Source organism: Psychromonas sp. MME1, assembly GCF_041080865.1.
Classification (GTDB): domain Bacteria; phylum Pseudomonadota; class Gammaproteobacteria; order Enterobacterales; family Psychromonadaceae; genus Psychromonas.
The window spans coordinates 346,028-576,713 of the sequence record NZ_CP160906.1; the positions used below are offsets into that span (position 1 = coordinate 346,028).

General features: G+C 39.2%; 223 protein-coding genes, 9 tRNA genes, 1 other RNA gene and 9 pseudogenes (2 of these 242 cut by a window edge). 127 read left to right on the forward strand and 115 right to left on the reverse strand.

Annotation, left to right across the window (positions count from 1 at the left end; genetic code table 11):
• The 3 genes from ilvD to ilvG all read right to left on the reverse strand — a co-directional run.
• On the reverse strand, positions 1-617 hold the start of the coding sequence (gene ilvD / locus AB2N10_RS01620) for a dihydroxy-acid dehydratase (RefSeq protein WP_354624809.1). The gene continues 1,222 nt to the left of window position 1, outside the view; the window shows 617 of its 1,839 coding nt (coding positions 1-617); the start codon lies at positions 615-617; its stop codon lies off the left edge, out of view.
• A gap of 99 nt (positions 618-716) precedes the next feature.
• Entirely contained in the window at positions 717-974 is a 258-nt protein-coding gene (gene ilvM / locus AB2N10_RS01625) for an acetolactate synthase 2 small subunit (RefSeq protein WP_354624810.1), read from the reverse strand.
• Positions 971-2,626 carry an acetolactate synthase 2 catalytic subunit gene (gene ilvG, locus AB2N10_RS01630; protein WP_354624811.1) on the reverse strand — a complete coding sequence of 552 codons (1,656 nt, stop codon included), beginning with the start codon at positions 2,624-2,626 and terminating at the stop codon, positions 971-973. The genes ilvM and ilvG overlap by 4 nt, the downstream gene beginning before the upstream one ends.
• Positions 2,627-2,867: 241 nt before the next feature.
• Between ilvG and AB2N10_RS01635 the strand changes: the two genes are divergently transcribed.
• On the forward strand, positions 2,868-4,382 hold the full coding sequence (locus AB2N10_RS01635) for a YifB family Mg chelatase-like AAA ATPase (protein ID WP_369434213.1): 1,515 nt from the start codon (positions 2,868-2,870) through the stop codon (positions 4,380-4,382).
• A 6-nt stretch (positions 4,383-4,388) separates the two neighbouring features.
• Here AB2N10_RS01635 and AB2N10_RS01640 read toward each other — a convergent pair whose 3' ends face one another.
• From AB2N10_RS01640 to pepA, 5 genes and pseudogenes are all read right to left on the reverse strand, one after another.
• Positions 4,389-5,240: a transporter substrate-binding domain-containing protein gene (locus AB2N10_RS01640; protein WP_354624813.1), complete on the reverse strand. Its 852-nt coding sequence runs from the start codon at positions 5,238-5,240 to the stop codon at positions 4,389-4,391.
• Positions 5,241-5,279: 39 nt separating this feature from the next.
• Positions 5,280-6,158, reverse strand: a complete 879-nt coding sequence (locus AB2N10_RS01645) for a transporter substrate-binding domain-containing protein (protein WP_354624814.1) — start codon at positions 6,156-6,158, stop codon at positions 5,280-5,282.
• Positions 6,159-6,336: 178 nt separating this feature from the next.
• Positions 6,337-9,194 (reverse strand): annotated as a pseudogene (locus tag AB2N10_RS01650) (valine--tRNA ligase).
• Between the two features lie 3 nt (positions 9,195-9,197).
• Positions 9,198-9,680, reverse strand: coding sequence for a DNA polymerase III subunit chi (locus AB2N10_RS01655; protein ID WP_354624816.1), 483 nt, complete (start codon positions 9,678-9,680; stop codon positions 9,198-9,200).
• Positions 9,681-9,694: 14 nt separating this feature from the next.
• Positions 9,695-11,209: a leucyl aminopeptidase gene (gene pepA / locus AB2N10_RS01660; RefSeq protein ID WP_369434214.1), complete on the reverse strand. Its 1,515-nt coding sequence runs from the start codon at positions 11,207-11,209 to the stop codon at positions 9,695-9,697.
• 204 nt (positions 11,210-11,413) lie between these two features.
• On the opposite strand from pepA, the gene lptF reads away from it, so the two are divergent.
• The 5 genes from lptF to AB2N10_RS01685 all read left to right on the forward strand — a co-directional run bounded on the left by lptF (position 11,414) and on the right by AB2N10_RS01685 (position 16,533).
• Complete coding sequence (gene lptF / locus AB2N10_RS01665; RefSeq protein ID WP_354624818.1) at positions 11,414-12,487, forward strand: LPS export ABC transporter permease LptF; 1,074 nt, start codon at positions 11,414-11,416, stop codon at positions 12,485-12,487.
• A gap of 29 nt (positions 12,488-12,516) precedes the next feature.
• On the forward strand, positions 12,517-13,581 hold the full coding sequence (gene lptG / locus AB2N10_RS01670; protein ID WP_354624819.1) for an LPS export ABC transporter permease LptG: 1,065 nt from the start codon (positions 12,517-12,519) through the stop codon (positions 13,579-13,581).
• Between the two features lie 189 nt (positions 13,582-13,770).
• Positions 13,771-14,520 (forward strand): glycosyltransferase family 2 protein, encoded by a 750-nt coding sequence (locus tag AB2N10_RS01675; protein ID WP_369434215.1) that lies wholly within the window; start codon positions 13,771-13,773, stop codon positions 14,518-14,520.
• Positions 14,510-14,788: a lipid-A-disaccharide synthase N-terminal domain-containing protein gene (locus tag AB2N10_RS01680; protein WP_354624821.1), complete on the forward strand. Its 279-nt coding sequence runs from the start codon at positions 14,510-14,512 to the stop codon at positions 14,786-14,788. Before AB2N10_RS01675 ends, AB2N10_RS01680 begins: the two co-directional genes overlap by 11 nt.
• Positions 14,785-16,533 (forward strand): glycosyltransferase family 39 protein, encoded by a 1,749-nt coding sequence (locus AB2N10_RS01685; RefSeq protein WP_354624822.1) that lies wholly within the window; start codon positions 14,785-14,787, stop codon positions 16,531-16,533. Before AB2N10_RS01680 ends, AB2N10_RS01685 begins: the two co-directional genes overlap by 4 nt.
• 65 nt (positions 16,534-16,598) lie before the next feature.
• On the opposite strand, the gene AB2N10_RS01690 is transcribed toward AB2N10_RS01685, so the two are convergent.
• On the reverse strand, positions 16,599-17,153 hold the full coding sequence (locus AB2N10_RS01690; protein WP_369434216.1) for an RDD family protein: 555 nt from the start codon (positions 17,151-17,153) through the stop codon (positions 16,599-16,601).
• Positions 17,154-17,393: 240 nt separating this feature from the next.
• Here AB2N10_RS01690 and AB2N10_RS01695 point away from each other — a divergent pair.
• The 3 genes from AB2N10_RS01695 (at position 17,394) to AB2N10_RS01705 (ending at position 19,300) form a co-directional block, all read left to right on the forward strand.
• Positions 17,394-17,477, forward strand: a tRNA-Leu gene (locus AB2N10_RS01695).
• Positions 17,478-17,589: 112 nt separating this feature from the next.
• A complete protein-coding gene (locus tag AB2N10_RS01700; RefSeq protein ID WP_369434217.1) occupies positions 17,590-18,603 on the forward strand; it encodes a tyrosine-type recombinase/integrase in 1,014 nt (337 codons plus the stop codon).
• Positions 18,596-19,300, forward strand: coding sequence for a hypothetical protein (locus AB2N10_RS01705; RefSeq protein WP_354624826.1), 705 nt, complete (start codon positions 18,596-18,598; stop codon positions 19,298-19,300). Before AB2N10_RS01700 ends, AB2N10_RS01705 begins: the two co-directional genes overlap by 8 nt.
• A gap of 751 nt (positions 19,301-20,051) precedes the next feature.
• On the opposite strand, the gene AB2N10_RS01710 is transcribed toward AB2N10_RS01705, so the two are convergent.
• The 42 genes from AB2N10_RS01710 to AB2N10_RS01915 form a co-directional block, all read right to left on the reverse strand.
• Entirely contained in the window at positions 20,052-20,291 is a 240-nt protein-coding gene (locus AB2N10_RS01710) for a hypothetical protein (RefSeq protein ID WP_354624827.1), read from the reverse strand.
• Positions 20,278-21,282 (reverse strand): hypothetical protein, encoded by a 1,005-nt coding sequence (locus AB2N10_RS01715; RefSeq protein ID WP_369434218.1) that lies wholly within the window; start codon positions 21,280-21,282, stop codon positions 20,278-20,280. The genes AB2N10_RS01710 and AB2N10_RS01715 overlap by 14 nt, the downstream gene beginning before the upstream one ends.
• Before the next feature lie 20 nt (positions 21,283-21,302).
• A complete protein-coding gene (locus tag AB2N10_RS01720; RefSeq protein ID WP_369434219.1) occupies positions 21,303-22,325 on the reverse strand; it encodes a hypothetical protein in 1,023 nt (340 codons plus the stop codon).
• On the reverse strand, positions 22,322-22,684 hold the full coding sequence (locus AB2N10_RS01725; protein ID WP_354624830.1) for a hypothetical protein: 363 nt from the start codon (positions 22,682-22,684) through the stop codon (positions 22,322-22,324). Before AB2N10_RS01725 ends, AB2N10_RS01720 begins: the two co-directional genes overlap by 4 nt.
• Positions 22,681-23,133 (reverse strand): hypothetical protein, encoded by a 453-nt coding sequence (locus tag AB2N10_RS01730; RefSeq protein ID WP_354624831.1) that lies wholly within the window; start codon positions 23,131-23,133, stop codon positions 22,681-22,683. Before AB2N10_RS01730 ends, AB2N10_RS01725 begins: the two co-directional genes overlap by 4 nt.
• Before the next feature lie 2 nt (positions 23,134-23,135).
• Positions 23,136-24,350 (reverse strand): hypothetical protein, encoded by a 1,215-nt coding sequence (locus AB2N10_RS01735; protein ID WP_354624832.1) that lies wholly within the window; start codon positions 24,348-24,350, stop codon positions 23,136-23,138.
• The gene (locus AB2N10_RS01740; RefSeq protein ID WP_354624833.1) at positions 24,347-24,508 is read right to left on the reverse strand and encodes a hypothetical protein; all 162 of its coding nucleotides are present in this window, start codon (positions 24,506-24,508) and stop codon (positions 24,347-24,349) included. The genes AB2N10_RS01735 and AB2N10_RS01740 overlap by 4 nt, the downstream gene beginning before the upstream one ends.
• Positions 24,508-25,761, reverse strand: a complete 1,254-nt coding sequence (locus AB2N10_RS01745; RefSeq protein WP_369434220.1) for a hypothetical protein — start codon at positions 25,759-25,761, stop codon at positions 24,508-24,510. Before AB2N10_RS01745 ends, AB2N10_RS01740 begins: the two co-directional genes overlap by 1 nt.
• Entirely contained in the window at positions 25,682-27,661 is a 1,980-nt protein-coding gene (locus AB2N10_RS01750) for a hypothetical protein (protein WP_369434221.1), read from the reverse strand. The genes AB2N10_RS01745 and AB2N10_RS01750 overlap by 80 nt, the downstream gene beginning before the upstream one ends.
• A complete protein-coding gene (locus AB2N10_RS01755; protein ID WP_354624836.1) occupies positions 27,662-28,045 on the reverse strand; it encodes a hypothetical protein in 384 nt (127 codons plus the stop codon).
• Between the two features lie 92 nt (positions 28,046-28,137).
• Positions 28,138-31,899 carry a tape measure protein gene (locus AB2N10_RS01760; RefSeq protein WP_369434222.1) on the reverse strand — a complete coding sequence of 1,254 codons (3,762 nt, stop codon included), beginning with the start codon at positions 31,897-31,899 and terminating at the stop codon, positions 28,138-28,140.
• 13 nt (positions 31,900-31,912) lie between these two features.
• A complete protein-coding gene (locus AB2N10_RS01765; RefSeq protein WP_354624839.1) occupies positions 31,913-32,674 on the reverse strand; it encodes a hypothetical protein in 762 nt (253 codons plus the stop codon).
• Positions 32,671-33,096: a hypothetical protein gene (locus tag AB2N10_RS01770; protein WP_354624840.1), complete on the reverse strand. Its 426-nt coding sequence runs from the start codon at positions 33,094-33,096 to the stop codon at positions 32,671-32,673. The genes AB2N10_RS01765 and AB2N10_RS01770 overlap by 4 nt, the downstream gene beginning before the upstream one ends.
• Positions 33,096-33,512 (reverse strand): phage protein Gp36 family protein, encoded by a 417-nt coding sequence (locus AB2N10_RS01775; RefSeq protein ID WP_354624841.1) that lies wholly within the window; start codon positions 33,510-33,512, stop codon positions 33,096-33,098. The genes AB2N10_RS01770 and AB2N10_RS01775 overlap by 1 nt, the downstream gene beginning before the upstream one ends.
• Positions 33,512-34,078: an HI1506-related protein gene (locus tag AB2N10_RS01780; RefSeq protein WP_354624842.1), complete on the reverse strand. Its 567-nt coding sequence runs from the start codon at positions 34,076-34,078 to the stop codon at positions 33,512-33,514. The genes AB2N10_RS01775 and AB2N10_RS01780 overlap by 1 nt, the downstream gene beginning before the upstream one ends.
• A 69-nt stretch (positions 34,079-34,147) precedes the next feature.
• Complete coding sequence (locus AB2N10_RS01785) at positions 34,148-35,056, reverse strand: Mu-like prophage major head subunit gpT family protein (protein ID WP_354624843.1); 909 nt, start codon at positions 35,054-35,056, stop codon at positions 34,148-34,150.
• A complete protein-coding gene (locus AB2N10_RS01790) occupies positions 35,056-36,138 on the reverse strand; it encodes a phage protease (protein WP_354624844.1) in 1,083 nt (360 codons plus the stop codon). The genes AB2N10_RS01785 and AB2N10_RS01790 overlap by 1 nt, the downstream gene beginning before the upstream one ends.
• 224 nt (positions 36,139-36,362) lie before the next feature.
• Positions 36,363-36,800 (reverse strand): phage virion morphogenesis protein, encoded by a 438-nt coding sequence (locus tag AB2N10_RS01795; protein WP_354624845.1) that lies wholly within the window; start codon positions 36,798-36,800, stop codon positions 36,363-36,365.
• A complete protein-coding gene (locus AB2N10_RS01800) occupies positions 36,800-37,033 on the reverse strand; it encodes a hypothetical protein (RefSeq protein WP_354624846.1) in 234 nt (77 codons plus the stop codon). The genes AB2N10_RS01795 and AB2N10_RS01800 overlap by 1 nt, the downstream gene beginning before the upstream one ends.
• Positions 37,026-38,432 (reverse strand): phage minor head protein, encoded by a 1,407-nt coding sequence (locus AB2N10_RS01805; RefSeq protein WP_354624847.1) that lies wholly within the window; start codon positions 38,430-38,432, stop codon positions 37,026-37,028. The genes AB2N10_RS01800 and AB2N10_RS01805 overlap by 8 nt, the downstream gene beginning before the upstream one ends.
• A complete protein-coding gene (locus AB2N10_RS01810) occupies positions 38,425-40,017 on the reverse strand; it encodes a DUF935 domain-containing protein (protein ID WP_369434223.1) in 1,593 nt (530 codons plus the stop codon). The genes AB2N10_RS01805 and AB2N10_RS01810 overlap by 8 nt, the downstream gene beginning before the upstream one ends.
• Before the next feature lie 8 nt (positions 40,018-40,025).
• Entirely contained in the window at positions 40,026-41,600 is a 1,575-nt protein-coding gene (locus AB2N10_RS01815; protein ID WP_369434224.1) for a terminase family protein, read from the reverse strand.
• Positions 41,600-42,169, reverse strand: a complete 570-nt coding sequence (locus AB2N10_RS01820; RefSeq protein ID WP_369434225.1) for a DUF3486 family protein — start codon at positions 42,167-42,169, stop codon at positions 41,600-41,602. The genes AB2N10_RS01815 and AB2N10_RS01820 overlap by 1 nt, the downstream gene beginning before the upstream one ends.
• Before the next feature lies 1 nt (position 42,170).
• Complete coding sequence (locus AB2N10_RS01825; protein ID WP_354624852.1) at positions 42,171-42,470, reverse strand: ArsR family transcriptional regulator; 300 nt, start codon at positions 42,468-42,470, stop codon at positions 42,171-42,173.
• On the reverse strand, positions 42,470-42,775 hold the full coding sequence (locus AB2N10_RS01830) for a DUF2730 family protein (protein ID WP_354624853.1): 306 nt from the start codon (positions 42,773-42,775) through the stop codon (positions 42,470-42,472). Before AB2N10_RS01830 ends, AB2N10_RS01825 begins: the two co-directional genes overlap by 1 nt.
• Positions 42,768-42,998 carry a TraR/DksA C4-type zinc finger protein gene (locus AB2N10_RS01835; protein WP_354624854.1) on the reverse strand — a complete coding sequence of 77 codons (231 nt, stop codon included), beginning with the start codon at positions 42,996-42,998 and terminating at the stop codon, positions 42,768-42,770. Before AB2N10_RS01835 ends, AB2N10_RS01830 begins: the two co-directional genes overlap by 8 nt.
• Complete coding sequence (locus AB2N10_RS01840) at positions 42,995-43,603, reverse strand: 3TM-type holin (RefSeq protein ID WP_354624855.1); 609 nt, start codon at positions 43,601-43,603, stop codon at positions 42,995-42,997. The genes AB2N10_RS01835 and AB2N10_RS01840 overlap by 4 nt, the downstream gene beginning before the upstream one ends.
• Positions 43,593-43,958: a D-Ala-D-Ala carboxypeptidase family metallohydrolase gene (locus AB2N10_RS01845; RefSeq protein WP_354624856.1), complete on the reverse strand. Its 366-nt coding sequence runs from the start codon at positions 43,956-43,958 to the stop codon at positions 43,593-43,595. The genes AB2N10_RS01840 and AB2N10_RS01845 overlap by 11 nt, the downstream gene beginning before the upstream one ends.
• A gap of 142 nt (positions 43,959-44,100) precedes the next feature.
• Positions 44,101-44,544, reverse strand: a complete 444-nt coding sequence (locus AB2N10_RS01850; protein ID WP_354624857.1) for a hypothetical protein — start codon at positions 44,542-44,544, stop codon at positions 44,101-44,103.
• Complete coding sequence (locus AB2N10_RS01855) at positions 44,541-45,392, reverse strand: hypothetical protein (RefSeq protein ID WP_354624858.1); 852 nt, start codon at positions 45,390-45,392, stop codon at positions 44,541-44,543. The genes AB2N10_RS01850 and AB2N10_RS01855 overlap by 4 nt, the downstream gene beginning before the upstream one ends.
• 160 nt (positions 45,393-45,552) lie before the next feature.
• Positions 45,553-45,864, reverse strand: coding sequence for a hypothetical protein (locus AB2N10_RS01860; RefSeq protein ID WP_354624859.1), 312 nt, complete (start codon positions 45,862-45,864; stop codon positions 45,553-45,555).
• Positions 45,865-45,945: 81 nt separating this feature from the next.
• Positions 45,946-46,122, reverse strand: a complete 177-nt coding sequence (locus tag AB2N10_RS01865; protein ID WP_354624860.1) for a hypothetical protein — start codon at positions 46,120-46,122, stop codon at positions 45,946-45,948.
• Between the two features lie 102 nt (positions 46,123-46,224).
• Positions 46,225-46,662: a Mor transcription activator family protein gene (locus AB2N10_RS01870; RefSeq protein WP_354624861.1), complete on the reverse strand. Its 438-nt coding sequence runs from the start codon at positions 46,660-46,662 to the stop codon at positions 46,225-46,227.
• Positions 46,655-47,170 carry a hypothetical protein gene (locus AB2N10_RS01875; protein ID WP_354624862.1) on the reverse strand — a complete coding sequence of 172 codons (516 nt, stop codon included), beginning with the start codon at positions 47,168-47,170 and terminating at the stop codon, positions 46,655-46,657. Before AB2N10_RS01875 ends, AB2N10_RS01870 begins: the two co-directional genes overlap by 8 nt.
• Entirely contained in the window at positions 47,170-47,766 is a 597-nt protein-coding gene (locus AB2N10_RS01880; RefSeq protein ID WP_354624863.1) for a regulatory protein GemA, read from the reverse strand. The genes AB2N10_RS01875 and AB2N10_RS01880 overlap by 1 nt, the downstream gene beginning before the upstream one ends.
• Positions 47,767-47,768: 2 nt before the next feature.
• On the reverse strand, positions 47,769-48,083 hold the full coding sequence (locus tag AB2N10_RS01885; RefSeq protein WP_354624865.1) for a hypothetical protein: 315 nt from the start codon (positions 48,081-48,083) through the stop codon (positions 47,769-47,771).
• Positions 48,084-48,090: 7 nt separating this feature from the next.
• Positions 48,091-48,165, reverse strand: an RNA gene (locus AB2N10_RS01890) — hammerhead ribozyme type II.
• Positions 48,166-48,167: 2 nt separating this feature from the next.
• A complete protein-coding gene (locus AB2N10_RS01895; RefSeq protein ID WP_354624866.1) occupies positions 48,168-48,788 on the reverse strand; it encodes a DUF3164 family protein in 621 nt (206 codons plus the stop codon).
• A gap of 27 nt (positions 48,789-48,815) precedes the next feature.
• A complete protein-coding gene (locus AB2N10_RS01900) occupies positions 48,816-49,019 on the reverse strand; it encodes a hypothetical protein (RefSeq protein WP_354624867.1) in 204 nt (67 codons plus the stop codon).
• Entirely contained in the window at positions 49,010-49,363 is a 354-nt protein-coding gene (locus tag AB2N10_RS01905; RefSeq protein ID WP_354624868.1) for a hypothetical protein, read from the reverse strand. Before AB2N10_RS01905 ends, AB2N10_RS01900 begins: the two co-directional genes overlap by 10 nt.
• Positions 49,356-50,321: an AAA family ATPase gene (locus AB2N10_RS01910; protein ID WP_369434226.1), complete on the reverse strand. Its 966-nt coding sequence runs from the start codon at positions 50,319-50,321 to the stop codon at positions 49,356-49,358. Before AB2N10_RS01910 ends, AB2N10_RS01905 begins: the two co-directional genes overlap by 8 nt.
• Positions 50,322-50,391: 70 nt before the next feature.
• Positions 50,392-52,353, reverse strand: a complete 1,962-nt coding sequence (locus AB2N10_RS01915) for a transposase domain-containing protein (RefSeq protein WP_354624870.1) — start codon at positions 52,351-52,353, stop codon at positions 50,392-50,394.
• Between the two features lie 95 nt (positions 52,354-52,448).
• On the opposite strand from AB2N10_RS01915, the gene AB2N10_RS01920 reads away from it, so the two are divergent.
• Positions 52,449-52,895 (forward strand): hypothetical protein, encoded by a 447-nt coding sequence (locus tag AB2N10_RS01920; protein WP_354624871.1) that lies wholly within the window; start codon positions 52,449-52,451, stop codon positions 52,893-52,895.
• An 11-nt stretch (positions 52,896-52,906) separates the two neighbouring features.
• Here AB2N10_RS01920 and AB2N10_RS01925 read toward each other — a convergent pair whose 3' ends face one another.
• Complete coding sequence (locus AB2N10_RS01925; RefSeq protein WP_354624872.1) at positions 52,907-53,164, reverse strand: helix-turn-helix transcriptional regulator; 258 nt, start codon at positions 53,162-53,164, stop codon at positions 52,907-52,909.
• A 195-nt stretch (positions 53,165-53,359) separates the two neighbouring features.
• Between AB2N10_RS01925 and AB2N10_RS01930 the strand changes: the two genes are divergently transcribed.
• Entirely contained in the window at positions 53,360-54,082 is a 723-nt protein-coding gene (locus AB2N10_RS01930) for a S24 family peptidase (protein ID WP_354624873.1), read from the forward strand.
• 613 nt (positions 54,083-54,695) lie between these two features.
• On the opposite strand, the gene AB2N10_RS01935 is transcribed toward AB2N10_RS01930, so the two are convergent.
• From AB2N10_RS01935 to AB2N10_RS01955, 5 genes are all read right to left on the reverse strand, one after another.
• Positions 54,696-55,610: a hypothetical protein gene (locus AB2N10_RS01935; protein ID WP_354624874.1), complete on the reverse strand. Its 915-nt coding sequence runs from the start codon at positions 55,608-55,610 to the stop codon at positions 54,696-54,698.
• A 622-nt stretch (positions 55,611-56,232) separates the two neighbouring features.
• Complete coding sequence (locus AB2N10_RS01940) at positions 56,233-57,045, reverse strand: cell division protein DivIVA (protein ID WP_354624875.1); 813 nt, start codon at positions 57,043-57,045, stop codon at positions 56,233-56,235.
• Positions 57,046-57,119: 74 nt separating this feature from the next.
• Positions 57,120-57,707 (reverse strand): inovirus-type Gp2 protein, encoded by a 588-nt coding sequence (locus tag AB2N10_RS01945; RefSeq protein WP_354624876.1) that lies wholly within the window; start codon positions 57,705-57,707, stop codon positions 57,120-57,122.
• Between the two features lie 187 nt (positions 57,708-57,894).
• Positions 57,895-58,074, reverse strand: a complete 180-nt coding sequence (locus tag AB2N10_RS01950; protein WP_354624877.1) for an AlpA family phage regulatory protein — start codon at positions 58,072-58,074, stop codon at positions 57,895-57,897.
• A 212-nt stretch (positions 58,075-58,286) separates the two neighbouring features.
• Complete coding sequence (locus AB2N10_RS01955) at positions 58,287-58,517, reverse strand: hypothetical protein (protein ID WP_354624878.1); 231 nt, start codon at positions 58,515-58,517, stop codon at positions 58,287-58,289.
• A 750-nt stretch (positions 58,518-59,267) separates the two neighbouring features.
• Here AB2N10_RS01955 and AB2N10_RS01960 point away from each other — a divergent pair.
• The 11 genes from AB2N10_RS01960 to AB2N10_RS02010 all read left to right on the forward strand — a co-directional run bounded on the left by AB2N10_RS01960 (position 59,268) and on the right by AB2N10_RS02010 (position 68,927).
• Positions 59,268-60,263 (forward strand): 3-oxoacyl-[acyl-carrier-protein] synthase III C-terminal domain-containing protein, encoded by a 996-nt coding sequence (locus tag AB2N10_RS01960; protein WP_354624879.1) that lies wholly within the window; start codon positions 59,268-59,270, stop codon positions 60,261-60,263.
• Complete coding sequence (locus AB2N10_RS01965) at positions 60,260-61,093, forward strand: MBL fold metallo-hydrolase (protein ID WP_354624880.1); 834 nt, start codon at positions 60,260-60,262, stop codon at positions 61,091-61,093. Before AB2N10_RS01960 ends, AB2N10_RS01965 begins: the two co-directional genes overlap by 4 nt.
• Positions 61,077-61,727: a hypothetical protein gene (locus AB2N10_RS01970; protein WP_369434227.1), complete on the forward strand. Its 651-nt coding sequence runs from the start codon at positions 61,077-61,079 to the stop codon at positions 61,725-61,727. The genes AB2N10_RS01965 and AB2N10_RS01970 overlap by 17 nt, the downstream gene beginning before the upstream one ends.
• Before the next feature lie 29 nt (positions 61,728-61,756).
• Positions 61,757-62,377 (forward strand): hypothetical protein, encoded by a 621-nt coding sequence (locus tag AB2N10_RS01975; RefSeq protein ID WP_369434228.1) that lies wholly within the window; start codon positions 61,757-61,759, stop codon positions 62,375-62,377.
• A gap of 4 nt (positions 62,378-62,381) precedes the next feature.
• On the forward strand, positions 62,382-63,332 hold the full coding sequence (locus tag AB2N10_RS01980) for an NAD(P)-dependent oxidoreductase (protein WP_354624882.1): 951 nt from the start codon (positions 62,382-62,384) through the stop codon (positions 63,330-63,332).
• Positions 63,325-64,446: a glycosyltransferase gene (locus AB2N10_RS01985; protein WP_369434229.1), complete on the forward strand. Its 1,122-nt coding sequence runs from the start codon at positions 63,325-63,327 to the stop codon at positions 64,444-64,446. Before AB2N10_RS01980 ends, AB2N10_RS01985 begins: the two co-directional genes overlap by 8 nt.
• Before the next feature lie 5 nt (positions 64,447-64,451).
• On the forward strand, positions 64,452-65,033 hold the full coding sequence (locus AB2N10_RS01990; RefSeq protein ID WP_354624884.1) for a hypothetical protein: 582 nt from the start codon (positions 64,452-64,454) through the stop codon (positions 65,031-65,033).
• Positions 65,030-65,482, forward strand: coding sequence for a hypothetical protein (locus AB2N10_RS01995; RefSeq protein ID WP_369434230.1), 453 nt, complete (start codon positions 65,030-65,032; stop codon positions 65,480-65,482). Before AB2N10_RS01990 ends, AB2N10_RS01995 begins: the two co-directional genes overlap by 4 nt.
• A gap of 62 nt (positions 65,483-65,544) precedes the next feature.
• Positions 65,545-66,342, forward strand: a complete 798-nt coding sequence (locus AB2N10_RS02000; RefSeq protein ID WP_369434231.1) for a glycosyltransferase — start codon at positions 65,545-65,547, stop codon at positions 66,340-66,342.
• Between the two features lie 775 nt (positions 66,343-67,117).
• Positions 67,118-67,498 (forward strand): DUF1837 domain-containing protein, encoded by a 381-nt coding sequence (locus tag AB2N10_RS02005; protein ID WP_369434232.1) that lies wholly within the window; start codon positions 67,118-67,120, stop codon positions 67,496-67,498.
• Between the two features lie 517 nt (positions 67,499-68,015).
• A complete protein-coding gene (locus AB2N10_RS02010; protein WP_354624887.1) occupies positions 68,016-68,927 on the forward strand; it encodes a LysR family transcriptional regulator in 912 nt (303 codons plus the stop codon).
• A gap of 93 nt (positions 68,928-69,020) precedes the next feature.
• Here the strand turns inward: AB2N10_RS02010 and focA are convergent, their stop codons facing one another.
• Positions 69,021-70,343 carry a formate transporter FocA gene (focA, locus tag AB2N10_RS02015; RefSeq protein ID WP_354624888.1) on the reverse strand — a complete coding sequence of 441 codons (1,323 nt, stop codon included), beginning with the start codon at positions 70,341-70,343 and terminating at the stop codon, positions 69,021-69,023.
• A 608-nt stretch (positions 70,344-70,951) separates the two neighbouring features.
• Complete coding sequence (locus AB2N10_RS02020; protein ID WP_354624889.1) at positions 70,952-71,383, reverse strand: hypothetical protein; 432 nt, start codon at positions 71,381-71,383, stop codon at positions 70,952-70,954.
• Between the two features lie 450 nt (positions 71,384-71,833).
• On the opposite strand from AB2N10_RS02020, the gene uvrY reads away from it, so the two are divergent.
• The 7 genes from uvrY to AB2N10_RS02055 all read left to right on the forward strand — a co-directional run bounded on the left by uvrY (position 71,834) and on the right by AB2N10_RS02055 (position 77,626).
• Positions 71,834-72,478 (forward strand): UvrY/SirA/GacA family response regulator transcription factor, encoded by a 645-nt coding sequence (uvrY, locus tag AB2N10_RS02025; RefSeq protein WP_369434233.1) that lies wholly within the window; start codon positions 71,834-71,836, stop codon positions 72,476-72,478.
• A 63-nt stretch (positions 72,479-72,541) separates the two neighbouring features.
• Positions 72,542-74,374, forward strand: coding sequence for an excinuclease ABC subunit UvrC (gene uvrC / locus AB2N10_RS02030; RefSeq protein ID WP_354624891.1), 1,833 nt, complete (start codon positions 72,542-72,544; stop codon positions 74,372-74,374).
• A gap of 204 nt (positions 74,375-74,578) precedes the next feature.
• Positions 74,579-75,127: a CDP-diacylglycerol--glycerol-3-phosphate 3-phosphatidyltransferase gene (gene pgsA / locus AB2N10_RS02035; RefSeq protein WP_354624892.1), complete on the forward strand. Its 549-nt coding sequence runs from the start codon at positions 74,579-74,581 to the stop codon at positions 75,125-75,127.
• 176 nt (positions 75,128-75,303) lie between these two features.
• Positions 75,304-75,379: transfer RNA gene (locus tag AB2N10_RS02040), tRNA-Gly, on the forward strand.
• A 7-nt stretch (positions 75,380-75,386) separates the two neighbouring features.
• A tRNA-Cys gene (locus AB2N10_RS02045) sits at positions 75,387-75,460 on the forward strand.
• Between the two features lie 15 nt (positions 75,461-75,475).
• Positions 75,476-75,561, forward strand: a tRNA-Leu gene (locus AB2N10_RS02050).
• A gap of 304 nt (positions 75,562-75,865) precedes the next feature.
• Positions 75,866-77,626, forward strand: a complete 1,761-nt coding sequence (locus AB2N10_RS02055) for an alpha-galactosidase (protein ID WP_354624893.1) — start codon at positions 75,866-75,868, stop codon at positions 77,624-77,626.
• A gap of 49 nt (positions 77,627-77,675) precedes the next feature.
• Here the strand turns inward: AB2N10_RS02055 and arcA are convergent, their stop codons facing one another.
• Positions 77,676-78,392: a two-component system response regulator ArcA gene (arcA, locus tag AB2N10_RS02060; protein WP_354624894.1), complete on the reverse strand. Its 717-nt coding sequence runs from the start codon at positions 78,390-78,392 to the stop codon at positions 77,676-77,678.
• Between the two features lie 705 nt (positions 78,393-79,097).
• Here arcA and thrA point away from each other — a divergent pair.
• From thrA to tesB, 4 genes and pseudogenes are all read left to right on the forward strand, one after another.
• Positions 79,098-81,561 (forward strand): annotated as a pseudogene (gene thrA, locus AB2N10_RS02065) (bifunctional aspartate kinase/homoserine dehydrogenase I).
• A 3-nt stretch (positions 81,562-81,564) separates the two neighbouring features.
• A complete protein-coding gene (gene thrB, locus AB2N10_RS02070) occupies positions 81,565-82,521 on the forward strand; it encodes a homoserine kinase (RefSeq protein WP_369434234.1) in 957 nt (318 codons plus the stop codon).
• A complete protein-coding gene (gene thrC, locus AB2N10_RS02075) occupies positions 82,518-83,795 on the forward strand; it encodes a threonine synthase (protein WP_369434235.1) in 1,278 nt (425 codons plus the stop codon). Before thrB ends, thrC begins: the two co-directional genes overlap by 4 nt.
• Positions 83,796-83,866: 71 nt before the next feature.
• Positions 83,867-84,736 carry an acyl-CoA thioesterase II gene (tesB, locus tag AB2N10_RS02080; protein ID WP_369434236.1) on the forward strand — a complete coding sequence of 290 codons (870 nt, stop codon included), beginning with the start codon at positions 83,867-83,869 and terminating at the stop codon, positions 84,734-84,736.
• A 48-nt stretch (positions 84,737-84,784) separates the two neighbouring features.
• On the opposite strand, the gene grcA is transcribed toward tesB, so the two are convergent.
• The 3 genes from grcA to AB2N10_RS02095 form a co-directional block, all read right to left on the reverse strand.
• The gene (grcA, locus tag AB2N10_RS02085) at positions 84,785-85,165 is read right to left on the reverse strand and encodes an autonomous glycyl radical cofactor GrcA (RefSeq protein WP_354624898.1); all 381 of its coding nucleotides are present in this window, start codon (positions 85,163-85,165) and stop codon (positions 84,785-84,787) included.
• Between the two features lie 721 nt (positions 85,166-85,886).
• Positions 85,887-86,321 carry a uracil-DNA glycosylase gene (locus AB2N10_RS02090; RefSeq protein ID WP_354625303.1) on the reverse strand — a complete coding sequence of 145 codons (435 nt, stop codon included), beginning with the start codon at positions 86,319-86,321 and terminating at the stop codon, positions 85,887-85,889.
• The gene (locus AB2N10_RS02095; protein ID WP_354624899.1) at positions 86,306-86,608 is read right to left on the reverse strand and encodes a hypothetical protein; all 303 of its coding nucleotides are present in this window, start codon (positions 86,606-86,608) and stop codon (positions 86,306-86,308) included. Before AB2N10_RS02095 ends, AB2N10_RS02090 begins: the two co-directional genes overlap by 16 nt.
• A gap of 440 nt (positions 86,609-87,048) precedes the next feature.
• Between AB2N10_RS02095 and AB2N10_RS02100 the strand changes: the two genes are divergently transcribed.
• On the forward strand, positions 87,049-87,636 hold the full coding sequence (locus AB2N10_RS02100; RefSeq protein WP_369434237.1) for a hemerythrin domain-containing protein: 588 nt from the start codon (positions 87,049-87,051) through the stop codon (positions 87,634-87,636).
• A 44-nt stretch (positions 87,637-87,680) separates the two neighbouring features.
• Here AB2N10_RS02100 and ruvX read toward each other — a convergent pair whose 3' ends face one another.
• The 4 genes from ruvX to rsmE form a co-directional block, all read right to left on the reverse strand.
• On the reverse strand, positions 87,681-88,118 hold the full coding sequence (ruvX, locus tag AB2N10_RS02105) for a Holliday junction resolvase RuvX (RefSeq protein ID WP_354624902.1): 438 nt from the start codon (positions 88,116-88,118) through the stop codon (positions 87,681-87,683).
• A 24-nt stretch (positions 88,119-88,142) separates the two neighbouring features.
• Entirely contained in the window at positions 88,143-88,760 is a 618-nt protein-coding gene (locus tag AB2N10_RS02110) for a YqgE/AlgH family protein (RefSeq protein ID WP_369434238.1), read from the reverse strand.
• A gap of 69 nt (positions 88,761-88,829) precedes the next feature.
• Positions 88,830-89,783: a glutathione synthase gene (gshB, locus tag AB2N10_RS02115; protein WP_369434239.1), complete on the reverse strand. Its 954-nt coding sequence runs from the start codon at positions 89,781-89,783 to the stop codon at positions 88,830-88,832.
• Between the two features lie 26 nt (positions 89,784-89,809).
• A complete protein-coding gene (gene rsmE, locus AB2N10_RS02120; RefSeq protein WP_369434240.1) occupies positions 89,810-90,538 on the reverse strand; it encodes a 16S rRNA (uracil(1498)-N(3))-methyltransferase in 729 nt (242 codons plus the stop codon).
• Between the two features lie 263 nt (positions 90,539-90,801).
• Between rsmE and acs the strand changes: the two genes are divergently transcribed.
• Positions 90,802-92,691 (forward strand): acetate--CoA ligase, encoded by a 1,890-nt coding sequence (gene acs, locus AB2N10_RS02125; RefSeq protein WP_369434241.1) that lies wholly within the window; start codon positions 90,802-90,804, stop codon positions 92,689-92,691.
• A 55-nt stretch (positions 92,692-92,746) separates the two neighbouring features.
• Here the strand turns inward: acs and AB2N10_RS02130 are convergent, their stop codons facing one another.
• Both AB2N10_RS02130 and AB2N10_RS02135 read right to left on the reverse strand, forming a co-directional pair.
• A complete protein-coding gene (locus AB2N10_RS02130) occupies positions 92,747-93,367 on the reverse strand; it encodes an outer membrane beta-barrel protein (RefSeq protein ID WP_369434242.1) in 621 nt (206 codons plus the stop codon).
• A 51-nt stretch (positions 93,368-93,418) separates the two neighbouring features.
• Complete coding sequence (locus AB2N10_RS02135; RefSeq protein ID WP_369434243.1) at positions 93,419-93,931, reverse strand: DUF2062 domain-containing protein; 513 nt, start codon at positions 93,929-93,931, stop codon at positions 93,419-93,421.
• Between the two features lie 35 nt (positions 93,932-93,966).
• Between AB2N10_RS02135 and AB2N10_RS02140 the strand changes: the two genes are divergently transcribed.
• The 12 genes from AB2N10_RS02140 to AB2N10_RS02195 all read left to right on the forward strand — a co-directional run bounded on the left by AB2N10_RS02140 (position 93,967) and on the right by AB2N10_RS02195 (position 108,780).
• Positions 93,967-96,336, forward strand: coding sequence for a DNA internalization-related competence protein ComEC/Rec2 (locus tag AB2N10_RS02140; RefSeq protein ID WP_369434244.1), 2,370 nt, complete (start codon positions 93,967-93,969; stop codon positions 96,334-96,336).
• A gap of 216 nt (positions 96,337-96,552) precedes the next feature.
• Positions 96,553-98,304, forward strand: a complete 1,752-nt coding sequence (gene msbA / locus AB2N10_RS02145) for a lipid A ABC transporter ATP-binding protein/permease MsbA (protein WP_369434245.1) — start codon at positions 96,553-96,555, stop codon at positions 98,302-98,304.
• On the forward strand, positions 98,304-99,269 hold the full coding sequence (lpxK, locus tag AB2N10_RS02150; protein ID WP_369434246.1) for a tetraacyldisaccharide 4'-kinase: 966 nt from the start codon (positions 98,304-98,306) through the stop codon (positions 99,267-99,269). The genes msbA and lpxK overlap by 1 nt, the downstream gene beginning before the upstream one ends.
• Complete coding sequence (locus tag AB2N10_RS02155) at positions 99,263-99,445, forward strand: Trm112 family protein (RefSeq protein WP_354624915.1); 183 nt, start codon at positions 99,263-99,265, stop codon at positions 99,443-99,445. The genes lpxK and AB2N10_RS02155 overlap by 7 nt, the downstream gene beginning before the upstream one ends.
• Before the next feature lie 2 nt (positions 99,446-99,447).
• Entirely contained in the window at positions 99,448-100,215 is a 768-nt protein-coding gene (kdsB, locus tag AB2N10_RS02160) for a 3-deoxy-manno-octulosonate cytidylyltransferase (RefSeq protein ID WP_354624916.1), read from the forward strand.
• Positions 100,216-100,223: 8 nt separating this feature from the next.
• Positions 100,224-101,162, forward strand: a complete 939-nt coding sequence (locus AB2N10_RS02165) for a hypothetical protein (RefSeq protein ID WP_354624917.1) — start codon at positions 100,224-100,226, stop codon at positions 101,160-101,162.
• 117 nt (positions 101,163-101,279) lie between these two features.
• Positions 101,280-102,179 (forward strand): DUF350 domain-containing protein, encoded by a 900-nt coding sequence (locus AB2N10_RS02170; protein WP_369434247.1) that lies wholly within the window; start codon positions 101,280-101,282, stop codon positions 102,177-102,179.
• Positions 102,180-102,450: 271 nt separating this feature from the next.
• The gene (locus AB2N10_RS02175; protein WP_354624919.1) at positions 102,451-104,151 is read left to right on the forward strand and encodes a polyamine aminopropyltransferase; all 1,701 of its coding nucleotides are present in this window, start codon (positions 102,451-102,453) and stop codon (positions 104,149-104,151) included.
• 141 nt (positions 104,152-104,292) lie between these two features.
• Positions 104,293-104,760 carry a hypothetical protein gene (locus AB2N10_RS02180; RefSeq protein ID WP_354624920.1) on the forward strand — a complete coding sequence of 156 codons (468 nt, stop codon included), beginning with the start codon at positions 104,293-104,295 and terminating at the stop codon, positions 104,758-104,760.
• Positions 104,761-104,843: 83 nt separating this feature from the next.
• Entirely contained in the window at positions 104,844-106,406 is a 1,563-nt protein-coding gene (locus AB2N10_RS02185) for a SulP family inorganic anion transporter (protein WP_354624921.1), read from the forward strand.
• A gap of 725 nt (positions 106,407-107,131) precedes the next feature.
• Complete coding sequence (gene pfkA / locus AB2N10_RS02190; RefSeq protein ID WP_354624922.1) at positions 107,132-108,094, forward strand: 6-phosphofructokinase; 963 nt, start codon at positions 107,132-107,134, stop codon at positions 108,092-108,094.
• An 86-nt stretch (positions 108,095-108,180) separates the two neighbouring features.
• Complete coding sequence (locus AB2N10_RS02195) at positions 108,181-108,780, forward strand: UPF0149 family protein (RefSeq protein WP_354624923.1); 600 nt, start codon at positions 108,181-108,183, stop codon at positions 108,778-108,780.
• Positions 108,781-108,808: 28 nt separating this feature from the next.
• On the opposite strand, the gene xthA is transcribed toward AB2N10_RS02195, so the two are convergent.
• Both xthA and AB2N10_RS02205 read right to left on the reverse strand, forming a co-directional pair.
• Positions 108,809-109,615 (reverse strand): exodeoxyribonuclease III, encoded by an 807-nt coding sequence (gene xthA / locus AB2N10_RS02200; RefSeq protein WP_354624924.1) that lies wholly within the window; start codon positions 109,613-109,615, stop codon positions 108,809-108,811.
• A gap of 78 nt (positions 109,616-109,693) precedes the next feature.
• A complete protein-coding gene (locus AB2N10_RS02205; protein ID WP_354624925.1) occupies positions 109,694-109,930 on the reverse strand; it encodes a TIGR02647 family protein in 237 nt (78 codons plus the stop codon).
• A 778-nt stretch (positions 109,931-110,708) separates the two neighbouring features.
• Here AB2N10_RS02205 and AB2N10_RS02210 point away from each other — a divergent pair.
• The 6 genes from AB2N10_RS02210 to AB2N10_RS02235 all read left to right on the forward strand — a co-directional run bounded on the left by AB2N10_RS02210 (position 110,709) and on the right by AB2N10_RS02235 (position 113,512).
• Positions 110,709-111,713 carry a hypothetical protein gene (locus AB2N10_RS02210; RefSeq protein WP_354624927.1) on the forward strand — a complete coding sequence of 335 codons (1,005 nt, stop codon included), beginning with the start codon at positions 110,709-110,711 and terminating at the stop codon, positions 111,711-111,713.
• A gap of 114 nt (positions 111,714-111,827) precedes the next feature.
• Complete coding sequence (locus tag AB2N10_RS02215; RefSeq protein ID WP_354624929.1) at positions 111,828-112,373, forward strand: hypothetical protein; 546 nt, start codon at positions 111,828-111,830, stop codon at positions 112,371-112,373.
• A gap of 145 nt (positions 112,374-112,518) precedes the next feature.
• Entirely contained in the window at positions 112,519-112,764 is a 246-nt protein-coding gene (locus tag AB2N10_RS02220) for a hypothetical protein (protein WP_354624930.1), read from the forward strand.
• A 1-nt stretch (position 112,765) separates the two neighbouring features.
• A complete protein-coding gene (locus AB2N10_RS02225; protein WP_354624931.1) occupies positions 112,766-112,942 on the forward strand; it encodes a hypothetical protein in 177 nt (58 codons plus the stop codon).
• Between the two features lie 2 nt (positions 112,943-112,944).
• A complete protein-coding gene (locus AB2N10_RS02230; RefSeq protein WP_354624932.1) occupies positions 112,945-113,268 on the forward strand; it encodes a hypothetical protein in 324 nt (107 codons plus the stop codon).
• The gene (locus AB2N10_RS02235; RefSeq protein ID WP_369434248.1) at positions 113,252-113,512 is read left to right on the forward strand and encodes an HNH endonuclease; all 261 of its coding nucleotides are present in this window, start codon (positions 113,252-113,254) and stop codon (positions 113,510-113,512) included. The genes AB2N10_RS02230 and AB2N10_RS02235 overlap by 17 nt, the downstream gene beginning before the upstream one ends.
• Before the next feature lie 264 nt (positions 113,513-113,776).
• Here the strand turns inward: AB2N10_RS02235 and AB2N10_RS02240 are convergent, their stop codons facing one another.
• Positions 113,777-114,469, reverse strand: coding sequence for a transposase (locus AB2N10_RS02240; protein WP_354624934.1), 693 nt, complete (start codon positions 114,467-114,469; stop codon positions 113,777-113,779).
• A 91-nt stretch (positions 114,470-114,560) separates the two neighbouring features.
• Here AB2N10_RS02240 and AB2N10_RS02245 point away from each other — a divergent pair, with 91 nt between their 5' ends.
• The 4 genes from AB2N10_RS02245 to mutT all read left to right on the forward strand — a co-directional run bounded on the left by AB2N10_RS02245 (position 114,561) and on the right by mutT (position 118,539).
• Positions 114,561-114,722 carry a hypothetical protein gene (locus AB2N10_RS02245; RefSeq protein WP_369434249.1) on the forward strand — a complete coding sequence of 54 codons (162 nt, stop codon included), beginning with the start codon at positions 114,561-114,563 and terminating at the stop codon, positions 114,720-114,722.
• Positions 114,695-115,555 carry a transposase gene (locus tag AB2N10_RS02250; protein ID WP_369434250.1) on the forward strand — a complete coding sequence of 287 codons (861 nt, stop codon included), beginning with the start codon at positions 114,695-114,697 and terminating at the stop codon, positions 115,553-115,555. The genes AB2N10_RS02245 and AB2N10_RS02250 overlap by 28 nt, the downstream gene beginning before the upstream one ends.
• A gap of 782 nt (positions 115,556-116,337) precedes the next feature.
• Positions 116,338-117,654, forward strand: a complete 1,317-nt coding sequence (locus AB2N10_RS02255) for a hypothetical protein (protein ID WP_354624936.1) — start codon at positions 116,338-116,340, stop codon at positions 117,652-117,654.
• Positions 117,655-118,158: 504 nt separating this feature from the next.
• Positions 118,159-118,539, forward strand: a complete 381-nt coding sequence (mutT, locus tag AB2N10_RS02260) for an 8-oxo-dGTP diphosphatase MutT (protein WP_354624937.1) — start codon at positions 118,159-118,161, stop codon at positions 118,537-118,539.
• A 38-nt stretch (positions 118,540-118,577) separates the two neighbouring features.
• Here mutT and AB2N10_RS02265 read toward each other — a convergent pair whose 3' ends face one another.
• Together AB2N10_RS02265 and nadC are read right to left on the reverse strand one after the other, a co-directional pair.
• Positions 118,578-119,411, reverse strand: a complete 834-nt coding sequence (locus AB2N10_RS02265; protein ID WP_354624938.1) for a DNA ligase — start codon at positions 119,409-119,411, stop codon at positions 118,578-118,580.
• Positions 119,412-119,514: 103 nt separating this feature from the next.
• Positions 119,515-120,366: a carboxylating nicotinate-nucleotide diphosphorylase gene (nadC, locus tag AB2N10_RS02270; RefSeq protein ID WP_354624939.1), complete on the reverse strand. Its 852-nt coding sequence runs from the start codon at positions 120,364-120,366 to the stop codon at positions 119,515-119,517.
• A gap of 119 nt (positions 120,367-120,485) precedes the next feature.
• On the opposite strand from nadC, the gene coaE reads away from it, so the two are divergent.
• The 4 genes from coaE (at position 120,486) to AB2N10_RS02290 (ending at position 122,461) form a co-directional block, all read left to right on the forward strand.
• On the forward strand, positions 120,486-121,094 hold the full coding sequence (gene coaE / locus AB2N10_RS02275; protein ID WP_369434251.1) for a dephospho-CoA kinase: 609 nt from the start codon (positions 120,486-120,488) through the stop codon (positions 121,092-121,094).
• 68 nt (positions 121,095-121,162) lie between these two features.
• Positions 121,163-121,894: a cell division protein ZapD gene (zapD, locus tag AB2N10_RS02280; RefSeq protein ID WP_354624940.1), complete on the forward strand. Its 732-nt coding sequence runs from the start codon at positions 121,163-121,165 to the stop codon at positions 121,892-121,894.
• Positions 121,895-121,909: 15 nt separating this feature from the next.
• The gene (gene yacG / locus AB2N10_RS02285) at positions 121,910-122,098 is read left to right on the forward strand and encodes a DNA gyrase inhibitor YacG (RefSeq protein ID WP_354624941.1); all 189 of its coding nucleotides are present in this window, start codon (positions 121,910-121,912) and stop codon (positions 122,096-122,098) included.
• An 18-nt stretch (positions 122,099-122,116) separates the two neighbouring features.
• Positions 122,117-122,461 carry a HopJ type III effector protein gene (locus tag AB2N10_RS02290; protein ID WP_354624942.1) on the forward strand — a complete coding sequence of 115 codons (345 nt, stop codon included), beginning with the start codon at positions 122,117-122,119 and terminating at the stop codon, positions 122,459-122,461.
• A 58-nt stretch (positions 122,462-122,519) separates the two neighbouring features.
• Here the strand turns inward: AB2N10_RS02290 and yciH are convergent.
• A pseudogene (gene yciH, locus AB2N10_RS02295) lies at positions 122,520-122,845 on the reverse strand (stress response translation initiation inhibitor YciH).
• 189 nt (positions 122,846-123,034) lie between these two features.
• On the opposite strand from yciH, the gene AB2N10_RS02300 reads away from it, so the two are divergent.
• The 12 genes and pseudogenes from AB2N10_RS02300 (at position 123,035) to pnp (ending at position 136,588) form a co-directional block, all read left to right on the forward strand.
• Complete coding sequence (locus AB2N10_RS02300) at positions 123,035-123,277, forward strand: ferrous iron transport protein A (RefSeq protein WP_369434643.1); 243 nt, start codon at positions 123,035-123,037, stop codon at positions 123,275-123,277.
• On the forward strand, positions 123,274-125,559 hold the full coding sequence (feoB, locus tag AB2N10_RS02305; RefSeq protein ID WP_354624944.1) for a Fe(2+) transporter permease subunit FeoB: 2,286 nt from the start codon (positions 123,274-123,276) through the stop codon (positions 125,557-125,559). The genes AB2N10_RS02300 and feoB overlap by 4 nt, the downstream gene beginning before the upstream one ends.
• On the forward strand, positions 125,559-125,789 hold the full coding sequence (locus AB2N10_RS02310) for a FeoC-like transcriptional regulator (protein WP_354624945.1): 231 nt from the start codon (positions 125,559-125,561) through the stop codon (positions 125,787-125,789). The genes feoB and AB2N10_RS02310 overlap by 1 nt, the downstream gene beginning before the upstream one ends.
• 112 nt (positions 125,790-125,901) lie before the next feature.
• The gene (locus AB2N10_RS02315; protein ID WP_369434252.1) at positions 125,902-127,020 is read left to right on the forward strand and encodes a bifunctional tRNA (adenosine(37)-C2)-methyltransferase TrmG/ribosomal RNA large subunit methyltransferase RlmN; all 1,119 of its coding nucleotides are present in this window, start codon (positions 125,902-125,904) and stop codon (positions 127,018-127,020) included.
• Positions 127,021-127,152: 132 nt separating this feature from the next.
• On the forward strand, positions 127,153-127,938 hold the full coding sequence (gene pilW / locus AB2N10_RS02320; RefSeq protein WP_354624946.1) for a type IV pilus biogenesis/stability protein PilW: 786 nt from the start codon (positions 127,153-127,155) through the stop codon (positions 127,936-127,938).
• The gene (locus tag AB2N10_RS02325; protein ID WP_354624947.1) at positions 127,931-128,929 is read left to right on the forward strand and encodes a RodZ domain-containing protein; all 999 of its coding nucleotides are present in this window, start codon (positions 127,931-127,933) and stop codon (positions 128,927-128,929) included. Before pilW ends, AB2N10_RS02325 begins: the two co-directional genes overlap by 8 nt.
• Positions 128,930-128,981: 52 nt before the next feature.
• Positions 128,982-130,091, forward strand: a complete 1,110-nt coding sequence (gene ispG, locus AB2N10_RS02330) for a flavodoxin-dependent (E)-4-hydroxy-3-methylbut-2-enyl-diphosphate synthase (protein ID WP_354624948.1) — start codon at positions 128,982-128,984, stop codon at positions 130,089-130,091.
• Positions 130,092-130,520: 429 nt separating this feature from the next.
• The gene (locus AB2N10_RS02335) at positions 130,521-131,738 is read left to right on the forward strand and encodes an ammonium transporter (protein WP_354624949.1); all 1,218 of its coding nucleotides are present in this window, start codon (positions 130,521-130,523) and stop codon (positions 131,736-131,738) included.
• A gap of 98 nt (positions 131,739-131,836) precedes the next feature.
• A complete protein-coding gene (gene upp, locus AB2N10_RS02340; protein ID WP_354624950.1) occupies positions 131,837-132,463 on the forward strand; it encodes a uracil phosphoribosyltransferase in 627 nt (208 codons plus the stop codon).
• A 32-nt stretch (positions 132,464-132,495) separates the two neighbouring features.
• Positions 132,496-133,779 carry a uracil-xanthine permease family protein gene (locus tag AB2N10_RS02345; RefSeq protein ID WP_354624951.1) on the forward strand — a complete coding sequence of 428 codons (1,284 nt, stop codon included), beginning with the start codon at positions 132,496-132,498 and terminating at the stop codon, positions 133,777-133,779.
• Between the two features lie 289 nt (positions 133,780-134,068).
• The gene (gene rpsO, locus AB2N10_RS02350) at positions 134,069-134,338 is read left to right on the forward strand and encodes a 30S ribosomal protein S15 (protein WP_354624952.1); all 270 of its coding nucleotides are present in this window, start codon (positions 134,069-134,071) and stop codon (positions 134,336-134,338) included.
• 146 nt (positions 134,339-134,484) lie between these two features.
• Positions 134,485-136,588: pseudogene (gene pnp / locus AB2N10_RS02355) on the forward strand (polyribonucleotide nucleotidyltransferase).
• A gap of 156 nt (positions 136,589-136,744) precedes the next feature.
• On the opposite strand, the gene AB2N10_RS02360 reads toward pnp, so the two are convergent.
• A complete protein-coding gene (locus tag AB2N10_RS02360) occupies positions 136,745-137,314 on the reverse strand; it encodes an acetate uptake transporter (RefSeq protein ID WP_369434253.1) in 570 nt (189 codons plus the stop codon).
• A 260-nt stretch (positions 137,315-137,574) separates the two neighbouring features.
• Here AB2N10_RS02360 and AB2N10_RS02365 point away from each other — a divergent pair, with 260 nt between their 5' ends.
• The 7 genes from AB2N10_RS02365 to AB2N10_RS02395 all read left to right on the forward strand — a co-directional run bounded on the left by AB2N10_RS02365 (position 137,575) and on the right by AB2N10_RS02395 (position 144,222).
• Positions 137,575-138,348 (forward strand): ABC transporter ATP-binding protein, encoded by a 774-nt coding sequence (locus AB2N10_RS02365; protein WP_354624955.1) that lies wholly within the window; start codon positions 137,575-137,577, stop codon positions 138,346-138,348.
• Positions 138,349-138,395: 47 nt separating this feature from the next.
• Complete coding sequence (locus tag AB2N10_RS02370) at positions 138,396-139,166, forward strand: ABC transporter substrate-binding protein (protein WP_354624956.1); 771 nt, start codon at positions 138,396-138,398, stop codon at positions 139,164-139,166.
• Between the two features lie 74 nt (positions 139,167-139,240).
• Positions 139,241-139,981: an ABC transporter permease subunit gene (locus AB2N10_RS02375; RefSeq protein ID WP_354624957.1), complete on the forward strand. Its 741-nt coding sequence runs from the start codon at positions 139,241-139,243 to the stop codon at positions 139,979-139,981.
• A 5-nt stretch (positions 139,982-139,986) separates the two neighbouring features.
• On the forward strand, positions 139,987-140,661 hold the full coding sequence (locus tag AB2N10_RS02380) for an ABC transporter permease (protein ID WP_354624958.1): 675 nt from the start codon (positions 139,987-139,989) through the stop codon (positions 140,659-140,661).
• A 361-nt stretch (positions 140,662-141,022) separates the two neighbouring features.
• Positions 141,023-142,318, forward strand: coding sequence for a hypothetical protein (locus AB2N10_RS02385; RefSeq protein WP_354624959.1), 1,296 nt, complete (start codon positions 141,023-141,025; stop codon positions 142,316-142,318).
• Positions 142,319-142,885: 567 nt separating this feature from the next.
• The gene (locus tag AB2N10_RS02390) at positions 142,886-144,091 is read left to right on the forward strand and encodes a hypothetical protein (protein WP_369434254.1); all 1,206 of its coding nucleotides are present in this window, start codon (positions 142,886-142,888) and stop codon (positions 144,089-144,091) included.
• Positions 144,058-144,222 carry a hypothetical protein gene (locus tag AB2N10_RS02395; RefSeq protein ID WP_369434255.1) on the forward strand — a complete coding sequence of 55 codons (165 nt, stop codon included), beginning with the start codon at positions 144,058-144,060 and terminating at the stop codon, positions 144,220-144,222. Before AB2N10_RS02390 ends, AB2N10_RS02395 begins: the two co-directional genes overlap by 34 nt.
• Before the next feature lie 130 nt (positions 144,223-144,352).
• Here the strand turns inward: AB2N10_RS02395 and AB2N10_RS02400 are convergent, their stop codons facing one another.
• From AB2N10_RS02400 to AB2N10_RS02420, 5 genes and pseudogenes are all read right to left on the reverse strand, one after another.
• Positions 144,353-145,099 (reverse strand): amino acid ABC transporter ATP-binding protein, encoded by a 747-nt coding sequence (locus AB2N10_RS02400; RefSeq protein ID WP_354624961.1) that lies wholly within the window; start codon positions 145,097-145,099, stop codon positions 144,353-144,355.
• A 12-nt stretch (positions 145,100-145,111) separates the two neighbouring features.
• A pseudogene (locus tag AB2N10_RS02405) lies at positions 145,112-146,190 on the reverse strand (amino acid ABC transporter permease).
• A 30-nt stretch (positions 146,191-146,220) separates the two neighbouring features.
• Positions 146,221-147,384 carry an amino acid ABC transporter permease gene (locus AB2N10_RS02410; RefSeq protein WP_369434256.1) on the reverse strand — a complete coding sequence of 388 codons (1,164 nt, stop codon included), beginning with the start codon at positions 147,382-147,384 and terminating at the stop codon, positions 146,221-146,223.
• A gap of 40 nt (positions 147,385-147,424) precedes the next feature.
• Positions 147,425-148,438: an amino acid ABC transporter substrate-binding protein gene (locus tag AB2N10_RS02415; RefSeq protein WP_369434257.1), complete on the reverse strand. Its 1,014-nt coding sequence runs from the start codon at positions 148,436-148,438 to the stop codon at positions 147,425-147,427.
• A 419-nt stretch (positions 148,439-148,857) separates the two neighbouring features.
• A complete protein-coding gene (locus tag AB2N10_RS02420; protein ID WP_354624965.1) occupies positions 148,858-150,570 on the reverse strand; it encodes a BatD family protein in 1,713 nt (570 codons plus the stop codon).
• A 181-nt stretch (positions 150,571-150,751) separates the two neighbouring features.
• On the opposite strand from AB2N10_RS02420, the gene AB2N10_RS02425 reads away from it, so the two are divergent.
• Positions 150,752-151,219, forward strand: coding sequence for a pentapeptide repeat-containing protein (locus tag AB2N10_RS02425; RefSeq protein WP_369434644.1), 468 nt, complete (start codon positions 150,752-150,754; stop codon positions 151,217-151,219).
• Here AB2N10_RS02425 and AB2N10_RS02430 read toward each other — a convergent pair.
• The 5 genes and pseudogenes from AB2N10_RS02430 to AB2N10_RS02450 form a co-directional block, all read right to left on the reverse strand.
• A pseudogene (locus AB2N10_RS02430) lies at positions 151,194-152,510 on the reverse strand (VWA domain-containing protein); the annotation flags it as partial. The gene AB2N10_RS02425 and the pseudogene AB2N10_RS02430 sit on opposite strands and share 26 nt — an antisense overlap.
• Positions 152,500-153,483, reverse strand: coding sequence for a VWA domain-containing protein (locus tag AB2N10_RS02435; RefSeq protein ID WP_354624966.1), 984 nt, complete (start codon positions 153,481-153,483; stop codon positions 152,500-152,502). The gene AB2N10_RS02435 and the pseudogene AB2N10_RS02430, both read right to left, overlap by 11 nt.
• Entirely contained in the window at positions 153,476-153,973 is a 498-nt protein-coding gene (locus AB2N10_RS02440) for a DUF4381 domain-containing protein (protein WP_354624967.1), read from the reverse strand. Before AB2N10_RS02440 ends, AB2N10_RS02435 begins: the two co-directional genes overlap by 8 nt.
• Positions 153,957-154,901: a DUF58 domain-containing protein gene (locus AB2N10_RS02445; RefSeq protein ID WP_354624968.1), complete on the reverse strand. Its 945-nt coding sequence runs from the start codon at positions 154,899-154,901 to the stop codon at positions 153,957-153,959. Before AB2N10_RS02445 ends, AB2N10_RS02440 begins: the two co-directional genes overlap by 17 nt.
• On the reverse strand, positions 154,901-155,860 hold the full coding sequence (locus AB2N10_RS02450; RefSeq protein ID WP_354624969.1) for a MoxR family ATPase: 960 nt from the start codon (positions 155,858-155,860) through the stop codon (positions 154,901-154,903). The genes AB2N10_RS02445 and AB2N10_RS02450 overlap by 1 nt, the downstream gene beginning before the upstream one ends.
• 212 nt (positions 155,861-156,072) lie before the next feature.
• Here AB2N10_RS02450 and AB2N10_RS02455 point away from each other — a divergent pair, with 212 nt between their 5' ends.
• Positions 156,073-156,213, forward strand: coding sequence for a TIGR02808 family protein (locus tag AB2N10_RS02455; protein ID WP_354624970.1), 141 nt, complete (start codon positions 156,073-156,075; stop codon positions 156,211-156,213).
• Positions 156,214-156,298: 85 nt separating this feature from the next.
• Positions 156,299-156,787, forward strand: a complete 489-nt coding sequence (gene sixA, locus AB2N10_RS02460) for a phosphohistidine phosphatase SixA (protein ID WP_354624971.1) — start codon at positions 156,299-156,301, stop codon at positions 156,785-156,787.
• A 35-nt stretch (positions 156,788-156,822) separates the two neighbouring features.
• Here the strand turns inward: sixA and AB2N10_RS02465 are convergent, their stop codons facing one another.
• Positions 156,823-157,476 carry a universal stress protein gene (locus AB2N10_RS02465; protein WP_354624972.1) on the reverse strand — a complete coding sequence of 218 codons (654 nt, stop codon included), beginning with the start codon at positions 157,474-157,476 and terminating at the stop codon, positions 156,823-156,825.
• Positions 157,477-157,850: 374 nt separating this feature from the next.
• Here AB2N10_RS02465 and AB2N10_RS02470 point away from each other — a divergent pair.
• From AB2N10_RS02470 to AB2N10_RS02480, 3 genes and pseudogenes are all read left to right on the forward strand, one after another.
• A pseudogene (locus AB2N10_RS02470) lies at positions 157,851-158,224 on the forward strand (murein L,D-transpeptidase family protein).
• A gap of 106 nt (positions 158,225-158,330) precedes the next feature.
• Complete coding sequence (locus AB2N10_RS02475) at positions 158,331-158,615, forward strand: hypothetical protein (RefSeq protein ID WP_354624974.1); 285 nt, start codon at positions 158,331-158,333, stop codon at positions 158,613-158,615.
• Between the two features lie 149 nt (positions 158,616-158,764).
• Positions 158,765-159,094: a hypothetical protein gene (locus AB2N10_RS02480; protein ID WP_354624975.1), complete on the forward strand. Its 330-nt coding sequence runs from the start codon at positions 158,765-158,767 to the stop codon at positions 159,092-159,094.
• Between the two features lie 5 nt (positions 159,095-159,099).
• On the opposite strand, the gene AB2N10_RS02485 is transcribed toward AB2N10_RS02480, so the two are convergent.
• Both AB2N10_RS02485 and AB2N10_RS02490 read right to left on the reverse strand, forming a co-directional pair.
• Positions 159,100-159,864 carry an MFS transporter gene (locus tag AB2N10_RS02485; protein WP_369434258.1) on the reverse strand — a complete coding sequence of 255 codons (765 nt, stop codon included), beginning with the start codon at positions 159,862-159,864 and terminating at the stop codon, positions 159,100-159,102.
• The gene (locus tag AB2N10_RS02490) at positions 159,834-160,268 is read right to left on the reverse strand and encodes an MFS transporter (protein WP_369434259.1); all 435 of its coding nucleotides are present in this window, start codon (positions 160,266-160,268) and stop codon (positions 159,834-159,836) included. Before AB2N10_RS02490 ends, AB2N10_RS02485 begins: the two co-directional genes overlap by 31 nt.
• Positions 160,269-160,402: 134 nt before the next feature.
• On the opposite strand from AB2N10_RS02490, the gene AB2N10_RS02495 reads away from it, so the two are divergent.
• A complete protein-coding gene (locus tag AB2N10_RS02495) occupies positions 160,403-160,870 on the forward strand; it encodes a GNAT family N-acetyltransferase (RefSeq protein ID WP_369434260.1) in 468 nt (155 codons plus the stop codon).
• A gap of 291 nt (positions 160,871-161,161) precedes the next feature.
• Here AB2N10_RS02495 and xseA read toward each other — a convergent pair whose 3' ends face one another.
• Positions 161,162-162,496, reverse strand: a complete 1,335-nt coding sequence (gene xseA, locus AB2N10_RS02500) for an exodeoxyribonuclease VII large subunit (protein WP_354624980.1) — start codon at positions 162,494-162,496, stop codon at positions 161,162-161,164.
• A 176-nt stretch (positions 162,497-162,672) separates the two neighbouring features.
• Here xseA and guaB point away from each other — a divergent pair, with 176 nt between their 5' ends.
• From guaB to AB2N10_RS02530, 6 genes are all read left to right on the forward strand, one after another.
• Positions 162,673-164,139, forward strand: coding sequence for an IMP dehydrogenase (gene guaB, locus AB2N10_RS02505; protein ID WP_354624981.1), 1,467 nt, complete (start codon positions 162,673-162,675; stop codon positions 164,137-164,139).
• A gap of 126 nt (positions 164,140-164,265) precedes the next feature.
• A complete protein-coding gene (gene guaA / locus AB2N10_RS02510) occupies positions 164,266-165,846 on the forward strand; it encodes a glutamine-hydrolyzing GMP synthase (RefSeq protein ID WP_354624982.1) in 1,581 nt (526 codons plus the stop codon).
• A 299-nt stretch (positions 165,847-166,145) separates the two neighbouring features.
• Positions 166,146-166,580, forward strand: coding sequence for a GNAT family N-acetyltransferase (locus tag AB2N10_RS02515; protein ID WP_354624983.1), 435 nt, complete (start codon positions 166,146-166,148; stop codon positions 166,578-166,580).
• Between the two features lie 380 nt (positions 166,581-166,960).
• The gene (locus AB2N10_RS02520; protein WP_369434261.1) at positions 166,961-170,005 is read left to right on the forward strand and encodes an FAD-binding and (Fe-S)-binding domain-containing protein; all 3,045 of its coding nucleotides are present in this window, start codon (positions 166,961-166,963) and stop codon (positions 170,003-170,005) included.
• Between the two features lie 17 nt (positions 170,006-170,022).
• On the forward strand, positions 170,023-170,469 hold the full coding sequence (locus AB2N10_RS02525; RefSeq protein WP_354624985.1) for a hotdog fold thioesterase: 447 nt from the start codon (positions 170,023-170,025) through the stop codon (positions 170,467-170,469).
• 47 nt (positions 170,470-170,516) lie between these two features.
• Positions 170,517-171,350 (forward strand): S1-like domain-containing RNA-binding protein, encoded by an 834-nt coding sequence (locus tag AB2N10_RS02530; protein ID WP_354624986.1) that lies wholly within the window; start codon positions 170,517-170,519, stop codon positions 171,348-171,350.
• 54 nt (positions 171,351-171,404) lie between these two features.
• Here AB2N10_RS02530 and AB2N10_RS02535 read toward each other — a convergent pair whose 3' ends face one another.
• Positions 171,405-172,289: a chemotaxis protein gene (locus AB2N10_RS02535; protein WP_369434262.1), complete on the reverse strand. Its 885-nt coding sequence runs from the start codon at positions 172,287-172,289 to the stop codon at positions 171,405-171,407.
• A gap of 235 nt (positions 172,290-172,524) precedes the next feature.
• On the opposite strand from AB2N10_RS02535, the gene AB2N10_RS02540 reads away from it, so the two are divergent.
• The gene (locus tag AB2N10_RS02540; protein ID WP_354624988.1) at positions 172,525-172,821 is read left to right on the forward strand and encodes a DUF1244 domain-containing protein; all 297 of its coding nucleotides are present in this window, start codon (positions 172,525-172,527) and stop codon (positions 172,819-172,821) included.
• A 16-nt stretch (positions 172,822-172,837) separates the two neighbouring features.
• Here AB2N10_RS02540 and AB2N10_RS02545 read toward each other — a convergent pair whose 3' ends face one another.
• The gene (locus AB2N10_RS02545) at positions 172,838-173,626 is read right to left on the reverse strand and encodes a class I SAM-dependent methyltransferase (RefSeq protein ID WP_354624990.1); all 789 of its coding nucleotides are present in this window, start codon (positions 173,624-173,626) and stop codon (positions 172,838-172,840) included.
• Positions 173,627-173,727: 101 nt separating this feature from the next.
• Here AB2N10_RS02545 and AB2N10_RS02550 point away from each other — a divergent pair, with 101 nt between their 5' ends.
• Positions 173,728-174,087 (forward strand): hypothetical protein, encoded by a 360-nt coding sequence (locus tag AB2N10_RS02550; RefSeq protein WP_369434263.1) that lies wholly within the window; start codon positions 173,728-173,730, stop codon positions 174,085-174,087.
• Between the two features lie 427 nt (positions 174,088-174,514).
• Here the strand turns inward: AB2N10_RS02550 and AB2N10_RS02555 are convergent.
• The 15 genes from AB2N10_RS02555 to nadK all read right to left on the reverse strand — a co-directional run bounded on the left by AB2N10_RS02555 (position 174,515) and on the right by nadK (position 186,018).
• Positions 174,515-174,599: transfer RNA gene (locus AB2N10_RS02555), tRNA-Leu, on the reverse strand.
• A gap of 7 nt (positions 174,600-174,606) precedes the next feature.
• Positions 174,607-174,681 (reverse strand) — tRNA-Gln (locus AB2N10_RS02560).
• Between the two features lie 56 nt (positions 174,682-174,737).
• A tRNA-Gln gene (locus AB2N10_RS02565) sits at positions 174,738-174,812 on the reverse strand.
• A 55-nt stretch (positions 174,813-174,867) separates the two neighbouring features.
• Positions 174,868-174,952 (reverse strand) — tRNA-Leu (locus tag AB2N10_RS02570).
• A 13-nt stretch (positions 174,953-174,965) separates the two neighbouring features.
• A tRNA-Met gene (locus AB2N10_RS02575) sits at positions 174,966-175,042 on the reverse strand.
• A 372-nt stretch (positions 175,043-175,414) separates the two neighbouring features.
• Positions 175,415-175,963, reverse strand: a complete 549-nt coding sequence (locus AB2N10_RS02580; protein WP_354624992.1) for a sugar O-acetyltransferase — start codon at positions 175,961-175,963, stop codon at positions 175,415-175,417.
• Positions 175,964-176,038: 75 nt separating this feature from the next.
• Complete coding sequence (gene ychF, locus AB2N10_RS02585) at positions 176,039-177,130, reverse strand: redox-regulated ATPase YchF (protein ID WP_354624993.1); 1,092 nt, start codon at positions 177,128-177,130, stop codon at positions 176,039-176,041.
• A 51-nt stretch (positions 177,131-177,181) separates the two neighbouring features.
• Entirely contained in the window at positions 177,182-177,772 is a 591-nt protein-coding gene (pth, locus tag AB2N10_RS02590) for an aminoacyl-tRNA hydrolase (RefSeq protein WP_354624994.1), read from the reverse strand.
• A 2-nt stretch (positions 177,773-177,774) separates the two neighbouring features.
• Entirely contained in the window at positions 177,775-178,380 is a 606-nt protein-coding gene (locus AB2N10_RS02595) for a 50S ribosomal protein L25/general stress protein Ctc (RefSeq protein ID WP_354624995.1), read from the reverse strand.
• A 243-nt stretch (positions 178,381-178,623) separates the two neighbouring features.
• Positions 178,624-179,571 carry a ribose-phosphate pyrophosphokinase gene (locus AB2N10_RS02600; protein ID WP_354624996.1) on the reverse strand — a complete coding sequence of 316 codons (948 nt, stop codon included), beginning with the start codon at positions 179,569-179,571 and terminating at the stop codon, positions 178,624-178,626.
• A gap of 47 nt (positions 179,572-179,618) precedes the next feature.
• Complete coding sequence (ispE, locus tag AB2N10_RS02605; RefSeq protein WP_369434264.1) at positions 179,619-180,494, reverse strand: 4-(cytidine 5'-diphospho)-2-C-methyl-D-erythritol kinase; 876 nt, start codon at positions 180,492-180,494, stop codon at positions 179,619-179,621.
• Between the two features lie 60 nt (positions 180,495-180,554).
• On the reverse strand, positions 180,555-181,142 hold the full coding sequence (gene lolB, locus AB2N10_RS02610; RefSeq protein WP_354624999.1) for a lipoprotein insertase outer membrane protein LolB: 588 nt from the start codon (positions 181,140-181,142) through the stop codon (positions 180,555-180,557).
• Positions 181,143-181,234: 92 nt separating this feature from the next.
• A complete protein-coding gene (locus AB2N10_RS02615; RefSeq protein WP_354625000.1) occupies positions 181,235-183,094 on the reverse strand; it encodes a TIGR00341 family protein in 1,860 nt (619 codons plus the stop codon).
• Between the two features lie 237 nt (positions 183,095-183,331).
• Positions 183,332-185,005 carry a DNA repair protein RecN gene (gene recN, locus AB2N10_RS02620; RefSeq protein WP_354625001.1) on the reverse strand — a complete coding sequence of 558 codons (1,674 nt, stop codon included), beginning with the start codon at positions 185,003-185,005 and terminating at the stop codon, positions 183,332-183,334.
• Positions 185,006-185,118: 113 nt separating this feature from the next.
• Entirely contained in the window at positions 185,119-186,018 is a 900-nt protein-coding gene (gene nadK / locus AB2N10_RS02625; protein ID WP_354625002.1) for an NAD(+) kinase, read from the reverse strand.
• A 191-nt stretch (positions 186,019-186,209) separates the two neighbouring features.
• Here nadK and grpE point away from each other — a divergent pair, with 191 nt between their 5' ends.
• From grpE to AB2N10_RS02645, 4 genes are all read left to right on the forward strand, one after another.
• Positions 186,210-186,809, forward strand: coding sequence for a nucleotide exchange factor GrpE (gene grpE / locus AB2N10_RS02630; RefSeq protein ID WP_354625003.1), 600 nt, complete (start codon positions 186,210-186,212; stop codon positions 186,807-186,809).
• Between the two features lie 161 nt (positions 186,810-186,970).
• Entirely contained in the window at positions 186,971-188,893 is a 1,923-nt protein-coding gene (gene dnaK / locus AB2N10_RS02635) for a molecular chaperone DnaK (protein ID WP_354625004.1), read from the forward strand.
• A 109-nt stretch (positions 188,894-189,002) separates the two neighbouring features.
• On the forward strand, positions 189,003-190,124 hold the full coding sequence (gene dnaJ / locus AB2N10_RS02640; protein ID WP_369434265.1) for a molecular chaperone DnaJ: 1,122 nt from the start codon (positions 189,003-189,005) through the stop codon (positions 190,122-190,124).
• A gap of 218 nt (positions 190,125-190,342) precedes the next feature.
• The gene (locus AB2N10_RS02645; RefSeq protein WP_354625005.1) at positions 190,343-190,963 is read left to right on the forward strand and encodes an FKBP-type peptidyl-prolyl cis-trans isomerase; all 621 of its coding nucleotides are present in this window, start codon (positions 190,343-190,345) and stop codon (positions 190,961-190,963) included.
• A gap of 63 nt (positions 190,964-191,026) precedes the next feature.
• On the opposite strand, the gene AB2N10_RS02650 is transcribed toward AB2N10_RS02645, so the two are convergent.
• Positions 191,027-191,989 carry a cobalamin biosynthesis protein gene (locus AB2N10_RS02650; protein ID WP_354625006.1) on the reverse strand — a complete coding sequence of 321 codons (963 nt, stop codon included), beginning with the start codon at positions 191,987-191,989 and terminating at the stop codon, positions 191,027-191,029.
• Complete coding sequence (mtnN, locus tag AB2N10_RS02655) at positions 191,990-192,685, reverse strand: 5'-methylthioadenosine/S-adenosylhomocysteine nucleosidase (RefSeq protein WP_369434266.1); 696 nt, start codon at positions 192,683-192,685, stop codon at positions 191,990-191,992.
• A gap of 143 nt (positions 192,686-192,828) precedes the next feature.
• On the opposite strand from mtnN, the gene tyrS reads away from it, so the two are divergent.
• From tyrS to AB2N10_RS02675, 4 genes are all read left to right on the forward strand, one after another.
• Positions 192,829-194,097 carry a tyrosine--tRNA ligase gene (gene tyrS / locus AB2N10_RS02660; RefSeq protein ID WP_354625008.1) on the forward strand — a complete coding sequence of 423 codons (1,269 nt, stop codon included), beginning with the start codon at positions 192,829-192,831 and terminating at the stop codon, positions 194,095-194,097.
• 83 nt (positions 194,098-194,180) lie between these two features.
• A complete protein-coding gene (locus AB2N10_RS02665) occupies positions 194,181-195,086 on the forward strand; it encodes a TIGR01212 family radical SAM protein (protein WP_354625009.1) in 906 nt (301 codons plus the stop codon).
• 404 nt (positions 195,087-195,490) lie between these two features.
• Positions 195,491-198,013 carry a diguanylate cyclase gene (locus tag AB2N10_RS02670; protein ID WP_369434267.1) on the forward strand — a complete coding sequence of 841 codons (2,523 nt, stop codon included), beginning with the start codon at positions 195,491-195,493 and terminating at the stop codon, positions 198,011-198,013.
• 348 nt (positions 198,014-198,361) lie between these two features.
• Positions 198,362-199,669, forward strand: a complete 1,308-nt coding sequence (locus AB2N10_RS02675; RefSeq protein WP_369434268.1) for a diguanylate cyclase — start codon at positions 198,362-198,364, stop codon at positions 199,667-199,669.
• A 76-nt stretch (positions 199,670-199,745) separates the two neighbouring features.
• On the opposite strand, the pseudogene folE2 reads toward AB2N10_RS02675, so the two are convergent.
• Positions 199,746-200,665, reverse strand: a pseudogene (gene folE2, locus AB2N10_RS02680) (GTP cyclohydrolase FolE2).
• A gap of 290 nt (positions 200,666-200,955) precedes the next feature.
• Between folE2 and arcB the strand changes: the two are divergent.
• Entirely contained in the window at positions 200,956-203,208 is a 2,253-nt protein-coding gene (gene arcB, locus AB2N10_RS02685; RefSeq protein WP_369434269.1) for an aerobic respiration two-component sensor histidine kinase ArcB, read from the forward strand.
• A gap of 61 nt (positions 203,209-203,269) precedes the next feature.
• Here arcB and AB2N10_RS02690 read toward each other — a convergent pair whose 3' ends face one another.
• Positions 203,270-203,821, reverse strand: coding sequence for a peptidylprolyl isomerase (locus AB2N10_RS02690; protein ID WP_354625015.1), 552 nt, complete (start codon positions 203,819-203,821; stop codon positions 203,270-203,272).
• Positions 203,822-203,836: 15 nt separating this feature from the next.
• Positions 203,837-204,427 (reverse strand): YajG family lipoprotein, encoded by a 591-nt coding sequence (locus AB2N10_RS02695; protein ID WP_354625016.1) that lies wholly within the window; start codon positions 204,425-204,427, stop codon positions 203,837-203,839.
• An 874-nt stretch (positions 204,428-205,301) separates the two neighbouring features.
• Here AB2N10_RS02695 and uvrB point away from each other — a divergent pair.
• Positions 205,302-207,314 (forward strand): excinuclease ABC subunit UvrB, encoded by a 2,013-nt coding sequence (uvrB, locus tag AB2N10_RS02700; RefSeq protein WP_354625017.1) that lies wholly within the window; start codon positions 205,302-205,304, stop codon positions 207,312-207,314.
• 143 nt (positions 207,315-207,457) lie between these two features.
• On the opposite strand, the gene AB2N10_RS02705 is transcribed toward uvrB, so the two are convergent.
• Positions 207,458-208,039: a nucleoside triphosphate pyrophosphatase gene (locus AB2N10_RS02705; RefSeq protein ID WP_354625018.1), complete on the reverse strand. Its 582-nt coding sequence runs from the start codon at positions 208,037-208,039 to the stop codon at positions 207,458-207,460.
• A gap of 126 nt (positions 208,040-208,165) precedes the next feature.
• On the opposite strand from AB2N10_RS02705, the gene yceD reads away from it, so the two are divergent.
• From yceD to AB2N10_RS02775, 14 genes and pseudogenes are all read left to right on the forward strand, one after another.
• Positions 208,166-208,687: a 23S rRNA accumulation protein YceD gene (gene yceD / locus AB2N10_RS02710; RefSeq protein WP_354625019.1), complete on the forward strand. Its 522-nt coding sequence runs from the start codon at positions 208,166-208,168 to the stop codon at positions 208,685-208,687.
• 18 nt (positions 208,688-208,705) lie between these two features.
• Positions 208,706-208,879, forward strand: coding sequence for a 50S ribosomal protein L32 (rpmF, locus tag AB2N10_RS02715; RefSeq protein WP_354625020.1), 174 nt, complete (start codon positions 208,706-208,708; stop codon positions 208,877-208,879).
• 7 nt (positions 208,880-208,886) lie between these two features.
• The gene (gene plsX, locus AB2N10_RS02720; RefSeq protein ID WP_369434270.1) at positions 208,887-209,927 is read left to right on the forward strand and encodes a phosphate acyltransferase PlsX; all 1,041 of its coding nucleotides are present in this window, start codon (positions 208,887-208,889) and stop codon (positions 209,925-209,927) included.
• On the forward strand, positions 209,920-210,879 hold the full coding sequence (locus tag AB2N10_RS02725; protein ID WP_369434271.1) for a beta-ketoacyl-ACP synthase III: 960 nt from the start codon (positions 209,920-209,922) through the stop codon (positions 210,877-210,879). Before plsX ends, AB2N10_RS02725 begins: the two co-directional genes overlap by 8 nt.
• A gap of 205 nt (positions 210,880-211,084) precedes the next feature.
• A pseudogene (gene fabD, locus AB2N10_RS02730) lies at positions 211,085-212,028 on the forward strand (ACP S-malonyltransferase).
• Entirely contained in the window at positions 212,028-212,762 is a 735-nt protein-coding gene (fabG, locus tag AB2N10_RS02735; protein WP_354625023.1) for a 3-oxoacyl-ACP reductase FabG, read from the forward strand. Before fabD ends, fabG begins: the two are co-directional and overlap by 1 nt.
• Before the next feature lie 163 nt (positions 212,763-212,925).
• Positions 212,926-213,159, forward strand: a complete 234-nt coding sequence (gene acpP, locus AB2N10_RS02740) for an acyl carrier protein (RefSeq protein WP_354625024.1) — start codon at positions 212,926-212,928, stop codon at positions 213,157-213,159.
• A 313-nt stretch (positions 213,160-213,472) separates the two neighbouring features.
• Positions 213,473-214,714, forward strand: a complete 1,242-nt coding sequence (fabF, locus tag AB2N10_RS02745; protein ID WP_354625025.1) for a beta-ketoacyl-ACP synthase II — start codon at positions 213,473-213,475, stop codon at positions 214,712-214,714.
• A gap of 109 nt (positions 214,715-214,823) precedes the next feature.
• A complete protein-coding gene (gene pabC / locus AB2N10_RS02750) occupies positions 214,824-215,660 on the forward strand; it encodes an aminodeoxychorismate lyase (protein WP_354625026.1) in 837 nt (278 codons plus the stop codon).
• Positions 215,650-216,267 carry an endolytic transglycosylase MltG gene (locus AB2N10_RS02755; protein ID WP_369434272.1) on the forward strand — a complete coding sequence of 206 codons (618 nt, stop codon included), beginning with the start codon at positions 215,650-215,652 and terminating at the stop codon, positions 216,265-216,267. The genes pabC and AB2N10_RS02755 overlap by 11 nt, the downstream gene beginning before the upstream one ends.
• Positions 216,251-216,652, forward strand: a complete 402-nt coding sequence (mltG, locus tag AB2N10_RS02760; RefSeq protein ID WP_369434273.1) for an endolytic transglycosylase MltG — start codon at positions 216,251-216,253, stop codon at positions 216,650-216,652. Before AB2N10_RS02755 ends, mltG begins: the two co-directional genes overlap by 17 nt.
• A gap of 4 nt (positions 216,653-216,656) precedes the next feature.
• Positions 216,657-217,322, forward strand: coding sequence for a dTMP kinase (gene tmk, locus AB2N10_RS02765; protein ID WP_354625028.1), 666 nt, complete (start codon positions 216,657-216,659; stop codon positions 217,320-217,322).
• Positions 217,315-218,349 (forward strand): DNA polymerase III subunit delta', encoded by a 1,035-nt coding sequence (gene holB / locus AB2N10_RS02770; RefSeq protein ID WP_354625029.1) that lies wholly within the window; start codon positions 217,315-217,317, stop codon positions 218,347-218,349. The genes tmk and holB overlap by 8 nt, the downstream gene beginning before the upstream one ends.
• On the forward strand, positions 218,339-219,121 hold the full coding sequence (locus tag AB2N10_RS02775) for a YchF/TatD family DNA exonuclease (protein WP_354625030.1): 783 nt from the start codon (positions 218,339-218,341) through the stop codon (positions 219,119-219,121). Before holB ends, AB2N10_RS02775 begins: the two co-directional genes overlap by 11 nt.
• 187 nt (positions 219,122-219,308) lie before the next feature.
• Here AB2N10_RS02775 and AB2N10_RS02780 read toward each other — a convergent pair whose 3' ends face one another.
• Positions 219,309-220,766, reverse strand: a complete 1,458-nt coding sequence (locus tag AB2N10_RS02780) for an aminoacyl-histidine dipeptidase (RefSeq protein ID WP_354625031.1) — start codon at positions 220,764-220,766, stop codon at positions 219,309-219,311.
• A gap of 435 nt (positions 220,767-221,201) precedes the next feature.
• Between AB2N10_RS02780 and carA the strand changes: the two genes are divergently transcribed.
• From carA to AB2N10_RS02810, 6 genes are all read left to right on the forward strand, one after another.
• Positions 221,202-222,338: a glutamine-hydrolyzing carbamoyl-phosphate synthase small subunit gene (carA, locus tag AB2N10_RS02785; RefSeq protein WP_369434274.1), complete on the forward strand. Its 1,137-nt coding sequence runs from the start codon at positions 221,202-221,204 to the stop codon at positions 222,336-222,338.
• Positions 222,339-222,379: 41 nt separating this feature from the next.
• Positions 222,380-225,610 (forward strand): carbamoyl-phosphate synthase large subunit, encoded by a 3,231-nt coding sequence (gene carB / locus AB2N10_RS02790; protein WP_369434275.1) that lies wholly within the window; start codon positions 222,380-222,382, stop codon positions 225,608-225,610.
• A 189-nt stretch (positions 225,611-225,799) separates the two neighbouring features.
• Positions 225,800-226,756 carry a hypothetical protein gene (locus AB2N10_RS02795; RefSeq protein ID WP_354625034.1) on the forward strand — a complete coding sequence of 319 codons (957 nt, stop codon included), beginning with the start codon at positions 225,800-225,802 and terminating at the stop codon, positions 226,754-226,756.
• Positions 226,757-226,843: 87 nt separating this feature from the next.
• Positions 226,844-227,620: a threonine/serine exporter ThrE family protein gene (locus tag AB2N10_RS02800; RefSeq protein ID WP_369434276.1), complete on the forward strand. Its 777-nt coding sequence runs from the start codon at positions 226,844-226,846 to the stop codon at positions 227,618-227,620.
• Positions 227,620-228,084 carry a threonine/serine exporter family protein gene (locus AB2N10_RS02805; RefSeq protein ID WP_354625307.1) on the forward strand — a complete coding sequence of 155 codons (465 nt, stop codon included), beginning with the start codon at positions 227,620-227,622 and terminating at the stop codon, positions 228,082-228,084. The genes AB2N10_RS02800 and AB2N10_RS02805 overlap by 1 nt, the downstream gene beginning before the upstream one ends.
• A gap of 64 nt (positions 228,085-228,148) precedes the next feature.
• Positions 228,149-228,493, forward strand: a complete 345-nt coding sequence (locus tag AB2N10_RS02810) for a PBPRA1643 family SWIM/SEC-C metal-binding motif protein (RefSeq protein ID WP_354625036.1) — start codon at positions 228,149-228,151, stop codon at positions 228,491-228,493.
• 55 nt (positions 228,494-228,548) lie between these two features.
• Here the strand turns inward: AB2N10_RS02810 and AB2N10_RS02815 are convergent, their stop codons facing one another.
• On the reverse strand, positions 228,549-229,538 hold the full coding sequence (locus AB2N10_RS02815; RefSeq protein WP_354625037.1) for a DUF2333 family protein: 990 nt from the start codon (positions 229,536-229,538) through the stop codon (positions 228,549-228,551).
• Positions 229,539-229,770: 232 nt separating this feature from the next.
• Between AB2N10_RS02815 and folA the strand changes: the two genes are divergently transcribed.
• On the forward strand, positions 229,771-230,262 hold the full coding sequence (gene folA, locus AB2N10_RS02820; protein ID WP_354625038.1) for a type 3 dihydrofolate reductase: 492 nt from the start codon (positions 229,771-229,773) through the stop codon (positions 230,260-230,262).
• Between the two features lie 51 nt (positions 230,263-230,313).
• Positions 230,314-230,686: the 5' portion of a response regulator gene (locus AB2N10_RS02825; protein ID WP_369434277.1), read on the forward strand. 65 nt of this gene lie beyond the right edge of the window; the window shows 373 of its 438 coding nt (coding positions 1-373); it begins with the start codon at positions 230,314-230,316; its stop codon lies off the right edge, out of view.

Here is a 230,686-nt window from a genome sequence, read left to right on the forward strand (position 1 = left end):
CAGTTCATCGAGTTTGCGGTGAACATACCTGAGCATGAACCACATGTCGGGCAAGCACTGCGCTCAACTTTATTAAGATCTTCGTCGGACACATTCTTATCAGGTCCCATCACCATAGCATCAACCAAGTCAAGTTTTATGATTTGATCTGAAAGCTTGGTTTTACCTGCTTCCATTGGTCCACCTGAAACAAAAATAACGGGAATATTAAGGCGTAGTGAAGCCATTAGCATTCCAGGCGTTATTTTGTCACAGTTAGAAATACAGACAATTGCATCGGCACAATGGGCATTAACCATATATTCGATTGAATCAGCAATAAGATCACGAGAAGGAAGGCTATATAACATTCCTGAGTGTCCCATTGCGATACCATCATCAATAGCGATAGTATTAAACTCTTTAGCAATACCACCAGCAGCTTCAACAGCACCAGCTACTAGTTGTCCCATATCTTTTAAATGTACGTGGCCGGGAACAAATTGGGTGAATGAGTTTGCAATCGCGATAATGGGTTTACCGAAATCATCATCTTTAACGCCAGTCGCACGCCATAAAGCGCGTGCACCAGCCATATTGCGTCCATGAGTGGAGGTTTTTGAGCGATATTGTGGCATTTGAGTTCCTTGTGTATTGATAATAAACATCGCTTTATGCGTGTTATTTGTTCATTTATTATTAACTGATTTAAACAGATAAGAAGTCATTTAACAAGCCTATGCGCTAGCCTGAATTTTTATATTTTGTGTTAATATGACAACTTGCGATACACCGAATGTTTTTTCTAACTGCTTCGTTAATAGATTAATTGGCCGCTCACTACAAACCGTTATCGTAATATGTAGTGATTCTTCGTTTTGTGTTGTCTCTGCATTTAAATTTTGCACAGTAAAACCACGGTGTCGACAGATCCTTAATATGCGCTCTAGAAATTCAGGGCTATTATTACCCTGAATAATTAAAAAATATTTCACGATAAGCTCTCCATCATTTTATCATTTGCTGCACCCGGTGGAACAAGCGGCCAGACATTATCTTCTTCTGAAATAGAGACATGAAGTAGATAAGGACCTTCACTTTCTAATAGCCGTTTTAACGCGGATTGTATCTCCCTTTTGGCAACAATCGTTTCTCCTGGTATATCAAAAGCACTCGCAAGTGTTACAAAATTAGGATTGTCGGTTAAAATAGTTTCACTATAGCGTCCCTCAAAAAATAATTTTTGCCATTGTCGTACCATACCTAAGCGTTGGTTATCAATAAGCACTATCTTAATGGGTAGTTGTTGGCGTTTAATTGTGCCAAGTTCTTGTACATTCATCATAAATGAGCCGTCACCAGAAACCGCAATCACGGTATCATCAGGTCGTGCTAGCTTTGCTCCTACTGCAGCAGGAATGCCAAAGCCCATTGTGCCTAATCCTGAACTAGAAATATGATCTTTAGGGTTGCTAACAAACATATGTTGTGCAACCCACATTTGATGCTGCCCAACGTCGCTGCAGATGACCGTGTTCTTAGGCATTGATTTGGATAATTGATTGAGCAGTGCTGGTGCGTATATCCGTTCTCCTGGATGATTATAATTCAATGCAAACTTATTCTTCATACTGACTATATTTTTTTGCCATGCACTAATGAATGTTTCAACTTCAAGGGCGGGTAAAATTTCCTTGAGATCCTCGCAAATGGCAAGATCGGCTTTACGAATTTTATTAATTTCGGCGGCGTCAATATCAATATGGATAACTGCCGCATGACTGGCAAATTCATCGAGCTTTCCCGTTACTCGATCATCAAATCTTGCCCCGACAGCAATTAATAGATCACATTCTTGGATGGCTAAATTAGCTGCTTTACTACCATGCATGCCGACCATGCCCATGAAATATTCTGAGTCATGTGCGATAACACCAATTCCTTTCAAAGTACAGACGCTCGGAATATAGGTGTAGGCAATGAAATTACGCAGTTCTTGAGTCGCATCAGCCATACCAACGCCGCCACCGATATAAAGTAAAGGCTTACTAGCTGAGCGGATCATCTCCCTCGATTTTTTGATTAAAAAAGGATCAATTGGGTGTTTTTTATGCTGCTTTTCTTGTTTGTTAAATAAAGCGTAATCGACGATATCGGCTAGTTGAATATCTTTAGGGAGGTCAATTAATACAGGCCCTGGACGTCCTGTTGTAGCTATTTCAAAAGCTTGATCAAAAATATCGGAAAGTTGATCAATACTTTGTACCATAAAACTGTGTTTGGTACAGGCTAAAGAAAGCCCTAATACATCTATTTCTTGAAAGGCATCAGTACCAATTAAGTGGCTATGAACTTGCCCTGTGATAGCAATAATAGGAATCGAGTCAAGTAGGGCGTCTGCCAGGCCAGTAATAAGGTTTGTTGCCCCCGGGCCAGAAGTGGCAATACATACACCTACATTACCAGTTGCGCGTGCATAACCAATTGCTGCCATAGCAGCACCTTGTTCATGTCGACATAATAGATGCTCAATTTCTGCGTCATAAAGCGCATCATAAAGTGGCATTATGGCACCGCCAGGATAGCCAAAGACTTGTTTGATCTGTTTTTGTTTTAATATTTGTACAACGAAATTGGCACCGTTCATTAGTTTCTTCCTGAATTTAGTGAAGGTTGGACGTTGGTTTAAATTGTATATTTGACAAGTTAATAGATACTTATTCTTAAAAAAGTGGGTCTTTATAGCAAAATACGGTGGCTTATTCAATATTTGTCACATTTCTTATTTGTTGCTAAAACGCGCTTAGTCCTTGATTAATTTCCTTTTACTTAATCAATGACCCAAAATAAACTATACTAAATTTTTATGTTTTTAGTATGGTTATTTTATGTCGTTATCTTCATTGTATTGTCGTGCATTAATTGGTGTTGATGCACCAGAGGTGCAGGTGGAAGTGCACCTTGGGACTGGCTTACCTAGTTTTTCTTTGGTCGGGCTACCTGAAACATCGGTTAAGGAGGCTAAAGAGCGTGTCCGTAGTGCCATTATTAATAGCAATTTTAAATTTCCAAATAAACGCATTACCGTTAACCTCGCCCCTGCTAATTTATCAAAAGAGGGGGGGCGTTTTGATCTGGCTATTGCATTGGCTATTTTAATCGCCTCTGAACAGTTAACGGATTGCAAAATAGATAACTTTGAGTGTTTTGCCGAACTTGCATTATCGGGGCAGCTACGCGCAATCGATGGCATGATCCCCTGTGCACTAGCTGCTAAAAGCCAGCACCGTCAATTGATAGTTTGTAATCAAAATCAGTATGAAAGTGCCCTAACGGGGGTAACGGCATTTGTTGCAGAGACGCTTAGTGACGTTTGTGCTTTTTTACAAGGTGTAAAAGAGTTACCTAAAGCACAGGCAAATAGGCCGCTTAAAACCACTAAGGAAGCAGATTTTTGTGATGTTTTAGGTCAAGAGCAAGCTAAGCGGGTGTTAGAAATAGCAGCTGTTGGCGGGCACAATTTACTATTAGTTGGCCCTCCTGGTACTGGTAAGAGCATGTTGGCCGAACGTTTTATGGGATTATTACCAGAGTTGAACGAGGCGCAAGCATTGCAGACAGCATCTATATATTCTGTATGCGGTAAACAACGTGATAATTGGTATTTACCTCCCTTTCGCTCGCCACATCACAGTGCTTCTTCCGTTGCGCTAGTTGGTGGAGGAGGAAAACCGAAACCCGGAGAAATATCCTTGTCTCATAATGGTGTCTTGTTCTTAGATGAATTACCTGAATTTCCAAAAAGTGTACTAGATAATTTGCGTCAGCCCCTAGAAACAAATAAAGTGACCATTTCTCGTGCCGCCAATCAAGTGACATTTCCTGCAAATTTTCAATTAATAGCAGCGATGAATCCGAGCCCTTGTGGTCATATTAGTGGTGAGTTGAGGCGCAGTACACCGGATCAAATATTGCGCTATTTAGGTCGTTTATCGGGCCCTTTTTTAGATAGGTTTGCATTATCAATAATGGTGCCACTACTGCCAAAGGGGATGTTAGCGGCATCACAGGCTGGAGGATTAAACAAAGGTGAAACGACAGCAGAGGTAAAAGCAAGAGTGCAACAGGCTCGTCATATACAAGTATCACGACAACAATGCCTTAATAATGGATTAACTACACAGGCGATTGCTAATGTTTGTCAATTAAGTTTTAAGGATGCTGAATTTTTAGAGAATGCAATTAATAAAATGGGGCTATCTGTGCGATCTTGGCATAGTATATTAAAAGTAGCGAGGTCAATTGCGGATCTCGCTGGTAGTGAAGATATCCAACGTGCACATTTATTAGAATCTTTAAATTATAGAGCCATGGATCGTTTGTTAAAAAGTGTTGCTAATTAATGGCATTTATTTTTTTAGCATTGGAAAGTGATTGATTGCATTGATGGTTTCCGTTGATAACGTTGGATTGTTAAGTTTTAAAATATGGCGTTTGTCGAGCGATAATTCATGTAAAATATAGCTGAAATTTTGCTCAAATAATTTATTTGCAGTTCCATTTTGCTGTAAACGGTTGAGCCCTAACTCTAAACGTTCTGCTAACATTTTATTGTGCGGATTAACAAAATAGAATAGTGGAAATGGATAATAAATAACGATATTTTTTTCAATTGCTAAATCTAGCGTATCATATTCAATAAATTCTCTATTTATTTCATTTGCACCTCTGGCAAAACAAGTAAAGCGTTCTTTAGCGAGTTGCTGAAAGAGGAGTTCATACTTGAAGGTAGTTGCCACGTTAAAACCATTCGTTTTTAATATTTCAGTATCGGGCCAGTTGGTTTGCTGTCCAATCGTGATGTTTTTTTCAATCCACTCTACTTGGTTAGTGATGTTATCAAATATATGCTGGTTGCCCTCTTTGATTAAACAGATACGATAACCGAGTAACCCTTGCATAATGGGAATACGAATAACGAGAGCATTTTTTTCTCTTTCTTCGGTGGCAATAAAATGGCCGACATCGAGTTTTCCATTGGAAATTTCTTTAAGCGCTCTGTCTTGCGGCATAGGGTGCGATGATATTATTTCATAGTCGCCATACTCTGCTTTAGTTATATCTAATGCCTGAAATAACGTAGTGCTAATTAAATTGGGCTTGTATAATGTATGCTCCCAGACGACTACTTTAGTTATACCTGCATGGCTAACAGAGCAAATTAGCATCATAATTAAAACGAATATCTTTTTTTGTTTCATCTTTCATACTCCTGCGCCATAGCATAAATAGTTTGCATATTAATCCTGGAGTAAATGTTTATTTCTAAATCTTTGAGTGGGTTCGCGCATTGCTTCAACTGTTTCATCTGATAACGTCGGGTTGTTTAAATCAATAACGGTACGTTCAGTGAGTTTCAGCTCTTTGATTATAGGTGCATATACCTGCTCAAACATACTATCAAATTCACCCGATTCAATTAATCGTTGTAGCCCTAATTGCAATCGTGCTGCCAGCTCAGGGCGAGACTTATTAACAAAGAAAAATAAAGGCAGCGGATAGTAGATCATCAAGTTCTTTTCGATAATGATTCCTTGCTCTTTATATTTCAAATATTCAGCATAAACTTCGCTAGTTCCTCGACTAAAGCAATCAAAACGTCCTCGAATTAATTGTTGGAAAAGTAACTGTTTTTTATGGGTTGTTTGCACCGAAATATGATTAGCGCGTAAAATAGTGGTGTCAGGCCAATCTTGATGTTGTCCAATTGTGATATTTTTTTCGATTAATTGATGTTTATTTTTAATACCATCAAAAATGGTTTGATTACCTTCTTTAATGAGGCATATACGATAACCCATCAGTCCACTTAGCCCAGGAATACGTATAGGGATAGCAACTTCTTCTCGTTCTTTCGTAGATCCAAAAACGGCGATATCCAGTTTTGAATGTTCTAATTTGGCTATCTCTACTAATGAACGCCCTTGCTCCATTTGAGCCGATGCAGTTAATTCATAATCACCATACTCAGGTATAGTTACCTGTAAGGCTCTTTGTAAATAATCCATCATAAGTCTATCTGGGTTATTATAAAGGCTTTCCCATACTTTTATTTTGCTTACCTGTGCTGAACTGAGAGAGCAATACAGTAGTAGAAAAAAACTCAGATATTTTACCATTATTTCCCCTTTTATTTATTGGTGCTGATACTTAACTATAGATTGTTTATTGAATATAGATGAAGGAAAAATACTAATAAGTAACGCTATATCACAAGGTTTTAGGATAATAAAATGTCATAAAAAAGGAGATATCAAAAAATATCTCCCCTTTATAATTAGCATATCAATGCTAATGCTATAGCGCTTTTATCACTAATATCTGCTCATTTAATTTATCACAGGCCGTTTGTAATTCAGCTTCTCTAGCTCGCTCTTTAGCAATGACCGCTTCGGGTGCATTACTAACAAAGCGTTCATTACTTAATTTTCCTGAAATTTTATCAAGTTCTTTTTCAGCTTTTTCAAGCTGTTTATTTAAACGAGATAGCTCCGCTTCTGTATCAATTAACCCTGCCATTGGAATTAATATTTCTAAATCACCGACTAATGCCGTTGCAGAAACGGGTGTTTCTTGTCCAGCTTCAACAATAGTGACACTTTCTAGTTTTGCTAATGCAGCTAAGAATGCTTCGTTTTCTGTAAAACGGCGGCGATCGGCTGCAGAGGCATTTTTGATTAGTAGATTTAAAGGGGTTTTCGGACTAATGTCCATTTCACCGCGGATGTTACGAACTGCGACAATGACTTGTTTAACCCATTCTAGGTCTTCTACCGCTTGGGTATCAACTTTAGCTGCATCAAATTCTGGGTATGCTTCGAGCATGATCGTCTCACCACCTTGCCCTGTTATTCTTTAACTCGCTGCCAAATTTCTTCTGTCATAAAAGGTAACATTGGATGTGCGACACGCAGTAACGTTTCTAATACGGAAATTAATGTGTGGCGCGTGCCGCGTTGTTCTGCTTCACTACCTTTAAATAGTACCGGTTTAGTTAACTCTAAATACCAACCACAGAATTGATCCCATATGAATTCATATAAAATATTCGCGGCGATATCAAAACGGAAAGTATCTAAGGCATGACGGAACTCTTTAATCATGGTTTGCAATTGTCCTTGGACCCAACGATCTGCCAAACTAAATTGCATATCGTTATTGCCAGAGAAACCACAATCTTGACCTTCAGCACTCATTAATACATAACGGCTAGCATTCCATAACTTATTACAGAAGTTACGATAACCTTCAAGGCGATGCATATCCCAGTTGATATCACGACCCGTTGATGCCATTGCCGCTAATGTGAAACGCAGGGCGTCAGTACCATGTGCTTCGATACCATTTTCAAATGTTTTACGCGTGTCTTTTTCGATTTTTTTAGCCAATTGCGGTTGCATCATATTGCCGCAACGTTTAGCCACTAAGCTTTCTAAATCGATACCGTCAATCATATCGAGGGGGTCGAGTACATTACCCTTTGACTTAGACATTTTATCGCCATTTTCATCGCGGATAAGTCCCGTTACATAGACGGTTTTGAAGGGCACCTGTGGCTTACCATTCTCATCTTTCATGAAATGCATGGTGAGCATGATCATGCGGGCTACCCAGAAGAAAATAATATCAAACCCCGTTACGAGTACATCCGTCGAATGGAAGGTTTTTAGATCTAAAGTTTGTTTCGGCCAACCTAAGGTTGAAAATGTCCATAGACCAGAGGAGAACCATGTATCGAGTACATCATCATCTTGACGTAAGACAATATCATCACCTAAATCATGTTTAGCGCGCACTTCTGCTTCATCACGACCGACATAAACTTTGCCCGTTTCATCATACCAAGCAGGAATACGATGTCCCCACCATAATTGTCGCGAAATACACCAGTCTTGAATATCATTCATCCAAGAGTTATACATGTTTTCATACTGCTTAGGTACAAACTCGATATCGCCATTAGCAACGGCCTCTTTTGCTGTTTTAGCTAACGGTGCAACACGTACATACCATTGGTCTGTCAGCATCGGCTCGATGACAACTCCGCCACGGTCACCATAGGGAATGGTTAAATCATGTGCTTTCACTTCATCTAATAGCCCCAAATCATCAAGGGAGCTTACGACTAACTTACGTGCTTCTTCACGGGTTAAACCTTGGAATTGTGCTGGTAGGGCGGTGTCATAAACATCGCTTATTTCGCCATTGCTGTTAAAGACTTCTGCTGCATTGCGAATTGCAGCTTCAAAGGTCAATACATTGATCATGGGCAGTTGATTGCGTTTACCAACTTCGTAATCGTTAAAGTCATGTGCCGGCGTTATTTTTACACAGCCAGTGCCCTTTTCCATGTCCGCATGTTCATCAGCAATAATTGGAATACGACGATTTACAAATGGCAGAATGATAGCTTTACCGATAAGATCTTTATAGCGAGGATCTTCACCATTGACGGCAACGGCGGTATCACCGAGCATAGTTTCTGGACGCGTTGTTGCTACAACGAGGTAATCTTTACCGTCGGCTGTTTTAACACCATCGGCGAGTGGATAACGAAAATGCCACATTGACCCTTTAACATCTTTATTTTCTACTTCGAGATCAGAGATTGCGGTATGCAGTTTTGGATCCCAGTTCACCAGGCGCTTACCACGGTAGATTAGGTCATCATTGTAAAGGTCCACAAACACTTCTTTTACCGCTTCAGAAAGTCCTTCATCCATCGTAAAGCGCTCGCGATCCCAATCAACGGATGTGCCTAAGCGACGTAATTGTTGAGATATATTTCCGCCAGACTCCGCTTTCCACTCCCAAATTTTATCAATAAAGGTTTCGCGACCTAGCTCTTGGCGAGTTTGTCCTGTTTCTGCAAATAGTTTACGTTCAACGACCATTTGAGTGGCAATACCCGCATGGTCGGTACCCATTTGCCATAGCGTGTTTTTACCTTGCATACGTTGATAGCGGACGAGCGTGTCCATAATGGTATCTTGGAAAGCATGCCCCATATGTAAACTACCCGTGACATTGGGCGGTGGTATCATGATGCAGTAGCTCTCTTTACTGGTATCACCATGTGGTTTGAAATAACCTTTTTCTTCCCAAATTCGGTAATTCTTTTGTTCGATAGCACTGGGGGTGTATGTTTTTTCCATTTTTTAATCTTCTGTATGGTTGGTTAACTCAATCGCATCGTTATTGACTGCAGATTGAGTGGAAAGAGTTAAGCCCATTTTTTTATAGGCGCTATAGCGAATTCGCGCGTTAATTTTTAACGGTTCTGCAACGGGCACAAAATCGACAATATGTTGAAAATTAATCGCAAATTCAGGTGCGTTCGCACTTAAATTGATTAATATTGAGCGAGGGTGAGTCGGTGCGTGCCAGCTTATTTCTACGGGGGTACCAAAACGAGGTCCTTCACCGAGTAAGTTATGTGGTACAAAACTATCACCATCAAATTGCCATAGATATTCATCGATAGCAAAGGCATCCTGTTGATTGTCCGTATAGATGAACACTTTTTTATTTTGTAAATAAAAAAAGGATGCCAGCGAGCAGGCATAGGCAAAATGGTCGCTAATCATGTTATGTCTTGTCGCCTGTTGCGCTTCTATGATGTAAAAAACAACTTGGCTCATGAAATCTTTACCACTTAAATATGGCTCTCATTTTGATCACTTTCACTGCGATTAATTAAAAATTGTGTAAGTAAAGGAACCGGGCGACCTGTTGAGCCTTTATTGGCTCCCGATTTCCACGCCGTACCGGCTATATCTAAATGTGCCCAATTGTAATTTTTAGTAAAGCGCGATAAGAAACAAGCGGCTGTAATCGAACCTGCTGGGCGACCACCAATATTAGCCATATCGGCAAAGGGACTATCTAACTGTTTTTGAAATTCATCATCCATCGGTAGTTGCCATGCTTTATCACTGGCCTGGTTTGATGCATTTAATAATTCATTGGCCAACCCTTTGTGCGGTGTCATTAATGCACTGATATTATGCCCGAGTGCGATAATACAAGCACCGGTCAGTGTTGCAACATCGATAACGCATTCAGGTTGAAAACGTTCTACGTAGGTTAAAACATCACATAATACTAAGCGACCTTCAGCATCAGTGTTAAGCACTTCTACGGTTTGCCCAGACATCGTTGTCAGTATATCACCTGGGCGATAAGCATTACCGCTTGGCATATTTTCAGCGCCCGCTAAGATACCGATGACATTGATAGGTAAGTCCAACGCCGCTAGAGCTTGCATTGCACCAAAGACACTAGCTGCGCCTCCCATATCGTATTTCATCTCATCCATCGCTTCACCGGGTTTGAGTGATATACCGCCAGAGTCGAAGGTTAATCCTTTACCGATTAAGATAATGGGTTTTTGCTCTTCTTTACCACCCTTATAGTGAATTAATGACATGTAAGCTGGATTTTTTGACCCCTGTGCAACAGCTAAATAACTGTTCATTTGCAACGCTTGCATCTGCGCGGTATCAATAATCTCACATTCAATCTTTTGAAAACGTTCGGCAAGACCTTTTGCTTGTTCTGATAGGTAAAGTGGCGTGCAAATATTTGGCGGCATATTGGCAAGATCTTTACACACTTTACTGCCTTGGGCGACAGCTAACGCATGCTGTAATGCCTGCTCGGCACGTGTTAGATCTTTACGGCTAGGCACATTAAAAGTTAATTTGCGCAATGGTCTACGAGTGTTCTCTTTGTTGGTTTTGAATTGGTCAAAACTGTATAGAGAATCTTTTGCAGCTTCTACGGCTTGTCGCACTGCCCAATAACTATCACGCCCTTTGATATGTAATTCAGAAAGGAAACAAATGGCTTCTAAAGAGCCCGTATCATTTAGTGTGGCAATGGTTTTAGTAATGATTTGTTTGTATTGCGTTTCAGTTAGCTCGCGCTCTTTACCACAACCGACCAATAGAACACGTTCACTTAATACATTGGGTACATGATGTAGAAATAATACTTGACCCACTTTACCTTCAATATCACCTCTGCGTAATAGGGTACTTAGGTAGCCCTCACTCATTTCATCCAATAGCTCGCCAGCATGGGATAAGCGACGTGGTTCAAAAACTCCGACAACAATACATGCACTGCGTTGTTTTTCAGGATTGCCACTTTTTACAAAAAATTCCATATCTATCCTTAATGCTGTGATTATGTTGATATTAACTGTGCTATTTTTTTTAAAATGCAGTTATTATAGAAGTGAGTGGAGTGTTACAATTCTTGTAACTATTATCAAATCAGTAATTTTACCGTATTTGTTTGCTTAATCCACTAAAAATAGCATCTTTACTATTTTTCACAGAACCTTAGACATATTAAACAGGAGAGCAGGGTGATACTTCTTCGTTACTTAATGCTGGAAATATTTAAAAGCCAGGTGGGTATCCTGTTCGTTTTATTACTTATTTTTGTGAGTCAAAAATTTATTGCTATTTTAGCGAAGGCTATTAATGGCGTGATCCCTACTGATTTAGTGATGACGCTGTTATATCTGAATTTACCGTCGTTGGCGATATTAATGCTGCCAATCAGTTTTTATCTTGCCCTTTTATTTACCCTAGGACGATTACATAGCGAAAGTGAAATGGTTGCAATGACCTCCTGTGGTTTTAGCCCTAATCGCACATTGAAATCAGCCCTGTTGTTATCTCTATTTACATTTGTTTTTGCTATTTATAACACCTTTTATCTAGCCCCCTCTGCGGAGGATAAAATGGTGGCTGTTATTGAAAATGCTGAATCTGATGCGGGTACTGCCACTTTAATTGAAGGTCGTTTTCATAAAACTTCCGTCGATGGAGGTGTGGTCTACGTTGAGAAATATAAAAAGGGACAACAATTAGACAAAGTTTTTGCCGCACATTGGCCAGAAAATAAAGAACCTTCCGTAATCACCTCGCTATCGGGTACTGTCGAGGAAAGAAAGGATGGTATTTGGGTCTCTTTGTTTGATGGCGATAGGTATGCGGGGTATGTGGGGCATAATGAGTTTGATGTGAGTAATTTTGACCGTTTTGAAGTGCATATTGCTAGTCGTGAAGTTGAAACGAAAACGCGTGGTGTTTCGGCATTATCCACAATGCAATTAATGGGCATCGATGATCCTGAATATCAGGCTGAATTGCAGTGGCGAATTGCCATTCCATTATCTATTTTGCTACTTACTTTTATGGCTGTGCCGTTGGCGAAAGTGAATCCACGAGAAGGGCGCTACGCAAAATTATTACCCGCTTTAGCACTCTATTTATCCTATTTCTTATTGCTCAGTACTGCCAAGAGCCTCATTGAAGAGGCCGCTATTCCGGTGTATAGCATCTGGTTTGTGCAAATTATATTTTTATCGGTTGGTGTTATTTTACATCTGCAAAGTTTAGGCAAGATTTCTTTTTTTGGTTTTCGCAAATAAACCTAACAGTAGGTTAACGGAATTGTAGTATGGGTATTTTAGATCGCTATGTTGGCAAAATAATTTTTTCTGCGACCATGTTAAGTTTATTTGTCTTACTGGGCTTAAGCAGTATTATTAAGTTTGTTGAGCAAATGAAAGGTGTCGGTAAGGGCACTTATGGAGTATGGGATGCAGCTTATTTTGTTGTCTTAAAGATCCCCGCTGAGTTGGTTATTTTCTTTCCTATGGCGGCTTTAATCGGGGCTCTTATTGGTTTAGGAACGCTTGCGAGTAGCAGTGAACTGGTGGTTATGCAGGCTGCTGGTTTATCGAAATTACGCATTGCTAGCTCAGTGTTAAAAACAGCTATTCCTATGGTTATTGCGGTTATGTTGGTCGGAGAATTTGTTGCTCCAGCCGCAGATAAAGAAGCCTATTCAGCGCGAGCAATTGCCAAACATGGTGAAGAGAGTGTCACTAATACCTATGGTGTTTGGGTTAAAGATGCAAATTCATTTATTAGCATTGGTCGCATGAACTCCAATGCGCAACTATTTTCGATACAGATCTATTTTTTCGATGAACAGATGAAGCTGATTGAGGCGAAACTTGCCCAAAATGGGGTTTATCAAGATGGCCAATGGCTTTTAAAAAATGTCAGTAGCACAGCTTTTTTTCAGGATAAAACCGCGACAACACATTATGATGAATCTGTTTGGAATACCGAATTAACACCGAAAAAATTACAAGTGGTATTAAGCGATCCAGATATCATGCCGATGCGTGATATTTATAACTATATTAAGTACTTAGAAACAAACGAACAAGAAGCAAGTGGGTTTTGGCTTATTCTGTGGCGAAAAGCGGTACTGCCCTTTACGATATTGGTGATGATGTTGTTATCCGTCTCCTTTATTTTTGGTGGATTGCGCAGTGTTACGATGGGGACACGATTGATATTTGCCATTGTTAGTGGATTTACTTTCCATATTATGGGGGAGCTTTTTGGCCCCTTTAGTCTAGTTTTTTCACTGCCCCCACTGTTAGGAGCCTTGTTGCCAAGTCTCATCGTGTTAGCTATCGCTATGTACCTACTACAAAGGCAAACATGATGAGTTTGTACTGGTCAGTCGAGTAAGTCCCTCAATCTTGTTGAATACTATTTTCAGCATTTGCTTGGAAAGCAAATCGACTGTTTTATTGAGCGCTGTTTATAAACATAAATTTTACAACCATTTTTGCATATAAATGAACTAACATTCATTGATATTCGAAAGCAAAATATACAAGGGGAATTTATTTTGCAACTTTCTATTGTTATACCGGTACACAATGAGCAGGAAAACATTCGTTCATTAGTCAATGAGATAAAATCTCATTTAGAGGACAAAATTGAGTATGAACTCATTTATGTTGACGATGGAAGTAATGATAATACCTTTAGTGAACTGACGGCTTTGCAAACTGAAGGCTATGCGCAATTAAGGGTGCTCCGTCATAATGGCTGTTTTGGACAAAGTGCCTCTGTCTTAACGGGTATTCGTAATGCGCGTGCAGATTGGATTGTTACACTTGATGGTGATGGGCAAAATGACCCGGTGGATATATTACCGATTTATCAAGCTCTGTTAGATGCCAACAAGCACGATCCGCGTTATCAATGTGCGGCTGGCTATCGTAAAAAGCGCAATGATTCCACATCGAAACGTTGGTCATCATTGATTGCGAATAATATACGAGCTCGTTTACTACACGATGATACGCCTGATACTGGGTGTGGATTAAAAGCGATGCAACGCAGCGCATTTCTTGCATTGCCATTTTTTGACCATGTACACCGATTTATACCTGCGTTAATTAAACGTAATGGTGGAGAGGTGATCATTGTTGAAGTTAATCATCGCCACCGCACAGCGGGTACCTCCAAGTATGGTATAGCAAACCGCCTATGGGTTGGTATTGTTGACCTAATTGGTGTGAAATGGCTTTGTGCTCGTAAAAAAAATCCCGTTTGTTACGCCGAAAATACGGAGAACAAGAATGAGCAATAGCCTATGGGTGATTGTCGGTCTGATAGGGCAGGGGATATTTTCAGCCCGTTTTTTAGTGCAATGGCTGGCGAGTGAAAAACTGAAAAAAAGTGTTATTCCAATGGCTTTTTGGTATCTAAGTATTGCTGGTAGTGCGGTGTTGTTAAGTTATGCAATTTATCGTCAAGACCCGGTCTTTATTCTTGGGCAATCAATTGGTTTTTTTATCTATTTTAGAAATATATGGTTAATTCGACAATCATCATTAAACAAGGAAGATGATAAATGATCGCCACCTATCGCTCTTTTACCGATAAAAATGGATCCTATCGCGAGTTATTATGGTTACTTTTTGCAAGTTTTGTAATCATTGCCATTGGTATTGGCCTACGCTCACCTTGGCCAGCGGATGAACCTAGATTTGCCTTGATTGCCTTAGAGATGGTTAACAGTGGCGAATGGTTGTTCCCACATCGAGGTGGTGAACTTTATCCAGATAAACCCCCTGTTTTCGTCTGGATGCAAGCCATTTTTTACCTTCTTACTGGCTCGATGCAGATTGCTTTTTTATTACCATCGCTGTTAGGTGCCTTAGTGTGTGTTGCGTTAATATACGATTTGGCACAACGTTTTTATGGGCAAAATAGTGGCCGTAATGCTGTTATTTTGTTGCTATGTACCATTCAGTTTATGGTGCAAGCAAAGCTTGCTCAAATTGATATGACCGTATGTATGTGGATAACGATTGGTAATTACGCCTTATTACGCCATTTTTTGCAGGGGCCTTGTTGGAAATTATACTATTTAGGTTGGTTTGCAATGGGGTTAGGTGTTATAACAAAAGGAGTCGGGTTCTTACCTATCTTATTATGCCTCCCTTATATTTGGTTGCTGATTAAGCAGGAGCAGTGTCGCTTTAATATAAAAAGCATTGTCCAGCATTCGGTGGGATTAATCGTCATGTTATTAGCGATTGCCTTATGGGTGGGCCCCATGTATTACGCCGTTGAAGTAAATCAAGATGCCAGTTACTTAGCCTATCGTGACAATATTATGTTACGACAAACCGCTGAAAGATATGTTAATTCTCTCGGCCATCAAAAACCTTTTTATTATTATATTGTCTCTGTTATTCCATTATTCTGGTTACCATTAAGCATATTATTGCCGTGGCTCGCTCCGCGTTGGTTTAAAGCGATAAAAAATGGTGATCGCCTTGTTTTTCTTACCGTGATTTGGGCGATTTTAGTGTTGCTCTTTTTTAGTAATAGTCCAGGTAAACGTGGTGTCTATATCTTACCCATTGTCCCAATGCTAGTTCTTATTGCAGCACCCTATTTAGATGAATTAACCGCCAATATTCGTATCAGAGCAATCGCTTGGGTAATGCCTTTAGCCATTGCAACCACACTCATTTCCAGCGCGTTAATTAGTTTCTTTTTTATGCCGCAACTCTTAGATAAATTACCGACGGAAGCCAATGCAACGCTGCTTTGTATTATTGCCTTAGGGGGGGCATTTTTGTTGCCAACCTTATATTGGCGTGTACGCAACCCGATTCGAGGTGCCGTTATTAGTTTGGCTTTAGGCTGGGGGATCTATTCTGTTTTTGGTTATTGGCTTATGGAGCCTACACGCTCTCCTAAAGATATGATGGCTGAGATAAATACCATCACCGGACCGCAAAGTGAACTTGCTATTATTAACTTTAAAGAGCAGTTGCTACTACATAGTGAGCGCGATGTCGTGCAGTTTGGTTTTCATACTCTCCGTGAAAAGCAGACTAAAGCTGCCGCGAAATGGTTAAGTGAAGGTCCTGAAAAACGCTGGGTTTTATCGCCAGCAGAGCACGTAGAAAAATGTTTTAATGAAGATAGCTGGATTGATGTTGATACTCGTCACCGACGTACTTGGGTCTTAGTGCAATATAGTGATCTGCTTGATAGAGAACAGTTAATAAACAATGGCTGTGATGATTTTACGCAGACAACGATCCCGCTTTACCATGCTAAACCCGTTTTTCTAACTCATTAATTGCAATAACCGCTGACCACTATCTGTTTCAGCGGTTATTTTAACTGATATTTATTACGTAATAATTATTTATCTTTCTGTTGTAAAAACGATAAACCTTTAAACCCTTTCCAGTTATTTAATTCTTTCGTTAATACAATAACTTCACATTCAGCCCATAGATCTTGGAAAGCATTTCTGTCCTTAAAGACGGAAAACAAGTTACCTAAGCCAAATGCAGAAGTAGACATGCGAATTAAAGATTGCGTAATAGTGATATTACTACCGTCACTATTTTGCACTCGTAAACGCCAAGCTTTCATACCAAGCGTTTGGCAGGCAGTACTCCAAAAGTAAGCAAAAAAGATGATAATAACTGCAGCTAAATAAGAGGCGAATATCAAGCTATTAGATAGATAGCCTGCAACGTCAGGGTAAGCGCTGGTGTCGATTATTGATAATGCCTCTGCAATCACGACAACGACAAGGGCAATAACGGTTGCTAGCATGAGTAAGGCTATAACGGCTAACAGATCATAAATGTATGCACCTAAACGGCGAAGTAAATTAGCTCTTGGGCAGCTCTGATATTGTTCTTGTGAGGTAAGTATCGTTGTACTTTTTTGCTTCTTCGTGCTCATGATAGCTCCTTAAATGGGTGAATTTGAAGTGTAACAAAAGGCAAAACAGTTAGCATTGATTATTCGGTAGTGATAAGAGTTTACTCTCTTTTTTGACTGTGAATTAGCAGTGTAAAGAGTTAACTTGCTCTCTTTTTGAGCAGTTGATCCGTTAGTGTATGAAAAACCTTGTCAGAAGATTATCACTAGGTATAATCGGCGCACTTAGTAAATAATCTTTTCTATTTACTAACGTTTTATGCCCGAGTGGTGAAATTGGTAGACGCGACGGATTCAAAATCCGTTTTCGAGAGAAGTGCCGGTTAAGTCCGGCCTCGGGCACCATGTTTTTTTTCTAGTCTAGTCAACTAGTTAGGAACATTAAACAGTCAATATGGTTTTGCTTTCCAGATACACGGTTACGTTTTTGGCGTAATTTGGCGTAAAAGGAAATAATATGGCAACTCTTCAAGTCCGTAAGGGCAAAAAAAGCATTACTTATCGTGTCGAATTCATGCGAGAAGGTAATCGAATTTCAAAATCATTTAAACTAAAAAAAGATGCTCAAAAATTCATGGCATTATTGCTGGTGGATGATGATCTCGCTAATAGTTTAACAAATCATATTTTAACCACATTAACTTTCTCTGATGCAGTAAAAAAATTTTTAGCTCAAGATTTAGGGAAAGATCCGAGTAAACATCAACGTTTGAATTATTGGGTTTCTATCTTTGCTGATAAAACTGTCGGTAAAATTACGCGCCAGCAAATTAAAGATGAATTAAAGCTTCTATCGAATGATAAAGCACTTGCCACCTTAAATAGATATAAGGCAGCCATTGGCGCCTTGTATAGTTACCTATCCGATGAATTTGATATTGACTACAACCCTGTTAAAGGCATTAGGCAATATGCAGAAAATAATGGCCGAACTCGTTTTTTAACTGCAGAAGAGATATCTAGGCTGTTTATTACTGTAAAAGAATCTACATGGGGACAGTTGTATCTATTAGTATTAATGGCGCTAACAACAGGGGCTAGGCGTACAGAAATGCTTACATTAAAATGGGATAATATTAATTTTAAAAGCAAAACAGCACACCTTCCTATAACTAAGAATGGTGATCAGCGTATTTTAACCTTAACCGCTGATGTCATTGCTGAGTTAATGAAGTATAGAAATATAAGTGGGTATGTTTTTCCACATCCACGGGAGCCTAAAAGATATTTCCGTAATTTTGATATTCACTGGCGAGTTGCATTATCTGATGCAAAAATTAGTGATTTTAGATTTCATGATTTACGTCATACATGCGCAAGTTTACTTGCCATGAATGGTGCGAGTTTACTTGAAATAGCTCAAGTACTAGGGCATAAATCGATAACAATGACGCAAAGGTATAGTCATCTTTGCGTATCGCATAAAGCAAAATTAACCGACAGGGTCTTTGGAGGAATTGTAAATGGATAATATGAAGGTGTTTAATATACCTGTTGCTACCAAAGAATATTTAAAAACCAAAAGTGGTAAAGATGGCATTATTGAAAAGCCGTTTAAAACGTTTACCGATAAAATGAAAGCTGAGTACGTAGAGCAAAGCCGAATTGAAATCGAAGCAATAAAGCCAGTACGAGAAGGTGCCCCGCACCTTTTTACTGTTGATAAGGAGATGTCCATTTTGAATTCAATTTACAAGGATTTGGAATTATTAGGAATCACTCCTGATTTATTTAAATTATATAATTACAAGGGCGTGGAGTTATCTCTTCGTTTTTATTTGGAGGCTCGTGGATCCATTGAAAACAACGCATTAATGGTTGCAATAGCTTATATTATTAATATTGTTTTTAAAAAAGCATGGCTTATATTTAACGGAGACTTTAAGCAATTATCAGGGCTTATTGATTATGCTTACTTTGGCGGCCTTACGACAGGCATAGCTGCTTATCAAAAAGAGATCTGTGCTGGTCAGTCTCGTATAGAAGATGCATGTGAGGCTAAAATTAAACTTAAAGAGGAACGCATAAAGAAAACGATAATTGAAGCGAAAAAATTAAAAGAAGAAAATCCTAAAATATCTAAAAATGCTATTGCTATGCAGATTGCTGCAGATATTGGTGTCAGTATGATCACTGTACGGGGATATCTAAAAAAAATTGCACTGTAAAGCTAAGCATTGATTGTAAGGTGTGGGCTGTGCGGCACCTATTATTTTTCATTGTGCAAACTCAAAATTAGTTAATAAAAGCCATTTAAAGAAATAAGTCTAACCGCTATTTAGATTTCTGATACCTGAGCACTAAAAAACTGTCGTTGATACAACTGCTTACCTGAAAATATTAGTGCCAGATGCGTTCGTGATTTAATAGATTGCAAATAGAACAAAGCTACCATTTTGGTAGCTTTAAATACTTCGCATAACGGGTGTTATGGTAAATTGTATTAGCTGCGATTTTTGAGCTTGCATGGTTTTGCTAATTCGTTTTCTACCGCATTTTTCGCTTCTTTAATTTCTTTAAAAAAGTCGTTCTGATACTGAACAAATTTCTGATATGTCTTTCCTGATATTAAATATACCGTACTTATTAGCACTACGAAATTTAGTAATATAAGTAGGTAATAATTTCTATCAACAACTATAAACAAAAGAGGGGCGCACAGGGTTATTGTAGCGCGTTTTGAAAAATGAGACGCATCACCACTTAAAATGAAAACCGCTAGATGATCTCATTCTTTGCGGTTTTTCTCGTTTTAAGTGGTGTAGTTTATCATTTTAATGCGCGTGATTACGATGCTATATTACAGTGAACTTTTAAAAAGAGGCTTCAGATTGCATCCTAACGAGTTTTCTGAGGTGATTGATGTCACAATATAGAAAAATTAATCAATGCTTAAATCATGCTTAATGTGCGTTTAAATTAAATTATCGCTATTTGCGCAAAAGGCAGTTCTGGCAACTTGGTTACTACTTTATTATCTTCCACCAATACCTGATCATCAACAGCCAGCGCTTCTATGGCTGTTACCCACAAAGATGATTGGCCCCATTGTACTTTCACGCGATTTAAGCCGTTATCAATAAGCAACACCTTTGCACGAAAACGAACGGTTTCGGTTAGCAGTGATTTAAACTGTTTGGTGATATTAACTGTAGCCATTATTTAGCTCCAATTTTACGGTTTGAGAAACGTCTGTGATTGATTGAATCGGTACGCTGTTGCTGAGACATAACCCTGTAATGGTTTTATCCGGGTAAATGACACGGATTATTTCCCCTGGTAATAGCAACCCAAACGATGAATCAGGCGGTAACAATGGAATATTCAAACCAAGAACCTCCTGCTCGCCGCTGTCTGCAATGATATTACGCGCTAGCTCTGCATTAACATTGTGATCTTGTGATAATGGACTTAGCACATCTTTAGCACGAACATCGCCAGCGGTTCCTGCTTTCACCACTTCGGTGATCACGCCATGGGTTTCACCACTGACTAACACGCTGTTGGCTTGTGGCGTAGTGTTATCATTGCTTGATTCTGTATCTACATAATCGGCATTAATAACATGATCACATTCTTCATTGGTTAACGCATGCCAATTCCATGGACTGGTTTTATAACGCGGTTGCACATGAATAATGTTCTCTAGCTTATCTGGTTGAAGTATTGCGCCGCATGCTTGTGCGACTTGCAATGCTAGTTCGATTGGTGATTTATTTAAGTAACTAAATGAATCAGTCTGCAGCGTCCATTCTGGCGTTAATGATCTGTTTAAAGTAAAGGCTTCAGTTGCAAACTTTTCTTCGACTAATTGCCATGCTCCGATTGGGTTATCAACTGTGCCGTTATGCAGCGCGGCAAACGGCTGACCTAACCATTGAGAATTAGTTACACATGTAAATGAATAAGCATCATTAGCAAAACTGCCTGCTCTACTAAATTCTCGCAATGTGAAGCGTAATTGATGACCATTTACATTGATCTCAAACTTGGCGCGATGAGTTAAAAATGACAGGTTATCTTTGCCTAACAATTGCCCATTGAAGCTCCATACAAATGAATCTATATCAAAGTCGAGGGTGGCATTTATAGGGTGAATAGCTGTTTTTTTGCCATCACTGGCCACATGAAAAATATCTATTTCATTCATAATAATTAACGCATCCAGTTCTATTCGTACAAATTCAAATCGGCTAATTTAGACCATAACACTTTTATATCTAAATCAGCCAATGTCTCTGGCAATGGTAATGGGGGTTCAATGGGGTAAACTGGCCTTATACCAGTTGGGTCTATCGCATCCTCGTAGTAACTTAGCCACTCTCTTTTTATTGGCAAGCCACTTTCAAAACCTGAGTTCCACTCTCTATGGTATTTCTCAGCATCTAACCATAGAGATGATCTTTCACAATCAGCTCTTGGTGGGTGCTTGTACAGTGATGATAATTGGTCGGCATTGAGTTTTGGTGCATCATTAAATTGAATTAATTTGGCACTGTCAATATCGCTCATCCTATTCTCTAGATGAACGATCTCATTGCTTGCTAGCTTTTCGCCATCAAAAAACCCAACCTCTTTGCTATCACTGAGTTTTGGTGAGTTGTAAGCCAAGTGAACGATGCCGTTAGCCAATTTTTCACCATCAAAAATACTAACTACGTTTGAGTTGTGCTGTTTTGGACTATCGCTAAATAGACTTTCATTCGCACAATCAACATTAGTTCCATTACTGGTTTTTGACTCAGTTATTAAACTAATTCCACGGTAAACATTAATATCAATGTTCGTTTCTGAGTTGGTTGATACACCATCAAGTGTTGCGTGTGACTCTCCAGTTACAAAAACAAACGTAGTTGAATCGGTGATAGGCGATGCAAGATAAGACTCGCCCATGCCCTCAATAATTGTTACAGGTGGCTTATCGCTATCGTCAATAGGGCTAATATCAAGATCCACATCAGCAGACCACACTTTTACAATATCTAAGTCTGCTTTATCCGACCAAACATTAGTCGGGGGGATCGGATTAACCCTGACAAACTCAAGCTCTGGTTCGCTATCCCACGCAAATTCAAGGTTTAAATCAGCCTCGCCTGACCATTGAGGCACATCAATGGGTTCACCACTGTTACCACCAATATCAAGCGTTGCTTCATCAGACCATGCTTTACTGAAAGATAGCTCGTTGCTCATAGCTCTGATACAGTCCAGTTTGTCATTTTGAATAAATCCCCTGCAAAAAACATCGTGCGACTAAGTTTTATGTCACCATTGCCATCTGCATCAGTAACGGATAATGTTGCGATAACTCCATCTGTATCACTCACTATTTCAGCTCTCGACACTTCCAAGCTAAGTAGCGCCATTTGCTCGGTGATAGGATTAAAAGTAATTACCCCATCCTCAACAGCGTAAGCGCAAGGTATAGCAAACGGCAAAGACACAATTACTTCACCGCCTATGCTAAGCATATTTAGCTTGCCGTTGGTTGAGTCTATTTCATCAACCAACGCTTGCGCCCTTTTGGTTTTCAAACTTAAACTCAAGTTCATAACTTGTAAACCTCTGGTGTCATGTAGCCTACGGTATCAGGGTGATGTTCTGGTGGTTCATTAGGTTCATGACCTGCTTGAGCCGTTATCATGTACTTTTTATCGTGGCGCAACTCAGTAAACTCAAAGTTACCAAACTTATCACTGTAAGTCTCAGCAACAATTTGACCGTATTGCGTAAAGCACATCACCTTTTTCGATACTGGTGTTCCTTGCAGTTTTACCGTTCCTTTGATTCTACCTGCTGGGTATTGTTCGCCATTAGGATCAATTAGCGTTAGCCTGTCGTGTGTCGGGAAGCTGGTTAACTCGCCACACTCAAGAATCTGAAAGCTAACCGTGGGGCTAGGGTAAGCCTCCTCTTTTGTTTGGTTGCTATTTGAGAAAACAGGCAAAGAGTCTGGTGTAAACCGTACTATAATATCGCCCAAATCCAAAGGAATCCCCATAACTACACCTCAACCGTTGAAATATCAAAAGCGCAAGTTTTTTCATATGAGTCACCACTTTGTGTGGAATTAACCGCTGAACACTGCTGCTCTATGTAAAGCAGTGAGTTATTTTTTTCTATGAATCCGCTGCTAATTCTCGCAATCACCTCTCTCAATATTGGCATTTCTCCTCTAATTGCACTGTCATGGTTATTAGTGTGACTAAGATAAGTAGACCCTGCTTTAGTTAGCACCATTTGATTTTCACCGCTAACGTAGAAGCCATTATCAACTACATTTGGCGATGACTGACTAAATTGTACATTAGCAGTAGAAGATGAAATAGATGGAACGTAAGCAACACAATCGCCAGACTGCTGGTGGTGATCCCTAGCTATTTGACAATAATTTGCGGCAGTCCCTTTGTAACCCCAAGAATTACCAGATAACTGAGTGGATTTAGCGTGTCCACAAAACATTACAAAATGAAAGCGATCTGCCACACGATAAGAGTCGATATAACCTGCCGTGTACCCACAATATCTGTATTGTTGATGAGCCATAGCTGGTAGGTAGTTAAATATCGAACCATTGCCAATCAATTGCCAAGCAAAACGATCAGCTCCATTCCCGTTTATATTTACCTCATTATCACCACCGCTTTGCCAATAATCTGCGTTTTCATTAGCTGTAAAGCATTTAGTCCATGTGTTGATATCAACTACATCAGTAACCATGATTACTCTTGCTGTGCGCCCATAACCTACTTTTACACCGCTATACTCGCTGTTATCAATATATAAGCTAACGTCACCCTGATCGCCTTTTGGTGCGTAAATAACCTGTTCACCATTGCCGCTTTCATGTGTGATTTCCCATCCTAGCGATGGGTATTTCATGCTTGAGCCAGTTGCGTCACCACTTGGCACTGTGTCTAACTCAAACCAAACGTTGTTTGTATCGATCAACATAATGCGGTGCTCACCGTTATAGTCTGCAACACTGGCGTTTAATATTTCAATGACGCTGTGCTTTTGGAACTTATGACCACTCGCAAAAGTTGCTTTAGCCCATCCTTTTGTTGCGTCAAACACTAACGAATCACAAACAGTCTCGCCAAACCCTGTTACCAAAACAGGTGTTAACGTATTTATCAACTGTTTTAGACCGTATGCTTCATGCGTTGGTGCGCCTTGCATTTTGTCGTTATAAAACTTAACTGGATATGTTTTCATTGTGTAATTTCCTTGATAATTTCTACTGCTGATTTTGGGATTGAACGAGCTAGGTGTTTTGATTTAACGAATAAATTCTTGTTGTCTACATCGCATACCACATCAACAACAGCATTGATGGAAAAACCAAACCCTGCTTTTTTTATTTGTGCTTTCATTAGGCAACCTCTTTATTGATATTGCCGCGTATTTGCAGAGCAAAAGTGTCTGTATCTATCGGGTTTTCTGACTCACCTTGTAAGATAGTGCGGATAACATTAAGCTGATAAACAGCGCCAATGGAATTAAATCGCAATACATTATTGGTCGCCCAGCCCGTTCCCCAGCCTAATTTATTGAGCGTAAAGTACGGTTTGCCGGAAATTGGATTAATAGGCGCAAAGTTGGTATTAACATCCCCCACGGCAATTTGTCCTATATGTTCACCAATCAATTTAAAGTTTGTGCTGGATGTGAAAACAATGGCCATGCGCTCAGTGATTGCACCGTCATTAGTCATAATTAACGGGTAAATAGTGTCGTTATATTCAGCGGCAGGTTCACCACCTATGAGTTCATCACTAAATTCTCCAGTCCACGTTGATTGATCAAACAGATTTGTGTATCTCGCAAACAAATCACCGGCAATCAACACACTGGAAACCATCGCTTTATCGGCATCGTAGGCATGAGTTAATGGCCGCGATGTTTTTAAGCGACCGGAAATATCAACATCCGTCACTAAGAACATATCTTCAAATCGGTAAGTAATAGTAACCGCACCTTCCGTTGTAAATGTTACTGTTCCGGCATCTAAATCGGCAGTGTAATCGGCACCGGTTACGGTTAATTCTGTTAGTCGGACGTGTGGCAAATTAACAACTTCATTAACGGCAACGGTTTTTGTAATTGTTTCATCCTGGTGAATGACGCACACATCGCCCTTACTGAAAATAACTACACGGCCATCGCTCGGCAAACGAATTGGATCGAGTCCTAATTGGTCGGCATCAAGAGGCAAATAGTTGTACGATACACAATTGTATTTGATGGAACTGCTATCAAGCTGCATCGAGTTAACGATTTCAACCACACCTAACTGATAATTTATTTTGCCGCTAAATCCGTTACCTAAAATATTACCATCGGCATCAACGGTACAGTTAATAGGTGTACCATCAGCGGCAATCGCGTTTATTTGTAATGAAAGAGAGGCAACGGGATTTCCTGCTGTCACAAAAGCGAGATCTTGTGTTTTATCTGGTAACGCCGCTTTTAGTAAACCAGCAACCAAGGCAACGTCTGTGCTGCCTGAGTCCCAGTACGTTAATTCACATTCACCGCTAACAAGGTTAATTGTTCCTGCTTGAGTTCCCCGCGTACAATGTATTACCAATCGTTGTATATGTAAGCCCAGCCAAGATAAATTCAAGCGAGGATGCCATCACATTAAAGCCACCTGTTTGGATATTAACGTTAATTGACACAGGCGTTTCAATATGAGTACCTACTTCAGAGCCTATATTAATATTGGTATACGCAATATTAATATGGTGTGGTAATGCAATAATTTCGCCCATTACGGTAACAGTCGTTAATTTGGTGCGTTTATAGGTGTCTTGACCATAAAAACTTAAACGGTTTTTGGTCCATTCAATCGCAATCGCTTCAACGTTAAAACCGGTATTAATCACACATTCACGGGTTTGGTAATCAATAGTACCAACCGCATTACCGTTGTAAGTTAGATTGCCGCTACCATCATCAATAATATGAACTTGAATAAATTCATCTTGAAAATTTTCTCGTCCATCGGTAACAAGATAGCCTGCTGGTGAAACGGGGTAATTTATCTCAACAGAGTTAGGGCTAATGTCTGTGCTGCCATCTAATGTAAAAGTTAATTTATTGTTTGATGGATTCAACGGCAAGTTATAGCTGTTATTATTCGCCTTATTTGTCCAATCAAATTGATAAGCGGTTCCAACCGGTGGCAAGGCATTGGGTATTAATGAAACTTTTCTCCCTCGAACGACGCCCGCTGCATCGCCGCTAATAATGTTATTGCTCACGGTTGCCATTTTATCATCCCACGTAATTGTTAACGTGTCGGCTTGCGGATAGCTTGGCAGATTAACGTTAAATCCTGCATCAGCGGCAATATCAGTGATTAGTCTTGTTGTAATACTGGTATTGGCCCACTGGTATAAGATAGGGCTATCTACATCAGGCAATGCGCCAAGTGTGATTGCAATATTACCGAATTCATCGAGCTGTCCAGTCCCATAGCTTTCGTCAAAACCTTCCAAGACTCCGTCCCCGCGGTCGCGTAATTCATACCATTTCCCCTGTACCATGTATGATACTATTACAGTACCTAGGGATGGTGTAGGAACAAGAGTTTGCGTGTAAACATAGCCTTGATTCTCTTTGGTAACTTGTAATAGCTGCGATTCGAGAGAAACAGGTGCTAAAACGCTGCGCGTCCCTGCCGAATTGCTTTTAATGGTGATCTCCATCGTATCAACAATGGGTTTGTTTACATGCGCGGTTTCAATTAACGCGCTCGGTACAAGTTGATTATAAACACTCGGCACCGTGACTTCGTTAGCTGCAAATTGGGCATCTTCGCGTAGCGGTTTTACGCTGTAGTATTTTGCTGCATCGGCAACCATCGTTTCATAACACGCGCTATTACTGCTAATGGGATCATACGGACTGGGTTCAACACCTTTGAATGTATAACGTAGCGGTTCGGATATTTCACAAGTCACAACGCGGCGGGTGAAATCTGGCACACCGGGATAGGAAAAGCTTTGAAGCGCTGATTGCACATTCACTATTTTAACGAATTGTTCATTACCTGTTTGTTTGTCGGTTGCCACTAACACTTCACCGCTAACAGGTAATTTGATGCCGATGCGCTGAATGAGACGGATAGAGCGAGAGCCTTTTAATTGATCGTACATCAATTCCCCTTGCCATTTTACGCCGCGCGCAAGATAGCTTTCGATAACGTTGCGGGACTCGTCACGCATAACGTAAGGTGAATTTTGGCTCATTAACGTGATAGAAACATTGGGATCGTCTGGTTGCTTTAATACGCCAACAGTCGCACCAAAATAAGTCTCAGCCAAGGCACTTTTAACCGCAGCATGAACGCTACGAATATTGACTACGCCGTAGGCTCTATCGAGGTCGGATACATCAGGAAAGATACTATTATGCTCGCCTGAAATTATCTCATTGCCCGTCATTTCACCGCCGCCATCACTTTCATCGGTCATGACTTTGGAGGCAAATAGTTTTATATCTGATTTGTATATTGGCATTTAATCTAGAACCTCAATTAGTTTAATAAGTGGGAGCAGGTAGATATCGTCGTCAGTAGGTTCGTCGGTGTGTTCAACTAAAGGGGTAGCAACAAAATGCTCTGCATCTGCATAATCCCAACGCACGTTGTAAATCGTGCCGTGATAGCTGAGTTGCATCATTGTTGGGGTAAGGCGCAATGCACTGAGTAGCTTTATTTTTGAATATGGGGCCCAGGCGTTGCCACTGGTCAAAACAATCGGGCGTCCATCTTTCATACGCCCACGGTTTAGCACCAGTCGGCCCGTAATAGAGGGCTTGCCTTCTTGTTTAATGGGGCAGTAATTCAAATCAGCTTGCCATCGCAAACCATCTGGTAGTTCAATGCCATCTAATGAAATCATGCAATACTAAATCCTATATTGGTGTGGAATTAGTATTGCAAAAATGGAGGGGCGAGGGGGATTGAGGCGCTTCGTGATGATGCGTAAAATGATTATATAGTTGTTAATTTACTTTGTTGTAACAAGCGTAATAAATCATCTTTACCCGCCTCATTGGTTTGAATATTCGCTGACTGAGAGCCAAGCTCTAACTTTACTACCACAGTTTGCTGTGACGCTGAAACAGGTGATGAAATATTGGCGTTTTGTGCTTGAGTTTGATTTTTATTTTCAGTTTTAATTGCCGTTAGCTTTTGTTTGTATAGCTGTTCTGTTAAACGAATTGCTTCTTTTAAAGAATTAATCGATTGTGTATCTTGATATAGCTTTGCATCACGTAACTGGTTATTTAATGAAGCTAATTTAGTTTCATACTTACGCTTTTCGATAGCTGCTTCATTACCAGCAATCCGATCAACTTCATCCTGAACACTATTTAATGCAGACTCAGCACTGGCTTTTAGTGATTCTAGTTTTTGACGCGCGCTATCTAACTGGCTATGAAGCGCAGAAAGCTGACTTGAATCTAAACGGTTTAAGCTACCAATTGCATGCTCAGTATTATTAATCATTGCCAGTGTTGGGTTTTCAGTCGCCCCGAACGCTTGCTCTAATTCACGTAGTGTTTTTGTTTGGCGTGCAATTTTCAGAGATTGCTGGTCAAGCACAATCTGATCGCGAGCCATATCACTAAACCACTCACTGTGAACTTGACGATTCTGGTAAATACGTCCCTCAAGCTCTTCTATTTTATCCGCTAACCCGCCAATACTCAGCTGTGTTAAGTCGGCTTGGTCAGCGACCGCCATGAATGCGCCAGCCATTGAAACGCTTGCATCAACTGTGCGGTTGGTAACATTAACAATAATGTCACCACCTTCTTTTACCGCTTCACTGGTATCCTTTGTCGCATTACGCTCTTCAACGGCAGCATCAACAATACTTTTGCTGGCTGCAGCTCGGTTTATATATTTGTCCCTGTTTTTATCGAGCTGCTTGCCTTGTTCGTTTAGTGCTTTATTTTGCTTATCAATTTCAAGCGTGACGCCTAAAATAGCGGCTTGTTGCACTACTGATTGGTCAACGCTTCTGCCTTGCGCTGTTGCAGCTTCTATTTCAGCTTCCGCCCAGGCTAACACCGCTAACTTATGATCGTTCGTATTAGCAGAATGGATTTTAATCTGTTCGTAAGCTTGTTTATGACGCTCCGCGGTCAGGGCTAATTTTTCAGCGGAGGTGATACCCAGTAAGTCATAAGCGCCGGTTAAATCCTGCGCTTTTACTTTGGTTTCTAATAAACCAAGGGCTAACTCATCGGCTGACAACTTGGCAGATTTTGCGTAATTCTCCCATGAGGTGCTTAATTCGTTTAAATCGGCCTGTGTTGAAACCTTATTTAAAGCCGCATTAAAGGCAGTTTTAATAACAGCAGAAGAAGCATTTGCGTTACTAACAATCGCATCAAAGGTATTGACAATATCAACGCCCATATCGGTAAATTCACCATTTACCACCTGAGCATCGACAGCGACTTTCTTCAGTGCAGAAGACAAACTAATTGTTAATGTATCGCTTAGTTCGTCCGCACTTAAATGGCCTTGCTCAAAGGCTTTATGTGCTGATTGCTGAAAAGCAAGTAACTGCGTACCCGTTAGATCCTTTAATTTATCAATTAATTGGCTTTGTAACTTATTACCTAACTGGTCACTACGACTGTTTATCTCATCTAGCGTGCCAGTTAATGTTGCTACTTGCTCAATGGATGCAGGGTTAAACTGAATAAAAAATTGTTCCGCCCATTCGCCTAATTTGTTCGATGATGCGGCGGTTTCTATTGCGCTAACTTGATTGGTGATAGCAGTGCTAATCGCATCAATCTGCGCAAGCATTGGGCTAGCATCAAGGATTGCTTGTTTTTCTTCTTGGCGTGCTTTTCTAATCGCGTCTGCTTTCGCTTTGGCTGCGTTCGCTACATTGACGTAAGCATTTGCAGTGTTATCCCACGCAATCACCCCCTGCTCAATCAACTGGTCAAGCTGATCGATATCTTTGATGGTGATGCCAACTTGTTCACTGAATTCTGCGAATTTGGCTTTTACTTCTTTATTTGATTCAACTAAACGAGCTTGTGACTCTTTAGCCGCATTGATGGATTTGTCATAATCAATGAGGTATTTAGTCACTTCGGTGATTGCAAAGTGTCCTGCCGCAATCGCAAGGCCGATACCACCAATTGAAAGGGTAAATGCTTTAGCACTACTCGCAGTTGCCAGTAATCCTGCACTGTATCCAGCTAATGCAGTCGTCGCGGTTGCTGCGCTACTAACGAACCCACCGAACATAGAGGCTAATTTGATGCCTAACACCACTTTTGCAAGCGTGGCTAATTCCTCACGCCACTCATAAACAGTCACTAGCCCATTTTTCAGGGTTTTTAATGTGCCTACAATCGCATCGCTTATCTCTTTGGCATAGGTTTGCAATGAACCATCGGCGGCCATCTCATCAATCGCAGTGCTAATGCCAGACAGCTCCGCTTTGAAGGTATCAAGCAGACCCGCTTTAGCGATGGTATTTTTAACTTTATCAATGTTGTCATACAAGTTAGAGACAATGCCGTCCCAGGTGGTCATCATCGCTTTAGCACTACCAGCCGATGATTTTGCCATCTCATCAATCAGCAGTTTCATCTCTTTACGGCCGATTTGACCTTTTTCGCTCATTTTTTGAAGTTCAGCGGTGGTTTTTCCTAGCGCCGTTTCAAGTAATGACCAAACAGGGATGCCGCGCTCAACGAGCTGGTTAACTTCTTCAGCTTGTAGCTTTTGTTTGCTCCATGCTTGGCCAACGGCTAATACAACACCTTCAAGCTCTTCTTGACCTCCGCCTAATTTTGAGACTGAATCGGTTAATGCCTGGAGCGTGCCATCCATCGGATCGAGTCCGTAGGCTTTGGCTTTAATGAATGCTTTAGTCACACCATCTAATTGCAGTGGCGTATTTTTAGCAAAGTCTTTCACCCACTCGGTTGCTTTATCACCCGCTTCAATACTGCCCATGATGCCACGCATCTGTGTATCTAATTTTTCAAACTTACCACCCGTTGCTAATAGGTCTTTAATGCTACCAGTAACGGTATTAATACCCACATAGGCAGCACCTGCAGCAACCAACCCTGTGGTAATTTTATTGAGTTGACCGTTAAAGCCTTTACCACCCGTGGTCACTTCTTTGAAACTTTGGTTAGTTTTCTTATTTTTAGTGGTAAGTTTTTCTGTTGAAGTGGCTGTTTTATCAAGCGTGCGTTTTTGATGTTCAAGCTCATTGCTTAACATCTCTGCCCACTGGTCAGTAGCGCGCAACTGGATAGCTAACTGCTTTTGGGCGTTATTAAGCTGATTGGTCTTAATACCAGATTGCTCAAGCTGTCCGCGCATCGCTTGTAATGATTGGGTTTGCTGCTGTTCTGCGGTTTTAAGTGCAGTGAGTTTTTTCTTGGCATCGTTAAATGATTTGCTAAGCGCTTTAGTGGGTTTATCAGTTTCGCCCATTTCACGGCCTAATGCCGTGGCTTTCGCTTTTGCCTGTTCAAGCCTAGCGGTGGTTTCACCCAGCTCTTTTTTAAGCGAACGAAAAGAGGCGATTGCCCCTTTTTGTTGCTCAAGTTCATTTATCCTCGCCCCTAACTGCTTCGCCTCACCGTGGGTGTGCTGTGCCTCTTCACCTAGCTCATCAATCAAACCAGAGAGTTTTTTAAGGCTTTCACTGCCAGTGGTGCGCGTATCAATATTAAGGGATAAGGATAAATTACTCATGACGACTCTCTACTTATGCATCCGTTTCATCAAAGAAGTACGGAGCCACACCTTGTGCGCTCAATTCGATTTGGCCCGATAGCTCGGTGCTGACAAAATCACCCGCCATAAAGTCCGTGCCGTTACTAGCTGAAAGCGTACATTTACCCACGGTAAGCTTAACGTTTTTGCCATTAGCAAGGTTTTGACCATCTAATAAAACACGGTATTTAGTGCCTAATGCAGCGCCTGCTTTAACACGTGTGCCGGTGATCGCATTTGAGGTGGCAGTGATTTTGATGTTACCGCCATCTTCCACTGCGCCGCCTGCAATCGGCTTGACCATGCCCATCTGGTAGTTGATTTCAATGTCGTCACCAACCACTAACGGTGCATCGGCATTATCAGTGTCAGTAATAACCAATCCATCAGAAACAACATTGCTCAGTGAAAACTCTGTCCAACGATTTTTTACTAAGACTACCGACTCTTCAGTGATACTACCTGCGCCAACATTGATCGCTTCACTGGTCCCATTAAGGGCAATTTCAACTACTTCAGTGGGTTGTTCATCGAGGGCAATACTAATTTCTGTTGCGCCAGGAATCGTTACACTATCCGCTGTTTGCCCAAAATTGGCTTTTTTAGTGGATTTACGAGTTTTATCTTCACTGGTGGGTTTAATTTCAAGTTTAGTGGTATTAATCGGTCCGATTAAGCCACCGCCGATACCTTGGGCGTTTAGCTTCTCAAGGTAAAAGTTACCTGCACAGAGCAGGCCTGTAGATTCACTCATGTTCGTTTTCCTTTAATGGTCATGTGGGTTGTAAAAAGTAAGGGAAAATAGCCGTAGCCATTTTTGTAAAGGGGTGGCGTGCCTGCGCTTTCACGGTGTAAATTGGTGAACTCAGGGGCAGGCTTCCAGCCTTGTAATTGCTCAAATACCTTGCCCATTAATTCACCCGCTTCTTGCTGAGCATCACGGCTATCAAAGGTCTGCACCGCAATGACCACCATCCAGCGTTGTTTGATTTTGCTGATAACACCGCCTTGGGCTGTTTTATCAATCGCATCACCAAGGTACACAACATGCGCAGCAGGGGTACTAAGGTTCTCTTCCGTGACTTTGCTGAGCTGTTCGCCTGATAGCACATCAATAAACTCGGTGATATCGGTTAAACGCGAGATCAACAATTCCCCCAAGGCTAAATAGTTCATCAGATAAACCCTTTTGAGTCAGCACGCCCAAACAAAGTGCCTGCGGATTGTATTTCCGCCAGATCATTACTTTCGGGAGTGCTGTTATCATCGGTAAGTCCTAATGATGCTTGTCCAGTGCTAACACTTTTCAGAAAGCTAATCGCTTCGTCGTAACGTGTTTTGATTTGCTCTGGCGCGTTACTGTCATAGAGAAAGTAACGACTCATATCCGCACACAAACGGTTCAGCACGGTGGGAACGCTAATAAACGGCAGTGTATAACGAGAGGCTAAATAACCGTCGATACGGTCTGTGGCATCCGTAATGGCTTGCTCAACCTGCGTGGCATCAAAGGAGTTATCATCAGCTCGCGCTAATTTGTCTAGCTCTTTTTGGCCGAACCGCTTAGCCATCTCGTTCACACTGCAATACATTAGGCGTTACCTTCGCTTTCTGAAGTTTCACTTGTCGCAGGCTCAGTTTCAGGCGTTTCAACGTCTGTTACTTCGTCTTCTGTCACGTCAACTTCTGGTGATTCCTGCTCTGCCTGATAAGTGGGATTTTCTTTTAACCAATTCCACGCTTCATCACGCATTGCTGCACTGATTTGCACATCATCTTCAATCGCATTTTCTAAACACTTTGTAGTAGGTGCGCCTGAGCCTGTCAGCTCTAACGTGCCTGCACGTTGTAACCATTGCATGATCGCAACAAGAAACGCGATACTTTCAGGTGGTACAACTACAGGTGGTAATGCGTCACCTGAGCCATCACCTTCTACGCTTTGCTGTAGGCTGTTATTCCCTGCCACCAAGTCCGCTGACGTAGCGGTGTCTGCTTTATCGGCTCCTTGTAATACCAAGCGCTTATCATTTGTGATCGCGTGTATTTGCGCATCCGTTGCATCGTCGATGACGTTATCGCCTTTGTTAAAGACGAGGCCAGCACGACGATAGCCAGAATGGGAAGAATTAAAAACAGTAATACTTTTGTTAGCCATTTCATGTTTACTCCATGTTAAGTCTGAATTCCCACGCAAAGCATGGGAACTAAGTTAAAAATGTAAGGGTTAAAGGTAATCAGCCACCAGTAACTCAATTCGACCTTTGAGTTCATTAGAGCTATTTGCATCTAATTCACGCTCAAGCAAACGCGTAGCCACTTTTTCAAGTGAGGTTGGGACCACTAGAATCGTTGGTTTAATACCCAGTTTTTTACCACCATCGCCTTTAATAGCGCGCATTGCTTCAATCGCTTCCCATAAAGAATCACCGTTCAGTGTTTTCTTCATCGCAAAGGCCATTTGCCAGAAACCAAAGCCCACCGCACAACGTTTATCCACGCCGTAGCGGAACTCACGCGACATAAACACCGCTTCATCGTCATTCTTGGTCATTGAGACTAATGACGGTGCTTTACGATCTTGATAAATCAGTGGTTTAATAGCGCGAGAGGTATCCAAAATAAACCAAGGTGCACCGACATAAGCGCCATCGACAATCATGTTCGCCACAGACACATCCGCACCACTGCCATCAACGGCATCATTCACGGGGTGATCGGTATCAAAGAAGTTTTGTCCGTCATAACACAGGGTCGTGAAACCGGCGCTCAACATGCCAAACACTAACTCATCAGGATGAATCGCGGCGGCATTACCCATCTCTTGGAAGAGTGGCGAATAGATACCTAGCTCATCATCTTCGATATCGTTCTTATCAACACCGACCGTTGACTCGTAATCTTCGTTCACGATTTGGTAGCCGTGTGCTTGCATCGACTTGATTTGACGGTCGCCGACCCATTTAGCCAATGATGGAAATTTACCCAACCAGCCGTAGGTATTGCTTTTACTGCTTGATTTAATAACAGAGGCGATTTTAGTGTATTGCGTTTCTACACCCGTTAAGCCACCTTGGAATTCACGATTAAAGCCTGTGAACAGGGCTGAAATTAATGCAGGAGTTACTAACGCCATTATTTTTCACCTTTTGATTGAGCAAAGTCTGCATGGCTAATGCCTAATAAATCGGCTGCAATAACATCTTCTGCTGAGAGTTGAGCAAGACCAGCAACTTTATCTGTTGGGGCTTTGCCATCGGTTTGTGTTGCATTGAGTGCTGCAATCGGTACACGTACATCGAGTGAGGCCGTTAGCGCAGCAATACCGTGTTGATTGCCTAAATCGGTTAAATAACCCATTTCACTTTTACGAATTTTGCCTTCATCAAAAGCTTGCTTTACTAAGCCTTCAACCTGCGCTTTACCGCTGTTTGCACTGAGTGCTGCAAATTCAGTGTTCAAGGCGTTATAGGTTTCAACGGGCACAAACTTTGTTAAATCAACGCCCGTACTTTCTGCCGTTAACGCAACAAGTTGTGTCTTTAAGCCCTCGACCTTAGCGGCATCAGTTTGTAAATTATCCAGAGCAGAGAGCGCTGCCGTGGCTTGTTCGGGGGTGACATTGTTCGCATCGGGCAGGTCAATACCCAGTTTTGCGAGCATATCAATGAGCAGTTTGTTCATTGTTGCTTCCTTGTGTTGAGGTGAATTAATTAAAAGTTGTGCTGAGAGTTCAGCAAGGGGGGCCATGCCATCCACACCAGGACGATTAGTCAATGCCGCGCTGTGAAGGTAAGTGGGTTTGCCGGTCTCTGTGTCGTATGCAAAAACACAAGAGAGATAGCGGTATTCTTTGTTTTTGATGAATGCGAGGGCTTTGTCAGTAAAGCGAGGCTTCACAAATAGACCTTCACCTTCACGAAATTCAAGCTCAGTTAAATTGAAGTATCCCGATGCAGGGGCTGGGTTGCCATTGCTTTTAGCATTCAAGGTCTGGTGTTCGTAGTCGATAACCAAATCAGAAGCTTGGTGCGGTGTGCGCGCTTTCATCTGCTCGAAAACCTGCGCATCTAAATACCATTGACCAGTGGCAACATCATGAGGGCGACCATCAACCGCTTTAAAAAAGCCAGCAGGTAGCAGTTGATGCCAACCATCATTTACGTCGAGAATTTCAGCAACCAGTGCCGCGATGTTTGTGCTATTTAATTTTTTCATGAGGCTAGATTAGCGAGATTGCCAATCGAGTTGTGATTGAAGTGATTCAGGAAGTGCTATAAGGCTTTTTTGCGTAAAAATGGAAACAGAGGATTTTGCAAATACAATTTATATTAGAACCGCGTTTAAAACCCGTTTAAAAACGCTCAGATTTGTTTAACTATTTTTAAAGCGCTCGTTGTGTGGTTTTGTTGTTTGCGACGCTTAGCGTGCGATTTTGAGCTTTAAGCCGTTTGAATATAACCCACCAAGATATCGAGTACAGATTGCTCCTGTTCACTATTCAACCCCAACCATTCACGCGCAACGATATTGGCATCTTCTCGACCAAATTGGTGTGTCGCACCATAAACCATATTAGTACCAAAGCTGAGTTGTTGATCGCCAATCTGGTAAGTCAGCAAATCGGCAAGCGTTCCCTCTTCACGTAATATACGATCGGGTCGTTTTTTGTTTTTTAAGGTTTCAGCTCTCACCGCTTGCCAAGGTGTGCCATCGGGAGCTACTTGGTCTTTGAAGCGTTGCGCGTGAATCTCTTTAAGGTATTCACCCACTTCACTGAGTGCAGGGGTGAGGTTGTTGGTGCGGTTGGCGAGTTGTTGCAATGTATCAGCAATCGATTGTTGACCGACTAAATCAACTGAGAGGAATGCGCCTGCCATTATACGTTAAGCCCTAATGCTTCCATCTCTTCAATCGTGGGCGCTGGGCTCCAACGCTCAAACTGTTCAGGTGTGGCGCTGGCAATCAGTGCTTCAAAGCTCAGAGAAATGTACTCTTTTTCTTTACCTGTCGCTTGCGCTTCTAATGCTTCAAGCTGTTGCCATGCATCATCAGCTAAAGGATCTTGTTTAAAAATTAACTCTGACTGCTGTAAAAGAGAAAGCTTATTCATTTAATTTTTCCATCATATTATCAAACCATGCCACGATATCAGGCCAGTGATTGTTTAACTCATTACGATCTAAGACGTAAGCAGTAAAATGCTCTGCAAACCACTCTTTGCTGTCTTTGTTGGCGTAGCGTGTTAAGTATAAATCAGTTGGGCGCTCAGGAACGCCTAACTTGTAATGCACTTGATGCCCCATCTCATGTAGCCAAGTAAGAAAAACAGCCTCATTGTCATAGAGGTCACCGCCAGCCTCTGCAAAAGCATACCAACGTTCATCTCCATCATCAAAATGGTGACGACCTTTTTTCATAATACCTTGCTGAATAATCAGCTTAACATCATCAAGTATAGCTTGTGTATTCACCTTTTTAAGATCTGCGTTTAAAAAAGTGTTGATCACAATATGCTGAAAATCAGCACGGGTAAAGCCTAATGGTTTATTTGCTCTTCTCACAGTAAACAGTTTTAAAGCATCCATAGGTTCAACATCAAGGTACTTAGCAACGTCATTAGCAATCAAAGCCGCCTGTGCATTCAACGTCATTTCAGACTCTTTAATAAATAGCGTTTTGCGATTATTCTTTTTAATAAATGCACTTAACAGCTGAATTTGAGGGGCTGCATCCGTTAACATTAATTTATCTAACACATCATTTAAACGATGAATATCCACCTTTTCAACACTACTAAATGCCGTGGGCACAATCCGCTCTGGTGTTTGATAAGGTACGGCAGAATCGATCAGCTTTTGTTTTTGACGCGTTAATTGTTCGCTTGCATGAGGCGCATAGTCAAAACTTGGATCAATCCCTTTGGGCACTTTAATCACTTCGCCCGTTTTCTTGTCGATGTAATCAACCAGTTCAATATCAGGTGCTTTGTCATCTGTGCCTTTGCGTTTACCAGACACTTTACATTTACACCCCCAACCATTTGATGGGAAATGCGTTTGCCAAAAAGAATCATCTCTGGGCAGGGTCAGACCATGCCACGCTTTGTGCTGAATACGTGGATTAAAGCTATCGCCATGTTGGTACTGCCAAAATTCAAACTGTTGCAACTGTGCCCATCGGCCTGCGTTGTAGCTTTGGCGTAGGTTGGTATTGTAAATGATACGCGCACGCCAATCTTTATTACCCGTATGTTGCCAACCGTTCTTCTTTACGATTTCGTTAAACTCAGACTTAAACCAGCCAATGCCTTTGCCTTCACTAATGGCAATATCCACCGCTTTACGAAAACTATTAAGCAGATCGTTTTCCATTGCGCCAGCCACCATAAATGCGCTGTTATGGGCGTTGCCCCAAATATCGTCCCACGCTTCTGTGCTGATATTGAGCTTGGCCCGAAAGAAGTCTATCTGCTCTTTAAAGGGTAACGAGCCATAACGGGCGCTACTCATTGGCTTCGCTCTCTGCTTCATTTGCTACATCAGCACGACCCGCTAATTCACTGGTTGCCATCGCTTGCGCCATCAACTCCGTGACATCATCCAGTGATAAATGGGTATCTGCCAATAAGGTTTGTAACTCATCTAAGCTATTGGCTTGCTCAACAAGCTGGTAAATCGCTTGGTTCATCGCGTCTAGGTTATCACTCATCTGTGCGCCTAATTGTTTAGCGAACTGACTAGGGGCATCGTGCTCATCACTGAGTTGTTTAATTTTGTGAAGGGTTGCCTTGGCACTTAATGCCACTAACTCTGCTTGTTTTGGTTTAGCCGGCTCGACAGTTGGCGTGCCTAATATCGCCTCGTCTTTATCGGCAATCGGAATTTGTAATCTATCGTGTAACCAATTTACGGGAATACGTGCGCCTAAGCCAACCAATGCAGGTAATGAGTCAGCGACACTTTTCATATCATCAGGCTCAACCAGATTGAATTCAAAGCGTGGTAATCGGCGCTCTGATTGATACGTTGAGCCATTCATTACGTATAACGGGTAAACAATGTCACGGGTAATAGTGGCGGCTATCTGCTTTAAGTCGGAGTTACGAAACTCTAAGCGCACTTCGTTATGTACGTTACCTAATGCATTGGTTGATGATTTCCCATCGGCCTGTGAGGTCAGCGTTCCACCAATGATCGCTTTAGATTGTGACTTCTCACACCAGCTTATCATCGCTTCAAAGGGCTCAGCACCACCCACGGCAGCACTGTGAAAGTCCAGCTCCATGCCTTTGGGAATAATGCCACCCGCGTTATGCCCGATACTCATCACTGCGCGTAACAACGTGGCTTTTTCTTCTTTACTTGCTCCACTTGGGTACTTACCTAATCGCAGTGGCAAGCCATAAATCTCTAAAAACTCCGCTAAGTCACGCACCGATAAGTTTTTAAACAGAAACGGCCATGCGATTTGACGCACTAAACCCGCACGCCCTAAGTAGCCTGATTTTGCTTTATGTTGATGCACCACCCAACCGAACGGTTGTAATGCAGCACCCAATAGCGAGTTATCTCGAAGCATGATTTGCTCACGGTTTTCAGGGTTTAGCTGAAACCAAGACTGTGGGCGAAACAGCAAATCGTCAATTACCCATTGGTTATTGTCTTTACGCCATTTAATTTCAAGGCATGAAAACCCTTTAAAGATACCATCTGCCATGTCTAAAATGGCATCATCCATCAGCATCGAGTCATCTAGCGACTGCTTAATCATCTGCGCATCTTCAATTTCAGCAGGCGTTGCATCGCGTGGTGGGGTGATATCCCATTCAACACATAACAAAGCTTTGCGACGTTTTTCAACTTCACAGTACACATGCGCATCTTTTTCAAGAATGTCTTCAGCGAGTTCCATTTGTGAGATTAAATGACCGCTCTCCGCTTCTTTTAGAATGGTCGCCAGTCGCGTAGGTGTTAGCCCACTGGTTGGGTGCTCATCAATATGTTGATGCAAGTGTGCAAGCTGTGATTCATCGCTTTGTTGCTGCTCAAGCTGTTTGGTCGATTTAATCGGGTTACCGTGAATATCTATTAGCATTGTTTTTCCTACCAACCTCTAGGCTGAAATTCGTTAAAATCATCGTCATCGTTTGACGGGTCAAAGCGTGAAGCGCTTTCGGGAATCGCTTCAAACTCAATGGCGCTACCTTCCATCTCACTGGCACGATTTGCCATTGCCAGCCCAACGGCCATATCACCATGACGCTGTTTGCCGTCTTCACCTTTGCTTTTGCCTTTCTCTATTTTCGGTACACCGTTGATCACTTTGATATGGCGTAAATCATCAAGATTGTCGGCATGTTTAGGTAGCTGAATATTGCCATCTTCAAACTCGGCTTTAAGTTTGGGCATCCATTCGCGATACCATTTTTCATTGAGCATGATGCACTCGACCATCTCCGCGCCGTATTTCAGTAACGCTTGCTCGGCTAAATAACCGCCATTACCCGTTGCATCAAAGGCCATGCCCACTAAGCGAGGGATAGAATCGAGCATATAAAACAGTACTTGTCGCTGTTGGTCGTAGGTCAGGTTGCGCAGCTCTACTTGAAACGGCACGTGTTTGCTTAAATCTTTGCGGATTTCCATCGGAATCAAAACGGTTAAATCGCCTTTACGGGCGAAATCTTCCCCAAAGGAATGGCTATGGTCATCATTCAAGGTTTCAAGCAAGGGCGCTAAAACTTCATCGCACCATGTTTCAATTTCTAACTCGCGACGGTGCTTGCTCCACGTAATAAACTCATCGCCTGCTTCATATTTAACAATGGGGTAATCGGCGTTCATTGCCTGTTCAATGTGGCTTCGCAACAGGTAAGCGCCACCGCCTTGCTTGGGCACACAGTAATACTCTTCTAGCGCATCTTCTTTACTGGCTGTGGCTTTGAGTAGCCCTGCAATCCAATCGTCTTGCGCTTGTTGCGACCAGGGCTTTTTAGTGATTTGGCAGATACGTTTATAAAGCCCATCCGCGCAGGCATCATCAAGGGTGATGGTATGCACGCTGTAATCTTTTTTACCTGCTCGACTATCTTGAATCAGTTGGTTGAAGAGGTTATCAACGCTGTTGTGGGTACTGATTAAGCGAATTTTACTGCCCCACATAGTCAGGGCTAAGGCGGCTTTTAATACTTCCGCGAGTCTGTCATGAAAGGCGGCTTCATCAATGGTCACGTTACCTTGCATACCCCGTAGGTTTGATGGGTTACTTGATAGCGCTTGAATTTTAAAGCCACTGGCAAAGTAGATAACAAAGGTTAATATCTCCTTGTCTCCGCTTTTACCATCACCTGCATCGATGAATACTTCTTCTTGAATTTCGCCTGCGGCTTTATTGAATACCTTGGCCCACATAGCGGCTGCATCAATAAATTCACGCGCCATCTCTTTGTTTGAGCCAACGTAAAAATGATGACAACCACCGTGCGCTTTTTGTGCTGAGGCGGTCAATACTCCATCAGCTGCTTCCGCCCAAGTTAAACCGGTTCTACGTGATTTCTCGGCAATCTTTAAAGGTGATTCATCAGCAATCCAACGCTTTTGATAACCTAATAGCACTTCCTTTTCATCAAAAGAGGTGCCATCAAATATATTGGGTTTGGTAAGATCTGGTTGTGCCATTAGGCAATCCCTAATATTTCAGCTTTCAGCTGGTCAACGGCTTCTTTGGTTAAGCCAGCTGCTTTCACTACTTTATCAGCCACCGCGGCAGCTTCTTCTGCAAAAGCTTTGCGGATCTCTTTTTCACGCTTATGAGAGAGCATGGCGGTTTGCTCTAAGCGCTGACATGCAAGCATCACATCTTTAATCATGCCAACATCAACGTCAGTATCACCATCGCTGTTCATCATCGCTTTAAATAACTGAGAACGGCCCATTTCAAGCACTAACTTAGTGACTTCACCCGTTGGTTTGTCGCCCAATTCAGCGACCCATACTTGTGATATTTCACGCATTTCACGTAGGTTTTTACCTACTTTTTCCATCTTCGATGAATAGCGGTTAACGCCCGATGTTGAAGGTTTAATGCTTTCGTCATAACCTTGTTCGTCAATGTAGCTATGCACCGCCTCGACGATCTCTTTTTGTGAATGCTTACTGTTACGCAATAAGCTATCTAACAGTTTTTTAACGTCATCAGGAAGCAAATCAATTTTAGAGCGCTTTCCACGCGTGGCTTTATCGCTCATATTATTCCCCCGGACGTGGACGCTTAATGCCTGGTTGAATTGCCAATCCTTTTGCAACATCCAAACCACGAGAGGTTAATTTGGCTAAATGAGTGCCGTTTTGTAATACCGTCAACTCAATGCAATCTTGCTCTTCAAGCCATGCTAACTGTGTTCTCAGTGCGTCGCGACTAATAGAAAGGCTATAAACACCAAGGCCATCTTGTAAAATTGACTCATTTAAGTCATAACCTAAGTCTTCACTTAATAAGCGCAAAACCACCAAGCGTTGATGCTCTTGCATGATCTGTTTCATCGACATTATCTTTTTTCTCCCTGTATTTCGTTTTCAACCAACATTTCGGTAGTGCGCTGTAGTTTTGATAACTGCACTGACACACCATCCATTTTTCCGCCTATTTCAACTATTTTTAGTGCGAGTTGGTGCATGTCTTTATCTGTTGGCAACTGCTTGACATCATTGACAACTTGGGTAATTCGTCGCTCTAAATCATCAACATGTGTTTTGCTAGCGTAAGTTTTTCTCATCGCCCACGTTGTGCCATAAAAAATAACAGACAAAAGCGCATAGATTTGTACCCAGTATTTCCCAATAAATTCAAACAAAGTGCTTTTCCTTTTTCTCTATTGCGCTTTGACAGTCAACACAACGAGATGCGGATGGCATTTTTGCAACGCGTTCAGGATTAATCGGCTCGTTACAATCAATGCAATAATGTGTGTTACCAATCACATGTACTGGCTCGTTTTTATGCGCTCTTTGTGCAGCGATATGACTTTCTAACCACACTTCATTCTGTTGATTGGCGTTATCAATGATGTCGCTCATTTGCTTATATCTCCCTGTGTGCCAGTTTTCACAATGGCCTGCTTTATCCCTTGTAAAATGCCGACTGGTTGAATACCTGCTGCAACTTGTTTATCAAGCGAGCGCTTATGAATGCTAATGCCCAACACAGACAGCGCGATACCAAACAGGGGCGTAAGCGCAACCACGCTATTCACTAAATCAGCTGCTTTTTCTGGATGAAAGACCATGGCATAGGTCAACCCAAAAAAAACCAAGCACCACGCGAGGCACATTGCATAACCAAAGGTCGGTCGCCAGCGTCTGACATAGGCATCGTGACTGGCGAGTTCAGCTTGCATAGTGACGTGTTGCTGTTGCAGTGCATGTTTGCGTTCATCGCTTTCAAGCTCTGCATGTTTAAAGGCGAGGTTTTTCAACTGAATTTGATTATCCAATTCTAATTTTTTAAGGATGATTAACGCATCAGGATTGCTTTTAAGCGATTGCTCTATCGCTTCGGGCGTATTGTCACAACCCAGTGCAGAAGCAACCATCCCCCCAACGGCAGCGCCAGCAGGACCACCAATTAAGGTGCCGATTAATGGTGCGCTACTGCCGATAATATTTTTGATGTTATCCCACATTAACTTCCCCCCAACGGGCTTTGGTGCCACGCAAATCTACATGGGTGAACGTTGCGTAAAACCCTAACCCTAAAAGATTGGCATAAGGTGCATCTTCTAAATAGGCATAAACATGACGAGGTGAAACACCGCGCATCACAATATCAACGGCATTACCTTTAACGTGTTGGCTATTTTCAGCACCTCCCACTGCTTTATTGTGTTTTTCACAACGGTAGGCGCTGTTGATGTAAACGGGGGCATTGAAGTGAGCGCGTAGGTCTTCAAGGATGATAACTAAGCCTAAATTTATCTTTTGCTCCCCACAGCAGGCGCATTGAAACTCTGTTTTTGAGAAGTGTTTTGTAATTTTCATTGTTAATCCCGAATGACCTCAATCCCAATTAGGTAATGGTTCGAGTATGCTGAACTTGGGGATTTATTGGATTTGAAGTGATTCGGGATATATAACTTGCTGTAGGTGTTCTTAAAATATTGTAGGTGATTAATTCTTCTAATTATTCTTCATGGTCGATAATGATAAGGACACTTTTTGCAGTATCATAAAGCACAAGTAGCGAGTAGGCAAAAACTCCAATAATCAAAACATTTAAAAGCAATGGTAAGTTTTCAATTGAAGATATATGAATAGAACCTTTTACGCTTAAAACTATGATAGAAATAACAATTAAAGAGATCTGCTCTTTTATGGAAAGAAGCATTTGATCCCTAGTTCTTTTAAAACAACTAGCTCCACCTTTCGCATCAACCATTTCTCTAACTTTGGTTAAAACAATTCCCATTGTTGTTGCGTTTATTGCCAACAATGCAATAAGAATTGTTATTAAATTTTCACTAAGAAACTTATGTAGAAACTCAGAACAAAGCCACAGGTTTAGAATTTCAGCGATAAAGCCGATACCTAATGCTAAGAATGAAGTTTTTACAATATGCGAAATCATTTGAGTAACTCTTTTAAAATTGAGGCTAGTTGTTCTGCACCGCCAGTCATCTCTATTTCTCCTAATGTTAACTCTTTAACTGTGCGAGAGGTTTGATGATGCTTTTTAATTCCATCTATTTTAACTGAAATGTTGCCACCTCCTTCACTGCTATAGTCAACTAAACCCTTAAGGGCTGCATTATCTTCTTCTAAGTAAAGCGCTGCATCTGGTTCCGATTCAATTTTCAAATGGTTTCGAGTTGAATTGGTGCATTTTGCGAATAGTTTTAAATCATCAGGTAATGTGCCTGATATATTTGCCATGTTAGGGGTTATTATTTCAAAATCAACTGATTTTATTTTCCCTCTATGCCGCCTTAAGAGTGTCCAAAATTGCTGTTTCTCAAATAAAGGCTCATAGATTGCACGGAGGTGAAAGTGTGTTAATTGAGGTTCAAGTTTTTCAAGGATTAACTTCGCCACCGTTTCACATTTTGCAAACGCAGTTGTACGTTTCTGTACAGCAATGTATTGCTTTTCTGGATGGTTCCAGATTGCAACCATGATTGATGGCCAACTATCAACAGCTTCGTTTTTAAAATCCCGAGTTTCAAGATGTAGTGTTTTGTTATGTGCTAGTCTATATAAGAAGAAATCTTCTTCCTGATGTAAAAGCTTAACCGCAGTTTTACAGGTCTGATTTGAAAAATCTTTTTGTCCTACAAGAGCGTCTTTAAAGAAAGAGTTCTTACGAGCAATGATATCTTCAATGTTATTAGCTCCACTAAATAAATCGCCTTGAAAATATCTATCTACGGGTAGAATTTGATATCTGAATAATTCAAAAGTATTAGTTTTGCTGATCATATATATCCTTGTATGGAACAAGCAGACTGTTTTTATTCATAATGAATCTAATCATACATAGATTAATTATTTAATAAATTAAATGACACGTAAAACAGAATTTAATACATAAAAAAGCCCCAATGAAGGGGCGAGGGTTAATCTGTTTAGTTAGATTTCGTCATTCGACGCAGGGAGAGCCAACAAGTTCAAGTGCAGTAGACATTCCAAATTTAAATATATCAGCATGAACTCCTTCTAATGTTAATTCGCCTGCTTTTATCGTTTTAAGATCCATCATTTTAACGAGTGATAGCTTTAACTGTGCATACTCTGCGACAATTTCATTCATGAACGCAAGGTTTGCAGCTGATACGCTGACGGTTTCATCTACTGGAATAGTCGCGCCAAATCGGTCTTCTAAATTAGCCTGGATGGCTTTGGACTCTATTAGTTGTGCCTCTGCTTGTTTAGCAATTAATTCATGTTTCATATTCATTTCCTGTTTTCACCCATCAAAAGTGGTGGGTTTGCACCAAAAAGCCCCAATGAAGGGGCTGAAATATTTGGTTAATTAAATCAACTTAATATTTTCACACCTCACCCAATCGCGGTCATCTTCATCACACTCATTTACAAGGCCAATTAATCGCTCTTCAAATTCAACTCCTCCAATTAATCTTTCCTTTCCCTTATAAATGCACTTCATTGATGCACCAAAACTAGTTTTATCAAATTGCTCTAATGTCATATAAATTTCCTATTTTCACCCATCAAAAGTGGTGGGTTTGCACCAAAAAGCCCCAATGAAGGGGCGGTGGTTTAACTAACAACTAACGGCTAACCGCTTTCTTCAAAACAAACTCTTCTGTCTGCGGTTAAGTTGAATTTTGCGTTGTTTAGCAAGAATGTCGTAAATAGTGCGTTCCGTGAGATCATGCTCTCGGGCTAGCTGGCTAATGTTATTGCCTCTAAAACGATTGAATATGTGCAAGTCGCGTAACGCTTCTTTTAAGGTTTTGTTGGTTGGCAGGTATAATTCGCGCCCCCCTAAATAGTGTGATTGCGCAGTGATGATGCTGACCGCTAAACGATGTTTGCTGTTATCGTCAAATGTTAAGCTTTGTAGCTCACGCAATACCACGGCATATAAGGTTTGTAGTCGTTCTGGCCAGCGCAATACCGACCATTGATGATCGTCGTCGCTCAGCGCTTCAAGCTGTTTATTGAGGGCGTTCAACTCGGTTTCGTCAATCTCACCCAATAGGCTTAATTGGTTCTCTTCAGGCATTGGTTTTCACTCCTACTTTTGCGTTGAATTTCTTAAACAAAGCATCTCTCTTTGCATCGTTTTCGGCATCGGTCACTGCACCACCAAACTCTTTAATCTCGATACTTGAGCCTTGTTTAACCGGCGTTGAACTGGCAGTAAACTCACCTTGAATGGTGTTTAACACTTGCTTGAGGTAGTTATGATTAGCCAACGGTTTAGGCACTTGGTTATAACTAAGCTGTTGCTGACGTTTTGCATGTAAACTTTGCACTGTGTCATTGAGTGCTTTAGCCAAACACGCTGGGTTTTTATGTAAATCCAGCGTTTCGGTCATTAATTTATGAGCGCGGGCATTGCTTAAATCGCTTTTTTCAGGACGAAACAGGCTGATATAACTCACCACGGCTTGCCCTAAACGCTTATCAAGTTTGCTGATTGCACCCAATAATTCACGACCTGCATCATCGCTGATTAACGCATCTAAATGCAGGTGGGTGCGACAAATCGGGCAACGACCTAGCTTCATTATTTTTCATCCTCTGCATCTATATCATGCCTTGGGTGGGTACTATCACGCCCAGGGAACATATTATTGAAATGATTAACTAAATCTGCATAAGGCATGACTCCCACTACTTCGTGTGGCGTTAATGCTTTTGTCATTTCTCTGATATGCCATTTTTTTAGCGTTTCGATGATTTTACTTGCCTGTTGTGGGCTTAAAAAACGTAAGCTAGTAACGGCAAACATGCCCGTTTGACGGGTTTGATTGTTGATAAACTTATCAAGCGCCGTTTCGCTACCATCTTTCACAAACCCATGACGTTGCATGGTTATCCAAATTGCCACAATTTTATCCTGTGGTTTACGGCTATAAGCGGTTTGGTCGCTTGGGCGAGAGAAACGTTTACCGTTTTTATTCGTTGGGGCTTTCGCTTTGAACCCGCGTTTTTCCATAGAATGCAATACCATCATCAGTTCAGCAAAGTTCATCTCAGAGCAGCTTGTTTTGTCTGTTGCTTCTTTTAAAATTGCACGGTAAAGGTCGTCATCTAATCCCAACTGACCTTTTGCTATGTGGATTTTGGTGATTAATGTTTTGATTGATACGGGGTAAGCCATGTTCACACTCCTTGAGAGGCATTCATGCCAAGTGCTAAATCCCAACAACGTTTGCGTAATTTTGCTAATGCGTCGCGGCTATTAGCTGCGTCATATTGAACGCTTGGCGCCGCTGCAGATATTTTCAGCACTTTGATTGAGTAGGGAGATGCCTGAATGCGTATAATATAAATAGGGTTTTCTTCCAGCTCTTTAAATATTTTTGCCGAATACTGGTATTGGATACCCATATCTGTTGCTAACCCTCTACGGGTATAAAATTTTCTATTACGCTGCATTTCATATGCAATCTGCAATGCTGTTATCTTAAAGCTCATAAAATTCTCCTTGCTGCTCATCAGTACCCAGCCACAACGCTAGGCAGACACGACCACTAAATTAAGTGAGCGTGTTTCGCTCGGTTAAAGTTTGGAATATTCAAGCACCACAGGGCGGTACTCTTCGTTTTTGTCACGTCGATAAATACGCAGGTAAGGTATTGAAGCCGTGACCTGAATCGCATCACGTGCGGCTTTCATTGCCTGTTCCCATTTATCGTCTTGAATATCTAAGCGACCTAATGCCAGCACTTGGTTAACATCAATATTGCCCTGTTTATCTACCTTAAAGGCCATATCAACCATGGTCATTAAGTTCGGGTTTGCACCATCTGACCAACTATGAATACATTCATCGATAAGCTCTTTTGCTATTTGAATACGTTCATCAAAATGACGTACATCGGCTTTTGAACGGTTAATGCGAAACTCACCATCGAAGCTATGCAACGTCACATTGCCTTTTTTGCCACCCAATGTTTTGTCGTACTCGTTGGCGCTCAACTCAACAAAGGCGTTAATTTCACCCATCGCCCAGGCTTTATGCTCGGCAATAAGGGTTTGTAAACCTTGTGCTTTTTCAGCGATTTTCAGGACTAACTCATCACGTAACAGGTCAATCTGTTTAATGTTTTCGATACGAACGAGGTTGCCGTGAGCGTTGCGACGGTATCCCTCTGGGATGTTGTTTTTTTCATCTTTCATGCTGTTTTCCTTTGATTGCACTATTGGTTATTGGATAACGGCAACATGGCAACCAAGCCACATGCCAAGACGGTATTGAATGCCTGACTCATCAGTACAGTGAGAGGCTGTTTTTTTAATTCGGTAGTGATGAGGAATGCCTCGCACTAAAACCATTGGGCGTTTACCTGTACGGCTCACGTTGACCACTTCAAAACCTTGCTGAGTAAAAAGTTTGTTAACTAGGCACATGGTGTGGCTCCTTGTTTAATGCCGTGAAACTGCTCAAGCATTTTTTTATGACGTAAACGTGTTGCTAATGTAGGTGGTACGCGCTTGTCAAAGCACTGAATACGTCCTTTAAACTGTTGACGTAAACGGCGGTACGCTTTTTTCCAACCTGCACGGTTCGGGCGGAAGGTGACCACTAATTTTTCACACACGTTAAAATCTTCATCAAGATCAATATCAAGGTCAAACTCGGTTTCTGTTGATACAGATATTTCATACTGCAAGCCATCATCAAGCAGGTATTGATCGTTGCTTGTGGTGACGATAAACTCACCACGAATTTTAGGTAAACGGCGGTTAAACATGGTCGGCTCCCTCTTGTTTTAGGTCGTTAAAAGCAGATCGAATATGTGATTCATTCATACGCTGGTTACTACCTTGGGCAATCATTGAAGCAAGGCGTAATGTGTGACTTAACTTTCTTAACTGCCCACGTTTTCCTGCAATGTTATTAATAAGATCAAGCTCTACATCACTGGTTAGTCCCCATGCAGTGGCGATAGAGGTAATATCACTTTGCTTTACTTTTGGAATAGAAAGGCGTTTTGCAATGCGTGATTCAAGGCGTGAAAGGTCAACTTTGCGAGAGTCGCCAACCATCTTGCCGTACACCGTTGGGTTGCCTACTAACGCAAGACCAACACCCACTTTTTGTTGCATCACGCGCAATTCTTCAATCACTTCTAGCTGCAGGTGGTCGGCTTCGTCAATCACGATCAGACCATTAGTGCCCTCTAAACGATGGCGGATAACATGACAAAGTGAGTTAGCACGACGCGGTGGGTTCTCAATGCCTAGCTCCATTGCAAGTTCATAGAAAAAACCTACAAGGCTAGAAAGACTTGGTGAAGCAACGACTAGCCAGCAGTTTGGTGCATTGTCGGCGTAATATTTAGCGGCTGCGCTTTTACCAACACCAGGAGCCCCCATTACGACACTCATACCATCACCACGGCTCGCTTGTGCATAACGCAGTGTTGAAATAACTTGCTTTGCAGTCGTTGTTTTTACAAAGTCAGGTGCACTGGGCATGACGCTTTGTTTGTTAGTGTGAAGCTCAAGCCATTGACTTAATGTGCTAATAATCGGCGCGTTATCACCGGTATAACTGTTAGATAAAAACTGCGACAAGCGTGTTTTACCAATCGATGTTTCACGTGATATCTGTGCCTGTGTGTAGCTTGAGCTATTAATAAGCGTGTTAATTGACTCACGCAGTGAATTGGCATTACTGTTAATTGAAATTACATTTTCTTCTGTCATAATATTGTCCTTAATTGAAAGTTAATTGTTATTTAAAGCCTGTTTATATTTGCCCTATAAGCAGGCTTTTTTATATCTCATCGCCTAGCTGGATTAAGTCCATCGCTCTGCAAAATGCATCTTCCCGCTCATCTACTTCTACTTGCTGCTTACGTAGGGTGTTACCCACCTGTTGGAACATTTCTACAATTTTTGTTTCTGGCGGTGGCGGTGGTTCAATAGCAGGCATTTGTGCAGCCACTTCTGCTATATCCATTTTTTGCTGTGCTTGCGCTGCTTTCTTGGTCGCTTTGGTGTATTGGGTGCGGTGTCTATGTTGTTCACGCGCAGCGCTAGTATCATTAAAGCCAGCCATATCAATACATTCAGCTTCACAGATAAAACGACCATCAAGGCTGTAGCAAAGCACGCTTTTATGTAGGTTTCTTGGGTCGAAGCGGATCTCTAATTTATTGCTTTTAAGTTGCATTCCAATCAACTCAAGGTTGCTATAACGGTTTTTACGATTAGCTATCGTGCCACCGGATTGCAGAGTAAATGAGCCATCTTTTTGTAGCGTGACGCTCTCAGCTGTCAGCATTAACAAACGTAACTGTTCTTTGGTTGCTTTTTTGATTTGTGAAGCTTGATAACTCACATCAAACACTTCATTAAAAGAGGAAAGCCCCATACAGACTTCAGTTTCACGCTTAGCACGTGCGTTAAATTGAGCAACACCTGCTTCAACTGATTGCAAAAAAGCATCAACTGCAATCGCTTTAGAGCCGTAATTGTCAGGCTTAGCCATTGGGTTAGCGCCTGTATAACCACCCGCATTTAATGGGTGCTTATCGATCATCTCTTCAAGACCTCCCACACCAAAAGCACGCTCAATCGGTTTTGCTTGGCCGTGACCTTTGCCATAGTTGATGCTTGTCCAATGCAATTTAATGCCAAGTAACGGAATGATCCCTTTTGGGTCATCCTCTTTGACTTTGAAGCGGTAACGGTTTTTAACGCCACCTGTCATTTTTTTATTGGCGGCAGCACGGGTGTTATCTATCGTGACTTCTTTCGGGATGCCGTACTGTTCAATCACACTCATTAAAGCAAGGCGGATAGAGTCGGTGTTTTCTGATATATCGGTGTAGTAACCCACAATTTTACGGCTGTAAATGTCCTGCCAAAACCATGTTTTAGGGCGAACAATTTCACCATTGTGCCAACGAACAAACACATTGTGTTGGTAACCATCACCGTTGATATGCTCCATTGCATGCATGTTTAAAACCGTTCTGCGTTGCGATGGGTAAAGGCTCATCAGTGCATGCTCGCCTTCACGAAGTAGCACGATTTCATCTTTGGTGATTTCACGCTTTATTTTGCGAATAATGGAAGATTCCGATGGTACAACCCAACCTTTATCTTCACCTGCAATAATGGTGCGTTCGATACTTGTTGTTAAACAAGGTTGCTCAAGGCGCAAATAATCAGCCTTTAAAAACTCCCATGCTTCAGGTGTAAATTCTGCATCTAATGCTGCTTTACGCGCTTTATATTTGGGAACAAATAAGGTGATCCAATCGCAACGTTCATAACCATCAACGGTATAGAAAGTACGACGAACGGTCCCCACACTAGATTCAAACTTTTCAGCCACCATCTCTAATGCATTTTTAATAGGAATGTTTTGGCTACGTAAGTCTGCGACTGCACAGGCAATAGTAAACTTATGCTGTGCTTTTTCTTTATGCTTACTGGTTGCTTTTTCATAGCTATACCAGAGCGCTTCAGGGCAGTAACTTAATTCGCTACTGTCTTTTTTCGGTAGGTCAAACACAGTGCCATTCACTTCAATTTGTGATGCTTGAAGCATTAAATGAGCGCGTGTTTCGGTTGGTAATGAGTCGATGTGAAACTCTTTACCACCACCTTGACCAGAGCGAGGACGAGATTGCCATTGCTCTTTGTTGGCTTTTGCATTTATGTTCTGCACAGTGCTAGGCAGGTTAGGCACCTCACATAACTCTGTTGCTGAAAACCAATATTTCATTTTACTAATCCCTTTAACTGTTTCGTTAACATCTTTCGCTATAACACTTAACTGTTATATACTTCTAGGCACACCTATAACCAAGGAAGTTAAAAATGAAACCACCTGTAACCAGATCAATGCCTTTACCAAGAGAAGAAACCCTCTCACTATTTTTTGCTGGCGAAATAGAGATCGAATTACAACGTTTCATTGATGGAATCGACATGCCACCTAACAGCAAACATGATCTTTCTGAATTAGAGTGGTCAAATTTCATGTATGAAATCACAACGCGTCTTGGTACGGCTGCACCCGAAAGCGATAGCGTGAGGCAGTTGATGCGCGATGTAGATTACCGATTGGTTCAAACGCTTCATGCAAGGTTGAGCAGCGCAATCCAGCGGATGAATGAGATTGTGAATTATGAGTTTGAGGCTCAAGGCGGTCGTCGTGACATTGTGTGTCTGTTACCAACAACGTTTCCAGCTCGCTTTGGTGTGCTGATTGGAGAGGGACGATTGCAACTTGCAAAGGTCGAACAATACGATTTATTGCAGTAAGAACTTGAATTTTAAGCATGGCAACCTCCGAAAGCAGGTTTGTTATAACGGCTTGGCCAAATTTCAGCTGGTTCAAGGCCAAGGGCGTTGGCAATAATCCGCTCGCCTTTAGGCCACTTGCTGTTAAGTGCATTTTGCAAAGTAGATGAAGAATAACCCTGTGCACGAGCTAGGGCTGCGAGGCTGGTGCCACGTTTTTTTAGACCAGCGATAATGTCGGCACGATGCATATCCTGCTTTGTATTTTGATGTGAGTTTAATGCTTGCATTTTTTTTGCTCCTTGATTTAACTGTTTTCGTGAACTCATTTGCTTACGATTTCAATTAAGATAAACCTGTATGGGTTTAATTGCAAGTTGTTTTTGAACTTGAATGCGAGATTCACGAACCCATTCAAGTTAGTAACTGTCTCTTTTGCTCTTAAATAAGGCAAAAAAGCATATTTATCAATGGATTAAAAGAATATGACTGATAAAAAAGAACTTGAATGCACTCGTTCAAGTAAACCTGGTGAACTTGAATGTTTCCAGTCGCGCTTAAATAAAATCATTGGCACAAACAGCGCTCGCTCTTTAGCCTTGAAAGCTGGAGTATCTCCAACAGCTTTGCGAAAATATATAGATGGTGAATCAACACCAAATCTTGAAAGGTTGATTGCAATCGCTAATGCAGGTGGTGTATCTGTTCAGTGGCTAGCAACAGGTGAAGAAGTAGCTGAAAGGGTTGAATACCTTGAAGCGCCAACGGTAGGTGAACCATCTGATTTTGATGATTTTGTACTAATACCTGGGTATAGCGTGCAAGTTTCAGCTGGATTTGGTTCAGTAGGTAATGATGAAAAAATTCCTACTCGACATTTGGCGTTTCGTAAGAAGTGGTTGCAGTACAAGGGGTTCAAGCCACAAGACCTAATTGCCTTATGGGCGAAAGGTGATTCGATGGAGCCAAGTATTGGTGATAACAATACGTTAATCGTCCATACAGCAGAAAACAAACCTGTAGATGGCAATATCTATATATTTAGGCTTGAAGATCAACTGGTAGTCAAAAGAGTGCAGGTAAATTTATTCGGTAGTTACCTGTTAATCAGCGATAACTCTCACTACCCACCAATGGAAATAAAAAAAGCAGACATGGAACAATTTGATGTAATCGGCAAGGTAGTACACATCGCAAAAGATGTGTAAGAACAGCGTTTAAACATTCATTAAATTTGTTTAACAGAAAAATGCCGTTTCTCATTTTAAACGGCATTTTCCCCAAATCAGATTAAAAGATCTCATTTTTACAAGATCACGATCTAACCAAATAACCATATTACAAAAAGGAAGATTAAAGCGCACCAGGACAGCACGCAATCAAACAGAAGAGACCCCCTCTAAACTAAGCCACAACAGGCTTTACAGCCGTTAGAACACCACAATAAAACTATCGCCAAAATCATCACCACACTTACTTATTCAACCACATACCACCGTAAAATTTCACCAAATTCCATATCTCTCTTTAGATCTCATTCTTTATGACCCTATACAGTTATCAAAAAATACGTGTAATATTTTAGAGCTTTAGTACAAAAAAAAGAACCTCGAATTACCCTGAAATTTATTATGGAAAAAATAATAATGACAGGAAAGCCGACTCCAAATAACCATGAGGGGTGCATGTTAAAGTATTCAAAAAAAATCATAACAGCTGAAAGAGCTGTCCCGATAATAATTAGCATAGTAACTAAAAGAAACCTACTCATCAGTTTCCAAGGCGGAAATAGAAAATTTGTTTTTCCTTCTTGATTTGTCATTATTGAGCTAACTCCTCATATATCCCTATAGCGATAGAGTTAACATTACCAGATAATCCACTACCTGAAAAACTCATTGCAGCACCAATGGTATCTTTTAACTGCAATTTAAGAGACTGTGTTATTTGTATGCCTGAATAGCGCTTAGGAAAACTCCCACTGTTCACCATACTTTTTAATAGCTTGTTCGATACACCAGGGTTATTTAAACGAATAACTTCTTGAGTTAATCGTTTTCTTTCAGAACGAGATAACCCTTTTAAAATTGATGAAGCGCTTTTTCCACTATTAGCCATTAAAAGCTTTACGGTTTTTAATGTAGCGGCACCAGCAGCTACAGCTCCTGCTAGTGAGATAATATCTAAGGCAGTAGTCATATTTTGATACCACTCTTGTGAATCAAGAAAATCATTAACTTGAGGGGCTGCTACTTCTAGACCACTTCGCGCAATACCATTGAAGCATTGTGCAGAACTAGCTGCACTTGCGGCTACAGCAAGATAAGTAATTGCAGAGCTTGTTCCGCCCGACAAAGGAATCGCAGCACTACTGCCAAGCACAACGATCCAACCTAAAAAAGCTGCGCCACAACTCAAAACAGTACCAGCAACCTCTTCTACAAGTTTTGACTCTCTAATATTCCCTTGACCACCTTTTAAATGTGCGGCAAATTCACTTTGACTCATCATTTTTGGAGGTTCTCGCAATACAACTTTAATAGGGTGTAAACTACAAGTAGGAATAAATGGTCTCAATTCTACGATGGTATAACTGCTATCAATATAAATCACAGCCGCGCCATTAAGTTCGGGTATGCTGTCTATATTTTTAAATAGTTTATTTTGATTTAAATCATATAAAAGTTTAGTTTTAAGCTGATTTTCATTAAATCGAAATGTGTCATGCATGCTCATTTTAATTCCATATAGAGGACGTTAATTAAATAACAAATATATCACATAAAAATAAAGTTGATAATTACTTTATTTTTATGATTATTTTTTTTGTTGGTTATGGGTGCCTACATTTCAAGTGTCTGAGTGGCTAACTAGGCTGTATAATTTTTCATTTTTACCTGATTATTTTAAATAAAAAATACAATAACTCACAGGTCGTGATCTTTGCTTGATTAATTGTTCTTATTAATTAGTTGGTTAAATGGAGTGATAGTTCGCTGAATTAGCTTAATTAGGTTGGATTATGGGGGGGGAGGGCGTCGCCCTTGGCTTAATGCGTGATTATTTTGGGGAGGGGATTGCCTTTTCTTTTTAGGTAAAAAGCAATATTTGACCCCAGACGCACACGTTAGATATAAATGCACAAAATGACTGTTATGTTAAATGTGGGCTTTTTGATGCATAAATAATGTTTTTTCGTTGTATTTAATATGTGAAATTGATTGTATATATTGCGTTGTAGCGCTCTATCAATCTAGCTCACTAAGGGGCGTCATACGCCCGATAAATAAGGGGCTAATTGGCAATACCCCCCGAGCATAGGTGAGTTTGATTTGGTTACAGTCCAGTAAAGTGTAGTTTACTTATTATTGTTTTTGGCTGAACAGTTAATGCAATAGTCCATATTATTCATCATACCATCATTATCCATCGCTAGAATCTCATTATAAATATCTTGAAGGGGGGTGTTCCCATTACTTGATTCTGCACGTAATTTATCAGCTTCTAATTGCGCTTTTTCTGTTAAAACAATGGTTTTTTGTATATCAACTTTCATTTTTTCGTTGCGAATAATTGAATTTTCTAATGATTCTATGCGAGCAACTTTAACGCTGGCAGCTGTTTGGTATTTTTCATAGGATTCATGTAATGGTATTTTTTGATCAACGGAGGCATTACTATGTAGCTCTTCTTCAACCATTTTGATGGCAACCATTAAATTAGATAGCTGCATACGCATTAACTTCAGTTCGTCATTTAATTTCGTCGTTGCGGCTGAAGCATATCGTACAGCATCTTCGCTTGTCGTAATGAATTCACTGTAATGACCAAAAGTACGTGCATTCTGATTAGCCAATGATGCAACTCGTTTCTTGGCGCTGGCTTCTTTATCTGTGGTTTTGTGTGTAGAAGTGTCAATGTTAATTTCGTTAACTAATTGATTTTTGATCTTATTCGATTCTGTAATAAGCGGTAAATGCGTAGTTTTTACATTTTCATCACTGCGCATTGTGCGCACCGTAGGGGGCATAATCTGCGCATTTATTTTTATATGTCTTCGGGCTGTTGCATAATTTATTTGCTCCTTTTTACACCATGCTTTTACTGATATTCCTGAGTAAGCATACTCCGTTAAAAACTGTTGATGTAGTTTGTGCCATTGTGTTGCCATAAGGACTCCTATTATTTATCTACTCTATAATGTGTATTTATTTGTTTAGTGCATACCATGAAGCTATCTAGCTGTTACTTGTTTTGCTTCAATTGACTCGTGCCATAGTCATTTGTACTTGCTGTGTTTTTTTCTTTTGTTTTTACTTTTGCTTGATACGATAATCGATAAATTGCTTCGGCTTTAGTTTCTTCAAATGATGGATCTCCTCTTTTTATCATGTAGTAACAATTTTTTGGGGTATATAAATGACCGCCATCTGTTATGTCATGCCACATACTGCTTATTGTTTTAAGTAGTTTGTGGGGGTATTGTATTTTTGAACCATCAAGCATTAATGCCATATGATAATGTTGCTTCGATGATTTATATTGTTCTCGACACCATGTGTAACCTAGTCTTTTTATGTTGTAATAGCGTCTTAAGTAAAAGCGCAGTTTACTCAATAATATTTTTAGACCGTTGTTATCAGACGAAAAAGTGGCAACTCGTAAATCAAATACGACAATAAATGTTCGACTATGCTTAGTGATAGTATTTTCCATTTGCTCAATAATCTTCCTCATTTGATGTGTAAAAATAGGCTTGTTCTTACCGCTATTTACTCTAAACACTTTGTTTTTGGTTCTGTATATGGGGTTTTCACTTTTATATTTTGACATTTCAGGAATCGATCAAGACCATAGATATTATTAAATACCCAGTTGTTTTCATTGTATTAATAGCTTTATGCATAGTGTTCATAGGCATTAGTTAATCAATAGCTGATTAATAGAACTGGGTATAAACATAGCAAACTAGATTAAAGTATTTCATTTGCGTTCATTCGTTTTCACAGTCATTGCTGAGTTAACGCATAGGTTGTTTACCTCGCATCCATTCTGCAACATCCTCTTGACGCCACCCAACAGCTCGCTCGTGGTGTAATATTGGTTTTGGGAAAACCTTCTTAATTTTCCACCATCGATATATCGTGCTGTATGGACGGCCTGTTATTTGACAGACTTCTGCCGTTGATAATACTTTCATTTATTTTTCCTTGTTCATTGTTGCGTATTAGCTAAACTTTTTACGTGTGATTGCTGGCCTTCAATATTTGTTTCATTTTGCTATCTAAAATAATGTTGTATTTATAGTTTCTCCCTTCAAATTACCCCCTATTTACGCCTCGTTTACGCCTAATATCTTGGCAGGCCTTGTAAATAGGGAGGTAGTGTCGGATTTTTTATCCGTTGCGTGGTTTATTCTGGTAATTTTCCAGCTAGCCATAAGCCAAATAATGGCAAGCAAACATAACCACGTTTACCCACTTGTTTGTAACAAGTCGATAATCCTTGGTGTAGTTGTCTTTGCCAAAACAGGCGTTTTAATTGCGTGTGAGTAAATTGAGGGAAAACCTCGGCAACCTTAGTCATGGGTTGCCAGTTATTGAGGTTTGTTGCGTGTGTATTAAAGTCATTTAAATCAGTCATAGTTTTGTTTCCTTATACTGCGGTTCGCTGCAGTTCGGGAGTGACTATAAATATTTATTTTTGGTGTAATAGAACGGTTTACACCACCAAAATGTGACGTGGTTAGTATTATTTGATTTTAATCTGCATATATAGTTAGGTTAGCTGAAAATACTTTGTTGATATACCTGATTGATGGTTGTTGATCTCTTTCTTATGCTTAGCAACATCAGCCTTTTCACGCAGTAATACGAGGCAGCTGAATTCTGTGGAAACTTTTTAGTCGGTAGGCTGGAACTTAGGTAAGTTGGTTATATGCAGCAATTGCCTAACGGAACATTTACTCGTTTTTCTAATGATATTTTGATGGAGCTAATGTTTCATTTTGAGTAACCAGTTATAGTGATAACTTTAATTTTCGTTAGTCAGTGCACTTTAGGATACTTCGCGATTTAGCTTCCTGAGGCGTTTAGGGGCACAGAGCGAGATAGATTTAATAGTCAATTAGTTAGATATCTTTCTATAAATAGGCTTAGTGAAATCTGGGAAGTCTAACCTGAATACTCAGCTTCCTACGTTGGTGTGGGCTTTAAAGGCTATCAAGTCAACGAAATCCTCTTAATTACATGTGTTTGTAAGTGATCTACAAAGTGTTACTATGCTCATTTAAAGTCTTATAATAAGCCGTTTTGAAATAGGGCTAAAAGCTATACCTAACTCCTCTGATAATACCGATAGAGCAGGAATATACCGTTGGAAACTATTTGAAATATGCGTACTTTTAAAATTTTAGGCAGTGGAGTCTATCTACCTCCTTTACAAGTTTCGTCCGAAGAACTCGATAAAAAACATGGTTTAAAAAAGGGCACCATTGTTAAAAGAACAGGGGTTTCCTATCGACACTTTGCACAGATAGAAACCGCTTCTGTTATGGCTGTTGAGGCACTGAATCAAGCCTCAATTGATGCCAATATAAGCCTTAGTGATATTGACTGCTTAATTGCTGCCTCAGGTACTATGGAGCGAGCTATTCCCTGTAATGCTGCTAATATTCTTGCCGAGTTAAATTTACTTGAACCGATTACTGGTTTTGATGTAAATGCCACCTGCCTTAGTGGCTTGTTAGCTATGGACTTAGCATCATCTTTATTGCTCACTAAACAATACAAATGCATTGCTGTTGTTTCGAGTGACTTGGCTTCGCCAGCTCTTAATTGGGAAGATATTGAATGTGCTGGTTTATTTGGTGACGGTGCCGCTGCATTGATTTTGACCAGTCCCTCACTAGAATCTGAAACCAATCAAACAATTCTTGCATCTCAATTTAAAACATACCCCGTTGGTCTTAATCTTTGCCAGGTTCGAGGAGGCGGTAGTTTAAATCATCCTAGCAAAATTAATGAAGATTACACTCCTTACTGTTATTTTGAAATGCAGGGTAAGGAGCTTTACCGTACTGTTGTTAGCGTTATAGGGCCTTTTTTGGATGAGTTGTTTGCCAAAACAGAGCTGACGTTGGCGGATATTGATTGGCTTATTCCTCATCAGGCTAGTGGTCTAGCAATGAAACATCTTTTCAAAAAGTTGGGAATTAAGCCAGAAAAAGTGATAAACCTGCTCCACGATCGAGGCAATCAAATTTCCGTCTCTCTTCCATCTGGTTTACATGAGTTGCGACAATCAGGTAAAGCTAAATTTGGAGATAAAGTACTAATGCTTGGAACCTCTGCGGGTTTAAGCATTGGCGGAGTTATTCTAACGCTATGAGGTTAGAGTTATTAAAAGTAGGTCACTGCTTTCATCCAGAAAGGATGGTGTTAAAAGGGGCGAGTTGGAAACCAACGGAGTTTCCTTCGATTGTCAGCTTAATAAAGCATCCGAGTAAGGGCTATATTATATTTGATACAGGATATGCCGACCACTTTACGACTGCTACTCAGCCGTTTCCAGAGCGTTTTTATCGCTGGATAACGCCGATGTGTCTTCCTGATTCAGAGCGCCTTGTGAATCAGTTAGCAAAGAAGAATATTGCAGCACAAGATATTAAGTATATTTATATATCGCACTTTCATGCAGACCATATTGCTGGTTTGAAAGACTTTCCTAACGCTCGTTTTATATGTTCTAAATTGGCTTTACAAACCATAATGCAGGGATCTCGTTTGGGTAATCTATTGCAAGGTAGCTTGTTGAGTTTATTACCTGATGACTTTTCTAAACGTACTATTTTTATCGAAGAGTGTAAAACCATAAAAATATCAGGTAAGTTATCGCCATTTCAATATGGCTATGATGTATTTAATGACGGCTCTCTAATAGCAATAGCTTTACCTGGGCATGCCCATGGACATTATGGTTTGATGGTCTATCGCAATAAACAACCCGTTTTTTTGATTGGTGATGCATGCTGGTCCATTGAATCGATCAAAGAGCAGAGATATCCTCACCCGATCAGTCAGATAATTCTTAGTAATACGAGAGAGTACTACGACACACTAGACAAGCTGAGTCGGTTACATAGTCAAAATTCAGAGTTAACGCTTTTACCTTCACATTGCACCCAAAGTTATAAGGCCTTTTATGCTGGGGAAAGTTAAGCAGGCCTGCTACTTTATTTATGGCTATATGATTGCTATCAAGTGTAGGACTGCCTCGCAAGAACGAACGGCTAATCGACAGCAGCAACGCTTTCAAAAATTAATTAATCATGTTGCAGATAAATCTCATTTTTACAGTAGATTTAAAAATCAAACCTTAAGTAAATTTCCAATAATCGATAAACCGTTATTTTTAGCTCATTTTGATGAAATTAATACTGTAGGGTTAGATCTCAAACAGTGCGAAGAGCACGGACTTAAAGCTGAAAGTGACCGTGATTTTAACGCTGTTCTTAAGGGGGTTTCAGTTGGTCTTTCATCTGGTACTAGTAATCAGAGAGGTGTTTTTCTCGTCTCGCCTTGTGAACAAGCTTTGTGGGCAGGGTATATTATTGCTAAAAACATCCCATTTAGTTTTCGCAAAAAGAAGGTTGCATTATTTCTAAGGGCTAACAGTAACCTCTATGAGTCGACGAACGGACTATTTATGGACTTTCGTTTTTTTGATCTTACCAAATCGTTTGATGATTTAATCGCAGAGCTTGAAGCGTATAACCCTCATATTTTGATGCCCCAGCTCATGTGCTTGATATTATTGCCAAACACCAGAGCACTATTAAACCGGATAAAATAATATCTGTTGCCGAAGTATTGGAAAATTCGATGAGAGACAGAGTAGAAGATCGTTTTCCTTGTAAATTGCACGAGATATATCAAGCAACTGAGGGCTATATTGCCTCTAGTTGCTCTCATGGTAACTTACATATTAATGAAGATATATTGATTGTCGAAAAGGAATGGATAGATAAAGAGAGTGGTCGCTTTGCTCCCATTATCACTGACTTAAATCGACGCACTTTACCTATTATTCGATACCGTTTAAATGATATTTTGATCGAAGAAAAAGCGTCTTGTCCTTGTGGTTCGCATTTTACTCGATTACAAAAAATTGAGGGGCGAGAGGATGATATGTTGTGGTTACCTCATTCGACTAACGGGTCACTAGTTGCTATTTTTCCTGATTTGATACGCCGAGCAATGTATATATGTCAAACCCAGGTATCTGACTACCGTATCGCACAACACGGTGGCGTTATTTCTTTTACTTATAAAAGTGATGACGCAGCTAAGGCTGAGCAAGATATTACGGCTACATTGACAGAATTATTTACCGGCTTGAATGTTGATAAGCCTGAAATAAACTTTAACGTGGGCATTAAACAAGATCTTATGAAGAAGCAGCGCCGGATTGCCTGTTATCAAAAACCAAGTTTTGTGGACTAAAACAATGATGAAAATTTTAATTACGGGTGCCTCTGGTTTTGTCGGTGGTAGCTTTTTGAAACGCTTCTCTGATCAAGAAGGCATTGAGATTCACGGGATATCTAGACGCCCTATGCCTTGGGATAATTATTCACAGGTGGATTTATCTAAAGGTATTGATATCGACTTTAAACCCGATGTTGTGATTCATGCTGCAGCACATGTATCTCCATGGGGAAGTAAGAAAACTTTTTTTGAAGGCAATATTTTGTCTACTGAAAATGTTATTGATTTTTGTGAAAAAAATGGCCATCCCAAACTTATTTATATATCATCCAGTTCGGTTTTTTATCACGATAAACCGCAGTTTGATATTACCGAAAATAGTCCAATTGGCCCTGATTTTATTAACGATTATGCGGCGACTAAATATGCTGGTGAACAGTGTATTCAAAAGTATTCTGGAAAAAAAGTTATATTAAGGCCTCGGGCAATCTTTGGTCCTGGTGATGAAGTATTATTTCCTCGTATTCTAAAAGCAGCTGAAAAAGGAAAATTGCCACTATTTACGACACAAGAGCCTGTGATAGGTGATTTAATTTATATTGATTGCTTAACAGACTACATGTTGTTTGCTGCGCAGTCTGACTCTATTCAGGGAGACTACAATCTCACCAATGATAAACCGATAGAAATACAAGCCGTTTTGCTTTCGGTACTTTCTCGTCTTGGATATCCTCAACCGAAGAAAAAAGTCAGTATGAAAACTGCAATGAGGTTGGCTGGGATTGTTGAATGGTGCTATCGCGCTTTCAACATTAAAAATGAGCCGCCAATCACTCGTTACGGAGTGAGTGTTTTGGCTAATTCAAAAACATTTGATGTTACTAAAATGCTAACTGATTTCGGTCCACCGTCAATGACCATTGAGCAAGGCATTGAAAACTTTATTCAGTGGGAATTAGAAAATGTTTAATATTTTGATCGCTTGTCTTTATCTATCACTACAACTGTTTAAAAAGCTTAGCGCACGATCTTATTGTAAAACAGTCATTTTGCCCCAAAAGCCTGTTTTATTAGAGAACGTCGCCATTTTTCAACCCATACTTAGTGGTGATGCTAGCTTGTCATGGACACTAGAAAGCAATCTTCTTATTCTGAAAGAGGCCTGCTTTTACTGGTTGGTTGATGACGAAGATCCCGTAGGGCATGAAATAGTTGATGAGCTTATTAAGCGACATCATGATAAAAATATCGTTAAATTATCTTTCCCCGAAGCACCTGAAAGTATTAATCCCAAGCTGTTTAAGTTAAATGCAGTGTTATCGCAGTGTCAGCAAGACTATTGCATAGTGCTTGATGACGATACCACTTTACCTGAGCCATCATTACAGATGATGTTAGCCGACTTAGCACACTGTGAATTAGTCACTGGCTTGCCACAATACCGTGAACAAGGTGATTTCTATTCACGCTTACTTGCGGCTTTTGTTAATAATAATGCTTCATTTACCTATTTATCTTTGCTTCCTTATATGAAACCAATAACGATTAATGGCATGTGTTATGGATTTAAACGAGAACAGTTAAATACAATAGGTGGCTTTGAACCCATTCTTGGTTGTTTGACGGATGATCTTGCGATGGCAGAACATGTTTTATCCCATGGTGGTACGATACGTCAAACTACGTTTATTCAGCTAATAGCAACCTCGGTTGATGACGCAAAGCATTATTTTAGGCAAATGCACCGTTGGTATGTGTTTGCTAATATTTTATTCTTTAAACAGAACAATAAAACTAAAGCCATTATTTTCTCACTGCACGGGTTACCGTCCTTATTATTGTTAAGCTTATGGTTTACGTTATTTTTTAACTTTTCAGTTATTAGTGCTTCGACACTACTCATAACGCTGATAGTACGACAGTGGATTATTGCCGGGAGTATGAAAGGTCTGTTGTTATCTGTTTTATCAGAAAGTTTACAAACACTTCATTTAGTACATGCATTTATGAGTAAAAAAATACGCTGGAGAAATCGTTTTTATCGTGTGGATTCCAATAGCCAATTTACCAGTATTAAAAAGTAATGATTTTGATGAAAGCTATTTTTATAACAGGGCAAAGCAACCGGCGTTGCTGCCAGTTAAGCCCCAAACAGAAAAAGATTGCTGATTTTCTTGAGGAAGAAGGTGTTAGTGTTGCGCCTTTTAATTTTCCGTATGATAGTCAAATGAATGTTTATCATGAAACTAACTTATTGAATGCTAGTTTATCAAATACTTTACAGTACTTTTTATCGAGAAAGCCTCATTTTGAAAAACAATACCGAGCACAGGTTATTAAACAATTTGAGCAATATGGTTACTGTATTGTAATGGCTGGAAGTTGTGGGCTTGAGTTGTTAAATAATTTACATTTACCAGTTAAACTACTTAAAAATATGCATGTTATTGCTTATGGACCTGTAGCTAGAACTCTACCTAAAACACAAGTTACAATGATTCAAGGGAGAAATGACTGGCTTTCAAAATTATTCTTCAAAGAGGTAGACTATCTCGTTGACTGTGGTCATATGGACTATCTCGAGAGTACAGAGATATTAAACGTTTTGCAGCAAGTCATCTGTTCTATAAAGAAAAATCAAATGAATAATATACATGAAAAGTGCACGTGAAAAAAATTAGTATTGATCTCTTAGCCCCCCCTTTCAAAGGTCACTTGCACCCCATTTTGTCGATGGGCAAGCAACTGTTAGCGCATGGCTTTGACGTTACCGTATTATCATCGGAAACGGCCAAAGTTGATATTGAAGCGGCAGGTCTTAGACCATTATTGCTTACATCCATTGACGATAAAATCTTGATTGAGTGTGTTAACCCTGCCTATGCGGTACGAAGTTCACCAACAAAATTGATTGCTCAATTTAAGCAAGTCATAAGTTTTTTCAGACTATTGAAAACAGAGCTAGAAACTATTTACGCTGAACGTTCATGTGACTTAATGATTGCCGATTTCACATTACCTGTTGCGGGTATTGTCGCGGATCAAAATGACATTGTTTGGTGGACAAGTATGCCTTCGCCCTGTGTTATTGAATCTAGTACAGGAATCCGAGTTATTTAGGTGGCTGGAAAGAAAGTGACAGTCTGCCGTTAAAGGCTAGAGATTGGTTAGGCCGTAAATTGGTGAGGCTATTTAAACGAAGTGCTTTTTATTTATGCAAAAAAACTATTCGTTCTTTAGGTCTAGATAATATTTACCGAGAAGATGGCACAGAAGTTATCTATTCAAAACATTGTATTTTATGCCTTGGCTATCAAGATTTTGAGTTTTCAAAAAACTGGCCAAAGGCGGCTAAATTTGTTGGTCCTATGCTTTATACTCCTGAAATCACAGATGAACCTGCACATGAAGCCCCTATGTTTCAGGAAAATAAACGCTATGTGCTAGTAACTCTTGGAACGCACCTCGATTGGTGTAAAAAAGGTATATATCAGGAAGTTGAAAAACTATCGATACAATTTCCCGATGTGGTATTTCATTTTACCGATGGGAATGCCAATAACGATAGTTATGCCAAAAGTCATAATCAATGCTTTAGGTTTTCTTACATCAATTATGAATGTTACTTACCAAAATACGATTTTGTGATCCATCATGGTGGCGCTGGCATTTTGTATTATTGTCTTCAGTTCGAGAAGCCCTGCATCGTCATTCCTCAAGACTATGATCAATTCGACCATGCAGCTCGTTTAGAAGCCTTAAACCTTTCTATCTGGGTTAAAAATGTTAAAGAGATATCAATAGCACTTCAGACCTTACTAATGGGTAGCTGTGTTGCTCAAAGTATAAAAAGTTTTAATGAGCGGTACGCTAACAAGAACCATAATTTAGCACTATTAGGCTTGGTTGAATCGGAGATAAAGAGACGTGATATTGAAAATTCTGGAGAACAATTATATCCAGTTAACACTTTCTTCTAATAACTCTAACCTCCTTATATATAGTATTTTTAATGACAATTGGTTTGCATTTATATAGTTGATAATTGTTGTGGATTGGTAATTCTGGTCGCTTTTTATAGCTTCTAACTCGCTTGGGGTCGTTTGCAATTTAGTTTTCTATCTCGGTTTGGGGCACAGAGCGAGATAGAACTTTTGCTCTATTATCGGTTGAGATACCCAATTTATCCTGATTTTCTCTCAACAAAATAGTAATAGCAAAAGGCAAGATCTGACCCCAGAAATGATGCTCCTGTGAAGTACTTTCCAAATTTTGATATTTAACCTAACTGTGACACCGTATAATTTGATGTGAAATAACGCTTTCAAGTGGTGTTTTCATCACAAAAAAATCACTTTCTTACAAATAATTGATTTTGAATAATGGTACTCATGCTTAATAGGGTATGCTGTTTCTCATTTGCTTCAGAGGATTTTTCATCGTTTATGGATATCACCTTACAGTCCCAATTAACAAATGTAGATGAAATAAAAAGCATACTAAAAGAGGTGCTAGTTTCATTTAAGTTAGCAGATGATTGAGATGTCAACACTCTACTAGTATATCTCCCATGTACTGAAGATGGGAAAAGTGACTATACAGATTTTTTTGAATGTGTAAAAAATAGTATTCTCCAAAATTTTGTATTCTCTTGTCTGAAGTTGAAAAAAACTAGGAATAAAAAGTGTAACGGCTTCGGAAGATCTTTTTCAAAAAGCACTTAGAAAAATTAGCAGACATACAGCCAAAGGAGAATTGGGAGAACTGATATTGTTTACCTTACTTGACGTATATCTATTAGCTCCTAAGTTATTGAGTAAAGTATCAATGAAAACCAACCCTAGAATGCCTGTATACGGAGCGGATGCTGTTCATGGTCAGATTGTTGATGGAGAGTTGAGGGGGTATTTGGGAGAGTCGAAGCTTTATAAAAATTTTAAATCAGCAGCCTCAGAAGCAACTAAATCAATTAAGAGTGCTAAAGATAAATATGAGGATGAATTTGACTTGCTTGACAGTCATATGGACTTTCCGAATTTAGATGAAAAATTAGAAAGTCAGATTTTACAGCTTTTGAATCCATATACGGCTACACAAGCCATTGATAAAATTCACTATGACGTTATCTTTTGCTAGTTCACTATTAAATAACCATTTTTAATGGTTACATCATAGAGACTATTTGTTCCTGTACCTGATGCACTTAAAAATAGATAGCCTATTTTTTAGTTAAAATTAAATAATAAATAAATCTTATTTAACTTAAATTGAATATGCCTCTGTGGGTATGAAATTTGGCGTAAATTTGGCGTAAACCTGTCTAAGTTGTATTAAACCGAAAAGAACCTAAGTCATTTGAAACAATATGTTAAGTATCCTATACTACTACGGTAACCTGTAATATCAGGATTCAAAATCCGTTTTCGAAAGAAGTGCCGGTTCAAGTCCGGCCTCGGGCACCATATTCAAACAATAAAGCCTCAACTTACGTTGGGGCTTTATTGTTTCTAGGTCAATCAAATAGCCATTATTTCTTAGGTATAAATTACTATTTAAATTAATTGTTTACTGACAATAGCTGCGCTATGATTTACGACGCCAGGTATCAAAAAAATTGATACTTGGCGTCGTAAATCATTCAGGAATCGTGTTCATGAAGTATTCATTAAAACAATTAGCGGTGTTTGATGCCGTTGCTATGCATGAAAGTGTTAGTGCAGCTGCGCGGCAGTTATCAATGACTCAGTCTGCTGTTAGTATGTCCCTTTCTCAATTAGAGCACGTACTTGATAGACCATTATTTATTAGGCAAGGGAACCGACTTGCTTTAAGTCATTGGGGGCGTTGGTTAAGGCCAAAGGCAAAACATTTATTACAAGAGGCAATGCAAATTGAACTCGGGTTACACGACCAACAGATTATTAGTGGTAATTTAACAATTTGTTCTAGTCAAACACCTGCCAAACATATATTACCTAAATTAATTAGTAAAATTGATGAAGATTTTCCTGAACTGCATTTAGATTTAATGGTGGAGAATACTGATTCTGTTATTCAATGCCTATTAAATTATGAATGTGATTTGGGAATGGTTGAGGGGCGTATTGACCATACAGGTCTTCATCAGCAAAAATTGCTTGATGACCACTTAGTTATCTTTTGCAACCCTAATCATCCTTATGCCAAATTAAATAAAGTGAATAGTGCGCAATTAGAGCAAGCGAAATGGGTGATGCGTGAGATAGGGGCGGGTACTCGACGTATTTTTGATGGCGCTATCCACGGTATAATTGAACATATTGATGTATGTAAAATTTATGAAAGTGTTCAAGTATTAAAAGCGTTAGTGGAAAATGGTGTGTATTTAAGTTGCTTACCTTATCTAGATGTTGCACAGGAGGTTGAAAAGGGGGATTTAGTTATATTGTCAACACCTCAATTGAATATGGATAGAAGTATTTCATTTATATGGCGAAAAAATACGGGTGAAAATCCATTAAGGGATTGTGTTCTAAGAGAAGCACAACGTTTAGTGTCAAATTCTAAAAAAGCAAAAACAAGGTAAGTGCACACTTACCTTGTTAAGTTTATTAACTAGTCTTCTTTATTTAATCACCCGATAATTTCGTTGATATGAGCAATTAGTAAGATTATAAAACTAAGCCGCTTCAATTTTACATTGGTCATTAGGTGTATACTGCTTAACTACGAATTTTGCGAGTTCACTGCGAGAAATAACTCCAACTAATCGGCCTTGCTCTGTTACAGGATATATAGAAGGTCGTTGTGCTGATGCTGATTTCAAACGTTGATCATAACTTTGATATTGATTGCTGATTAACATGCCTGAGCCACTCACTGGGAATAATTTATCTTTGTCGACTACCATGAACTCAAGCAGAGTCGTGATGGGTTGTGCGGCATCAACAGTTAGGATCTCTGTTTGCATAATATCACTAATTTGGCATTCTAGTTTTATTGAATATTCTTCAGACCAGAGGTGTCTTAAAAGATCTTGTTTTGAGATAAAACCAAGCAGTTGTTGTGCTTTATCGACTACTGGGGCAGCGCTAAGATCATTTTCGGTTAATAAAGCGAGTGCTTGGTAAATATCTTGAGTTTGTGTTAGCAGTAAAGGTGTTTTATTCATGATATCTTTTACTGTTATGTGCTGTAATGTTGTTTTCATAATGTCTATATCTCCTAAAGGGGTTAATTGTTTATTATTTGTTGTTTTTTTGTTTGTTGGTGTGGTTTTTTCTCTGTCTATCAACCAATATCCGATACCTACGAATAAGCCACCCCCAACAATATTGCCCAGCGTTACTGGAATAAGGTTGTGTAAAATGAAGTTAGACCATGTGAGATGAGCAAAATCAGTTATCAATAGACCGTGATTAATATAAAAAGCGGGATCGCTGATCGATTTAATCGTAAGACCAAGGGGCACCATAAACATGTTGGCAATACTGTGTTCAAAACCACTGCTAACAAACATGGCAACTGGCAATATCAGTAACATGGACTTAGCTAAAGTATCTTTGCTGCTAAACGTCATCCATGTACCTAAACAAACGAGTAGATTACATAAAATGCCGAGAGCGAAAGCCTGTGCCCAAGTATGTTCAAGTTTATGTTGTGCTATTTGTAATGCATTGATCCCCCACTGCCCACCATCTAAAAGGTGCATGCGAGCAGTGATGACCAACGCTAACATTATCGCCGCTCCGACTAGATTACCTAAATAGACGCGTCCCCAGCATTTCAAGAGCTGTCCTGTTGAACATAATCCCTGAGCCCACGCTACACAGCTTAATACCGTACTGGTAAATAATTCTCCGCCACAGACTACAACAAGGATTAAACCTAAGCTGAATGCTATGCCACCTGCTAATCGAATCAGTCCCCATGGGGTATTGCTCGCACCAGTGGTAACTGTGATATAAAAAACAAATGCAATAGCGATGAATGCGCCTGGCAAAAATGGCTAATGCAAAGGATTTCGCTAAGGATTTTTGCACCTTTGAAATACCATATTGCTCAACTTGTTTTAATACACTATTTTGAGCGGACGGCTGTTGATGGCTGTTGATTAACTTAATGGGATAATTTCTGTTAGTATTCATCGTTTATCCCTGCGATAACTTACGCTCTGTTGTTGGTATTTATTTTTTATTTTTCTGTTGAACATGCTTTTCTCCTTGTAAAAATATATCGATTAAATTAATGCACTTGAGTTTTTTGGTGCTTAAAAACAATAAGATAAAACGAAGGGTAATGATATTTGATAGTTGTGATAAATTGATTCAATATTATTGATGGTTAAAAATGGCATGGGTATATAGCTATTTTGCTAAAGCGTTAACTCAGCAAGATACTGCAGAATGCATTGGTCAGGTAAAACAGTGGGTGTTCCGTGGGGGGGAGGTTGTTTTCATTTATATAATCATAAATTTTAGTTACCTTAGGGGCTGTTGACCTTGCATTTTAGCAGTAATTTTATTCGCAAGGTCAACAGCCTCAGGAATGCCCTTTATAGGCATTAAAGTATTACCAATAAGCAGTAATAACTATTTATCAAAGTATTATTCATTTTAGTGAAAGTTGTTTGGTGATATCACTATCTTGCTCTTTAATGACGACTTTTGTTTTTTTATCTAGGGATTTTTTGTATTTATAGTTATTTAGCACAATCGTTTTTATGACATTATATAAATCGCCTTTATTATCAGGCGTTACATTATTAATCCTTGCGGTATGGCAATTGAACGTTTTAGTTTTAATATCAAATAATCCTTCGACCTTATAATTATTTTCATTGTCGATAGCGTTCAATGAATGATGGCCATTACCATCAAGTGTAACAGGTAATAAGCACCCACTGTCGCGATCAAAATAGAAACATATCGGTGTTTCTAGATGGAAATTAAAATAGATGATATTATCATATTTACTGACATTCATTATTAGAGCAATAAAATTGTTGTCTGTGTTTGGCGTTAATGCTGGCGCTTTACTCATTTTACATTCCTTCGCTATGGATCTTGATGATCTTTGATTCGTTATTGCTGATGGTTGTCTATATAACCTAATAATTATGACAAAAAGATGACACTGTTTATGCCATATTGATACTTATGCTATTTCAAGATGCAAAATCTGCAAGGACAATAGTGCCGAAATACCTGATATGTATATTGAGATATATTGCCGATAGAAGTGGCTTATGTTGCATATTTTTTTGTATGTTACATCTATCTCATGCTCATCTTTCTTTATCTCGCTGGCAATTTTATTTATTGGCAGTAAGTTATTAGCACGATTGATTTACATTATTGTTAAGTGGCGCAAAGCGTGATATTTTTTAATTTTGTAAAAGATTATTTATTGGTTACTATCAATTAACGCAAGTTACTGCGCTTTATATTCGATATCTAAAACCCTTTTAGGTATTAACGGAGAAAATTTTTTGTGATAAATATCCTGTTGGTCGATGACCATGAGTTAGTTCGTACAGGGATTCGCCGTATCATTGATGATGTTCGAGGCATGAAAGTAATTGGAGAAGCAGATAGTGGTGAGGCAGCTGTAAAATGGTGTCGTAATAATCATCCTGATGTTGTGTTGATGGATATGAATATGCCCGGTATAGGCGGCTTAGATGCGATGAGTAAAATTCTACGCATTAATGAAGATATTAAAATTATCATGCTTACCATGCATACTGAAAATCCATTTCCAGCTAAGGTCATGCAAGCAGGGGCCGCTGGGTATTTAAGTAAAGCCGCCTGTCCAGATGAAGTGCTTAATGCTATTCGAGCGGTCAATTCAGGACAGCGCTACTTAGCACCAGAAATAGCACAACAAATGGCGCTTTCGCAGATTGTTCCTGATAATGAAGATCCGTTTAGAGTGCTTTCTGAGCGAGAGTTGCAAATTATGATGATGATAACTAAGGGACAGCGTGTTGTGGATATATCTGAGCAACTTAGCCTCAGTTCAAAAACCATTAACAGCTATCGTTATCGACTATTTGAGAAGCTTGGTGTTAACGGCGATGTTGAATTAACCCATTTAGCTATTCGATATGGCATGCTTGATGCTGACAAACTTTAACATTATTGACGATAGTCATTTGTTAAAAACTTATATAATGACACCTAAGGGTGTCTTTTTTTTATGACTCTATTTTCTGCAGAAGATTTTTTAGCGACAGTTACCACTCAACCGGGCGTTTATCGTATGTTTAACCGTCAGCATGAGGTTATCTACGTCGGCAAAGCAAAAAATTTACAAAAACGTTTGAGTAGTTATTTTAGCCTGACTCAAAAACACCCAAAAACCCTCGCCTTGGTTAGCCATATTGCTAATATTGAAGTGACCGTTACCCATACAGAGACGGAAGCGTTAATATTAGAGCATAATTTTATTAAGCAATATAAGCCTAAATATAATGTGTTATTGCGCGATGATAAATCTTACCCGTACCTTTTTCTCAGCGCTCATAAGCATCCTCAATTGACGCTCGTTAGAGCCCAAAACCGTAAGCGAAAAGGAACTTATTTTGGCCCCTACCCCAGTGGTGGTGCGGTAAGGGAAAGCTTACATCTAATGCAAAAATTATTTCCAATTCGCCAATGCGAAGATAGTTATTATAGTAATCGCTCTCGCCCTTGCTTACAGTATCAGTTAAAACGTTGCCTTGGACCATGTGTAAAGGCGATGACAGAGCAGGAGTATAGCCATCAGGTAAAGCTGGCAACGGAGTTTTTACAGGGTAAAAGTCAGCAGGTTATTGAGCAGCTGGTGGAGGAAATGGAGCAGGCCAGTCACTCATTAGAGTTTGAAAAGGCGGCTCAACGCCGTGATCAAATTCAATCCTTGAAAAAGGTTCAAGAACAACAATGGGTAAGTGGTGATATTGAGCAACTTGATATTATTGGATTTGTTTACCAACATGGCGTGGCGAGTCTGCATCTGTTATTTGTTCGCCAAGGACGTATTTTAGGAAGTCGTAATTATTTTCCAAAAACCCCTAAAAACTCGAGCAAAGATGAAATACTGAGCTCTTTTTTGAGTCAATTTTATCTTTCCGGGCAGAATGGACGAGCCATTCCCAAGGAAATTATATTGAGTGATGATTTCTCTGAACGGGCTGTTTTTACTGAACTCTTTAGTGATTATTGTGGTTATAAATGTCAATTGAAAATCGATGTGCGTGGTCAACGCAGTCAGTTTGTTAAGCTCGCAATCACCAATGCTCAAATTGCATTAACTACTCACTTTAATCAAAAAAATAGTATTCAAAAGCGTTATCTATTGTTAGAAGAGAAATTAGAGTTGACCACCTCTATAGAGCGTATGGAGTGTTATGATATTTCTCATATGATGGGAGAAAAAACGGTCGCTTCCTGTGTCGTATTTAACCGAGAGGGGGCGGCTAAGTCAGCATACCGACGTTTCAATATTAGTGGTATAACGCCTGGTGATGATTATGCGGCAATGGCTCAAGTATTAGGCCGTCGTTTTAAAGCGTTGCAGACAGTGGAAAATACGCCTGATATTATTTTCATTGATGGTGGGCTTGGGCAACTTAGCCAAGCTGAAAATATTATTAGTTCATTAGCGCATAATTTTCCAGATAAAGTCCCTTTATTGATTGGTATTGCGAAGGGAGTGACGCGTAAGGCGGGATTAGAGACTTTAATTATTGGTTATAGCCATGATATTTTAGAAATTCCCGAGGATTCCCCTGCGTTACATTTAATACAGCAAATTCGTGATGAGTCACATCGCTTTGCGATAATGGGGCACCGTCAACAGCGTGATAAAAAAAGGCGCACCAGTAGCTTAGAAGGGATCGCTGGCGTCGGAGTAAAACGCAGGCAATTATTACTTAACCATTTTGGTGGGATACAGGGGATTAAATCTGCCAGTATTGATGAATTAGCCAAAATTCCAGGCATTAGTCTACCACTGGCAGAAAATATTTATGAAGCGTTACATTCATAACTTTTGATTGATAGTAAGGATGTTTTTTGTGTATTGCGCTTTTATTATATCCATGTTGCCTCGTTGATTTACTTCTTTAGTGATTTTAGCGCGTTATCTATTTGCATTGTGAAACAATAAAATGCCAAAATAGAGGTAAGCGCAAATCGTAGAAATAAGGGTACGTTCAAGCGTTACGTGTATCGTTATTTAAAGGACATCTTAATGCTAAACATTCCAAATATTTTAACCGCTTTTCGAATTTTTCTGATCCCCATTTTTGTGTTGCTATATTATCTACCTTTTCATTGGTCTGCCCCAGCGGCCGCTTTTATTTTTTGGTTAGCTGGTATCACAGATGTATTGGATGGTTATCTTGCGCGTCGTCTTAATCAACAAACCTCTTTTGGTGCTTTTTTGGATCCCGTTGCCGATAAAATAATGGTGGCGGTTTCCTTAGTGATGATTGTTGAGCATTATGCGGTTATCTGGATCACCATTCCGGCGATGATTATGATATGTCGTGAAATTATTATATCCGCATTAAGAGAGTGGATGGCTGAGTTAGGACAACGTGCCAGTGTTGCTGTTTCTTGGGTTGGGAAAATTAAAACAGCCGCACAGATGCTCGCGTTATTCCTACTTATTTGGCAACATTCCATTGAAATGGAGTGGGTTGGCTTCTTCTGTTTATATATTGCAACGGTCTTGACGCTTTGGTCAATGGTGGTTTATCTAAAGGCTGCATGGCCATCATTGAAATCAAGTCGATGACTTTGTCCGATAAATGATTGCTTAGTGTAAAAAAACAGCGAACAATTGCTTAGGTCGAAAAAAGTTGTAGAAGAGTGTTGACTCAATCTTAATAATCATTAGAATGCGCCACATCGATAGGGAAACATGTTGTTAGTAACTTATCGACATAATTAGTTTTAATTATGAAATGTGATGCGGTACTAGCTCAGTTGGTAGAGCACGACCTTGCCAAGGTCGGGGTCACGAGTTCGAGTCTCGTGTACCGCTCCAAAATTTTGGCGGAATGGCAGAATGGCCATGCAGTGGATTGCAAATCCATCCATCTCGGTTCGACTCCGGGTTCCGCCTCCAAATTTTAAAAGTTTTGCCCGGATGGTGGAATCGGTAGACACAAGGGATTTAAAATCCCTCGCCTTATGGGTGTGCGAGTTCAAGTCTCGCTCCGGGCACCAGTTTTAAAAACCTCAGTATTTATACTGAGGTTTTTTTTTGCTTAAAATTAAGCAAATGAATACACTTGTCGCATAAATTAGATGGTTATATTACATTGATTCTTTATACCAATCGGATTAATACCAATTCCGGTAAGTATATGAACTAAATTTTGTGCAGGAAAAATGGCTTAATTTGAGGCGCAAGTTGGCGCGATTGGTTGTTCTCTTTGCGAAACTTACAACAAAAAAGTAAGTTATTTTAACCAGTAAAATAGATCAGCTATTTATTACGATTGGTATTAAATGAATGAGGAGTTAAGATATGAGTACCAAAGCAGCGCTAACTTTTCCCTGTGGAGTTTCAGTCAATCTCACATCCGAGCTCCTTGATTACCGTTTAAATGGTAATGAACTATTAACGACATTTGCATCCTCACAAGGCAATACTTTCCATTTCGAACAGTTTAATTTTGCTGAATTTGAGTTATCTGTTAATGGTGATGCTGCGATCCAAGGTGATGGTTTACAAATGTTATGTCAAACTATCGGCACGTTAAACCATCCTATTGACCTTGGACGTTGTCCTGATAACAATGAAAATTATCGCGTCTATGCTAACCATTTAGCAAAAAGATATTATAGTTACTTGATTATTGCAGACGGTAAGCAGTTCACTTTATTCGGTTTTACCTCCTGCCATTGTTTTTCAGGCTACTTTGAATTTACGAATAATAGTGTTAAGGCTTTTATTGATGGTGAAAGTGTACACCTCTTGCAACAAGCCCAAGAGAACAATCGTGCTTTAGAGTCGATTACTGTTTTACAGGGAGGAGATATCAATCAGTTGTATCATGATTTTACACAATTGATTAATGTCAATCATCCACCAAGAGCGGGGGTGAACCAACCATCGCCGATTGGCTGGTGTTCTTGGTATGCCTATTATGCTAGTGTTTCAGAAGAAAATATTTTGCAAAATGTTACAGCTATGTCTGGACCACTCGATGAATTGCAATGGGTGCTACTCGATGATGGCTATCAAGCATATATGGGGGACTGGTTAACTCCTTCCGCACATTTTAGTGGGGGGGTAAAAGAAGTAATTGCGAAGATCAAAGCAAAAGGTAAAACACCGGCTATTTGGTTAGCCCCCTTTATTGCACAACCAGAGTCGACGTTATTTAAAGAACATCCCGAGTGGTTTGTTCGTCATGAAAATGGCGATTTATTGAAAGCTGAAGATGTTACCTATGGCGGATGGCGTTGTACACCTTGGTATATTCTGGACTGCAGTCAATCTGAGGTCTGCGCTCATTTAACGCATGTGGTTCGCACCATGCGTGAAGAGTGGGGCGTGGAGTTATTTAAACTCGATGCCAATTATTGGGGAATATTAAAAGGACGTCGTTTTGATACGGCGATGACTGGTGTTCAGGCTTATCGCCTGGGTATGCAGGCTATTGCTAAGGGCGCAGGTGATGCCTGGCTATTAGGATGCAACGCTGCCATGTGGCCCTCTCTTGGCTTAGTCGATGCGATGCGTGTTTCCGATGATGTTGAACGACAGGGATATCGTTTTGAACAAATAGCGAAACAAACATTTCTACGAAGTTGGCAGCATAAAGGTTTATGGCACATCGATCCCGATTGTGCGACATTAATCTCTATCGAAGGGCAAGAAACTTGCGCTGAGAACTATCATTTTCATCGTGATGTATTACTCGCTAGTGGAGGTTTATTATTATCCGGTGATCCCTTATATAAATTAAATGATTTTGCAGAGCAAAGCTTATCAGTATTAATAGCTAGACAGGCTATAACGCAAGGCACTACTGTCTTTGATGATTTATCGTTAACGCATGGTAAACTTGATTTGGGACCGCTTGGGAAATTGCACCTTTTATTTAATTATCAAAGTGATGATAGTAAAAAATTTATTTTAGAAGAGCAAGGAAACGGGGAGTGGGTAGACTTTTGGACACAACAAAAGTTATCTTCTGGCGCTAGTAAGTCATGCGAAATCGAGCTACATGCCGGCCTCAATAGCCGCGCGGTATTATACCAATTGCACTTGAGGAGATAAAATTCGGTGCATGAGTGCACCGGATTTTCTATTTGCCAATTACTGTTATTTATTCAAGTTTTCCGCAAAAACGATAACCTTCGCCATGAATGGTGGCAATAATTTCACCGCCTTCAGGCACGCTTTCAAAGTGTTTGCGGATACGACGAATCGTGACATCAACGGTGCGATCGTGTGACTTTAATTCGCGCCCAGTCATTTTCATGAGTAATTCTGCACGCGTTTGTATTTTTCCTGGGTTTTCAATAAAGTGCAAAATAGCTCTAAATTCACTGCGCGGTAATTTAAATACATCGCCATTAGGGCTGATTAATGAGCGACTTTCAATTTCCAGGGTCCAACCATTAAATTTATAATTTTCTACTTTTTGACGTACTTCCTCAAAGTAAAGGTTATCTTGCATGGTGCGTGTTAATAGATTGCGAGCTCGTATAGTTAGCTCTCTTGGATTAAATGGTTTAGTAATGTAATCATCCGCACCAATTTCTAAGCCGAGAATTTTATCGACTTCATTATCTCGCCCGGTTAAAAATATAAGTGCAATATTCTGAATTTCTCTTAATTCTCTAGCAAGTAATAACCCATTTTTACCGGGTAAATTAATATCCATGATAATTAAGTTTATATTGTGTTCTTTAATTATTTGATGCATTTCATTGCCATCAGTTGCTTCTAAAACATTATAACCTTCTGCTTCAAAAACACTTTTTAAGGTTTTTCTTGTAACTAGCTCATCTTCTACTATGAGTATATTTGCTGTGGACATGCTGACTCCTATTTTTCAATCTTGTCTATTCGTTACACTCAAAACGCAGGTTTACATGCTAGCTGATAAGCGTTGGCTAGTTATCTAAATAATCATTTTGCTGATTATTGGACTGGGTCATAGTCTCGATTTTTGATATTTTAGCTCTGTTTTGGAGGTGTTAACGTTTTGTTGTTTTTTTATTCTTTTTCACTGCAAGGGTATTGATAAAGGAAGTATTAGAAAACGCCTATGTTGAAGGACTTTTAATCGTTACTCACACCCTTGTAATTATGCAAATAACTATAATTACTTAACATTAAGATAACAACTAAATTGTATTAAATAATTACATATATAGATTTAATATTGATATGTATCAACTGTAAATTAATATTTGATGAGCTTTTCAAAAAAAAGGTTAAAGCGAGGAACAAATTTAAAAAATAAAAATGCTCATTTCTAGCAATATTATGAATAAAAGTGAGTTTAGCAAACACTCACAGGTTTCAGTCACGATAAAGCTTTGTTATGATATAGCGCTTAAAGTTTCAATTATCACCTAGAGTAAAATATTCAATGATCGCTTATATAACTTATTATGTGCTGAACGCCCTTTTGTTAGGTTATTATAAGTCACTGGCAAGTTTTGAATTATTTTAATAAATCATTTTTAGAGCCCGCGATTATTTGCGGGTTTTTTGTGTTACAGCAGGGATTGTTCAAATGCGTGTACTTAAATTTGGCGGCACATCATTAGCAAATGCCGAACGTTTTAATCAAGTTGCAGATATTGTTATTAATAACCATCAGCAGTCACAAATCGCCTTAGTTTTATCAGCACCAGCGGGGGTGACTAATAATTTAGTTGCCGTTGTCGATAAAACCAGTAAAGGGCTCTCTGCAGAAGCTCATTTAACAGATATTCAACGTATTTTTGCCGATTTAATTAACGGTTTAAAAAGTACTTATGCAGAGTTTGCCGATGATTTGCTAAAAACTATTTTTGAGCAAGAGCTTTTACATTTAAGTGAATTACTTGAAGGTGTTCGTTTATTGTCTCAATGCCCTGAAAATATTGAAGCAAAAATATTAAGTAAAGGTGAGCTGTTAAGTGTTGCCTGTATGAAACAATTGTTGATAGCTAAAGGGCATCCGGTTGAGGTGATTAAGCCTCAAGAAAAATTGATGTCCTATAAAGGTGGTTATTTAGAAGCTCAAATTGATATAGATGCATCACGAGCATTGTTTGCTAAAGATGCCATTGTTCAAGGCGCTATTTATCTTATGCCTGGTTTTACGGCTGGTAATGAGCAAGGGGAAACGCTGGTGTTGGGGCGTAATGGCTCTGATTATTCAGCTGCTGTTTTAGCAGCCTGTTTAAGGGCTGAGTGTTGTGAGATATGGACCGATGTTGATGGGGTATATAGTTGTGACCCAAGGTTAGTAAAAGATGCAAAATTATTACGCTCACTGAGTTACGCTGAGGCGATGGAGCTATCTTACTTTGGTGCAAAAGTATTGCATCCCAAAACCATTGCGCCTATTGCACAACATGCTATCCCTTGTTTAATAAAAAACACCCACAATCCTCAAGCAGATGGGACGCTGATAGGTCAAGTACAAGGAGATGATTCGTTGCAAGTCAAAGGTATTTCAGATTTGAAAGACTTAACCATGTTAAGTATTTCAGGTCCCGGCATGAAAGGTATTGTTGGCATGGCTGGGCGTATATTCACGACTATATCACGTGCCAGGTGTGTCAATTATTTTGATTACACAATCATCATCTGAATATAGTTTAAGTTTCTGTATTGGTGCCGCTGATACACCTAAAGCATTGCGGGTTTTAAGCGAAGAATTTGCTTTAGAATTTAAAAACAATCTATTAGAGCCTATTGAGTTGGTGGAAAATCAAGCAATTATCTCCTTGGTTGGGGATGGGATGAAAAAAGCGAATGGGGTTGCTGCTCGTTTCTTGACTGCGCTATCCGAGGCATCTATTAATATCAGTGCTATTGCACAGGGCTCTTCGGAACGTTCAATTTCAGTGGTTATTGGTGAAGATAAAGCCAAAGATGCGGTTATCGCTTGCCATCAATCATTTTTTGGCAGTGTGCAATATATTGATATGTTTTTAATTGGCTGCGGTGGTGTTGGTGGGGCGCTTGTCGATCAAGTTTATCGTCAACAGGATCGTTTAGCCGAGCGTAATATTCAAATCAGGGTTTGTGGTATTGCTAATAGTCGTGTGATGTTAATGAATGAACAAGGCATTGATTTAGCCAATTGGCGAGAGCTACTAAAAAATGGCAAACAAGCGCTTTCTTTATCCAATATGCAGTCTTTGGTGCAAGAGTCACATATTATTAATCCGGTTATTGTTGATTGTACAAGTAATGATGCCATTGCAGCCCGTTACGTTGACTTTTTAGGTGCTGGATTTCATGTGGTAACTGCTAATAAAAAAGCGAATACCAGCAGCATGGAATATTACAAACAGTTACGTTTATCTGCGCTGATGAAACGCCGTAAATTTTTATATGATACGAATGTTGGTGCAGGCTTACCCGTTATTGAAAATATGCAAAACCTCTTTAACGCAGGTGATCAATTGATTAAGTTTAATGGTATTCTGTCTGGTTCTTTATCTTTCATTTTTGGTAAGTTAGATGAAGGACTTAGCTTTTCAGAAGTGACTAAAGAAGCGCGTAAAATGGGCTTTACCGAGCCAGATCCGCGTGATGATTTAAGTGGGATGGACGTGGCGCGTAAACTGCTTATTTTAGCGCGTGAAGCAGGCATGGAACTTTCGCTTGAGGATGTTGAAATCGAACAAGCTTTACCACCTGGTTTTGATGATAGCGGTAGCGTTGAAGAGTTCATCGAACGCCTGAGCGATGCCGATGCTTACTTTAGTGAATTACAGAAAAAAGCCAATGAAAATGGTCAAGTATTACGATATATAGGCAGTATCGAAAACGGTAAATGCGTGTGTAGTATCAAAGCAGTGGGGGCCGATGATCCTCTTAATAAAGTGAAAGATGGTGAGAATGCACTCGCCTTTTACAGTCAATATTATCAACCAATTCCTTTGGTTTTACGTGGTTATGGTGCCGGTACGGAAGTAACCGCTGCGGGTGTATTTGCCGACGTATTACGTACACTGAATTGGAAACAGGAGTTTTAATTTATGAGTGTCGTAGCATACGCACCAGCCTCGACAGCCAATGTTAGCGTTGGTTTTGATGTATTGGGGGGCGCCTTAGCACCTATAAGTGGTGAATTATTCGGTGACAGGGTAAAAGTATCAAAGGGTGATTTTGGTTTTTCTTTGGAGTGTGTTGGCCGTTATGCAGATAAGCTGCCTAAAGACGCTGACAGTAATATTGTTTATCAATGTTATTTAAACTACCAGGCAGCATTAAAAAAAATAAATAAAGAGATATTGCCTGTCAAAATGATTTTGGAAAAGAACTTGCCCGTTGGTAGTGGTTTAGGGTCAAGTTCAAGCTCAATTGTCGCCGCATTAGAAGCGCTTAATGCATGGCATGACCACCTGCTTGATGAAAATACAATGTTGACATTAATGGGGGAAATGGAAGGGCAGATCAGCGGCAGTATTCACTATGATAATGTCGCCCCCTGCTATTTAGGTGGTATGCAGTTAATGATTAATGAAGGTGGAATAATCAGTCAAATGATCCCTTCATTTAAAGAGTGGTATTGGGTCGTTGCTTATCCGGGGATCTCTATTTCGACATCTGCTGCACGTAATATCTTACCTGCACAATACCGTTTAAGCGAAACATTAACTTATGGGCGTCGCTTAGCTGCATTTGTACATGCTTGTTACAGCGACCAAGCAGATTTAGCGGCTAAGATGCTTAAGGATGTAATTGCTGAACCGTATCGTTCACAATTGATTCCTGGCTTTAAAGAGGCCAGAGTTTTTGCTGAGCAAAGTGGTGCATTGGCGATGGGGATTTCAGGGTCTGGGCCGACGGTTTTTGCCGTCATGACTGACCTTCAGCAAGCACAATTATTACAACAATGGTTAACGGAAAATTTTCTTCAAAATGATGAAGGATTTTGTCATATATGTCGTCTTGATGAAAAAGGCGCACGCGTGTTAGGAACAGAACTATGAATTTATACAATATTAAAGATAACAGTGAACAAGTTGATTTTCAGCAAGCCGTTAAGCAAGGCTTAGGGCGTGGTCAAGGTCTATTTTTTCCTGAAAAAATTATTCCACTTGATAATATTGACGCATTATTGGAAATGAATTTAGTTGATCGCTCTAGTGCAATTTTATCGCATTTAATCGGTGATGAATTAAGCGCAGATGTTGTGCATAGTATTGTTGAAAAAGCCTTCACATTTCCAGCACCCGTAAAAAGTGTAACAGAAAATATTAATGCCTTAGAGCTTTTCCATGGACCAACATTAGCCTTTAAAGATTTCGGCGGACGTTTCATGGCGCAATGCTTAGGGCAATTTAAAGGTGATAATAAAATCACTATTTTAACAGCGACTTCCGGCGATACCGGGGCGGCAGTTGCTCATGCCTTTTATGGTATGGAAAATATTAATGTCGTCATTTTATATCCAAAGGGTAAGATCAGCCCATTGCAAGAGAAATTATTTTGTACATTAGGTGGCAATATTACAACGGTCGCTATCGAAGGTGATTTTGATGATTGTCAAGCAATGGTGAAACAAGCGTTTGATGATCAAGAACTTAAAGAAGCAATTGGACTTAACTCTGCAAATTCTATTAATATCAGTCGTTTAGTCGCTCAAATTTGTTATTATTTTGAAGCCTTCGCGCAACTTTCAGTGGAGCAGCGTAAAGAATTAGTCGTTTCTGTGCCAAGTGGTAATTTTGGTGATTTAACCGCTGGATTATTAGCTAAAGCATTAGGCTTACCTATTAAACGCTTTATTGCTGCAACAAATGAAAATGATACTGTGCCACGTTATCTTGCCCAAGGTAACTGGGAGCCTAAAAAAACAGTGGTAACATTATCGAATGCGATGGACGTTAGTGCGCCAAATAACTGGCCACGTATTGAAGAATTATTTAAAGTAAAAAACTGGTCTTTAGCGGAGCTAGGCTATGGCAAAGTGAGCGACGCCCAGACTAAAACAACGCTATTAGAATTAGATCAATTAGGCTATTTATGTGAGCCTCATGGTGCGATTGCATACCATGAATTAAGCAAACAGTTAAATGATGGAGAAACTGGTCTATTCTTATGCACAGCGCATCCGGCTAAATTTAAAGAGAGTGTTGAAGATATTTTAGGGCATGAAATATTTATTCCTGAAGAACTCGCTTCTCGTGCAGATTTAGCTTTATTGTCAAAGGAGTTTAATGCTGATTTTGCAAAAGTTCGCGCATTATTAATGGCTTTATAATTGCTTGTGCTTTAATGATATCTGCAAATAATAAAGAGCGTGTGACACGCTCTTTTTAAGGGAAGCTTAGGATGGGGAAAGTATTAAAGGATCTTTTAGATCAGCTTAGTTTAGAAAAATTAGAAGAAAATCTATTTCGTGGAAAGAGCCAAGATCTGGGTTTAGGGGTTGTTTTTGGTGGGCAAGTGATGGGACAGGCGCTTTCTGCTGCCAAAGAGACGGTACTTCCAGAACAGCACATTCACTCCTTCCATTCGTATTTTCTGCGCCTTGGTAATGTCAATCAGCCTATTGTTTATGATGTAGAGCGTATTCGTGATGGTAATACGTTATCAGCAAGACGTATCAAAGCGATTCAAAACGGTCAGGCTATTTTTTATATGACCGCATCCTTTAAAGCCGTAGAAGCCGGTTTTGAACATCAAAATAGCATGCCCGATGCACCGCCACCTGAAGATCTTATTTCTGAACAAGAGATGGCATTGATCCATTGTGATATGTTACCGGAATCTATTCGCGATAAACTTGTTTGTGAAAAACCTATTGAGATGCGACCCGTTCTTTTTATTAATCCAGTGGAGCCCGAAATAGAAGCACCTAAGCGATTAATTTGGATGAAGGCAAATGGTAAAATGCCGAGTGATTTACGTGTACACCGTTATTTACTTGCCTATGCTTCCGATTTTAATTTTTTGCCAACAGCGCTACTACCACACGGTGTCTCTTTTATATCAGAGGGAATGCAAGTTGTTACCATTGACCACTCAATGTGGTTCCATAATGACTTTCATCTTGATGATTGGTTATTATATGAAATCGAAAGTACGGTTGCAGCCGATGGCCGAGGCTTAGTGAGTGGACGTTTCTTTACTCGTGAAGGTAAGTTGGTTGCCAGTTCGATTCAAGAGGGATTAATTCGCCAACGACGTAAAAAATCATAGCAATAAAAAAGGGAAGCAATAGCTTCCCTTTTTATTATCTAGCCTCTCTTATAGAGATTCTGTAAATGTACGTGTTAATACATCTTGTTGTTGCTCAGGTGTTAAAGAGTTAAAGCGAACAGCATAACCTGAAACACGAATAGTCAATTGTGGGTAGTTTTCAGGGTGTTTAATCGCATCTTCTAATGTTTCACGACGTAATACATTTACATTTAAATGTTGACCGCCTTCCTGTGCTGCTGGAGCTTGAACAGCAACTTCTTTGTATTGAATGTCGCCTAACTCTGCAAGTGAAACAACTTGATCTTCAGCATATGCATTATCTTTTACACATAAACAACGTGCTTGTGCATTTGCTTCATCTAATAGCCAGAATGAGTTAAGTAGAGATTTGTTTTCAGATTGAGTAATTTGGATACCAAAAGCCATGTTAAGCTCCTTATTCATATGTTTAATAAAAATAATTAGTAATAAAATTACAACTTAGTAAATTTATTACTATATTTGCGTGGTTCTTAATAATTCTGAATTTATTATATGGGTAACTTTGCTTGATGTAAATCAATAATCACGTATTTTTAATGCGGTTTATTAAAATAAAATTGATAAAAATCAATAAACCCATACAGTACAATTAGTTATCGGTTATTTAATTGTTTTAGATCAATTTAATAAATAACGGTTTTATACAACGTCATTGTTAAGTAATTGTTAGTAATTAACTTTTATTTAACAATTGCTTATCTGTTTATCAAGGTAAGAAATTAAAATTAAAATGGTAATGGAGGAAAATAGGATAAATGGTCTTTATCTGCTTCTTTTATTGCTAGAAAATTTCACCTTTGCTGTAAGGCGTTCTTTTTTCTTTTACTATTCTTTTTCTGAGCATTATTCCAAGTTGTAATTTTAAAACGTTTTTTAAATAACCTCAGCTTGGAATAATGTAAGCGCAAAAATTTTTAATATCATAAAGTTAATGCTTCATCGCGGAGCATGCCGCTCTCTATTATTTTAAGCAACCAGGTTGAGTAGAAAGTAATGCGGATTGGTATGACCTCAATATTTTTTATCCGTCGCTAGCTCGGATACCAGAGCAAGACGTAACATGAGGTAATTGTTATTCACTTTTAGAGTGTGATACCAATCTCTATTACTCTATTTGCCATTTTATTGGGGGCTGATTTTGCATTTTTAAAAAATCATTGGCTTTTAAGAAGCACTTTGAGCCTAGAAATGCATCAAAATCTAGTCCTGATTTTCTTGCTCCTAGGGGGCTGGGATGTGAGGTTTTAATGACATAGTGGTGTGTATTTTCTGCGCGTGCGGTAATTTTATGGGCGTGCTTACCCCATGACAGGAATACTAAAGGCTTTTGTCTTTGAATTAATGCGTTAACGATCTCCTCGGTAAATTTATTCCACCCTGTTTTTGCATGAGCTGCGGGTTTGCTGTGCGCTACGGTTAAGGATGAATTAAGTAACAGCACTTGAGATGTCCAAGCGGTTAAATTGCCGTGTGTTGGTCGCGTAAAATGGCTAAAACTATTTTCAAGCTCCTTATGTATATTTGTTAATGAAGGAGGGATTTAACCCCTTCGGGGACAGAAAAGGCGAGTCCCATTGCTTGATTGACGGTATGGCCGTTCATATCAACGGTTTGGTGATAGGGGTCTTGCCCTATTATTACCGCTGAAATATCTTCGTAAGTGGAATGTTTAAATGCATTAAATATCATATTGCTGCTAGGCAAAATAAGGTTATCCGCCGTAATATCCCTAACATTTTTTTCAATATTATCTAATAGAGCCGTCATGCAAGGTAAGCTCTTTTGCCATCCTTTAATGCTATTAAATTCTTGACTGAATGTGTTCACAATGATCACCAAATTTGATTAATGTTGCTATATTTAAAATGCAAAGCTAGCAAGCGTTCCAACGGGGGGCCTGCTCGAAAAGCAGTCCTAGCTTGCCACATTCTAAAAGTGAAGAACAATGACCTCACGTTGGGGCTGCTCTGCTATTTGAGCTCGTGGCTGACAAAACATTGTGAGGTAACTCGAGTATAAATGATACGAGAAAATGTTGCCGTGGGCTAATTGTTTCATAGCAATCAGCATAAGTATCTGATCTATCTTATCGATTAAAAAAATAGATAACAGCGTTGCATTAAATTGTAATAGACAGATATTACTTAATCATACTCTTGCTCTCCATCATTTTTCCTCAACATGCTATGACTATAATATTATGCGAATTGGTATTACGCTGTTATAAAATAATGCGTAATGTGATTTACTTCTGCGGATTATTTCTAATGAATGGTTATACTCTTGGTTATATATCACTTGATGAGTCATCTATTATGCTAAAAATTATCCATAATGATCATGTTAATATGAGTCTGCTTTTAAAGTTATTACGCAAAAATATACGTTTGTTAGAGGCTGATGAAAAGGTCGATTATCGCCTGATTAAAGCCATTATCACCTATTTACGCCAATATGCGGATCAATACCATCATCCAATGGAAGATCTTATTTACGATTACTATATTAAGTACCGAGACGTACCAGACGAGATCATTAATCGCTTATCGCAAGAGCACCAAACCATAAAAAAAGTGACAATAGAGTTTGATGAGCTATTAGATATTATTTTACTTGATGCAATCGTCCCTAAGGATCTTTTTATTGTTAAACTGCAGGAGTTTGTGGATCTGCAATCCTCTCATTTAAACTATGAAGAGAAAGAAATATTACCGCTTATTGAAAAGAGTTTAACTGCCGATGATTGGAAAAATTTAGAGCAGCAGTGGCAGCATAAAGATTACATGGATCCTCTCTTTGGCAGCAATGTTACAACGCAATATAGCGCGCTTGCTAAACATATCAAAGAAGAATAATGTGGTGAGATAAGTCTCGTTTTAAGATAAATGAGGCTTATCTATTATTGGTAATAACCTTCCATCCAGCTTTCTAAAATTAATGCGGCAGAGACACTGTCTATTTTACCTTTTTCTAATGCTTTATAACCACCGTGAGAAAAGATAAATTCCTTAGCACTAGCCGTGGTAAGCCGTTCATCTTGTAGCGCAATATTTACCCCAAAACGTCCATTCAATCGGTTAGCGAATTTTTTAGCTCGTTGAGTGATAGGCTGCTCCGTGCCATCCATGTTCAAAGGGAGACCGATAATGACTAGGTCTGGTTGCCAATCACGAATGACTTTCTCAACGATATTCCAATCGGGAATACCGTCATTTGCTTTAATTGCCGCAAGAGGCTGTGCGGTGGCTGTCACCATCTGCCCAGTGGCAACCCCGATACTTTTAGTGCCAAAATCAAAACCTAACACGGTTTTTGGTGTTTCTTTAATTGCAGTCATATTTATCGCTTTTTTGGCTCGCTTTTAGGCATGGCCAGCTGTTGTTGATAATTGTTCCGGGTTAATACCAAGTCGATGTAAAGATTCACTCCAACGATCGGCGGCGGGAGTATTAAAGATAATATCGTTTTCACTTTTTATGGTGATCCAATTATTGTCATTAATCTCTTGTTCTAACTGGCCGGGATCCCAGCTCGCATAGCCTAAGGTAACCATATATTTTTCGGGTGCTTTATCGGTACCTAATATTGATAAAACGGCATTCGAGTTAGACATCATCAGCTGTTCATTTAACTGTGTGCTTTGTGAGTTATCTGTTAATGGCGAATGCAATACAAAACCACGCTCTAATTCTAATGGCCCACCTAGAAAAACAGGATCGAGCAGTGGTGGCTCTGGTTGATGAGAAATGGTTTCTACGTTTTTTAATAATTCTTGTAGCGTTAACTTTACCGGAAAATTAATAATAAATCCCATCGCTCCTTTTTCATCATGCTCACAAATATAGACCACTGATTTTTTAAAATAAGGATCGGTGAGTGAGGGCATTGCAATTAAAAAATGGTTCTTTAGCGTGTCAATTATTTCCGTTTCAGTACTGCTATAGGTACTGTTAGGGTTATCATTGATGATATTTTCCATGTGATACTCCCCGTTAAATTTGTGCTTGCCACACGTTAAGTATGGCAAAAATTAGGTATATTATTTTTTTTATTTATTATTAATGCGTTTTTCAATGGCATCCATCAACTTTCCACTGATATTGGTGCCATAGGCATTATCAATTTCTTGGATGCAGGTTGGACTGGTAACATTAATTTCAGTAACTTTATCACCGATAATATCGAGCCCGACAAAAATTAAGCCCTTCTCTTTTAATTTTGGTCCAATCGTATTCGCGATGTGCCAATCACTTTCCGATAAAGGTTGTGCAACACCACTTCCACCCGCTGCTAAATTACCTCGTGTTTCTCCCTTAGCTGGAATACGTGCAAGCGCATAGGGCATCGGCTCCCCATCTACTATTAAGATACGTTTATCGCCATCTTTAATTTCGGGTATAAATGTTTGCGCCATGCAGTAACGCTGTTGGTGTTCGGTTAATGTCTCGATGATAACGCCTATGTTGGCATCGTTTTCTTTAATACGAAAAATTGAAGCGCCGCCCATCCCATCGAGGGGTTTTAAAATAACATCTTTATGCTTGTTATGAAAATCTCGAATTCTTTGGCTGCTGCGTGTTACTAAAGTTGTGGGAGTAAATTCACTAAACCATGCGGTAAATAATTTTTCGTTGGCATCACGTAGACTTTGTGGTTTATTTACGATTAAACATCCTTCATCTTCTGCTCGTTCGAGTAAATAGGTGGCATAGATATATTCGGTATCAAATGGTGGATCTTTACGCATTAATACAGCATCTAAATCGGCGAGAGGATGGTCGATACTCTCTTCGAGTTGATACCAATGTTGAGGATCGCGTTGCACGGTTAATTTTTTGCTGCTGGCAAAAGTACGGCCATTCTCTAAATAGAGATCCTGCATTTCTAAGTAATAAAGCTCCCATCCGCGCGCTTGCGCTTCCAATAACATAGCGAAACTTGAATCTTTATGGATTTTAATCTTAGAGATTGGATCCATGACGATACCAATTTTAATGGACATATTATTTCCTTAGTCGTGGCAATAGATTATGCAAGGTCACCAAAACGACATTGTAATGCGGTGATTGCTGTTAAGGCCGCTGTTTCAGTACGTAAAACGCGCGGTCCGAGTAATGTTTCTGTAAAGTTTAGTTTTTCTGTTAGGTTAATTTCATCGTCGGTTAATCCACCCTCGGGGCCAATTAACAAACGAATTTTATTAATATTATCAGGTAACTGATTAATTGATATTGATGCACGAGGATGTAATGTTAACTTCACAGCGGTTTCTTGGATAGCACACCAAGTGGCTAAATCTTGAGTTTCATGAATGGTGGGAACCATGTTGCGTCCCGATTGTTCACAGGCTGCAATCGCTATTTTTTGCCATTGTTGTTGCTTTTTTTGCATGCGTTGAGGATCGATTTTTACACCACACCGTTCACTGAGTAGGGGGGTTATCTCGTTGACACCTAATTCTACCGCTTTTTGAATAACAAACTCCATGCGATCACCACGGGAAATGACTTGCCCTAAATGTAAATCTAATGGACTTTCATTATTTGTTTCTTGAAAAGAGTCGATATAGGCGCTGCAACTGCGCTTTTGTACATCTTGTAAAGTGGCAAGATATTGGCCGCCAGATCCATTGAATAACATAATGTTTGCGCCCGGCTTTAAACGCAAAACGCGAATATGCTGAGTAGCATCATCGCCAAGCATAATTTCACTATTAATCAAAAGTGGTTGTGGATCATAAAATCGAGGTGTGCGCATGTTATTTTAATTCTATATCGGGAACATGGGAGCAATTATAACGTAAAAAGTTTATAAGACTATTACTTCATAGTTAACTCTTTATTTCTCTAATAAAAAATGTTTTTTGTGACCTTTGGCTCATATCACTCCTGAAAAAACAATCGCATTTGTGTTTTAGATCAAATAGTTTTAATAGAAATGTGCTTTTTAAGGTAATTTGAATTAGCAATATTTTATTCATCCTATACTCAATTTAGTTTTTTTAATAGAGGTATATTACGATGGATTCTAAACAGCAACTTTATTTCCCTAGCTCTGAAGTAGTAGAACAAGCCAATGTACAAAATTATGAAACACTTTATAAACGCTCAATTGAAGATAGAGAAGGTTTTTGGGCTGAACAAGCATCACTGCTTGAATGGTATAAGCCTTGGGATAAAGTTTTAGATGATAGTAATAAACCTTTTTATAAATGGTTCGTTGGTGGACAAACTAATATTGTACACAACGCCATAGATTGTCATTTACAAGGTGCAGATTGCAATAAACTTGCGATAATTTGGGAGAGTGAAGGTGGTGAAACACGTAGTTTTTCCTACTATGCACTGAATCGTGAAGTGTGTCAGTTTGCCAATATTTTAACCAGTATGGGTATTAAAAAAGGCGATATAGTAACGATCTATATGCCGCAGATACCTGAGTTAGTTTTTGCTATGTTAGCCTGTGCAAAAATAGGTGCGGTTCATAGTGTTGTTTATGGAGGGTTTAGCTACGAGGCATTAGCATCACGTATTAGTGATGCAAATAGTCGTGTTTTAATTACCGCGGATGGTGGTTCCCGTCGTGGTAAAAAAATAGATTTAAAAAGTATTGCCGATGAAGCGATGAAGCGTTCCCCGACGATTGAAGTCTGTATCACCGTTAAATACAACGGCTTGGATGTCAATATGGAAGCTGAACGTGATTTTTGGTACCACAACTTAAAATCACTGCCCATTGCTAGTTCTAAATGTGCAACGGTGCAATTAGATGCTGAAGATCCCCTGTTTATTCTCTACACATCAGGTACGACGGGTAAACCAAAAGGCATGCTCCATACCCATGGTGGTTACAGTGTTTATACTAGCACAACGCACCGCATGGCTTTTGATATTAAACCTGCTGATCGTTGGTGGTGTGCAGCAGATCCAGGCTGGATAACAGGGCATAGTTATATCGTTTACGGTCCTTTAATCAATGCTAGCACTATCATTATGTATGAAGGTGCTCCTAATTTCCCTTACCCCAATCGCTGGTGGCAAATGGTTGAAAAGTATGGCATTAATATTTTATATACCTCACCGACAGCTATCCGAGGGCTGATGCGTTTTGGTGACCAATGGGCGAAACGCCATGATCTATCATCACTAAGGCTATTGGGCAGTGTGGGTGAGCCAATTAATCCAGAGGCATGGCGTTGGTTTTACGAGGTGATCGGTAATAGTAAATGCCCAATTATTGATACTTGGTGGCAAACTGAAACGGGAGGATTTATGATTTGTCCGTTACCAATTACGCCATTAAAACCGGGATCAGCAGCACAGCCATTTTTTGGTAATGAAATTGGCGTGGTTGATGATGATGGTAATGCCGTAGCCGTTGGTGAAGAGGGGAAATTGGTCATAAAAAATCCTTGGCCGGGTATGGCTCGCACGATTATGGGGGATGATCAACGTTACGCAGAGCTGTACTGGGGAGACTACCAAGGTAAAGGATATTATAAAGCAGGAGATTCAGCTAAAATTGATCAAGATGGCTATATATGGGTCATCGGGCGGATGGATGAGGTGCTGAAAGTGTCAGGTTATCGCCTTGGTACATCGGAAATTGAGAGTGCTTTGGTGAGTCATCCAACGGTTATTGAAGCAGCAGCCATAGGCTTGCCGCATGAGTTAAAAGGCAATGCAATCCATACCTTTGTTTTGTTAAAAGAGGGCGTTGTAGGCGACAAAGTATTACAAGATGAGTTAAAAGAGCATGTTGCTAACGAGCTTGGTAAAATAGCGAAGCCTGAAGATGTTACCTTTGTGGATAGTTTACCAAAAACGCGATCCGGTAAAATTATGCGTCGTGTATTAAAAGCGCGTGCATTAGGGCTCGATGAGGGAGACTTAAGTACATTAGAAGACTGATAAATTAATAGGGTAAAATGTTGATATTCGGTCATTTTACCCTTTTATATTTTTATTAGAATTTATACTCTATTCCGGTCATGATTTCCGTTTGTACGTAAACTTCTCCACTGGAACGAATTAAGCAGGTTCCATTATCACAAAACATAGTGCTATCGGAATTCAATACCGTACCATAAACGCGTAGATCGCCACGAAGTGCCCATTGTGGTGTTAATTCATAACGCAGTCCCGCGGTAATATTCCCTGAGAATTTTATTTCTGTGTCATATTGACTATCATCTGGGGAGAAAACGGTTGCCCCTATCCCTAAACCAACGCTGTTGGAAAACCCATTTTCATGGGGGAAAATGACTCGCCCACCGAAGTGTAAATAACTTATGCGTAGGTCAGTTTTTATATTTTGTTCGCCAGAGGTCGTTAAGGTTTGTTTGGCCGTGGAAAACATAATTTCAGTTTCTTTATTACGGCTATAGCGCCAAGCAACGGAAAGCGCCTGTGATAAATCATTACTTAGATCCGCTTTTTCATCGGTTTCTTTATCTTCTAAGTCATTACTAATTCGTCCGCCTAGGTAACCACTAACAGTAATATAATCTTTTTCTGCTGCAATACTGTTAATAGGGGAAAAGACGAGTGTTGCAAGGGGAATAATAAAAAGATGTTTGTTTATCATTTGTAATCCTTGTTTATGATCCATGATTGGCAATCTAATATATTGAGTTAATTATATTTTTTTATTACGTTTCTGCCACTTTTGAACCATGGTGAAACGCCAGATTAAACGGGTTAATAAATAGCCTAAAAATGAGCAACCAATACCGAGAATAAAACATCCTAATAAAAGCGCAGGTGCAATGGTCTCTAAAATTTGCGCTAGCCAAGAAAAGGAGAGTTCAAAATTAAAATCAACCACTTTTTCTTGCAAGATAAAAGCCCCTAATCGGTAAGCACCATAAAAAAGAGGTGGCATCGTTATTGGGTTAGAAATCCAAACTAAAGCAACAGAAAGAGGTAAGTTTACCATAAAAATCATGGCAATAACGGCCGCTAGCACCATTTGAAATGGGATTGGCATCCAAGCACAAAACAGCCCAACAGCAATGGCACCTGAAGCGCTTCTTCTATTTAGATGCCAGAGGCCCGGGTTATGCAACGCCTTACCTAAATACTTTAAATGAGGATGTGCTTTTAATGTTTCTGGTTTTGGAGAAAACCGTTGAATAAATTTTTTTGGCATATAATTAGGATTTATTGTTAATAATTCGGATAATAATGCGTATTGCCTTGAGTCTCGCAATTACAGTTTTTATGTCGACCTTATATTGGCCGCAGTTATTAAGTGAACATGCCATTTTGTTGTTGGCTCTCTGTTGTGTCGTTTTATTATTTTTACCAAGGCTTCGTATTCTAACTGTTATTCCTGTTACTGCCATCTATTTTAGTTGTTATGCGCAACTAACGTTAACTGGCGCATTGCCATTTGCTCTGCCCATTGCTAATAACGCTTCTTTACAAGAGCTAGTAGACGGGAAAGACCATACCATAATTGTGCAAATTAGTTCATTAATAAGTGTTAAAAATAGAGGCTATTTTACCGCTAAATTGATGGAAGTTGATGGTGGGGCCTTAAATTATCATCCATCATTGTTGATGAGCTGGTATTCTCCTAATGTGTCGCTTCAGGAGGGGCAAATTCAACGTTTTAAAGTGCGTTTAAAACCTATATGGGGGCGAGGTAACCCGGCTGGATTTGATAGTCAAAAGTGGCGCTACTCTGAGCATATTGCTTATCAAGCCTCGGTAAAGTCTTATTTGGGATACGTTTCTCAAATTCCTTCATTGCGTGGTCGTTTTTATGAGAAAGTACAATCAATCATCGCTACCTTGCCACAACAGGGGGTCATATTAGCCCTTTCCTTTGCGGATAAGAGCTTAATTAGTTTTGAGCAAAAAACGTTATTTAAAAAATTAGGTATTACCCATCTTTTGGCTATTTCAGGTTTACATATTGGTCTGTTTTTTTCCTTTTTTTATCTACTATTAAGCTATTTTTGTAAGCGATTATTAGCGGAAAATTATTTGGGGTGGCAATTATACTATATTGTCAATTATGGCGCGTTGTGTGGGGTGTGTTTTTATGCCTATTTAGCGGGGTTTTCTTTGCCAACACAACGGGCATTACTGATGTTGGCGATTGCCGTTTTTTTGTTATCCTTGAAGAGAAGGTATTTTTTAACAGATCTCTTGATGTTGGTTCTGTTTCTAATTTTGCTTTGGGATCCGTTATCGATATTGAGCCTTAGTTTGTGGTTATCATTTGCGGCGATAACCATTATTTTGCTGATTATCTGGCGTTTTAGCTCTGTTTTTAAAATAGATAATATCGACAAAAAAAGAACTCTCTGGCAAACATCAAGGGGTTATATAAAAGCATTAATACTGATTCAATTAGGTTTAACCTTGCTGATGCTGCCACTGCAGTTGCTTAGTTTTTCAGCTTTCAACTTATTTGCACCCGTTGTTAATTTTATTGCAGTGCCGCTATTTTCATTATTAATTATTCCACTTGTTTTATTCGCTTGTTTGTTAACCATATTCGCAGAACCGCTTGCCAGTGGTTTATTTACGCTTGCAGATTATCTTATTGGCCATTTTTTACATTATATTGCAATCTTTAGTGAAGGGTATGAGGATTATTCTTTTACTGCGGTAAAGTTAATTATGATGGCCATCTGCCTGTTGGTTGTTATTTTGATTATCCATTATCAAAGATGCGCAACGCCTGTTGTCACTTATCTTTTTTCAGTGCTGCTTGTCTTTTTTGTTGGCATATCATTGTATCAAGAAGAACAACAGCAGGAAAAATGGTTTGTTGAGGTGTTGGATGTGGGGCAGGGGTTGTCAGTGTTGATTCGCAGCCAAGGTCAATACATGCTTTATGATACAGGGCCTAGTTATCCATCTGGCTTTGTGACCGCCAAGAGTGAAATATTACCCTATCTTAATTCACTGGGCATAACAACATTAGACTATTTATTTGTTAGTCATAGTGATAATGACCATGCGGGTGGTTTGGCTACAATTAATCATCACTTTGCCATAAAGCAAATCATAATGGGCGAACCATTACCTGGATTAGATAAAGAGGTAGTGACACGGCAATGTAAAGCGGGGCAGCGCTGGTTAATGGGGCGATTAACCATTACGGCGCTCTCTCCAAACGTATTAACGCGTAATAACAATAATAACTCTTGTGTATTACGGGTTAGTGATGGCTTACATTCGTTATTGTTGACCGGGGATATTGAAAAGAAGCAGGAGTTATTATTAGTAAAAAATGCCGAACATCGACTTGCTAGTGATATACTCTTTGCTCCTCATCATGGTAGTCGCTATTCATCTAGTGCTACATTTATTCGTAGTGCATCACCACAATGGGTCGTGTTTACGAGTGGATTTATGAATCGTTGGGGATTTCCCGATGAACAGGTTAAACTGCGCTATAAAAATCAATCGGTTAAAATGGTCAATAGTGGTTTAAGCGGGTTTGTTCGTTTTACTATCGATAAAGAACAAATTAAGATACAAACATATAGAGAAGATCTTGCATCTTATTGGTATCATCATTCTCTTTCTTCTTAGAAAAGAGAATAATACCAATCGGAATAAATCGCTGATCTATTTTACTGGTTAAAATAACTTACTTTTTTGTTGTAAGTTTCGCAAAGGGAACAACCATTTGCGTCAACTTACGCCTCAAATTAAGTCATTTTTCCTGCGCAAAATTTAGATCACATACTTAATTCCGATTGGTATAATACCTAATCGGAATTATTTAACTTATGAATTGGTATGCTCATGACAAACTCAGAACAGAATAGTTGGCTAGTCTTTAAACGTTTAGCCTCGTATGTAAAAGAATTTAAAATGGGATGGTTTGGAGCTGTGATTGGCATGGTCGGTTATGCGGTTGTCGATGCAACCTTTGTGTACTCGATTAAACCCTTAATGGATAAAGGATTAACGGGGGATGATCCGAGTGTTCTTACCTTTATGCCATTTTTTGTTGTCCTGATTGTCGCGGCACGGGGGCTCGCTGCTTTTTTAAGTTCATACTGCATGGCTTGGGTAGGTAACAATGTTGTCATGAAGTTACAACGCCAATTGTTTAACCATTTAATGGTTTTACCCATCAGTTATTTTGATAAAACGAATACCGGCGATCTCCTTTCGAAAATTACCTATGATGCTAGCCAAGTCTCCAATGCAGCCAGTAATGCCATGGTCAAAATTTTCCGAGAAGGGGCAACCGTTGTAGCACTGATGGTGATGATGTTTTTCCAAAGCTGGCAGCTTTCATTAGTTTTTTTATTGGTTGGTCCCTTTGTTGGTATTGCTATCAGTGTCGTTAGTAAACGCTTTAGAAAAATCGGTAAAAATCTACAAAATGCAATGGGGTCTGTCACGACGGCTTCCGAGCAGATGCTCAAGGGGCATAAGGAAGTGTTAATGTTTGGTGGGCAGAATGTGGAAAGCAACCGCTTCAATGGCGTCAGTAATCGGGTGCGCTCACAAAACATGAAATTGACTAGCGCATCGGCAATCAGTGTCCCTTTAATTCAGACCATCGCTTCCTTTGGATTGGGGTTTGTTCTTTACCTTGCCACCTTTCCGGAGATCATGGCGAGCCTAACACCAGGAACATTCGTTGTTATCGTTACCTCTATGATCATGTTGATGAAACCGGTTAAAGCGGTAACGCAGGTTAATATTGAAATTCAGCGCGGTCTTGCTGCGAGTAGTAGTTTGTTTAATATTTTAGATACGGAGCCTGCTAAGGATAATGGCCAACTTAAGATCCAACGTGCTAAGGGAGATATTCAACTTAATAATGTTGTGTTTACTTACCCTACGGCTGAAAAACCAGCCTTAGATGGCATTAGTTTTACTGTTAAAGCCGGTGAAACGATCGCCTTAGTCGGGCGTTCTGGCAGTGGTAAATCAACGATCGCTAATTTATTAACCCGTTTTTATGATATTGATAGTGGGCAAATCACACTTGATGGTGAAAATATTGAAGATTACACCTTAGCTTCACTTCGCCAGCAAGTTGCTATTGTTTCACAAAGTGTACATCTGTTTAATGACACTATTGCCAATAATATTGCCTATGCAAGTGAAGGTAAATACAGCCATGAGGATATTGTTCAAGCTGCAACGACGGCGCATGCGATGGAATTTATTGACGGCTTTCCAAATGGGCTAGATACCATTATCGGTGAGAATGGCTTAATGTTATCGGGTGGACAAAGGCAGCGTTTAGCGATTGCGCGTGCATTATTAAGAGATTCCCCAATTTTGATCTTAGATGAAGCGACCTCGGCGTTAGATACCGAGTCTGAACGTCATATCCAAGCGGCTTTAGATATATTACAGAAAAACCGTACCTCGATTGTTATTGCGCATCGTTTATCTACCATCGAGCATGCCGATAAAATATTGGTGATTGATGCAGGTAAAGTGGTTGAGCAGGGGACTCATAGCGAATTATTATCGGGCAAAGCGATTTACCATAGCCTATGTAAAATGCAAGCTTCAGGGGAGCTGTAATGCCATTTTGGTATCGTCCCGTAAGTTGGTGGTGCTGGGGGTTATACCCCTTTTCATTGCTGTTATGGCTAATTAGCGCGCTGCGCCGAAAATCATATCAAAGCGGATTGCTTAAAAGTCGTAAAAGCCCATTACCTGTTATTGTAGTTGGAAATATCTCTGTCGGTGGAAATGGTAAAACCCCCTTTGTGATATGGTTATGTGAGTTGCTAATAGCACAGGGCTACAAACCGGGCATTGTTAGCCGCGGCTATGGTGGGAAAAGTGGTCAATACCCCCTGTTAGTCACGGATCAAGTCAGTGGTAAAGTCGCCGGTGATGAGCCCGTTATGTTATTTAAGCGTCTTGGTATTCCCATTGTCGTTGATCCCATTCGCACTCAGGCCGTTGATCATCTCTATCAGCACTGTTCCGTGGATATTGTAATTAGCGACGATGGCCTGCAACATTATGCCTTGCAGCGAGATATAGAAATTGTGGTTGTCGATGGGCAGCGGCGCATGGGAAATGGCCACTTAATGCCCATGGGACCACTTCGAGAGCCGCTATCACGTTTACAAACAGTCGATTTTGTGATTAATAATGGTGGGCAATCAGAGACGGAAGTCGCTATGCTGTTTCAGCCGCGTGACTGTGTGCGCGTCGATGGACAAGGTGGAGAATTACATCCACCTACCCTTATAAATAGCTGTGCTGCAATCGGTTACCCACAACGATTTTTTACAACATTAGAAAAACTACACTATAAATTACACAAAACAGTCTCCTTTGCGGATCACTATGCCTATGGTAAAGATGATTTTAAGCAGTTCGATAGTAAGCGACCCTTAGTGATGACTGAAAAAGACGCCGTAAAATGTTTAGCCTTTGCACAACCTAATTGGTGGTATTTACCCATCGAAGCGGTATTACCAGACTCCTTTGCTGTGCAGTTGTTAGATAAAATTAAGGAAATAAAATGTTAGATATTAAACTATTCGATATTATTGCTTGTCCTGTTTGTAAGGGAAAATTAGGCTTTAATAAAAACAATAATGAGCTTATCTGTAAATTTGACCATCTTGCCTATCCCATTGAAGATGGCATTCCTGCTTTGTTGCACAATCGAGCGCGTAAAATAAGCTGTGATGAGGAACGATAAAAATGTCTTTTGTTGTGGTTATTCCAGCGCGTTATCACTCTACCCGTTTACCCGCTAAGCCGTTGCTTGATATTGTTGGTAAAACAATGATCCAGCGTGTTGCCGAACAAGCACTAAAAAGTGGTGCATCAAGGGTAATTGTCGCAACAGATGATCACCGTATTAAAGATGCATTAAAGGCGCTCAATAATATCGATGTGTGTATGACTTCAGCAACCCATGAATCGGGAACGGATCGTTTAGCGGAAGTCTGTCACCATTACCAATTTAACCGTGATGAAATTATTGTTAATGTGCAGGGAGATGAACCACTAATTCCCCCTGCGGTGATAAGTCAAGTGGCAACTAATTTACAAAACAATCAGCAAGCGAGTGTTGCAACATTAAGTGCCCCCATTAATGAATTTTCCGATGTCTTTAATAGTAATGCCGTTAAAGTTGTTTGCGATAAAAATAATATGGCGCTCTATTTTAGCCGAGCAACCATTCCATGGGATCGCGATAACTTCACCCCGGAGAATCAAAGCAAACAGTCTGTGAATAGTGCGAACTTACAACGTCATATCGGCATTTATGCCTATCGAGTTAGTTTCCTTGAACAGTATGCGCAACTGTCCATTTCGCCACTGGAGTCCATTGAAAAGCTTGAGCAGTTACGCGTATTGTGGCATGGTTTTAAAATTGATGTGCAACAGGCCTGTGAAGTGCCCCCTGCTGGTGTTGATACATTAGATGATTTACAACGTGTTATAAATTATTTATCGAATTAGGAAAAGTAATGAAAATAAAGCTATTACTTATATTGTGTACCACTCTTTTGGTAAGCGGATGCGGTGATGATCGACCGGAAAAACTCAAGAGTAATATTCAAACCGCAGACTACTTACTCAATAACTTGGCCAATGATCTTGATAACAACCGCATTCGTAATGGCATGTTACTAAGAGAGTATGCAAGGTTATTAGCGCAGCAAAAAGCAGAGTTACAGCCACTCTTACAACAATTGAGTTTAGATGCCAGTCGTAGTGGGCCGATGATGCAGGGGTTATTACAACGCTCGCAAACGCTTAAAGAACAGCCTCAAGTGCTCGGCGATATCGAAGCGCAATTATTAGAATCAGAAAACCTTATTGCCGCCTCTGATCCCGCTCTTTTTAACGATGCACTGTCAGATCCCATTAATGTTATTGCGGATATGTCCGATGGTCAGTTAGCGCGTGTCAATGCCATTAGCAAGCAACAAAGCCTAAGGGCTAACGGCGCAGAAGACTCTGGGCCAGGTAGTCAGCTAGTCGGTAATCCGGGGTATGGTCAGTGGCAAACCAATAGTAGTGGTATCTCTTTTTGGCAATGGTACGGTATGTATGCGATGTTTTCTGCACTATCGCCACGTCCTGTACAGTATGACCGTTGGTCATCACGTCGAGATTATAGCTATTATAATGACTATGGTCGAAACCGTTATACGTCTCCACAACAGGCTAAAGCTCAGGATAATTTAGCCACTAAAACGCGTAAACAGTTTGCTAACAAAGGTGGTTTTAAAAGTCCTTATGCTAAATCGAAAACTGGCGCAAGCAGTATTTCCAATTCTAGTCGCCAGGCGCAAAAAGCAACGCCTTTTGCTGGGAAATCTAGTTTTTCTAAAGCTAAATCATCAAGTAGTTTTAGGAATAGTAAATCGACAACTTCTCGCGGGTTTAGGCGCGGTAAGTAAGATATAAAATAGGGATAGGCGAAATATAAGCTACTTTATTTTATTGCCTTTATTAAAAAAGTTTAGCAACAGTTAATCCATCGTAGTGATGGCAATTGTGAAAAATAGGATTTAGATATGAATGAATTATTCGCATTATTAGGGCAAGATGCCTCGCTTATTGGTTATCTTTTAATTGATATGGGCGTGGCCATTCTGCTCTTAGGTGGTATGCGTTATACCATGGGGATGATTGGTAAAGTCAATACTAATGAAGAACTTGCCATTAAAGATAATTTTGCCTATGGCATCAGTATGGCTGGTGGCGTTGCTGCGATGGGCATCGCCTTAAGCGGAACCATTACCGGGGAGCTTGCAGGCTCATATTTAATCGAGTTAATCGGCATGCTATGTTACGGCTTTGCTGGCTTGGTGATGATTAAAGCGGGGCGTTATATCCATGATAAAATGGCGCTACCTGAATTCAACAAACATGAGCAAATATTAAATCGTAATATTTCAGTGGGTATTGTTGATGCGGCATCGGTTATCGCCACCGCGATAGTGGTGAGAGCTGCGCTTATTTGGGTTGATGGTCTAAACATAAAAACATTTATTGCTATTTTCTGTGCATGGATTGTATCGCAGCTTATGCTCGTTATCATTACCCGTATTTTTGAATGGCAGTACTTACGTCATAATGCCAATAGTTTCCAATCAACCTTAGAACTTGGACAAGTTGCATTGGCAATCCGTTATGCGGGATACCTTGTTTCCACATCAATGTCAGTGACCGCAGCGAGTTACTTCATTGTTTATGATGCGCAAAACTTACTCGATGGCATTGCCTCTTGGGCAATTATTAGCTTGATTTTAATGGTCGTATTAACGGTATTAACCATGTTCGCGAAATGTATTGTTCTATGGGGCATTGATTGTCGTGAAGAGATAGAAAATCAAGAAAATATCGGTATTGCTACCATAGAATTTGCCATCTCATTTGCCATTGCTTTATTACTAATGGCACTAATGGCTTAAGTTAATGCCAGTATTAACTGTTTTTGATGGGGCCATCCCCAATGGCCTTTTTAAGCAGTATTTGATGAGGCCATCCCCAATGGCCTTTTTAAGCAGTATTTGATGAGGCCATCCCCGATGGCCTTTTTTAAGCAGTATTTGATGAGGCCATCCCCGATGGCCTTTTTTAAGCAGTATTTGATGAGGCCATCCCCGATGGCCTTTTTTAAGCAGTATTTGATGAGGCCATCCCCGATGGCCTTTTTTTATATCTCGACCACTGAGAATATCGATGTTTGATGCAAAAAAATTAAAACTATTAATTGATGACACTCTGTTAATTGTAATTATGGCGGCATTAGCCTGTTGCGGCTTGATTTACGAATACCTGCTTTCGCACTATTCTGCCCGTATCCTAGGGAGTGTTGAAACGGTCATTTATGCCATTATCGGCATCATGATTGTTTCCATGGGGTTAGGCGCATTTGCAGCAAAAAAAGTAAAAGATGCTTTTCAAGGCTTTGTTATTTTAGAGTTAGTAGTGGCCTTTATTGGTTGCAGTGCAACACTGTTTATCGCCTCGGTGATTGGTTTTAGCCAAACCTTACCGCACTTAATTGCAGATACCTATCAACTACCAATGGATGCGCTTCCTCAGGGAGATTTACTGGCTAAATTTAGTTGGTTCAGCACGCAATTACCCTATCTTTTTGCATTTATTTTAGGGTTTTTAATTGGTATGGAAATTCCCTTAATTGCCCGTATCCGTGAAAAGGTTTATGGCCACTATCTTGCGCACAATGCGGGGACTATCTATGGGGCGGATTATATTGGTGCGGGGGTAGGCGCGGCGATATGGGTGATTTTTATGCTACGTATAGAAATCAGTCAAGCCGCTGCTATCACCGCAAGCCTTAACTTAGTCGCTGGTTTTGTATTTTTAATGCGCTTTAAAAAACAGCTTCGCAATATTAAAATCTTACTGTGTGGACATTTTCTTTTGGCTTTGTTGGTCGCGTTAGTTTTCCAATATGGTGGTTTTTGGCAAAAGCAGATGCAAAATATGCTCTATCTGGATAAGGTGGTTTATCAAACGCAAACACCTTATCAAAATTTAGTCTTTACAGAACGACATTTAGGTGGCGGAATGGAGTCGATCATTAATTTTTATATTAATGGTCGTTTACAATTTTCTAGTTTAGATGAGCAAATTTACCATGAGTTTTTAGTGCACCCAGCCATGCTCGCATCAAATCAACACAAGCGCATCCTAATTATTGGTGGTGGTGATGGTTTGGCATTACGTGAAGTATTGAAGTGGCAACCTGAAGCCGTTACGTTGATTGATTTGGACCCCAATTTAGTGGCTTTGTTTAAATCACCCAGTGAGTACTTACCTGAGCAACTCGCCCGTAAAATATCTGCACTAAATAAAGATAGTTTTCATGATCCGCGTGTTAAGGTCATTAACGATGACGCATTTATCGCCATTGATCAATTACTCCAAGAAAAGCTGATTTTTGACACGATTATTATTGATTTACCGGATCCTAGCCACCCAGATCTCAATAAACTCTATAGTGTGAATTTCTATTACCGTTTAAATAATCTACTTAATGCCGATGGCGTTATGGTGGTGCAGTCAACTTCGCCGTTTCATGCTCAAAATGCCTTTATATCGATTGCTAAAACGGTTCAAAAAGCACAATTTAATCATGTTCAACAATTTCATGAGAATGTACCCTCATTTGGAGAGTGGGGGTGGACTATCGCGACGAAACGAGGCATTAGTGCTAAACATCGTTTGCAGAAAATCAATGAAATCCCCGTTGTCACAGAATGGATAACTAGCCCACTTATCGATAGTGCTTTTATTTTTAATAAACATTTTTACGACGATCAAGAGAAAATAAAAGTTAACTACTTAGGATCAAACCAGTTATATCAATATCATCAGCAAGCGTGGGAAAGAGAGACAGAGCTTTCGCCATAACCTTTTGAGCTGCTATTGATTATTTTTATAATTAATGTATATTCGCTCCTGCAAATGGATTTGATTGATTTTTGCGCAACTTAAGTGCGAAAATTAAGCGGTGTAGGATGCGAATTCCACTTAAGTTAAGGCTATCTATTTATGCAAATCAATGGCTATCAACAGATCCAACTCATGCCCACATCGACCTCTGTCGTTGATACCGCAAAAACAACTCCCACTGTAACCGCCGAGCCGGGGGTGCAGGTTAATTTTTCAGCACAAGCGATAAAGCTTGCTGAAAGTGAAAATGCATCAATAAAAACGGCACCGCTTCAGTCGCAAAACGTCACTTTGCCTGAACAACCTGACACACCACTAACCGGTGAGAAGTTGCAGCAATACGTGCAATTTAAAAAAGCACAAGCCCAGTATCAAATTCATGCAGATATGGCCAATATCCTGACCGGTAATGGAGACGGAATATCGGCTCCCACAGCATATTATTTATCTACTAATGAAGATGCTCGTGGCGTTGTTTTACAGCAACATGCTATGCAACAACAAGCAGAGAATATGCAGCGTTATCAAGAGAGCACTCAAGCAATAAATGAGCGTTATAAAGATTGATTATTAATCGTTAGCTATCAATTCCCATCAAACATGGCTATAATTTGCCCCCATTTATTCGTGCTATTAAGGAACTATAAGCCGTGTTTGATTTCCCCACGTTCAGTAAGAACAGTGTCAAAAATGATTTTCTCTCTGGGTTGACCGTCGCCCTTGCCTTAGTGCCAGAGGCCGTTGCATTCGCTTTTGTTGCAGGTGTTGACCCCATGGTTGGCCTTTATGCTGCATTTATGGTTGGTTTAGTTACCTCTATTTTTGGTGGTAGACCGGGTATGATATCGGGGGCAACAGGCGCAATGGCGGTTGTTATGGTGGCTTTGGTTTCATTACATGGCCTGCAATTTTTATTTGCTGCGGTATTATTAACGGGGCTATTGCAGATACTGTTTGGTGTTTTCCGTTTTGGTAAATTTATCAGAATGGTGCCCCATTCGGTGATGATAGGTTTCGTTAATGGTCTCGCGATTGTTATTTTTTTAGCTCAGCTTGGGCAATTTAAAGTTAAAAATGCAATGGGTGAGTTCGACTGGTTACAAGGCTCGCCATTATACATTATGTTGGCTTTAGTCTTGCTAACGATGTTAATTATTCATTTTTTACCTAAATTGACGACAGCTGTGCCTTCAACATTAGTGGCTATCGTTATTGTCACCCTATTGGTTCAATTCATTCCGGCTCTAGATACGCGTACCGTTGTTGATTTTTTACGCACCATGACGGGGGATGAAAATGCCACTGTAGCCGGCAGTCTACCGAGTTTTGCTTTACCTTTAGTGCCATTTTCATGGCATACATTGCAAATTATTCTCCCTTATTCATTAATTCTGGCCGCGGTCGGATTAATTGAATCGTTACTTACCTTAACCGTTGTTGATGAGATGACTGGTACGCGTGGGCGTCCTAACAAAGAGTGTATTGCTCAAGGCGCTGCAAATATGGTTAATGGTCTCTTTGGTGGTATGGGCGGTTGCGCCATGATTGGCCAATCGATGATCAATATCAACTCTGGTGGTCGTGGCCGTTTATCTGGTATTACAGCTGCTTTAGGGCTCTTATGTTTTATTTTGTTTGCCTCTAGTCTAATTGAAATTGTACCGCTTGCCGCACTGGTCGGTGTAATGTTTATTGTCGTATTGGGAACCTTTGAATGGGCTTCCTTCAAAATGATGCGTAACATACCTAAAAAAGATGCCTTTGTTATCGTTTTAGTCAGTGCTGTCACTGTGATCAGTGATTTAGCGATAGCTGTTTTTGTTGGTGTTATTGTTTCAGCTTTAGTCTTTGCTTGGGAGCATGCTAAGCATATTCATGCTGAAGTTGAACATAACTTAGAAAAGACAGAAAAGAGCTATCGTATTGATGGACCATTATTTTTTGGCTCAGTCAGTAACTTTTTAGAGCTCTTTGATGTGCAGAATGATCCACACCATGTTGTCGTTGATTTCGCCAAATCGCGTGTTGTCGATCAATCTGCAATCGAGGCGATAAGCGTATTAACCGACCGTTATGTGCGAGAGGGTAAAAAAGTGCATGTGCGCCACCTCAGCCGTGATTGCCGTAAATTACTGCACAAGGCCGGCGTGTTAGTTGAAGTTAATCTTATTGAAGATCCATCTTATAAAGTGGCTTCAGACACATTAGGTTAGTAAAACAATAACAATCGATTATTTAATCGGTTGTTATTATTTGCATGAAACTCGAATGGGGCGATACGGAGCATCACATTTAGGGCTAAAGTTTGTGATTTTAGAAGTCCAAATTGAATACCAAATGTTTTTATTACGTATTGTCTTTTTTTTATTTCTCATATTATTTCTCTTTATATTTATTGTTGAGATAAAGTAATATAGAAATGTGACATGACGATGACAGTGCAAAGCTATTTTTTATTTGAAACTATTTTGCGAAAGAACAAAGAAAGGTCATATTTACTGTAAGATAATTGCACAAAGCTGAGTATAATTACTACAAATAATTGTATATAAGCCGTTTTTTGTTTTTATGTTAATTTTGTTTTGATCAAGTAACGACATTGAATAAAAAAAGGTAAACTATAACTAGTGCTGTATTTGAGTTGTTTTCGTTACTGTCGGCGCAGCTGAGATAATAAGTAGCATGATGCTTCTATCTTCTCGCCGGGGATTTTCAGTATCGTATATACCTGTTTTCATTTGCAATATAATAATTACTCTTGCAAACTATTAGCGTCTTGCAAGAAGCTTAACAACACATTGATGAGCGTAATTTGAGTGATTATAGGTATATGCCGTAATGGTTTTAATATTATAATGTCCAACGATTTAACCGTTCGTTTACGCGAATGGTTAAAATGTCGGTTATTGTCAATTTATGTAATTGGTAGAGGTAACAAGTGATTAAAAAAATTGGTGTTTTAACAAGTGGTGGTGATGCTCCAGGAATGAATACCGCAGTTCGCGCGGTGGTACGTACCTGTTTAGCAAATGGTATTGAAGTGTTCGGGATTTATGACGGTTATGAAGGCCTTCATAAAGATAAAATTAAGCAACTTCATCGTCATTCTGTTTCTGATATCCTCAATAAAGGGGGAACATTCTTAGGCTCTGCGCGTTTTCCCCAATTTAAAGAGGAAAGTGTTCGTAGAGAAGCTATCCAAAATTTAGAAAAACATGGTATTGAAGCACTTGTAGTTATCGGTGGTGATGGATCTTATATGGGAGCGAAAAAACTCAGTGAGATGGGATATCCATGTATTGGCGTACCCGGTACTATCGACAACGATATTGCAGGTACTGATTACACCATTGGTTTTATGACAGCGTTAAATACCGTTGTTGATGCTGTAGACCGTCTACGTGATACCTCTTCTTCACACAAACGTATCTCTATTGTAGAAATTATGGGACGTTACTGTGGCGATTTAACCTTATGGGCTGCGATAGCTGGTGGTAGTGAATTTGTCATTGTGCCTGAAGTTGAATTTGACGAAAACGCGCTAGTTTCGCAAATAAAATCGGGTGTTGAAAAAGGTAAAAAACATGCAATTGTTGCTATTACAGAGCATGTAACCGATGTGAATCAATTAGCAAAACGAATTGAAGCGAAAACGGGTCTAGAGACGCGTGCAACCGTATTAGGCCATATTCAACGTGGTGGTTCTCCAATGGCCTTCGACCGTATTCTTGCGAGCCGTATGGGGGCTAATGCTGTTGAATTATTGATGGAAGGTAAGAGTGCTCGTTGTATCGGTATTCAAAGTGGAAAACTAGTTAACCACGATATTATTGAATGTTTAGAGAGTATGAAGCGTACATTCCGTCAAGATTTATACGACCTATCGCAAAAGCTAGTGTAAATTAAACCGCTCTCATTGCAAAATTTAAAAACCTACCCTTGGTAGGTTTTTTATTATCTACGATAGCCAAAAATTGAGGTTGAATTATGAATTCGCATCAACAACTCTACCCGCTATTAACGGCTTTATTTGAGCATCAAGAAATACAAGAGAATGGCCGTGACCTTCATGAGGTAATTGGATTTTTATACGCAATTACGGCGCTACCTGAAGAAGTCGAATTACAACTTTGGTTACCCATGCTGTGGCAGCAAGATAAAGCGTTTAATTTTACCAGTGAAGCCTTAGCCAATGAATTTGCCACGACAATATTAACCGCTTATCAAGCTTGCTTAGAGCAGTATCAAAGCCAGCAACCTCTTGCATTAATGATGCGTGATACATGGTTAGATGAAAATAAGCAAATCACAGCAGCGGGCATGGCATTTGCTACGGGCTACTTACGTGCATTTCAGTATGCAGAAGAGGTATGGGGGCAATTGAGTGAAGAATCGGGGGCAGAATTTGCGCAAATTGTGCAAACAACGATGCTATTATTGAGCAAAATGGCACATGTGAAGACGGAAGATGTCGCAATGAGAGAGTTATTCATGCAGCTCCCTAGCATGCACGAAATTGTCGACTCATTGCCTATGTTATTGACTGCAATGGGTCGATTTTCTGGGCAGGGTGATTGTCAGCAGTAAATCGGCTAAATGTTACTGAGCGGATAGATTATGCAAATTCAGTCCAGATAGGGGCGTGATCAGAAGGTTTTTCGATGCCCCTTAACTCATAATCAATCCCTGCCTCAATACTTTTTTCTGCTAGTTTTTCCGTGGCTAAAATGACATCAATACGTAGTCCGCGATTATCATCAAAACCACGAGAACGATAGTCAAACCAACTGTATTGATCAGTTACTTCTGGGTGTAATAAACGGAAGGTATCGACAAAACCAAAATCCATTAATTTAGCAAGCCACTCTCTCTCTTCAGGTAAAAAGCTACATTTTTTTGTTTTTAACCAACGTTTAGCATTCACCTCACCAATACCAATATCGAGGTCGAGTGGGGATATATTGATATCACCCATAATAATAATATTATCATCAGCACTGTGATGTTCTTGTAGGTATTGATTAAGATCTTGATAAAATTGACGCTTATAAGGGTATTTAATAGGGTGGTCTTGACTTTCACCCTGTGGAAAATAGCCATTTAAAACTTGTGTTTTTTCACCATGTTCATTATCAAGGGTCACCATGATCATCCGTTTTTGATGATCATCATTATCAGTAGGAAAGCCATATTGCACTGCTGTTGGCTGCTTTTTACAGAGCATCGCCACGCCATAATGCCCTTTTTGGCCGTGAAAATAAACGTGGTATCCCATTGCCTCAACCGCTTCACGCGGGAAAGCGTCATTATCAACTTTTATCTCTTGCAGACCAATTACATCAGGTTGATGTTTATCGATAATAGCCTGAAGCTGGTGAAGTCGAGCGCGTAGCCCATTGATATTAAATGAAATAACTTTCATAGAAAAAGCCTTAATTGGGAAATATTAAGGCTGAATGTACCTTGCTTAGGGATAGAACTCAATAGGCAATTGTAGCGATTAGCTTAGTGTGACAAGTACGTGGTGAAGATGATCCGCGGTTTCTAAACCACTATCGGTTAAATATCCACCATCGGGTTGTGATATCAGCCCTTTATCATATAAAGATTGTGCAGCGGAGATCATTGCAGGGTTCGCATCGTGATGAATTTTAATACCTTCTAATTGAGATTTTTCAGGGAATTTAGCGAGCAGTTTCATTTCTTCAAATAGGCTATCAGAGTAGTTTTTAATCATTATAATTCTCACTTTTCTATTACATTCGGATACCTCCATCATAATTGCATGTCATTAAATTGCAAATGTTAGCGGTAGTGAAATTGGGCTAGATTTAGCAAAATGACAAACTATTTATAATATATTTGATCGCTTTGCTAGACGCATCAATAAGAGGGGCGATTTGTTCATTTTCGCGGCGCGCATGAATTATACCAAAGAGAAGCCAGCAGAGTGAGACTGGTTTTTGTTTTTATTAAAAAAAGTGGATACTCTTAATTTCGCATTGTTTAACCAAATGAGATAAGTGGCACTGAGTTTTACGTCACCGTGCAGGTTATATTTGTTAACATTCTAATTTGCTTTATAAATTAGTGGGTTAGGGCATGATTTCAAAAAGGTGATAGGTGGCAGTGTCATACCTATCTCAGAAGGCGTTATGTTACAAATCAGGCTTAACCAATTGAATTTAATCGTTATTTTTCTATTTTTTATTGTTTAAAAAAATGAGATAGGTGGCGCTGAGTTTTACGTCACCGTGCAGGTTATATTTGTTAACATTCTGATTTTCTATATAAATTAGTGGGTTAGGGCATGATTTCAAAAAGGTGATAGGTGGCAGTGTCATACCTATCTCAAATCAAAGTTTATGCAAATAGTTAGCGAACTGATTGATTAAATGATGATTAATAGATATTGTGATGATCATTTTAAATAAGATAAGTGGCGCGGTGCATTACATCATGCCATTTATAAAGCTGTTAGATGAAAACCAAAAATGGAGAGGAATAACCAATCAATGAAATTTGAGACGAAAGAAGCCGCTGTATTTTTCATTGATATACTTGGCATGAGCGCGCTTACTGAGGGCGAGATAAATTTAAATGGAATTAATGAAAAAATAGATACTTCTATCTATGAAGTAGAAATAAATGGAAGCAAAGGGCTTTCAAGCCCTAATCAAATTATTGCAGCATGGACTCTTAAACGATTTAGAGAGGTGCTCCGTAATGTTCACTACAAATATGATGTGAAAATATCGCAGCTCTCAGATTGTGCTTTTGTTTGGTCGGAGAGTAGCCGCGAGCTCCTATTGGCTTCGTCAGAACTGATGTGGGAGTTAACGCTTTCTGGTGTGTTATGCCGAGGCGGCTTAAGTTACGGCGAGGTCATAATACCAACAAATGACAAGGAATCTTTTGGTTCATTTATTCTTGGCGATGCCGTAACTCGCGCAGCAAAGCATGAAGCTCGAGGTAAAGGTTGTAGAGTGTTTAGCGATGCAGATGCTATTCATCATTTCCACAAAGATTTTCCGGGTAAAGTTGATTCTCCTGTAGTTTCAACTCTAATATACAATGATATTTTTTCGCCAATAACAAACCCTCTCGATTTCAGCATAGTAGATGAATTTAAATGGTATCTTTTTCATGACCTTCAAAGCATAACCACAGATAAAACTGAAATTGATCATAATAAGTTGGCGATGTACATGGCTGCGCTTGTGTCTACGATCAGGCACTCTCCTTATTACGCATGGAATTCATTAAATAAACATGGTCTCGTCCAGCTTGCCGGCAGCATAGAGGCAATCTCAACAAGCATTGCGATTCACACTAATCATGACGAAGCAAAGCTTTCTGCAGAATATTCAATGGTTGGGCTAGAAAAGGTGAATAGAAGCCATGAAATAGTGAAAAGGCACTTTTATCAATACAATGTAAATGCTCTAACAAAAGGCACCCTTGAAACTCTTAGGGAGCGATTAGAAAGCGAAGTTGTAAAAGTGCTTGAGTGTAACTAATCATCTAACAAGGCGCTGCTACGGAAAATTTACTCGCTGGCGCTCCTAAATTTCCGCAGAGCGCGGCGTTAGTTTGCCATAGAAATTGGCATCTATTTTCAAATTGGAATTTATATGGACGCAAAAAGCTGGACTGTATTAATATCAATATCGGCAGTTTTTTTGTCACTATTCAGCATATTTAAAACTCATATTTGGAATTCGCTAGAGTTTAATTGTCGATTAATTTCGTTCCGTTGGAAGATTGAAAATGATAATAAATTTTACGAAAGTAAGTTTTTTATTTCATGCTCAGGAAATAAAAACCTATATATTGATAGGCTATATATAAATAAAGGAGATGACACTTCTATTAATGCTACAAGTAAAAGTTTTGATATACAAAAACTTCTAAAACCTGGAGAAATCGAAGAGTTTATTTGTAAAATGGATGCTTCAATATTTTCTCATAATGAAACCTACTCATTTATTTTTATATTAATTTCTGCGGATACAGAAAAGTTTCATTGCGGTTTAAAAATGATCACAAATGAACAAGAAGATAATAAATTAATGGTGTGTCCTAAAAGTCTAGGAAGTGGACACTTTAATATTAATTCCTTTAGCTTTTTAAAAAAGAATAAAGTCTATAAAAGTAGATCAACGCGCAGACAAAACTAACAAAGCAAAGCACTGGACGCATAACGGGTGTCACTGTTTTTGCTAAAACAAAAAGCCAGCAAAAACACTGCCAACCTACGCGCCAGTGTTTAGCGGCGTTATAGCTCACTCATATTTTTAAGTTTGTAACTCATAAGGAGTAATAATGAATATTTTAAAATTTGAAATCCTAGACATCAAAAATGGTGATCGGGTGGTAAAAGTAGAAGGACAAGATATTCACGTAAGTAAAGATACTGGCGAGTATGTTATATACAAGATGAAGATGGACAAGGACAAGGAAAATCAGGTAATTGGATTCGATGTCCTTGCTATTACAAAAGGGGATGGTGATTTTGAGTTAATTGCTGACGCAGATTTGAATGATCTTGCAGAGCTATGGGAGGAGTAAAGTGGCTAAACCTCCTAAGAAAATTAATACAGGTACTGAGATTACGGATGGCGATCAAGTAACTGGTTCATTAATTTATCGACGTGTACCTCCTGAAAAGAAAAAGGAGCTTAAAAAGCTCATAAAAGAGGTGGCTAAAAAGCATGGGCTAGTATCTCATATCATTGAAAGGAAGTAGGTGTGGAAAAGAAAAGTATCATTGCAAGATTCTCTGGCGAGAATGCTAAAGTTGAAGAAGCATTCAATGAAATTATTCAACAGGCAGAAGAGTTAGGCTTAATAGGTGAAGACCTAGTAATCAATAAAGTTCCAAATAAAGTAGAGAAGAGTAAGCTACAAAACAAATCCGCTTCGGATATTATGGCCAAGGCATCTGGTGATGAAGAAAAAATTGAAGATTTTATGGAAGAAGTTATCGCCCTTGCTTCTGAAAGGCTAGGTCTTGAATCACCTTCTACTGGGATTAAGCTAATAGAGGGTAATAACGATGACAACGATGAGTAGTACCCGAAATCACGCCCATGCTCGTGCTATTGCATTAGCTAAAATTCGAGAAGGATATAGGTGTGAATTACGGTGTGAATCGGATATAGATATACATGGGCATCATATTTTAGATTATAGTTTGGGCGGTGAGGCTACACCTGAGAATATTCTAGTTGTATGTAAAACTTGCCATGATTTGGTTCATGCAGGAGAGATAATTGTTCATTCATTTGATTACCGTCCCGCAAAGCTAGAGCTATAACAAACAAGAATAGGTGTTGCGCAGCCGACACCTTATTCGGGTGTTGAACAAGCCCGATCGGGAATTGCTTCTCTTTATAGTAAATAGTGGATTTTGCTGAAGGCTAAATTTAATTTGTCACTTTTCTTTAGGCGAGTTTCGCTAATATACAATTGATAGTTCAATTATATCAATCTGTTATCTTTTTTGGTTGAATGCCAATACACCTCTTTTTATTCGCTTTCTGTTATGAATTCTTCGTAGAAGATCACGCGTGATAACACGCTAATTTCTCAGTCGCTTTATACCTACAAAACTCATTTCATGCTGACAACATGGGCAGATGTAGACGGTTTTTTTTCGTTTTGGTGTTATTGCCACCGTGCTTAAATGACTCCCTAGTATCAGCATGATTTGCAAGCGAAGTTGTTTAGCATTACCTCTCAAGAAACCGTAATCACGAACGCGCTGCAGGCCTTTTGGTAATACATGTTGTAAGATTAACCATAAGAATTTAAGTACGGGTAATGTTCGCTTTTTGATAATATCTGTTCCTCCTTCTTTATATCTAAAGGTCACTGTTTTTTCGCTGACATTAATAATGTCTTTATCGGGTAACACGCCACGGTACAGGTAACGAGATAAATACTGGAATGATGACAAACCAAATCCGACCTTGCGACAATCAACGACCCATTTTTTAGCAATATCATTGGGCATAGCTAACTCGGGGTGGTGATTGATTGCATCAATCACTCTTGCTCGCCATACCTTGGCGAGTGCCAATTCATTAAAGAGATATTTCTTATCATTTTTATGCCACTGCTTGTTCGTTGCATCATAGCTTCCACTGGGCACGATGATATGTAGATGAGGATGACATTCTCTTTTACGATTATGTGTGTGTAATACGCTGGTAAAACCTAAGTCACCTTTATTCTGTCGTGAGGCAAAGTCTTTTAATATGTTTGATGTCAAGTAGTTCAGGACACCCACACCTTTTTGACTAAATTGAATATTGTACCTACTATATAAACAGTGTTTTTGTTTACAGTTGTGGGGGTTTGGTATGACACAATCACGTGCTTCGTTAATTTCTCTTGTGGACACACCTTATTATCATTGCATTTCTCGATGTGTTCGCCGTGCATTTTTGTGTGGCGAAGATAATTACAGCGGTAAAAACTATTCACATCGCCGGCAATGGATGATGATCGCATTCGGCAATTAAGTGATATCTTTGCCATTGATGTTTGCGCTTATTCGATTATGTCTAATCACTATCACCTTGTTTTACATGCTAATGAAGCCGAGATTAGCGCCTGTAGCGATGAAGAAGTTTGCCGACGTTGGTATCAACTTTATTCCGGCTCAGAAATAGTTTCGCGATGGCGCAAAGGGGAGCTGACTTGCGCAGGTCAAATAGAGGTGGCGCTTGATATAATCAGCAAATGGCGTCATCGCTTGCTTGATATCTCTTGGTTCATGCGCGCATTAAATGAATTTATTGCCCGCAAAGCGAACGCCGAAGATAACTGTAAAGGACGCTTTTGGGAAGGGCGCTTTAAGTCGCAAGCATTGCTTGATGAAAAAGCACTATTAACTTGCATGGCTTATGTTGATTTAAACCCCGTGCGAGCAAAAATGTCAGAAAGTGTGGAAACATCGGAGTTTACGTCCATATTTGAGCGTATCCACAGTAAATGTAGTCACGATGAAGCGTTGCATCACCATGATAACAGTAAACCCTTATTTGGTTTTTTAGCGGCAGAATGTCATACGCCCCAAGAAGGTATACCCTATGCCTTGCTCGATTATTTAGAGCTTGTTGATTGGACTGGACGAGCCATTCGAGAGGATAAGCGCGGCGTGATTTCGAGCCAACTGCCAAGCTTATTAAGTACCCTTGGCTTAGAGAGTGATACCTGGTTGTCCTTAGCGGTGAGTTTTGGTAAAGATTACCATGGTGCAGTGGGCTCACTCGAAGAGCTGACATTATTTGCCGAGCATACAGGCCGATGTTGGGTATCTGGGCAAAACAAACTGAGTTGTATGCTGCATTAACTCCCAATCATTTGTTTTTTTATTAACTATTAGCGCTTCGTTAAGGAGGCTCTGTGCGTTGATTTTAATAAAACTTGTTTAAACATATTGGATTGAGTCTCAAGTGCGGGAATTTAACTATTTAATTACAGCAAAGCGCTGATTAAGATTATTTTTAAAAAGAATGGCTATTATATTTTTATAAATGAAAAGATATGGATGTCCCCGAATTCACCCAGTTTTCCCGAATTAACCCCCCGAATTACCCCCCAATTAAGAGATAGATTTATTACTCAATTTAAGTATTTAGTGATTAAAAAAAACAAATATTAATTTATTGTCAAATAACTGTGAGTTACTATTTTTTTTAATAAAATCAGGCTGCTAGTGATAAATGCGATAGCCTCGTTAAACGTTAAATGGCCCACGATTTTATACGTGACATTTTCATGGTTGATACGCTCAACCCTAAACTTGGAAAGGAAATTACGATGTACATGGACGGTTTTAAACGGTTTTTATTTATAACAGCATGTTGTTTTATTGCTTTGTCTGGATGCAAGGAGAATTCCCCAGTTTTCCCCGAATTCACCCAGTTTTCCCCGAATTAACCCCCCGAATTACCCCCCAATTAAGAAATTTATTACTCAATTTAAGTATTTAGTGATTAAAAAAAACAAATATTAATTTATTGTCAAATAACTGTGAGTTACTATTTTTTTTAATAAAATCAGGCTGCTAGTGATAAATGCGATAGCCTCGTTAAACGTTAAATGGCCCACGATTTTATACGTGACATTTTCATGGTTGATACGCTCAACCCTAAACTTGGAAAGGAAATTACGATGTACATGGACGGTTTTAAACGGTTTTTATTTATAACAGCATGTTGTTTTATTGCTTTGTCTGGATGCAAGGAGAATTCGACTAATGATCAGGAGATGCTAGCACAGACGAAGGCATCCTATGGTATAGCCAGTGATAGCTTGGAAAATTTAAACCCTTATTTTTATTTAGCAGACACCACTCTCAGTGCATTACATCTGTTGAATGCACAGGAGGGGACCAAGGAGGGCAAGTGCAATTTTGGCACTTTTACTGCTACTTTGCATAATAATATATTGCAAATGGAGTTTCACGATTGCTCTGTTTTTTTGCCTCATCTTAATGGTGTGTTAGTACTTGAACTCACTGATATTGAAAAAGAAGGCTATCTGCTGGCATTGAATGGCAGGCTCTCTAGTCGCAATATAAGCTGGTCTTCTTCACTAGATGAAGAGCCCGAACTTAGAGATGATTTCGATGTTGAATTGGTACAAACAATCACGGGATCACATCGTACATTAACGACACTTAATTTTTCAGAAAGTACTATAGCTAGCAACCATTTGAGTGATGATGAAGTAGTAAAATTTGCCAGTATGAGTTTGCAGAGACAGCTCGATTATGAGTCGGGTATTTATAGCATTGCTTATGATGGTCAAATAACAAAATATAATGGTGAAGATGTCTCAGTATTTATTACCACTCCTGAACCGATTGAATTAATTTATAGTAATCACTTCCTTAATGGGACTTTAATTATTGATGATGGTAAAAGCCGTATTAAAGCCTCAATTTCAAAATTTGATCCCCGTCCATATTCTTTTGATATTGAAACGGAATTCGATAATGGTCAGACCTACCAACCTGGAAATCGTTTTGCTGCTTCTTTTGCCATGGAATCTGATATATTTTCTTTCACCAGCCGTACTGGTTTTTTAAGTAAGCAGGGACCTATTCTTACAGACAAGGCTGATATAAAAGATAGATTTTTTTATTCTGGGCTATCTCCCAATCACGGACTTGTTCAATCACCTGCTGAAGAGGATACACAACTTGGTTCTATGTCACGGGCTATTTTGCCTATATTCAATAATCTTGGGGAGTTTACTGTTTCTATATTTGATAGAGAAACGAATCTAGAGCTAGATTCTGCACTATACTCGGTTACATTAGATGGAATTTGGGTAAATATTTCATTCGACTCATCACTTTCATCTGCGAGCAGCTATAGCATTAATATCACAGATGATAATGGCAGAAAGATATTTTCGGACTATCAGACGTCATTAAACTAGTCATACTACAGTGTAAAGATATGGTTCTCCCCGAACTCATCACTACCTTATTCGGGTGGAGTAAGCCATACAGGGCTTGGTTCAACAATCGTTGAACCATTATTTTTAAAAAATCCTCTCTAAGTGCGCTTGCTAAGGCATTACATCGCTAAATAGATCCCATCAACTCGGCAGCGTCAAAGAACTGTTTGGGATATTCATTGAGTTTTTTAAAAATGAGTAACACTGTAACATGGGTATAGAAATGACTGTTACGACGTTGAATTTTTAGCGACGAGTAAAGTTACCTTTAAATTTTTTAAGTAATACCAATCGGAGTAAATAGCTGATCTATTTTACTGGTTAAAATAACTTACTTTTTTGTTGTAAGTTTCGAAAAGGGAGCAACCATTTACGTCAACTTACGCCTCAAATTAAGCCATTTTTCCTGCGCAAAATTTAGATCACATACTTAACCCGAGTGGTATAATTAATTTTGAATGGCAGAATAGGTTTAGTCAAAATATGAAAATCACTGAAATCAGTATCGCTGTTGTCAAAAATAGCGATGGTCTTTACTTAATTTGTTTACGCCCCGATCAGGTACATCAAGGTGGTAAATGGGAGTTTCCCGGTGGTAAGGTTGAAAGCGATGAACAACCAGCGCAAGCTATGTGCCGAGAGCTTAAAGAAGAGGTTGGTTTAATTGCTCAGCAATATGTGCTGATAGAATCTAAGCTGTTTAACTATAGCGATGCGCAGTTACATTTACATTTTTATCTAGTCACTGAATTTAGTGGTATCGCAACGGGACGAGAAGGTCAGCCCATTAAGTGGGTCAGCCAAGCGCAATTGAGCTTATATGAATTTCCACAAGCCAATAAAAGCGTGATTGCCCAATTATAAAAAAGTGGGGCCGTCTCGCTGTTTTATGTAGAAAAACTTTAAAAATTTTCTCTAATTCTCATATAGCTAGCAAAACGAGGAATGTTATTATCCGTTTTGCCCATGTATTTATAGGTGATCATCGCTCCAATCGGTGGGGGATTTTCGCGCTCTGTGTCGGAAAATCCAGTGCCAATTTTAAAGATGGCACCCTCGCTGTTTTTAACCAGTATTGAGCCTAATTTACCGGCGTATTTGCCCTGTCCAGGAACATGTTGCAACACAACGGCTTCATCATCTTGATATTGTTTTAACTTCATTAAATCTTGGCTGCGTTTAGCTTGGTACAAAGCTGTACCTTTATGCAACATTAACCCCTCTCCACCACCAGATAAGACTTGCTCGAGCATTTGTTGTAATTGCTGATTATTTTGTACTTTTTGTTGTGGGATCATTTTAAGATAAGGTGATGAGCTGTTAGCGATAATTTTTTCCATATTATCAATGCGCTGAGTAAAGTTTAATGGGGAGGTAGGAAGGTCAAATATCATAAAAGAGACACGTTTCCATTCACTATTTATGGGATAATGTTTGCGCACAACAGAGGCTACTGTTTGAAATTGATTACGTCCAATCCAAAGTTCACCGTCTAATGGTACAGAGGGAAAATCGTTAGTGAACCAAGCAGGCGCATTATATACATTACCCTGTCGTGATATAAGTTGTTTACCATCCCAATATGCACGAAAGCCATCAAGTTTTTCACTCACCCAATATTCTGTAATATCAATATCTTCATGATAAATTGTTGCGAGTTGAATAGGTGGGGGCGGCATCGCGTGCAGTAATGAACAAAAAAACAAGGCAAAATATACTGTCAACCGAGTAAACATAAAGATACTTCCTAAAATGCAGGGCTATAAAATGTGATTTTAGGAAGTTTTTCTGCAATTTTCAATTATTCAAAGTGTTACTGTGAACTCAAACGATAACGCGCTATTCAATAAAACGCATCGATAGATCAATTGCTTGTACATGTTTGGTAAGCGCGCCAACGGAAATAAAGTCAACCCCAGTTTGTGCATAGGATAGGATGGTTTTACGGTTAACGTTACCTGATACTTCTAAGTCGGCTTTGTGGCTTCTGCTGTTATTGATAGCAACAGCTTCAACCATCATCGGAATAGTAAAATTATCGAGCATGATACGCTGTGCGCCTGCATCCAATGCCTGCTTTAGCTCGTCAATGCTTTCAACTTCCACTTCAACCCAACGTTCTGGATGTTGTTCTCTTGCCACCGCGACAGCTTCAGCAATGCCACCGCAAGCTAAAATATGATTTTCTTTAATTAAATAGGCATCAAACAGCCCTAAACGATGATTAACCCCACCGCCGCAAAGTACCGCATATTTCGACGCATTGCGTAAACCCGGTAGAGTTTTACGTGTATCGAGTAATTTACATTTTGTTTCTGCGATTAAGTCTATATAGAGTTTTACTTTGCTGGCAATTCCAGAGAGTGTCTGAATAAAATTAAGTGCAGTGCGCTCACCGGTTAATAATGTGCGAGCGGGTCCTTCAAGATAGAATAGTTTGCTATTGGCCGGGACAAAATCACCATCTTTAACCAACCACGTTATTTTTACTTGGTTACCGAGTTGCCTAAACACTTCTTGCGTCCATGCTTGACCACAAAAAACAGCATCTTCACGTGTGATGACAAGGGCTTTGGCTTGCTTATCTTGAGGAATTAAGTTTGCTGTAATATCTCCTTCTGTGGCTGGTAAGCCATTTAAATCTTCATGCAAGGCGATTCTTACGCTTTCCGCTATTTCACTTCCAACCATGCTTTGTTCCCATTAAATAATAAATAATAATAAATATTACCTTCAATACCTTGTTAATAGCAATGATCTCAAACGAGAACTCTTATAAAATAGTTGTTTGTGATTAAATAGGAGTGCGTATGACAGTAATTATCGGCTTAACTGGCGGAATAGGAAGTGGTAAATCGACTGTTTCTGCTTTTTTTTCTGCGTTAAATGTTACGGTTATTGATGCCGATATACTTGCTCGCGAAGTTGTTGCTAAAGGGCAACCGGCATTAATTTCAATAGAACAACATTTTGGGCGTGAAATTTTAATAGAAGGTGAATTAAATCGCGCACTATTACGTGAGATTATTTTTCACGATGCAGAGCAAAAAAAATGGCTAGAAGCCTTATTACATCCTTTAATTCGTCATAAAATCTCACAGCAACTTGCACAATCAACAGGACGTTATATTTTATTAGAAGCACCTTTATTGTTTGAAAATAAATTAGATGATCTGACCGATTATAATTTGGTGGTAGATATTGAGCCTGAGCTACAGGTGTTACGTGCAAGCCGACGTGATGATGTTTCAGCGGAGCAGATTAAAGTGATTGTAGCGTCGCAAATTAGTCGCGAGAAACGTTTAAAGCAGGCTGACTTTGTGATCAATAATAGTGACAAATCACTTAATGAATTAAAAAATAGCGTGCTAGATTTAGACAAGCGTTTTAATTTTTTACAAAAGAAAGAAAATTGCTGATGTTTTTTTTCCTGTTTACTTGTTTTTACTGTAGGATTAATGCTTTATGACCAATATAAATAGAAAAAATGATCGCTTTTGAATACCCTTTAAATGAAAAAATCCGTAGTTATCTACGATTTGAATTTCTTTTTTTACAAATTAATGAGACTAGTCAGTTTGCTAATCATAGTGATATGACTGCCTTTTTCAAAAATCTATTTGATCTTCTTGAATTAATTGAGCGATGCGATATCCGCCATGATTTAATTAAAGATTTACGGCAGCTTTCAGGGCAAATGAAGGAATGGTTAAGTCTAGATCAAGTCGACCATCAAGCTGTATCGACAATGATTGCTGAGATAGAAGAGCTGGTCATTAATCTATCAAATATGCCTAAGCAGTTGCGTTATTTTAAAACTAACCGTTTTTTAACCTCGCTTAAACAGCGCTTTTCAATCCCAAGTGGTACTTGTAACTTTGATTTACCACAGTTTCATTTCTGGATGAATAGTGAGTTATCGCAACGCCAGCAAGATGCACAAAAGTGGTTAAGTCATTTTGTGAATTTAGATAAAGCACTCTCTCTATTTTTAAAAATGAAACGTTCACAGGGCGTGGCGAGTGACTTAATTGCACAAAATGGTTTTTATCAAGGTGAGGTAGAAAATTGCTCCTTTGTTATTATTAATGTAGCAAAAAATCAGGCTGTCTATCCGATGATTAGTGGTCATAAAAATCGTTATGCGATCCGTTTTATGAATGCGGATATTGAAAATCATCGCGCTGAAAATGTTTCATTTCAGCAGATTTGTTGCTGATATAGGTGAGTAAAAATGAAAGTTAATTGCCCAACGTGTAAAAAAGAAGTTGAATGGAGTAAAGAAAATATTTATCGACCCTTTTGTTGTAAGCGTTGTCAACTAATTGACCTTGGTGAATGGGCTAATGAAGAAAAACGCATTAAAGGTGAGCCGGCTGACCCTGAGCAGATTAAACCTGACAACACCATCTACTTTGATTAAGTACGGAGATTTTTTTGTATGCTATTAACTGAGTTTTTAGATAAATTGACAACACAGCCCGAGGCTATCGAATTTAGTGATACGATGGATGTGATCGATAATACCTATAATTTTACTGCAACAGCATTCACGAATGGTTTGCAAGTTAATGCCGCAGAAGAGAATTCTGGCTCATGTAAACTCTTTTCTTTTGCTAAATTACAAGGATTGAATGAGTCACAAACCTTAGCGTGCTTTGGGCATTATTATCGCGAACATGTATTGCAACATCCCGAGGCGAAGGATCATCAAAACATTCGTCAATTTATAATTAATGGTTGGTCTGCTATCCATTTTTCTGGGCAGGCGTTAACTAAGAAATAATTCGTTTTATAAAGCAGTAACAGCTTTGTGTATTGCAAATCTGTTACTGTCACTCACATTAGCTTCCTGCCAATTTAACTTGATAGCCTTTTTTTCTAATAGTGTTTTCACGAGATCACGTTGATCGCCTTGTATTTCAATCACGAAATCTTTGACACTGCCACCCGTTCCGGTTCGTGTTTTTATCTCTTTAGCTAATAGTTTTAATGCTTTTTCATCCAAAGAGAGTCCTTTAATAAGCATCACACCCTTACCTTTTCGACCTTTAGTTTCGCGGTGGATACGAATGATGCCGTCGCCTGCAGGTGCGCTTTTCTTTTCTTTAGGTTTGTCTATTTTTCCACCGTCAGTGGAGTAAACAAGGTTAAGTTCGCTGAAGTCCATAATAAATTCCAAAAATTACTTTTCGGTTAGTTTAGCAGAGCATAATCTAATTGATAACGTAAATAATCCTAAAAATTCCCTGAATAAAAGTAGGTATATAAAATTAAATTTGATCTAGAGCATTGTTTATCGCGAATATTTGCCTTATTATTATGTAAATGATAATTATTAACAACAACTGGTTGTTACATTAGGAAATACAATGGATTATCTGAGCTTAAAGTTGGCCAAATTGCGCATATTACAAGTTTGCAAGATATTCAGCCAGCTATGCGTAAAAAATTACTTAATTTAGGTTTTTTGCCCAGAGCAGAGGTACAGTTATTACGGATAGCGCCAATGGGCGATCCGATTGTGATCCGCTGTGCAAATAGTTCTATTGCGTTACGTAAAAATTTACTTAAGCAGATTAAAGTGGAGGTGTTGTCATGAGTTTAACAATTGCAACGATTGGTAACCCCAACTCAGGAAAGACGACGTTATTTAATGCACTCACCGGTGCCAATCAGCGTGTTGGTAATTGGAGTGGTGTCACTGTTGAAAAGAAAACGGGACATTTTAAATTAGCAGATGATTCGTTAATTACCGTGGTTGATCTGCCTGGCATCTACAATCTTGATTATGATAGTGAAGGTAGCTCTTTGGATGAGTGTGTTGCCTTCGATTATGTTATGCATAACTCGCCAGATATTGTTATTAATGTTATCGATGCTAGTTGTTTAGAGCGCAGCTTATATTTAACACTACAACTTAAAGAACTTGGGCTACCTGTTGTGGTTGTATTTAATAAAATGGATGTTGCAGAAAAAAAACAATTAGTAATCAACGAAAAAATGATAGCTAAGGAGTTAGGGTGTCCAGTTATTAGCTTATCTGCACATGATCAAGTTGCGGTTAATAAACTAAAAGCAAGATTACCCGCATTACAGCAACAGATCTCAACGGCAGCGATTGCATTAGATTATGGGCAATCTTTAGAGCCGGTTATTGAGCATGTGTCGACGCTCTTTGCGAGTATTGAACATAGGTTAGAAGATCGTGCTCTAGCGATAAAAGTATTAGAAAATGACGCGAATATTATGCAACTTTTTTCTGCCGAAAAATTGCAAGAAATAGTGCGTGCTAAACAAAGTTTGCCGATTGATATTGATTTACAAATAGCCGATACAAGGTATAGCTTTATTTATCAATTGTCTCAACAAGCTGTCCGTATGCAAGGGCATTTGGGGCGGAGTCTGACGGAAAAAATTGATGCATTAACCTTAAATAGATTTACGGGTATCCCTTTCTTTCTATTTGTGATGTATTTAATGTTTATGTTCTCTATTAATATCGGCAGTGCATTTATTGATTTCTTTGATATTACCTCCGGTGCTATTTTTGTAGATGGGAGTGCACAGTTACTGGCTAACCTTGCTGCACCGGAATGGTTAATTAATGTTTTATCCTATGGTGTTGGTAACGGCATACAAACGGTGATGACATTTATACCTGTTATTGCTTGTTTATATCTTTTTTTAGCGATTCTTGAAAGTTCGGGTTATTTAGCGCGCGCTGCATTTGTTATCGATAGAGCGATGCAATGGATAGGGCTGCCAGGCAAATCCTTTGTCCCTATGATTGTTGGCTTTGGTTGTACTGTTCCTGCTGTTATGGCTGCTAGAACATTAGAAAAAGAGCGCGAGCGTTTACTGACGGTTATTATGTCACCTTTTATGTCCTGTGGTGCGCGCTTACCTGTATATGCTTTATTTGCGAGTGCGTTTTTTCCTGAAAGTGGTCAAAATGTTGTCTTTCTACTCTATTTAATAGGGATTATCGTTGCTGTACTCACTGGCTATGTATTAAGCCGCACGATTTTACCCGGTAAAAGTGAAAATTTATTTCTAGAATTACCCGATTATGAAGTACCAACTTTAAAAAACACATTGATTAAAACATGGCAAAAGTTAAAAAACTTTGTGTTAGGGGCGGGGCAAACCATCGTGATTGTTGTCGCTTTGCTTAATGTTATCAATTCTGTTGGTGTTGATGGTAGTTTTGGTCATCAAGGTAGTGATCAATCTTTATTGAGTAAAGGAGCTCAGTTTGTGACCCCTGTATTATCTCCACTAGGTATCACTAATGATAACTGGCCTGCAACGGTGGGCATCGTTACTGGATTGTTCGCTAAAGAAGCGATTGTCGGGACACTAAATAATTTATATTTAACACAGGCAATAGAAACCACATCAGATGTCACTTTGCTTGAAAAGTTTAATCAAGCTTTACAGACCATTCCTGAAAATTTATTAAATATTAATATTAGCGATCCGTTAGGTTTAGATGTTGGTGATGTGGCTGATCTATCCGTAGCCGCTGAAGACCAAGGGGTAGATCTGGCAATTTATAGCAATATTCAGGCATCATTTGTCACTCAAGAAGCCGCTTTTGCCTATTTATTATTTATCCTATTATATGCACCATGTGCTGCAGCTATGGGGGCGATTGTTCGTGAGGTTGGTGGTCAATGGGCTAAATTTATCGCTCTATGGAGCACTGGAATTGCCTATATTGTATCGGTTTCCTATTATCAATTAGCGACTTTTACACTGCAACCAAGCATGAGTTTAGTCTATCTTTTTGTTTCAATGTTTATTGTTTTAAGTATGTTGTACACCTTGAAGCGGAAAGGTAATGTGCTTGCCAATATACAAGTAAAACAGGCTGAATAATGATTTTACAATCACTTAATGACTATATTAAAGCGGCTAAAAGAGTAGATGAGGCGGTGCTACTTAAGCACTTTCGTTTAACTCAAGAGGGGCTAGCCCCGATGATGGCTGTGTTGTTAAAACGTGGTTATATTCAAAAAACGATTAACCAACGTGGTGCTAAATTAACACCTATTATTTATTACAGTTATGTGCAAGTGGCGCAAATTCCTACGTTAACAGTGATTTAAATAAATATGGGTATTGTACAGGATAAAGCGCACGCTTTGACTGGCTATATCCTTTTATACTTTGTACAATCCCTTTCCAATTTTGCCCCCATTTTGTTGTAACGAGGCTTCCATGAGTATTAAAAAAGTAAACCTATTAGATTTAAACCGCGAAGGTTTACGTGCGTTTTTTGTTGAACTAGGCGAGAAACCGTTCCGCGCTGAACAGGTAATGAAGTGGATTTATCATTTTGGTTGTGATGATTTTGATTTAATGAGTAATATTAATAAAACATTACGTGAGAAATTAAAAGTGCGGGCGGAAATTAGAGCGCCAGAGATAAAAGTGGAGCAACGTAGTAGCGACGGTACGATAAAATGGGCGATGACTGTCGGCGATCAAGATGTTGAAACTGTCTATATTCCAGAAAAAGATCGCGCAACACTTTGTGTTTCTTCACAAGTAGGCTGTGCATTAGCCTGTAATTTCTGCTCTACGGCGCAACAGGGATTTAATCGTAATTTAGCGGTGTCTGAAATTATTGGCCAAGTATGGCGAGCCGCGAAAGTGGTTGGTGTGATGGGTGAAAGTGGCAAGCGCCCAATTACTAATGTGGTGATGATGGGGATGGGGGAACCATTGTTGAATCTTAATAATGTTATCCCTGCAATGGAGTTGATGCTCGATGACTTTGGCTACGCACTCTCTAAACGTCGCGTCACGGTATCAACCTCTGGCGTTGTTCCTGCTTTGGATATTTTAGGGGATAGAATCGACGTTGCTTTAGCTATTTCGTTGCATGCTGCAAATGATAAATTACGCTCTGAAATGATGCCGATTAATGATAAGTATAACATTGCTGATTTTTTAGCGGGTGTTAAACGTTATATTGATAAGTCAAATGCGAATCGAGGCAAGGTTACGGTTGAGTATTTATTGTTAGATCACTATAACGACTCAACGGATCAAGCTCATGAATTGGCGCATTTACTTAAAGATACACCCTGTAAAATTAATTTGATTCCATTTAACCCATTTCCAGATAATGAATATAAAAAACCAAGCAATAGCCGCGTTGATCGTTTTAATAAGGTGCTCATGGAATATGGCTACACGGTTATTGTTCGTAAGACGCGTGGTGATGATATTGATGCTGCTTGTGGTCAATTAGTTGGCGATGTTATTGATCGTACGAAACGTACCATGAAGAAACGTCAAAAGGGTGAAAATATTGTAATTTCTGATGCTTAAATGATACTAAGTAGATGATCGATATTCAATAACGGTGAAAAAACGGATGCAAGCGGGGGCAATATCGTTCACAATGGTATTACTACTGTGTTATGCAAAATGCGTATTTCAGGGATAGTTATTGAGGAATATATGCACCAATTTTTTATGCTCATTTCATGTTTGTTTTTACTGTCCGCTTGTGTCTCCAGTGAAACATCGGTGACAACCAGTAATGGTGGAAGTGGACAGCCACAGGTTTTTGATCCGCAAGCCGCTGCTGATACTCGCATTAAATTAGCGCTGCTTTATCTACAAAAAAATGATATGCAGCAAGCGAAAAAAAATATTGAAAAGGCATTAGAATATCAACCGAATGATGCCAATATTTATCGTGTTTTTGCATATTATTACCAGCGAGTCAATGAAGATCAAAAGGCCGAAGAGTTATATAAAAAATCCCTCTCAATGGACTCTAAAAATCCTGATACCTATAATAATTATGGTACTTTTTTATGTGAAAAAGCACGTTATGCTGAGGCTGAAAAAGCATTTCTTACTGCGGTTAAACAAAGTAGTTACACCAATGTGGCGAATACCTATGAAAATGCGGGTACCTGTGCAGAAAAGGCTGGCGATATCAATAAGGCGCTTTTTTATTATCAATACGCAATATCGCATAACCCGAATAAATACTATCTAAATTTGTATTTGGCAAAGTTTAATATTACTTTAAAAAACTTTACAGAAGCACGTCTAAATCTGTTTAATTATCAGAAAAAAAATAAAGCTTCGCCTGAATTGTTGTGGCAATTAATCCGTTTGAGTTATGCAACGGAAAAAAGTGCCACTCTTAATAAATACGCCGGGGAATTATTAAATCAATTCCCTGATTCTCAACAAGCCTTAGATTATTTAAATCATGAGTACTATGAATAACCAAGAGCAAGCTATTATCGTACCACTTGGCCAGGCATTAAAAGATGCTCGAATAGTGGCATCCTTAAGCGTTGATGATGTCGCTGAGAAGTTGAATCTGAGTGCTAGCACCGTGCTAAATATTGAAAATGAATTGGATGTGACCATTGATTCTGATAAATATCCAAGTATCTATTTACGTGGTTACATTGTCAATTATGGCAAACTGGTTGGCCTGCATGACTTAAGTGCTTTTGCTGAGTTTAAAAAGCTGACCGAGCACCATAAATATACATTTCAAGCTCCGCAGCGAAAGCCGCCAAGAAAAAATAAGCGCAGAGTTACTTGGTTATTGTTGCTGGCGACTATTGTGTTCATTACGCTTTATTGGTTTGCTGATCAACAGGGACTATTTACTGATAATACCCCTATCGAGAATAAAACCGAAAATGCAACGATGAAAATTGATAGTGCGCCAAGCGATGAAGATATTCAACACTCTGCCGCAGAGGAAACTTTGATAGTCGAAAATGCTGAGCAAACAGAAGAGACGTCGGCGGCACAAGAAAGTCAATTAAATAGCGATAATATAGAGGAAGCTGTTGAGCCAGATGAGAGTGATAGTTCTACTCAAAGCATGGATGACGAGTTAGATATACCTGCTGTTTCTAATGGTGTTGAACCTGAGTCTACGCTTGATAAAAGCGTATTAGAAAATGGTGTTAGTGAATCGCTGTCGACTATAAATACAACGACGCTTGATGATACGATGATCGGTCAAGAGAGATTGACGTTGACCTTCTCTAAAGATTGCTGGACGGAAATATTTGATGCAAACAATAAGCGTTTAGCATTTAATTTATATAAAAAAGGGGCGCAATTAAACCTTATTGGTGTTGCCCCATTTAAATTGAAATTAGGTGACCCAGCGGCGGTTGAGATACAATATCAAGGTGAAATCGTTGATGGTCAGTTTAAAAGTGGCCGCACTACGCGATTTACTATTCCATAAAAGCTGCCACGAGCAATAGATCCGCTGAACATAGCAAAGAGTAAAAACTATTATGAGTCATTCTTCTTCAATTATTCGTCGAGTTTCAAAACAGATCATGGTTGGTAATGTACCCGTTGGAGGTAATGCACCGATCTCTGTGCAGTCTATGACAAATACATTAACCACCGATGTAGCTGCAACTGTTGCGCAAATTAAGCGCTTAGAGGCGGTCGGTGCAGATATTGTTCGCATCTCCATTCCTACTATGAATGCAGCAGAGGCATTTAAAGAGATTAAAGCGCAAACCAATATTGCATTGGTGGCTGATATTCACTTTGATTATCGCATTGCTTTAAAGGTTGCTGAATATGGCGTCGATTGTTTACGGATTAATCCGGGTAATATAGGTAATGAGCAGCGCATCCGCAGTGTTGTTGATTGTGCTCGTGATAAAAACATACCTATTCGTATCGGTGTCAATGGTGGCTCATTAGAAGCTGATATCCAAGAAAAATATGGCGAGCCAACAGCACAAGCATTAGTTGACTCAGCGCTACGCCATGTGGATATTTTGGATCGCCTTAATTTTGATCAATTCAAAGTGAGCGTTAAAGCATCCGATGCATTATTAGCGGTTGAATCGTATCAGCTGCTCGCAAAACAAATTATTCAGCCATTACATTTAGGAATTACCGAAGCTGGCGGATTACGTAGTGGGTCAGTGAAATCAGCGGTAGGTCTAGGAATGTTACTGGCACAGGGGATTGGTGATACTTTGCGTGTTTCTTTAGCTGCTGATCCTGTTGAAGAAATCAAAGTCGGTTTTGATATTTTAAAATCACTGCGTATTCGTAGTCGTGGTATTAATTTTATCGCATGCCCAACCTGTTCCCGACAAGAATTTGATGTCATTGCAACGGTAAATGCACTGGAACAGCGCTTAGAAGATATTATTACTCCTATTGATGTTTCTATCATTGGTTGTGTTGTCAATGGACCTGGTGAAGCTTTAATTTCAGATTTAGGTATCACAGGTGGTAAAAATAAGAGCGGGTTTTACGAAGATGGTGTGCGTCAACGCGATCGATTTGATAACGACAAAGTCATTGAACAGCTTGAAGCGAAGATTAGAGCGCGGGTAAGCCGCTTAGATCCTAATCAGCTTATTGCTAAAGGTTAGTCGTTACCTAAACGTGAGTTTGACCGTTAACGTCTATAAATAAAAATGGCAGCTTTCTACAAGTTGCCGTTTTTGTATGCCACAGAGAAATATACCCGGGCTACTTCAAGGGGCCAAGTTTACAAGAATGCCCATCATATTATGTAGATTGGTATTACCCTCAAAAAATGACGACCAATTACCTCATGTTGTACTTTGATCTGCTATTTGAACTGGTAGCTGAGCAAGCACCTTGAGGTGGCATGGGGAAAAATAGATAGAAAATTCGCATTAAACAATAAGTTTCTATCATTTTTTTATCGTTAAATTTGTTGTTTTTAATCATTTTTTGTCGTCTTTTGTACTAGATCGGATAAAAGTATTTTTAATTTTACGGCGGATAAGTTAATGTTCTGACCAATTTTAATTTACTTTATTCATGAGGAAAGAATGGAATCTATTCAAAATCACGTGAGTGCACTCGTTAGTAGTGCGGATACCCTATTTATTTTACTAGGGGCAATCATGGTTTTCGCCATGCATGCTGGCTTTGCATTTTTAGAGGTGGGGACTGTTCGCCATAAAAACCAAGTTAATGCATTAGTAAAAATCATGTCAGATTTTGGCGTCTCTGCCTTGGTGTATTTTTTCTTTGGTTACTGGTTGGCCTATGGGGTAACTTTCTTTGATAGTGCATCTGTACTGGCGCAAAACAATGGTTATGAGTTAGTTAAGTTTTTCTTTTTAATGACATTTGCCGCTGCTATACCGGCAATTATTTCTGGTGGAGTTGCTGAGCGAGCCAAATTTAACCCGATGTTAATTGCTGCAGCACTCTGTGTTGGCATTGTATATCCATTATTCGAAGGTTTGATTTGGAATGGGAATTGGGGATTTCAAGCTTGGTTAGAAAGTAGTTTTGGTGCCGCTTTCCATGATTTTGCTGGCTCAATTGTTGTTCACGCTGTAGGTGGATGGATTGCTTTCGCTGCTATTATTGTTTTAGGTAGCCGTAATGGTCGTTATCGTGGTGGTAAAGTCGTTGCATTTGCACCTTCTAATATCCCATTACTAGCATTAGGCGCTTGGATCCTCTCTGTCGGTTGGTTTGGCTTCAATGTGATGTCAGCACAGGCCATCGAAGGTATTAGTGGTTTAGTTGCCATGAACTCATTAATGGCGATGGTTGGGGGAATAATTAGTTCTTTGGTTATTGGTAAAAAAGACCCCGGTTTTATTCATAATGGCCCCTTGGCGGGATTAGTCGCTGTTTGCGCAGGATCTGATATTATGCATCCTATTGGTGCGCTAATGACTGGGCTTATTGCCGGCGGCCTATTTGTTTGGCTATTTACCTATGTACAAAATAAATTTGCCCAGTTTGATGATGTGCTAGGTGTCTGGCCATTACACGGTGTTTGTGGCTTATGGGGCGGCATCGCTGCGGGTATTTTCGGTTTAGAAAGTTTTGGTGGTATCGGGGGCGTGAGCTTCATAAGCCAGTTGCTTGGGTCGATTGTTGGTGTCCTATTTGCGGTAGTTGGCGGTTTTGTCGTCTATAAATTAGTCAATCAATTCGCGCCGCTACGTATGTCTGAAGAAGAAGAGTTTAACGGCGCCGACCTTTCTGTCCACCAAATCGGTGCAACAAATTTAAATAATAACTAAGTTGGTTTTACTTAATCAAAAGAAAGGGCAACAGCGTAATCTGTATGCCCTTTTTTTATTTTTAATAAGATATTGAGTCATTTAATTAAGAGGTAAGTATGCAAGTATTTGAAGTTAAGCACCCATTAATTCAACACAAATTAGGTTTAATGCGTAAGGGGGATATCAGTACTAAACATTTTCGTGAATTAGCACGCGAAGTTGCCAGCTTACTGACCTATGAGGCAACCAAAAATCTTGAGTTGGAAACCGTTACTATTGATGGTTGGGACGGAGAGATTGAAGTACAACAAATTCAAGGTAAGAAGGCAACGGTCGTGCCGATTTTACGCGCTGGTTTAGGCATGATGGATGGTGTGTTAGAGCATATGCCAAGTGCCAAGGTGAGTGTGGTTGGAATTTACCGTGATGAAGAGACGCTTGAACCTGTCCCTTACTTTCAAAAATTGGTGGGACAGATAGAAGATCGTTTGGCATTAGTCGTCGATCCGATGTTAGCAACAGGTGGCTCGATGATTTCTACATTAGATTTATTGAAAGCGAACGGTTGTAATAACATTAAAGTTTTAGTCTTGGTTGCTGCACCGGAAGGTTTAAAGGCATTAGAGGCTGCACATCCCGATGTGGAGTTATACACTGCTTCAATTGACGACCACTTGAATAAGAAGGGATATATTGTTCCTGGTTTAGGTGATGCGGGCGATAAAATTTTTGGTACTAAATAATAAAAGAGTTTATAACTCTATTGGAGAAAAGTATGTCGGCTAATTCCACCAATGAATTGGAAGAGACGTTGGATGTTCCCGTTGAAGATATTACAAAAAATTTAAGTGTGTTTAAGCAAATTCTCGCTGGTTCACAGATGCTTTTTGTCGCCTTTGGTGCATTGGTGTTGATGCCATTAATCACTGGCCTTGATGCTAATGTCGCACTTTTTACGGCGGGTATCGGTACGCTATTATTTCACATTGTCACTAAAGGTCAGGTGCCTATATTTTTGGCTTCTTCTTTCGCCTTTATTGCACCGATAGCGTTCGGTATACAAACATGGGGTATTCCTGCGACCATGTCCGGTCTATTTGCAGCCGGTGTTGTTTACATGTTAATGGCATATGCGGTTAAGTTGCGCGGTGTGGACTTTATCCATCGTCTATTACCACCCGTCGTCGTTGGACCTGTTATCATGGTTATTGGCTTAGGGCTGGCGCCGCTTGCTGTAAATATGGCATTGGGTAAATCTGGCGATGGCAGTATTGTGTTAGTTGAGCAAAATACGGCGATGATTATTTCGCTCGCTTCGTTATTAACAACATTACTGATTTCCACCATGGCGAAGGGGATTTTCAAATTGATCCCTATCTTCGCAGGGGTTATTGTCGGTTATCTATTATCATTTTTGCTGGGGATTATTGATTTCTCTCCGATTGTTAATGCGCCATGGTTTAGTATGCCTAATTTTGTCGCGCCAGAGTGGAATTGGCATGCGGTCTTATTTTTAATTCCCGTTGCGATTGCGCCTGCTGTTGAGCACGTAGGGGATATTCTTGCTATTAGCAATGTGACGAGAAAAGATTTTCTACAGAAGCCGGGATTACATCGCACACTATTTGGTGATGGTTTAGCTACGAGTGCTGCATCATTGTTTGGTGGTCCACCGAATACAACCTATAGCGAAGTGACTGGTGCCGTGATGTTGACGCGTAATTTTAACCCTAAAATTATGATCTGGGCAGCAGTGATTGCGATATGTTTAGCATTCGTCGGTAAATTTGGGGTTATTTTGCAAACCATTCCCACGGCGGTAATGGGCGGGATCATGATTTTACTTTTTGGTACTATTGCATCGGTAGGCTTAAATACCTTGATTCGTCATCAAGTCGATTTGTCTCACTCGCGCAATTTATGTATTGTCTCTGTGACCTTGGTTTTTGGTATAGGCGGTATGGCATTTGGTTTTGGTAACTTTAGTTTACAGGGTGTTAGCCTTTGTGGTGTGGTTGCTATCGCTTTAAATTTACTGCTACCTAAAATGAAATCCTAGTAGAGAATCACGCGATTATTATTTTTTTTGCACTGTTTGCCTTTGGCAAGTGGTGCTTTTTTTTGTCCGACGGGCGCTGACTCAAATAGAGTGCCGTATCATCCCCCATGTAACCCTATGTGATAGGGTATGATATATTGACTTTTTTATTGATTTAATCATCAATAATGATTGCTTAGTTGCTGAGTTATCCGTATTATGCGCCCTTCACTTTATTGCTGAATTAGTGATCGGCAATAATCATTTAAAATAGGTTAATTCACTTAACCACAAAATACTGGAGTATGTTATGTCACTAAGTGCACAACAGAAAGCTGAAATTGTAGCAAAATTTGGTCGCGCAGAAGGCGATACTGGTTCAACTGAAGTACAAGTTGCATTATACACTGCACAAATCAACCATTTACAAGGTCACTTCAAAGAGCACATCCACGATCATCACAGCCGTCGTGGTCTATTACGTATGGTTAGTCAACGTCGTAAATTACTTGACTACTTAAAGCGTAAAAATGTTGCATCTTACACAGCATTAATCGCAGAATTAGGCCTACGTCGTTAATTCTGAGTTTAAAAAACCTTTTAAAAAGAGCCTATATGGCTCTTTTTTTGTTTATGCCGTAGGAAAGTTATTTCATTGGAAGCAGTTTCAGCTATACTATCGGCGCGATAAAAAGCATAAAAATTAAATTTATTAAAGGAAAAAAAATGACTCCTATTGTTAAAAGTTTCCAGTATGGTGAACATACGGTAACACTAGAGACTGGCGTAATTGCTCGTCAAGCGACAGCCGCTGTAATGTGTAGCATGGACGATACTTCTGTATTCGTTTCGGTTGTTGGGAAAAACGCAGATGATGAAGAGCGTGATTTCTTTCCGCTTACCGTGAATTATCAAGAAAAAACCTATGCAGCGGGTAAAATTCCAGGTGGTTTCTTCAAACGTGAAGGCCGTCCATCTGAAGAAGAAACGCTAATTGCACGTCTTATTGACCGTCCAGTGCGTCCTCTGTTCCCTGAAGGTTTCAAAAACGAAGTACAAGTGATTGCAACAGTTGTTTCAATCAACCCTGAAGTTAATCCTGATATCGTTGCTATGATTGGTACTTCTGCTGCATTAGCTATTTCAGGTATGCCTTTTAATGGCCCTATTGGTTGTGCGCGCGTTGGTTATAAAGAAGGCCAATACCTACTAAACCCAACCAAAACTGAATTAGAAACAAGTGAACTTGACCTTGTTGTATCAGGTACAGACAGCGCCGTATTAATGGTTGAATCTGAAGCCTCTATTCTTTCTGAAGATGTGATGTTAGGTGCGGTTGTATTTGGTCACGATGAGCAACAAGCGGTTATTTCTGCAATCAAAGAGTTTGCAGCAGAGGTTGCTCGCCCAGCTTGGGATTGGACTGCACCTGCTCGTAATGAAGCATTAGATGCTTTAGTTGCACAGGAAGCGCGTGCGCGTTTCGAAGAAGCGTACCAGATCAGTGATAAAGGTCAGCGTTACGATGCGGTTAAAGCGATTACTACTGACGTTAAAGAAAAATTATTAGCGGCAGATGAAACATTAAATGCTAAACAGGTAGGTGAATATCTGCATGATTTAGAAAAAACAGTAGTACGTACCCGTATCATTAAAGGTGAGCCTCGCATCGATGGACGTGATCCTGAAAGTGTTCGCGCACTTGATGTGCGTACTGGCGTTTTACCTCGTACTCACGGATCATCACTCTTTACTCGTGGTGAAACACAAGCATTAGTTGTTGCGACATTAGGTACGCAACGTGATGCACAAATTATCGACAGCTTAATGGGAGAGAAAAGATCACTTCCTATTGCATTATAACTTCCCTCCATACTGTGTAGGTGAAACAGGTTTTGTTGGTTCGCCTAAGCGTCGTGAAATTGGTCACGGTCGTCTTGCTAAACGTGGTGTTTTAGCGGTAATGCCGACGGTTGAAGAGTTCCCATATACAGTACGTGTTGTATCGGAAATTACGGAATCTAACGGTTCATCTTCAATGGCTTCTGTTTGTGGTTCTTCTCTTGCGTTGATGGATGCAGGTGTCCCTCTTAAAGCTTCCGTTGCTGGTATTGCGATGGGTCTTGTTAAAGAAGGCGATGACTTCGTTGTTCTTTCTGATATCTTAGGTGATGAAGATCATCTTGGTGATATGGACTTTAAAGTTGCTGGTACAACTAACGGTATCACAGCACTGCAAATGGATATCAAAATTGAAGGTATCACACGTGAAATCATGCAAATTGCTTTAAACCAAGCAAAAGCGGCACGCTTACACATATTATCTGTAATGGATGAAGCTATCTCTGAAGGTCGTGATGATATTTCACAGTTTGCGCCTCGTATTCATACACTGAAAATTAACACGGATAAAATTCGTGATGTTATCGGTAAAGGTGGTGCGGTTATTCGTGCGCTATGTGAAGAAACGGGCACTACGATTGAAATTGAAGATGACGGTACCGTTAAAATTGCTGCAACTTCAGGAGAACAAGCTGATGATGCGATTAACCGTATTAAAGCACTGACTGCTGAGGTAGAAGTGGGGGCTATTTACACGGGCAAAGTCGTTCGTTTAGCTGATTTCGGTGCATTTGTAAACATACTTCCAGGTAAAGATGGGTTGGTTCATATCTCGCAAATCTGTGAAGAGCGTGTACAAAAAGTAGCGGATCACTTGTCTGAAGGACAAGAAGTAAAAGTTAAAGTACTAGAAGTTGATCGCCAAGGTCGTGTACGTTTAAGTATTAAAGAAGCTACTGAGAAGAAAGACGTACCAGCAGCAGAATAATCATTTTATTGATTGCAAAAAGGAAGCTTAGGCTTCCTTTTTTTATGCCTGAAAGAAAATTGAGAAGATGCATTGTTGTGGAAATTATCTACACGCATAAAAAAGCCGAGTGAGACTCGGCTTAACTAAAGAAAGTCGGTGTGCTAGAAAAATTTATTACTTTGCTTCACCAATAGGTAAAACAGTGCGACCAAATTGTTCATTGATGACTTCTGCCATTGCTAAGTAAATAGCGCTTAGACCACAGATAATACCTTCAAAGCCAGCAATGGTGCCAATCAAGCTTGAGCCAGTAAAATCACGAGCAGCAAGTAAAAAGAAAAGAACAGTTAGGCTTGCAAAAATAAACTTAAGCACAAAGTTGCCACGTAGTGTTGCGATAAACATAAATGCAGTGAAAACACCCCACATGACTAAATACCAAGCCATAAATGCATGTGGTGTCGCTTCCGCCCAACCTAAGGTAGGCATTACGATTAATGCAACAAGACTTACCCAGAAAAAGCCATAGGATGTAAATGCAGTTAAGCCAAAGGTATTACCTTTTTTAAATTCAAGAATACCGGCTATGATTTGTGCTGCGCCACCATAGCAAAGACCCATTGCAAGAATCATTGCACTAATAGGAAAAAAACCCGCATTATGAATGTTAAGTAAGACTGTTGTCATACCGAAACCCATTAAGCCAAGCGGCCCTGGATTTGCTAAATTTAGAGATTGTGACACGTTAGATACCTTTTGTTAGTTGAATAGGGAAGATCGCGCGCACGATAACATGGAAAAAATGTTTGTAAAGTGATTTGTAACAATAAATATCAAGTCACCTTTTTATCGGTTTTTAGTTGATTTATATATCAGTTCTAATTTATTTCCGTTTTAACGAACTTAATTTGCTGAGCGATAAAATGTTTGTATAAATTTTATTAGTGTTGTTCAATAAAATAGGTAGAATTAGAGAAATTTCCTATGAAAATGAACTTTGACTAATGACACTAACTACTCCCACTTTATCGATAAAAAATTTGCATAAATCATTTGCTGACAATGAAGTACTGAAAGGTATTGATTTAGATGCCTATAAAGGTGATGTTATATCAATTTTGGGCGCGTCAGGTTCAGGAAAAAGTACATTACTGCGTTGTGTTAATTTACTTGAAACGCCTACATCCGGTGACATACTGGTAAATGGTGAGTTGATTGAAATGAGAGTGGATAAAAATCGAGGTGCAGTGCCTGTTTCAATGCAACAGGTAGAGCGTATTCGTTCTCGTTTGGCAATGGTATTCCAAAGCTTTAACTTATGGTCACATCTGACAGTATTAGAAAATGTCATTGAAGCTCCTGTGCATGTACTTGGCGTTCCTAAAAAAGAGGCGATTGTTAAAGCAGAGGCATTTTTGCAACGAGTCGGTTTATATGAACGTAAGGATTATTATCCTGGGCAGCTCTCTGGTGGCCAACAGCAGCGTGTTGCAATTGCCAGAGCTTTAGCTGTTGAACCTGAAGTGATGCTGTTTGATGAACCGACGTCAGCACTCGATCCAGAGCTTGTTGGCGAGGTACTGAGTGTAATGCAAGGTTTAGCAGAAGAGGGGCGAACGATGTTAGTTGTCACTCATGAAATGGCATTTGCACGCGATGTATCGAGTAAGGTTTTATTTTTACATAAAGGTTTAGTCGAAGAGGAGGGGAAACCTGAAGATATTTTTAATAACCCTTCATCGGAACGATTTAAACAATTTATTTCGTCTGTTTATTAATGTAATTTATTAATAAAAACAATTTTACTGTTAAATAAGGATATACAATGAAAAAAACTAGCTTACTTATTGCACTTTTTGCTTTGTCTTTTAATGTTGCTCAGGCAAAAGAGTGGAAGCAGATCCGTATTGGTGTAGAAGGTGCCTACCCGCCATTTAGCAAAACAGAAGCTGATGGCAGTGTGACTGGGTTTGATATTGATATTGCTAATGCGCTTTGTGCTGAAATGAAAGCGAAATGTACGCTTGTTAAACAGGATTGGGATGGCATTATTCCTGCATTATTGGCGCGTAAGTATGATGCTATTATTGCAACAATGGATATTACCGCTGAGCGTAAAAAGAAAGTGGCGTTTACTGATAAATATCAACATATCCCTGCGCGTTTTGTTGCTTTAAAAGGTGCAGAGTACCAAGGTGATGACTCCTTTATGAAGGGCAAAAAAATCGGTGTACAACGTGCGACTACAATGGATTTATACATTTCAGATAATTACCCAAGTGCAGAAATCAAACGTTACGGCTCCGCTGACGAAGCGTATCTTGATTTAAAAGCAAATCGTTTAGATTATGTAATGGCTGACTCTGCAGCTATTTCTGATGGTTTATTGAATAAAGAGGGCGGGGAAAAGTTCGCCTTTATTGGTCCAAAATTAAATGATCCAAAATGGTTTGGTGAAGGTGCGGGTATTGCTGTGCGTAAACAAGATAAAGATCTTGTTGAGCAATTTAATAAAGCCATTCAAGCTATTCGTGCTAATGGTACGTATAAAACAATCCAAGACAAATATTTTAGCTTTGACGTTTATGGCGGTTAGCAATAAAATTTGTTAAGGATCCATACAAAGGATGGGAAACCATCCTTTTTTATTGAGTTTTGAAAGAATCACTTATGCATGAATTAATAAATTATCAAGGAATATTGCTCACTGGTGCTTGGCTAACCGTTCAAGTGGCATTGTTGTCTCTGCTTTTAGCGGTTATTTTAGGCTTGCTCGGGGCGCTTGCAAAATTATCCCAGTCACGTCTGTTAAAGGGCATTGCAACACTCTATACCACCGTTATTCGTGGTATTCCTGATCTAATTCTGATGTTGTTGATTTTTTTTGGTGGGCAGATGCTCGTTAATAACTTGAGCTATAACTTAAATGAGTGGTTAAACGACATTATTACCCGTTTTCAACCTAGCCACGAGTGGTACTCCTTTTTGCCCGATTATATTGATGTCAGCCCCTATTTTGCCGGAATCATGACAATTGGTTTTATTTTTGGTGCCTATATGGCAGAAACCTTTCGTGGCGCATATTTGGCGGTTGAAAAAGGCCAGTTGGAAGCAGCTAGAGCCTATGGTATGAATCCATATAAGATTTTTGTACGTGTCATGTTTCCACAGATGATGCGTCATGCATTACCTGGAATCGGTAATAACTGGTTAGTCTTATTAAAAACCACCTCATTAGTTTCAATTATTGGTCTACAGGATATGGTGAAAGTAGCAGGAGATGCAGCTGGCTCTACACAGCAGCCCTTTACGTTTTACCTAGCCGTTGCCTTAGTTTTTCTTTTTTTTACTTCAGTATCAACTGCATTTTTAAGTTATGCTGAGCGTAAATATAGCATTCAGACGAGATAGGGCGCATGGACTTTTCAATTATAATCAATGAGTTTCCTTTCTATTTGCAAGGTTTATGGACGACGATTTGGCTCGTGGCCATTTCATTGGTACTTGGTTTATTGATTGCTATTCCCGTTGGTATTTTACGTGGCAGTAATCATTACTTAGTTAAGGGGCCTGCTTGGCTCTACATGTACTTTTTTCGTGGTACGCCCTTGCTAGTGCAATTATTTATTATCTATTACGGTTCCGCGCAGTTTGTACAATTGCACGATAGTTGGTTATGGAACTACTTTCAAGAAGCTTGGTTTTGTGCTCTGTTAGCATTTACTTTAAATACAGGGGCTTATACGGCAGAAATCGTTCGTGGAGTTATCGCAACGATGCCCGCAGGTGAAATAGAGGCTGCCAAAGCCTATGGTATGAGTAAGTGGAAAATTTTGCGTCGTATTACCTTGCCTAACTCTATGCGTCGAGCTTTACCCGCATACAGTAATGAAATTATTTTTATGATCCATGGTAGTGCCATTGCGGGGGTTATTACTATTGTCGATATAACGGGGGCAGCACGCGTCGTCAACGCGCGCTATTATGCCCCATTTGAAGCTTACTTAATGGCCGGTTTGCTGTATATGTGTCTGACCTTTTCTGTTATTTACGCCTTTAAAAAATGGGAAAAACGCTATTCGCTGAGCTAATTATAAAAATAAAATGGCGTTAGGGTTAATCGGTATATTAGATAAGTTATTAACAAACGTATGATAAATGTTAGTGCAGAATGTTTTACCTTTTACCTAGTAAGGAGGAGGAATATTGTAGCGGTATCGTCTTTTTTTATTTGATTTTGTTGGAATACGAACGGTTACGTGATTAACATTAATTTTGAGAAGTATTTATTACTTTTAATCTTTAATTATCGTATCTAACAGTTAATTTATTCAAACTCATGGTATATTTACAAAAATTATTTTATCAACGCGATAATGTCACTAATTATTAGCTCCATCTAGTAAATGTGTCACACTGATTCGCGAAGTTTTATTAGGGATTTTATAAAGTATGGAAATAAAAGTATTAGCAGTTGCTTTAAGCTTTCTGTCATGTTCAGCTATCGCTGACGTAAAAACAATAGCCTCTGATGCGCACGAAAATAGTGAAGTAACCGTACAAAATATTGGGGATACGGCCTGTGTTTTTAACTATAAAAACAGTGATTACCTCACAACAGAGGGGATGCCTGTATTTTATACCTTTCAAGTTGAGCTCAAAGAAGGCGAGTTACAGGAGGGGATGCAATCTTGGTTACCCTACGGAATAAAACCTGGGGAGCCTAGTACCTTAGCATTTTACGATAAAAAAATCGGTAAAATCTATGAGTATACCTATAAAGTTTCTTCCTATGGCGAGCTTTTTTATCAAACAGACTTGTTTACCCATTTCTTGAATGTAGATAAAATTCAAATGCGTCAGGGCGGTGTGACAATAGATATGCCTGTTTATAGCAATAGCGGCATATCAAGTAAAACAATAAAGGCTTTTCAAAGTTGTGTTAATGATCTTAATGGCGCCTTGAAAACATATTGTAAAAGCTCTACTGACGCCTCTAAACAGTGCTTAGCCAAAAAATCGAATGCTAAAAAAGCATCTGTTAATGAAGTTATTAAAGACGATCCCGATTTTATTGCAGCGGCTAAACTCAAAGAGTTGGAAAAGTCAAAGGGATCAGAATCTATAAGTACGCCTGTTGTAAGTCAAGATGGTCAAGATAAAAAAGCATTCGAAGATGCTGTTGCCCTTGAAGTAGCAAAGGCGCTTAAACAAGCGCGCATTAAAGCTCTTGCTAGAGAGGCAAAACAAGCTGCTGAAGAAAAAAACAAGAAGAAAATTTCTATCTTTATTGATAATCCTGAAGGACCCTATCAACTTAATCGATATGGCAAACATAGTGCTGCTAATGTAAAAATTTCTAACGGTGGGTTACGTGGTAATATTATGCGCATTAGTTATTTGGGCAATAAAGATGTTGCCTATTTTGCGACTAAAAATGCGATAGATTACTCTGAATATACTTATCTTGAATTTGACCTTAAGCTAATCGCAGATCCGCATCCTAACTTTAATCTAAATATCAAGATGGATTGTGCGGGTTATTGTAGTTCAGGTCCATACAAGATAGAAAAACCAAGACTTGGAGAGTGGAAGCACTACAAGGTTCCGTTAGAGGATTTGCTTAATAACCCTGGTTCGAACCTTAATCTTATTAATGTCTATGTGCCATTTGCCGTTTTCCCAGATTGGGGAAGTCAAAATGGGGTTAAATTACAAGTAGATAGTATTACCCTGTCAAACTATTAAAACATGACTTATTAATTACCATTATTTGAGCAGAGGATAACACTCTGCTCCTTTTCTCTAATCATCCATTTGTTGTAACGTCTAAGACCAACCCGCATAATATTGTGATCATAACTTGCTGAGGAAAAATAAGGGAGAGCAAGCGACATAATTGAGTAATAGTAGTCGATTGCGATTGCATGCAACGCCGCAATTTATTATTTTAAGCCGCAAAGATAGATCAGATACTTATGTCGATTGGTATAAATAGAATCATATAATCAAAGTAATGACTCTCTGTTTTGTGAAAGCGCTTCCATTTGTGTTGTAGTTCTCTTTTTGGCTGTTCGTTAATCTGTATAATTTGCCTTTAGATGTTGATCAATTGTTAGCGTAATATCATCTATCATAGATTTTGCTTTAAAGCATAAATAGAGCAGCTATCTTTGTAAATGATACTGTTTCTACTCTTTAAGTTACTAACTACAAAAAAGGAAGCGCTTACAATTTGGGTTGGGTATGTCAATTTTAGATAAATGAATATCGTTAATTGGCTTTGATATTTTAATAAAAGGAATATTATAAAATATGCGAAATAACATTTTAGTCGTGGCGTTGAGTTTACTCTCTTATTCAGTTGCAGCTGAGGTAAAAACAGTTGCCCATAATGAGAATAAACATAGTGAAGTGCGTATGCAGAATATCGGTGATACTGCGTGTGTTTTAACCTACAAAAATAGTGATTATCTAACGACAGAGGGAATGCCTGTATTTTATACTTTCCAAGCTGAACTCAAAGAAGGGGAATTACAAAAAGGGATGCAATCTTGGTTACCCTATGGAATAAAACCAGGTGAGCCTAGTACGTTAGCTTTTTATGATAAAAAAATCGGCAAAATTTATGAGTATGCAGATGATACTTCTGTGTATGGCGAGTTGTTTTATAAAAAAGAGTTATTCGACCTTTTCTTAGCTGTAGATAAAATTCAAATGCGTCAGGGAGGAGTAACAATTGATATGCCGGTTTACAATAAAATTGATATGCCAGCTAAAACGGTAAATGCCTTTAAAAACTGTATTAAAGACCTTGATGTAGCGTTGAAAAAATATTGTAAAGGTTCTAAGGACGCCTCTAAATTATGTTTAGCTAAAATAGCCGAAGCTAAAAAAGTATCGGTCAAAGAGGTCATTAAGGACGATCCTGAGTTTCTTGCTGCCGCTAAAATTAAGGAGTTAGAAAAATCGAAGCTCCCTGAGTCTACAAAAACTTCTGATGCTAAAAATGAGGCTGCCGCAGCTGCTGCAGCAAAGAAGGCGTTTGATGAAGCTGTCGCACTTGAAGTGGCCAAAGCACTTAAAGAAGCAAGCAAGAAAGCAATTGATGAATCTGCTAACGATGCAGAGCCTGTTGCCATTGCTAAAACGCCAGAAATGCCAGCCGTTAAAAAAAGGAAAATACTTGATATTTATACGGAGGGCGTTTCTGAGCCCTATCGTTTAAGAAAATATGCGCAATATGACACTGTTTCGACTAATACAGCGATGGATGGAGAACACGGTCAGGTATCCCGTGTTCGCTATTCCACAAATAAAGGGGTTGCTTATTTCGATAGTAGTGGTGGCATCGATTATTCGGATTATAATTATCTTGAATTTGATTTAAAATTAGTTTCAGATCCTCGTGATGATGGTGGTCTTTTTATTAAAATGGATTGTTTTCACCCTTGCAATTGGGGCCGTTTCCCATTAGAAAACCTGAGTTGGATAAGTGGACACATTACTCGGTTACATTAAAAGATTTGGTTAATTATTCAGGCTCGACATTGGATTTACGCAATGTTAATGCACCATTTGCTATTTTACCTGATTGGGGAAATCAACGTGGCGTAGTGTTAATGATAGATAATGTGCGTATGAGTAATTAGGGGCTGCACGTTTTCGCACTTTCTACTAGCTAATCACTAGTTTATGTAGAATAACTACACTCTGAAAGTGCGAAATATTGCTGTAAAAATCAATGTTAAAGGTCAACAGTCCCTAACCTTTAATTTGATTTTAGTGCGCTAGGATTTGATCTAAAAATAATTTCAATCGATCCGATTGCGGATTGTTAAAAAAGGCTTGAGGTTCATTCTCTTCGATGATTTGTCCTGCATCCATAAAGATAACGCGATCGGCTACTTTTTTAGCAAACCCCATTTCATGAGTGACACAGATCATCGTGATACCTTCTTCAGCAAGCTCTACCATCACATCTAATACTTCAGATACCATTTCGGGGTCTAATGCCGATGTGGGTTCATCAAATAACATGATTTCAGGGTTGATACATAAGCAACGAGCAATCGCAACACGTTGTTGTTGTCCACCCGATAATTGATTTGGGTATTTATGTGCCTGATCGGCAATTTTTACTCGTTCAAGATAATACATTGCGGTTTTTATCGCTTCTTGGCGAGGTTTTTTATGTACCCATGTTGGTGCTATTAACAGATTCTCTAATACAGATAGGTGTGGAAATAGGTTGAAATGTTGGAATACCATCCCCACCTGGGCACGTATTTGACGAACCACTTTAACATCATCAATTAGAGCTGTACCATTAATGGTAATATCCCCTTTTTGAAATTTTTCTAAGTGATTTAAGCAGCGAATTGTCGTTGATTTTCCAGACCCTGAAGGGCCACAGATAACCACTTTTTCACCTTTTTTTATATTTAAATTAACGTCTTTTAGTACGTGGAAGTCACCATACCATTTATTGACATCTTGCATTTTTATCATAAATTCTTGTTCAGACATGGTTTTTTCCTATTAATGCTCAGTATTAAATTTTCGTTCAACGGCTTTTGAATAGCGTGACATGGTAAAACAACAACACCAATAAATCATGGTGACAAAAACATAACCTTCTACTTCAAAACCTAGCCAGTTACTATCACTTGTTGTTAAGGTAACCATGGCTAATACATCAAAGAGGCCAATGATTAAGACAAGGGTCGTATCTTTAAATAAAGAGATGAACGAACCAACTAAATTTGGGATTGAAATTTTAAGAGCCTGTGGCAATATAATTAAAATCATACCTTGCCAATAGCTCAGCCCCAATGATTTATATGCTTCATATTGCCCTCGGGGAATCGCCTGTAATCCTCCTCTAATGACCTCAGCGATATAAGCGGCTTGAAAGAGTGTTATGCCGATTAATGCGCGTAATAATTTATCAAAATCAATGCCATCATGAAAAAATAGCGGTAAGACAACCGATGCCATGAATAAGATGGTGATTAACGGCACGCCGCGTATAAATTCGATAAATCCAACGCACAACGTTTTCACAATGGGCATATCCGATTGCCGCCCAAGTGCTAACACAATGCCGATAGGGAATGAGGCTATAATGCCGACTGCTGCAACAACTAGGGTTAGCATTAATCCCCCCACTTTTCTGTCGCTACAGTTTCTAGACCAAATATGCCGCCATGAATTAAAATAAAACAAGTAATAGGATAGAGCAGCATCATCGTTAATTTTATTTTTAAATTTTTAATAACATGCAATAAAATTAGAAATGCAACACTGATCAATGCAACTAGATTTGGCCGCCAAATCTAATCTTCTGGATAGAATCCATACATAAATTGATTGAACTTTTCGCTAATAAATATCCACCTAGCACCACTATTAACTATCTCCTCTTTACTTCCACTCCATGTGGCATCGAAAATCATCCAGTCCATTAATGGTGGGATGGTTAAGTAAATAATATAAAATCCCAATAATGTCAGTAGTGAGTTACTGATATTTGAAAAAAGGTTTTCTCTAAGCCAAAACAGTAATCCTTTACTGGTTGCGGGTGCTGGTTTCGCTTCTTTTAAAGTATACACTGCCATTTTATCTTCCTTTAATTGCCATTCTGGCATTCACCCAGTTAAGAACAGTGAAATAACAATACTGAATGTTAGGTAAACAGCCATCGTCATTAATATAATTTCAATAGCTTGCCCCACTTGGTTGAGTGTTGTACCTGAAAATAATGTGACTATTTCAGGGTAACCAATCGCAGTTGCTAGCGAAGAGTTTTTGACTAAATTGAGGTACTGATTAATAACAGGAGGAATTATCACGCGTAAAGCTTGTGGTAAAACAACCTTGCGTAAAATAATGTGATCTTTTAATCCGAGTGATTTCGCTGCTTCTTTTTGCCCATCAGGTACCGCTTCAATACCTGCTCGTACTGCTTCCGCAATATAAGTTGCCGTATAAATGCTTAATGAAAAAATAAGGGCTAATAATTCCGGAATAATGGTTAAGCCACCTTTAAAATTAAATCCTTTTAATACAGGGTATTCTGCACTGATCGGCTGACCCGTAATAAAATAGAGAAGCAGGGGGGCTGTAACAAGTAATGCAATGGATACTTTGATAATTGGAAATTCTTCACCCGTTGTGTCGTGGCGTTTGCTTGCCCAGCGAGCTAAAAAGAAAACACTAACACAGGCCAGTAAAAAAGCGATTATAATAGCCATACTGCCATTTTCAAAGATTGGATTGGGTAGGAATAATCCACGGTTATTTAAAAAAATGGAATCCCAATAGGATAAACTTTGACGGGCGCTCGGTAGCGTTGCAAGTACAACGTTATACCAGAATAAAATTTGTAAGAGAATCGGGATATTACGAAAAGTTTCAATATAAACTGCTGATAATCTAGATATTAAAAAGTTGCTAGATAATCGTCCAACGCCTATTAATAACCCCAGTAATGACGCCAATACAATGCCTATTATCGATACGAGTAGTGTATTTAATAATCCGACTACGAATACATCATAATATGTTGACGCGCCATCGTCATACTCAATCAATGTTTGACTAATGCCAAAGCCAGCCGTTTCATTTAGAAATGAGAAACCTGTGCTAATACCTCTTTTTTCAATATTATCGAACATATTATTAGTAAAGTAATATGCCAGTATAAATACCGCTAACAATGCTGCAATTTGGTATATTACCGCGCGATTGTCAGGGTTGTTAATAGCAGAGAGTAAACTGTTGTTTTTGGGGGAGTGTGTATTATTGTTCATAGGTAGCCTTTAAAAAGGGGGCGAACCCCCTAAATTAATATTATCGAATTGGCATTGAGTACATTAACCCGCCTTTATTCCATAAATTATTCAATCCACAATCAATATTTAATGGTGAATCTTTACCTACATTGGCATCGAAAGATTCAGAGTAATTACCCACTTGCTTAATGATTTGATATGCCCAATCCGCTTTTAGTCCCAGGTCTTCACCTGCACTACCGCTAGTACCAAGTAAACGCTTAATACTTGGATTTTCAGATTTAAGTTGTGTATCAACATTCGCTTTAGTTACGCCCAGCTCTTCAGCCTCTAGGGTTGCGTAAAAAGTCCAACGGACGATATTAAACCAGTCATCATCTCCTTGACGAACCACTGGACCTAAAGGCTCTTTAGAAATAATTTCTGGTAATACGATGGCACTGTTTGGATCATTAAGTTTTTGTTTTAAACCATACAACTGAGATGCATCGGAAGTTACTGCATCACAGCGGCCATTTTTAAAGCCATCAATAGTTTGCCCTGATGTATCATAGGTAACGGCTTTATATTCCATGCCTGTCGATTTAAAGTAATCGGTCAAGTTTAGCTCTGTTGTTGTACCTGCTTGAATACAGAAAGTTGCACCATCTAACTCTTTGGCACTTTTTACACCTAGTTTTTTATTAACTAAAAAACCTTGTCCATCATAATAGTTAACACCCGCAAAATTAAGACCAAGTGAAGTGTCACGCGTTGCTGTCCAAGTGGTAGAACGAACTAACACATCTATTTCACCGCTCTGAAGTGCAGTAAAGCGCTCTTTAGCTGTTAGTGGAATATATTTTACTTTTTCAGCATCACCTAATACAGCCGCGGCAATTGAACGGCATAAATCTACATCAAGCCCCTTCCATACCCCTTTTGAATCAGTTGCGGAAAAGCCTGGAATACCTGTGGATACACCACAATTTAAAGCGCCTTTTTTAGTAACTTGCTCGAGTGTAGAGGCGGACGATAGACTAGGAAGGAGTGAAGCAATGCCTAAAACTAAAGCTATTTTTGTAACTTTCATCTTTATTTCCTTATAGAGTGTGATAGTAGCAAATTCAATAATTATTAAGTCATTGGTGTATCTGAAAGTAAATAGGCCGTTGAATAACAGTACATTTAGCACAGCCTTTGCCTACATTCATTTTCTTTGGACCCGTCGATTCTTTAACTATTGAAATTGGCATGATGATTAATTTCAATAAAGCGAATTCACTTATTCACTTATTACAAAGGCAGATATTGTGCCAATTTTAAAATTAACGTGTTTTTTCTTTAAAATTAGGTATTTCAATTGCTTATTTGTGATATGAAATGCCACGTTATGAAAATAGCGTAGCACTATATAAGAGAACTGCTTTTAAAAAGTACTGTTTTGGTGCATGTTGCACTAAAATAATGCGTCTTTATTTGTAAAAATGCGACATGCTTAAAGAAATCTAATTAATAATTATTATCATTGATGTCCATTATCTCAGTATCATCCTTATCTGAGCGTTTATTTTTGAATTCGTTGTATTTTGTTAGCAGTACGCCTAATTTTTCTGACTGCCATAAATTGCTTTGATTGGCGCAGGCTTCTTCTAGCTGTTTGATTTCCTCAGATAATTCCATTGTCATCTGTTTTTGCCACTTGAGCTGATCGCCGAGTTGTTTAAGGCTTTTCAGTTGTGGAAGTTCGCCTTGCCAGTAGTGCAAAAGTGCTTGATAGGTTTGTCGCGCATTCCCCTGCTTTAATGCCTGCTGTAGTGTGAGGTAAGCTTGTTTATTTTCACTCACTGATTGTTCTGCTTTTTGGGAGGCTCCATTTGTTAATTGTTTACGTATGTATAAGTGGTAAATAATCATCACTAGTAAAGCAAACAGCAGTATAGCCGTTGTTATTTGCCAATAAATAAGTTCGTTACTATTAACTATGATGTTATTGACTGGTTGTTTGGCTTGCTCCTCCTGTAGTGGGGGGGCTGTTTGTTGAACTATTGTTTGCGTATTGCTGTCGTTTGCTAATATGGTGACCGTTTGTGCTGGTAAAACGGCAAACTCTTGTTTGTCGGTAATGCTATTCCACCATGCTAATTTAATTTCTGGCAAGGTTAATTGGCCTGCTTTATCTGCAATAATTGCATGAGTCATTATTCGTGATGCATAAATTAAACCATTAATATTTTCTTCCTGTAAGTTATCTTTATCAGGGTAATAGCGTAAATTTGCAGGGTAATTGAAATCAATGTCGGACACTTTTTCACTATTAATTCCGGCAACTTGTAGTGTGACTTTTCGAGTAATGGGCTCTCCGACGTGATAACTTTTTTCTGTTAGCTGCTCATTTTCTATTAAACGTACATCTTCACTGATCAACCATTTTCCTTGGTAATTTTGGGGTTGTGCTTTTACCTGTATCGTTAAGCTATCTCCTCGGATATTTATTGGCTCAGAGACAATGCGGTTCTGCCAATCGCTTATTTGCTCTAATTTTCGTAAGTTTCCGGTTAATAAAGGCGATGATATGGTAAACGTGCCGACTTCAGTAGGCTCTATTTGATATTGTCGTGTGATTACCTGATAACGCATGCCATGACGAATAGTGATGCTATTTTTATCTTCACCATACACACTTATTTTAGCACCATTAAGTTGGGGAGGGTTGAGCTCTAAATCACGGCTATTTTGCGCTAGGTAGATAGTTGTTGTTAATCGCAGTGGTTGGTCAATATAAACACTTTTCTTGGTGATGCTGTTTTCCATAAATACCGCGTTATCGGCAAGTTTAGTTGCTTCTTCGGAGGGTTTTTTGACGGAAATTTGAATCGGTTTTGTTTTCAAAGAACCGATATTGATGGCGGGAATGGTTAGCTCACCAATTCGTTTTGCCTGTAGATTAATTTGCCAGACCGTTTGTCGCTGAGCATTTCCGTTAATAATCTGAGTGCTTCGGCTTTCAGAGGGGCGATATACTGTGAATTCTTGTTCAAGTGGTCGTGTATCTAACTTATATTCTGATCCCGTATCATTAAGTTCAATAGTTAACACAAATAGGTCACCTAAGAAAACTTGATTACTAGAAACAGATGTTTGTAATTGTGTGTTAGCTAAAGCACTAGGTAGTTGAAATAACATTAATAAAAGTGCGATAAAAAGAGATATTTGTGTGCGCATTACCAACTGTCTCCACTGTTTTGTCGTTTGACGGGTTTTGACTCCGCTCTTTTGTGATATTCCAAACGCATTTTGTTGCGTAATAAAAGAGCGGGATCATCGGGCATGTTTTTTAACCACATGGGAAGATCTTCAAGCTCTTGATTTTTTTCAGGGCCATTTTCTTGCTCAGCTAATTGTTGTGGTTCATTTTGTTGCTGCTCATTTTGCTGCTGCTCATTTTGCTGCTGCTCATTTTGCTGCTGCTCATTTTGTTGCTGCTCATTTTGTTGCTGCTCATTGTGCTGCTGCTCATTTTGCTGCTGCTCATTTTGTTGCTGCTCATTTTGCTGCTGCTCATTTTGCTGCTGCTCATTTTGCTGCTGCTCATTTTGCTGCTGCTCATTTTGCTGCTGCTCATTTTGCTGCTGCTCATTTTGTTGCTGCTCATTTTGCTGCTGCTCATTTTGTTGCTGCTCATTTTGCTGCTGCTCATTTTGTTGCTGCTCATTTTGCTGCTGCTCATTTTGCTGCTGTTCGTTTTGCTGCTGCTCATTTTGTTGCTGTTCGTTTTGTTGCTGTTGATTTTGTAACTCTTCAATTAATTTTTTATTATCTGCCGCAACTTGTAATGTCGGATCGATTTTTAGTGCTTGTTCATAGGCTGTGATAGCTTTATCAAGCTCTTGCAATTGTGCTAAGGCATTTCCTTGATTATAAAAAGCCGTGGCATCATTGGGATTGGCTCGCGTAGCTTTGTTATATTGCTCTAGTGCTTCTTGGTACTGCTTGTTTTGATAGAGCGCGCTGCCCTTTGCATTGGGGTTTTTGTATAATTCTGCGGCAATGTCATAGTTTTTTTCTTGGTATGCTTGGTAGGCATTTTGTTGATTATTTTGCCAAATTGACGCCTGTGCCGCTGGCGGGGTAACTAAGGTTGTCGTTAACCCTAGTAAGGCGATATAAAAAAGACCTTTTCTAAATAGTAATAAAAAAAGTGGTAGCAATAGAAAAGCGATCCAATAGCCATCATCTTTAGGAAATTGATCCGCTGATGAGGTTTTGTCTTCGCTTTTGTGACCCGTTGGTACGCTAAAATAATTGCCGAGTTGTTTAATATCTGAATTTGTATTTTTTATTGTTAAAAATAAGCCATCACTAGCCTTTGTTATTGCATACATCGCTTTAGTTTGTAAGGTCGGGATAACAATATCCCCTTGCTGATCTTTTAATAGAGTGCCATCCGTTAATTTTATTGGTGCTCCTTTGCTAGTGCCGACAGCTAACATTGAAACAATCCAATCTGTTCCTTCAATGCGTTGTAACATTTTTTGTGATGTTTCTTCATCAATACCATCACTAATAAAAACAATATGCCCTTGTTGGTAATTGGCATTTTGTAACAATGCAATGGCTTTCTCTAGCGCTATGTCTGCATTCGATCCCGTTACGGGCATGATATCCGGTGAAAGACTGGCTATGTGATTGATGATGGAATTACCATCTGGGGTTAAGGGAGAAATAGTAAAGGGCTCGCCAGCATAAGCTATTAGCGCTTTTTCGCCTTCCCCCCATTGTTTAATAAGATCGATTGCTTTGTATTTAGCTTGGCTTACGCGGTTAGGTTTGATGTCCGTTGCGTACATAGAGTAGGAGAGATCTAGCACTAAAACTTGTGCTTTTTGCATCTCATAAACGGGTAATTGTAGACTACGCCAACTTGGTCCCGATAATGCGATGCACGCAATCGTAGTGAGTAAAGGTAACAGCAGTTGTTTGCTTTTGCTGAAGGTATCGGTACTCACTAACTGTTTGCTTAAATGGGGAGCAATTAACGGGTTTGCACGCTCTTTTTTAGCCGATTGTTGTTTTATCAACAAAAAGAGAGGGATAACAAACAATCCAAGTAACCATAAAGGTCGTAAAAATTGCAGTGGCATCAAGGTGCTTTCAGGCAACATAAATCCCTCTTAATTTAAAGTACAGTGAAGATATGATTAATATCAGCAAGGCGATTGATAGGGGCCAATAAAAAAGATCTTTTTCTGGACGAAACTCTAAGAAGTCACTATCTATTGGTTCTAGTCGATTCAATTGTGTGTAGATATCATCTAGCTCCTGCTGGTTGCGGGCTCGAAAATATTTTCCTCCTGTAATTTTAGCAATCTCAGTTAACGCCTTTTCATCAAGATCTGCAGAAGGATTTACCTTCTGGTAGCCGAATATATCGCGCTTAATCATCTCATCCGCACCAATACCAATGGTATAGATGGTGATGTTATTTTTAGCTGCTTGTGTAGCTGCTTGTATGGGATCAATTCGTCCTGCGGTATTTGCGCCATCGGTCAATAAAATCAGTACGCGTTGATCATTTTGGTTTTCAACAAAACGTTTAATCGCCAGTGCGATAGATTCTCCGATAGCGGTGCGTTTACCTACCAAGCCAATTTCCGTTTCATCAATCATTTGATTAATGGTTTTTAAGTCAAAGGTGAGTGGTGTTTGTAGATACGCATGGTCAGCAAAAAGGATTAATCCTAAACGGTCACCTTCGCGTTTGTTAATAAAGGTTTTTAATAGATCTTTGACAAGGGTAAGGCGATCGACGTTTCTGCCATTTAAGGGCATATCCACTTCTTGCATACTGCCTGATAAATCTAATGAGATAACCATATCTCGGCCTTGTTGTTGCAGGCGTATTGGCTCGCCAAACCAGATTGGTTTGGCTAATGCTGTTAGTAATAATAACCATACAAGCCATGGAATAAATTGCTTAAATTTATTACTACTTAGTGGTGACTGTCGTGGTGATAGAGCGCGAGCAAGGGGCAGCCAAATTTGCTGAGCCTGTTGTTTTTTGGCCTGTAACAATTGTCGTACCACTAATGGCAGTGGTAAAAGTAGGAAAATCCACCAATAAATAAACTCAAACATTTTTATTAACCTCTTGTTCTCGTTTTCTGATTTGTACAGGGAGGTTTTTTATCCACCTTTTGGCCTGATCATAATCATTATCGGTGCAGGCAGGTGTATCATTTCGATATAGACGTTTTACAAAGGCTTCTTTGCTGTTGAAAATAGGCTCTTTGGCATGGATATGTAAAAATTCAAACCATTGTTCACCATGCAATGATGCCACTTTTTGTCTTGGAAAGTAACTTAATGCGACACCTTTTAATAGTTGATTTAACAGTACAAAATTAGCATTAGAGCGTTGCAGTTGCCGTAATTGTTGCAGCGCTTTTTGCTGTTTCTGTTTTTCTTGCTGTTGTTTTTTATAGAGATAGGTAGATGCGATTGCTAAGCCAATAACAAGCGCTATTAGAAACCAATATATTGCAGCGAGAGGCCACCAACTCGGTATACTCGGTGCTATCACATCATGTAGTTGAGCGAGTGGACTTGCATTAGCTTGCGGGGACATGAAATTGCTCCATTAATGAGGTTGCTGCCGTAAGCTGATGAAGTGGGATACCTTGTTTGATAAATAGGCTCGCGATCTGCTGTTGGCGCTGACTCGCATCATTTTGATATTGTTGCAGTGCATTTTTTTCGTTGAAGTAGCCGCTGCCGTACAGGCTATTAATTTTCAGATTAATTTTTTGTACATTTTTAGGGAGTGTTAACTCGAGCGGATCACTAATTTGCCATGCATTGATTTGATTATGTCGACGCATCAAGCTAATTAGTTTTTGGCAGTCACTGTTTAGCTGTGAAAAATCGCTAATTAAATGAATTTGGCTGCCCGTTTGTACTAAACGAGAAAGGCGTTGTAGCTGTAATACTAAAGCTTGAGGATTATCATTCAATTTCAAGGGGGCAGATTGACATAATGCTTCACTTTGGTGAAGGAATGCCATTAAACCTCTATTTCGGCCTGCGGGTTTTAACTCTGCGACACTCTGCTGATTGAATATTATGCCACCTAAACGGTCATTACGTTGTTTCGCTTGCCAGCCTAATAAAGCCCCTAAATGACAAGCTTGTACGGATTTAAACGCAAATTGACTACCAAAAATCATGCTGTCAGAGAGATCGAGTAAAATAAAAACGGGGCGCTCTTTCTCTTCTTGAAACAGTTTAGTATGTGCTTTTCCGGTGCGAGCCGTGACCGACCAATCTATCGAGCGGACATCATCACCCGGTTGATAATGACGTACTTCGGCAAACTCCATGCCGCGGCCTTTAATATTGGCTAAATAGTTGCCTGCTAAATGCTTTGCCGCAACATGAGTAATGGGTTGCAGCTTCAGTTTTGCCTGTTGTTTATAACTGAGCAATTCATTAAGGCTAACATCCACGCCCGTTAAATAGGGCGTATTAGCAAAAATTTGTGGTTTAGTGACGTTCATTAGGCTGGAATCGCTACCTGATTGATAATCTCTTGAATAACGCGGTTAGCATTAATGCCCTGTGCTTCGGCTTCGTAGCTTAGTATCAGGCGATGACGTAATACAGGATAAAGGTTGCTAATAATATCATCAGGCATCACATAATCGCGATTATCAAGCCATGCGCGTGCTTTTGCGGTACGCATTAATGCCAAAGTTGCACGGGGACTGGCCCCATAATTTATCCACTCTTTTAATTGTGCACCATATTTTTCTGGTTGACGTGTTGCGATGATGAGGTCGATTAAATATTGCTCTAAATGAGGAGCAATATTAATGGTCATTATCTCTTCACGTATAGAGAATATTTGCTCGTTTAATAGTGGTGTTACTTCGGCAACCTTTTCTTTTAAAATTTCTTTTTGATTAAGTTGTAAAATTTCTTTTTCAGTAGCCGCATCAGGGTAATCTAGTTCTAAATGCATGATGAAACGATCCAATTGTGCTTCAGGCAATGGGTAGGTGCCTTCTTGCTCTAATGGATTTTGTGTCGCCATTACTAAAAATAGTTCGGGTAATGGATAGGTTTTTTTACCCACGGTAATTTGACGCTCAGCCATCGCTTCTAATAGTGCTGATTGTACTTTGGCTGGTGCGCGGTTTATCTCATCGGCTAAAATTAAATTATGAAATAGAGGCCCTTTTTCAAAAATAAATTCACCAGTCTCTTGGCGAAATATATCGGTGCCCGTTAAATCAGAGGGTAACAAGTCGGGCGTAAATTGAATTCGGTGAAAATCACCTTCAATCCCCTCTGATAACGCATTGATTGCTCGTGTTTTTGCAAGCCCTGGAGGGCTTTCCACAAGGATATGGCCATCAGCAAGTAAGGCAATTAATAAGCCATCAACCAGTTCGCTTTGTCCTAAAATCATTTTATTAAGGTAAGTTCGTAATGCATCAAGTTGTTTTTTAGCCATCTTTATACTCTATTAAAATATTGATTTTTATGGAAAGAAAGAAAATATACTGAGTATGATACCCAACTTCAAGATATATAGTTTATTTAAAATAATGCAATACCTTGTATATAGTGTCAATAATCGACTAAGCTAAAAAATTATGATATTGCGCATGTTTTTTTCTTAGTTATTACGTATCCTTACCATTAATTTAAAGAAGAGGAATAAAAATGAGTGAATTAGAATCTATTATTTGGCACATTCTCGGTTACTCTGCCATGCCTGTGATTTTTATTATGGGCTTTATTGGTGTGTTTTGTGTCTCTGCTGTTATATTGAATATGTTAGGCGAAACCCCTATTGAAGATTAATGTTGTTTAGCAATATTTATTAAATAGCCATTGCAAGCTGATTTAGTGATACTCTTCAATGAAAAAGAGTTATCAAGGATAACCAATGAATATATATATTATGCGCCATGGACAAGCTGAAATGATGGCTAACTCTGATGCAGAAAGACCTTTAACGTCATTAGGTCAAGCTGAGTCAGAAAAAATGGCGACACATTTAGCCAACCGAGGTGTGACTCTTGATGCGGTTCTAGTCAGTCCATACTTACGCGCTCAGCAAACATGGGAATCTGTTCGCCCTTTTTTTCCTGAGGTGGCTAATGTTCAAACCATTAAATCGTTAACACCAGGTGGCAGCGCGAGAAAATCCGTCAATGAAATATCAGCTTTGCAAGCAGAGGGCGTTAACAATTTATTAGTGGTCTCACATCTCCCCTTAGTAGGGTATATTATAGGCGAATTGGTTCCTTCTGCGGGAGTTCCTGCCTTTGCAACCTCTTCCGTTGGGCATGTTGAAATAGATGATAATGGTTTTGCTGTTTTACACGGTTTAACCTCTGTTATGCAAATTAACCATCAAATCAACTTAAGCTAGCAAGCCATCGCACCTGATGGCTTGAATTTTACGGATTAAACTTGCACGATAAATATATCTATCACTGATTTTCTAAGTAACTTTCGTGATGATGATAACAGTCCACTCCAAAAGTCGTGATGGTGCCCGCAGACTAATAGATCTGCACCTAGTTCCTCTGTGGATTGCAGAATATTTTTACTTAAATCACCGCTTTCAAATAAGCGATGACTAATAGGGTAATCAACTTTTTCTGCTAACGATTTTAATTCATTTTGTAGTGAGGTAACTCTTTGGCTATCTGGCTCAATTTTCGTAAATTCTGAATAACTTAACCCTGTGTAAATATTACTATAATCCATATCAACATAGATTAATGATAGCTCTGCATTGCTCATTTTCGCTAAAGAAACTGCCTTATTGATAATATATTCGCTTGAATCAGTTAAATCGATTGCAACTAAAATATGTCGATATTTCATTATCTCTCTCCCGTTTTTGGTAATCTTTTTGTCGATTAGGGCGCTGCTATGGGTGATTTTTTCAGAATCCTTAAGGAGTAATGGTTTGTTTAAGGCCGTTTTTGTTTGTTCAGCTTGTTTGGCTTGCTTATCGTGCAGCTCTTGTATCAATTGCTGGTCTAATTTAGCAAAATAAATATCTTCTTCTGCCTGCCCTTTATAGTGAATCTTTTGTACAAAGTCAGCCATTTTCGATTCCTAAAACACCTACTTACTATAATTTTAGTCTATGGATGAGGTCTTGTTAGTGTTATTGAATGTTATTTTTTGAGTGATTTTTATGAAAACAAGAGCATCATCGCGCTACAAATTGTTACTTGTTAATGAAATAGGGGTATAATCACCACGACAGTGTATTACATTTAATATCAGGCAGTTTAATGAGCGGAATATATAGGAAAATTGAGCAATTAGTATCAGTATTGTGGTCTATTATAGTTTTTTTTAAATCGCCGTTGCTCAGTACCTTTATTTGCTTAATTCCCAGTTTGGCTTTTGCTCAAACTGTTCACCCTAACATCGATCTTGTTTTAATCGAAAAAGCAAAGCGTAAAATGTATTTAATGAGCAATGGAGAGACTTATCGTGAGTTTTACATCTCTCTAGGTGAAAATCCCATCGGTCATAAGCAACAGGAGGGCGACGATAAAACCCCTGAAGGTAGATATCTTATTGATTACAGAAATGAGAATAGTCGATTTCATCTTTCATTACATATTACCTATCCCAGTGCCAAGGATATAGAAATAGCTAAACAAAATGGCGTGGATCCCGGGGGGATATTTTCATACATGGCGTACCTAATGGCATGGAAAAAAAGGAAGCTGCATTTTATTATCGAGATTGGACCAATGGCTGTATCGGTGTATTGAATAGTGAAATAAAAGAGATATGGGAATTGGTTGAAATAGGAACTGTGATTGAAATCAGGCCTTAGTCATTGAGGTTGTTTTGCAAAGTAGCAAATGATTGTCATTTAATTTATGGAAGAATTAATTATATTGTACATACTTAAAATAAAGCTCATAAACAGATTATTTGTTGTGCTGTTTTTATTGAGTTATGCAGTCTGTACATCTGCTCAGACATCTATTGAATATGCAACCAGTGATGAAAATTGGTTTCCTTTTCGTTATATTAAAGAGGGGGATAATATCAATAGAGGAATATTTCCTGAGATGTTAACCCTTTTATTTGAACAAGAACTAGGCTTAGCGCTTAATTATAAATTACTGCCATGGAAAAGAGCACAACTCGAAGTGGAGATTGGTCATAGCGACTTTATCCTTACCATTCCTACCAACAGAGGCGCACTTATAGTGCAGTAACGGAGTTTCCATTTTACCAGTTATATTTCAACCTCTATGTTTATGCTAATCACCCCAACATTGAAGCAATTAAAAAGATAAAAACCATTGAAGATATTAAAGCGTTGAATTTATTATTGGTTTCTACAGCTGGAAATGGGTGGCATAGTGTGAATGTTGAAAAAAAGGGCGTGCGCACTGAAATAGTAAAAAAAGATAGGTACGCAGCCCGTTTTGTTGCATCAAAAAAAGTTGATGGGATGATTAATGTCGCCTTCTCAATGTCGCCTATTATTGCTGAATTAGGCCTAAGTAAAGAGATTGAGCTAACGAATGTAAGGTTTGGCCCCGTTGATTTTCATCTTATGATGAGCAAAAAATCGCCATATGTTAGCTTAATGCCTGAGATTGATAGGGCACTACAAAAATTGAAAGATAACGATCAATTCACAAAGATATTCGCAAAATATTCAGTGGACTCATCAACATTGGTACGATGAGACGTTTATAAGCTTACCCGCTCATCTTCCTCAGGGGAGACTTTCCAAACTTTAATGCACCAGAATATAGGGATTAGCATTATCGACATTATTAAAAATATATTTCCCTGTAGCGATTTAAAAAATAGTCCAGAAAGATAGGTAAATAACGCCATAATTAAACCCAATGCAATACCAGAGTAAAGTGATTGGTAACGTACCATTTCATGATTTTTTTGTAGCCCAATGTAGCGTACTGCCGCTAAGTGTGTTGCTGCAAAAGTGAATGCGTGGAATGTCTGTATTACGCCGAGTAGATAGACATCAGTAGAAAGTCCCAGTACTAACCAACGTGCAATGGCAGCAGTTAACCCTAATAACAACATCTGTCTTATGGACCACTTGGAAAATAATGAATAATTAAAACGCATTAATATCACCTCTGCAAAGACGGCAATTCCCCATAGCCATGCAATTGATACTTCAGAAAGGCCTTGATGATTCCAGTATATAGCACTAAATGCATAGTAGGCTCCGTGGCTTCCTTGAATGGCCCCCGTGATCAGGATAAACAGCCGAACATCGGAACGTTTCAGTAGTGAAAATAGTGATTTCTTAGGTTCATTTGATGTTGTTGCCTGTTCTTCTAATTGCGGTGATAATTGTAATAAAGTAAGTAGCCACATGACCAATGTGGCACAAACTATTACCCACAGGATAGCCTGTTTGCCGTATTCGCCAATAAACCAACCGACACAGGTTAACCGGCAATAAAGCTTACCGATCCCCATAATCTAACGCGTCCATAATCTAAATTAATCTGTTTTACTAATCGCGCACCAATAATATCGCCTAATGGCATCATCGGAGCCATCAGGAAGTTGACTAATAGTGTTATTAACGCCCAAATAAACTCCCCTTTGAGATAAAATAGGGTGCTAAAAGCCAGTAAGCTTAAAAAGCCCAATATACGTATTAGTTGTAATAATGAAGGACCACGAGAGATATTTGGTAATAAGGTCAGACTACTGACAAAACGCAAAGCTAAGCCAATCGAAAAAAGTAGGCCTATTGTTTCACTAGAGATGCCTTGCTCTTCTAGCCAAATGCCCCAAAAAGGTAAAAATACCCCCCAAATAAAGAGGAAAGAGATGAAGTATAAACTAAGCCATGATTTAGCCGCGATAGAAAACAAGTGACACCTCTGATCTTTTTATATTGTTAAGTGTAAGGATCGATATTTTTAAAAAATGGATAAGTTGTTAAGTTAAGCAAATTCGTTATATGCTGATAGTAAATTAAAATCTCATTTTAGTGGATATAATTATTATGATTACACTTAGAAAATATAATGAACAGGATGCGCAGGCAACGTGGTCACTCTTCTTTAATACAGTGCGTAATATTAATAAACAGGATTATACGCAAGAACAGTTACAAGCATGGGCAGCAGAATCGATGGATCTTTTTATATGGAATAAAAGGATGATTGATATTGAACCCTTTGTTGCAGAGATAGAGGGTAAAATAGTTGGTTATGCCGATTTACAAAATGATGGTCTAATCGACCATTTTTTTTGCCACCATCAGTATCAACGTCATGGCATTGGGCGAACATTAATGATGGCGATATTTCATGAAGGCGAGAAGAAAAAAATAAAGTGTTACTTTGCACAGGTGAGTATTACAGCTAAGCCTTTTTTTGAACACTTTGGTTTTAAAGTTAAAAAACAGTTAAGCACCGAAATCGGTGAACAAAAGTTGATCTCCTTTCACATGGAAAAAGCGGCAGACTAAGAATATATACCCATGTTACCTCAAGCTGCTTTGTCAGGCACTAGTTCGGATACCAGAGCAAGACGTAACACGAGGTAATTGTTATTCACTTTTCAAGTGTTACAACGCAGGGCTGGTTTTCGAGCTAGCGCCCCGTAGGGCAAGAAAAATAGCACCTATCTGCTTTGTTATAAAATCTCGATGTAGAATAACTATAGTTCAATTTTATGCCTCGCATCTCGGCACTCTTTTTCCTTGCTGACTTTGCATCTTGAATTAACATGGGTATAAACGCATGCATACTTTGTAACATTATTCTGCTAGAACTTGTGCCCGTATTTCGCCTTTATCCAAGCGAATTGAAATTTTTTCTTTCGCATTGACGCTATCGGCATTGGTTATTACATTGCCATTTTTATCTTTGACGATGGCATAGCCTCGAGCGAGGGTCGCCAGTGGGCTAACGGCATGTAACTTTGCCATTGTACCGTGCAGGTCCATTTCACACTCTTTTAATTTATGCTGCATTGCTTGTTGTAAATTGGCTAATAACTGGGCTTGTTTTTGGCCTTCTATGCGAATTGTTTGTGCTGGGCTAAAGTGACGTAATTTATTGTGTAATTGTTGTTGATGTTGCTCGTGTGAATTTAATATTTGCTGCATCGCATGGCTAAGACGTAAAGAGAGTTCATCAAGCTGTAAATTTTGTTGCTGTAATTTATGTTTGGGATCCTGTTGTCTAAGCTTTTCTTGCAGCAAACTGTGTTGATGATGGTGCCGTTGTAATTGCCCCTGTATCGCTTGCTTTAAACGGTTAACTAAGGTTTGTAGTTGTGTTTCTACATTGGCTTTATTGTCACTCACCAACTCTGCCGCTGCTGAGGGAGTTGCCGCCCGTAGATCGGCGACAAAATCACTGATAGTGACATCTATTTCGTGGCCAACCGCACTGATAATGGGTAATTCACTATGATAAATGGCATAGGCAACCACGGCTTCATTAAAACACCAAAGATCTTCTAAAGAGCCGCCACCACGACCAACAATTAGCAGGTCACATTCATTACGTGCATTGGCGAGTTGAATTTGTGCTGCGACCGATTGTGCACTGCTTGCGCCTTGTACTAAGGAGGGGTAAATAATTACCTGCAAGCGAGGATCACGTCGTTGTAATACGCTGAGAATATCATGCAGAGCAGCACCGGTAGATGAAGTGATAATGCCAATACGTTTAATTATTTGTGGTAAAGGCTTTTTGTGGCTTTGTGCAAATAATCCCTCACCCGCTAATTGGCATTTTAGTTGTTCAAATTGCTGTTTTAATAAACCATCTCCTTCGGGAGCGATACTCTCTATAATTAATTGGTATTCGCCGCGCGCTTCGTAGAGACTCAATTTAGCGCGAACTAAAACCTGTTGACCATGTTTTGGGGTAAAGCCGCTATGGCGATTGTTGCCCTTAAACATCGCGCAACGTACCTGTGCATTATGATCTTTAAGGGTAAAGTACCAATGCCCCGATACAGCAATAGTTAGGTTAGATATTTCACCAGACAACCAAATAACGCCGAGTCCAGATTCAAGTAAGGTTTTAGCCGCGCGATTGAGGCTGCTAACACTGTAGATGTTTTTATTTTGTAAAGCCATTATCGTTTATCAGCACTGTTTTATAAATGAAATATGAGCCCTGATGTTAACATTTTTTCAATTTGATAAAAAGAAATGGTCTACAAGTGATTTTTTAATTGTAGTTAGCGCGCATAACGATTAAAATCCATCCGCAATATTATACCTATCCTCCCAACTATAAGTGAGATATTGCAATGCTACGAATTGCCAAAGATGCATTAACATTTGATGATGTATTATTAGTACCAAGTCACTCGACTGTACTACCCAATACCGCGGATTTAAAAACCCAACTAACAGCAACCATATCTTTGAATATTCCCGTTGTTTCTGCGGCGATGGATACTGTGACTGAAGCGCGTTTTGCGATTGCTTTGGCACAGGAAGGTGGCATGGGATTTATTCATAAAAACATGTCTATTGAGCAACAGGCTGAACAAGTTCGTTTAGTTAAAATCCATGAAAGTGGTGTGGTTAATAAACCCGTTACCGTTTCACCAGAAACGACACTTGGAGAGATTAAAAAGCTCACTGAGCAAAATGGCTTTGCAGGTTATCCAGTGGTGGAAACAACGGGTGAATTAGTCGGTATCATAACGGGGCGAGATGTACTATTTGAAACTGATTTGAGCAAGCCGGTGTCTGCAGTAATGACTGGAAAAGCTGATTTAGTGACTGCAAAACCTGACACTCCACGCGATGAAATTGAAGCATTAATGCATGCTAAACGTATTGAAAAAGTACTGTTAACCGATGATAACTTTAAGTTACAAGGCATGATTACGGTTAAAGATTTCCGTAAAGCAGAACGCAAACCAAACGCTTGTAAAGATGGATTTGGTCGCTTACGCGTTGGTGCGGCAGTTGGCGCTGGAGCTGGCAATGAAGAGCGTATCGACGCATTAGTTGAGGCGGGCGTTGATGTATTGCTGATCGACTCATCACATGGCCACTCACAGGGTGTATTAGATCGCATTAAAGCGACTCGTGCTAGTTATCCAGATCTACAAATTATTGGTGGTAACGTGGCAACGGGTGAAGGCGCTAAAGCGTTAGTTGCTGCTGGATGTAGCGCCGTAAAAGTGGGAATTGGCCCTGGTTCAATTTGTACTACGCGTATTGTAACAGGTGTAGGCGTTCCACAAATCACCGCGATTTCTGATGCCGTAGCCGCATTAGAAGGTACTGGTATTCCTGTCATTGCAGATGGCGGTATTCGTTTCTCTGGTGATATAGCGAAAGCTTTAGCGGCAGGCGCATCCTGTGTAATGATGGGCAGTATGTTTGCGGGTACTGAAGAGTCTCCTGGTGAAATTATTTTATTCCAAGGCCGTTCATATAAATCATACCGTGGAATGGGATCATTAGGAGCGATGTCTCAAGGATCGTCTGATCGTTATTTCCAATCTGATAATGCAGCCGATAAATTAGTACCTGAAGGAATTGAAGGCCGTGTTCCTTATAAAGGTAAAGTAAAAGAAATAATCCATCAGCAAATGGGTGGCGTGCGTTCTTCTATGGGATTGACTGGTTGTGCAACAATCAAAGAGATGAATACCAAAGCGATGTTTGTAAAAATTACTAGCGCTGGTATGGGTGAAAGCCACGTGCACGATGTTGCTATTACCAAAGAAGCACCAAACTATCGCACCGGTGGTTAATTATTGTTTGCGAGATAAGTTAACCAATTCAGTGCCGGATTGGTTAACCCGCTTACCTCTTTAATTAAGATGATTTTTGAAAGGCGTATTGACGTCTTTTGTTCTTTTATATGCAAGGATTTTTCAATGAGCAAAAACATTCATGAACAGCGAATTCTAATATTAGATTTTGGTTCTCAATACACACAATTAATTGCCCGTCGTATTCGTGAAATTGGAGTGTACTGTGAGCTTTGGAGCTGGGATGTTAACGAAGAAGATATCAAAGAATTTAGCCCTAACGGTATTATTTTAGCGGGTGGTCCTGAAAGTGTGACTGAACAAGGCTCACCGCGTGCGCCTGAATATGTATTTACGGCCGGAGTCCCTGTATTAGGCATTTGCTACGGCATGCAAACCATGTCACAACAGTTAGGTGGTGCGGTTATCAAGGGTGAAGGTGAGGGGGAGTTTGGTTACGCGCAAGTTGAAGTGCAAGCTGCCTGTGAATTATTTAAGTCGATTGAAGATGCGGTAGCGCCAAGTGGCAATGCATTATTAGATGTTTGGATGAGCCACGGTGATAAAGTCTCAGCTATTCCCTCTGATTTTGTCGCTGTCGCTAATACGGCAACATGTCAGTTCGCTGCCATTGCCAATGAAGAAAAGCATTTTTATGGTGTGCAATTTCACCCCGAGGTTACACATACTCGCCAAGGTGAACGTATGTTGCGTAACTTTGTTGTTGATATTTGTGGCTGTGAAACGCTATGGACACCGGCTTCGATTATTGATGATGCCGTTGCTCGTATGAAAGAGCAAATTGGTGATGATGAAGTTATTCTTGGTCTTTCTGGCGGTGTTGATTCTTCCGTGGTTGCTATGTTACTGCAACGTGCGATTGGTAATAAACTGACCTGTGTGTTCGTTGATAATGGCCTGTTGCGTTTAAATGAAGGCAAACAGGTAATGGAGATGTTTGGCGACCATTTCGGGTTAAACATCATTCATGTTAATGCTGAACATCGTTTTCTTGAGCAAATGGCAGGTGTCAGTGAGCCTGAAGCGAAACGTAAAATTATTGGTCGTGTCTTTGTTGAAATTTTCGATGAAGAATCTAAAAAACTTGCAAATGCTAAGTGGTTGGCTCAGGGAACGATTTACCCTGACGTGATTGAATCTGCCGCTTCTAAAAATGGCAAAGCACATGTTATTAAATCTCACCATAATGTGGGGGGGTTACCCGATGATATGGTAATGGGACTGGTTGAGCCGCTTCGTGAGTTGTTTAAAGACGAAGTACGTAAAATCGGCTTAGAATTAGGTTTGCCTTACGATATGCTTTATCGTCATCCATTCCCTGGGCCTGGTTTAGGGGTGCGCGTATTAGGTGAGGTGAAGAAAGAGTATTGTGATCTACTACGCCGTGCCGATGCTATTTTTATTGAAGAGTTACACAAAGCCGATTTGTACCATAAGGTAAGTCAGGCTTTTGTTGTCTTTTTGCCTGTGCGCTCGGTTGGGGTAATGGGTGACTGCCGTAAATATGATTGGGTTGTCTCTTTACGTTGTGTGGAAACGATAGACTTTATGACGGCTCGTTGGTCTCATCTACCCTATGAACTAATTGGTCATGTATCAAATCGTATTATTAATGAAATTGATGGTATTTCACGCGTTGTTTATGATGTTTCAGGTAAACCGCCTGCCACCATTGAATGGGAATAGGGTAACTTACCACCATTAATGATGAATAAAGGCGCTTATTGCGCCTTTTTACTTTTCATATCATTATACCAATTCCGATAAATAGCTGATCTATTTTACTGGTTAAAACAACTTACTGCTGCGTTGTAATTTTCGCAAAGGGAATAACCATTTACGTCAAATTACGCCTTGAATTAAGCTGTTTTTCCTACGCAAAATTTAGATCACATACTTACCGGAGTTGGTATTACTCATCCATGGCCGTTCTTTGATAAAGTAAAAGTATAGATCTCCATGATAGGTTAACTTAGGAAGATACAATGAAGGGATTTAGAATAAGTACAAATAATAACGAGTTGGATTTTGAGGTTATTTATCAATTCATCTCTCAAAGTTATTGGGCGATAGGTATTCCTAAAGAGACGTTAAAAAAATCTATCGCTAACTCTTTTTGCTTTGCTGTCTTTGATAGTCAGGGGGCACAAGTCGGTTTTGCGCGGTTAATTACAGATAAAGCGACATTTGCATACCTTGCTGATGTTTTTATCCTTGAAACCTATCGTGGGCAGGGGCTAAGTAAGTGGCTGTTGAAAACAATCATTGAACATCACGAGCTACAAGGGCTAAGGCGTATGGTACTCGCAACACGTGATGCACATGGGCTATATTCGCAGTTTGGTTTTAAGGAAATTGAAAACCCTGAGATGCTAATGCAGATTTGGCAGCCCAATATTTATCGAGATCCGGTAACATGAATAACAACAAGGATGATGGCTTAGGCAGCGAAGTGTGAAACATGTTCAAAATGGCGTACTAAGCGTGGTCATTTCTGTATTGTTAATAAAGGGCGCAAATAGATCATATCAAAATTTTAATGAAGTTGTTGCTCCTCACCTTTCGCGTGTTACGCAGCACTGGTTTGCTCGCTGCGGCCCCGTAAATCGTCCTGATCAGCTTTGTTGTAAAATTGCTATGTAGAATAACGGTAGTTCAATTTTATATCTTGCATCTTGGCACTCTTTTTCTTAATGGGGAGGTGATTTTTTCTCCCCAAGCTGCGATAAATATGTGCTATTATGCGCAACTATTTTTATCTGAAATATACAAACCAATAACGGACTAGGGTGCTTTAGACATGATCCCCAAATTAACCCATCAAGAAAATATTAAAAAAGATTACTTTGCTTTCTTAGAAGCGTTAAGTCGCACGGATTACAGCGGCGATATTGAAAAAAGCTATGCGAGTCGTTTAGCTGTTGCAACGGATAATAGCGTCTATCAGTGCTTACCGCAGGGGGTTCTTTTCCCTAAATCTACGCAGGATATTGTCGAAATTTGTCAGCTTGCACAGCAAGATGAGTTTGCTGATATTCGTTTTTCACCTCGCGGTGGTGGTACGGGGACCAATGGACAATCATTGAGCAATGACCTTGTTCTAGATTTATCCCGTTACATGAACAATATTCTTGAATTAAATGAAAAAGAAGGTTGGGTACGTGTACAAACTGGGGTGGTTAAAGATCAACTCAATGCCTATTTGCGTCCCTATGGCTTGTTCTTTTCCCCTGAATTATCAACCAGTAACCGTGCGACAATTGGCGGAATGGTAAGTTGTGATGCTTCAGGGCAAGGCTCTTTAGTTTATGGTAAAACCAGTGATCACGTATTAGCGCTGCAGTCTGTTTTAGTTGATGGGGCTCTCTTAAATAGCGCCCCTATTAAAGGTGCCGAGCTAGTTGAACTGAGGGGGCGAGATGATAGTATCGGTAAAATTTACCGTCAAATTTTAGAAACTTGTGCTACTAAGCAACAGAAAATCAGCGATGCTTTTCCAAAATTAAATCGCTTTTTAACGGGATATGACCTAAAACACGTTTATGATGCAGAAACGGGCACGGTGGATTTAACGCGTATTTTGTGTGGTGCGGAAGGATCGCTTGCTTTTATCACCGAAGCTAAATTACACATTCAAAAAATTCCGACTTACCGTACGCTTTTTAATGTTAAGTACGATAGTTTCCAATCGGCATTACAACATGCGCCATTTTTGGTTAATGCCAATGCGTTATCCGTGGAAACAATTGATTCTAAGGTGATGAATTTAGCGAAGTTAGATATCGTGTGGCACAGCGTTAGTGAGCTTATTGCTGACGTCCCTGGGAAGTGTGTTGATGGTTTAAATATCGTTGAATTTGTTGAAGAAGATGCACAAATACAGGCACAAAAAGTGGCCGCATTAGCCGCTAAACTAGATGCCTTGATTGCAAATCAAGAAGATGGCGTGATCGGTTATCAAATCTGTGATGATTTAGCTGATATTAATCGCATCTATGGCATGCGTAAAAAAGCGGTGGGGCTGTTAGGTAATACAGCAGGCAGCGCAAAACCGATTGCCTTTGTCGAAGATACCTGTGTGCCACCAGAAAACTTAGCGGCCTATATCATTGAGTTTCGTCAACTGCTTGATGAACATAATCTCCATTACGGTATGTTTGGTCATGTTGATGCGGGGGTGTTGCATGTTCGCCCCGCCTTAGATATGTGCGATCCTGAACAAGAAAAAATGATGCGCAATATTTCCGATAAGGTGGTGGCTTTAACAGCAAAATATAAAGGGTTGATGTGGGGAGAGCATGGTAAAGGTTTTCGCAGTGAGTATGGCCCTGAGTTTTTTGGTGAAGAGTTATTTACTGAACTGCGTAAAATTAAAGCGGCATTTGACCCAAATAACCGTGTTAATCCGGGTAAAATTTGTACTCCACTTAATTCAATGGAATCATTGGTAAGTGTTGATGCGCTAAAACGTGGCACCTTCGACCGTCAAATTCCCATTAAAGTGCGTGAAAGTTTTAAAGAGAGTATCGACTGTAACGGTAATGGCTTATGTTTTAATTACGATACCAGTTCACCGATGTGTCCGTCGGTGAAGGTGACTAAAGATCGTCGTCATTCACCTAAAGGGCGAGCGGGTTTGATGCGTGAATGGCTGCGTCAATTAGCTAACAATGATATTGATGTATTGCAATTGGAGAGCAATCTTTACGCGGGTAAAAATGCCACTGTCTTTAAAAAGTTTTTCAACACAGTCGCAAAACGTAAAGGTGAATATGATTTCTCCCATGAAGTGATGGAAGCTATGCAGGGCTGTTTGGCCTGTAAGGCTTGTACGAGTCAGTGTCCTATTCAGGTTGATGTACCGACTTTCCGTGCGCGTTTTATGCACCTTTACCATAACCGTTATTTACGTCCGTTAAAGGATTATTTTGTTGCCTATGTTGAAACCTATGCACCTTTGATGGGGAAAATGCCGAATTTCTTTAACTTTTTTATGAAGATGAAATTGACGGCGACACTAACTGAGAAATTTGTTGGTATGGTGGATATTCCTTTATTATCCTCACCGACACTGAAGTCGTCCGTTAAACAACATGATATTAGTGAGTTTGATTTACAAAAATTACAGGTATTATCAGACGCCGAACGTGAATCTTACGTATTAGTCGTACAGGATCCTTTTACCACATATTATGATGCTGATGTGGTACGAGACCTATTATTAACGATTAAAAAGCTAGGTTATAAGCCGTTACTGTTACCCTTTAAACCTAATGGTAAGCCGCAGCATATTAAGGGTTTTTTAAGTCAGTTTGCGAAAACTGCAGAGGACTCGGCTGCCTTTCTTAATCAAATGGCACAATTAAATATTCCGATGCTCGGTACTGATCCTGCGATGGTGCTCTGCTACCGTGATGAATATAAACATGCCTTGGGAGATAAGCGTGGTGACTTTAACGTGCATCTATTTCAAGAATGGTTATTGCCTCGATTAGGCGAAGCCGAACGTCCTCAAAGCAATGAACAGTTTTTCCTATTTGGTCATTGTACAGAAGTGACCGCTGAGCCGACATCAAGCAGTGATTGGGCTAAAATATTTAAACACTATGGTGCAACATTAACGAATGTGCCCGTTGGTTGTTGTGGTATGGCGGGAACCGATGGTCATGATGCGGGGCATTTAAGCGATTCTAAAGCTATTTATAGTTTGAGTTGGGAAAGGGAGATAGCGAAGCGTGACCGCAGTCGTTGTTTGGCAACGGGGTATTCTTGCCGTAGTCAAGTAAAACGCATAGAAGGGCAGACGCTAAAACATCCAGTACAAGCTTTATTGTCTATTCTATAATAAGTTGGTAAAACATTATGGCAATTTGGAAAAAAAACACCGATTTAGCGCGTTTAAATAAGCTCAGTGAAAATACCATTATTGCCCATTTGGGGATTTTTTATACGCAAATCGGCGATGATTTTTTACAAGCAACCATGCCCGTTGATGCGAGAACGCATCAACCTCATGGTTTGTTACATGGCGGCGCTTCCGTGGTGTTAGCGGAAACATTAGGCAGTGTGGCCGCTAATCTTACCGTATCAGAAAATAAAATTTGCGTCGGTTTAGAGGTAAATGCAAGCCATTTACGTAGTGCAAAGCAAGGCATTGTTACGGGAATTGCACGCCCGCTACGCATTGGACGTACTACACAAGTATGGGATATTGAAATTGTTAATGAAAGGGCGCAACTGCTCTGTTGTTCGCGCCTGACGGTGGCTGTGCTAGATAAACCGAAACAGCATTTAGCGACTGATGTTTAATTATCAGCGCTGAATGATTAATTGAAATTTAAAATAAAGAGAAATTTATGGTCAAAATAGGTGCTTATAACGAGCTGACTATTATTAAGCGTGTTGATTTTGGTTTTTACTTAGATGGTTGGTCTGAAGGGGAAATATTACTCCCTAAACGCTATATTACAGATGCAATGAAAGTGGGTGATAAAGTCACTGTTTTTTTATATTTTGATTCAGAAGATAGACTGATTGCTACCACCCAAAAAGCGAAAGCGGAAGTCGGACAGTTTGCGTCATTGAAGGTGATTGATACTAATAGAGCGGGGGCTTTTTTAGATTGGGGCTTACCTAAAGACCTTTTAGTGCCTTTTAATCAACAAAAAATTCCTATGAAAGTGGGCTTTGGTTACATTGTTTATGTGTATCAAGACGATATTAGTGAGCGGCTAGTTGCTTCATCGAAATTAGATCGATTTTTAGATAAGGAGCCCGTTAACTATAAAGTGGGTGAGAGAGTTGAGTTGTTGATTGCCGATAAAACCGATTTAGGTTTTAAAGCAATTATCAACAATAAACACTGGGGAGTTTTATTTGAAAGTGAAGTTTTTGGTGAAATGGGCATTGGTAAAAAATGCGTTGGTTATATCAAACAGATCCGTGAAGATGGAAAAATTGATGTTGGTCTGACAAAGGTGGGTTATGCGAAGGTTGATGCATTGGCGGAACGAATTCTGCAAACAATGAAGGTACACCAAGGTTTCTTACAACTTTCCGATAAAAGCTCCCCTGAGCAAATTGCTAAAATATTAAAAATGAGTAAGGGTAATTTCAAAAAATCGATTGGTCAGCTATATCGCAGTCATTTGATTGATATTGAAGAAAAGGGTATTCGCTTAAAAGAGTAGTAGGTTAAACTGCAATAAAAGGCTCAAGAGAGCCTTTTAAATGAATAGTAAAGGCTATTTGTTATCACTATTGGCCCTTAACATGGCATCTACCAACGCCTGTGCTGCAAATTTAGTGAGAGCCTCATTGGCTCCCACTTGTGTTGCCTGAGATACACTCATTTTACTCGATAGAGAGGAGTGTAAAATAATATAGGGTTGCGGAATATCAGCCATACTGCGGACTTCAAAGGTTAACTCATAGCCATCTAATCCGGGCATCTCAATATCACTCACTAGAATATCAATGGCATTGGTTGTCTTTGCGAGTTTTTTTATGATCTCCAATGCATCCATCCCGTTGGTACAGACTTTAAAGGGCACATCAATATTAGTTAATGCCTGTTCAAGCTGTTTACGAGCGACAGCGGAGTCATCCACCAAAAGGATATTTTTATTTTGTAAAAAGCCTTTTTGCATACCATTGATTGTGACATTTTTTTCATCTTGACTCGGAAAAACCTGCGAAAGCAATAACTCAACATCTAATAATTGTATGAGTTTGTTTTCAAAATGAGTGATTCCAGTGATATAACTTCTATTGCCTAATGATGCTGGTGGTGGAGCGATGTCTCGCCAATTACATTCGATAATTCGCTCTATTTTACGTACTAAAAAACCGACTTTCATACGGCTACAATCGGTAATAATGATCACACAATCTTTTCTTTCTTCAATTGGGATTGCAGGGAACCCCACCGCGGCAGCAATATCAATCACCGAAAGTGTCATGCCACGGAAACTCGCTGCTCCAATGACATCAGCTTGTGCATTGGGAAGTTGAGTTAATGGTTGAAAAGGGATTATTTCTTGTATTTTTAGCGTGCCTAGTGCGAAGCTTTGTAACGCGGATAATTTGAAAAGTAATAATCCTTGAGATTGGCTGGATTTTAACTGCATAAATAATTTCCTATTAAAAGCTAACACTGACAAATGATAAATAACTTTTGTAAAGTCGTTTTACTTTGCAAGTGAGACAATGTTTAACACCTAGTACCCTATATCCATGATACTTCAATATGTCAGACAAAGCATCTTGAGGTAACATGGCTATATAACAATTGTATAAATTTTTCTGAGAATATTCAGGGCTTCAAGCTATGATAGTTAATAATTATGATAAAAAGGAATAAGCATGACTAGTGAAGAACAAATTAAAATTGAAGCGGCTGCATTTCGACAACTATTAAAACACCTAGATAGTCGCAAGGATGTACAAAATATTGAGTTAATGAATTTGGCCGGATTTTGTCGCAATTGTTTATCCAAATGGATGGTTGAAGAGGCTAAATTGTCTGACCTTTCCCTTGATTATGAGCAGGCCAGAGAACATGTTTACGGTATGCCTTATGAGCAATGGAAAGAGAAGCATCAACAACCCGCCAGCGAAGAGCAAATGGCGGTTTTCCATGCGTTACAGGCGAAAAAATAAGTACTGGGCAGGGAAGTTACTCCGATAACTTTATTGCCCATAGTTTTTCAAATTCGACCATCTTTTTATGTTTCACTGAATTATTATGTTTGTTTCGGTCAACCTCATTAATAAATGGGCCGACTTGACACATAGAGCAACAATTATTTAGTTGATACATTGCCGGCGTTAGCTGTTTAGCGAGTGAATGATTTTTGTGTAGACTCCATGCATAGGTGATCCCTCTTGTATCCTTGACATGTTTATCACGATCTACGTTACGCACTCTGTAATTTGGGAAATTATCTATATTAAAGGGGCTTGACCCGAGATAGTGAATATCGGTATCAATATGTAAGGCATTTTCTATATTCCACTGGCGGTATGGATTGACATCTTTAGAGGTTATAAAACAGAGCTGTTGACCTTTGGGATCAAGAAAATGTGCAAAAGAATGTACTAAAAAACTGCGTAATAAAGCTCTATTTAAGGTATTAACATTAATGCCATTACAGCGTGCTTTATACTCTTCTAAGGATTTGAATCCAGGTAGTAATGGAAATTGAAATATGACCAGATCAAAGCTATGTTTTGTTAACCCCTGCCACGTTTTAGGGGCGGTAACGTCAAATTCAAATAATACTTGAATCTTATTTTCTGTGAGTTGTTGATAAAATAGGTCATCATATTTATCACGCATCGCTTCTAGAGAATCATAAACCGTGGCTGTTAGCGTTGCAGGTCCATAGGTTGTTTGCAATGCATTGGAAAATGATAAATCACCATCGCCAATGGTTAAAATACGCCAGTTTTTTTCAAGGATCATGCGGTAATACTCTAAACAATAAATTAGCGTTGTAATTTAACATGTTATGAACGTTAATATCGCTTTCAAAATATAAAAAATATTATAACGAGGAATTAGCAATGATGAATAAAAATGTATTTAGTTACTGTTTATTACTCTGTTTATCTTTTTATATTAATAGTAGTAATGCAGCACAAATTATAGATTCTGAAAATAATAATAATACCTATCAAATAGGGCGAATGGTACAAAAAATCCAAATAGCACTAGATACTTTCGATGAAAAGCAGTCGTTACAGATTATCGTAGCTTATGGAACAGATTCCCGATATTACATGATGATTCGAGGTTGGCTCTTTCAAGAGCTCGTTGCCGTTGAGAGCCAATTATATGCGGCTAAAAAAGCACAAGTGAAACAAGCTTTTCAAGATAAATCAAATTTTTTAAAAAAAGCAATTAGAGCAATTGATCTAGAATAGGAATGATTAGCAATTGCAATAAATTGTAGTAGCTGAACCTATCTTAGTTTTCTTCCTTTCATTTTCTTACAGGCATAAAAAAACCAGCAATAAGCTGGTTAATTTATTTCTTTATCTCGATAAAGAATGGTGCGGAATGAGAGACTTGAACTCTCACACCCTTCGCGTTCTTTAAGGAATAGCTGAACCTATCTTAGCTTTCTTCCTTTCATTTTCTTACAGGCATAAAAAAACCAGCAATAAGCTGGTTAATTTATTTCTTTATCTCGATAAAGAATGGTGCGGAATGAGAGAGTTGAGTTTTTACACCCTTCGCGTTCTTTAAGGAATAGCTGAACCTATCTTAGCTTTCTTCCTTTCATTTTCTTACAGGCATAAAAAAACCAGCAATAAGCTGGTTAATTTATTTCTTTATCTCGATAAAGAATGGTGCGGAATGAGAGACTTGAACTCTCACACCCTTCGATACTAGAACCTAAATCTAGCGCGTCTACCAATTCCGCCAATTCCGCAAAAAAGTGGCTGGGATAAGAGGATTTGAACCTCTGAATGCCGAGATCAAAACCCGGTGCCTTACCGCTTGGCGATATCCCAGTTGTAAGTTTATACTTCTTCAAGTTTACCAATTTGTTTACACAAATTAGTGAAAGTGGCTGGGATAAGAGGATTTGAACCTCTGAATGCCGAGATCAAAACCCGGTGCCTTACCGCTTGGCGATATCCCAACTGTTATTTTTTAAGAGTGAATTCTCTATAGGTAATTCTTTATTAAATAAAGAATGGTGCGGAAAGAGAGACTTGAACTCTCACACCTTACGATACTAGAACCTAAATCTAGCGCGTCTACCAATTCCGCCATTTCCGCAACTAAAAGTAAATGGTGGCTACACCGAGATTTGAACTTGGGACCCCATCATTATGAGTGATGTGCTCTAACCAGCTGAGCTATGTAGCCATTTTACTTTCTAATCTCAACCTTGTCTGTTACCAGCAACGTTTCGATGGGGCGCATTATGCGGATATCGATGATTGTCGTCAACTGATTTTTGAGAAAAAAAGTTATTTTTCTTTCGTTTGCTTAAATGCTAGACAAGTTGTTTTTATTTTAAACAGATAAAGTGCAATTTTCAATAGCGAATACTTTTCTTAAATAGCATTCTCATCACAAATAAGTTTGCAGCGGTCACGCAACACAAGGTGCCATTCTATTTGTTAACGACAAGCGCGTTACGATGTGAATATGAGTAAGATATGAAATAGAGAGGGAAAGGCGTCTATAGCGCTTTTATTGGCTTTAAAAGCGCAGCGTGATGTAAATATGTTTAGGCTATTTATCTAACCGTTTAATTAATTTAGCGGGTTGACCGCCGACCATTGTATCTGCTGCAACATTTTTGGTTACTACTGAGCCTGCTGCAACGACAGAACGCGCTCCTATTGTTACTCCTTGGCAGATAACGACATTACCGCCAATCCAAACATCATCTTCGACAACAATGGGCAGGCAAGTTGTTTTCCACTCTCTACGTTGACGATAATCGAGCGGGTGAGAAGGGGTATAGAATTGTGCATTGGGGCCAATGAGAACATGCTTACCAATGGTTATTGGTGCATTATCTAGCATCATTGCCCCCATGTTGATAAATGTTTTTTCACCGATTGAGATTGTTTTTCCATATTCACAGTGAAATGGAGGATAAATATAGCTTGTTTCAGCCATTTTTTTTAATAATCTCATAAAAAATGGTCTGCTATTTTGTAGTGTATTTTGATTGATTCGCTGCAATAGATTAAATGCTTGTTCTCGCATTGCCAGCAATTCGGGATCAAAATCATCCCATTCTATATTTAATTGCATTTTTTCAAATTCGGTCACAGTTAAAAACCTCAAATTACGTATATAAAAAAAGCAACCGAGGTTGCTTTTAAATTATTTCAATTTAACGCTTACTTAAACGTTAAAGCGGAAGTGGATCACATCACCATCTTGAGTAACGTAATTTTTGCCTTCTAAGCGCCATTTTCCTGCTTCTTTAGCACCAGATTCACCTTTAAATTGTACAAAGTCATCAAATCCAATCACTTCTGCACGAATGAAACCACGCTCAAAATCACTATGAATAACGCCTGCTGCCTGTGGTGCTGTCGCACCTATTTTTACCGTCCAAGCACGCACTTCTTTAACACCTGCTGTAAAGTAGGTTTGTAAGTGTAATAGTTGATAGCCGCTATAGATAACACGATTTAATCCTGCTTCTTCTTGACCTATACCTTCTAAAAACTCTTTTTTATCTTCTTCGTCGAGTTCGGCAATTTCCGATTCAATCGCGGCACATACAGGCACGACAACCGATCCTTCTTTTTCTGCAATTTCACGTACGATGTCTAAATATTCATTATCTTCAAAACCATCTTCACTTACATTGGCAATATACATTGTTGGCTTGCCAGTGAGAAAGTTAAGATAAGCAACGGCTTGTTTTTCTTCTTTTTCTAACGCTAATCCTCGAACCATGCCATCATTTTCAAGGTGGGCTTTAATCTTCTCTAAAACAGGCAGTTCGAATTTTGCGTCTTTATCGCCGCCTTTCGCTTTTTTAGCGATACGTAAAATACTACGGTCACAACTTTCTAAATCTGCTAATGCGAGTTCTGTATTGATTGTTTCGATATCGCCTTTAGGATCAATTTTTCCTGCAACATGGATAATATTATCATCTTGGAAACAGCGTACTACGTGACCTATTGCATCGGTTTCACGGATATTAGCGAGAAATTTATTACCTAGTCCTTCACCCTTTGATGCACCTTCAACTAAACCTGCAATATCCACAAATTCCATGGTTGTTGGTAAAATACGTTGTGGGTTTACAATAGCGGCGAGTTGATCAAGACGCGGATCAGGTACCGGAACGATGCCGGTATTTGGCTCAATAGTACAAAATGGAAAGTTAGCTGCTTCAATGCCCGCTTTAGTTAACGCGTTAAATAATGTTGATTTCCCAACATTTGGTAAACCGACTATGCCACATTTGAAACCCATGATTGTTATCCTATTTTGTTAGTTATTTATGAGGTGGTTTTAATTATAATTCTATTCAGCTTTAAAACTATGTAATCGATTCATTGCTTTTGCTAAGCCATCTTGCCCTAATATGTGGGTGCAACGTGCTGCTTCATCGATAGTTTGGTCAATTAGATTTTGTTCGCTACTTGGGGCTTTGCCCAGTACATAACCACTGACTCTATTTTTATCACCAGGATGGCCAATACCAATACGTAGGCGATAAAAATTCTTATTATTACCCAGTTTATTAATAATATCTTTTAAACCATTATGGCCGCCATGACCGCCACCTAATTTAAATTTTGCAATACCAGGAGGGAGGTCTAGCTCATCGTGTGCAACAAGGATCTCTTCTGGCTTAATATTATAAAAATTCGCCATTGCAGCAACAGATTTGCCACTTAAATTCATATAGGTTGTTGGTACCAAAAGACGCAGATCATGACCTGCAAAGTGAATACGTCCGGTGAGGCCGTAAAATTTTGCTTCTGCTTTAAGTGAGATATTTTCTTGGGAGGCGAGTTGATTTATGTACCATTGCCCAGCATTATGTCGGGTGTTTGCATATTCGGGGCCTGGATTAGCCAGGCCCACAAGCAATTTAATTGCTACTGCCACAATTATTCAGCAGTTTCTTCTTCAGCAGCCGGAGCTGTTTTAGAAAGAGAGATAGAAACTAAAGCTTGGTCATGGTCACTACCTTTTAGTAGCTCAACAGACTCAACACCTTTTGGCAGTACTAAATCAGAGATATGAATGGTATCACCGATTGCCATTTTGCAGATATCTACTTCAATAAATGATGGTAGATCTGCTGGTAGACAAGTTACTTCAAGTTCGTTTGCTGTATGTGCAACAACACCACCATTTTTAACAGCTTCAGCTGTTTCTTCATTGATGAAGTGTAGTGGAACAATAGTGTGAAGTTTATGAGTAGCATCAACACGTAATAGATCTAAATGTTGAATTAAATCTTTAAATGCATGACGTTGTACGGCTTTAAGTACAACTTGCTCTGAAACACCATCAATTTCAACATTAAGAACAGAAGAGTAAAATGCTTCAACAGATTCTACTTTACGTAATTCTTTTTGTTCAAAAGTTACAGATACTGGCTCTTTGCCTGCACCGTAAACAATTCCAGGTACAAGGTCTGTATGACGAAGGCGGCGGCTCGCACCTTTCCCTAAATCAGTACGGACTGTTGCGATTAATTTAATAGACATGGTTTAACTCCAATAGTGAGAGCGTGATTAAATCGTAGCTCTGCAAATTTAAAATAGGTTATATCTTGCGACCAGATACAACCACCTTATCTAACTGCGAAATAGAGGCATATAAAAAAGGCGCGCTATGATAACGTAGGAAATTTATTTTGTACAATGTTAAAGCAAATTTAAAGGATAAAAAAACGCTTATTAGTTACCCTAATAAGCGTTATGCAATTTTATAAAATTAATTTTATAAAATTAGTAGTGGAACATTGCTGAAATTGACTCTTCATTACTAACGCGACGAATCGCTTCTGCAAGCATGCCACTTAATGTTAATTGCTTAACTTTACCCGTTGCAATAAGCTCATCTGAAAGCGGGATAGAGTCAGTTACAATGAATTCATCAATGACAGAGTTTTTGATGTTTTCAACGGCTTTACCTGAGAATACGGCATGTGTTGCGTATGCATATACAGAAAGCGCGCCACGTTCTTTAAGGGCTGCAGCTGCTTGACATAGGGTGCCACCAGTATCGATCATATCATCAACGATGATACAATGACGTCCTTCAACGTCACCAATTAGGTGCATGACTTGGGCAACATTTGCTTTTGGACGGCGTTTGTCAATGATAGCAAGGTCTGCATCATCCAATAGTTTCGCATGTGCACGAGCACGAACAACACCACCGATATCAGGTGATACAATCATTGGATTATCGAGTTTTTTCTCTAACATATCTTCTAAAAGAACAGAGCTGCCAAATACGTTATCGACAGGTACATCAAAGAAACCTTGAATTTGTTCTGCGTGAAGGTCCACCGTTAATACGCGGTCAACTCCAACATTCGATAAAAAGTCGGCGACTACTTTTGCTGTAATAGGAACACGGCTTGAACGCACTCGACGATCCTGACGAGCATAACCAAAATAAGGAATAACAGCAGTAATACGGCCAGCTGATGCACGACGAAGTGCATCGATCATGACGATTAATTCCATTAAGTTGTCATTCGTTGGGGCACAAGTCGATTGCACGATAAAAATATCATCTCCACGCACATTCTCGTTAATTTGTACGTGAATTTCACCATCACTAAAGCGTCCTACTTCTGCGCTTCCTAATTTAATGAAAAGGCGATCAGCAATTTTTTGTGCTAGATCGGGTGTGGCGTTACCTGCAAATAGTTTCATATTTGGCACTGTGAGGACCTCTGTCATCCTGTTGAATTTGTGTTAATAGCAACATGCTAATTAACAATATTTTGTTGATTTTGATCTAGAGTGGATAATAATTCATTTAGTGGTGAATTATTTAAACCTTGAGTGGTGCGAATATTCAACCACTTAGGCGCTTTATCCATTACAACTTGGGCTTCACTTGCATTATTAAAGGTGCTAAAAACACATCCTCCCGTTCCAGTTAACCTAGTCGGTGCGTATTCTACCAACCACTCTATTATCTTGGCAACCTCGGGGTAGTTATTTTTTACACAAGTTTGGCAATCATTTTCCCATGCCTGTTGCATTAATCGTTGATGGGGTTGCTTACGTGTATCACGTGTTAGCTCTGGATCCCCAAAAACAAGGGGCGTAGAGACATGGCATGAGGGGATGGCTAGCAGATAATAGTTTTCAGTTGGAGTTACTGGGCTTAATATTTCCCCAATCCCTTCTGCAATAGCGGCTTTACCAAAAATAAAAATAGGGACATCGGCCCCGAGTGTCATACTCAATTTAGCTAATTGTTGTCTGTCCAACTGGAGTTGCCAATGGTAATTTAATGCCACTAAGGTCGTTGCTGCATCGGATGAGCCTCCCCCTAAGCCCCCACCCATAGGTAGATTTTTTTCAACATTAATATTCGCACCGAGATGTTTTGGCGCTGATTTTTTTAATAACATGGCGGCCTTATAGATAAGGTTGTCTTCTAATGCAATATTAGCAATAGCGCCAGATAGTGTTATTTCACTAGATGAATTAGGTGTAATAGTTAAGTAGTCACAAATATCGATAAATTGAAATAGGGTCTGTAATTCGTGATAGCCATCTTGGCGTTGTCCATTGATATATAGAAAAAGATTCAATTTAGCAGGGGCTGGCCAACGAATTGTTTGAATTTTCATATTTTATTGTCACTATAAATATTGGGTTCAGGATATAAATGCATTGGATTTGTTGTCAGATTATTCAATGTGCCATTCAGAGATGGCAAATTTAAGTCGCAAATCGTGGTGTTTGAGTTGAATGCTGTAAGGCAAGTTAATGCCCTGTGTTGCTTCATATTGTTGGTATTCGACTAGCCAGTCACTTTTTTCTAAGTCATGACCAGATAGCGTTGCAACATTGTTATGGTCGTTAAGTTGATAGCGAGCACCGTTTGGGTTTCCTTTAATCCATTGTTGCAGGTTATCAATAGGTAACGTTAATCCCGATAATTGTTTAATTAACAGTTGTGCATCATCACCCCAATATATTTTGCCATCATCATCGGTAATCTTCGTTCCTTGTTCACTTTTTTGGATGTCTAAAATAGTGGTCCCTATAAAGGTAGTGAGATTAATATGAAAGTCATCGCCTGTTTGCTGCCAATGTATATTTAAGCTGCGTCTTTCCTTTGTGGTGAAGAACGCTATTTTGCCGTGAAAATCCCAATTATGTAACGCTTGCAACCGCGCTTGGTGTTGCTGCCATGATGATATCTGTGGCGCTGGTCGTTGCGCACATCCACTAACGAACAATACAAGAAGAAGAGAAAACAATAATTTTTTCATAAAAACGATACCGATATTAAATGCGAGGATTTAGCGAACAGGATAGTAGCAAATCTATTCATTAGGGTCAGCTTTACTTATTACATTTGTTATCATCGACGAATAATAACCTGTGCTTCCATTATAATTGTGCGTTGTAATTGTGACTCTATTGCTGCTTTTATCGTATCGAGTTCTTCATCAGTTATGCCGCTAGGGGAAACTAATTCAATGGATAACGATAAGGGGTGTACCGCTCTTGCATGAACTTGACGAATAGTTACTTCACCGATTTGCCTCCCTTGTAATTGATGTATGATAGATGATTCATCCGATAACCGCATAAAACTAATGACCAGTGGCACACTAACAATTAATACCGCTATAAAGGCGATAGTTAACCCTTTTTTAGCACGATTAAAAGGGGCAAAACCTAACACTAAAAAAGTTAAAGCCGCAGCTAATACGATACCTGCTAAGTTAGTGAAAAAGAGTAATAATGCGCCCCAAGCAACATTAAAATTGAGCCATCCTAAGCCGATGCCAGTTACAGCAAGTGGTGGAACTAAGGCGACAGCAATGGCCACACCTGCCATGCTTTTTGCGGCTTCAATACGGGCATGTGCATAGGCACCAGCGATGCCGGAGATAATTGCCACGGCTAAATCTAGCAAATTGGGGCTTAACCTAGCCGCTATCTCTGGTGTCACTGTTTTCATGGGCATGATAAAGCTACCTAAGGAGGCGAATCCAAGTGATAAACATAGACCTATTGAGAGTGTTTTTATACTGTTGCTTAACAGTTGTGGATCTTGCCTTACTAACGCCATTGATAGGGATATAATAGGGGCCATTAAAGGGGCTAAGATCATTGCGCCGATGATCACGGGTGCGGAACTTGCAAATAATCCAACACTTGCTAATAAAGTCGCTAAAACCATTAGTGTTAAAAATGTGGGGGAAGCTGAAGCGTTTTCACGTAATAGTTGATAAAGCTCTTTGAACTCATCCGTTGCAGCACAGGCGATGAATGGTAGTTCTTTGCAGACCATAGCGGAAATCGCTTCACCTGAAGGTAAGCGTGATATTTTTCTCTGCTCTTTATGATTCGACGATGTCTCATTTATTGGTAAGGCATCACTCACTAACAGATTCAATACCCGAGCCTCTGTAGTAATAGTCAACTGCTCTGCTTGATGGTCATGGCCATCAATTTTATAACTGACCTCATTTTCACTGCTAAGTGTAAATGATTTGGTTTTTAATAATCCAAGAAAGTTCGGCAGTTTAACTCTTCGATGTAGCGGTGCCATGGTAAAAAAACGGAGAATTTCCATCGAACTACGAGGAGCAACAATCATGGCGTGACACATGCCATCATTAATATCAGTATCTGGTAAAATATGCTGGGATAAGGATGAACCATAGGCATGGTCAATGATAACTAAACCAATGGCTGCAGTGCTAAAGCAATTTTCATTTTCGGTTGTAAAACTCATTTTTTGTGGTCTGAGCATGCGAATTTTCGAGATACTTTTGATGGCAAATTGTATCCGTTCTCGCCAACTCAAGCTTTTCGCTGTAGGGAGTAGATTAAAACATTCACCGAGTACCACTGAGCTTAAAACTAATTGGCCATTACAGCGTAGTATATCGACTTTCTTGGGCGGAGCGAGTTGTGCTTGTTGAATTGCTTGTTGTAAATTATCTTCGACGCAGAATCCTCGGCGTGCATAATAGGATTGTTTATGGGGTAAAATAGCGAGAAACCATTGCCCTGCAATTGCTGCTTCAATAATTGCAGGGGCATTTGTATCACTGACATAGGCATACACTCTACTTTCGGAGCTAAATTTTGCCGGCGCATCATTTACCCACTCTTTTGGTAAGACCTTGTCGGTAAAAAAAGGTAAGATGTTTGCGCTAATTTGTTCTTTTGTTTCATTATCAAAAAGTAAAAAACTATCGGACATATCCCTATCTCTGATTGATAAAAGATAGCCATAGTATGGTATTGCATTGTTATTAAAGCAACTCATACCAATCAACATAAGTATCTGATCTATCTTATTGGTAAAAATAAGGGATAGTTAGGTTACATGCAATCGCAATAGCCAGCTATTACTCATCATCCACCTTTTGATCTCTTATTTTTCCTCAATACGCATATTTTAAACTGATGAATGGTCGCTTATTTATTATTCAGTAACTTATTTAATAAGTAACTCCTGGGCGTTAGCAAGAGTGCGTTCGGTAATGCTATCACCACCTAATAATCGTGCGAGTTCCTTAATTCGGGCATCGGTATTGAGTTTTTTCATGGTGGTGTTAGTTGTTTTGCCATCGCTCTGTTTGCCAACAAACATTTGGTGGTGGCCATTTCCAGCTACTTGTGGAAGATGTGTAACACAAAAGATTTGTGTATTTTCGCCTAAGCTGCGTAATAACTTGCCAACAACAGCGGCAGTGGCTCCACTAATTCCCACATCAACTTCATCAAAAATTAGTGTCGGAGTGGATATACGCTGACTAATAATGACTTGGATAGCTAAACCGATACGTGATAATTCACCACCAGAGGCTATTTTTCCTAACTCTGCTAATTCTTGTCCTGCGTTGGTTGCGACTTGAAATTCAATACTATCAATGCCAAGTGGGCTTAAATATTTATTCTTACTTTGTTCTAAGGAGACGTGGAAGCGGCCATCTTCCATATTTAATTGTTGGATACTTTTGGTTATCTTTTGACTGAGTTCCTTGCTGTAACGTATGCGACTTTTACTTAATTTTTCAGCGTGTTGAAAATAGCTCTGCTCTGCTTGCTGTAGTTCAATGGTTAGTTCTTCTATCTGCGCTTCGCTATTATTGAGCTGTCTATACTCTTTACTTAATTTTTGATGAAATGGGTAGAGCATCTCTGGCTGTATTTGATGTTTACGTGCCAAAGAGAGCGCTTCACTCATGCGATTTTCTAATGTTTGAAAATGTTCAGGATCTAATTCTAAGTTGTCACTAAAATGACGCAGTTCATAACTCGCCTCTTCAATTTGAATGAGTGCCTCCTGTAAGCTATTAACGATGGGAGATAATTGCGCATCGTTATCAATTTGCGCCTCAAGTCTGGATATGCTTTTTCTGAGTAATGTGAGTGCATCGATTTCATCACCATCACAGAGTTGGTCAAGACTTATTTGACAGCTATCTAAAAGTGCACCACTGTTGGCTAAACGTTTATGCTCTTGTTCAATTTGTTGGAATTCATCTTCAGCCAATGCAAAATTATCTAATTCTTCAATTTGATACTCCAAAAGCTGTTTACGTGCTTGTTTTTCTTGTAATGAAAGTTGCTGCTGTTGCAATTGTTTATTTAAGAAGTGCCACCCTTGGTAAGTATCTTTTACCTTTTGCAGTAATTGGTGATGCCCGGCGTAATCGTCAATAATATTAAGCTGTATATCATTTTTTAAAAGGCTCTGATGAGCATGTTGACCATGGATATTGACCAATAGTTGCCCAAGGCTTTTTAGCTGAGAGAGTGGAACAGGGGTGCCATTAATATAAGCTCGTGAACGACCTTCTTTCGTTATGATGCGGCGCAATAAGCATTCATTATTATCTGCGGTATTTTCGAGATCGTTATTTTTAAGCCAAGTCACTGCATTCGGCGTATCATTTAAGGTAAAACGGGCATTAACTTCTGCTTTATCAGAATCTTGACGTATCATATTGATTTCTGCTCGAGTGCCTAAACATAGGCCTAATGCATCTATCGCAATTGATTTACCAGCTCCAGTTTCACCGGTGATGGTCGTCATTCCCTGATGAAAATCGAGTTCTAAAAATTGTACAATGGCAAAATGTTGGATAGTTAACTGGCTAAGCATGATGATCACATCCCTAAAACTGTTATAAAGACTGGTTTTAAACAGAGTTTAATACTGTTTTTTTAAACAGTAAAGTGGGTTGTGCTTTTTATTGATACTTTTTGTGATGATTATTAAAAAAGTTTATTGCCCCAGCCTAGTTTATTTTGTAATACATGGAAATAGTTATAGTTTTTGGGATGAACTAATTTTAACTGATGTGTTGTCTTTTTGATAATCACTTCATCACCCGGTAACACAGATAAATTGACATGGCTATCGCAACTTATTTGCATTTCAGTACTATTGTTTTGTGACATTTTTAAGCGTACACAGCTATTAGCATCAATCACAATAGGGCGGCTATTTAAGGTATGTGGAAACATTGGAAGTAAGCTGATAGCGTCTAAATTGGGGGTTAAAATAGGGCCGCCTCCGGAGAGAGAATAAGCCGTTGAACCCGTTGGCGTCGATATAATTAATCCATCGGCACGTTGGTTGAGCATGAAGTTATCATTAACGTAAACTTCAAATTCAATCATGTGTGCTATTTTATCGGGATGCAGAACGGCTTCGTTTACCGCAGTATTGGTACTTTTCATGTGGCCGTGACTGTGCACTTGGGCTTCTAATAAAAATCGATTTTCAGTTTGATAGTTACCTTTTAGTACTTCTGCCAATGGCTGCTCAAAGTTATCGGGATCAAGATCCGTTAAAAAGCCTAAATTGCCTCGATTCACACCGATTACTGAGATATTAAAACGGGATAAAACACGTGCTGCACCGAGCATATAACCATCGCCACCAATCACGATGGCTAAATCACAGAGCCGGCCAATTTTAAGTAAGTCTGCTTTTATTACGTTATCAAAGGGGAGATCGTCAGCAACGCGGCAATCGACCACGATATTGAGCTTATGTTTGAGTAGAAACGCGTATAAAGCTAATAAAGTTTGTTTAGCCTCGGGATGTTGTGGCTTTGCAATTAAGCCAATGGTTTTAAATTCAGAAATATCAGTATGTTGGCCAGTCATGAAAAACCTTTAAAAAGAGGTGTTGTGAAGTGTAAGTATAACGCTATTATTTTTTTTAGAATAGCATTTGTGTAATAACTAATGATCGTAAAGAATTTCATTTAATTGCAGTTAAAGTCTTGAAACGGTCGTTATCGCCCCCATACTAGCTGCAACTTAATGATTTCAAGTAAAGATAGGGTAAATAAGTTATGAGTGAAGAAAATAAAGTAGCTGATGAAGCGTTAGATGCAGTTGATGCAGTAGCAAGTGATGAACAGATTAAAGCAGAAGCTGAAGTTGAAACCGAATCAGAGGTTGGTGCTGAGGTTGATCTTGTCTCTGAGCTTACTAAAAAATTAGCCTTAGCTGAGAAAACTATTAATGATCAAAAAGAATCTGTGCTTCGCGCCCAAGCGGATATGGAAAATTTACGTCGTAGAGCAACGCTGGATATAGAAAAGGCACATAAATTTGCACTGGATAAATTTGCCGATGGTTTATTACCTGTCATTGATAGTTTAGAAATGGCTATCAGTCATGCTGACAAAGAAGACGAAGCGTTAAAACCAATGGTTGATGGGGTTGAGCTAACGTTGAAATCAATGCTCTCTACCATCGAAAAATTTGGTCTGAAAATGATCGATCCACAAGATCAAGAGTTTGATCCTGAGAAACACCAAGCGATGAGCATGCAAGCTGTTGCTGGTGTTCCTGCTAATAAAGTTATTGCGGTAATGCAAAAAGGCTATGAATTAAATGGTCGCCTAATTCGTCCTGCGATGGTCATGGTTTCTAAGGCCGCCGATTAAGCGTGATTGACGCAAGAAGTTTTAACCTTAAAAATTTAACTTTTTTTTCAGATAAACCTTGAAAGTAAAAAATAGCCCCATATATAGAGAGTATCAAAGCAGCAATACTAAATCAGAAAATGCTGACTTTACATAATGAATAAAATTGGAGAGACAAAAAAATGGGTAAAATAATTGGTATTGATTTAGGTACAACAAATTCATGTATTTCTGTCATGGATGGTAATGTTGCTAAAATTATTGAAAATGCAGAGGGCGATCGTACAACGCCATCAATTATCGCCTACACTGAAGGCGGTGAAATCTTAGTTGGTCAACCAGCTAAACGTCAATCAGTGACTAACCCTACAAATACATTATTTGCGATTAAACGACTAATCGGTCGTCGTTTTGAAGATGAAGAAGTACAACGTGATATCAAGATCATGCCTTACAAAATTATCAAATCAGATAATGATGATGCATGGGTTGAAGCGCGTGGTAAGAAAATGGCGCCGCCACAAGTCTCTGCTGAAGTTTTGAAAAAAATGAAGAAAACAGCGGAAGATTACTTAGGTGAAGCGGTTACCGGTGCTGTTATTACTGTGCCTGCCTATTTTAACGATGCACAACGTCAAGCAACGAAAGATGCGGGGCGCATCGCTGGCTTAGATGTAAAACGTATCATCAATGAGCCAACGGCTGCAGCATTTGCATACGGTGTTAATACATCTAAGGGTGACAGCGTAGTTGCGGTATACGACTTAGGTGGCGGTACATTTGATATTTCAATCATTGAAATTGATGAAGTAGACGGCGAAAAAACCTTTGAAGTATTAGCGACAAATGGTGATACCCACCTTGGTGGTGAAGATTTTGATAACCGTTTAATCAATTACTTAGTGAGTGAATTTAAAAAAGACCAAGGCTTTGATTTATCGAGCGACCCATTGGCAATGCAACGTGTTAAAGAAGCAGCAGAAAAAGCTAAAATTGAGCTTTCATCTGCACAGCATACCGATATTAATTTACCTTACATCACTGCTGATGCATCTGGTCCAAAACATCTTAATATCAAGGTTACGCGTGCAAAACTTGAATCGCTTGTTGAAGATATGGTTAAAGCGACACTTGAACCACTTCGTATTGCCCTAAAAGATGCTGATTTATCTGTTGGTGAAATCAACGATGTAATTTTAGTTGGTGGCCAAACGCGTATGCCACTGGTACAAAAAACAGTAGCTGAGTTCTTTGGTAAAGAAGCGCGTAAAGATGTAAATCCTGATGAAGCTGTGGCAATGGGTGCTGCGATTCAAGGTGCGGTATTGTCTGGTGATAAAACAGATGTATTGTTATTAGACGTGACACCATTATCAATGGGCATTGAAACTATGGGTGGTGTGATGACTAAGGTTATTGACAAAAATACCACTATCCCAACCAAACAGTCACAAACCTTTTCAACGGCCGAAGACAACCAAAGTGCGGTTACTATTCACATTTTACAAGGTGAGCGTAAACGTGCTGCGGATAATAAGTCGCTTGGTCAGTTTAATCTTGAAGGTATTCGTGCTGCAACCCGTGGTACTCCACAAATCGAAGTGACTTTTGATATGGATGCTGATGGTATACTACATGTATCAGCGAAAGACAAAGATACGAATAAAGAGCAAAAAATAACCATTAAATCAAATTCTGGTTTAAGTGATGATGAAATTGAACAAATGGTGAGAGATGCTGAAGCGAATGCCGAAGCGGATAAAGTGTTTGAAGAAGTTGTACAGGCTCGCAACCAAGCAGATGCAATGATCCATGGAACACGTAAACAAATTGAAGAAGCTGGTGATGCATTACCTGGTGATGAAAAAGAGAAAATTGAAGCGGCTATCAAAGAATTAGAAGATGTTCTAAAAAGTGAAGACAAAGCTGCAATTGAAGCTAAAACAACAGCCCTTGCTGAAGCATCACAAAAGCTAATGGAAATTGCACAACAAAAAGCACAAGCTGAACAAGCGGGTGGTGCAGAGCCGACTCAGAAAAATGAAAAGCAAGATGATGATATCGTTGATGCTGAGTTTGAAGAAGTAAAGGATGATAAAAAGTAATTCGAAAAAACTAAATTTTCAATGAGTTACTCTTTATGTTAAATAATGCGGGTTATGGTTTGTCTATAATCCGCATTATTGTTTAAATTTCATAAGTTTGAGAAATAAAATGGCAAAACGAGACTGTTATGAAGTACTAGGTATCACCCGAAGTGCAACAGAAAAAGAGATTAAAAAAGCGTATAAACGCTTGGCTATGAAGTACCATCCCGACCGTACAAAAGGCGATGGTGAGCTTGAAGAGAAATTTAAAGAGCTACAGGGTGCATACGAAATTTTAAGTGATCCACAAAAGAAAGCGGCTTATGATCAATATGGTCACGAAGGCGTCAACCAAGGCCAGGGTGGATTTGGTCACGGTGATTTTGGTGATCAGTTTGGTGATATTTTTGGTGATATTTTTGGTGGTGGTAGACGTGGTGGCGCTCAACGCCCAATGCAAGGTGCCGACCTACGCTATAATATGGATTTGACGCTTGAAGAAGCGGTGAAAGGTATTTCCAAAGAGATCCAAGTACCAACTTTAGTTCATTGTGAACAATGTAATGGTTCTGGTGCGAAAAAGGGGACTGATGCAAAAACATGTGGAACTTGTCATGGACAAGGTCAAGTGCAAATGCGTCAAGGATTTTTTGCTGTCAATCAGACCTGTCCTACCTGTCGTGGTAAAGGTAAAATCATTACAGATCCTTGTCATAAGTGTCATGGTCAAGGGCGCTATGAAAGAAGTAAAACCCTATCTGTGAAAATACCAGCAGGGGTTGATACTGGCGATCGTATTCGCTTAAGTGGTGAGGGCGAGGCTGGTGAAAATGGTGCTCCAGCGGGCGATTTATATGTGCAAATGAATGTCTTGCAGCATGAAGTTTTTGTGCGTGATGGCAATAATCTTTATTGTGAAGTGCCTATTAGCTTTACAGAAGCCGCTTTGGGGGGCGAAATAGAAGTACCGACTCTTGATGGTCGAGTCAAACTGAAAATTTCGGCTGAAACTCAAACGGGGCGAATTTATCGCATGCGCAATAAAGGTATTAAATCTGTGCGCAGTAATGCCGTTGGTGATTTATTATGTAAAGTGATCGTTGAAACACCAGTGAAACTATCTGCTAAACAGCGAGAACTACTCAAAGAGTTTGAATCTCTTTGTTCTTCTAGTTCAGGAAAACATAAACCTAAATCGGAAGGTTTTTTGGCTAGCTTAAAAACATTCTTTGATGATTTAAGTAGTTAATTTCCATTATTTTACCAATCGGCATAAAATACCATCCTCGTGATGGTATTTTTTTATTTATTTTAAAATATCCCTTTAAAAATAAATTTGCTGCCCCATATCTACTTATTAACAATATAAAATATCAGTTACTATTTTCGTTGTTATCGCTAAAGAATTAAATTTTAATAAAGAATAAGTGCGTTAGGCGCTGTTCTTTCACTACAAGAGAAATATATATGTCTGAATTACAACTAAACACACAAGAGCAGCAAGTAAGTTACGGTATTGGTTTGCAAATGGGTGAGCAGCTAGCTTCTAATCCATTTGAAGGGCTTGATATTTCAGCTGTTTCTCAAGGACTGAAGGATGCATTTGCGGGTCTTGAAAGTAAAGTTAGCCAAGCTGATTTACAAGCTGCTTTCCAAGTTATCTCTGAACGTATGCAAGCTGTAGAAGCGGAACAAGCAAAAGTACTTGGTGCTGCAGGCGAAGCATTTCTTGCTGAAAATGCGAAGAAAGAAGGCGTTGTAGTGACTGAATCAGGTCTTCAATATGAAGTTATCTCTGCTGGTGAAGGCGAAAAACCGACTGCAGCTTCAACGGTTCGTGTTCACTACCATGGTTCTTTAATTGATGGTACTGTATTTGATAGTTCTGTTGAACGTGGTCAACCTGCTGAATTCCCTGTAGGTGGTGTGATTGCTGGTTGGACGGAAGCGTTACAATTAATGCCTGTTGGTGCTAAATATCGTTTAGCTATTCCTGCAGACTTAGCATATGGTGCTCGTGGTGCGGGTGCGGCGATTGGTCCCCACTCTACATTAGTATTTGATGTTGAGTTATTAGAGATTAAATAACAGCAAATCCGATTATAAACGATTATTGCCAGCCCTTCATTTAGTGATAGATGAAGGGCTTTTTTAATGGATTTTAGTTATAAAAGTAAGGATTAATGGAAAAAAAGTATAACCAGAGATGCACATTAACCAGAACCAAGCCGTTAAACGAATACGCTGTAGGGAGAGGGAGATTGACTCTATTGTCGGGGAGATATCATTACCAAGGGCGGCATAATTTATTTTTTGTGTTTGGTAAAGACGTACTCCGCCTAAACTAATATGCATACTCAAAGCAAAGCTTGCTAGCATTAATCCCGATGAAAAATGGTGCCAGTGAATACTCTGTTTAAATTTTGTTGGTAAATTTTCAAGTGGCTTGTCATATAATGCAAAGGTAAAGCTGACTAGGAGATGTACCGGAAATAACATCAGTGAGTAGATCAATGATGGAATAGTGCTTAGTGCGTCGAACTCTTCTCTTTTTTTATTCCATTGCTGCGCACAAATTTGAATGGTGCGATAAAATAACGCGCCATAAATCCCCGTTAATAGATACCAAAAAATAACCGCAAACCAGGAGTTCGCTAATTGTAAAACCATGGATTCAATGGTTGCCTTATTAACGCCTAGTGGCGATAACGGCTTAGTCTGCCGCTCTGTTAAAGTCGCTAGCGTATATTTTGCTTGTGCTAATTTATTGTGTTTTAAGGCATTGATTATCTCTTTATAAGCACTGCTTTTATCGTGCCATGACAACAATATAAACAATAGCATAACGTTAATGATAATCGGCTTATAAACGACATTATAGAGTTGGCTAATGATTAATATTGTGGGTAAATAGATGAGACAAATCGATAACACACTTGCTAAGCGTTTATAGCTATCGCTACGTGTCTCTAAATTAACTTTTTTAGCAATCTGCTGAAACATTAATTCTACTGCCGAAATGGGGCTAAGATCTTTCGGCAGCGAAATAAAGAAAGAGGCAACAGCAATGCTTATAAAACTAAAGAAGTCGCTATATTGCTCAATAAATTGCATTTAATCGATTCGTTTTAGAATTGCTTCAACAAGTATAGAAGCATTTTTGGCAGCAATGGGTAAATATTGTTCAAATGAGAGTTCTGATTTCTTACCTGCAATATCAGATAAAGAGCGAATAATGACAAATGGCATGTGAAATTGGTGGCAAACTTGCGCTATTGCGGCTGCTTCCATTTCACAGGCTGCCATAGTTGGAAAGTTATTAAGTGCCACGGCTGCTTTATTTGGATCGGCCATAAAAATATCACCAGAGCAGATAAGCCCTTGTATTATTTTCAATGAATCTAACGTTTGTGCTGCTTGTTGTGCAATATCGATTAGTTTTTGATCTGCTTTAAAAGCGGCAGGTAGCTGAGCCATTTGTCCTATTTCATAGCCAAAGGCCGTTAAATCTACGTCATGAAAACGCACTTCTGTAGAAATAACAATGTCACCAACATTGAGCGAACTGTCATAACCGCCTGCAGATCCCGTATTAATGATGATATTCGGCGCGAATTTTTCTAATAATAGGGTTGTCGCAATAGCTGCAGCTACTTTTCCGATTCCTGATTTAGTTAAAATAACCTCTTTTTTCTCTAATTCACCTTGGTAAAATTCACATCCAGCAATGATAGTCGTTTGTACATTACTCATTTTTTCTTTTAGAAGGCGAACTTCTTCATCCATTGCACCAATAATGCCTATTTTCATCGGTTTTACTCTTTAAACTATTATTAAAACGCTGATGTTAACATAAAATTTGCTAGATCTTCACTCTATGGTTTTTTTGTGTGCGCTAACTGTGTAAAATCGCCCCCACTAAAAGTTGATCAAGCTAAACTAGGAAAAAATAGATGAATGCCTTACTTGAAGATTTAAAAGCACGCGGACTTGTTGCGCAAACAACAGCTGATGAAGAATTACATGAACATCTATCGGAAGGCTGTAAAACTCTCTATTGTGGTTTCGATCCAACGGCGGACAGTTTGCATATAGGTAGCTTAGTGCCGCTTTTAACGTTAAAACGTTTTCAACAAGCAGGGCATAAACCGTTGGCGTTAGTGGGTGGCGCAACAGGTTTAATTGGCGATCCAAGTTTTAAAGCCGCAGAACGTAAACTCAACAGTGATGACATAGTAGAAAGTTGGGTGAGCAAAATAAAAACACAAGTGAGTGCTTTTATTGAATTTGGTGATCAAGAGAACTCAGCTGAAGTGGTTAATAACCTTGATTGGATCGGTAAAATGGATAGTATTTCATTTTTACGCGATGTGGGTAAACATTTTAGTGTGAATGCAATGATTCAAAAGGAATCGGTTAAACAACGTATTGAACGCGAAGGTTCGGGTATTTCATTTACTGAATTCAGTTACATGTTATTACAATCCTATGATTTTGCTGCACTAAATAAAGCAAACGGTTGCTCATTACAAATTGGTGGTTCTGATCAGTGGGGAAATATCACTGGGGGAATTGAACTAACTCGCCGTATGAATAAAGAGAAAGTATTTGGCCTAACGCTTCCTTTGGTAACTAAAGCGGATGGCACTAAATTTGGTAAAACCGAGTCGGGTACTATTTGGTTAGACGCAGAGAAAACATCTCCCTATGCCTTTTACCAATTTTGGATCACCACACTAGATGCTGATGTTTATAAATTTCTAAGATACTTTACCTTTTTGTCTATCGAACAGATCGCCGCTATCGAAGAAAAGGATAAAACCATAGCCGGACGTCCAGAAGGGCAGACAATTCTTGCTCAAGAAGTGACCCGTATCGTTCATGGTGAAGCTGGGCTTGCATCGGCACAACGTATTACTGAAGCACTATTTTCTGGTGATTTAAGTCAATTGTGTGAATCTGATCTAGCGCAGCTCGCGCAGGATGGGTTGCCAACGACGCTCGTTGAAGGTGAACAAAAATCATTAGTTGAATTACTCACTAGTTGTGAATTGGCTAAGTCCAATAAAATGGCGCGTGAATTTATTAACAACGGTGCGGTGAGTGTTAACGGTGAGAAACAAGTTAATAGTGAAGCCGTACTTTATAAAGCCGATGCTTTATATGGTAAATATACATTGATGAAACGTGGTAAACGTCTATTTAACCTATTTATTTGGTAAGTAAGATAATTTATTGAATTTGTTATTACAAAGCCGTTATAGCTCAACGTCCGCTATAACGGCTTTTTATTTGGAATCATTTGATGCAGCTCACTGACTTTGTGACAACCTTAGGAGCAGATTTGAAGCTTCGCTATGGGGAAAAAGTACATAAATTAACATTGCATGGGAACTTTAGCTGTCCTAATCGTGATGGTACGTTAGGGTTAGGCGGCTGTACTTTTTGTAGTGTTGCTGCCTTTGCCGATGAAGGACAAGCTGCATATAGCATCGAAAATCAATTACAGCTTCGCGCTCAAGAAGTGATCCATAAAGCGACTAAATATCTAGCTTATTTTCAAGCATATACAAGTACCTATGCAGAAATAGAGCAATTAGCATCATTATATGAACAAGCAACGCTAAATAGTAACATCGTAGGTCTTTGCGTTGGTACACGTCCTGATTGTGTCTCCGATGAGGTTTTAAATTTATTAAGCAGTTATCTTTTTCGTGGTTACGAGGTATGGCTAGAGTTAGGGTTACAGTCAGCGAATGATAAAACGCTTAAACGTATTAATCGTGGTCATGGTTTTGCTGAATATGAGGCGGTTTGTGTAAAAGCGCGAGCGAGGGGGATAAAAGTATGTACGCATTTAATACTAGGATTGCCTAATGAGCAGCAGAGCGATTACCAACAAACGTTAAATCAAGTAGTTGCGACAGGCGTTGATGGGTTAAAATTACACCCCTTGCATATCGTACGAGGTGCTATAATGGAAAAAGCATGGCAAGCGGGGCGATTAGCTACGTTGACATTAGAAGAGTATAGTCAAGCAGCGGTCTCTTTAATTCGTCATACCCCGGCTCATATTGTTTATCATCGTATTTCAGCGACGGCAAAACGCAGTGAGTTACTTGCGCCTATGTGGAGTGAAAAACGCTGGCCTGTACAGAATAGAATGGCCAAACTGATGCAACAACTCGGTGGACAGGGAAGTGCTTTATAATAAGTATGCGTATTTTTATTTAAAATAAGTGTATTATTAGTGGTTTATATAGCCTGCGACTTCAAAATGCAAAGTCAGCAAGAAAAAGTGTACCGAGATGCGAGGCTTAAAATAGAAGTATCGTTATACGACATAGCAATTTTTAACAAAACCAATTACTGTTATTTTCCTTGCTTTATGTGGCGCCAGACTGAAAACGTGCGTTACGCTGTAATGCGTGAAAGTGAATAAAATTTACCTTATGTTACGTCTTGAACTGGTATCCGAACTAGCGTATAGCAAAGCATATTGAGCTAATATGGGTATACGATATCTTAAGGAATATTTAAATTTATCTCGCTATTGCCGATTGAAATTTGCCAATGAAATAAATTTTTTTAATTCATACTGAACTGGATTTTACTATGATGAAATTTTTTTCTGTTTTCCCTTTATTAATCTGTTTTATGTCTGCTCATGCTGCGTTAAATGAGACAGAAAAGCCGTCAGTGCTTAACGTTTACATTGACCAAAACCTCCCCTATTCTGGATTTGATGCTAATCAAAAAGCGCAGGGAGTCGTTGTAGATTATTGGCAATTATGGTCAACACAGAGCGATATTGCAGTTAATTTTCATCCCTACAACAATGAATCTCTCTTTTATTTATTGAATTCGAATCCTATTGCTATTTATAGCGGCTTGCTGGCGAAAGAGCAGAATTTAGCTTCATTAGAAAAAGAATTGCTATTTGATTTTAAAGCTGATTTTTACTATTTATCTTCCCATAAGCAAGATATTGAGCATCGCATCGGTCTCGATGGAGGAGCTTTAATTGTTGGGGGCTTGTTTCCTCGGGCTCAGCAAATATTAGTTTTCGGCAACAACACGCAGGTAGTATACAAAGAGTATCCCGGTTTATTGGACTTATTTGTTGATATATATAGTGGCAAATTAGATGCTTTTATTTTGTTTAATAGTGGTCAGGGAGTGCGTCATATTGTTGATCGTATTATTTCTTTGCTATTTGAAAAAAGTTCTCACTATATTACATCTAAACCCTTCTTTGTTTATGTTCCTATTGAGCGAGAACTTGTATTAGATTGGATAAATTGGGGAAATCAGCTTGAGCAAGTCGAAGATAATACCCATTTGTTGCTAGAAAATGCTGAAAATCCTATATGGGGCGTTTCTAAAGATATGGCAACTAAATTATTTGTTTTTCTCTTTTTTATGTTGCTGGTAATTATCTTTAGCCATAGGAGACGCCGTAAGGATAAAGAATTTAAAAATATTTTAGACTCATCTCCCTATCCATTAGCTATTTTTTCATTAGATGGCCAGGACATCTATTACTTAAATAATGAACTTAAATCGTTATTTTCTTTCCATTACAAAAAAAATAAATATCTTTTTGAAGATATTGAAAATCAACAACAATTATCCTCTTTCATCAATAAAGCGAGCCATTTAGTTACAATTGATGAGCAACGCTTACATATTTTAGTTGATGGTAGTTTTCACGATGTTGAGATAAGCGCAAAGAGAGTTCATTATAAAGGTAAAACGGCTTGGTTTTGCTATTTTAAAGATGTTACCGCCCTATTGCGTGCCGAGCGCGAATTAACTGAAGAGCGAGAGTTGTTGCGTAAGGTGCTTGATTCCATTCCGGAACAAATTTCCTTTAAATCATCGAAAGGCACCATCATTGGCTGTAATAAAGCTTGGGCGACAGCGCATAATACAACGGTTAATCATGCAACAGGGCGTCGCATTGCTGATATGCTTCCTGCGCATGTCATTGAAAAGCAGAAGCGGCAAGAAGTTAATGTTTGGTTGGGAGAGATTTACAATAAACAAGAATGGATTAATGAAAATTATGATACATCAAGTTTAGTGAATTTTGTTAAATTGCCTTTATACAATGATAAAGGGGCTATTTTTGCGGTACTAAGTATTGATAGTGATATTACCGATTTTTATAATTTGAATGAACAGCTAAAAGAAGAACACTTAAAACGTCTGGAAGCTGAAAAATCGTTGTCTGTGCAACATTCATTATTGCGCAGAACATTAGAGGTAACAGATGATGCCCTAGTTATGCTTGATCAAGCGGGACGAATTACGGTTGCTAATAAATGCTTTGCAAAATTAATCAATGTAAATATGGAAAACTTGATAGGCTTGTCAGTGAGTGACGTTTTTTCAGATGGTCGTGCAGACTGGATTGAACGTGAAAATCAACTGTTAATAGAGTCCGGTAGCGCACACACATTTGAAGAGTTTCTTTTTGTGGATGGTGAAAAAAGATGCTATCAAATAGAAAAAAATGCATTCCATGATCAAGATAATGATTATAGTGGGATCGTTATTACTGCGCGAGATATTACATCGCAGAAGCAACATCAAGAAAAACAGCAGCTAGCTTCGGTGCAGATTGAATCTAAAATGGTAAATGATCAATTAACAGGTATCGCGAACCGTGATACTTTTGAATTACAATTTAAGCAACTTTGGCAAGATGCATATCAAGAAGAAGACCTGCTAACCCTTATTGTTTGTGATATAGATTGCTTTAAAGCTTATTGTGACAACTATGGAGTATTAGAAGGTGATCAATTGATCAAACACATTAGTCATGTTTTAGAAAAGTTTTGCATACAGTTTGGTTGCTTTGTCGCACGATATGATATTGATAAGTTTGTCATAATAACTAAAGGTGGTAATGCAACGAATGCTTTAAAACTTGCTGAAAATATTCGCATGGAAGTCGTGAGTGAAAAAATAGAGCATCTTTATTCATCGGTTAATCGTATAGTTACACTTAGTATGGGGCTATCAAGTTTGTTCCCAAGTGATCTCAATTCGACAAAAATATTGTTAGCAGAAGCAGAAGGCGCTTTACATATTGCAAAACAAACGGGAAAAGATCAACTTTATGTTCATTGATGTTAGGCACAAATATCCTTGAAAATAAAGTATTTATCTGTTTTAGACATTTAAACTGTGAAGACTAGCAAGTTACTTAGATGAAAGTGCAAATATCGTGTGATCTCTGGTTTTTTAAAGAATACAATGTAATTTGATTGTTAAGTGAGCAGTTTGCAAGTGTTTTTTATACATTTACTTGATAAATATCTATTTGCTAAAGAATAGCGATAGAATAAATGGTACTGTATAGTTTATAATTGATCGTATGGTTTTATCTATTACTTATGTTGATAAGCGTTTTCATTGATGAATTAAATAATACTTAATAAATTTTAAACTTAATTAAGGTTAATAAAGGGATAATTTATGGCGCAACACAAACAGGCTGAAGATACAAATAAGGTTGATTCATTTATTTCTTCTTTAGAAGGTAAAAATGGCGACAATATGGGTGTTGTGAATATTGCTAAATATAAACAACCCGAAGAGGCTGTTAGCGCAGAAATATCTGCATTTGAACAGGTGATGTCGCAAATGAATATTGCAGATCGTCGAGCTTTCGACAATAAATATTCACAATTATGGCAAGAGGCAAGTGATGAAAACACATTACTTTCCGTCATGCTTTGTGAAATAGACTTTTTTAAAGCTTATAATGATAATTATGGCCATCAAGGCGCTTCATTCATGCTGCTTGTTATTGGTCTTGCTCTGAAAAAAGCATGTGAAGAGCATGATTGTTTCTTAGCTCGTTATGAAAATGAAGAATTTGCCATTTTAATGAAAGGTGGCAATGAAGAAAAAGCATTAGCAGTCGCAGAAGCGTTACGTAAATCTGTTGAGTTATCACGAACTGAACATAAATATTCGAGTGTTAGTAAAGTCGTTACATTAAGCATTGGTGTTTCAAGTGTATACCCTAATTCCATGAAAATGTTGGTCCGTGAGGCTAATCGAGCACTGCATGATGCGACAGCTGATGGGCGAAATCAAGTTTCAAGCATCTTTCCTCATAAAAGTAATGTAGAGTTGAGTGATAATGCACTTGAAAATAGAGAGTCAGTAACAGAAGAGGACTCCATTAAACATAATAGTGCAGAAGCTGTTAAAGCTAACGAAGAAAAAGCAAATGCAGCAGCGGATACGCTTAGCAACTCTCCTTCGGTAGATTTTAAACAGAAAATTCGCGATATGAAAATAGCAGATCGTGGCTCTTTTCATGATAACTTTGTAAAACTGTGGGAAGAGAGTAAAAAAGAAAATGAGCTATTATCAATGTTAATGTGTGAAGTTGATTTTTTCCAACCTTACATTGATAATTATGGCGTTGCAGCTAGTGAAGATATGTTAATTACAGTGGCAACTGTTTTACAAAAGATCGCGATCATTAATGGTTGTTTTGTTGCTCATGTAGAAGGTGAAAAATTTATTATCTTAATGAAAGGTGGTAATGCAACGAGTGCATTGAAAGTCGCACAATCTCTACATAAGGGCGTAGTAAAATCAAATCTTAAACATGACCATTCCGAAGCTACTGACATTGTAACAATGAGTATCGGATTATCTAGTTTATTCCCAAGTGATTTAAATACGATGAAATCTTTGATGATAGAGGCTAATACTGCATTACACGCTGCTATAACAACTGGCAGAAATCAGATTAGCGTGCACTAATAACCATTACAGATAACAATAAATAAAAAAAGGAGCAAAATGCTCCTTTTTTTATTTATACCAGTTGAATCAAATATTAAGCAGAGTAACCGCCTTTAATGCCCTTACTGGTAATTGACACGGCATCATGTGCATGTAAGCTTTCATAGTGATTTACACGTAACCAAAAGTCATCAAACTTAATTTCTGGAATAAGAACATGCTGAAGTTGTCTTGCAGCATCTTCACAGAACATTAAATTTTGTCCATTTAAACGCGCAAACTCTTGTTCATCTTCGCGTTTAACCGCTGCTTGAACTGGCGTTTTCAAGGTACTTTCCACTAAATCAATTAATTCAATAACCGGGAATGATTTGTTTGATTTATTTAATTTAACTTTGACATCTACGACGCTTCGTTGACTGTGAGGGGTTGCTACTATCCCTTTTGTTGAGCCTAACCAATTCATCACCTCATCTTTATTCACTTCTGTTTGTTGTGAATATGTATTTGCAAATTCACGTTGAATAAGTTGTCTTGCTAACGCAGCGAACAAGGACAAGTGGATGAGTAGGGCACTTTAACTTGCATTTCAAATGTTAAATGTGTATCGATAAGCTGTCCAATAATCGTCACAGGGTAAGCTTTCCAGCCTCTTTTTTCACTAATTAATGATTTGCGTCGTAAGTGGTAATCAAACTCAAATTTCACATAGGCCTGTTGACTTAATTCATGGTGACTTTGTATGAAGCCATTGAGCAATTCTGTTAATGTATTTAACGTTAACTCTGAGTCTGTTGATAATTGATCAAGTTGTAGATACAAACGAGACATGTGAATGCCTTTGGCTTGAGGATCGCCTAAATTCACAAACACCTCAGCTTTGGCGCTTACTTGTTGTGGTACGCAATCATCAGTTTGTACCATTAAAGGTAACTCAATATTACTCATGCCAACTCGATCAAGTTTACCCTCTGTTTGAGCTTGTGCACTATTTGCTATATCTGGCATTGCCATTAGGTAAAACTCCCTTAATCATGATTAAGCATTTATAGATAATTTAAAGGCTGCATTATAGACGTCTTCTAAACATTTAAAAACCATGAAATGCAAAGGATTATCAACAGTCAGTGAAAGTGGCTGTTTTTTGAGCCATTTGTTTTGGTTAAGTGATTAAAAATGGGTATATTATGGTGATTTATGACACTAGTCACTTATTTTCAGCCTTTTATATCAAATTGTAGATAGAATTGTCCTTCTTTCACTTTTAAAAGTAATAAAATCATTCGAAATTTTCAGGGGGCATTGTGAATATATTTATTCTAAAAACATGGGTGCATTATTACGTTGCACTATTAAAAAAACTCGGAGCATTTCGTTTTAGTTTGATTTTAGCTGTTGCAATTATTACTGCCGATTCGATTTTGCAGATTTTATTAGGATACTACTTCAATGCACCTTTGGATATTGTCGATATATCGCGATCTTTCATTTTAGGGTTAATTATTACACCTTGGGCTGTTTATTTTTTAACTGTGGTGGTTGGAGATCTAGAAGACGCCAGACAGCGCTTAGGAAACACCGTTGCAAAATTGCAAGTGATGTTAAAAAATGATCAGGAAAAAACGGATGCTTTAGAGTGTGAAATTATTGAACATCAGAAGAGCCAAAGGCAACTTGAAGAAACGGCTATTTTATTGCGTTCCTTTTTAGATACTTCCCCCAATCTCTTTTTTCATCGTGACTTGAAAGGATGCTTTGTTAGTTGCAATAAGGCGATGGAAGAGTTAGCTGGAAAAACCGAGGAGCAGCTTATAGGTTTAACACCCTTTGATATATATCCAGAATCCTATGCCAGACAGGTCGTTGAACGAGATTTAAAAACGCAAGAAACGAATCAAGAGCAGATTAATGAGCATTGGTTGCATTATCCTAATGGACGACAAGCTTATTTTGAAGTACGGGCATTACCTTTGTATAACAGCCATAAGAAATGTGTTGGTATCATTGGTTTCGGCCGTGATATTACTGAACGTAAAAAATACCAAGAGTCTTTAGAGAAGGCTAGCCGCGATAAAACAACATTTATTGCGACGATTAGTCATGAATTACGTACGCCACTAAATGGTATCGTTGGACTAAGTCGTATGCTGTTAGATGAAAACCTGACCAGTGAGCAAATTAAATACCTTAAAACTATCCATATTAGTGCTATTACATTGGGCAATATATTCAATGATATTATTGACTTAGATAAACTTGATCGAAGACGCTTAAATTTAGTTAGTAATCATATTAACATGCCTGATTTTATTACCGATCTGAAAAGTCTTGCTTTTATTCAAACTGAACAAAAGGGGTTGGCATTACGTTTTCAGCAGAAAAGTTTACTGCCAAATTATATTACAGCAGATGATACTCGACTTAGGCAGGTGCTCTGGAATCTAATTACTAACGCGGTGAAATTTACAGTAGAAGGCACTGTCACCATTGACTGTTATAGTGAAGCAATTAATGAAACACAAGGCCTACTGACTTTTGAGGTACAGGATACTGGTATTGGTATTCCCACTGATCAGTTAGAAAAAATATTTGCGATGTATTACCAAGTTAAAGGTAATCGACATGCAACGGGAACAGGGATTGGTTTGGCTGTTTCCGCACAAATCGTCAAAGCTATGGGGGGCACGCTTACGGTACAAAGTACCCTCGGTGAAGGGAGTCTATTTAAGTTATCTATCCCTGTAGAGTGTTCTGAAACAAATCATAATAATCGACTTATTTCCCATTCATTGCCCACCTTATCTATTTTATTGGTTGAAGATATAGATTTAAATATTGTGGTAGCTAAAGCTTTATTAGAAAAGCTAGGGCACCATGTAGATAGCGCTATTAATGGCCAAGAAGCACTTGATAAAGTGGCTAATAACAAATATCAGTTGATTTTAATGGATATTCAGTTGCCTGATATGGATGGGTATCAAGTGACCCAAGCATTGCGCCATAGATATGTAGATGATCTTCCGCCTATTGTGGCATTAACGGCAAATGTTTTTGCCGATAAACAAAAGTTTATCGAACAAGGCATGGATGATGCGCTTGGAAAACCGCTTGGGATTGAATCCTTTAATGAGATGATCGTAAGACTGTTTACGAACCAGAAAAAGGAGGATAATAGTGATATGCCTATAGTGATTAACGATGTTAATGAAACGATTATCAATGAGCCAATGTTGTGTGAACTGTTCGATTTTCTACCAACGTCAGTAATGCTTGAAAACGTTGCTCTTTTTGCGCAGATGATACCCGATTATTTACAAATTCTTGATTCAAATATCATTGCTAAGGATAAAAAGGGAATAGTGAGTGAGGCACATAAAATCAAAGGTGCAGCTGCTTCAGTCGGCTTAATACGTCTTCAGGAGTTAGCGCAAAAAATTCAATCACCAGAATTGCCTGCTTGGTGGGATAATATTGATGATTGGCATGAATTGTTCAAATCCAGTTATGAAGGAGATATTGATACATTAAAAAAATGGATTGTTAGCCATGGAAAATAGCCTAAGTTATTTTAGTGTAGGTATTAGGTTAATACCTACATATTAAGAACTATTTTATCGCTTATTTTGTGGTTGTTTTTTGAACAGTGATGCTGTTAATGATGATAGGTTGAGTCGGACGATCTCCCGCGTTTGTTTTGACCTTTGCAATTGCATCAACTACATCCATCCCTGAAGTCACTTTTCCAAATACGGCATATCCCCAATTGCCATTTTTAGCATCTAAAAAATAATTATCTTTTTGGTTAATAAAGAATTGTCGCGTTGCTGAGTGAGGGAAGTTTGTTCTTGCCATGGCAATCGTACCGCGTTCATTACTCAAGCCATTACGCGATTCATTTTTAATCGCAGCAAAGGTTACAAATTTTTTTCCTGTGGCATTTTCTCCACCACCTTGAATCATAAAACCATTAATAACACGATGAAATATTGTCTCTTTAAAACCATCTTGATTTACATAGGCTAAAAAGTTAGAGACGCTTTGTGGGGCTTGGTCGGGGAAAAGTTCAATAGCTATTTTCCCCTGTGAAGTATCGATAACTACACTGGGGTTGCCAGCGGCAAAGCTAGTGGTGCTCAATATTAGTAGTAAAGCAGATAACAGGTATTTCATATTTATTCCTTAGGATTAGAGTTTTTGTAGTTTAGCGTTAAGTTCAGGGTCTTGAATGATTTCAGTTAATATTTGTGATAATTGCGTATTTAATTGTTCAGCCAATTTATCACTATCTGCTTTAAACACGCCTTGTTGTGCAAATCGTGATTTATAGGTTTTGCTAAAAATCTGATTATCAAATGTTAATTCTATCTTTATAACAATGTCAGCATTATTTTCAAAGGAGACACTACCTTGTTCGACTTTAGCAAGTAATTTAATTAATTGAACATTAATAATATTGCTACTATCAGCTTGGAAGTTTTGGCTCTGTTGTTGCCATTGTTCACGTAGCGTCCTTTCAATGACTAACCGGCTGCTTTGGCTTTCATTTACTAACATAGCAACGCCATCTCCCTTGCTAATTTCAATAATATGGCGCGCAATTCGTCTGTCTTGGCTGGTTAAGTGCCAAGTGACTTTGCTGTTTTCTAGGTTGTTTGTTGCTGCAATAGATAGCTCTGGATTAAGTTGCACAGTGGTTGACGGAGCGCTGCAAGCCATTAATAATGCTGTACAAACAACCCCTACTTGGAGTGATATTTTTTTAAACAAGAAATGCATGGTAGTAGATCCTCTGACTAATTAGTGACACAGAGCATAGCAAATAAAGGGCGTGATTTATTCTTTGTTTGTAAACATATTGCTATTTTTTTTGTGCGCTTTTTAATCACGATAAATATTGAATGTTAAATATAGGCTAATAGAAGGTTAATTTTATTTCTATTTCTACAATTATGGAACAATTGATCATGTAAATTCCTGTTTACAGCTTTTTTTACCTTTTTGTATGAAATATGATCAAACTATTACTTTGCTTTTTTGAATTTATTTAAAAAAATAATTCACAATATCCTACAAAGCCCATGTTATCTAGCTTCATCACGGTTATCCACTTTTTCTGTGGATAACTCTGTGGGGAGTTTTATTAAAAGTTGCTGAAAGCCTTATGATTACTTACTTTGTCGTGGGTTGTTGCAAAAACAAGCGGAAATTAAATTTATTAAAAAACAGTCACTTAAGAATGTCAAGTGTTTGTTGTTAATCTATATTTGATGTTTTGTTTGTGATAATTGTTTCGCTACAAGTCAATACTTTTCTGTGAATTATTTTTTCGGTTATTTGCATAAATAGATTGACAAGCAACTGATTGTTGTGAATTTTTATTGTTTGTTTTAGCAGCGCTTACCATGCTAACAAAATAAATACTGAGCCATATTGTTATGATTCTGTAACATATGAAGATTTCTTTTGTGCACCTTTATAGTGCTATAAATCTGCTGATAATGGTTTTAAATGAGGCTTTGGATGATTTTTTTTCATCAAGCTTGTATTTATATACTTTTAATGAAGTATAAAATAATTTATAGAGTCAGTTACATGATCACAGATGGTGTTAAACTATCTAAACGATAAAATATGCTGTAATAGGGCTGTTATGAAAAAAAAATTTCAATTGTCATCAACATTTTCGCCTGCAGGCGATCAACCTCAAGCGATTGAAAAACTCGTTGATGGTATTGAATCGGGGCTCGCTTTCCAGACGCTTTTGGGAGTGACTGGCTCAGGGAAAACATTCACCTTGGCCAATACCATTGCCCAGTTGAATCGCCCTACATTGATTCTTGCACCGAATAAGACCTTAGCTGCGCAATTGTATGGCGAAATGAAGGATTTTTTTCCCCATAACGCCGTTGAATATTTCGTCTCCTATTATGATTATTATCAACCAGAAGCCTATGTACCGAGTTCTGATTCCTTTATTGAGAAAGATGCCGCGGTCAATGCCCATATTGAACAGATGCGTTTATCTGCAACTAAAGCCTTATTAGAACGTGATGACGTGGTGTTGGTCGCCTCTGTTTCTGCTATTTATGGATTAGGGGATCCCACTGCGTATTTAAAAATGATGTTGCATCTCACCCTTGGTGAAATAATCTCTAGCCGTGAAATTCTGCAACGCTTGGTTGATTTACAATATAGTCGTAATGAAACGGAATTAAGCCGTGGTACTTTTCGTGTACGTGGGGAGGTCATTGATATTTTTCCTGCTGATTCGGAAAAAGAGGCGTTGCGTATCGAATTATTTGATGATGAAGTGGAAAATATAACGATTTTTGACCCATTAACGGGGCAACAGCTCGATAAACTAACACGTGTGACCGTATACCCTAAGACCCACTATGTAACGCCTAGAGAGCAAATTTTAAAAGCCGTTGAGGCCATTAAAATAGAACTCAATGAACGTAAAAAAGCGTTTTTAGCTGAAAATAAACTCATTGAAGAGCAGCGTATTTCTCAGCGTACCTTATATGATATCGAAATGATGAATGAGTTAGGTTATTGCTCGGGTATTGAAAATTATTCTCGCTACTTGTCTGGGCGCGCACCGGGTGAAGCACCACCGACGTTATTTGATTACCTCCCTAACAATGGTTTGTTGATTATTGATGAAAGTCATGTAACCGTCCCACAAATTGGCGCTATGTACAAAGGTGATCGTTCCCGTAAAGAAAACTTAGTGAATTACGGTTTCCGTTTGCCATCGGCTTTGGATAATCGTCCGCTTAAATTTGCGGAATTTGAGAAATTGGCACCACAAACCATTTATGTTTCTGCCACACCCAGTGATTATGAAATTGAAAAATCAGAGGGTGATGTAGTACGGCAAGTGATTCGTCCGACAGGATTACTTGATCCAGAAATAGAGGTGCGCCCAGTTACTACTCAAGTCGATGATCTGCTTTCGGAAATCAATCTTCGCTTACCATTAAATGAGCGTGTATTAGTGACCACCTTAACCAAACGCATGGCAGAAGATCTTACCGATTACCTTAATGAACATGGTATTAAAGTACGTTATTTACATTCCGATGTTGATACTGTTGAGCGTGTTGAGATTATACGCGATCTACGCTTAGGGGTTTTTGATGTATTAGTGGGGATCAACTTACTACGTGAAGGGTTAGATATTCCTGAAGTTTCACTGGTGGCAATATTAGATGCGGACAAAGAGGGCTTTTTACGTTCTGAGCGTTCGTTAATTCAAACCATGGGGCGTGCTGCACGTAACTTAAAAGGTAAAGCCATTTTATATGCCGACAAAGTGACGGCATCCATGCAAAAGGCGATGAAGGTGACCGAAGATCGCCGCCTTCTGCAACATAATTTTAATCAAGCCAATGGCATTGTTCCACAAGGCTTAAATAAGCAGGTCAATGATGTTCTGCAACTTGGGCAGCGCAATCTTAAAAAAGGCAATAGTAAACAAGATAAGGTCGCTGAGTATAAAGCCAACTACCAAGTTAACAGTGAGCAGGAGATCCTTAAGCAGATCGTTAAATTGGAAAAGCAGATGTTTACATACGCCAAAGAACTCGAGTTTGAACAAGCTGCAAAAATCAGGGATGAAGTTACTAAATTACAGGAACAATTAGTTTCTATGGGGTAAGGGGAGTACAACGTATCCTCAGTGTCAGTTGTTGCTAATACAAATATTGGGGAGATAATGGCAAGATGGAAAATTTTGTCATGATAGAAGATACATGCAACTTGAATATGTTATATCAGTCATCTTCAAGTTGCATTGATATATTAAATGACGGAAAAGTTTTCGTTCTCTAGCATTTTAATTAGCGATATGAGTGGTAAGCCGATTAAACTATTGGGATCTTTGCCTTCAAAAGAGTCAAATAGGGCGATACCATACCCCTCACTTTTAAAGCTGCCTGCGCAATTGTACGGTTGTTCTTTTTCTAGGTAACGAGTGATCATTGCATCACTCAACTCTCTAAATTGCACGGTATAAGGCTCAACCAGAGACTGAACTCGTCCCGTTGCACTGTTAACTAAAGCGAGACCCGTATAAAAGGTGATGCGTTTACCACTGGCGGCTTTGAGCTGCTTAAATGCGTTTTCAAAGTTACCTGGTTTGCCTAAAATAACACCGTCATTCACGCAGACTTGGTCACTGCCGATAATCAATGCATGCTCATATTTGTCTGTGACAGCCTGTGCTTTTTGTATAGCTAAACGCGTCACTAATTGTTGTGCATTTTCACTGGGCAAGGCGGTTTCATCAACATTGGGTTTGTCGGTTAAAAATGCTAGATGCAATTTTTCCAGTAGTTGCTTTCGAAAGGGGGAGGTGGATGCTAAAACAAGAAATTGGGGCATATTGGCCTCTTTTTTTATCTATGAATTGTGTTATTCTATGGGCTTGAAAATAATAAAGCGATAACATAATAAAAAATGTCGCTTTTTCTTTGACTATCTTAACAGCAAACTATATTATTCGCGCCCATGCAAAAGGTTAAATTACCGATTAGCGTTGATCCTGTTCGCGCTGCTCAAAAACAACTGGAACTTGATGCTCATATTCCTAAGTCGTTTTTGAACAGATTGGCAGAGTCAACAATCAGCGTTCAGTCTGATATCAACACGACTTTTTCATTTGATATTGATAAGCAAAAGCTGAGAATATTTCATGGCAAAGCTAGTGTTGAAGTAGAACTCATTTGTCAACGGTGCAGTGAGCCTATGCTTTATCAGTGTGAAGCTGAATTTACGTATTGTCCCGTTCATAACCAAGAACAGGAAAATAATTTACCAGACGCCTATGAACCCATTTACTATGATGAAAATGGAGAGGTAAATCTTTATCAGGTTGTTGAAGACGAACTGATTCTGGCTCTTCCGCAAATTGCAAAACATGCAATAGAGGATTGTCAGCTCGGAGCGTACGAAGTTACCTTTGGTGAAATTGATGAAGAAGAACAGCGTCCCAACCCATTTGATGCATTAGCTAAGCTAAAGCACAAGTAACAAGCAGGAATTTTAAAAATGGCAGTACAAAAAAGTCGTAAGACTCCTTCAAAACGTGGTATGCGTCGTTCACATGATGCACTAGGTGCAGGTGCTCAACTTTCTGTAGACTCTACATCTGGTGAAACTCATCGTCGTCATCACATGACTGCTGATGGTTTTTACAGAGGCAGAAAAGTAATCGACCTATAAGATTACTTTGCGTAAATTTACTATTGCGCTTGATGTCATGGGGGGCGATGTCGGTCCCCATATTCCTATTTTAGCGGCTAAAAAATCACTTCAGTTACATACCAATCTGTCAATATTGATAGTTGGCAACCAAACACTGTTACACCCTTTTTTACAAAAGCATAATCTTCTAAATCATCCTCGTTTGCATGTTATTCATACAGATACGTTTATCTCTATGGAAGATAATCCCGTATATGTTTTACGCCATGTTTCAGGTACATCTATGCACCTCGCATTAGATTTGGTGGCCCAGGGAAAGGCGGATGCATGTGTTAGTGCCGGTAATACAGGGGCGCTAATGTTGTTAGCAAAACAGGCATTGAAAACCTTGCCTGGTATCTCTCGACCCGCATTAGTCTCTGGTTTGCCCAATAATTGTGCTGGCCACACTTATCTTTTAGACTTGGGCGCTATTTTACAGTGTGATAGTGACACTTTGTTTAATTTCGCGATTATGGGCAGTGTACTTTGTGAAAAGGTAGAGCAAATTAAAAGTCCTACCGTTGCCCTGCTTAATGTGGGTAAAGAAAATAATAAAGGTAATGATATAATTAAACGCTGTGCTGATTTGTTAAAGCAGACTCCGCATGTGAATTACATTGGTTTTATTGAGGCGAACGATATCTTTTCCTGCCAAGCCGATGTGGTTGTAACCGATGGTTTTAGTGGTAACGTTGCATTAAAAAGTTATGAGGGGATGGGCCGTGTCTATCTATCGCAGTTAAATAAAGCACTGAATACAAACTTTTATAGTAAACTGTTAGGTAGGTTATTAAATCCAATTTTAAAAAAGCAGTTAAAACATTTGCATCCGGATATGTATAATGGAGCAAGTTTAATTGGGCTACGCGGTATTGTTGTTAAAAGTCATGGTAGTGCAAATGAAGTTGCATTTACCTATGCCATTGAACAAGCGATCAAAGAGATTCAATGGCAAATCCCTGCGTGTGTAGCTGAGACGTTAGAAACTGTTTTATCAGAGCGAGATTGTTTATCACATGAATAGTAAAATTATAGGTACTGGTAGCTATTTACCGGCAGCGATACGTACAAACGACGATTTAGAGAAAATGGTCGACACGAGTGATGAATGGATCACGACACGTACGGGTATTAAAGAGCGCCGTATCGCAAACAAACAAGAAACAATCGCCTTTATGGGAAAAGAGGCGGCGGTTAATGCATTGCAAGCTGCGAGTTTAACCGCGTCAGATTTAGATATGATTATTGTCGCAACGACCAGTAATCATAACGCTTTCCCTTCTGCTGCCTGTGAAGTACAAAATTTATTAGGCATTTATAATATCCCCGCTTTTGATGTTGCTGCGGCCTGTGCTGGGTTTACCTATGCATTAAGCATTGCCGATAATTTTATTAAAGCTGGTGGTGCTAAAAACATTCTTGTCATTGGTGCCGATAGTTTAGCTAATACCTGTGATCCAACGGATCGCTCAACAGTCATTTTATTTGGTGATGGTGCTGGGGCGGCTATTGTTAGTGCAACCACCGAAGTGGGCATTTTATCGACTCATATCAATGCCGATGGCCGTTATGGTGATTTATTAAAATTGCCAAATGTTGAGCGTGGCAATATGGATACCCTGAATACGGCCTATTTATCAATGGCAGGAAACGATGTCTTCAAAGTTGCTGTGACAAGATTAAGTCAAGTGGTTGTTGATACTCTCGCGGCTAATAATATTGCTAAAGAAGAGTTAGATTGGTTGGTTCCTCATCAAGCGAACCAGCGAATTATCAGTGCTACGGCTAAAAAATTAGGGATGTCCATGGATCAAGTTATTCTAACGCTTGATAAACATGGCAATACTTCTGCTGCATCAGTGCCCTTGGCGCTAGATGAAGGCATTCGTAGTGGCAAAATCAAACCCGGTCAGCTAGTTTTACTAGAGGCATTTGGTGGTGGGTTTACATGGGGTAGTGCCTTGCTCCGTATGTAACACTCAATTCAGTAATTACCTACTTATTAATGCTTGTTAAAATGGATGTTAGCTTAAGGTGAAACAGTGTTTCACCTTGGTTATTCATTGTTTAATCAGAAGCGCATACTTAATGATTATTTTCATTCATTTTTCCTATGCCTAAATAGAGTATTTGATGAGTGGGTTTAGTCTAAAAACAGTTATATTCATAGGAATTTAAAATATGACAAACTTTACTTTTGCCTTTCCTGGGCAAGGCTCGCAAAGTGTTGCTATGCTAGCTGAACTAGCAGAGACATTTCCTGTTGTTGTAGACACCTATAAAGAAGCAAGTGCTGCACTAGGTTATGATTTATGGGCGCTGGTGCAACAAGGTCCGAGCGAATCGTTGAATCAGACAGATAAAACACAACCTGCATTACTTGCGGCATCAGTCGCTATTTGGCGTGTTTGGGAAGAGCAGGGTGGTATAAAGCCCACCGTTATTGCTGGTCATAGCTTAGGCGAATATTCCGCTTTAGTGTGTGCAGGTGTTATTAATTTTCAAGATGCCATTAAACTCGTTGAGTTACGCGGTCAATTAATGCAACAGGCTGTGCCTGCTGAACAGGGGCTATGGCTGCCATTATTGGTTTAGATAACGATGTTATTGCAACCTGTTGTGAAAATGCAGCACAGGGACAAGTTGTTTCTCCTGTTAACTTTAATTCTCCAGGACAAGTTGTTATTGCGGGCAATAAAGAAGCGGTAGAACGAGCGGGTCTATTATTAAAAGAAGCTGGTGCAAAGCGCGTACTTCCTTTACCTGTTAGTGTTCCTTCACACTGTGCATTGATGAAACCTGCCGCAGAGAAATTAGCTGTTGCGCTGCAAGACATTGAATTTAAAACACCGACAATGGCTGTTATTAATAATGTCGATGTCGTTGCAGAAACGGATGCCGCTAAAATTAAAGACGCCTTAGTTCGTCAGTTATTTTCACCTGTTCGTTGGACAGAAACGATTGAAAAAATGGCGGCAGAGGGGATCACACTACAAGTTGAAGCTGGACCTGGTAAAGTGTTAAGCGGCCTTGTACGACGTATCGATAAGAGTTTTACTGCCAGTTTTATCAATGATAATGCTAGCCTTGAGCAATCACTGGCAGCAGTTAAAGGAGCACAATAATGAGTATGAAAGGTCAAGTGGTATTAGTAACGGGTGCAAGTCGTGGTATAGGACGTGCTATTGCTGAAAGTTTCGTTGCATTAGGTGCAACGGTACTTGGTACAGCGACGAGTGAAAATGGCGCAGCAGCGATCAGTGAATATTTAAGTGATGCAGGTAAAGGATTTGTGCTAAATGTAACAGAAACAGATTCTATCAGTACACTTTTTGATGAGATCAAAGCACAATATGGGGCTGTTGATGTGTTAGTCAATAACGCTGGCATTACTCGTGATAACTTATTGATGCGTATGAAAGATGATGAGTGGAATGATATCATTAACACGAATTTAACGCCCATCTTTAAAATGAGTAAAGCGGCATTGCGTCCAATGATGAAAAAACGTCATGGACGTATAATTAACGTCGGCTCTGTTGTTGGTACTATGGGCAATGCAGGGCAGGCTAACTATGCTGCTGCAAAAGCGGGTGTGATTGGCTTTACTAAGTCTTTAGCACGAGAAGTGGCAAGCCGTGGTATTACTGTTAATACAGTAGCTCCTGGGTTTATTGAAACTGATATGACTAAAGCATTAACAGAAGAGCAACGTGCAGCGACACTTTCTGCTGTACCTGCAGGTCGTTTAGGTGATCCGAAAGAGATTGCTGCAACGGTTGTATTTCTTGCATCAGAAGGCGCAGCTTACATTAATGGTGAAACAATTCACGTTAATGGCGGCATGTATATGGTCTAAAATTGACCGCTAAATTGGTGAAAATGGTTGGAATTTATATCTTTATTGATTAAGATCCAAAAAAAGTGGTCTAACCAGCAATAGAATACTTGAATATTAAACGTGATAGAATAAACTGTCGCAACTAAATAACGCAACAGCGTATCCACAAAGGAAAATAAAAATGAGCAATATCGAAGAACGCGTAAGAAACATCATCGTTGAACAACTAGGTGTTCAACTAGACGAAGTTAAAAACGAAGCTTCTTTCGTTGACGATCTTGGAGCTGATTCTCTAGATACAGTTGAGCTTGTAATGGCTCTTGAAGAAGAGTTTGATACAGAAATTCCAGATGAAGAAGCTGAGAAAATCACAACTGTTCAATCAGCTATTGATTACATTGTAAACAACGCTTAATAATTCATTCAACTCTGAATGATTGTGTATTTTTAAAAGGCGGTCCTATGACCGCCTTTTGTGTCTTTAGCGGTTCAGATTAAAGTAACTAATACCAATCCGTATAAGTATCTGACCTATTTCGTTGGTTAAAATAATAGATAACAGCATTGCATTCAATCGTAATAGCGAGCTATTACTCAATCATGCGCCTTGCTCTCTATCATTTTTCCTCAACAAGCTATGACCGTAATATTATGTTAATTGGTATGAATCAGCATTATTATGGTGATAATTGATTTAGTTTAAATAATCCTAATCAGGAGGGATCATCGTGTCAAAGCGAAGAGTTGTAATAACTGGCTTGGGGATGCTATCACCCGTAGGTAATACGGTGGAAGAATCATGGCAAGCAGTACAAGCTGGACAAAGTGGCATTTCTAATATTGACCATTTTGATACAGAAAAATTCTCTACAAAATTTGCTGGATTAGTCAAAAACTTCAATGTTGAAGATTATATGCCACGTAAAGAAGCCCGTAAAATGGATGAATTTATCCAATATGGTGTTGCCTCAGCGGAGCAAGCTTTACAGGATTCTGGGCTAATCATCAATGATGATAATGCCGAGCGAATCGGTGTCGCCATCGGTTCGGGTATTGGTGGTATCACCACGATTGAAAACAATGTACGTAATTTCGAAAAAAGTGGTCCGCGTAAAATAAGCCCATTTTTTGTACCTGCAACGATTATCAACATGATCTCTGGCCATGTTTCAATTAATAAAGGCTTAAAAGGGCCTAACATTGCGATAACAACGGCTTGTACAACGGGAACACACAGTATCGGTATGGCTGCACGTATGATCCAATATGGTGATGCAGACGCTATGTTAGCGGGCGGTGCTGAAAAAGCTTCAAGCGAATTAAGCATGGGGGGATTTGCCTCAGCTCGCGCCTTGTCAACGCGTAATGATTCACCTGAAACAGCGAGTCGTCCTTGGGATAAAGATCGTGATGGTTTTGTGTTAGGGGATGGCGCGGGTGTATTAGTACTCGAAGAGTATGAGCATGCCAAAGCGCGTGGTGCAAAAATTTATGCAGAACTTGTTGGTTTTGGTATGAGTGGCGATGCTTACCATATGACATCACCACCAGAAAGTGGAGCAGGTGCAGCATTATCAATGAAAAATGCGATTAAAGATGCCAATATCGCCGCAACTGATATTCAATATATTAATGCCCATGGTACGTCAACGCCTGCTGGAGATATCGCAGAAACGCAGGCTGTTAAAAGTATCTGGGGTGATCGAGCCAATGAAGTGATGATGAGCTCAACTAAATCGATGACAGGTCACTTGTTAGGTGCAGCTGGTGCCATCGAAGCTATTTTTAGTGTGCTAGCATTGCGTGACCAAGTTGCGCCACCAACGATTAATTTGCAAAATCCAAGTGAAGGTTGTGATCTAGATTATGTGACCGATGGTAAAGCTCGTCCAGCAGATATCGAATATGTACTATCTAACTCCTTTGGTTTTGGTGGTACTAACGGTACTCTGATTTTTAAACGCGTTTAATCTATTGGCTGTGTTACTCTGAAGCTGAACTGCATTTCTAAGTAATTTAGGTATATAATAAAAACCCGATTTCATGGTCGGGTTTTTTTATATGTGAAGAAAGTGAAATATGTTAATTAATGGAATAGAAAATAATCAAATTGCGGCAACGGATCGTGGTCTTGCCTATGGTGACGGGCTCTTTTCGACAATTAAAGTTGAGCACGGTGCTGTGCAGCTATGGGATTATCACCTTGCGCGCTTTAAGCGAGGTGCCGAACGTCTATTTTTCCCCGTTGTTGATTGGTTTTTACTTGAACAGGAAGTTATGACCTTGGCTAAAACGCTTTCAGGGAACTCCCTCGCTGTCATTAAAGTGATATTGACGCGTGGCTCTGGTGGTAGAGGCTATAGTAGTCGTGGTTGTGATACACCGTTGCGTATTGTTTCTTGCCACCCCTTTCCCGATTTTTATTTGTCATGGCAGCAGCAAGGGATCAACATTGAGTTATGCCAACAGAGATTAGCCAGTAGCGGCCAACTCGCTGGTATAAAAACCCTAAATCGTCTTGAACAAATACTCATTAAACACGAACTGGAAACTTTGCAGGCATTAGAAGGCATTGTCTGTGATAATGACGGCTATGTCGTAGAGGCCTGCAGTGCCAACGTATTCGTTTATTTAAATGATCAATGGCTGACTCCGAAACTCGAGACCAGTGGAGTGGCTGGTGTTAAACGTCAACAGATTCTAGATGCTGCGCAGCAATCGGGGATAGCTATTAAAGAGACGCATCTACGGGTAGATGAATTATTCAACGCGCAGGGATTATGCATTACTAATGCGTTGATGGGGATCGTTGCGGTGCGCCAACTGCAAGATCATGTTTATCCGAAGGAAGGGTTAGTCGCTGTCCTTACTTTGCAAAATTTATTAAATCAAAGAGAACAATTAGATGTCTTGTAAAAGAACCGGCCTAGCCTTACTTGTATTATTGAGCTTATTGTTCACCGCTTTATATTATGCACAAAAAAAGTTAGATGAATATTTTTCGCAACCACGCATTGATAAAACTATGTTATTCACTGTTAATAGTGGCAGTAATTATTCGAAACTGGGTAATCACCTGAAAACGCAAGGTTTAGTGAGTGATTTGTTATTATGGAAAGTGATTGGCAAATTACATCCGCAGTTGACCGATATTAAATCTGGCACTTATCAGTTTAACGAGGGGGCAACGATTGAAGATATTCTTGCTATTGTCAATAGAGGTGTGGAATATCAATTTAAAGTTACTTTTGTTGAAGGTAGTACCTTTAAAGAGTGGGTAGCTATATTAAATAATGCCGAAATGCTCAATCCAATAGAAAAAAATGAACAGCAAATATTAGCAATGCTTGGTAGTCCATACAGCAAACTGGAAGGGTTACTTTTTCCGGAAACTTACCATTATACCGCTTCGATGAGCGCCTATAACATTATTGAAACCGCTTATCAAAAGCAGTTGTCTGTGCTTGATAAATTGTGGGCAGCAAAACGGGGACCCAAATTTACCATTGAAAACACCCTATGAAGCCTTGATTTTGGCTTCGATCATCGAAAAAGAGAGTGCATTAGCAGCAGATCGTGACAAAATTGCTTCGGTCTTTATTAATCGAATTAATAAACGGATGCGATTACAAACTGATCCTACGGTTATTTATGGCATGGGAGATAGATATAACGGACGTATACGCAAAAAAGATCTACAAGAAAATACGCCTTATAATACCTACCGAATAGATGGCTTACCGCCAACTCCTATTGCTATGTCAAGCGAAGCAGCGTTATACGCCGCATTACATCCAGCCAAAACTAATTATTTATATTTTGTGAGTAAAGGGGATGGTAATTCTTACTTTTCAAAGAATTTGGTTGAGCATAATAGGGCAGTACAAAAATATATTTTAGGGAAATAAAATTATGTCAACGTTAGATAAGTTAGCCAATAAATTTATTGTGATTGAAGGTCTTGAAGGCGCTGGAAAGACCACTGCCATTAATTATGTTGCGAAATGGTTGGCTTTACAAAATATCCCTGAGAATAAAATAGTTTATACTCGCGAACCCGGTGGCACTGAGCTTGCTGAAAAAATCCGTGATATTGTCAAAATGGATATCGATGGTGAATTGCTTGACGATAAAGCCGAGCTACTGCTGATGTACGCTGCGCGAGTGCAGCTTGTTGAGCATTTGATTAAACCGGCTTTGGCAGAAGGAAAAGTAGTGATTGGTGATCGTCATAATTATTCATCACTTGCCTATCAAGGTGGTGGGCGAGGCATTGATTTACAGCTAATTAAAGAGATTAAACAGGTTGCCCTAGGTGATTTTGAAGCGGATTTTACCCTCTATTTAGATATTGACCCAGAACTTGGTTTAAGTCGCGCAAAAGGGCGTGGTGAATTAGATCGTATTGAGCGACAAGCGCTTGATTTTTTTCAACGAACACGCGACGTTTTTAACGCTTTAGTTGATAACGATCCAAGCGCTTACCGCATTGATGCGAGTCAAACGCCTGAATTGGTCGAAAAAGCCATTTTCTTACAGTTGGATAACTGGTTAACGAGCCTCTCTGACTATGATTGAAACAGTGAATAATCAATTTGATTTGGTTTCCACTTCTTGGTTAACCCCTGCTTTCCTGCAATTAATAAATACCTACCAAAGCGGGCGTTTTGCTCACGGTTTATTGTTCACTGGTAGTGCGGGCGTGGGTAAATTTAAGCAGGCGAAAAATTTAGCGCAGTACTTACTTTGTAGTGATAAACAGGCCCATGGAGCCTGCCAAGCTTGTCATTCTTGTAAGCTTTTTTTAGCACATAATCATTTAGATTTTCATTTTCTACACAATGAAAATAACTCCATCGGTATTGAGCAAGTCAGAGGTCTCATCGCATCCTTGAATGAACGCCCCCATCTTGGTGAAAATAAGGTCGTTATTATTAAAGATGCGCATTTGTTAACGTCCTCAGCTGCGAATGCGTTACTGAAAACATTGGAAGAGCCGCAGGGGAATAGTTACTTGATTTTGCTCGCTCGTACGCATCATCAACTGATGCCAACGCTGCTTAGTCGCGTGCAACATACGCATATCCATACGCCCGATGATGTGACTCTGTTAGCTTGGTTAGCCGAGTTGGGCTATATGGTTGACGATATTGGTCTGTTACGCTTATTTCAAAATAGTCCATTAGCATTGTTAAATCATCTGCGCAATATTGAAACTGGGCAGAGTGAGGATGAACGTAAAAATTGCATCGAGGGTATCTTTGCACTATTAAATCAACCTGACACGCTATTTACATTTAGTCACTATTTGGCTGAAGCAGTTGAGTCACGTCTACAACTGTTATTTCACCTTTTCCATGATCTACATAAATTAAAACTACTTGATTCAGCACTTGACCATGATGCTATTTACAGCTTTGCGTTGCCCCAATTACAAATATGGCAGCGACAAATTAGTTTGAAAAGCTTGCGTTATATAAATAATGAAATATTGCATACGCGTCACTTACTTGTATCACATGCAGCGGTGAAGAAAGAGTTACTTATCAATGCATTGTTAATAAAAATAAAAAATGAATTTATGGAGCCCGATTATGTTGGTTGATTCTCATTGCCATCTCGATGGTTTAGATTATAAAAATAGACATAAAGATCTTGCCGATGTGGTCAGCAAAGCGCAAGCGCAGGGGGTTAATCATCTCTTGAGTGTTTGTGTGGAATTGAAAAAATATCCAGCAATGGCGGAATTGGTTGCCCCTTTTGCAAATATTTCCAGCTCAGTGGGGATGCATCCACTGCATCAAGATGAAGTAGTTGATGAGGCATTACTCTTAAAATATGCCCAAGATGAAAAAGTAGTCGCGATAGGTGAAACGGGGCTCGATTATTACTATTCGCCCGATAACAAAGAAGCACAGATAAGTTCTTTTCGTTGTCATATACGGGTTGCTCGTGCGGTCAATAAACCTTTGATTATACATACACGAGACGCTCGTGAAGAGACCTTAGCTATTTTGCAAGAAGAGGGGGCTGCAGAGGTTGGAGGGGTTTTACACTGCTTTACCGAATCGCTACAGATGGCACAAACTGCAATGGAGTTGGGCTTTTATATCTCGGTTTCTGGCATTGTTACCTTTAAAAATGCAAAGGCGCTACAAGCTGTGATCAAGGCTATCCCACTGGATCGTTTGTTAGTGGAGACCGATTCCCCCTACTTAGCTCCGGTGCCACACCGTGGACAAGAGAATGAACCTGCCTATACGCGCGATGTCGCAGGATTTGTCGCTAATTTAAAGGGCATCTCTTTAGCAGAACTAGCACAAGTAACAACACAAAATTACTTTAGGTTATTTGCAACCGCTAAGCAGTGTAATTAGAATTTTTAGAAGGAAGTCGTTGAAATTATCCTCCTCGATTCTCTGAAAATCCCTTAAGCATCTCTATTTTGTGCTATTTATTCATTGCTTTGAATTAATAAAAATCACTCAAATATGTTTCGTTCAAAGGGAGAAACACCCCTTTGAACGTTTTGCTTTAAGATTTAGTTACTACCAACTAATACTGTTAGTCTAGCGCTTTTAACGTCGCTAAAAGTAGCTGCCAGTAGTTATCTACGCTATTAATATGTACTTTTTCTGCAGGACTGTGTGGAAATTTAATCGTGGGACCGAAGGAGATCATATCCCAGTGAGGATATTTATCGCTAAATAAACCACACTCTAGTCCAGCATGAATGACCATTGTTTTCGGTGTGCGATTAAATAGCGCAAGGTATTGCTCTTCCATTACTTTATAAATAAGCGATTTTTTATTCGGAGTCCAACCCGGGTAGTTGCCCTCCTGTGTTACTTGAGCTGTATCAGATTTAAATTGTTGTGTGATTTTATCAGCAAGTGCGTATTTTTCAGTTTCTATTTGTGAACGAACTAATACCTGAATATCGAAAAATTGGTGATTGTTATGGCTTTGTTTAATGACCCCTAAATTCGATGAGGTTTGTACAACATTGGCAAAGTTTTGATCCATAGTAAATACGCCATTGTCACAATTTCGCAAGCTATTTAATAAGTTATCCTGACTTTCATGGGTTAGTACCGATGCAGGCAAATCAATGGATGAAATCGATAATTGAATATCTTCATCACTGTGTTGATATTGATTGGTTAGTGATGCCTGTAAACTATTAATAATAATCTCAAGGCTATTTTGATATTGTTCATCACAAACAATTACAGCACTGGCTTCACGAGGAATCGCATTGCGTAAACTACCTCCTTCAAAGGAAGCGAGATTAAATGGAATGGCATCGAAATTAACGAATTGGTCGGCTAATATTTTAATCGCATTACCACGGTCTAAATGAATATCACAACCGGAATGGCCTCCCTTTAGCCCGCCTAATGTGATTTCAAATGCTTTTGCCGTTGGCTCTGACTCCATTTTTTCATAGGCTAGCGATATATTAACATTGATACCCCCTGCACAGCCTACATAGAGTTCTCCCTCTTGCTCTGAATCAGTATTGATTAGAATTTTGCCCTTTAGAGACTCTGACTGTAAACCAAAAGCTCCAGTCATACCGGTCTCTTCATCGGTTGTTAATAGTACTTCGAGTGGGCCGTGCTGAATATTGTCGTCTGCTAATACGGCGAGGCAAGAAGCCATACCGATGCCGTTATCGGCACCTAGTGTTGTGTTATCGGCGTGTAACCATTCCCCATCAATAATGGTTTTAATCGGATCTGTTAAAAAATTATGTTCTGTTTGTCTGTTTTTTTGTGGAACCATATCTAAGTGTGCTTGCAGAATAACTGGCGTTTTATTTTCATACCCTGTGCTGGCAGGCTTAGATAAAATTAAATTCCCGATAGTGTCCTGTTTACATGTGATATTATTTTTTGCAGCCCAATCGATAATCCAAGTGGCTAACGCTTGTTCATGTTTAGATGGGTGTGGAATCGCACAGATGTTAAGAAAAAATGACCACAATGGCGCAGCTTTAGTTTTTTGTAATTGTTGCATAGATAGGCCTTATGTTGATGAAAAATGAATATCCATAAATTTTATCGGTGTTTCAATGAGATATTTAAAGGTAGAATTAATTGATATAGAATCAAGTGCAATATTTTATCAATTTTCTAAAGGAATCGACAGTGTCAGAAGATAATTTTAAAGACCCATACTCAATTCGTTATTTTTTAGGTTTTTTGCTCGTTATGCTTATTCCAACTTTACCTGCTACATTAACATTAATTAACGTCTTTTCTTAGTTAATAACTCATAGAATTTTTACCTCGTTTAAGATTTTTTTACGAAAATTAAAAATTGATTGGTCAATTGTGCGTAAGATCTATAAACTGTCGCGAATTTGCCAAAATTTATGATATCTGGTGAAAAATGCTTTGCATGCCTTCATCAGATACATAAAATTTATTTTTTGTTTTCACGGAGGTTATCTTGAGTCATTCCGCCATATTGGTATTGGAAGATGGAACAGTGTTTAAAGGTGTTTCAATCGGCGCTGATGGGAATTCTGTTGGTGAGGTTGTTTTTAACACGTCAATGACGGGTTACCAAGAAATTCTTACTGATCCATCCTACGCACGTCAAATCGTTACTTTAACTTACCCCCATGTCGGCAACACTGGTACCAATGATGAAGATGAAGAATCATCATCTATCCATGCTTGTGGATTAATTATCAGAGATCTTCCCTTACTCGCTAGTAATTTCCGCAGTCAAGCATCATTGAGCGATTATCTGAAAGCGCATAATGTTGTTGGTATTGCTGAAATCGATACACGTAAGTTAACGCGTATTTTACGTGAGAAAGGGGCGCAGTCAGGTTGCATTATTGCAGGGGAAAATATTGATGAAGCGCTTGCGTTAGCTCAAGCCAAAGCATTTCCAGGCCTAAAAGGAATGGATTTAGCGAAAGAAGTGACTACGGATAAAATATATCAATGGGCACAGGGTAGTTGGACGTTAACGGGTGGTTTGCCTGCAGATATTATTGATGCTAAATACCATGTTGTTGCATTCGATTACGGTGTTAAGCGTAATATTTTACGTATGCTAGCTGACCGTGGTTGCCGCATTACCGTTGTTCCAGCACAAACTTCCGCTGCCGATGTACTTGCACTTAATCCTGATGGTATCTTTTTATCCAACGGCCCTGGCGATCCTGAACCTTGTACCTATGCAATTACTGCGATTCAAGAGATTTTAAAAACGGCTATTCCCGTTTTTGGTATCTGTTTAGGCCATCAATTACTTGCTTTGGCAAGTGGTGCGAAAACTCTGAAAATGAAATTTGGCCATCATGGTGCTAACCATCCAGTAAAAGATTTAGATCGTGGCGTTGTTATGATCACCAGTCAAAACCATGGTTTTGCTGCTGATGAAGCGACATTACCTGCAAACTTACGTGCAACGCATGTATCATTGTTTGATGGTTCACTACAAGGCATACATCGTACCGATAAAGCGGCATTTAGTTTCCAAGGGCATCCAGAAGCAAGCCCGGGTCCACACGATGCAGCACCATTATTTGATCACTTCATTGATTTGATCGAACAGTACAAAAACGCCTAGTTAATCGGATACATAGAACCAGAATAGAAAGGTAATTTCAGATGCCAAAACGTAATGATTTAAAAACCATCCTAATTATTGGTGCGGGGCCGATTGTTATCGGCCAAGCCTGTGAGTTTGATTACTCAGGTGCTCAAGCATGTAAAGCCTTAAAAGAAGAAGGCTATCGTGTTGTATTGGTTAATTCCAACCCTGCAACGATTATGACCGATCCAGAGATGGCTGATGCAACTTACATTGAGCCTATTCATTGGCAAGTTGTTGAAAAAATTATCGCAAAAGAACGTCCCTGTGCTGTTCTGCCAACGATGGGTGGACAGACTGCACTTAACTGTGCGTTAGAACTTGAAGCTAAAGGTGTTTTAGCTAAATATAATGTTGAAATGATTGGTGCAACAGCCGATGCTATCGATAAAGCAGAAGATCGTAGCCGTTTCGATGAAGCAATGAAAAAAATAGGCCTTGAGTGTCCACGAGCTGGTATTGCCCATTCAATGGATGAGGCCTACAAAGTTTTAGATATGGTTGGTTTTCCTTGTATTATTCGCCCTTCTTTTACGATGGGTGGAACCGGTGGCGGTATCGCCTATAACAAGGAAGAATTTGATGATATCTGTTCAAATGGCCTAAATCTTTCTCCTACTTCTGAATTGCTAATCGATGAATCTTTAATCGGTTGGAAAGAGTATGAGATGGAAGTGGTTCGAGATAAAAACGATAACTGTATTATTGTTTGTTCTATTGAAAACTTTGACCCAATGGGTATCCATACGGGCGACTCTATTACGGTTGCCCCTGCACAAACATTAACGGATAAAGAGTATCAATTAATGCGTAATGCTTCCTTAGCGGTATTACGTGAAATTGGTGTTGAAACGGGTGGTTCAAACGTTCAGTTTGGTATTAACCCTGCTGATGGCCGCATGGTGTTAATTGAGATGAATCCTCGTGTATCTCGTTCTTCTGCATTAGCATCAAAAGCAACGGGCTTCCCTATTGCTCGCATCGCGGCAAAACTTGCCATCGGTTATACTCTTGATGAGTTACAAAATGATATTACTGGTGGCAAAACGCCAGCATCTTTTGAGCCCACTATCGACTACGTTGTTACTAAAATTCCACGTTTCAATTTTGAAAAATTTGCCAATTCTAATGACCGTTTAACAACGCAAATGAAGTCTGTTGGTGAGGTTATGGCTATCGGTCGTAACCAGCAGGAATCACTGCAAAAAGCACTACGTGGTTTAGAAGTTGGTGCTGATGGTTTCAGCCCGATGGTTGACCTTAATGATCCCGATGCAAAAGATAAAGTATTATATGAGCTACGCGAAGCGGGTGCTGAACGTATTTGGTACATCGGTGATGCATTCCGTTTAGGCATGACTATGGATGAAATCCATAATATCACAATGATTGATAATTGGTTCTTAGTACAAATTGAAGATCTGATTAATGAAGAGAAGAAATTGTCTGAAGGTGGGTTACGTTTACTGGATGAGACATTATTAAAACGTCTCAAACGTAAAGGTTTTGCCGATAGTCGTATCGCAAAAGTGGTTGGTGTTTCTGAAACCGAAATACGTAAGTTGCGTGAGCGTTTTGTACTACATCCTGTTTACAAGCGTGTGGATACCTGTGCTGCTGAATTTTCTTCGGATACAGCTTACATGTACTCTACCTATGATGAAGAGTGTGAAGCGAACCCTACTGACAATGAAAAAATCATGATCATTGGTGGTGGCCCTAACCGTATCGGCCAAGGTATTGAATTTGATTACTGTTGTGTACATGCTGCTCAAGCGCTGCGTGCAGACGGCTATGAAACGATTATGGTTAACTGTAATCCTGAAACGGTTTCCACCGATTTTGATACATCGGATCGTCTCTATTTTGAATCTATTACCCTTGAAGATGTATTAGAGATAGTACGTGTTGAAAATCCTAAAGGTGTGATCGTGCAATACGGTGGTCAAACACCACTTAAATTAGCGCGTGCACTTGAAGCGGCTGGTGTACCTATTATTGGTACTTCACCAGAAGCTATTGACCGAGCTGAAGATCGTGAGCGTTTCCAACAAGTTGTTGAGCGTTTAGGTCTAAGACAGCCTGAGAATGATACGGTGACAACGCTTGATCAAGCGGTTGCTTCAGCAAAAGAAATTGGCTATCCCTTGGTTGTTCGCCCTTCCTATGTATTGGGTGGTCGTGCCATGGAAATCGTTTATGACGAAGTTGATTTACGTCGCTACTTTAAAGAAGCGGTTAGTGTTTCTAATGAGTCGCCTGTATTACTGGATCGTTTCTTAGATGATGCTATCGAAGTCGATATTGATGCTATCTGTGATGGTACCGATGTGGTCATCGGTGGGATTATGGAGCATATCGAACAGGCTGGCGTGCACTCAGGTGACTCCGCTTGTTCCTTGCCTGCTTATACATTAAGTGCAGAAATTCAAGATGAGATGCGCGGTTATATTCATCACTTAGCATTAGAATTAGGTGTGGTTGGCTTAATGAATACGCAATTAGCCGTTAAAGACGACACTATTTACATGATTGAGGTGAATCCACGCGCAGCGCGTACTGTTCCTTTTGTTTCTAAGGCAACAGGCGTACCCATTGCCAAAATTGGTGCGAGCGTAATGGCTGGCAAAACACTCAAAGAGTTAGGTATTACAAAAGAAGTTGTACCACCTTATTATTCAGTAAAAGAGGTGGTCTTACCCTTTAATAAATTCCCTGGCTCAGATCCAATTTTAGGCCCTGAAATGCGCAGTACTGGCGAAGTGATGGGAGCGGGTGATAGTTTTGCTGAGGCTTATGCAAAAGCCGAACTGGCATCGATTAAAGATGTGCCGACAATCGGTCGAGCGTTACTTTCTGTTCGTAACAGCGATAAAGCCCGTGTTGCTAAACTTGCATTGAAGCTGATAGATTTAGGTTATGCAATTGATGCCACTGAAGGGACTGCTGAAGTACTTAAAGATGCCGGTATTTATGTACGTACTGTTAAGAAAGTACATGAAGGCAGACCACATCTTTTAGACCGTACTAAAAATGGTGAGTATACTTATATGGTAAATACAACTGAAGGGCGTATTGCTATTGAGGATTCGCGTCAACTTCGTCGTGCTGCTTTACGTTATAAAGTAAATTACACCACTACGCTAAGTGGTGCATTTGCAACGTGTCAAGCACATCTTGCCGATCCAACGGCGGATGAAGCAACGGTTAATTCAGTACAAGAGTTACATCAACGTATTATTGGTTAATATTCTTTAATCACTTAATCGTGAAAAGGCTATCCAGCAGTGGGTAGCCTTTTTTTTATCTGTGATTTATATATCAATTGTTATAACCATCAAAAAATATTTTTGATGGCAACAAGTTGATTTCATTTGTGCTATAGATATGCGACAATTTTAGGATCTAATTTCATCTGTCAGTTTAGAGTAGCCTTTATGTATAAGTCGATATTAAAAAGTAAATCCAGCGATCCAAAACTAGGGGTCTACTTCATAGGAACCACTCCACCGAAACAAGATACAGACATCGAATTGGTTTCGGGTATCGCAGATAAACTATTGCAACGTTTAGAATGCATTGATTATGACGGGTTGATTGTTTATGACATTCAAGATGAAACATCTCGCATCGAAAAACCGAGACCATTTCCTTTTAAATACACGCACGATTCAAGATTATATTCAAAATTATTACATGATAAATCAGATAAGCCAGTGATCACCTATAAAAGTGTTTCTCAACGTGATGCAGCAGATTTTTCTCGCTGGTTATCGGATGCATGGCATCAGTTTTCGGTTCGAGACATTGTGTTGGTTGGTAGCCCATCTTCTGAAGGTGAGATTAAACTTTCATTAAATGATGCCTATCAAACATTAAAAGCGCATCGTTCTGAGTTTCATCTCGGTGGGGTGACGATTGCTGAACGCCATTTGAGTAAGGGCAATGAACATATACGTATGATTGAAAAGGAGCATCAAGGATGTGAATTTTTTATCTCGCAAGCGGTTTATAATGCTCAGGCAACGATTGATCTTCTTACCCGTTACGCAATGCAATGTAAGAGTCTAGGTATACCGCCTAAACGTGTTATTTTAACTTTCTCACCCTGTGGCAGTGCTAAGACATTAGAGTTTATTGAATGGCTAGGGATTTCGGTGCCTGAAGCGACCAGTCTGCGTATTTTACAAGCAGAGAACCCTCTCAAGGAGTCGTTACTCATCAGCCGTAATAATTTCGAGCAAATTTTACAAGCTTGCTTACCCCTTGATATTCCACTCGGGCTAAATATTGAGAGTTTAACCAATCGTAAAGAGGAAATTGATGCGGCTATTTTATTATTTAAGTTACTCAAAGCAACATTAGATTTAAAACTTGCTGAGTCTCAATTATAATTTGGTATTATTTTTTATGAAACAAAGTCTCCTTTTTACAATATTTATCATTTAATGTAAGCGTGATTTTCATCGTAAGGGAATATAATGAACTTAACCCGTGAAGGACAAACCGAGTTAACGCGCATTGCGGTTAAAGCGGGGCAAATTTTACTTCAACATGGTGCTGAAAGCCGGCTTGTTGAGCAAATTACGCAACGGATTGGTGTCGCCTTAGGGGCGCAAAGTATTGAGCTTTCTGTTAGTAGTGATGCGATTGTTATTACTAGCTTATTTGAAGGCAACTGCATAACAACCACGCGCCGTTGCTATGATCGCGGTATTAATATGCACATGGTTTGCGAAGTTTTACGTATTTGTGTAATGTTAGAAAAACAGTTATTAAATGCAAAAGAGGTTAAGGAGCGTTTAGCTCGTTTAGAACCCTATAAATATAACCGCTGGGCTGTGGTGGTTATGATTGGTTTTTCCTGCTCTAGTTTTAGTTATTTTTTCGGTGGTGACCTACCTGTCTACATCACCACATTTATTGCCTCTGCCTGTGCAATGACACTGCGTCAAGAGTTGGCCCATCGTCACCATAACCCCTTTGTCAATTTTGCATTAAGCGCATTTTTAGCAACGACGATTGCTAGTCTCGGTGCTATTTATCAAATTGGTGCGAAACCGGAACTCGCGATGGCCGCTTCTGTCCTCTTATTTGTTCCTGGATTTCCATTAATCAACGCTGCATCGGACATGCTTAAAGGGCACATTGGCACCGGGATTGCGCGTTGGGTTTTTGCAACATTATTAATGATTAGTGTTTCTCTAGGCATTATTGCCTCTATGTCAATCACAGGCGTATCGGGGTGGATAGCATGATGGAATTATTAACATTTTTTTTGCTTGATGCTTTGATGGCTAGTATTCCCGCCGTGGGATTTGCGATGGTTTTTAATGTTCCCCAAAAAATGCTTGTTTATTGTGCCATTGGCGGGGCTTTTGCACACAGTTTACGTTTTTTACTGATGCATTTTGGCATCCCTATCGAGTGGGCTACCTTAGTGGCTTCGACGAGTATGGGTTTTTTAGGCTTATATTGGTCAAGAAAACGTTTAATCCCTCGTCCTGTATTTACTGTGGCTTCGGTCATTCCAATGATTCCCGGTAGTTTCGGATTTACGACACTGGTTGGTATTTTTGAATTACATACATTGGGCTACAGTTTACAATTAATGCAGGTGGTTGTAGAAAATGGTTTACGTACTTTATTTATTTTAGGGGCATTAAGTTTTGGATTAGCGATTCCTTCAATACTGATTTATCGTGGACGACCTATCGTTTAAATTAATACATTGTTTCTATTTTAGTGTAAGCTTCGCGCTTATTTATTTCTCAGCAGGATTGACCATGTCAGACAAGTTCTTTTTTAAAGGTAGAAAAGAAAAAAAACCAAAACATGCAAGTTATGGTTTTAATACAAAACGTGTTGTTAAAATAGGAACAGAAGAGTCACCATTGACACTGACTGTTAATAGTGAAAACCGTCGACAAGAAGTACTGGGAATTGTTGAGCAGCATGGGCTTTTTGCTAATATTGAAGTTAATAGTGATGTTGCTGAAAATATTATAGAGTTACAAGGTGTACTAAATAAACCCAGCACAATCACGTTTGCGAAAAAGCCTAATCGTAATGATCCATGCAGCTGTGGAAGCGGTAAAAAGTATAAAAAGTGCTGTGCATCAGCTGAATGATATTGAGTTTTAAAGCCGTTATTTTTTACGGCTTTAAAACTTTACCTGTTATTGATTAACCTTGCGTGAGTAAAGCGCGTAAATCAATGAGTGCTGCATTAGCACGCGATATATAATTTGCCATCACTAATGAATGGTTCGCCAGTAAGCCAAAACCACTACCGTTTAAAATCATTGGGCTCCAAACCATTTCCTGCGTTGCCTCAAGGTCTCGAATAATCTGCTTAAGGCTCACTAATGCATTTTTCTTTTTCAGCACATCTTCAAAATCAACTTCTACGGCTTTTAAAAAATGTAAAATAGCCCACGCAGCACCACGACTTTCATAAAACACATTATCAATTTGTAACCACGGTGTTTTCACCATCTCCTCATCAGCAGTTTTTGTCGCTTGTTTAGCTGTTGAATCACCGGCTAATTCTAAATTAAATCTATCTTGTCCTACGCTAGCACTCAATCGGTGGGAGATAGAGCCTAATCGTTTATCTACTTCTCTGAGCCATTCATTCAAGTTATCAGCACGAGTGTAAAATTGCGCATCTTTTTCATTGTGTGAGACTAATCTTATGCGATAACGTTTAAGGGCTTTAATTGCATTTGCATACTCACTCTCAGCACTGGGTAGCATCCAGTTTTTATGTGATATGTTAAGTTTACTTTGTGCGATTTCTAAATCTTTATCACCCGTTGACTGTGACTGTGAGCGGCTAAAGTCTAAGCGCATTGCTAATGCTAAATCACGTACCTGCTCCAATACACCATATTCAAAGGAGGGCATATTATCCATAAATACGGAAGGAGGCGTAATATCATTAGATAAAAAACCGCCAGGCTTGTCGAGTAACCAGCTTGCCATATCAATTAACGTCGTGGTTGTTGTGTAACCTGTTACGACTTCATGATTTTGTTCTTTGGCAATGGCATTGGCTCGAATGCTGACATCATAACTTTCTGGCATCCAGCTCTCCCAAATCGAGACTAGCCAGAGTAAAAATACTAAAACGAGTAAAGTGGTTAAGATGGTCTTTTTAGATGGAATTGTCATTATTAACTCCTGCCATTGAGGGCAATAAAATATTTGTTAAAAAATTAATCTCTGCAGTATATTCAGCTATATAATTTTATGCCAGTATCCATTGGTTTTTAGAGTAAAAAGTATTGATACAGAGAGAATTACTCCTTTTTTATGGTAACCTGTTATCAATACCAAACCAAATGCCAAGTGTGCGTTAATGTCTCTATTGGCAATGGGGCAATGATAAAAAATAAGGATTGATATGATTATTTCGATGATAGCGGCAATGGCGAACAATCGTGTGATCGGTTTAGATAATAAAATGCCTTGGCATTTACCCGCTGATTTACAATTTTTCAAACGTATAACCCTAGGTAAACCAATTATTATGGGACGCAAAACTTTTCTCTCCATTGGTCGTCCGTTACCAGGGAGGCTCAACATCGTTTTGAGCCGTGATAAAGGCCTTGATATTGAAGGGGTCACTTGCGTGCAAACGTTACAACAAGCGTTAGCACTAGTAAAAGATGAGCCGGAAGTCATGATCATTGGTGGGGCGACTATCTATGAGCAATTTTTATCTAAAGCGCATCGTCTATATCTGACTTTTATCGATTTAGATGTTACAGGCGACACCTGTTTTCCTGATTATATGAAAAATGCAACTTGGATTGAAACTGAGCGTGAAATACACGTTGCAGACGACAAAAACAACTATAATTATCAATTTGTGACGTTAAATCGTAGCGTATAAAATTTTTTATTGCTGATGGCATTGATATTGCCAAATAGGAGTCACGTATTTATGACACAAACGCCGAATAAATACATTTTAGTTGTTGAAGATAGTCAAATGTTTACCCGTATGTTAACTCGCAAAATTGAATCTGTAGACCAGTTCGAAGTGATCGCTGTGGCTAGTTTTAATGAGTTGAAATTATTATTAGCGGAAAATAGGCATACATTTTTTGCTAGTTTATTAGATGTTAATTTGCCTGATGCACCGAATGGTGAAGTTATCGATTACGTGTTAGATCATAACATTCCTTCGATAGTCTTTACCGGGAAATTAGATCAACTCTTTCGTGATAATATTTATAAAAAAGGGGTGGTGGATTATATTTTAAAGGAGGGGCCTGCGAATGTTGAGTATGTTATTTCATTATTAAAGCAATTGT

Bases quoted from the DNA above. Each gene is read 5' to 3' on its own strand.
- AB2N10_RS01645 (WP_354624814.1), bottom strand. From the start codon at position 6,158: ATGGTAAAATATCTGAGTTTTTTTCTACTACTGTATTGCTCTCTCAGT.
- mtnN (WP_369434266.1), bottom strand. From the start codon at position 192,685: ATGAAAATAGGCATTATTGGTGCAATGGATGAAGAAGTTCGCCTTCTA.
- AB2N10_RS01880 (WP_354624863.1), bottom strand. From the start codon at position 47,766: ATGGCTTACCCCGTATCAATCAAAACATTAATCACCAAAATCCACATA.
- sixA (WP_354624971.1), top strand. From the start codon at position 156,299: ATGAATATATATATTATGCGCCATGGACAAGCTGAAATGATGGCTAAC.
- AB2N10_RS02410 (WP_369434256.1), bottom strand. From the start codon at position 147,384: ATGAACAATAATACACACTCCCCCAAAAACAACAGTTTACTCTCTGCT.
- AB2N10_RS02210 (WP_354624927.1), top strand. From the start codon at position 110,709: ATGAAATTTGAGACGAAAGAAGCCGCTGTATTTTTCATTGATATACTT.
- AB2N10_RS02390 (WP_369434254.1), top strand. From the start codon at position 142,886: ATGCGAAATAACATTTTAGTCGTGGCGTTGAGTTTACTCTCTTATTCA.
- AB2N10_RS01725 (WP_354624830.1), bottom strand. From the start codon at position 22,684: ATGAACTTGAGTTTAAGTTTGAAAACCAAAAGGGCGCAAGCGTTGGTT.
- rpmF (WP_354625020.1), top strand. From the start codon at position 208,706: ATGGCAGTACAAAAAAGTCGTAAGACTCCTTCAAAACGTGGTATGCGT.
- AB2N10_RS02690 (WP_354625015.1), bottom strand. From the start codon at position 203,821: ATGAAATACCTGTTATCTGCTTTACTACTAATATTGAGCACCACTAGC.
- mutT (WP_354624937.1), top strand. From the start codon at position 118,159: ATGAAAATCACTGAAATCAGTATCGCTGTTGTCAAAAATAGCGATGGT.
- AB2N10_RS01805 (WP_354624847.1), bottom strand. From the start codon at position 38,432: ATGAGTAGCGCCCGTTATGGCTCGTTACCCTTTAAAGAGCAGATAGAC.
- AB2N10_RS01700 (WP_369434217.1), top strand. From the start codon at position 17,590: ATGGCAACTCTTCAAGTCCGTAAGGGCAAAAAAAGCATTACTTATCGT.
- AB2N10_RS02815 (WP_354625037.1), bottom strand. From the start codon at position 229,538: ATGACAATTCCATCTAAAAAGACCATCTTAACCACTTTACTCGTTTTA.
- AB2N10_RS01795 (WP_354624845.1), bottom strand. From the start codon at position 36,800: ATGGCAGGCGCATTCCTCTCAGTTGATTTAGTCGGTCAACAATCGATT.
- AB2N10_RS01765 (WP_354624839.1), bottom strand. From the start codon at position 32,674: ATGAGTGAATCTACAGGCCTGCTCTGTGCAGGTAACTTTTACCTTGAG.
- lolB (WP_354624999.1), bottom strand. From the start codon at position 181,142: ATGAAAAAATTATTGTTTTCTCTTCTTCTTGTATTGTTCGTTAGTGGA.
- AB2N10_RS02135 (WP_369434243.1), bottom strand. From the start codon at position 93,931: ATGCCAAAAAAATTTATTCAACGGTTTTCTCCAAAACCAGAAACATTA.
- AB2N10_RS02365 (WP_354624955.1), top strand. From the start codon at position 137,575: ATGACACTAACTACTCCCACTTTATCGATAAAAAATTTGCATAAATCA.
- AB2N10_RS01910 (WP_369434226.1), bottom strand. From the start codon at position 50,321: ATGACAGAAGAAAATGTAATTTCAATTAACAGTAATGCCAATTCACTG.
- AB2N10_RS01790 (WP_354624844.1), bottom strand. From the start codon at position 36,138: ATGAAAAAATTAAATAGCACAAACATCGCGGCACTGGTTGCTGAAATT.
- AB2N10_RS02455 (WP_354624970.1), top strand. From the start codon at position 156,073: ATGAGTGAATTAGAATCTATTATTTGGCACATTCTCGGTTACTCTGCC.
- AB2N10_RS02495 (WP_369434260.1), top strand. From the start codon at position 160,403: ATGATTACACTTAGAAAATATAATGAACAGGATGCGCAGGCAACGTGG.
- AB2N10_RS02325 (WP_354624947.1), top strand. From the start codon at position 127,931: ATGAATAACCAAGAGCAAGCTATTATCGTACCACTTGGCCAGGCATTA.
- acpP (WP_354625024.1), top strand. From the start codon at position 212,926: ATGAGCAATATCGAAGAACGCGTAAGAAACATCATCGTTGAACAACTA.
- AB2N10_RS01760 (WP_369434222.1), bottom strand. From the start codon at position 31,899: ATGAGTAATTTATCCTTATCCCTTAATATTGATACGCGCACCACTGGC.
- AB2N10_RS02380 (WP_354624958.1), top strand. From the start codon at position 139,987: ATGGACTTTTCAATTATAATCAATGAGTTTCCTTTCTATTTGCAAGGT.
- zapD (WP_354624940.1), top strand. From the start codon at position 121,163: ATGATCGCTTTTGAATACCCTTTAAATGAAAAAATCCGTAGTTATCTA.
- AB2N10_RS02705 (WP_354625018.1), bottom strand. From the start codon at position 208,039: ATGCCCCAATTTCTTGTTTTAGCATCCACCTCCCCCTTTCGAAAGCAA.
- AB2N10_RS01705 (WP_354624826.1), top strand. From the start codon at position 18,596: ATGGATAATATGAAGGTGTTTAATATACCTGTTGCTACCAAAGAATAT.
- AB2N10_RS02515 (WP_354624983.1), top strand. From the start codon at position 166,146: ATGAAGGGATTTAGAATAAGTACAAATAATAACGAGTTGGATTTTGAG.
- AB2N10_RS01985 (WP_369434229.1), top strand. From the start codon at position 63,325: ATGTTTAATATTTTGATCGCTTGTCTTTATCTATCACTACAACTGTTT.
- AB2N10_RS01865 (WP_354624860.1), bottom strand. From the start codon at position 46,122: ATGACATTAGAGCAATTTGATAAAACTAGTTTTGGTGCATCAATGAAG.
- AB2N10_RS02335 (WP_354624949.1), top strand. From the start codon at position 130,521: ATGGAATCTATTCAAAATCACGTGAGTGCACTCGTTAGTAGTGCGGAT.
- grpE (WP_354625003.1), top strand. From the start codon at position 186,210: ATGAGTGAAGAAAATAAAGTAGCTGATGAAGCGTTAGATGCAGTTGAT.
- AB2N10_RS02695 (WP_354625016.1), bottom strand. From the start codon at position 204,427: ATGCATTTCTTGTTTAAAAAAATATCACTCCAAGTAGGGGTTGTTTGT.
- AB2N10_RS01735 (WP_354624832.1), bottom strand. From the start codon at position 24,350: ATGAAAACATATCCAGTTAAGTTTTATAACGACAAAATGCAAGGCGCA.
- dnaK (WP_354625004.1), top strand. From the start codon at position 186,971: ATGGGTAAAATAATTGGTATTGATTTAGGTACAACAAATTCATGTATT.
- AB2N10_RS02795 (WP_354625034.1), top strand. From the start codon at position 225,800: ATGTATAAGTCGATATTAAAAAGTAAATCCAGCGATCCAAAACTAGGG.
- nadK (WP_354625002.1), bottom strand. From the start codon at position 186,018: ATGACTGGCCAACATACTGATATTTCTGAATTTAAAACCATTGGCTTA.
- tyrS (WP_354625008.1), top strand. From the start codon at position 192,829: ATGAATGCCTTACTTGAAGATTTAAAAGCACGCGGACTTGTTGCGCAA.
- AB2N10_RS02130 (WP_369434242.1), bottom strand. From the start codon at position 93,367: ATGATAAACAAACATCTTTTTATTATTCCCCTTGCAACACTCGTCTTT.
- AB2N10_RS02370 (WP_354624956.1), top strand. From the start codon at position 138,396: ATGAAAAAAACTAGCTTACTTATTGCACTTTTTGCTTTGTCTTTTAAT.
- AB2N10_RS02595 (WP_354624995.1), bottom strand. From the start codon at position 178,380: ATGTCTATTAAATTAATCGCAACAGTCCGTACTGATTTAGGGAAAGGT.
- AB2N10_RS02755 (WP_369434272.1), top strand. From the start codon at position 215,650: ATGTCTTGTAAAAGAACCGGCCTAGCCTTACTTGTATTATTGAGCTTA.
- holB (WP_354625029.1), top strand. From the start codon at position 217,315: ATGATTGAAACAGTGAATAATCAATTTGATTTGGTTTCCACTTCTTGG.
- AB2N10_RS02055 (WP_354624893.1), top strand. From the start codon at position 75,866: ATGAGTACCAAAGCAGCGCTAACTTTTCCCTGTGGAGTTTCAGTCAAT.
- rsmE (WP_369434240.1), bottom strand. From the start codon at position 90,538: ATGCGCACACCTCGATTTTATGATCCACAACCACTTTTGATTAATAGT.
- folA (WP_354625038.1), top strand. From the start codon at position 229,771: ATGATTATTTCGATGATAGCGGCAATGGCGAACAATCGTGTGATCGGT.
- AB2N10_RS01770 (WP_354624840.1), bottom strand. From the start codon at position 33,096: ATGAACTATTTAGCCTTGGGGGAATTGTTGATCTCGCGTTTAACCGAT.
- AB2N10_RS01895 (WP_354624866.1), bottom strand. From the start codon at position 48,788: ATGAAAGATGAAAAAAACAACATCCCAGAGGGATACCGTCGCAACGCT.
- AB2N10_RS02800 (WP_369434276.1), top strand. From the start codon at position 226,844: ATGAACTTAACCCGTGAAGGACAAACCGAGTTAACGCGCATTGCGGTT.
- AB2N10_RS01875 (WP_354624862.1), bottom strand. From the start codon at position 47,170: ATGAAGCTAGGTCGTTGCCCGATTTGTCGCACCCACCTGCATTTAGAT.
- yacG (WP_354624941.1), top strand. From the start codon at position 121,910: ATGAAAGTTAATTGCCCAACGTGTAAAAAAGAAGTTGAATGGAGTAAA.
- AB2N10_RS01800 (WP_354624846.1), bottom strand. From the start codon at position 37,033: ATGAATAAGCTTTCTCTTTTACAGCAGTCAGAGTTAATTTTTAAACAA.
- tesB (WP_369434236.1), top strand. From the start codon at position 83,867: ATGGGGAAAGTATTAAAGGATCTTTTAGATCAGCTTAGTTTAGAAAAA.
- ispG (WP_354624948.1), top strand. From the start codon at position 128,982: ATGAGTCATTCTTCTTCAATTATTCGTCGAGTTTCAAAACAGATCATG.
- AB2N10_RS01885 (WP_354624865.1), bottom strand. From the start codon at position 48,083: ATGAGCTTTAAGATAACAGCATTGCAGATTGCATATGAAATGCAGCGT.
- ruvX (WP_354624902.1), bottom strand. From the start codon at position 88,118: ATGACTGCAATTAAAGAAACACCAAAAACCGTGTTAGGTTTTGATTTT.
- carB (WP_369434275.1), top strand. From the start codon at position 222,380: ATGCCAAAACGTAATGATTTAAAAACCATCCTAATTATTGGTGCGGGG.
- AB2N10_RS01980 (WP_354624882.1), top strand. From the start codon at position 62,382: ATGATGAAAATTTTAATTACGGGTGCCTCTGGTTTTGTCGGTGGTAGC.
- thrB (WP_369434234.1), top strand. From the start codon at position 81,565: ATGAGTGTCGTAGCATACGCACCAGCCTCGACAGCCAATGTTAGCGTT.
- AB2N10_RS02010 (WP_354624887.1), top strand. From the start codon at position 68,016: ATGAAGTATTCATTAAAACAATTAGCGGTGTTTGATGCCGTTGCTATG.
- uvrB (WP_354625017.1), top strand. From the start codon at position 205,302: ATGAAAAAAAAATTTCAATTGTCATCAACATTTTCGCCTGCAGGCGAT.
- dnaJ (WP_369434265.1), top strand. From the start codon at position 189,003: ATGGCAAAACGAGACTGTTATGAAGTACTAGGTATCACCCGAAGTGCA.
- AB2N10_RS02400 (WP_354624961.1), bottom strand. From the start codon at position 145,099: ATGTCTGAACAAGAATTTATGATAAAAATGCAAGATGTCAATAAATGG.
- AB2N10_RS01940 (WP_354624875.1), bottom strand. From the start codon at position 57,045: ATGGCAACACAATGGCACAAACTACATCAACAGTTTTTAACGGAGTAT.
- AB2N10_RS01845 (WP_354624856.1), bottom strand. From the start codon at position 43,958: ATGAAAATTACAAAACACTTCTCAAAAACAGAGTTTCAATGCGCCTGC.
- feoB (WP_354624944.1), top strand. From the start codon at position 123,274: ATGAGTTTAACAATTGCAACGATTGGTAACCCCAACTCAGGAAAGACG.
- AB2N10_RS02315 (WP_369434252.1), top strand. From the start codon at position 125,902: ATGAGTATTAAAAAAGTAAACCTATTAGATTTAAACCGCGAAGGTTTA.
- AB2N10_RS02310 (WP_354624945.1), top strand. From the start codon at position 125,559: ATGATTTTACAATCACTTAATGACTATATTAAAGCGGCTAAAAGAGTA.
- pepA (WP_369434214.1), bottom strand. From the start codon at position 11,209: ATGGAATTTTTTGTAAAAAGTGGCAATCCTGAAAAACAACGCAGTGCA.
- AB2N10_RS02195 (WP_354624923.1), top strand. From the start codon at position 108,181: ATGAATTCGCATCAACAACTCTACCCGCTATTAACGGCTTTATTTGAG.
- AB2N10_RS01740 (WP_354624833.1), bottom strand. From the start codon at position 24,508: ATGAAAGCACAAATAAAAAAAGCAGGGTTTGGTTTTTCCATCAATGCT.
- fabG (WP_354625023.1), top strand. From the start codon at position 212,028: ATGAGTATGAAAGGTCAAGTGGTATTAGTAACGGGTGCAAGTCGTGGT.
- AB2N10_RS01930 (WP_354624873.1), top strand. From the start codon at position 53,360: ATGACTGATAAAAAAGAACTTGAATGCACTCGTTCAAGTAAACCTGGT.
- AB2N10_RS02725 (WP_369434271.1), top strand. From the start codon at position 209,920: ATGAATAGTAAAATTATAGGTACTGGTAGCTATTTACCGGCAGCGATA.
- AB2N10_RS01720 (WP_369434219.1), bottom strand. From the start codon at position 22,325: ATGAGCAACGAGCTATCTTTCAGTAAAGCATGGTCTGATGAAGCAACG.
- AB2N10_RS02415 (WP_369434257.1), bottom strand. From the start codon at position 148,438: ATGAAAGTTACAAAAATAGCTTTAGTTTTAGGCATTGCTTCACTCCTT.
- AB2N10_RS01635 (WP_369434213.1), top strand. From the start codon at position 2,868: ATGTCGTTATCTTCATTGTATTGTCGTGCATTAATTGGTGTTGATGCA.
- AB2N10_RS01780 (WP_354624842.1), bottom strand. From the start codon at position 34,078: ATGGCTAACAAAAGTATTACTGTTTTTAATTCTTCCCATTCTGGCTAT.
- ilvG (WP_354624811.1), bottom strand. From the start codon at position 2,626: ATGAACGGTGCCAATTTCGTTGTACAAATATTAAAACAAAAACAGATC.
- lpxK (WP_369434246.1), top strand. From the start codon at position 98,304: ATGCCATTTTGGTATCGTCCCGTAAGTTGGTGGTGCTGGGGGTTATAC.
- AB2N10_RS01715 (WP_369434218.1), bottom strand. From the start codon at position 21,282: ATGAATGAAATAGATATTTTTCATGTGGCCAGTGATGGCAAAAAAACA.
- AB2N10_RS01750 (WP_369434221.1), bottom strand. From the start codon at position 27,661: ATGCCAATATACAAATCAGATATAAAACTATTTGCCTCCAAAGTCATG.
- AB2N10_RS02450 (WP_354624969.1), bottom strand. From the start codon at position 155,860: ATGGCTAAAAAACAACTTGATGCATTACGAACTTACCTTAATAAAATG.
- AB2N10_RS01835 (WP_354624854.1), bottom strand. From the start codon at position 42,998: ATGAGCGACATCATTGATAACGCCAATCAACAGAATGAAGTGTGGTTA.
- AB2N10_RS01775 (WP_354624841.1), bottom strand. From the start codon at position 33,512: ATGTATTGCAGTGTGAACGAGATGGCTAAGCGGTTCGGCCAAAAAGAG.
- AB2N10_RS02110 (WP_369434238.1), bottom strand. From the start codon at position 88,760: ATGGAAAATATCATCAATGATAACCCTAACAGTACCTATAGCAGTACT.
- AB2N10_RS02170 (WP_369434247.1), top strand. From the start codon at position 101,280: ATGAATGAATTATTCGCATTATTAGGGCAAGATGCCTCGCTTATTGGT.
- AB2N10_RS01810 (WP_369434223.1), bottom strand. From the start codon at position 40,017: ATGCTAATAGATATTCACGGTAACCCGATTAAATCGACCAAACAGCTT.
- AB2N10_RS01945 (WP_354624876.1), bottom strand. From the start codon at position 57,707: ATGTCAAAATATAAAAGTGAAAACCCCATATACAGAACCAAAAACAAA.
- AB2N10_RS02290 (WP_354624942.1), top strand. From the start codon at position 122,117: ATGCTATTAACTGAGTTTTTAGATAAATTGACAACACAGCCCGAGGCT.
- AB2N10_RS02100 (WP_369434237.1), top strand. From the start codon at position 87,049: ATGAATGGTTATACTCTTGGTTATATATCACTTGATGAGTCATCTATT.
- AB2N10_RS01950 (WP_354624877.1), bottom strand. From the start codon at position 58,074: ATGAAAGTATTATCAACGGCAGAAGTCTGTCAAATAACAGGCCGTCCA.
- AB2N10_RS01840 (WP_354624855.1), bottom strand. From the start codon at position 43,603: ATGTGGGATAACATCAAAAATATTATCGGCAGTAGCGCACCATTAATC.
- recN (WP_354625001.1), bottom strand. From the start codon at position 185,005: ATGCTTAGCCAGTTAACTATCCAACATTTTGCCATTGTACAATTTTTA.
- AB2N10_RS01730 (WP_354624831.1), bottom strand. From the start codon at position 23,133: ATGGGGATTCCTTTGGATTTGGGCGATATTATAGTACGGTTTACACCA.
- AB2N10_RS02650 (WP_354625006.1), bottom strand. From the start codon at position 191,989: ATGCAATTTATTGAGCAATATAGCGACTTCTTTAGTTTTATAAGCATT.
- AB2N10_RS02435 (WP_354624966.1), bottom strand. From the start codon at position 153,483: ATGTTTGAGTTTATTTATTGGTGGATTTTCCTACTTTTACCACTGCCA.
- AB2N10_RS02545 (WP_354624990.1), bottom strand. From the start codon at position 173,626: ATGATCCTTGAAAAAAACTGGCGTATTTTAACCATTGGCGATGGTGAT.
- AB2N10_RS02445 (WP_354624968.1), bottom strand. From the start codon at position 154,901: ATGAACGTCACTAAACCACAAATTTTTGCTAATACGCCCTATTTAACG.
- AB2N10_RS02440 (WP_354624967.1), bottom strand. From the start codon at position 153,973: ATGTCCCCGCAAGCTAATGCAAGTCCACTCGCTCAACTACATGATGTG.
- thrC (WP_369434235.1), top strand. From the start codon at position 82,518: ATGAATTTATACAATATTAAAGATAACAGTGAACAAGTTGATTTTCAG.
- AB2N10_RS02670 (WP_369434267.1), top strand. From the start codon at position 195,491: ATGATGAAATTTTTTTCTGTTTTCCCTTTATTAATCTGTTTTATGTCT.
- AB2N10_RS01965 (WP_354624880.1), top strand. From the start codon at position 60,260: ATGAGGTTAGAGTTATTAAAAGTAGGTCACTGCTTTCATCCAGAAAGG.
- AB2N10_RS01680 (WP_354624821.1), top strand. From the start codon at position 14,510: ATGAGCAATAGCCTATGGGTGATTGTCGGTCTGATAGGGCAGGGGATA.
- AB2N10_RS02235 (WP_369434248.1), top strand. From the start codon at position 113,252: ATGACAACGATGAGTAGTACCCGAAATCACGCCCATGCTCGTGCTATT.
- AB2N10_RS01935 (WP_354624874.1), bottom strand. From the start codon at position 55,610: ATGAGCATGCATGACACATTTCGATTTAATGAAAATCAGCTTAAAACT.
- AB2N10_RS02020 (WP_354624889.1), bottom strand. From the start codon at position 71,383: ATGAGTAAAGCGCCAGCATTAACGCCAAACACAGACAACAATTTTATT.
- lptG (WP_354624819.1), top strand. From the start codon at position 12,517: ATGGGTATTTTAGATCGCTATGTTGGCAAAATAATTTTTTCTGCGACC.
- xthA (WP_354624924.1), bottom strand. From the start codon at position 109,615: ATGAAAGTTATTTCATTTAATATCAATGGGCTACGCGCTCGACTTCAC.
- guaA (WP_354624982.1), top strand. From the start codon at position 164,266: ATGAGCAAAAACATTCATGAACAGCGAATTCTAATATTAGATTTTGGT.
- pilW (WP_354624946.1), top strand. From the start codon at position 127,153: ATGCACCAATTTTTTATGCTCATTTCATGTTTGTTTTTACTGTCCGCT.
- AB2N10_RS02155 (WP_354624915.1), top strand. From the start codon at position 99,263: ATGTTAGATATTAAACTATTCGATATTATTGCTTGTCCTGTTTGTAAG.
- arcA (WP_354624894.1), bottom strand. From the start codon at position 78,392: ATGTCCACAGCAAATATACTCATAGTAGAAGATGAGCTAGTTACAAGA.
- rpsO (WP_354624952.1), top strand. From the start codon at position 134,069: ATGTCACTAAGTGCACAACAGAAAGCTGAAATTGTAGCAAAATTTGGT.
- kdsB (WP_354624916.1), top strand. From the start codon at position 99,448: ATGTCTTTTGTTGTGGTTATTCCAGCGCGTTATCACTCTACCCGTTTA.
- AB2N10_RS02535 (WP_369434262.1), bottom strand. From the start codon at position 172,289: ATGCAGTTAAAATCCAGCCAATCTCAAGGATTATTACTTTTCAAATTA.
- AB2N10_RS01815 (WP_369434224.1), bottom strand. From the start codon at position 41,600: ATGGCACAACCAGATCTTACCAAACCCAATATATTTGATGGCACCTCT.
- AB2N10_RS01955 (WP_354624878.1), bottom strand. From the start codon at position 58,517: ATGACTGATTTAAATGACTTTAATACACACGCAACAAACCTCAATAAC.
- grcA (WP_354624898.1), bottom strand. From the start codon at position 85,165: ATGGCTTTTGGTATCCAAATTACTCAATCTGAAAACAAATCTCTACTT.
- yceD (WP_354625019.1), top strand. From the start codon at position 208,166: ATGCAAAAGGTTAAATTACCGATTAGCGTTGATCCTGTTCGCGCTGCT.
- AB2N10_RS02780 (WP_354625031.1), bottom strand. From the start codon at position 220,766: ATGCAACAATTACAAAAAACTAAAGCTGCGCCATTGTGGTCATTTTTT.
- xseA (WP_354624980.1), bottom strand. From the start codon at position 162,496: ATGGCTTTACAAAATAAAAACATCTACAGTGTTAGCAGCCTCAATCGC.
- ispE (WP_369434264.1), bottom strand. From the start codon at position 180,494: ATGAAAATTCAAACAATTCGTTGGCCAGCCCCTGCTAAATTGAATCTT.
- AB2N10_RS01860 (WP_354624859.1), bottom strand. From the start codon at position 45,864: ATGAAACATGAATTAATTGCTAAACAAGCAGAGGCACAACTAATAGAG.
- AB2N10_RS01785 (WP_354624843.1), bottom strand. From the start codon at position 35,056: ATGGCGTTAGTAACTCCTGCATTAATTTCAGCCCTGTTCACAGGCTTT.
- AB2N10_RS02520 (WP_369434261.1), top strand. From the start codon at position 166,961: ATGATCCCCAAATTAACCCATCAAGAAAATATTAAAAAAGATTACTTT.
- AB2N10_RS02175 (WP_354624919.1), top strand. From the start codon at position 102,451: ATGTTTGATGCAAAAAAATTAAAACTATTAATTGATGACACTCTGTTA.
- nadC (WP_354624939.1), bottom strand. From the start codon at position 120,366: ATGGTTGGAAGTGAAATAGCGGAAAGCGTAAGAATCGCCTTGCATGAA.
- gshB (WP_369434239.1), bottom strand. From the start codon at position 89,783: ATGTCCATTAAAATTGGTATCGTCATGGATCCAATCTCTAAGATTAAA.
- coaE (WP_369434251.1), top strand. From the start codon at position 120,486: ATGACAGTAATTATCGGCTTAACTGGCGGAATAGGAAGTGGTAAATCG.
- AB2N10_RS02675 (WP_369434268.1), top strand. From the start codon at position 198,362: ATGGCGCAACACAAACAGGCTGAAGATACAAATAAGGTTGATTCATTT.
- AB2N10_RS01925 (WP_354624872.1), bottom strand. From the start codon at position 53,164: ATGCAAGCATTAAACTCACATCAAAATACAAAGCAGGATATGCATCGT.
- AB2N10_RS02465 (WP_354624972.1), bottom strand. From the start codon at position 157,476: ATGGCTGACTTTGTACAAAAGATTCACTATAAAGGGCAGGCAGAAGAA.
- AB2N10_RS01820 (WP_369434225.1), bottom strand. From the start codon at position 42,169: ATGAGCGATAAAGCCACGCGTGGAAAGCGCTCTAAAATTGATTTGCTT.
- AB2N10_RS02345 (WP_354624951.1), top strand. From the start codon at position 132,496: ATGTCGGCTAATTCCACCAATGAATTGGAAGAGACGTTGGATGTTCCC.
- AB2N10_RS01920 (WP_354624871.1), top strand. From the start codon at position 52,449: ATGAAACCACCTGTAACCAGATCAATGCCTTTACCAAGAGAAGAAACC.
- AB2N10_RS01690 (WP_369434216.1), bottom strand. From the start codon at position 17,153: ATGAGCACGAAGAAGCAAAAAAGTACAACGATACTTACCTCACAAGAA.
- AB2N10_RS02525 (WP_354624985.1), top strand. From the start codon at position 170,023: ATGGCAATTTGGAAAAAAAACACCGATTTAGCGCGTTTAAATAAGCTC.
- pgsA (WP_354624892.1), top strand. From the start codon at position 74,579: ATGCTAAACATTCCAAATATTTTAACCGCTTTTCGAATTTTTCTGATC.
- msbA (WP_369434245.1), top strand. From the start codon at position 96,553: ATGACAAACTCAGAACAGAATAGTTGGCTAGTCTTTAAACGTTTAGCC.
- AB2N10_RS01915 (WP_354624870.1), bottom strand. From the start codon at position 52,353: ATGAAATATTGGTTTTCAGCAACAGAGTTATGTGAGGTGCCTAACCTG.
- AB2N10_RS01870 (WP_354624861.1), bottom strand. From the start codon at position 46,662: ATGCCTGAAGAGAACCAATTAAGCCTATTGGGTGAGATTGACGAAACC.
- AB2N10_RS02220 (WP_354624930.1), top strand. From the start codon at position 112,519: ATGAATATTTTAAAATTTGAAATCCTAGACATCAAAAATGGTGATCGG.
- acs (WP_369434241.1), top strand. From the start codon at position 90,802: ATGGATTCTAAACAGCAACTTTATTTCCCTAGCTCTGAAGTAGTAGAA.
- AB2N10_RS02165 (WP_354624917.1), top strand. From the start codon at position 100,224: ATGAAAATAAAGCTATTACTTATATTGTGTACCACTCTTTTGGTAAGC.
- AB2N10_RS01850 (WP_354624857.1), bottom strand. From the start codon at position 44,544: ATGATTTCGCATATTGTAAAAACTTCATTCTTAGCATTAGGTATCGGC.
- AB2N10_RS01905 (WP_354624868.1), bottom strand. From the start codon at position 49,363: ATGTTTAACCGCCGTTTACCTAAAATTCGTGGTGAGTTTATCGTCACC.
- AB2N10_RS02385 (WP_354624959.1), top strand. From the start codon at position 141,023: ATGGAAATAAAAGTATTAGCAGTTGCTTTAAGCTTTCTGTCATGTTCA.
- AB2N10_RS01685 (WP_354624822.1), top strand. From the start codon at position 14,785: ATGATCGCCACCTATCGCTCTTTTACCGATAAAAATGGATCCTATCGC.
- AB2N10_RS02140 (WP_369434244.1), top strand. From the start codon at position 93,967: ATGCGTATTGCCTTGAGTCTCGCAATTACAGTTTTTATGTCGACCTTA.
- AB2N10_RS02645 (WP_354625005.1), top strand. From the start codon at position 190,343: ATGTCTGAATTACAACTAAACACACAAGAGCAGCAAGTAAGTTACGGT.
- AB2N10_RS02665 (WP_354625009.1), top strand. From the start codon at position 194,181: ATGCAGCTCACTGACTTTGTGACAACCTTAGGAGCAGATTTGAAGCTT.
- AB2N10_RS02530 (WP_354624986.1), top strand. From the start codon at position 170,517: ATGGTCAAAATAGGTGCTTATAACGAGCTGACTATTATTAAGCGTGTT.
- pabC (WP_354625026.1), top strand. From the start codon at position 214,824: ATGTTAATTAATGGAATAGAAAATAATCAAATTGCGGCAACGGATCGT.
- AB2N10_RS02420 (WP_354624965.1), bottom strand. From the start codon at position 150,570: ATGCGCACACAAATATCTCTTTTTATCGCACTTTTATTAATGTTATTT.
- AB2N10_RS02245 (WP_369434249.1), top strand. From the start codon at position 114,561: ATGACACAATCACGTGCTTCGTTAATTTCTCTTGTGGACACACCTTAT.
- AB2N10_RS01755 (WP_354624836.1), bottom strand. From the start codon at position 28,045: ATGATTTCATTAGATGGCATTGAACTACCAGATGGTTTGCGATGGCAA.
- ychF (WP_354624993.1), bottom strand. From the start codon at position 177,130: ATGGGTTTCAAATGTGGCATAGTCGGTTTACCAAATGTTGGGAAATCA.
- tmk (WP_354625028.1), top strand. From the start codon at position 216,657: ATGTCAACGTTAGATAAGTTAGCCAATAAATTTATTGTGATTGAAGGT.
- AB2N10_RS01975 (WP_369434228.1), top strand. From the start codon at position 61,757: ATGAGAGACAGAGTAGAAGATCGTTTTCCTTGTAAATTGCACGAGATA.
- AB2N10_RS02615 (WP_354625000.1), bottom strand. From the start codon at position 183,094: ATGTCCGATAGTTTTTTACTTTTTGATAATGAAACAAAAGAACAAATT.
- AB2N10_RS01960 (WP_354624879.1), top strand. From the start codon at position 59,268: ATGCGTACTTTTAAAATTTTAGGCAGTGGAGTCTATCTACCTCCTTTA.
- AB2N10_RS02215 (WP_354624929.1), top strand. From the start codon at position 111,828: ATGGACGCAAAAAGCTGGACTGTATTAATATCAATATCGGCAGTTTTT.
- AB2N10_RS02775 (WP_354625030.1), top strand. From the start codon at position 218,339: ATGTTGGTTGATTCTCATTGCCATCTCGATGGTTTAGATTATAAAAAT.
- AB2N10_RS01825 (WP_354624852.1), bottom strand. From the start codon at position 42,470: ATGTCGATGAAACAGATCATGCAAGAGCATCAACGCTTGGTGGTTTTG.
- AB2N10_RS02485 (WP_369434258.1), bottom strand. From the start codon at position 159,864: ATGGGGATCGGTAAGCTTTATTGCCGGTTAACCTGTGTCGGTTGGTTT.
- uvrC (WP_354624891.1), top strand. From the start codon at position 72,542: ATGACTCTATTTTCTGCAGAAGATTTTTTAGCGACAGTTACCACTCAA.
- AB2N10_RS01710 (WP_354624827.1), bottom strand. From the start codon at position 20,291: ATGGCTACAGTTAATATCACCAAACAGTTTAAATCACTGCTAACCGAA.
- AB2N10_RS02205 (WP_354624925.1), bottom strand. From the start codon at position 109,930: ATGATTAAAAACTACTCTGATAGCCTATTTGAAGAAATGAAACTGCTC.
- AB2N10_RS02255 (WP_354624936.1), top strand. From the start codon at position 116,338: ATGGTTGATACGCTCAACCCTAAACTTGGAAAGGAAATTACGATGTAC.
- AB2N10_RS01900 (WP_354624867.1), bottom strand. From the start codon at position 49,019: ATGTGCCTAGTTAACAAACTTTTTACTCAGCAAGGTTTTGAAGTGGTC.
- AB2N10_RS02540 (WP_354624988.1), top strand. From the start codon at position 172,525: ATGACTAGTGAAGAACAAATTAAAATTGAAGCGGCTGCATTTCGACAA.
- upp (WP_354624950.1), top strand. From the start codon at position 131,837: ATGCAAGTATTTGAAGTTAAGCACCCATTAATTCAACACAAATTAGGT.
- AB2N10_RS01640 (WP_354624813.1), bottom strand. From the start codon at position 5,240: ATGAAACAAAAAAAGATATTCGTTTTAATTATGATGCTAATTTGCTCT.
- AB2N10_RS02180 (WP_354624920.1), top strand. From the start codon at position 104,293: ATGCAAATCAATGGCTATCAACAGATCCAACTCATGCCCACATCGACC.
- AB2N10_RS01970 (WP_369434227.1), top strand. From the start codon at position 61,077: ATGCTGGGGAAAGTTAAGCAGGCCTGCTACTTTATTTATGGCTATATG.
- AB2N10_RS02805 (WP_354625307.1), top strand. From the start codon at position 227,620: ATGGAATTATTAACATTTTTTTTGCTTGATGCTTTGATGGCTAGTATT.
- AB2N10_RS02810 (WP_354625036.1), top strand. From the start codon at position 228,149: ATGTCAGACAAGTTCTTTTTTAAAGGTAGAAAAGAAAAAAAACCAAAA.
- AB2N10_RS02250 (WP_369434250.1), top strand. From the start codon at position 114,695: ATGGATGATGATCGCATTCGGCAATTAAGTGATATCTTTGCCATTGAT.
- AB2N10_RS01855 (WP_354624858.1), bottom strand. From the start codon at position 45,392: ATGATCAGCAAAACTAATACTTTTGAATTATTCAGATATCAAATTCTA.
- AB2N10_RS02550 (WP_369434263.1), top strand. From the start codon at position 173,728: ATGATGAATAAAAATGTATTTAGTTACTGTTTATTACTCTGTTTATCT.
- AB2N10_RS02265 (WP_354624938.1), bottom strand. From the start codon at position 119,411: ATGTTTACTCGGTTGACAGTATATTTTGCCTTGTTTTTTTGTTCATTA.
- AB2N10_RS01655 (WP_354624816.1), bottom strand. From the start codon at position 9,680: ATGAGCCAAGTTGTTTTTTACATCATAGAAGCGCAACAGGCGACAAGA.
- guaB (WP_354624981.1), top strand. From the start codon at position 162,673: ATGCTACGAATTGCCAAAGATGCATTAACATTTGATGATGTATTATTA.
- AB2N10_RS02375 (WP_354624957.1), top strand. From the start codon at position 139,241: ATGCATGAATTAATAAATTATCAAGGAATATTGCTCACTGGTGCTTGG.